Annotated in this window: 219 protein-coding genes, 2 tRNA genes, 1 other RNA gene, 1 pseudogene and 1 riboswitch (2 of these 224 only partly in view); of the genes and pseudogenes, 118 read left to right on the top strand and 105 right to left on the bottom strand. The window is 61.6% G+C overall.

Features of this window, described 5'->3' with window-relative positions; translation table 11 throughout:
- On the top strand, window positions 1–394 hold the 3' end of the coding sequence (locus V8J82_RS18065; protein WP_339977318.1) for a ComEC/Rec2 family competence protein. The gene continues 1,697 nt to the left of window position 1, outside the view; only the last 394 of its 2,091 coding nucleotides appear in the window; its start codon lies beyond the left edge, outside the window; its stop codon occupies window positions 392–394.
- 3 nt (window positions 395–397) lie between these two features.
- On the opposite strand, the gene V8J82_RS18060 is transcribed toward V8J82_RS18065, so the two are convergent.
- Window positions 398–856 (bottom strand): GNAT family N-acetyltransferase, encoded by a 459-nt coding sequence (locus tag V8J82_RS18060; RefSeq protein ID WP_339977316.1) that lies wholly within the window; start codon window positions 854–856, stop codon window positions 398–400.
- A 193-nt stretch (window positions 857–1,049) separates the two neighbouring features.
- On the opposite strand from V8J82_RS18060, the gene V8J82_RS18055 reads away from it, so the two are divergent.
- From V8J82_RS18055 to V8J82_RS18040, 4 genes are all read left to right on the top strand, one after another.
- A complete protein-coding gene (locus V8J82_RS18055) occupies window positions 1,050–1,208 on the top strand; it encodes a DUF2256 domain-containing protein (protein WP_339977314.1) in 159 nt (52 codons plus the stop codon).
- Between the two features lie 96 nt (window positions 1,209–1,304).
- Window positions 1,305–3,443: a malate synthase G gene (locus V8J82_RS18050; RefSeq protein WP_339977312.1), complete on the top strand. Its 2,139-nt coding sequence runs from the start codon at window positions 1,305–1,307 to the stop codon at window positions 3,441–3,443.
- A 35-nt stretch (window positions 3,444–3,478) separates the two neighbouring features.
- Window positions 3,479–4,114: a cytochrome b gene (locus V8J82_RS18045; RefSeq protein WP_339977310.1), complete on the top strand. Its 636-nt coding sequence runs from the start codon at window positions 3,479–3,481 to the stop codon at window positions 4,112–4,114.
- 191 nt (window positions 4,115–4,305) lie between these two features.
- Window positions 4,306–5,157: a DUF2189 domain-containing protein gene (locus V8J82_RS18040; protein ID WP_339977308.1), complete on the top strand. Its 852-nt coding sequence runs from the start codon at window positions 4,306–4,308 to the stop codon at window positions 5,155–5,157.
- A gap of 95 nt (window positions 5,158–5,252) precedes the next feature.
- Here the strand turns inward: V8J82_RS18040 and V8J82_RS18035 are convergent, their stop codons facing one another.
- The 8 genes from V8J82_RS18035 to V8J82_RS18000 form a co-directional block, all read right to left on the bottom strand.
- Window positions 5,253–5,924 (bottom strand): hypothetical protein, encoded by a 672-nt coding sequence (locus tag V8J82_RS18035; RefSeq protein WP_339977306.1) that lies wholly within the window; start codon window positions 5,922–5,924, stop codon window positions 5,253–5,255.
- 218 nt (window positions 5,925–6,142) lie between these two features.
- Window positions 6,143–7,270, bottom strand: coding sequence for an SPFH domain-containing protein (locus tag V8J82_RS18030; protein WP_339977304.1), 1,128 nt, complete (start codon window positions 7,268–7,270; stop codon window positions 6,143–6,145).
- Between the two features lie 125 nt (window positions 7,271–7,395).
- Window positions 7,396–8,580 carry a hypothetical protein gene (locus V8J82_RS18025; RefSeq protein WP_339977302.1) on the bottom strand — a complete coding sequence of 395 codons (1,185 nt, stop codon included), beginning with the start codon at window positions 8,578–8,580 and terminating at the stop codon, window positions 7,396–7,398.
- Between the two features lie 100 nt (window positions 8,581–8,680).
- Window positions 8,681–9,328 carry a hypothetical protein gene (locus V8J82_RS18020; protein WP_339977300.1) on the bottom strand — a complete coding sequence of 216 codons (648 nt, stop codon included), beginning with the start codon at window positions 9,326–9,328 and terminating at the stop codon, window positions 8,681–8,683.
- Window positions 9,325–10,200, bottom strand: a complete 876-nt coding sequence (locus V8J82_RS18015; RefSeq protein ID WP_339977298.1) for a DUF2927 domain-containing protein — start codon at window positions 10,198–10,200, stop codon at window positions 9,325–9,327. The genes V8J82_RS18020 and V8J82_RS18015 overlap by 4 nt, the downstream gene beginning before the upstream one ends.
- A 99-nt stretch (window positions 10,201–10,299) precedes the next feature.
- Window positions 10,300–11,502, bottom strand: a complete 1,203-nt coding sequence (locus tag V8J82_RS18010) for a toxic anion resistance protein (RefSeq protein WP_339977296.1) — start codon at window positions 11,500–11,502, stop codon at window positions 10,300–10,302.
- A 17-nt stretch (window positions 11,503–11,519) separates the two neighbouring features.
- A complete protein-coding gene (locus tag V8J82_RS18005; RefSeq protein ID WP_339977294.1) occupies window positions 11,520–12,470 on the bottom strand; it encodes a 5-bromo-4-chloroindolyl phosphate hydrolysis family protein in 951 nt (316 codons plus the stop codon).
- A 316-nt stretch (window positions 12,471–12,786) separates the two neighbouring features.
- Window positions 12,787–13,677 (bottom strand): hypothetical protein, encoded by an 891-nt coding sequence (locus V8J82_RS18000; RefSeq protein ID WP_339977292.1) that lies wholly within the window; start codon window positions 13,675–13,677, stop codon window positions 12,787–12,789.
- Between the two features lie 141 nt (window positions 13,678–13,818).
- Window positions 13,819–13,897: riboswitch (SAM riboswitch) on the top strand.
- A gap of 67 nt (window positions 13,898–13,964) precedes the next feature.
- Between V8J82_RS18000 and metZ the strand changes: the two genes are divergently transcribed.
- From metZ to V8J82_RS17975, 5 genes are all read left to right on the top strand, one after another.
- Window positions 13,965–15,161, top strand: a complete 1,197-nt coding sequence (gene metZ / locus V8J82_RS17995) for an O-succinylhomoserine sulfhydrylase (RefSeq protein WP_339977290.1) — start codon at window positions 13,965–13,967, stop codon at window positions 15,159–15,161.
- Window positions 15,158–15,652 carry a GNAT family N-acetyltransferase gene (locus tag V8J82_RS17990; protein WP_339977288.1) on the top strand — a complete coding sequence of 165 codons (495 nt, stop codon included), beginning with the start codon at window positions 15,158–15,160 and terminating at the stop codon, window positions 15,650–15,652. Before metZ ends, V8J82_RS17990 begins: the two co-directional genes overlap by 4 nt.
- A complete protein-coding gene (locus V8J82_RS17985; RefSeq protein WP_339977286.1) occupies window positions 15,649–16,380 on the top strand; it encodes a glutamine amidotransferase in 732 nt (243 codons plus the stop codon). Before V8J82_RS17990 ends, V8J82_RS17985 begins: the two co-directional genes overlap by 4 nt.
- Before the next feature lie 161 nt (window positions 16,381–16,541).
- On the top strand, window positions 16,542–17,633 hold the full coding sequence (gene folE2, locus V8J82_RS17980) for a GTP cyclohydrolase FolE2 (protein WP_339977284.1): 1,092 nt from the start codon (window positions 16,542–16,544) through the stop codon (window positions 17,631–17,633).
- A gap of 265 nt (window positions 17,634–17,898) precedes the next feature.
- A complete protein-coding gene (locus tag V8J82_RS17975) occupies window positions 17,899–19,368 on the top strand; it encodes a TrkH family potassium uptake protein (RefSeq protein ID WP_339977282.1) in 1,470 nt (489 codons plus the stop codon).
- 70 nt (window positions 19,369–19,438) lie between these two features.
- On the opposite strand, the gene V8J82_RS17970 is transcribed toward V8J82_RS17975, so the two are convergent.
- Window positions 19,439–20,626, bottom strand: a complete 1,188-nt coding sequence (locus V8J82_RS17970; protein WP_339977279.1) for a BaiN/RdsA family NAD(P)/FAD-dependent oxidoreductase — start codon at window positions 20,624–20,626, stop codon at window positions 19,439–19,441.
- Window positions 20,627–21,061: 435 nt separating this feature from the next.
- Window positions 21,062–21,694, bottom strand: coding sequence for a J domain-containing protein (locus tag V8J82_RS17965; RefSeq protein WP_339977277.1), 633 nt, complete (start codon window positions 21,692–21,694; stop codon window positions 21,062–21,064).
- Window positions 21,695–21,781: 87 nt separating this feature from the next.
- Between V8J82_RS17965 and V8J82_RS17960 the strand changes: the two genes are divergently transcribed.
- Window positions 21,782–22,039: a BolA family protein gene (locus V8J82_RS17960; protein ID WP_339977275.1), complete on the top strand. Its 258-nt coding sequence runs from the start codon at window positions 21,782–21,784 to the stop codon at window positions 22,037–22,039.
- On the opposite strand, the gene V8J82_RS17955 is transcribed toward V8J82_RS17960, so the two are convergent.
- Both V8J82_RS17955 and V8J82_RS17950 read right to left on the bottom strand, forming a co-directional pair.
- Entirely contained in the window at window positions 22,001–22,417 is a 417-nt protein-coding gene (locus tag V8J82_RS17955) for a DUF4177 domain-containing protein (protein ID WP_339977273.1), read from the bottom strand. The genes V8J82_RS17960 and V8J82_RS17955 overlap by 39 nt on opposite strands.
- 384 nt (window positions 22,418–22,801) lie before the next feature.
- Complete coding sequence (locus V8J82_RS17950; protein ID WP_339977271.1) at window positions 22,802–23,575, bottom strand: ETX/MTX2 family pore-forming toxin; 774 nt, start codon at window positions 23,573–23,575, stop codon at window positions 22,802–22,804.
- Window positions 23,576–23,937: 362 nt separating this feature from the next.
- Here V8J82_RS17950 and V8J82_RS17945 point away from each other — a divergent pair, with 362 nt between their 5' ends.
- Window positions 23,938–24,390 (top strand): tautomerase family protein, encoded by a 453-nt coding sequence (locus V8J82_RS17945; RefSeq protein ID WP_339977269.1) that lies wholly within the window; start codon window positions 23,938–23,940, stop codon window positions 24,388–24,390.
- Between the two features lie 83 nt (window positions 24,391–24,473).
- Here the strand turns inward: V8J82_RS17945 and V8J82_RS17940 are convergent, their stop codons facing one another.
- Both V8J82_RS17940 and gatB read right to left on the bottom strand, forming a co-directional pair.
- Window positions 24,474–25,214 (bottom strand): leishmanolysin-related zinc metalloendopeptidase, encoded by a 741-nt coding sequence (locus V8J82_RS17940; RefSeq protein WP_339977267.1) that lies wholly within the window; start codon window positions 25,212–25,214, stop codon window positions 24,474–24,476.
- Between the two features lie 171 nt (window positions 25,215–25,385).
- On the bottom strand, window positions 25,386–26,897 hold the full coding sequence (gene gatB, locus V8J82_RS17935) for an Asp-tRNA(Asn)/Glu-tRNA(Gln) amidotransferase subunit GatB (RefSeq protein WP_339977265.1): 1,512 nt from the start codon (window positions 26,895–26,897) through the stop codon (window positions 25,386–25,388).
- Window positions 26,898–27,082: 185 nt separating this feature from the next.
- On the opposite strand from gatB, the gene V8J82_RS17930 reads away from it, so the two are divergent.
- Window positions 27,083–27,205, top strand: coding sequence for a hypothetical protein (locus tag V8J82_RS17930; RefSeq protein WP_339977263.1), 123 nt, complete (start codon window positions 27,083–27,085; stop codon window positions 27,203–27,205).
- A 199-nt stretch (window positions 27,206–27,404) separates the two neighbouring features.
- Entirely contained in the window at window positions 27,405–27,965 is a 561-nt protein-coding gene (locus V8J82_RS17925) for a type 1 glutamine amidotransferase domain-containing protein (protein WP_339977261.1), read from the top strand.
- 56 nt (window positions 27,966–28,021) lie between these two features.
- Here V8J82_RS17925 and V8J82_RS17920 read toward each other — a convergent pair whose 3' ends face one another.
- Window positions 28,022–28,546, bottom strand: a complete 525-nt coding sequence (locus V8J82_RS17920) for a hypothetical protein (protein ID WP_339977259.1) — start codon at window positions 28,544–28,546, stop codon at window positions 28,022–28,024.
- Between the two features lie 345 nt (window positions 28,547–28,891).
- Here V8J82_RS17920 and V8J82_RS17915 point away from each other — a divergent pair, with 345 nt between their 5' ends.
- Window positions 28,892–29,503, top strand: a complete 612-nt coding sequence (locus V8J82_RS17915; RefSeq protein ID WP_339977257.1) for a transglycosylase SLT domain-containing protein — start codon at window positions 28,892–28,894, stop codon at window positions 29,501–29,503.
- A 25-nt stretch (window positions 29,504–29,528) separates the two neighbouring features.
- Window positions 29,529–30,431 (top strand): transglycosylase SLT domain-containing protein, encoded by a 903-nt coding sequence (locus V8J82_RS17910; RefSeq protein ID WP_339977255.1) that lies wholly within the window; start codon window positions 29,529–29,531, stop codon window positions 30,429–30,431.
- 4 nt (window positions 30,432–30,435) lie between these two features.
- Here the strand turns inward: V8J82_RS17910 and V8J82_RS17905 are convergent, their stop codons facing one another.
- Window positions 30,436–30,849: a hypothetical protein gene (locus V8J82_RS17905; RefSeq protein WP_339977252.1), complete on the bottom strand. Its 414-nt coding sequence runs from the start codon at window positions 30,847–30,849 to the stop codon at window positions 30,436–30,438.
- 199 nt (window positions 30,850–31,048) lie between these two features.
- Between V8J82_RS17905 and V8J82_RS17900 the strand changes: the two genes are divergently transcribed.
- Window positions 31,049–31,798 carry a heparan-alpha-glucosaminide N-acetyltransferase gene (locus V8J82_RS17900; protein ID WP_339977250.1) on the top strand — a complete coding sequence of 250 codons (750 nt, stop codon included), beginning with the start codon at window positions 31,049–31,051 and terminating at the stop codon, window positions 31,796–31,798.
- A gap of 13 nt (window positions 31,799–31,811) precedes the next feature.
- Here the strand turns inward: V8J82_RS17900 and pepN are convergent, their stop codons facing one another.
- On the bottom strand, window positions 31,812–34,409 hold the full coding sequence (pepN, locus tag V8J82_RS17895) for an aminopeptidase N (RefSeq protein WP_339977249.1): 2,598 nt from the start codon (window positions 34,407–34,409) through the stop codon (window positions 31,812–31,814).
- 107 nt (window positions 34,410–34,516) lie between these two features.
- Between pepN and V8J82_RS17890 the strand changes: the two genes are divergently transcribed.
- Window positions 34,517–36,055: an FAD-binding domain-containing protein gene (locus V8J82_RS17890; protein WP_339977247.1), complete on the top strand. Its 1,539-nt coding sequence runs from the start codon at window positions 34,517–34,519 to the stop codon at window positions 36,053–36,055.
- A 66-nt stretch (window positions 36,056–36,121) separates the two neighbouring features.
- On the opposite strand, the gene V8J82_RS17885 is transcribed toward V8J82_RS17890, so the two are convergent.
- The 7 genes from V8J82_RS17885 to V8J82_RS17855 form a co-directional block, all read right to left on the bottom strand.
- The gene (locus V8J82_RS17885; protein WP_339977245.1) at window positions 36,122–36,931 is read right to left on the bottom strand and encodes an alpha/beta hydrolase; all 810 of its coding nucleotides are present in this window, start codon (window positions 36,929–36,931) and stop codon (window positions 36,122–36,124) included.
- 55 nt (window positions 36,932–36,986) lie between these two features.
- Entirely contained in the window at window positions 36,987–37,679 is a 693-nt protein-coding gene (gene lexA, locus V8J82_RS17880) for a transcriptional repressor LexA (protein WP_339977243.1), read from the bottom strand.
- Window positions 37,680–37,798: 119 nt separating this feature from the next.
- Window positions 37,799–38,998 (bottom strand): molybdopterin molybdotransferase MoeA, encoded by a 1,200-nt coding sequence (locus V8J82_RS17875; RefSeq protein WP_339977241.1) that lies wholly within the window; start codon window positions 38,996–38,998, stop codon window positions 37,799–37,801.
- Complete coding sequence (gene moaC / locus V8J82_RS17870) at window positions 38,995–39,474, bottom strand: cyclic pyranopterin monophosphate synthase MoaC (RefSeq protein ID WP_339977239.1); 480 nt, start codon at window positions 39,472–39,474, stop codon at window positions 38,995–38,997. Before moaC ends, V8J82_RS17875 begins: the two co-directional genes overlap by 4 nt.
- Complete coding sequence (gene trpC, locus V8J82_RS17865; RefSeq protein ID WP_339977237.1) at window positions 39,474–40,274, bottom strand: indole-3-glycerol phosphate synthase TrpC; 801 nt, start codon at window positions 40,272–40,274, stop codon at window positions 39,474–39,476. Before trpC ends, moaC begins: the two co-directional genes overlap by 1 nt.
- Window positions 40,275–40,413: 139 nt before the next feature.
- Window positions 40,414–41,430: an anthranilate phosphoribosyltransferase gene (trpD, locus tag V8J82_RS17860; protein ID WP_339977235.1), complete on the bottom strand. Its 1,017-nt coding sequence runs from the start codon at window positions 41,428–41,430 to the stop codon at window positions 40,414–40,416.
- A gap of 11 nt (window positions 41,431–41,441) precedes the next feature.
- Window positions 41,442–42,029: an anthranilate synthase component II gene (locus V8J82_RS17855; RefSeq protein WP_339977233.1), complete on the bottom strand. Its 588-nt coding sequence runs from the start codon at window positions 42,027–42,029 to the stop codon at window positions 41,442–41,444.
- Window positions 42,030–42,243: 214 nt separating this feature from the next.
- Here V8J82_RS17855 and V8J82_RS17850 point away from each other — a divergent pair, with 214 nt between their 5' ends.
- Window positions 42,244–43,857, top strand: a complete 1,614-nt coding sequence (locus tag V8J82_RS17850) for a divergent polysaccharide deacetylase family protein (protein WP_339977231.1) — start codon at window positions 42,244–42,246, stop codon at window positions 43,855–43,857.
- 127 nt (window positions 43,858–43,984) lie between these two features.
- On the opposite strand, the gene trpE is transcribed toward V8J82_RS17850, so the two are convergent.
- From trpE to ssb, 4 genes are all read right to left on the bottom strand, one after another.
- Complete coding sequence (trpE, locus tag V8J82_RS17845; protein ID WP_339977229.1) at window positions 43,985–45,493, bottom strand: anthranilate synthase component I; 1,509 nt, start codon at window positions 45,491–45,493, stop codon at window positions 43,985–43,987.
- Entirely contained in the window at window positions 45,493–47,322 is a 1,830-nt protein-coding gene (locus V8J82_RS17840) for a peptidylprolyl isomerase (protein ID WP_339977227.1), read from the bottom strand. Before V8J82_RS17840 ends, trpE begins: the two co-directional genes overlap by 1 nt.
- 105 nt (window positions 47,323–47,427) lie before the next feature.
- The gene (locus tag V8J82_RS17835; RefSeq protein WP_339977225.1) at window positions 47,428–48,618 is read right to left on the bottom strand and encodes an aminotransferase; all 1,191 of its coding nucleotides are present in this window, start codon (window positions 48,616–48,618) and stop codon (window positions 47,428–47,430) included.
- A gap of 94 nt (window positions 48,619–48,712) precedes the next feature.
- Window positions 48,713–49,222: a single-stranded DNA-binding protein gene (gene ssb, locus V8J82_RS17830; protein WP_339977223.1), complete on the bottom strand. Its 510-nt coding sequence runs from the start codon at window positions 49,220–49,222 to the stop codon at window positions 48,713–48,715.
- Window positions 49,223–49,406: 184 nt separating this feature from the next.
- Between ssb and V8J82_RS17825 the strand changes: the two genes are divergently transcribed.
- Window positions 49,407–49,973 carry a lytic transglycosylase domain-containing protein gene (locus tag V8J82_RS17825; protein ID WP_339977221.1) on the top strand — a complete coding sequence of 189 codons (567 nt, stop codon included), beginning with the start codon at window positions 49,407–49,409 and terminating at the stop codon, window positions 49,971–49,973.
- 174 nt (window positions 49,974–50,147) lie between these two features.
- Here V8J82_RS17825 and V8J82_RS17820 read toward each other — a convergent pair whose 3' ends face one another.
- The 3 genes from V8J82_RS17820 to V8J82_RS17810 form a co-directional block, all read right to left on the bottom strand.
- Window positions 50,148–50,384, bottom strand: coding sequence for a hypothetical protein (locus V8J82_RS17820; protein ID WP_339977350.1), 237 nt, complete (start codon window positions 50,382–50,384; stop codon window positions 50,148–50,150).
- A gap of 12 nt (window positions 50,385–50,396) precedes the next feature.
- Window positions 50,397–51,545, bottom strand: coding sequence for an aromatic ring-hydroxylating oxygenase subunit alpha (locus tag V8J82_RS17815; protein WP_339977219.1), 1,149 nt, complete (start codon window positions 51,543–51,545; stop codon window positions 50,397–50,399).
- Window positions 51,546–51,641: 96 nt separating this feature from the next.
- Entirely contained in the window at window positions 51,642–52,220 is a 579-nt protein-coding gene (locus V8J82_RS17810) for an RNA polymerase sigma factor (RefSeq protein ID WP_339977217.1), read from the bottom strand.
- Between the two features lie 306 nt (window positions 52,221–52,526).
- On the opposite strand from V8J82_RS17810, the gene V8J82_RS17805 reads away from it, so the two are divergent.
- Window positions 52,527–52,796 (top strand): EF-hand domain-containing protein, encoded by a 270-nt coding sequence (locus V8J82_RS17805; protein WP_339977215.1) that lies wholly within the window; start codon window positions 52,527–52,529, stop codon window positions 52,794–52,796.
- Between the two features lie 247 nt (window positions 52,797–53,043).
- Here the strand turns inward: V8J82_RS17805 and ilvN are convergent, their stop codons facing one another.
- The 5 genes from ilvN to V8J82_RS17780 are packed head-to-tail and all read right to left on the bottom strand — an operon-like array spanning window position 53,044 to window position 57,194.
- Entirely contained in the window at window positions 53,044–53,601 is a 558-nt protein-coding gene (gene ilvN / locus V8J82_RS17800; RefSeq protein WP_339977212.1) for an acetolactate synthase small subunit, read from the bottom strand.
- A 56-nt stretch (window positions 53,602–53,657) separates the two neighbouring features.
- Entirely contained in the window at window positions 53,658–54,302 is a 645-nt protein-coding gene (locus V8J82_RS17795; protein ID WP_339977210.1) for a hypothetical protein, read from the bottom strand.
- Window positions 54,299–54,784: a hypothetical protein gene (locus tag V8J82_RS17790; protein WP_339977208.1), complete on the bottom strand. Its 486-nt coding sequence runs from the start codon at window positions 54,782–54,784 to the stop codon at window positions 54,299–54,301. Before V8J82_RS17790 ends, V8J82_RS17795 begins: the two co-directional genes overlap by 4 nt.
- A 44-nt stretch (window positions 54,785–54,828) precedes the next feature.
- A complete protein-coding gene (locus V8J82_RS17785) occupies window positions 54,829–55,437 on the bottom strand; it encodes a hypothetical protein (RefSeq protein ID WP_339977206.1) in 609 nt (202 codons plus the stop codon).
- Window positions 55,437–57,194 carry an acetolactate synthase 3 large subunit gene (locus tag V8J82_RS17780; protein ID WP_339977204.1) on the bottom strand — a complete coding sequence of 586 codons (1,758 nt, stop codon included), beginning with the start codon at window positions 57,192–57,194 and terminating at the stop codon, window positions 55,437–55,439. Before V8J82_RS17780 ends, V8J82_RS17785 begins: the two co-directional genes overlap by 1 nt.
- 90 nt (window positions 57,195–57,284) lie before the next feature.
- Between V8J82_RS17780 and V8J82_RS17775 the strand changes: the two genes are divergently transcribed.
- From V8J82_RS17775 to V8J82_RS17760, 4 genes are all read left to right on the top strand, one after another.
- Window positions 57,285–57,620 (top strand): hypothetical protein, encoded by a 336-nt coding sequence (locus tag V8J82_RS17775; protein WP_339977202.1) that lies wholly within the window; start codon window positions 57,285–57,287, stop codon window positions 57,618–57,620.
- Between the two features lie 155 nt (window positions 57,621–57,775).
- On the top strand, window positions 57,776–58,858 hold the full coding sequence (locus V8J82_RS17770; protein ID WP_339977200.1) for a TRAP transporter substrate-binding protein: 1,083 nt from the start codon (window positions 57,776–57,778) through the stop codon (window positions 58,856–58,858).
- A gap of 105 nt (window positions 58,859–58,963) precedes the next feature.
- On the top strand, window positions 58,964–59,950 hold the full coding sequence (locus tag V8J82_RS17765; RefSeq protein WP_339977198.1) for a TRAP transporter small permease subunit: 987 nt from the start codon (window positions 58,964–58,966) through the stop codon (window positions 59,948–59,950).
- A gap of 60 nt (window positions 59,951–60,010) precedes the next feature.
- Window positions 60,011–62,365 (top strand): TRAP transporter large permease, encoded by a 2,355-nt coding sequence (locus V8J82_RS17760; protein ID WP_339977196.1) that lies wholly within the window; start codon window positions 60,011–60,013, stop codon window positions 62,363–62,365.
- A 102-nt stretch (window positions 62,366–62,467) separates the two neighbouring features.
- Here the strand turns inward: V8J82_RS17760 and V8J82_RS17755 are convergent, their stop codons facing one another.
- The 5 genes from V8J82_RS17755 to V8J82_RS17735 all read right to left on the bottom strand — a co-directional run bounded on the left by V8J82_RS17755 (window position 62,468) and on the right by V8J82_RS17735 (window position 65,262).
- The gene (locus tag V8J82_RS17755; RefSeq protein ID WP_339977194.1) at window positions 62,468–62,848 is read right to left on the bottom strand and encodes a VOC family protein; all 381 of its coding nucleotides are present in this window, start codon (window positions 62,846–62,848) and stop codon (window positions 62,468–62,470) included.
- A gap of 9 nt (window positions 62,849–62,857) precedes the next feature.
- Window positions 62,858–63,679: an arginyltransferase gene (locus V8J82_RS17750; RefSeq protein ID WP_339977192.1), complete on the bottom strand. Its 822-nt coding sequence runs from the start codon at window positions 63,677–63,679 to the stop codon at window positions 62,858–62,860.
- 96 nt (window positions 63,680–63,775) lie between these two features.
- Window positions 63,776–64,213: an RDD family protein gene (locus tag V8J82_RS17745; protein WP_339977190.1), complete on the bottom strand. Its 438-nt coding sequence runs from the start codon at window positions 64,211–64,213 to the stop codon at window positions 63,776–63,778.
- 131 nt (window positions 64,214–64,344) lie between these two features.
- The gene (locus V8J82_RS17740) at window positions 64,345–64,731 is read right to left on the bottom strand and encodes a DUF2852 domain-containing protein (RefSeq protein WP_339977348.1); all 387 of its coding nucleotides are present in this window, start codon (window positions 64,729–64,731) and stop codon (window positions 64,345–64,347) included.
- Between the two features lie 120 nt (window positions 64,732–64,851).
- A complete protein-coding gene (locus V8J82_RS17735) occupies window positions 64,852–65,262 on the bottom strand; it encodes a DUF2852 domain-containing protein (RefSeq protein WP_339977188.1) in 411 nt (136 codons plus the stop codon).
- Between the two features lie 227 nt (window positions 65,263–65,489).
- On the opposite strand from V8J82_RS17735, the gene V8J82_RS17730 reads away from it, so the two are divergent.
- Complete coding sequence (locus V8J82_RS17730; RefSeq protein WP_339977186.1) at window positions 65,490–66,026, top strand: SRPBCC domain-containing protein; 537 nt, start codon at window positions 65,490–65,492, stop codon at window positions 66,024–66,026.
- A 225-nt stretch (window positions 66,027–66,251) separates the two neighbouring features.
- Here the strand turns inward: V8J82_RS17730 and mmsB are convergent, their stop codons facing one another.
- The 3 genes from mmsB to V8J82_RS17715 are packed head-to-tail and all read right to left on the bottom strand — an operon-like array spanning window position 66,252 to window position 69,382.
- Complete coding sequence (gene mmsB / locus V8J82_RS17725) at window positions 66,252–67,127, bottom strand: 3-hydroxyisobutyrate dehydrogenase (protein ID WP_339977184.1); 876 nt, start codon at window positions 67,125–67,127, stop codon at window positions 66,252–66,254.
- 15 nt (window positions 67,128–67,142) lie between these two features.
- Entirely contained in the window at window positions 67,143–68,177 is a 1,035-nt protein-coding gene (locus tag V8J82_RS17720) for an enoyl-CoA hydratase/isomerase family protein (RefSeq protein ID WP_339977182.1), read from the bottom strand.
- Between the two features lie 59 nt (window positions 68,178–68,236).
- Window positions 68,237–69,382: an acyl-CoA dehydrogenase family protein gene (locus tag V8J82_RS17715; RefSeq protein ID WP_339977180.1), complete on the bottom strand. Its 1,146-nt coding sequence runs from the start codon at window positions 69,380–69,382 to the stop codon at window positions 68,237–68,239.
- A gap of 349 nt (window positions 69,383–69,731) precedes the next feature.
- Between V8J82_RS17715 and V8J82_RS17710 the strand changes: the two genes are divergently transcribed.
- Window positions 69,732–70,382 (top strand): VPLPA-CTERM sorting domain-containing protein, encoded by a 651-nt coding sequence (locus tag V8J82_RS17710; RefSeq protein WP_339977178.1) that lies wholly within the window; start codon window positions 69,732–69,734, stop codon window positions 70,380–70,382.
- Between the two features lie 64 nt (window positions 70,383–70,446).
- On the opposite strand, the gene V8J82_RS17705 is transcribed toward V8J82_RS17710, so the two are convergent.
- The 4 genes from V8J82_RS17705 to V8J82_RS17690 all read right to left on the bottom strand — a co-directional run bounded on the left by V8J82_RS17705 (window position 70,447) and on the right by V8J82_RS17690 (window position 75,518).
- Window positions 70,447–71,583 carry a carboxylate-amine ligase gene (locus V8J82_RS17705; RefSeq protein ID WP_339977176.1) on the bottom strand — a complete coding sequence of 379 codons (1,137 nt, stop codon included), beginning with the start codon at window positions 71,581–71,583 and terminating at the stop codon, window positions 70,447–70,449.
- A 361-nt stretch (window positions 71,584–71,944) separates the two neighbouring features.
- Window positions 71,945–72,157, bottom strand: a complete 213-nt coding sequence (locus V8J82_RS17700; RefSeq protein WP_339977174.1) for a hypothetical protein — start codon at window positions 72,155–72,157, stop codon at window positions 71,945–71,947.
- 18 nt (window positions 72,158–72,175) lie between these two features.
- Window positions 72,176–74,014 carry a patatin-like phospholipase family protein gene (locus V8J82_RS17695; protein ID WP_339977172.1) on the bottom strand — a complete coding sequence of 613 codons (1,839 nt, stop codon included), beginning with the start codon at window positions 74,012–74,014 and terminating at the stop codon, window positions 72,176–72,178.
- Window positions 74,015–74,018: 4 nt separating this feature from the next.
- Complete coding sequence (locus V8J82_RS17690; RefSeq protein WP_339977170.1) at window positions 74,019–75,518, bottom strand: CoA-acylating methylmalonate-semialdehyde dehydrogenase; 1,500 nt, start codon at window positions 75,516–75,518, stop codon at window positions 74,019–74,021.
- 105 nt (window positions 75,519–75,623) lie between these two features.
- Between V8J82_RS17690 and V8J82_RS17685 the strand changes: the two genes are divergently transcribed.
- From V8J82_RS17685 to V8J82_RS17660, 6 genes are all read left to right on the top strand, one after another.
- Window positions 75,624–76,517, top strand: coding sequence for a LysR family transcriptional regulator (locus V8J82_RS17685; protein WP_339977168.1), 894 nt, complete (start codon window positions 75,624–75,626; stop codon window positions 76,515–76,517).
- Between the two features lie 79 nt (window positions 76,518–76,596).
- On the top strand, window positions 76,597–77,031 hold the full coding sequence (locus V8J82_RS17680; protein WP_339977166.1) for a CBS domain-containing protein: 435 nt from the start codon (window positions 76,597–76,599) through the stop codon (window positions 77,029–77,031).
- Window positions 77,032–77,158: 127 nt separating this feature from the next.
- A complete protein-coding gene (gene coaD / locus V8J82_RS17675; RefSeq protein WP_339977164.1) occupies window positions 77,159–77,656 on the top strand; it encodes a pantetheine-phosphate adenylyltransferase in 498 nt (165 codons plus the stop codon).
- Between the two features lie 50 nt (window positions 77,657–77,706).
- Complete coding sequence (locus tag V8J82_RS17670) at window positions 77,707–78,207, top strand: peptidylprolyl isomerase (protein WP_339977162.1); 501 nt, start codon at window positions 77,707–77,709, stop codon at window positions 78,205–78,207.
- Complete coding sequence (locus tag V8J82_RS17665) at window positions 78,200–78,814, top strand: peptidylprolyl isomerase (RefSeq protein WP_339977160.1); 615 nt, start codon at window positions 78,200–78,202, stop codon at window positions 78,812–78,814. The genes V8J82_RS17670 and V8J82_RS17665 overlap by 8 nt, the downstream gene beginning before the upstream one ends.
- A gap of 147 nt (window positions 78,815–78,961) precedes the next feature.
- Window positions 78,962–80,770: an ABC-F family ATP-binding cassette domain-containing protein gene (locus V8J82_RS17660; protein WP_339977158.1), complete on the top strand. Its 1,809-nt coding sequence runs from the start codon at window positions 78,962–78,964 to the stop codon at window positions 80,768–80,770.
- Here the strand turns inward: V8J82_RS17660 and V8J82_RS17655 are convergent.
- Together V8J82_RS17655 and V8J82_RS17650 are read right to left on the bottom strand one after the other, a co-directional pair.
- The gene (locus tag V8J82_RS17655) at window positions 80,767–81,207 is read right to left on the bottom strand and encodes a DMT family transporter (RefSeq protein ID WP_339977156.1); all 441 of its coding nucleotides are present in this window, start codon (window positions 81,205–81,207) and stop codon (window positions 80,767–80,769) included. The two genes, V8J82_RS17660 and V8J82_RS17655, sit on opposite strands and share 4 nt — an antisense overlap.
- 16 nt (window positions 81,208–81,223) lie before the next feature.
- Window positions 81,224–81,910, bottom strand: coding sequence for a hypothetical protein (locus tag V8J82_RS17650; protein ID WP_339977154.1), 687 nt, complete (start codon window positions 81,908–81,910; stop codon window positions 81,224–81,226).
- Window positions 81,911–82,034: 124 nt separating this feature from the next.
- Here V8J82_RS17650 and V8J82_RS17645 point away from each other — a divergent pair, with 124 nt between their 5' ends.
- The gene (locus tag V8J82_RS17645) at window positions 82,035–82,430 is read left to right on the top strand and encodes a c-type cytochrome (RefSeq protein ID WP_339977152.1); all 396 of its coding nucleotides are present in this window, start codon (window positions 82,035–82,037) and stop codon (window positions 82,428–82,430) included.
- On the opposite strand, the gene V8J82_RS17640 is transcribed toward V8J82_RS17645, so the two are convergent.
- The 3 genes from V8J82_RS17640 to V8J82_RS17630 form a co-directional block, all read right to left on the bottom strand.
- Window positions 82,427–82,840: a PaaI family thioesterase gene (locus tag V8J82_RS17640; protein WP_339977150.1), complete on the bottom strand. Its 414-nt coding sequence runs from the start codon at window positions 82,838–82,840 to the stop codon at window positions 82,427–82,429. The genes V8J82_RS17645 and V8J82_RS17640 overlap by 4 nt on opposite strands.
- A 1,290-nt stretch (window positions 82,841–84,130) precedes the next feature.
- On the bottom strand, window positions 84,131–86,092 hold the full coding sequence (parE, locus tag V8J82_RS17635; RefSeq protein WP_339977148.1) for a DNA topoisomerase IV subunit B: 1,962 nt from the start codon (window positions 86,090–86,092) through the stop codon (window positions 84,131–84,133).
- A gap of 184 nt (window positions 86,093–86,276) precedes the next feature.
- Window positions 86,277–86,780, bottom strand: coding sequence for a hypothetical protein (locus V8J82_RS17630; RefSeq protein WP_339977146.1), 504 nt, complete (start codon window positions 86,778–86,780; stop codon window positions 86,277–86,279).
- A 209-nt stretch (window positions 86,781–86,989) separates the two neighbouring features.
- Between V8J82_RS17630 and V8J82_RS17625 the strand changes: the two genes are divergently transcribed.
- On the top strand, window positions 86,990–88,348 hold the full coding sequence (locus V8J82_RS17625) for an MATE family efflux transporter (protein WP_339977144.1): 1,359 nt from the start codon (window positions 86,990–86,992) through the stop codon (window positions 88,346–88,348).
- A gap of 209 nt (window positions 88,349–88,557) precedes the next feature.
- On the opposite strand, the gene V8J82_RS17620 is transcribed toward V8J82_RS17625, so the two are convergent.
- Window positions 88,558–89,928: a M20/M25/M40 family metallo-hydrolase gene (locus V8J82_RS17620; RefSeq protein WP_339977142.1), complete on the bottom strand. Its 1,371-nt coding sequence runs from the start codon at window positions 89,926–89,928 to the stop codon at window positions 88,558–88,560.
- Window positions 89,929–90,136: 208 nt separating this feature from the next.
- On the opposite strand from V8J82_RS17620, the gene V8J82_RS17615 reads away from it, so the two are divergent.
- From V8J82_RS17615 to ispG, 4 genes are all read left to right on the top strand, one after another.
- Window positions 90,137–90,718, top strand: coding sequence for a cytochrome P460 family protein (locus V8J82_RS17615; protein WP_339977140.1), 582 nt, complete (start codon window positions 90,137–90,139; stop codon window positions 90,716–90,718).
- Window positions 90,719–90,917: 199 nt separating this feature from the next.
- Window positions 90,918–92,141, top strand: a complete 1,224-nt coding sequence (gene hemA / locus V8J82_RS17610) for a 5-aminolevulinate synthase (protein ID WP_339977138.1) — start codon at window positions 90,918–90,920, stop codon at window positions 92,139–92,141.
- A gap of 258 nt (window positions 92,142–92,399) precedes the next feature.
- Window positions 92,400–93,851, top strand: coding sequence for a helix-turn-helix domain-containing protein (locus V8J82_RS17605; protein WP_339977136.1), 1,452 nt, complete (start codon window positions 92,400–92,402; stop codon window positions 93,849–93,851).
- Between the two features lie 95 nt (window positions 93,852–93,946).
- Window positions 93,947–95,083: a flavodoxin-dependent (E)-4-hydroxy-3-methylbut-2-enyl-diphosphate synthase gene (gene ispG / locus V8J82_RS17600; RefSeq protein ID WP_339977134.1), complete on the top strand. Its 1,137-nt coding sequence runs from the start codon at window positions 93,947–93,949 to the stop codon at window positions 95,081–95,083.
- Between the two features lie 7 nt (window positions 95,084–95,090).
- Here the strand turns inward: ispG and V8J82_RS17595 are convergent, their stop codons facing one another.
- A complete protein-coding gene (locus V8J82_RS17595) occupies window positions 95,091–95,564 on the bottom strand; it encodes an Rv1443c family protein (protein WP_339977132.1) in 474 nt (157 codons plus the stop codon).
- A gap of 85 nt (window positions 95,565–95,649) precedes the next feature.
- On the opposite strand from V8J82_RS17595, the gene V8J82_RS17590 reads away from it, so the two are divergent.
- Both V8J82_RS17590 and V8J82_RS17585 read left to right on the top strand, forming a co-directional pair.
- On the top strand, window positions 95,650–97,053 hold the full coding sequence (locus V8J82_RS17590) for an FAD-binding oxidoreductase (RefSeq protein WP_339977130.1): 1,404 nt from the start codon (window positions 95,650–95,652) through the stop codon (window positions 97,051–97,053).
- On the top strand, window positions 97,053–97,772 hold the full coding sequence (locus V8J82_RS17585) for a VIT1/CCC1 transporter family protein (protein WP_339977128.1): 720 nt from the start codon (window positions 97,053–97,055) through the stop codon (window positions 97,770–97,772). Before V8J82_RS17590 ends, V8J82_RS17585 begins: the two co-directional genes overlap by 1 nt.
- On the opposite strand, the gene V8J82_RS17580 is transcribed toward V8J82_RS17585, so the two are convergent.
- A complete protein-coding gene (locus V8J82_RS17580) occupies window positions 97,769–98,857 on the bottom strand; it encodes a Gfo/Idh/MocA family protein (RefSeq protein ID WP_339977126.1) in 1,089 nt (362 codons plus the stop codon). The two genes, V8J82_RS17585 and V8J82_RS17580, sit on opposite strands and share 4 nt — an antisense overlap.
- A gap of 32 nt (window positions 98,858–98,889) precedes the next feature.
- Entirely contained in the window at window positions 98,890–99,630 is a 741-nt protein-coding gene (locus V8J82_RS17575) for a GntR family transcriptional regulator (protein ID WP_339977124.1), read from the bottom strand.
- Between the two features lie 97 nt (window positions 99,631–99,727).
- Here V8J82_RS17575 and V8J82_RS17570 point away from each other — a divergent pair, with 97 nt between their 5' ends.
- On the top strand, window positions 99,728–100,882 hold the full coding sequence (locus V8J82_RS17570) for an LLM class flavin-dependent oxidoreductase (protein ID WP_339977122.1): 1,155 nt from the start codon (window positions 99,728–99,730) through the stop codon (window positions 100,880–100,882).
- Entirely contained in the window at window positions 100,882–101,772 is an 891-nt protein-coding gene (locus V8J82_RS17565; protein WP_339977120.1) for an aldo/keto reductase, read from the top strand. Before V8J82_RS17570 ends, V8J82_RS17565 begins: the two co-directional genes overlap by 1 nt.
- Window positions 101,773–102,039: 267 nt before the next feature.
- Here the strand turns inward: V8J82_RS17565 and V8J82_RS17560 are convergent, their stop codons facing one another.
- From V8J82_RS17560 to V8J82_RS17545, 4 genes are all read right to left on the bottom strand, one after another.
- Window positions 102,040–103,113 carry an ABC transporter ATP-binding protein gene (locus V8J82_RS17560; protein ID WP_339977118.1) on the bottom strand — a complete coding sequence of 358 codons (1,074 nt, stop codon included), beginning with the start codon at window positions 103,111–103,113 and terminating at the stop codon, window positions 102,040–102,042.
- Complete coding sequence (locus tag V8J82_RS17555) at window positions 103,113–104,165, bottom strand: carbohydrate ABC transporter permease (protein ID WP_339977115.1); 1,053 nt, start codon at window positions 104,163–104,165, stop codon at window positions 103,113–103,115. The genes V8J82_RS17560 and V8J82_RS17555 overlap by 1 nt, the downstream gene beginning before the upstream one ends.
- 117 nt (window positions 104,166–104,282) lie before the next feature.
- A complete protein-coding gene (locus tag V8J82_RS17550) occupies window positions 104,283–105,251 on the bottom strand; it encodes a carbohydrate ABC transporter permease (protein ID WP_339977113.1) in 969 nt (322 codons plus the stop codon).
- Between the two features lie 58 nt (window positions 105,252–105,309).
- Complete coding sequence (locus tag V8J82_RS17545; protein ID WP_339977111.1) at window positions 105,310–106,581, bottom strand: ABC transporter substrate-binding protein; 1,272 nt, start codon at window positions 106,579–106,581, stop codon at window positions 105,310–105,312.
- Window positions 106,582–107,059: 478 nt separating this feature from the next.
- On the opposite strand from V8J82_RS17545, the gene V8J82_RS17540 reads away from it, so the two are divergent.
- Window positions 107,060–107,476, top strand: coding sequence for a VOC family protein (locus V8J82_RS17540; protein WP_339977109.1), 417 nt, complete (start codon window positions 107,060–107,062; stop codon window positions 107,474–107,476).
- A 39-nt stretch (window positions 107,477–107,515) separates the two neighbouring features.
- On the opposite strand, the gene V8J82_RS17535 is transcribed toward V8J82_RS17540, so the two are convergent.
- From V8J82_RS17535 to V8J82_RS17525, 3 genes are all read right to left on the bottom strand, one after another.
- Window positions 107,516–108,463, bottom strand: coding sequence for a glucokinase (locus V8J82_RS17535; RefSeq protein ID WP_339977107.1), 948 nt, complete (start codon window positions 108,461–108,463; stop codon window positions 107,516–107,518).
- A 29-nt stretch (window positions 108,464–108,492) separates the two neighbouring features.
- Window positions 108,493–109,794 carry a GH1 family beta-glucosidase gene (locus V8J82_RS17530; RefSeq protein ID WP_339977105.1) on the bottom strand — a complete coding sequence of 434 codons (1,302 nt, stop codon included), beginning with the start codon at window positions 109,792–109,794 and terminating at the stop codon, window positions 108,493–108,495.
- An 81-nt stretch (window positions 109,795–109,875) separates the two neighbouring features.
- Window positions 109,876–110,910, bottom strand: coding sequence for a substrate-binding domain-containing protein (locus V8J82_RS17525; RefSeq protein WP_339977103.1), 1,035 nt, complete (start codon window positions 110,908–110,910; stop codon window positions 109,876–109,878).
- Between the two features lie 255 nt (window positions 110,911–111,165).
- Here V8J82_RS17525 and V8J82_RS17520 point away from each other — a divergent pair, with 255 nt between their 5' ends.
- The 6 genes from V8J82_RS17520 (at window position 111,166) to V8J82_RS17495 (ending at window position 118,781) form a co-directional block, all read left to right on the top strand.
- Complete coding sequence (locus V8J82_RS17520; protein WP_339977101.1) at window positions 111,166–112,515, top strand: ABC transporter substrate-binding protein; 1,350 nt, start codon at window positions 111,166–111,168, stop codon at window positions 112,513–112,515.
- Between the two features lie 98 nt (window positions 112,516–112,613).
- Window positions 112,614–113,594: a carbohydrate ABC transporter permease gene (locus V8J82_RS17515; protein WP_339977099.1), complete on the top strand. Its 981-nt coding sequence runs from the start codon at window positions 112,614–112,616 to the stop codon at window positions 113,592–113,594.
- Window positions 113,595–113,623: 29 nt separating this feature from the next.
- Window positions 113,624–114,772 (top strand): carbohydrate ABC transporter permease, encoded by a 1,149-nt coding sequence (locus tag V8J82_RS17510; protein ID WP_339977097.1) that lies wholly within the window; start codon window positions 113,624–113,626, stop codon window positions 114,770–114,772.
- 12 nt (window positions 114,773–114,784) lie between these two features.
- On the top strand, window positions 114,785–116,449 hold the full coding sequence (locus V8J82_RS17505; protein ID WP_339977095.1) for an alpha-glucosidase: 1,665 nt from the start codon (window positions 114,785–114,787) through the stop codon (window positions 116,447–116,449).
- A gap of 17 nt (window positions 116,450–116,466) precedes the next feature.
- Window positions 116,467–117,606, top strand: a complete 1,140-nt coding sequence (locus V8J82_RS17500) for an ABC transporter ATP-binding protein (RefSeq protein WP_339977093.1) — start codon at window positions 116,467–116,469, stop codon at window positions 117,604–117,606.
- Between the two features lie 101 nt (window positions 117,607–117,707).
- The gene (locus V8J82_RS17495) at window positions 117,708–118,781 is read left to right on the top strand and encodes a PAS domain-containing sensor histidine kinase (protein ID WP_339977091.1); all 1,074 of its coding nucleotides are present in this window, start codon (window positions 117,708–117,710) and stop codon (window positions 118,779–118,781) included.
- 44 nt (window positions 118,782–118,825) lie between these two features.
- Here the strand turns inward: V8J82_RS17495 and V8J82_RS17490 are convergent, their stop codons facing one another.
- On the bottom strand, window positions 118,826–119,641 hold the full coding sequence (locus V8J82_RS17490; protein ID WP_339977089.1) for an AraC family transcriptional regulator: 816 nt from the start codon (window positions 119,639–119,641) through the stop codon (window positions 118,826–118,828).
- Between the two features lie 156 nt (window positions 119,642–119,797).
- On the opposite strand from V8J82_RS17490, the gene V8J82_RS17485 reads away from it, so the two are divergent.
- The 4 genes from V8J82_RS17485 to V8J82_RS17470 all read left to right on the top strand — a co-directional run bounded on the left by V8J82_RS17485 (window position 119,798) and on the right by V8J82_RS17470 (window position 124,363).
- Window positions 119,798–120,844, top strand: a complete 1,047-nt coding sequence (locus V8J82_RS17485) for a Hint domain-containing protein (RefSeq protein WP_339977086.1) — start codon at window positions 119,798–119,800, stop codon at window positions 120,842–120,844.
- 74 nt (window positions 120,845–120,918) lie between these two features.
- Window positions 120,919–122,724 (top strand): phosphogluconate dehydratase, encoded by a 1,806-nt coding sequence (edd, locus tag V8J82_RS17480; protein ID WP_339977084.1) that lies wholly within the window; start codon window positions 120,919–120,921, stop codon window positions 122,722–122,724.
- Window positions 122,725–122,947: 223 nt separating this feature from the next.
- Window positions 122,948–123,586: a bifunctional 4-hydroxy-2-oxoglutarate aldolase/2-dehydro-3-deoxy-phosphogluconate aldolase gene (gene eda, locus V8J82_RS17475; protein WP_339977082.1), complete on the top strand. Its 639-nt coding sequence runs from the start codon at window positions 122,948–122,950 to the stop codon at window positions 123,584–123,586.
- 159 nt (window positions 123,587–123,745) lie between these two features.
- Window positions 123,746–124,363, top strand: coding sequence for an outer membrane protein (locus tag V8J82_RS17470; protein ID WP_339977080.1), 618 nt, complete (start codon window positions 123,746–123,748; stop codon window positions 124,361–124,363).
- A 149-nt stretch (window positions 124,364–124,512) separates the two neighbouring features.
- On the opposite strand, the gene V8J82_RS17465 is transcribed toward V8J82_RS17470, so the two are convergent.
- Window positions 124,513–125,703, bottom strand: coding sequence for a pyridoxal phosphate-dependent aminotransferase (locus V8J82_RS17465; protein ID WP_339977078.1), 1,191 nt, complete (start codon window positions 125,701–125,703; stop codon window positions 124,513–124,515).
- A gap of 72 nt (window positions 125,704–125,775) precedes the next feature.
- Entirely contained in the window at window positions 125,776–126,093 is a 318-nt protein-coding gene (locus tag V8J82_RS17460) for an MmcQ/YjbR family DNA-binding protein (protein WP_339977076.1), read from the bottom strand.
- Window positions 126,094–126,323: 230 nt separating this feature from the next.
- Between V8J82_RS17460 and cysS the strand changes: the two genes are divergently transcribed.
- From cysS to V8J82_RS17435, 5 genes are all read left to right on the top strand, one after another.
- Window positions 126,324–127,685 carry a cysteine--tRNA ligase gene (gene cysS / locus V8J82_RS17455; protein WP_339977074.1) on the top strand — a complete coding sequence of 454 codons (1,362 nt, stop codon included), beginning with the start codon at window positions 126,324–126,326 and terminating at the stop codon, window positions 127,683–127,685.
- 130 nt (window positions 127,686–127,815) lie between these two features.
- A complete protein-coding gene (cimA, locus tag V8J82_RS17450) occupies window positions 127,816–129,435 on the top strand; it encodes a citramalate synthase (protein ID WP_339977072.1) in 1,620 nt (539 codons plus the stop codon).
- Between the two features lie 101 nt (window positions 129,436–129,536).
- Complete coding sequence (locus V8J82_RS17445) at window positions 129,537–129,914, top strand: hypothetical protein (protein ID WP_339977070.1); 378 nt, start codon at window positions 129,537–129,539, stop codon at window positions 129,912–129,914.
- Between the two features lie 4 nt (window positions 129,915–129,918).
- Window positions 129,919–130,644 carry an SAM-dependent methyltransferase gene (locus V8J82_RS17440; protein WP_339977068.1) on the top strand — a complete coding sequence of 242 codons (726 nt, stop codon included), beginning with the start codon at window positions 129,919–129,921 and terminating at the stop codon, window positions 130,642–130,644.
- The gene (locus V8J82_RS17435) at window positions 130,641–131,387 is read left to right on the top strand and encodes a squalene/phytoene synthase family protein (RefSeq protein ID WP_339977066.1); all 747 of its coding nucleotides are present in this window, start codon (window positions 130,641–130,643) and stop codon (window positions 131,385–131,387) included. The genes V8J82_RS17440 and V8J82_RS17435 overlap by 4 nt, the downstream gene beginning before the upstream one ends.
- Before the next feature lie 24 nt (window positions 131,388–131,411).
- Here the strand turns inward: V8J82_RS17435 and V8J82_RS17430 are convergent, their stop codons facing one another.
- The gene (locus V8J82_RS17430; protein WP_339977064.1) at window positions 131,412–132,647 is read right to left on the bottom strand and encodes an MFS transporter; all 1,236 of its coding nucleotides are present in this window, start codon (window positions 132,645–132,647) and stop codon (window positions 131,412–131,414) included.
- Window positions 132,648–132,831: 184 nt separating this feature from the next.
- On the opposite strand from V8J82_RS17430, the gene V8J82_RS17425 reads away from it, so the two are divergent.
- The 7 genes from V8J82_RS17425 (at window position 132,832) to pgi (ending at window position 139,845) form a co-directional block, all read left to right on the top strand.
- The gene (locus V8J82_RS17425) at window positions 132,832–133,455 is read left to right on the top strand and encodes a DNA-3-methyladenine glycosylase family protein (RefSeq protein ID WP_339977062.1); all 624 of its coding nucleotides are present in this window, start codon (window positions 132,832–132,834) and stop codon (window positions 133,453–133,455) included.
- Window positions 133,452–134,117, top strand: a complete 666-nt coding sequence (locus V8J82_RS17420) for an alpha/beta hydrolase (RefSeq protein WP_339977346.1) — start codon at window positions 133,452–133,454, stop codon at window positions 134,115–134,117. Before V8J82_RS17425 ends, V8J82_RS17420 begins: the two co-directional genes overlap by 4 nt.
- Before the next feature lie 168 nt (window positions 134,118–134,285).
- Window positions 134,286–134,900, top strand: coding sequence for an HNH endonuclease (locus V8J82_RS17415; protein ID WP_339977060.1), 615 nt, complete (start codon window positions 134,286–134,288; stop codon window positions 134,898–134,900).
- 123 nt (window positions 134,901–135,023) lie between these two features.
- Entirely contained in the window at window positions 135,024–135,980 is a 957-nt protein-coding gene (speB, locus tag V8J82_RS17410; protein WP_339977058.1) for an agmatinase, read from the top strand.
- 126 nt (window positions 135,981–136,106) lie between these two features.
- Window positions 136,107–137,555 carry a glucose-6-phosphate dehydrogenase gene (gene zwf / locus V8J82_RS17405; RefSeq protein ID WP_339977056.1) on the top strand — a complete coding sequence of 483 codons (1,449 nt, stop codon included), beginning with the start codon at window positions 136,107–136,109 and terminating at the stop codon, window positions 137,553–137,555.
- Window positions 137,555–138,226: a 6-phosphogluconolactonase gene (gene pgl / locus V8J82_RS17400; protein ID WP_339977054.1), complete on the top strand. Its 672-nt coding sequence runs from the start codon at window positions 137,555–137,557 to the stop codon at window positions 138,224–138,226. Before zwf ends, pgl begins: the two co-directional genes overlap by 1 nt.
- Window positions 138,227–138,231: 5 nt before the next feature.
- On the top strand, window positions 138,232–139,845 hold the full coding sequence (gene pgi, locus V8J82_RS17395) for a glucose-6-phosphate isomerase (protein WP_339977052.1): 1,614 nt from the start codon (window positions 138,232–138,234) through the stop codon (window positions 139,843–139,845).
- A gap of 216 nt (window positions 139,846–140,061) precedes the next feature.
- On the opposite strand, the gene V8J82_RS17390 is transcribed toward pgi, so the two are convergent.
- Complete coding sequence (locus V8J82_RS17390; protein WP_339977050.1) at window positions 140,062–140,550, bottom strand: acyl-CoA thioesterase; 489 nt, start codon at window positions 140,548–140,550, stop codon at window positions 140,062–140,064.
- Window positions 140,551–140,596: 46 nt separating this feature from the next.
- On the opposite strand from V8J82_RS17390, the gene gph reads away from it, so the two are divergent.
- The 3 genes from gph to V8J82_RS17375 all read left to right on the top strand — a co-directional run bounded on the left by gph (window position 140,597) and on the right by V8J82_RS17375 (window position 142,648).
- Window positions 140,597–141,253 (top strand): phosphoglycolate phosphatase, encoded by a 657-nt coding sequence (gene gph / locus V8J82_RS17385; protein ID WP_339977048.1) that lies wholly within the window; start codon window positions 140,597–140,599, stop codon window positions 141,251–141,253.
- Between the two features lie 418 nt (window positions 141,254–141,671).
- Window positions 141,672–142,448, top strand: coding sequence for a VPLPA-CTERM sorting domain-containing protein (locus V8J82_RS17380; RefSeq protein ID WP_339977046.1), 777 nt, complete (start codon window positions 141,672–141,674; stop codon window positions 142,446–142,448).
- 126 nt (window positions 142,449–142,574) lie between these two features.
- Window positions 142,575–142,648 (top strand) — tRNA-Gly (locus V8J82_RS17375).
- A 14-nt stretch (window positions 142,649–142,662) separates the two neighbouring features.
- Here V8J82_RS17375 and V8J82_RS17370 read toward each other — a convergent pair.
- The 6 genes from V8J82_RS17370 to V8J82_RS17345 all read right to left on the bottom strand — a co-directional run bounded on the left by V8J82_RS17370 (window position 142,663) and on the right by V8J82_RS17345 (window position 149,137).
- Window positions 142,663–144,699 (bottom strand): ASKHA domain-containing protein, encoded by a 2,037-nt coding sequence (locus V8J82_RS17370; protein WP_339977044.1) that lies wholly within the window; start codon window positions 144,697–144,699, stop codon window positions 142,663–142,665.
- A gap of 90 nt (window positions 144,700–144,789) precedes the next feature.
- Window positions 144,790–145,950: a CaiB/BaiF CoA transferase family protein gene (locus V8J82_RS17365; RefSeq protein ID WP_339977043.1), complete on the bottom strand. Its 1,161-nt coding sequence runs from the start codon at window positions 145,948–145,950 to the stop codon at window positions 144,790–144,792.
- An 87-nt stretch (window positions 145,951–146,037) separates the two neighbouring features.
- Entirely contained in the window at window positions 146,038–146,721 is a 684-nt protein-coding gene (locus V8J82_RS17360; RefSeq protein WP_339977042.1) for a hypothetical protein, read from the bottom strand.
- A 52-nt stretch (window positions 146,722–146,773) separates the two neighbouring features.
- Window positions 146,774–147,847, bottom strand: a complete 1,074-nt coding sequence (locus V8J82_RS17355; RefSeq protein ID WP_339977040.1) for a methyltetrahydrofolate cobalamin methyltransferase — start codon at window positions 147,845–147,847, stop codon at window positions 146,774–146,776.
- An 18-nt stretch (window positions 147,848–147,865) separates the two neighbouring features.
- The gene (locus V8J82_RS17350) at window positions 147,866–148,801 is read right to left on the bottom strand and encodes a methylenetetrahydrofolate reductase (RefSeq protein ID WP_339977038.1); all 936 of its coding nucleotides are present in this window, start codon (window positions 148,799–148,801) and stop codon (window positions 147,866–147,868) included.
- A gap of 24 nt (window positions 148,802–148,825) precedes the next feature.
- On the bottom strand, window positions 148,826–149,137 hold the full coding sequence (locus V8J82_RS17345; RefSeq protein WP_339977036.1) for a virulence factor: 312 nt from the start codon (window positions 149,135–149,137) through the stop codon (window positions 148,826–148,828).
- 303 nt (window positions 149,138–149,440) lie between these two features.
- Between V8J82_RS17345 and V8J82_RS17340 the strand changes: the two genes are divergently transcribed.
- The 6 genes from V8J82_RS17340 to V8J82_RS17315 all read left to right on the top strand — a co-directional run bounded on the left by V8J82_RS17340 (window position 149,441) and on the right by V8J82_RS17315 (window position 157,330).
- Window positions 149,441–150,616 carry a Ppx/GppA phosphatase family protein gene (locus V8J82_RS17340; RefSeq protein WP_339977034.1) on the top strand — a complete coding sequence of 392 codons (1,176 nt, stop codon included), beginning with the start codon at window positions 149,441–149,443 and terminating at the stop codon, window positions 150,614–150,616.
- A 9-nt stretch (window positions 150,617–150,625) separates the two neighbouring features.
- Entirely contained in the window at window positions 150,626–151,261 is a 636-nt protein-coding gene (locus V8J82_RS17335) for a pyridoxamine 5'-phosphate oxidase family protein (RefSeq protein WP_339977032.1), read from the top strand.
- Window positions 151,262–151,280: 19 nt separating this feature from the next.
- Entirely contained in the window at window positions 151,281–151,982 is a 702-nt protein-coding gene (locus tag V8J82_RS17330) for an RlmE family RNA methyltransferase (RefSeq protein WP_339977030.1), read from the top strand.
- 254 nt (window positions 151,983–152,236) lie between these two features.
- Window positions 152,237–153,691, top strand: a complete 1,455-nt coding sequence (gene guaB, locus V8J82_RS17325) for an IMP dehydrogenase (protein WP_339977028.1) — start codon at window positions 152,237–152,239, stop codon at window positions 153,689–153,691.
- A 36-nt stretch (window positions 153,692–153,727) separates the two neighbouring features.
- Complete coding sequence (locus tag V8J82_RS17320) at window positions 153,728–154,888, top strand: RsmB/NOP family class I SAM-dependent RNA methyltransferase (protein ID WP_339977026.1); 1,161 nt, start codon at window positions 153,728–153,730, stop codon at window positions 154,886–154,888.
- A gap of 66 nt (window positions 154,889–154,954) precedes the next feature.
- Window positions 154,955–157,330 carry a hybrid sensor histidine kinase/response regulator gene (locus tag V8J82_RS17315; RefSeq protein ID WP_339977024.1) on the top strand — a complete coding sequence of 792 codons (2,376 nt, stop codon included), beginning with the start codon at window positions 154,955–154,957 and terminating at the stop codon, window positions 157,328–157,330.
- On the opposite strand, the gene V8J82_RS17310 is transcribed toward V8J82_RS17315, so the two are convergent.
- Entirely contained in the window at window positions 157,327–157,932 is a 606-nt protein-coding gene (locus V8J82_RS17310) for a sulfotransferase family protein (protein ID WP_339977022.1), read from the bottom strand. The genes V8J82_RS17315 and V8J82_RS17310 overlap by 4 nt on opposite strands.
- 217 nt (window positions 157,933–158,149) lie before the next feature.
- Between V8J82_RS17310 and recA the strand changes: the two genes are divergently transcribed.
- The 11 genes from recA (at window position 158,150) to V8J82_RS17255 (ending at window position 172,378) form a co-directional block, all read left to right on the top strand.
- Complete coding sequence (gene recA, locus V8J82_RS17305) at window positions 158,150–159,220, top strand: recombinase RecA (RefSeq protein WP_339977020.1); 1,071 nt, start codon at window positions 158,150–158,152, stop codon at window positions 159,218–159,220.
- A gap of 120 nt (window positions 159,221–159,340) precedes the next feature.
- Window positions 159,341–160,702 carry a DUF3179 domain-containing protein gene (locus V8J82_RS17300; RefSeq protein ID WP_339977018.1) on the top strand — a complete coding sequence of 454 codons (1,362 nt, stop codon included), beginning with the start codon at window positions 159,341–159,343 and terminating at the stop codon, window positions 160,700–160,702.
- Between the two features lie 73 nt (window positions 160,703–160,775).
- A complete protein-coding gene (alaS, locus tag V8J82_RS17295) occupies window positions 160,776–163,460 on the top strand; it encodes an alanine--tRNA ligase (RefSeq protein WP_339977016.1) in 2,685 nt (894 codons plus the stop codon).
- A 3-nt stretch (window positions 163,461–163,463) separates the two neighbouring features.
- Window positions 163,464–163,754: a DUF1330 domain-containing protein gene (locus tag V8J82_RS17290; protein WP_339977014.1), complete on the top strand. Its 291-nt coding sequence runs from the start codon at window positions 163,464–163,466 to the stop codon at window positions 163,752–163,754.
- Window positions 163,755–163,811: 57 nt separating this feature from the next.
- Complete coding sequence (locus V8J82_RS17285; protein ID WP_339977012.1) at window positions 163,812–165,221, top strand: cryptochrome/photolyase family protein; 1,410 nt, start codon at window positions 163,812–163,814, stop codon at window positions 165,219–165,221.
- A 96-nt stretch (window positions 165,222–165,317) separates the two neighbouring features.
- Window positions 165,318–166,562, top strand: a complete 1,245-nt coding sequence (locus V8J82_RS17280; protein WP_339977010.1) for a class I SAM-dependent methyltransferase — start codon at window positions 165,318–165,320, stop codon at window positions 166,560–166,562.
- Between the two features lie 18 nt (window positions 166,563–166,580).
- Entirely contained in the window at window positions 166,581–167,021 is a 441-nt protein-coding gene (locus tag V8J82_RS17275; RefSeq protein ID WP_339977008.1) for a TrgA family protein, read from the top strand.
- A complete protein-coding gene (locus tag V8J82_RS17270) occupies window positions 167,018–168,148 on the top strand; it encodes a gamma-glutamylcyclotransferase (RefSeq protein ID WP_339977006.1) in 1,131 nt (376 codons plus the stop codon). Before V8J82_RS17275 ends, V8J82_RS17270 begins: the two co-directional genes overlap by 4 nt.
- A gap of 59 nt (window positions 168,149–168,207) precedes the next feature.
- The gene (locus tag V8J82_RS17265; protein WP_339977004.1) at window positions 168,208–169,236 is read left to right on the top strand and encodes a cysteine synthase A; all 1,029 of its coding nucleotides are present in this window, start codon (window positions 168,208–168,210) and stop codon (window positions 169,234–169,236) included.
- Window positions 169,237–169,271: 35 nt separating this feature from the next.
- Window positions 169,272–171,653 (top strand): DUF3772 domain-containing protein, encoded by a 2,382-nt coding sequence (locus V8J82_RS17260; RefSeq protein ID WP_339977002.1) that lies wholly within the window; start codon window positions 169,272–169,274, stop codon window positions 171,651–171,653.
- 5 nt (window positions 171,654–171,658) lie between these two features.
- Complete coding sequence (locus V8J82_RS17255; RefSeq protein WP_339977000.1) at window positions 171,659–172,378, top strand: alanyl-tRNA editing protein; 720 nt, start codon at window positions 171,659–171,661, stop codon at window positions 172,376–172,378.
- On the opposite strand, the gene V8J82_RS17250 is transcribed toward V8J82_RS17255, so the two are convergent.
- Complete coding sequence (locus V8J82_RS17250; RefSeq protein ID WP_339976998.1) at window positions 172,375–172,740, bottom strand: hypothetical protein; 366 nt, start codon at window positions 172,738–172,740, stop codon at window positions 172,375–172,377. The two genes, V8J82_RS17255 and V8J82_RS17250, sit on opposite strands and share 4 nt — an antisense overlap.
- Before the next feature lie 118 nt (window positions 172,741–172,858).
- Here V8J82_RS17250 and V8J82_RS17245 point away from each other — a divergent pair.
- Window positions 172,859–172,948 (top strand) — tRNA-Ser (locus tag V8J82_RS17245).
- Window positions 172,949–173,473: 525 nt separating this feature from the next.
- Here the strand turns inward: V8J82_RS17245 and V8J82_RS17240 are convergent.
- The 9 genes and pseudogenes from V8J82_RS17240 to V8J82_RS17200 form a co-directional block, all read right to left on the bottom strand.
- Window positions 173,474–174,514: pseudogene (locus tag V8J82_RS17240) on the bottom strand (recombinase family protein); the annotation flags it as partial.
- Window positions 174,515–174,561: 47 nt separating this feature from the next.
- Complete coding sequence (locus V8J82_RS17235; RefSeq protein WP_339976996.1) at window positions 174,562–174,864, bottom strand: helix-turn-helix domain-containing protein; 303 nt, start codon at window positions 174,862–174,864, stop codon at window positions 174,562–174,564.
- The gene (locus V8J82_RS17230; protein ID WP_339976994.1) at window positions 174,861–175,220 is read right to left on the bottom strand and encodes a type II toxin-antitoxin system RelE/ParE family toxin; all 360 of its coding nucleotides are present in this window, start codon (window positions 175,218–175,220) and stop codon (window positions 174,861–174,863) included. Before V8J82_RS17230 ends, V8J82_RS17235 begins: the two co-directional genes overlap by 4 nt.
- Before the next feature lie 47 nt (window positions 175,221–175,267).
- Complete coding sequence (locus tag V8J82_RS17225) at window positions 175,268–175,510, bottom strand: hypothetical protein (protein WP_339976992.1); 243 nt, start codon at window positions 175,508–175,510, stop codon at window positions 175,268–175,270.
- Between the two features lie 89 nt (window positions 175,511–175,599).
- Complete coding sequence (locus tag V8J82_RS17220; protein WP_339976990.1) at window positions 175,600–176,634, bottom strand: HEPN domain-containing protein; 1,035 nt, start codon at window positions 176,632–176,634, stop codon at window positions 175,600–175,602.
- 498 nt (window positions 176,635–177,132) lie between these two features.
- Window positions 177,133–178,029, bottom strand: coding sequence for a LysR family transcriptional regulator (locus V8J82_RS17215; protein ID WP_339976988.1), 897 nt, complete (start codon window positions 178,027–178,029; stop codon window positions 177,133–177,135).
- Window positions 178,030–178,124: 95 nt separating this feature from the next.
- Complete coding sequence (locus V8J82_RS17210) at window positions 178,125–178,622, bottom strand: DUF3291 domain-containing protein (RefSeq protein WP_339976986.1); 498 nt, start codon at window positions 178,620–178,622, stop codon at window positions 178,125–178,127.
- 3 nt (window positions 178,623–178,625) lie between these two features.
- Window positions 178,626–179,111 (bottom strand): DoxX family membrane protein, encoded by a 486-nt coding sequence (locus V8J82_RS17205; protein ID WP_339976984.1) that lies wholly within the window; start codon window positions 179,109–179,111, stop codon window positions 178,626–178,628.
- Window positions 179,108–179,770, bottom strand: a complete 663-nt coding sequence (locus tag V8J82_RS17200; RefSeq protein ID WP_339976982.1) for a TetR/AcrR family transcriptional regulator — start codon at window positions 179,768–179,770, stop codon at window positions 179,108–179,110. The genes V8J82_RS17205 and V8J82_RS17200 overlap by 4 nt, the downstream gene beginning before the upstream one ends.
- 108 nt (window positions 179,771–179,878) lie before the next feature.
- On the opposite strand from V8J82_RS17200, the gene V8J82_RS17195 reads away from it, so the two are divergent.
- From V8J82_RS17195 to V8J82_RS17170, 6 genes are all read left to right on the top strand, one after another.
- Window positions 179,879–180,553 carry an SDR family NAD(P)-dependent oxidoreductase gene (locus tag V8J82_RS17195; RefSeq protein WP_339976980.1) on the top strand — a complete coding sequence of 225 codons (675 nt, stop codon included), beginning with the start codon at window positions 179,879–179,881 and terminating at the stop codon, window positions 180,551–180,553.
- A gap of 242 nt (window positions 180,554–180,795) precedes the next feature.
- Window positions 180,796–182,007: an HNH endonuclease gene (locus V8J82_RS17190; protein ID WP_339976978.1), complete on the top strand. Its 1,212-nt coding sequence runs from the start codon at window positions 180,796–180,798 to the stop codon at window positions 182,005–182,007.
- Between the two features lie 284 nt (window positions 182,008–182,291).
- The gene (locus tag V8J82_RS17185; RefSeq protein WP_339976976.1) at window positions 182,292–183,332 is read left to right on the top strand and encodes a hypothetical protein; all 1,041 of its coding nucleotides are present in this window, start codon (window positions 182,292–182,294) and stop codon (window positions 183,330–183,332) included.
- Window positions 183,320–184,420, top strand: a complete 1,101-nt coding sequence (locus V8J82_RS17180) for a hypothetical protein (protein WP_339976974.1) — start codon at window positions 183,320–183,322, stop codon at window positions 184,418–184,420. The genes V8J82_RS17185 and V8J82_RS17180 overlap by 13 nt, the downstream gene beginning before the upstream one ends.
- Before the next feature lie 239 nt (window positions 184,421–184,659).
- Window positions 184,660–185,280, top strand: a complete 621-nt coding sequence (locus V8J82_RS17175; protein WP_339976973.1) for a hypothetical protein — start codon at window positions 184,660–184,662, stop codon at window positions 185,278–185,280.
- Window positions 185,281–185,559: 279 nt separating this feature from the next.
- On the top strand, window positions 185,560–187,896 hold the full coding sequence (locus V8J82_RS17170) for a YecA family protein (RefSeq protein WP_339976971.1): 2,337 nt from the start codon (window positions 185,560–185,562) through the stop codon (window positions 187,894–187,896).
- A 201-nt stretch (window positions 187,897–188,097) separates the two neighbouring features.
- Here the strand turns inward: V8J82_RS17170 and V8J82_RS17165 are convergent, their stop codons facing one another.
- Together V8J82_RS17165 and V8J82_RS17160 are read right to left on the bottom strand one after the other, a co-directional pair.
- The gene (locus tag V8J82_RS17165; protein ID WP_339976969.1) at window positions 188,098–188,514 is read right to left on the bottom strand and encodes a RidA family protein; all 417 of its coding nucleotides are present in this window, start codon (window positions 188,512–188,514) and stop codon (window positions 188,098–188,100) included.
- Window positions 188,515–188,762: 248 nt separating this feature from the next.
- A complete protein-coding gene (locus tag V8J82_RS17160; RefSeq protein ID WP_339976967.1) occupies window positions 188,763–189,173 on the bottom strand; it encodes a hypothetical protein in 411 nt (136 codons plus the stop codon).
- A gap of 96 nt (window positions 189,174–189,269) precedes the next feature.
- Here V8J82_RS17160 and V8J82_RS17155 point away from each other — a divergent pair, with 96 nt between their 5' ends.
- Window positions 189,270–190,100, top strand: coding sequence for a LysR family transcriptional regulator (locus tag V8J82_RS17155; RefSeq protein ID WP_339976965.1), 831 nt, complete (start codon window positions 189,270–189,272; stop codon window positions 190,098–190,100).
- A gap of 293 nt (window positions 190,101–190,393) precedes the next feature.
- Here V8J82_RS17155 and V8J82_RS17150 read toward each other — a convergent pair whose 3' ends face one another.
- Complete coding sequence (locus tag V8J82_RS17150; RefSeq protein ID WP_339976964.1) at window positions 190,394–191,119, bottom strand: DUF4344 domain-containing metallopeptidase; 726 nt, start codon at window positions 191,117–191,119, stop codon at window positions 190,394–190,396.
- A gap of 212 nt (window positions 191,120–191,331) precedes the next feature.
- Between V8J82_RS17150 and ltnD the strand changes: the two genes are divergently transcribed.
- The 13 genes from ltnD (at window position 191,332) to V8J82_RS17085 (ending at window position 203,884) form a co-directional block, all read left to right on the top strand.
- On the top strand, window positions 191,332–192,231 hold the full coding sequence (ltnD, locus tag V8J82_RS17145; RefSeq protein ID WP_339976962.1) for an L-threonate dehydrogenase: 900 nt from the start codon (window positions 191,332–191,334) through the stop codon (window positions 192,229–192,231).
- Window positions 192,228–192,602, top strand: coding sequence for a methylglyoxal synthase (locus V8J82_RS17140; protein WP_339976960.1), 375 nt, complete (start codon window positions 192,228–192,230; stop codon window positions 192,600–192,602). The genes ltnD and V8J82_RS17140 overlap by 4 nt, the downstream gene beginning before the upstream one ends.
- Before the next feature lie 333 nt (window positions 192,603–192,935).
- Complete coding sequence (locus tag V8J82_RS17135) at window positions 192,936–194,237, top strand: extracellular solute-binding protein (RefSeq protein WP_339976958.1); 1,302 nt, start codon at window positions 192,936–192,938, stop codon at window positions 194,235–194,237.
- Between the two features lie 77 nt (window positions 194,238–194,314).
- Window positions 194,315–195,196, top strand: a complete 882-nt coding sequence (locus tag V8J82_RS17130) for an ABC transporter permease subunit (RefSeq protein ID WP_339976955.1) — start codon at window positions 194,315–194,317, stop codon at window positions 195,194–195,196.
- A gap of 9 nt (window positions 195,197–195,205) precedes the next feature.
- Window positions 195,206–196,111: an ABC transporter permease subunit gene (locus V8J82_RS17125; RefSeq protein WP_339976953.1), complete on the top strand. Its 906-nt coding sequence runs from the start codon at window positions 195,206–195,208 to the stop codon at window positions 196,109–196,111.
- A 43-nt stretch (window positions 196,112–196,154) separates the two neighbouring features.
- Complete coding sequence (locus tag V8J82_RS17120; RefSeq protein WP_339976951.1) at window positions 196,155–197,204, top strand: sn-glycerol-3-phosphate import ATP-binding protein UgpC; 1,050 nt, start codon at window positions 196,155–196,157, stop codon at window positions 197,202–197,204.
- Complete coding sequence (locus tag V8J82_RS17115) at window positions 197,201–198,211, top strand: endonuclease/exonuclease/phosphatase family protein (RefSeq protein ID WP_339976949.1); 1,011 nt, start codon at window positions 197,201–197,203, stop codon at window positions 198,209–198,211. Before V8J82_RS17120 ends, V8J82_RS17115 begins: the two co-directional genes overlap by 4 nt.
- A 51-nt stretch (window positions 198,212–198,262) precedes the next feature.
- Window positions 198,263–199,585, top strand: a complete 1,323-nt coding sequence (gene glyA / locus V8J82_RS17110) for a serine hydroxymethyltransferase (RefSeq protein ID WP_339977344.1) — start codon at window positions 198,263–198,265, stop codon at window positions 199,583–199,585.
- Between the two features lie 106 nt (window positions 199,586–199,691).
- Entirely contained in the window at window positions 199,692–200,639 is a 948-nt protein-coding gene (locus V8J82_RS17105) for a metal ABC transporter solute-binding protein, Zn/Mn family (RefSeq protein WP_339976947.1), read from the top strand.
- Window positions 200,640–200,652: 13 nt separating this feature from the next.
- The gene (locus V8J82_RS17100; RefSeq protein WP_339976945.1) at window positions 200,653–201,447 is read left to right on the top strand and encodes a metal ABC transporter ATP-binding protein; all 795 of its coding nucleotides are present in this window, start codon (window positions 200,653–200,655) and stop codon (window positions 201,445–201,447) included.
- Window positions 201,448–201,450: 3 nt separating this feature from the next.
- Window positions 201,451–202,656: a metal ABC transporter permease gene (locus V8J82_RS17095; RefSeq protein WP_339976943.1), complete on the top strand. Its 1,206-nt coding sequence runs from the start codon at window positions 201,451–201,453 to the stop codon at window positions 202,654–202,656.
- 1 nt (window position 202,657) lies between these two features.
- Window positions 202,658–203,584, top strand: a complete 927-nt coding sequence (locus tag V8J82_RS17090) for a metal ABC transporter permease (protein ID WP_339976941.1) — start codon at window positions 202,658–202,660, stop codon at window positions 203,582–203,584.
- 36 nt (window positions 203,585–203,620) lie between these two features.
- Window positions 203,621–203,884 (top strand): hypothetical protein, encoded by a 264-nt coding sequence (locus tag V8J82_RS17085; RefSeq protein WP_339976939.1) that lies wholly within the window; start codon window positions 203,621–203,623, stop codon window positions 203,882–203,884.
- A 16-nt stretch (window positions 203,885–203,900) separates the two neighbouring features.
- Here V8J82_RS17085 and V8J82_RS17080 read toward each other — a convergent pair whose 3' ends face one another.
- The 6 genes from V8J82_RS17080 to V8J82_RS17055 all read right to left on the bottom strand — a co-directional run bounded on the left by V8J82_RS17080 (window position 203,901) and on the right by V8J82_RS17055 (window position 209,603).
- Entirely contained in the window at window positions 203,901–204,455 is a 555-nt protein-coding gene (locus V8J82_RS17080) for a thioredoxin family protein (protein ID WP_339976937.1), read from the bottom strand.
- 99 nt (window positions 204,456–204,554) lie between these two features.
- Window positions 204,555–205,592 carry an ABC transporter ATP-binding protein gene (locus V8J82_RS17075; RefSeq protein WP_339976935.1) on the bottom strand — a complete coding sequence of 346 codons (1,038 nt, stop codon included), beginning with the start codon at window positions 205,590–205,592 and terminating at the stop codon, window positions 204,555–204,557.
- Entirely contained in the window at window positions 205,589–206,413 is an 825-nt protein-coding gene (locus V8J82_RS17070; protein WP_339976933.1) for an ABC transporter permease, read from the bottom strand. Before V8J82_RS17070 ends, V8J82_RS17075 begins: the two co-directional genes overlap by 4 nt.
- Window position 206,414: 1 nt before the next feature.
- On the bottom strand, window positions 206,415–207,272 hold the full coding sequence (locus V8J82_RS17065; protein ID WP_339976931.1) for an ABC transporter permease: 858 nt from the start codon (window positions 207,270–207,272) through the stop codon (window positions 206,415–206,417).
- A 47-nt stretch (window positions 207,273–207,319) separates the two neighbouring features.
- Window positions 207,320–208,549 (bottom strand): ABC transporter substrate-binding protein, encoded by a 1,230-nt coding sequence (locus V8J82_RS17060; RefSeq protein WP_339976929.1) that lies wholly within the window; start codon window positions 208,547–208,549, stop codon window positions 207,320–207,322.
- A 154-nt stretch (window positions 208,550–208,703) separates the two neighbouring features.
- Window positions 208,704–209,603, bottom strand: a complete 900-nt coding sequence (locus V8J82_RS17055; RefSeq protein WP_339976927.1) for a MurR/RpiR family transcriptional regulator — start codon at window positions 209,601–209,603, stop codon at window positions 208,704–208,706.
- Window positions 209,604–209,698: 95 nt separating this feature from the next.
- Between V8J82_RS17055 and V8J82_RS17050 the strand changes: the two genes are divergently transcribed.
- The 8 genes from V8J82_RS17050 to V8J82_RS17015 all read left to right on the top strand — a co-directional run bounded on the left by V8J82_RS17050 (window position 209,699) and on the right by V8J82_RS17015 (window position 219,036).
- Window positions 209,699–210,667, top strand: coding sequence for a TAXI family TRAP transporter solute-binding subunit (locus V8J82_RS17050; RefSeq protein ID WP_339976925.1), 969 nt, complete (start codon window positions 209,699–209,701; stop codon window positions 210,665–210,667).
- Between the two features lie 82 nt (window positions 210,668–210,749).
- Complete coding sequence (locus V8J82_RS17045) at window positions 210,750–213,386, top strand: TRAP transporter permease (protein ID WP_339976923.1); 2,637 nt, start codon at window positions 210,750–210,752, stop codon at window positions 213,384–213,386.
- An 11-nt stretch (window positions 213,387–213,397) separates the two neighbouring features.
- Entirely contained in the window at window positions 213,398–213,829 is a 432-nt protein-coding gene (locus tag V8J82_RS17040; protein WP_339976921.1) for a universal stress protein, read from the top strand.
- Window positions 213,830–213,835: 6 nt separating this feature from the next.
- The gene (locus V8J82_RS17035) at window positions 213,836–215,158 is read left to right on the top strand and encodes an aspartate aminotransferase family protein (RefSeq protein WP_339976919.1); all 1,323 of its coding nucleotides are present in this window, start codon (window positions 213,836–213,838) and stop codon (window positions 215,156–215,158) included.
- Complete coding sequence (locus V8J82_RS17030) at window positions 215,155–215,940, top strand: beta-keto acid cleavage family enzyme (protein ID WP_339976917.1); 786 nt, start codon at window positions 215,155–215,157, stop codon at window positions 215,938–215,940. Before V8J82_RS17035 ends, V8J82_RS17030 begins: the two co-directional genes overlap by 4 nt.
- A gap of 137 nt (window positions 215,941–216,077) precedes the next feature.
- Window positions 216,078–217,142 (top strand): ABC transporter permease, encoded by a 1,065-nt coding sequence (locus V8J82_RS17025; RefSeq protein ID WP_339976916.1) that lies wholly within the window; start codon window positions 216,078–216,080, stop codon window positions 217,140–217,142.
- Window positions 217,139–217,945 (top strand): ABC transporter permease, encoded by an 807-nt coding sequence (locus V8J82_RS17020; RefSeq protein ID WP_339976915.1) that lies wholly within the window; start codon window positions 217,139–217,141, stop codon window positions 217,943–217,945. The genes V8J82_RS17025 and V8J82_RS17020 overlap by 4 nt, the downstream gene beginning before the upstream one ends.
- Window positions 217,942–219,036: an ABC transporter ATP-binding protein gene (locus V8J82_RS17015; protein ID WP_339976913.1), complete on the top strand. Its 1,095-nt coding sequence runs from the start codon at window positions 217,942–217,944 to the stop codon at window positions 219,034–219,036. The genes V8J82_RS17020 and V8J82_RS17015 overlap by 4 nt, the downstream gene beginning before the upstream one ends.
- Before the next feature lie 108 nt (window positions 219,037–219,144).
- Here V8J82_RS17015 and V8J82_RS17010 read toward each other — a convergent pair whose 3' ends face one another.
- The gene (locus V8J82_RS17010) at window positions 219,145–219,378 is read right to left on the bottom strand and encodes a sulfurtransferase TusA family protein (RefSeq protein ID WP_339976911.1); all 234 of its coding nucleotides are present in this window, start codon (window positions 219,376–219,378) and stop codon (window positions 219,145–219,147) included.
- Window positions 219,379–219,471: 93 nt separating this feature from the next.
- On the opposite strand from V8J82_RS17010, the gene V8J82_RS17005 reads away from it, so the two are divergent.
- Genes V8J82_RS17005 through V8J82_RS16995 form a run of 3 tightly spaced genes read left to right on the top strand, consistent with a single transcriptional unit; the run spans window position 219,472 to window position 222,848 of the window.
- Entirely contained in the window at window positions 219,472–220,227 is a 756-nt protein-coding gene (locus V8J82_RS17005; RefSeq protein ID WP_339976909.1) for a cytochrome c biogenesis CcdA family protein, read from the top strand.
- Window positions 220,228–220,269: 42 nt separating this feature from the next.
- The gene (locus V8J82_RS17000) at window positions 220,270–221,505 is read left to right on the top strand and encodes a hypothetical protein (RefSeq protein WP_339976907.1); all 1,236 of its coding nucleotides are present in this window, start codon (window positions 220,270–220,272) and stop codon (window positions 221,503–221,505) included.
- Window positions 221,502–222,848, top strand: a complete 1,347-nt coding sequence (locus V8J82_RS16995; protein WP_339976905.1) for a cytochrome P450 — start codon at window positions 221,502–221,504, stop codon at window positions 222,846–222,848. The genes V8J82_RS17000 and V8J82_RS16995 overlap by 4 nt, the downstream gene beginning before the upstream one ends.
- A gap of 124 nt (window positions 222,849–222,972) precedes the next feature.
- Here V8J82_RS16995 and V8J82_RS16990 read toward each other — a convergent pair whose 3' ends face one another.
- From V8J82_RS16990 to V8J82_RS16955, 8 genes are all read right to left on the bottom strand, one after another.
- Window positions 222,973–223,197 carry a ribbon-helix-helix domain-containing protein gene (locus tag V8J82_RS16990; RefSeq protein ID WP_339976903.1) on the bottom strand — a complete coding sequence of 75 codons (225 nt, stop codon included), beginning with the start codon at window positions 223,195–223,197 and terminating at the stop codon, window positions 222,973–222,975.
- Complete coding sequence (locus V8J82_RS16985; RefSeq protein WP_339976901.1) at window positions 223,190–223,369, bottom strand: DUF4169 family protein; 180 nt, start codon at window positions 223,367–223,369, stop codon at window positions 223,190–223,192. The genes V8J82_RS16990 and V8J82_RS16985 overlap by 8 nt, the downstream gene beginning before the upstream one ends.
- Entirely contained in the window at window positions 223,366–224,754 is a 1,389-nt protein-coding gene (gene fumC / locus V8J82_RS16980; RefSeq protein ID WP_339976899.1) for a class II fumarate hydratase, read from the bottom strand. The genes V8J82_RS16985 and fumC overlap by 4 nt, the downstream gene beginning before the upstream one ends.
- 66 nt (window positions 224,755–224,820) lie before the next feature.
- Window positions 224,821–225,405: a class I SAM-dependent methyltransferase gene (locus tag V8J82_RS16975; protein WP_339976897.1), complete on the bottom strand. Its 585-nt coding sequence runs from the start codon at window positions 225,403–225,405 to the stop codon at window positions 224,821–224,823.
- Between the two features lie 49 nt (window positions 225,406–225,454).
- The gene (locus V8J82_RS16970; protein ID WP_339976895.1) at window positions 225,455–225,955 is read right to left on the bottom strand and encodes an SspB family protein; all 501 of its coding nucleotides are present in this window, start codon (window positions 225,953–225,955) and stop codon (window positions 225,455–225,457) included.
- Between the two features lie 78 nt (window positions 225,956–226,033).
- Window positions 226,034–226,399 carry a DUF4345 family protein gene (locus V8J82_RS16965; protein WP_339976893.1) on the bottom strand — a complete coding sequence of 122 codons (366 nt, stop codon included), beginning with the start codon at window positions 226,397–226,399 and terminating at the stop codon, window positions 226,034–226,036.
- A gap of 191 nt (window positions 226,400–226,590) precedes the next feature.
- Window positions 226,591–226,944: a transfer-messenger RNA gene (gene ssrA / locus V8J82_RS16960) on the bottom strand.
- Window positions 226,937–227,417, bottom strand: the 3' portion of a protein-coding gene (locus tag V8J82_RS16955) for a GntR family transcriptional regulator (RefSeq protein ID WP_339976891.1). It continues 137 nt past the right edge of the window; 481 of the gene's 618 nt are visible here — the last part of the coding sequence; its start codon lies beyond the right edge, outside the window; its stop codon occupies window positions 226,937–226,939. Before V8J82_RS16955 ends, ssrA begins: the two co-directional genes overlap by 8 nt.

Below are 227,417 nucleotides of genomic sequence, written 5' to 3'. Positions count from 1 at the left end.
GCCCGGCTGGGCGGAAGCGGGTGCGGGCCAAGTGACGCAACTGGGCGAACTGACGCTCTGGCACGCCACCGGGCGCCGCGCCCTGGCCGAGGCCGAGGCCGCCTGCGCCGCCCATGACATTGTCGTCATGAACAACCATCCCGACGATCCGGTGCCCGTCAGCCTGCAAGCGGCCACCGATCTGACCCGCGCGCAACTGGTCGCGCCGCAGATCCCGTCTGGCGCCGCGCTGGCGCAATCTTCATCGCGCGCCGATTGCCTGTTTCTCAGCCCCGCCACCCTGTCGCAATCTGGTGCCGTTGCTCTGCGCATTGAGAACGGGACGCCCGTCTTCGACACCGCCCGTGCCCACCAGGGCCAGCGCATCTGGTCGCCGCGCGCCTCATCGCAATAGGCTTTAGACCAAATCCTTTTCCATATAGGCCAAGCTATGGCCGCTCCGGCTCGGATGGGCGACGACCCGGGTCACCTGAAACCCTGCCTGCTCATAAACCGCGATATTGCCAACTATCCGCGTATTCGTATGCAGGCGCAGCCGCAGGACACCTGCTTGCCGCGCCACCTCTTCCGCATAACGCAAAAGCATCAGGCCCAATCCACGTCCCTGAGCCGGTGGAGCAACCGCAACGCTCCACACCATCCACGCCTCCGAATGCGGCTCCATCACCAATACGCCGACTGGGCGCGCCTCAACCTTGCAGAGCCATACCCGGCCCTTGGCGATCCAGGGGCGATAATCTTCGATTGCGGGCCGCGGCAAGGCACCGATCACGGGCAAATAGGCAGGCCCATAGGCGGTACGGCTGATCTCAGCCACAGCTTCCAGATCTTCGGCCTTGGCCTGTCGAACTATCATTCTCTTGATCTACACAAAGATCCCCACCGCGGACATCCTTGCGCCACGCCCCCTTTCATCTTGGCCAAAAAACTCGCCCCGCAGGGCCCATCGCCTCCCACACGCACCCTTTCCGCAACAAAAATTGCCTCGGGCGACCGCGCAGCGGGCGCAAGTCCTGGTCTCTGACTGCCACCCGCCTATCTGCGCTGTCATGGCCAAGACGCGCAAGAAATCCGACCTGCCGCAGAAGGACTGTGCCACCTGTGGGCGTCCGTTCACATGGCGCAAGAAATGGGCCAAGGTCTGGACCGAGGTTCGCTATTGCTCCGACAGGTGCCGGCGCAAGCGCGCCAAGCCCCCCACAGGCTAGGGCGGACCGGTCAGGGAAAATGACCAATTGCTTGCCTCACTGCTCAAAATTCGCCTATCTGGCACACAAATGCAGACCGACAGTCGGAGGGGACCCATGGCCGATCGCGTGAACCGGGCGGGTTTGGAAGTGGCGCAAAGCCTTGCGGAATTCATCGAGACGCGGGCCTTGCCCGGAACGGGGATCGAGATCGATGCGTTCTGGCGTTCGGCCGCCGCGCTCTTCACCGATCTGGCCCCGAAAAACACCGCTCTCCTGGCCAAACGCGCGGACTTGCAGACCCAGATCGACACATGGCACATTGCCCACCGCCATAGCGCCCACGATCCCGATGCCTACCAGGATTTCCTGACCGAGATCGGCTATCTCGTCCCCGAGGGTGACGCGTTTCATATCGAGACAACTAAGATCGACCCGGAAATCGCGCAGGTGGCCGGTCCGCAATTGGTCGTGCCGATCACCAATGCCCGCTTTGCATTGAATGCGGCGAATGCGCGGTGGGGCAGCCTCTATGATGCCTATTACGGCACCGATGCGATGGGTAGCTTGCCTGCGCCCGGGGGCTATGACCGGGGTCGCGGCGCCCGTGTGGTGGCACGAGCGCGTGTCTTCCTGGACGATGCGTTTCCGATCAACGGGGCCTCCCACGCCGATGTGCGGCGCTACCACGTGGACAAGGGCGCTTTGCTGATCGATGACAAGCCTCTGGTCAGTCCTGAGAAATTTGCGGGCTATACGGGCCGCGCCAAAGCGCCGGACTCGGTGCTGCTGGTCAATAACGGGCTGCATGTGGAACTGGTCTTCGACCGCGCCCATCCGATCGGGGCCCGCGATCAGGCGGGGCTGGCGGATGTCCGGATGGAGAGTTCGGTTTCGGCCATCATGGATTGTGAGGATTCCGTGGCCTGTGTCGATGCCGAGGACAAGGTGCTGGCTTATTCCAACTGGCTCGGTCTGATGCGCGGAGATCTGGAGGAGACGTTTGAGAAGGGCGGCCAACAGGTGACCCGCAGATTGTCCACCGACAAGGCCTTTACCGCGCCTGACGGATCGTCCTTCACCGTGAAGGGCCGTGCGCTGATGCTGGTGCGCAATGTTGGCCATCTGATGACCAACCCGGCCATCCTGCTGGCCGATGGGTCCGAGGTTTATGAAGGCCTGATGGATGCGCTGATCACGGTTCTGATCGCCAAACACGATCTCAGCCGGACGGGCGGCAATTCCACCACCGGATCCGTCTATGTCGTCAAACCCAAGATACACGGGCCCGAGGAGGTCGCCTTCACCGATGAGATCTTTACCTGCGTCGAGGCGGCCCTGGGCCTTGAGCAATTTACCGTCAAAATCGGCATCATGGATGAAGAGCGGCGCACCTCCTGCAATCTCAAGGAATGTATCCGCGCCGCCAAACATCGCGTGGCCTTCATCAATACCGGGTTCCTCGACCGCACGGGTGATGAGATCCACACCTCGATGGAGGCCGGGCCCTTCAGCCGCAAGGATTTCATCAAGCGCAAGGGCTGGATCACGGCCTATGAGAACCAGAATGTCGATATCGGTCTGGAATGCGGTTTGCGCGGCAAGGCGCAGATCGGCAAGGGCATGTGGGCCAAACCCGACGCCATGGCCGAGATGCTGGAGGCCAAGATCGAACACCCCCGCGCGGGCGCCAATTGCGCCTGGGTCCCGTCGCCAACCGCCGCGACGCTCCATGCGCTGCATTACCATCAGGTGGATGTGGCTGCTGTGCAGGAAAAGCTCGAGGCCGGTGGCCGGCGCGCCTATGTGACGGCGCTGTTGGACATTCCGCTCGCCGCCTATCGCCGCTGGAGTCGGGATCAGGTGATCCGCGAGGTCGAAAACAACGCCCAGGGCATTCTGGGCTACGTGGTGCGCTGGGTCGATCAGGGCGTGGGCTGTTCCAAAGTGCCCGATGTCAACGATGTCGGTTTGATGGAAGACCGTGCCACCTGTCGGATCAGTGCCCAGCACATCGCCAATTGGCTGCACCATAATGTGGTGACCGAGGCCGAGGTCGGCGAGGTCTTCCGCCGGATGGCCGAAGTGGTCGATCGCCAAAATGCCGATGACCCGCTTTACCGCCCAATGGCGCCGGGTTTCAACGGGATCGCCTTTGCCGCGGCGATGGATCTGGTGCTGAAAGGGCGCGATCAGCCTGCGGGCTATACCGAGCCCGTGCTGCATGCGCGCCGCTTGGAATGGAAGGCCGCCTGACAGTTTTTTCCCAATGCCGCGAATAATCCGTCAGGATGGCGCGTAACCTCGGCAGGCGCCGCCCTGGCGCCTCTGACGGAACAGCCCGCGCCCGTGGGCCGGAATTTGGGGAAACGACGATGGCACTGACCAACTCACCGCACGGCTATGGCAGCCTGACAAAATTGTTTCACTGGCTGATCGTGATCTTGTTCGCGCTGCAATATGTCGGCGGCAACATCATGACGAGCATCGATTTCAATTCGAGCTATGCCGGGATCAGCACCAACACCTATTACAATTGGCACAAATCCCTGGGGCTCGTGGCGTTGCTTGTTGCGGTACTGCGGATCATCAACCGCCGCGTCGGAGAGTTGCCACCCTGGGCGCCGACCCTGACCCCGCGCGAGCATGCGTTCATTCACCGGGTCGAGCAGGTCTTTTACGCCGCGATGCTGATCATGCCGATCACCGGCTGGCTCTATGTGATGTATGGCAATTACGGCGTGAACCTGTTCGGGGTTTGGGAAATGCCGCGCCCGCTGCCACGCGACGACACCCTGCGCGATGTCTTCAAATGGGCGCATATCGGCGCGGGCTGGGTGCTTTTGGCTGCAATGGCGGGCCATGTTGGGCTGGTTTTGTGGCACCAGGTGATTAAGAAGGATGGCTTGCTGAAACGGATGATGTGATGGGCGGCGATCTGCTGTCTGGGTCGGATCGCCGAGGACGTCATCCCTAGCGATCGGCGGCGTGGAAACAGCCGCCTTGCTCTAACGGTGCGTCTCATACACACTTGCGCGCGGTGGAGGGACGCCTGTTTCAGTGCCGGATCTGTTGGCAGACAGAGCGGCGCAGCACCCTGTTTTGGGAGGAATGTGTCATGACGTCCGACACCACGGAATCCGCAACATCGAACAATCTGACCTCGCCGAATGGCGACGTGCCCAAGATCAATACAGTAACGGCGCAGGATATCACCGCATCGCTGAAGGCCGGGTTTTCCGACTTTCTGGCCCGCCCGGTCATGAGCGGCTTTTTCGGCCTGTTCTATGCATTGTTCGGGATCGCGTTTGTCTGGATCTTGGCCTGGTTCGGTGAGATCTGGATGATCATTCCCGCCGTCGTGGGTTTTCCGCTGGTCGCACCGTTCGCCGCCGCCGGGCTGTATGAAATGTCGCGTCGGTTGCAGAAGGACGAGAGGTTCGGCTGGTCGGACATCCTCACCGTCATGGCCAGCCAAAGCAGGCGTGAGATGGGCTGGATGGCCTTCGTGACCCTGTTCATTTTCTGGGTGTGGATCTACCAGGTGCGGCTCTGGCTGGCGCTCATCCTACAGAATGCTTCCTTCTCGAATCTCGACGGGTTCCTGAACGCAATCTTCTTCACGCCAGAGGGTTGGACCTTCCTGGCCATCGGCACAGGTGTGGGGGCCTTGCTGTCTGCTGTGCTGTTCTCGGTGACCGTTATTGCCATGCCCATGCTGCTTGACCGGGAAACCAATTTCGTTTCGGCGATGATCACCTCCGTGCGCGTCGTTAAGGAAAACCCGGTGGTCATGCTGGGCTGGGCGGCGATCATCTCGGTCACCATGCTGGTGTCGCTTGTTCCAGCGTTTCTGGGCTTGATCTTCACCCTGCCGATCCTGGGTCACACCACTTGGCACCTCTATCAGCGGGCCGTTGCGCCGGCGGAGGAGGGATCGGTCCAGCCGTCACCCTTAGCAGGTATATGACTTCTTTTTGCTCGGAGAGCGTTGGGCTGTGATCTGCAACGGACCGAGACAACCGGGCTCAACGGTTTTTGAGGATTTCTGCCGCGAAAGCGTTGCTAACCCCCTGTGCTGGGCGCAGAGCGATATGTCCCGTCCGCGACCTGTTCGATCAAATCGCGCACGGCCCGTGCGTCTTCCAGAAACCGGAAAGACTTTGGCGCCGTTGAGTCAAAGGAAATCTGCGCCGTTGCCCGTACATTCATATGGGCGCCTGCCCGCACCTGTTTTGGATCGGCATAGGTGACAAGCCCGGACTTATCTACCGAGGTTTCGACGCGCGGCTTGAACCACAGCGTTTGCCGCCGCCCAAGCGACACGGAAAGCTTCAGATCCGGTGTGATCGGGTAACTGGTCTGGCGAAACGGCGGCCCTTCATGGGTATTCAGGATGATCGCGCGGCGATCCGTTACCGCGTAATAGAGGCAGTTGCGCATCGAGGTTTCGAACCAGATGAAGAGCACGGAAATGCCGATGAAGATGAATGATAGGAAGCCAAGGAACACCAGGGGTGCTGTCGGTATCTGCCCATTCTCCCCAATCGTCAGGTAGAGTATAAACGCCCCAACACCATGCGCCGCGATAGCGAAACCGAGGAGTGCGGCGACCTCCTGCGTCAGCCGAAGCCCCCGCGCCGGTCGCCCGGTCCAGAGTAGCTTTTCGCCTGGCTCCAGCTCATCGTCCCAAACCTCGGGCCCGAGGTTCCTGTAGGGGCGCGACTTCCTGGACATCTCGAACAGCCACAACATGCGTCGAGCCTAGCAGGGCTGCCCCAAATGCAGGCCACGGCGCGGAACGGACCGCTTTGCAAGCGCCAATCCGCCAGCCAATGCAGAAGCGAGGGCGTTATTGCGCCTAATCGCGCTTGCGCGCCAACCATGGATCGGAAGATCGACCCGGCTCGATCAAAAAACCCCGCCGATTGGGCGGGGCTTTGGGTACTATAGGATCACGCCGGGGGCGGCGGCGGTGGGGGTGGCATGACGGTAAACAGCTGCGCCAGTTCCGTTACATCGCCCGCTTTCAGCCAGCCGTCTTGGCCCGCGGTCCAGACCATCGTGTCGCGGCTGAGCGACCCGTCGGACACCATGCGGCCCAGATCGGCCTTGGAGAACGGACCTTTCGTCGCGCCGTTTTCGGCCACGTGCCAGACATGTTCGACCGGTGGGGGCGGCGGCGCGGCATGGGCCGCCTGATGCGGCTGCGCCTGGGCCTGGCCGCCCATATTGTTGGCGAATTGATTGGCCATCGCCATGCCCATCCCCATGCCCAGGCCTTCGCCCATGCCGCCACCGCCGCCGGGATTGTCGGCGGCCGCGCGCATGGCTTCGGCGGTTTGGAACTGGGTGTATTTGTTCAGATCGCCGACAACGCCCATCGAGGTGCGCTTGTCCAACGCCTCTTCCACCGCGGGCGGCAGCGAGACGTTTTCGATGTAAAGCTCCGGCAGGGTCAGACCGTAGGAGGCGATGGTTTCCGAGATCTTCTCGGCCACGATATCACCCATCTGGCCGGTATTCGCGGCCATGTCGAGCACCGGAATGCCGGATCCGGCCACCGCCTGGCTGAATTGCTGAACGATGATGTTGCGGATCTGATGCGTCACCTCATCGGTGGTGAACTCGCCATCGGTGCCCACGATCTCGGTCATGAACAGGCCCGCATCCTTCACCTTCACGGTATAGGTGCCGAAGGCGCGGATTCGCGTGGGCCCGAAATCGCTGTCGCGGATCATGATGGGGTTTTTGGTGCCCCATTTCAGGTCGGTGAAGCGGTTGGTATTGACGAAATAAATCTCGGATTTGAACGGGCTGCTGAAGCCATGATCCCAATGCTGAAGATTGGTCATGATCGGCATATTGTTCGTCTCAAGCATATAGAGGCCCGGCGTGAACACATCGGCCAATTGGCCTTCATGGATGAACACAGCCACCTGGCCTTCGCGCACCGTCAGCTTGGCGCCATACTTGATCTCGTTGCCGTACCGTTCGAACCGGTAGACCATCGTGTCGCGGGTATCATCGGTCCATTCGATGACATCGATGAACTGGCCTTTGAGAAAATCCATAATCGGCATGAGGTGCCATCCCCTGTTAAATATCCGGTTCGTTTCAGGAAATCATATAGGCACTCATCCGATGCGGCTACAGATTTGTGCGCGCGGGGAATTGGGGGGAGGACTTCCCCGCGCGCGAGCCGGGCTCAGGGAGTGAGCATCCGGCGGTTCCATTGCCACAGGCCCCAGGCCAGCGGAATCGCGGTCAGCCCGCCAATCACGTAGGCGAGGGGTTCGTCGCCGAAGGTCTCAAAGGCTTGGGTATAGGCGTGGATACAGGCGAAGGTGCAGGCGGTGTTGAAGACGCCGCGCCGCACGCCATTGGCCGCCCAGATGATCACGGCAACAAGCGCCACGGCCCAAAGGATGGAATAGGCCGTATCCGGAATGTGTATCGCGGTTTCGCGAAATGCGTCGACGGCATCGCGGCGGGCCTCCCATGTCTCGAAGGGGATGCTGCGATTTTGAGGTCCCCAGATCGTCTCGCCGACCCAATCGCCCCAGAGCGATCCGACCAGGGCGCAGAGATTGGCGACGATCAGGCCCATCGTGGCCAGGATCCCGCCATGGCGTCCGATGCGGTCTGGCAGACGGCTGGCCGCCCACAGGCCGACGGCGACCAAAGCGCTCATTTGCAGGATCGAAAGCGTCGATTCCGGCGAGTAGAAGGCGTAGACCGCGTGCCAATAGGCGGTGCCGGTGGACAAGGCTTGGGCAAAGGGCAGGATAGCCAGGGCCGTGACAAAGCGGACATTGACCAGGATGCCGGACGCTATGATGACTGCGGTGGCATAGAGAAAGGCCAGGACGGCAGGCCAGCCAATCAATGCCAATTGTTCCGCCCAGAAGCCTAAGCCCGCCAGGTGCAAGGCGCCCCCCATCAGGAATACGGCGCCGAGGGTGAAAGGCGCAATGTCGCGGAAATAGTGCCGGATCGCAGCAAATGCCGCCGCTACAGTCGCGCCGAGGAGCATCATCGCAGGTCCAGCTATGGCTTCGTAGCTGTTGGCAAGCTCAAACCCCGCGCCACCCAGCAGCATGCCGGCCCCGATCAGGGCGGCTGCGTTTCCAAAAAAGCGCAGGGTCTCCTGGCCCATAGTTAGGGCAAAAGCGCCCGAAGCCAGCATTACAAAGCCCACCGCAGCGACGGATATCGGGCTGGCCAGCCAGAAGATCAGGCCGAATGTGGCGGCAAGGATCCCTCCTGCCAGCAGGGCATTGATCCCCAGTTGCATCATGGTTTCGCGGGCTTGCAGCCGCAAAGTCTCAACTTGGGGTGGGGTCAAAACCCCTTCGGCAAGAAGTCGGTTCGTATCGGCAACGTAATACATCTGAGGCACTCCTGAACAACGTTCAAGACTGCAAATAACAAATTGAACATCGTTCAGTCAAGAAGTTTGAACGCCGTTCAATATTGTGAAGGCTGCTAGGTCAGGAATTTGGGTCCGGCGCACACGGGGGCGGCAAAAGCCAATCCTCGTCGCCCCCCATGAATTGCACATAGAGTGCGACGGTATCGCCCTCAGCATCGATCAGGCTGGCCACCGGATATCCGCCATCGCCCCAACCGGACCCCGTGGCAGGGAAGGTGGTGCCATCGGGCAGGGTGGCCATGAAGGGGATTGTCGGGACCGTCGCGTCCAATTGATCGGCATAAGTGCCATGATACGTCCCCATCGACGGATCGGCATAGGCGTCAAGAGCTGCGGCGTCGGCCGGTGTCAGAAAGGCGAAAGTGCCTGTGTCGATCCCCGCCGAGGCCAGATCCTCTCCGCAGGCAACCGGGTCGGCGGACCAGATCAGCGCCAAGGCGGCGGTGCGGCCCGTTTCCGCATCGATATAGCCGGTGACGCCCGCCTCTTGATCGGGGATGGTCAAGCCCGGCCCCTCGGCTTGCCAAAGCGTGATGGCGTCGGTGGCGTAGAGCTGCCCACCCACAGGATGCCATCCCGCCACACGGACGGCCCGCACCTCCATGCCCAGACCGGAGGAAATCCAACCATGGGCCGTTTCGGACAGGGCGATCCCGGGCACCGCGATCAGGGTCAAAGCCGCGTAAAGCGCGATGTGGCGGATCAAGATGGCCCGCCGGTCAGCTCTCCGGCGATCTGGCGCACCAAGGGGCGCGCCTGATCAGGCGTCAGACCCGGGCTAAGCCGCCGGTCATAGAGCATCTGCAACAGCAACTCATCATGGCGGGTCAATAGCGCGAATTCCTCATCATCATTGAAGATCGAGGGACGTGCGCCGGGGCTGTCATTGGGCAGGCCCAGGCCCTGGGCGATTTCTTCATGCACACAGGATCGGCGCAAGAGATCGGGATGTTCATCGCGGATGACCGCGATGGCGGCGATATAGGTTGAGCTGCCCGAAGCCGAAAAGGCGTAGACGGAACAGAAGGTAAAGCGTGACAGGTTCTGGATCTCGCGGATCGTGGGTTCGGAAATGCCCGGCACCAATTGACGCAACAAAGGACCGGACGCGGCAAGGCTATCGCGGTTCATATACAGAACGTGGAAATTGCCCCCGGATGAGACCGTACGGATCGGATGGCCGCTGATCCGCGCCAGACGCGTGGCATAGGTGCTGAGAACCGAGCGATCTTCGGCCTGCTGGCTGGCATCGACGCTGGCGCCGAAATGCGGCTGAATCCGTACTGGCGCATTCCAGCGCCTTAGACGCGAGACGGTTTCGCGCGCCACAAACCGTTCACCCTGAAGGGTATATTCGTCAAACAGCGCAATTCGTTCGAAATTCGTCGCCAATTGCGCGGCGGAAAACGGTGTATCGGGCCCACCGCCATCTGTGCGCAGCATGCCGTTGCCGACCAGCCGCGATTCAACGCTGCGGTAATAGCGCGCCAGACTCACGCTTTCGGCTGAGGGGGCCGGGGCAGCGGGCGCCTCAGCCCGTGGGGCGGGCCGAGGGGAGGTATCCGGGGCGACCGGCATGCAGGCCGTTAAACCAAAAGATGCCAGAAACGTGCAGGCAGCAAAAAATATGCGATGGGCCAAAGCCGAGCGCTCCGCGTCGTAAGTCCTGTTCAGACCTTACCTTTGCACAGGTTGCGCGTCACCGTCGATCACATCTGCGTCGGCGGCGGGCCGCCGAGCGGAGGCCGCGGACAACGTGTCGCGCAGTTCGGCTTCCATCTTGACCATCTCGGCTTCGGCCTCGGCCCGCTTGCGCTTGCCCTCATCGGCGATCTCCAGGCTTTCGTTGATCGTCGCGATCAATTCGGCATTGGCGGTTTTGACAGCTTCGATGTCGAAGACCCCACGCTCCATCTCTGCGCGGACCATCTTGTTGCTTTCGCGCAGATTGGCGGCATTCTGGGTCAGAAGCTGATTGGTCAGATCGGTGGCTTCCTTGACGGCCTTCGCAGCCTCGGTCGAGCGCTGGATGGTCACGGCCTGGGCCAGTTGGGTTTCCCAAAGCGGCACCGTGTTGACCAGGGTCGAGTTGATCTTGGTGACCAGCGATTTGTCGTTTTCCTGCACCAGACGGATCGACGGCAGGCTCTGCATCGTCACCTGACGGGTCAGTTTCAGGTCATGGACACGGCGTTCCAAATCGTCACGTGCGGCGCGCAGATCGCGCAATTCCTGTGCCTTCAGGATCTGCTGATCCTCGGGCGCGGCCTGCACTTCAGCCTCTTTCGCCGGGATGACGGTGTCATCGAGTTGCTTGATCTTCTCCTCACCGGCAGCGATGTAGAGCGCCAGTTCATCGTAGAAGTCGAGCGTCTTTTCATACAGTTTGTCGAGCGACTTGATGTCTTTCATCAGCGTGTGCTCATGGGCCAGCAGGTTGTCGGTGATCTTGTCGATCTGTTCCTGAACATCCTCATATTTTGCCAGGAAATCATGGACCGGCTTGGCCTTGCCGAACAAACGCTCCCACCAGCTTTGCTTGCGGTTGGGGTCCAGCTCATCGACGGAAAAACCGCGGATCGTGCCGACGATATCGCGCAGGCTGTCACCGGCGGGGCCCACATCCTTGTTTTTCACGCCCGCCAGCATCGCCTGGGAAATCTGCTGAAGCTCGGCCTGGGCGGTGGAACCAAACGACACGATGGAATTGGTATCGCCCATATCGATCTCTGACATCCGGGTGCGGATTTCTTCTTGGGTCGGCGCATCGGCCTCGGGCAGGGGCACCAGATCGGCGGACGGGGCGGGCAGCACAATCTCGTTCAGCTCGTTGACAAGCGTTTCGGCCTCTTTGGCCTTCTGGTGCACTTCGGTTTCCATGGTCTTGTCCTTCTAACTTAGCTGTCGCTCTGGCGTTCGAGAAATTGGGTTTCGCGCTGGAGCCGATGTTGCAACACTTCGATCTCGACATCGAAATTCGTGCGATCATCGATCAGCAGCGCCTCTTTGCGGTTGGCGAAATTCTGTTCCATGTCATCGAGGAACCGCAGGTAATCCTCGCGAATTTTGGGGTCTTTCTTGCGTGCATAAAGCGCCACGAATTGCACTGTGGCGTCGCGCGCGCCCTGCAGGTAGACGCCCAGGTAACGGCGGGCGGCATTCAGATCGCGGGGATCTTCTTCGACCTGGCGAAACAGCCCGCGCACCGTGGTCTGAAACCGGTCCACCCGCGCCTCCAACTGGCGGTCACGGGCGCGCAGGATGGCGTCTTTCTGTTCGTCCAACAGTGCTTCGGCGGCGTCGATCTTACGCGCCACGCGGTCGCTGGTGAGCGTGTCGACACCCGACAACCCTTTGCTGCGCAGCGGGTCGAGCCCGAAGGAAAACAGGTGCAAGCCAGCGGCCAGAAGGCCAACGATATTGGCCGCGACCAGCGATTCCAAACCGCTTTCGCCGCCACCGACAATCAGCAGCCCAACTCCGATCCCGGTTGCCACGGCGCCGAAAATCTTGCGCGGGATCGCGGGTTTGCGGGCCACTTTGCGTTCGTTGAACGCGTCTTCGGCCCGCACGCCATCGCGGGTCAGCCAAGCCGACAGCAGCAGCATCGCGCCACCCGCCAGATTGGTGGCCATATCGATCACGCCGGAATTGAACAGGACCGAGAAAATGGTCAGCAGCGGCAGAATGAACAGGATGTTCAGCTTCGCGCCGTGGCGCTGCGGTGTGCGGCCTTTGAAGGGGGCAACCTCCAGCGTCATGGGCTGATGCGTGACGCGTTCGCGCGGTGTGTCGCCATCGCGGGCCTGTTCTGTCGGGCTATATTCGCCGCCATAGCGCTTTGCCATTCCTACAGCACTCCAAAGCCGCCAAAGGTTGCGCCAAGGATCACCAGGACCAGCACAAAGAATGAGACGCCTTGAAGAAAGCTGGACGACATTTACGGCCCCGTTTGCATTGGGCGGCGTGAACCGGCCCTTGGATCAGTTACTCTACCGCCCCTCTCTCCGCGATTAGGGCGATAATGTCATCTGCAACGATAGGCAGATTTCATTTCAAAAACCAGACATGCACGAAAGGTTAGCCTCTGTCAGCCCCAACTGCACATGGTGGTGGACTACACTTCGGAGGCATGGCGCTGCGGTACAAGGGGTGTGGGGGCCATCACAGGGGGGAAAGCTGCGCGCCATCTCCCCCGCTTGTGTGGCGGTGCCGGGGCTGGGTCGAGATCCGTTGAAGCTGCGTCAGGACAGCCCCCTCCTGTGGATCCAGCACCCTGCGGTAGAGCGCGAAGAGGCCCGGTCGCATATAGCCCGACCAATGGCAGAACCGCGTTGCAGGTGGCTTGATGCGATGCCCCAGCGCGGCGAGATCGGCGCGGGTGCGGGCGCAATCGATGCGCAGATCAATCCAAGTCTGACTGTTTTTCTGCCCGGCAGCCAGGGGTAGGGCGCCCAGATGTGGTGCGGGTACGCTGGCGCGAAACGCGATGTCGAAGGGCAGATTTTCGGCGCTGCGGATATTGAGCACGCGGGTGCTTTGCCCTTGCAGTGCCTGGCAGGCAATATCGCGATATTCGGCGCCCGCGATCAGGATCGCACGGTCGACGCTGTGTGCAGGAGATGCTGAAATCGCGGCCAGCGCCACCCGCGCGCCCAGGGAATGCGCCATCAGGTTGAGGCGAAGATCAGGGCGGACGGCCCGGATGACCTCGATCAATTGCCCCAGACCGCGGCCCGCATCGAAGGCCCTGTCGGCCACCAGGCGCAATGGGCCCCGGGCAGGCCAGCCGAAAGCGATGCCGAACGGCCCATCCGCACGTCCCATATGCAGATGTCGTGGCCAGCTGACGGCCTTCCAACAGCCCGCCCGCGGGGTCAACGACAGAATGTGATGATGCGGATTATGCCGGGGATCGGAGGGGCAGAACCGATAGCCATGGATCAAGATCGTGACAGCGCGGCCCTCAGGCACCTCGGCCAGCGCCGCGGCGATACCGCTTTGCGCGGCAATATGCAGCCGATCTGCCCGCCAATTGACTTGCAGTAATCCCATATCCCTGCCTCACGCCTACCAGACGTTGGGGGTGACCTAGGGCAGTTCCACTACAAATACGTGACGCCCCCATGACAAGGCGATGACCGGCCGATCTGCGCTCACACAAATGCGCCTTGACGGATTTGGCGCAGCGGCCTAACCCGCGCGTGTGGCGATTTGTGAACCGGATTGCGGGCCACGTTAAACATTCCGCTAAAGAGGTCGAGGCCGCCGCGAGATCGGCGCCTGCCCCGACCATCACCCGGTCCGGGCCTTGTTTCGGACCAGAACAAGAGGATGTGGGGATGAAAGACACCCAATCGAAACGGCAATGGTCGAAACGCACCCGCGCGGTCCATCAGGGCACCCGCCGCAGCCAATATGGTGAATTGTCCGAGGCGATGTTCCTGACCCAGGGTTTTGTCTACGAGACCGCCGAGGCGGCTGAGCAGCGCTTTATCAAATCCGGTGAGGACGAATATATCTACGCCCGCTACGGCAATCCGACCGTTGCGATGTTCGAAGAGCGCATTGCCGCGCTGGAAGGGGCCGAAGATGCCTTTGCCACCGCCAGCGGCATGGCGGCGGTCAATGGGGCACTGACCTCAATGCTGCGCGCCGGCGATCACGTCGTCTCGTCGCGTGCGCTGTTCGGCTCGTGCCTCTATATCCTTGAAGATGTGCTGACCCGTTACGGGGTTGAGGTCACGTTTGTGGACGGCACCGATCTGGATCAATGGCGAAACGCAGTGCGTGCCGATACGAAGGCCGTGTTCTTCGAATCCATGTCGAACCCCGCGCTTGAGATCGTGGATATCGCCGCTGTTTCGGAGATCGCGCATAAGGTTGGGGCAACAGTTGTCTGCGACAATGTCTTCGCCACGCCGGTCTTTTCCGATGCCATCGCCCAAGGTGTCGATGTGGTGGTCTATTCCGCGACCAAGCATATTGACGGGCAGGGGCGCTGTTTGGGTGGGGTGATCCTTGGGACGAAAGACTTCATCCGCAAAACCGTCGAGCCATACCTGAAGCATACCGGCGGCGCGATGTCGCCCTTCAATGCCTGGGTCATGCTGAAGGCGCTGGAGACGATGGATCTGCGAGTCCGCGCGCAGGCGGCCTCGGCCCAGGCGATTGCAGAAGCGCTGGATGGCCATCCCGCTTTGGAACGGGTGATCTTCCCGGGTCTGCAAAGCCATCCGCAACATGCGCTGGCCACCAGGCAAATGGAGGCGCCGGGCACCCTGATCGCGTTTGACGTCAAGGGCGGGCAGGCGGCCACCTTCAAGATCCTGAACGGGCTGGAGATTATTAAGATCTCCAACAATCTGGGCGATGCCAAGTCGATTGCGACCCATCCCGCCACGACGACCCATCAACGCCTGAGTGATGAACAGCGCGACGCGTTGGGCATCACGCGCGGTCTGGTGCGGTTGTCGGTGGGCTTGGAGGATCCCGAGGATCTAATCGCCGATCTGACCGGGGCCTTGTCGGTGTTATGAATGGTCTGATCATTCGCCCTTACCGCCCCGCGGACGCGATCGGGCTGGCAACGCTGTTCCATCGCGCGGTGCAAGAGGGCACGGCCCAGCATTACTCTGCCGAACAGCGCCAGGCTTGGTGCAACGCGCCGCCCACTTCCGAAGGATGGCGCGCTCGCGTGGAAGAGGCGGTGACCATCGTCGCCGAACGCGACGGGCGGCATCTGGGCTTCATGACGATGGATATGGAAACCGGATATCTCGACTTCGCCTATGTCGCGCCAGAAGTCATGGGCAAGGGTGTGGCCGCGGCGCTCTATGCAGTGATCGAGGGGCGCGCTCGCACCCAGGGGCTTGCACGATTGGAAACGGAGGCCAGCCTGCTCGCGCAGCCTTTCTTTAAGCGGCACGGCTGGCGCATCGTCAAACGGCAAGAGGTCGAGCGCAGCGGCGTGAAAATCCCCAATGCGCGGATGGAAAAGCGCCTGGTGCGGCGGTTCGCGGCCGCATGAGCAGTTTCCTGATCCTGCAATTGCGCCCCGAAGATGCCGCCGCGGACGAGGAATTCGAGGCGTTCCTATCCCGCGGCGGGTTGGCCGAAGGCGACGTCACGCGGGTGCGGCTGGATCAGGGGCGTCTGGGTGCTGTCACGCTGCAGGATTATGCGGGCGTGATCGTCGGTGGCGGCCCTGGCTGTGTCAGTGACGATCCCGCCACCAAAGACCCACTAGAGGCCAGGATCGAGGCCGATATCATGGCGCTGATGCCGGAGATTCTGTCCCGCGATATGCCGTATCTGGGCTGTTGCTATGGGATGGGCATTCTGGGCGCTGCGCTCGGCGCGCCGGTGGGCAAAGGCCGCTATGGCGAGGCGATTGGCGGTGTGGATTGTCGCCTGACCGATGCGGGCGTGCGGGATCCGCTGTTGGCGGATCTGCCAGAGCGTTTTCGCGCATTGGTTGGCCACAAAGAGGCGGTCGAGGACTTGCCCGATGGCGCGGTGCATCTGGTCGCCTCCGCCCCCTGTCCGTTCCAGATGATCCGCGCTGGTAAAAACGTCTATGCCACGCAATTCCACCCCGAAGCGCGCGGCGAAAACTTCGCACAGCGTATCGCGATCTATCGCGACCGGGGCTATTTCGCGCCGGAAGACGCCGATGACCTCACCCAGGCCGTCTTGGCGGAACCCATCACCGCGCCGGAGCAAATCTTGCGAAATTTCGTGGCACGCTTCCGCTAAATCCCCGGGATAACACCGGTTTTTGATCCGGTGTGAGGCGCTTAGCGTATATCAATACAAAGACAAGTCTTGGGATCTGCGTGCATCGCGCCATATCCTGGGGTGTGGACAGGAAGGCGGGCCATCGGGGTCTGCCTCGCTTAGGGAAAAGGGGGTGGCGCATGAACATGCATGTTAAGACCGCCACGGAAGAACCAACCGAAAGCCAAGTCGAAGCGGCGCTGGCGCTGCTGACCCAATGGGCCGAGGGCGCAACGCATGATCAGATGGCAGCGCTGACGCCGGGAGTTGCGCGGCTGGTTCGACAGGCCGATTATCCAGACTTCCGACGTGACTATCCCACCGACTTCAAGGTGGATGCCGCCTATAAGGCCGGTCTGCCCGATTTGCAGAATGGCCCGGCCAGCCTGATCCAGGGCGCCAATCGGCGTATCCAGCATGTGGGGATTTCGAATTTCCGCCTGCCGATCCGCTATTCGGTGCGCGGCGGCGGTGAGACGATGCTGGAAACCTCGGTGACCGGCACGGTCAGCCTGGAGGCTGATAAGAAGGGCATCAACATGAGCCGCATCATGCGGTCTTTCTACAAGCATGCCGATATGCGGTTTGGTTTCGACGTGATCGAAGCAGCCTTAGATGATTACAAAGCTGATTTGGACAGCTTTGATGCGCGCATTCAGATGCGCCTAAGCTATCCAATGATGGTGGACAGCCTGCGCTCGGGCCTCTCTGGCTGGCAATATTACGATATTGCTCTGGAATTGGTGGAACGGGACGGTGTGCGGCAGCGGATCGTGCATCTGGATTACGTCTATTCTTCCACCTGCCCATGCTCTTTGGAACTGTCCGAACATGCCCGTGCCACCCGGGGGCAATTGGCGACGCCGCATTCGCAGCGCTCGGTTGCGCGGATTTCTGTGGAGTTGTCGGGCGAGGGCGATCTGTGGTTCGAAGACCTTATTGAGATGGCCCGCGATGGCGTGCCGACCGAAACACAAGTCATGGTCAAACGCGAAGACGAACAGGCCTTTGCCGAGTTGAATGCGGCGAACCCGATCTTCGTCGAAGACGCGGCGCGGTTGTTTGCGGAACAATTGATGGCCGACGCCCGTGTCGGCGATTTCCGCGTGATGGCGAGCCATCAGGAAAGCTTGCACAGTCACGATGCGGTCAGCCTGTTAACCGAGGGTGAGACCTTCGCAGAGGTGTCTCTCGATCCGCGTCTATTCCCGTCGATGATCCATGTCGGCTAATGCGCCGACTTAAGATTGCGCCATAAGTATCCGAAATTACGCAAAAGTCCCCGTGGAGCGGGGGCTTTTGCATTATAGGCTGGATTGGGGTCGCGCGATGTTTGTGATCTCTGGATTGGTCAGCGTGTTGGTCTTCAGCGATCTGTGCCGGTGATGCACCAATGTAAAGCCGTCGCAACACCTGATCATTGATCCGATCCCATCTGGGCCAATGCCGCGGCCCGCTCCTTGACAGCCAAGCCGCGGCGCGCCAACGCTCCGCCTTATGTTTGACTTTCGCCCGGTGGGCTACGTCCTTGGCCTTTTGACGATGACCCTTGGGATCACGATGCTGATCCCGATGGGCGCCGATCTGGTGGCTGGCAACGGCCATTGGGGCGCGTTTGCCGAGGCCGCGGCGCTAACCAGCATGACGGGCCTGTTTATGACATTGGCCTGCGCCAATGGCGTCAGTCAGGGCCTGTCGATCCAGCAGACCTTTTTCCTGACCACGGGCGTGTGGCTTGTCCTGCCGCTCTTCGGTGCCCTGCCATTCATGTTGGGCGATGCGATGGGGCCGGGACAGGGCGCGCGGTTCGTCGATGCGGTGTTCGAGGCAATGTCGGGCATGACGACCACCGGCTCCACGGTGCTGACGGGGCTCGATACGCTTCCGGCGGGGCTGAACCTGTGGCGCGGCCTGATGCAATGGTTCGGAGGCATCGGGATCATCGTGGTCGCCATGGTGTTTCTGCCGGAACTCCGCGTTGGGGGCATGCAGATTTTTCGCTCGGAAGCCTTCGACACAATGGGCAAAATCCTGCCCCGCGCTGGTGAGATCGCCAGCCGGATCTCGGTGATCTATCTGGCGCTGACGGTGCTGTGCGGCTTAGCCTATCTGGCGCTTGGCATGGCGCCCTTCGATGCGCTGATGCATGCGTTGACCACGATCTCGACGGGTGGGTTTTCGAACTATGATGCATCGTTCGGCGCGTTTCAGGGCCCCACGGAGTATGTAGCGGTGGTCTTCATGCTGCTGGCGAGCCTGCCTTTCGTACGCTACATCCAACTGGTGGCGGGCACCGCACAACCGATCCTGCGTGACAGCCAGATCCGCACCTATTTCGCGACGATCCTGATCCTGACCCTGTCCTTCACGCTCTACCGGATGACTGTGAATGGCGATGATGTCAGCGATGGGTTCCGCGAGGGGCTGTTCAACGTGACCTCGATCATCTCGGGCACCGGCTATGCCAGCACCGATTACGAGGCCTGGGGGCCGGTCGTGCCCGCGGCCTTTTTCTTTATCGGTTTGATCGGTGGCTGCGCGGGCTCCACCAGCTGTTCGATCAAAGTGTTTCGATATCAGCTGTTGTTTGCGGCGATCTCCACCCAGGTCCGCCGGCTTTATGCGCCCCACGGCATTTTTGAGCCGCGTTTTGAGGGCCGGCCGGTGGACGAGGAAGTGATCTCTTCGGTGATGGCGTTTTTCGTTCTGTTCTTTGTGACGCTGGGCATTACGGCGGTGTTGCTGGGGCTGACGGGGCTGGATGTGGTTACATCTGTGTCGGGCGCCGCGACGGCTTTGGGCAATATCGGCCCGGGTCTAGGCGATCTGATCGGACCATCCGGCAATTTCGCAAATTTGGGCGACAATGATACCGCCAAATGGATCCTGTCGGCGGCGATGTTGATCGGTCGGCTGGAGTTGATGGCGGTGCTGGTCCTGTTCACCGCCACGTTCTGGCGCGGGTGAGGCGTGGCGCGCGCGTCGGTGAAATGACTGAGCCCCTGTCGGAATGCTGTCATTTTTGCCAAGGGGAGCCTCAGCGTGCTGCGATGGCGCGCCCTGCCGCGACGCCCGAACTCCAAGCCCATTGGAAATTGTAACCGCCGAGCCACCCCGTCACATCCACCGCCTCGCCAATCGCATAGAGCCCCGGCAAATGCGTGCTTTCCATCGTCTTCGACGACAAACCATCGGTCGCGATACCCCCCAAAGTCACCTCGGCCGTCCGGTAGCCTTCCGACGAGGTGGGCGTCACCTGCCAGCCCGTCAGCCGCGCCACCAGATCGCGCAAGGCGGCGTCGGATTGATCGGCCAAATTGCCCGTCAGGTGCCAGGCCTCGGCCAGATGCTGCACCAGGCCTTTCGGTAGAACCTCTGCCAGCAAGGTGGTCAGGCCTTTCGCGCCACTCTCGGCCCGCCTAGCGCGCAGATAAGAAAACAGGTCCAGATCGGGGCGCAGATTAAGGGCGAGGCTATCGCCCTCGCGCCAATAGGATGAGATCTGCAGGATCGATGGCCCTGACAGCCCGCGATGGGTAAACAGCATACCCTCGTCGAAACTGGTGCCGTTGCAGGCGACCCGCGCGGGCACCGACATGCCGGACAGAGCGGCGAATTGCGCCTTCGCCGCGCCGTCAAAGGTGAGCGGCACCAGGGCCGGGCGCGTCTCGGTCAGGCGATGCCCGAACTGCGCCGCCACGCGGTAGGCGAGGCCCGTCGCCCCCATCTTCGGGATCGATTTGCCGCCCGTTGCCAGAACCAGATTGTGCGCTGTCACAGGGCGCGCCGCGCCTTCGCGGGTCAGCGCCACATGAAACAGCCCATCGCGATGGGTGATTTCGCCGACCTCCGTGCGCAGCCATAGCTCCGCGTTGTTCGCCTCGGCCAACAGCATCGCGATGATGTCTTTCGCCGAATTGTCACAGAACAATTGTCCCAGCGTCTTCTCATGCCAGGTGATACCATGTCGGTCGACCAGATCGATGAAATCCCATTGCGTGTAACGGCTGAGCGCGGATTTCGCGAAATGTTTGTTTTCGCTGAGAAAGTTATCAGGACCGGTGTGAAGATTGGTGAAATTACACCGCCCGCCGCCCGAAATGCGGATCTTTTCGCCGGGCGCCTTGGCGTGATCCACAACCAGTGTATCGGCCCCTGCATGGGCGGCGCACATCAGCCCCGCAGCGCCCGCGCCGAGGATCAAGGTGGTGACGGTATGGCTCATGGGCGCTGGCTATGCGCAATCGGTGGGGCCATCAAGGGCTTAGCTCCAATGAGAGATCGTCGTCTTCTCAACCGGACGGGAAGGTGCTGCTATAGCTTTCCTTGGCAATGCTAAGCAAATGACCCCAGCGGTACGGGGCCTAACCGCTGTTTTGTTCAGGCAGTGTGACCGGATGCAAATGCGGTTGCCCCGCGTCGAACCGGTCAAGCGCCACATCGTCCTGGATCGCTTTGGGATGGCCGCCCGGCTGGTCGCCGAAAACCCACCAGCCTCCAGGCTGTCATCCGCAATAGTACCGGGCATGTCCGGTAGATCGCGCTTGATCCGATCTTGAACCCAGGTTTGTCATAGATCACCTGGATCCATTCAAAATCAAGGGGTGAGACGCCAACCGATTAGCTTGCACTGTCGACATCGGCAAACTGCGCCACGCATTCAATCTGCGAAGTTGCGGCTGGCCTTGAGTTGATCCCAGGCCCAGACGACCTCTTGCAAGCGGTCTTCGTCGGATCGGTCGCCGCCATTCATATCGGGGTGCAGCACCTTGATCAGGGCTTTATAGGCTTTCCGGATCTCAGGCTTGGTGGCGTTGTCCTGCACTTCCAGGATTTCCACGGCGCGGCGTTCGGTCGGCGGGAGGCGGCGCCCCTTGGAGCCCGCGCCGCGCCCCGGGTTTTGCGTCGCATTCTGGCCCAGCACCTGATGCGGATCGTCAACGCCCAGCCGGGCCCAGGCGCGTTCCTCGGCCGTCTGTTTGAAGGGCTTGGTGGGCCGATCCCAGACGCGGTCACGATCGAGCTGCGCCTCCATCTCGGCCTCGGTGGTGCCTTCGAAGAAGTTCCATTTCAGATTATATTCCCTGACATGGTCACGGCAAAACCAATGGAAATCATCCAGATTGTCGGGGCTTTTGGGCGCACGATACTGGCCGATCTCTTCACAGCCCGGCGCTTCGCACTTACGTTGAGATGTCTCGAACGCGCCAGACATACCGCGCCGTCCCGTGCGGCGCTTTTTCTTATCCGTCGACACGCGGAGATCGAAATTGAACGGGTCTTTCTCGGCCATGTGCTCGCCCTTCTCGACTCGGAGCAGTGAGTTTAGGGTTTTGACGGCTGAGGGGAAGGGATTGACATGCGAAAAGCGGGGGAAAAGATGACGCGCACGCAGAAAATTGAAACAGCCTTGCAGGGTGCCTTCGCGCCGCGGCTGTTGGAGGTCGTCGATGAGAGCGAGGCCCACCGGGGCCATGCGGGCTTTCAGGAGGGCGGCGAAAGCCATTTCCGGATCACGCTCGAAAGCGAGGCTTTTGCCGGGCTCAGCCGTATCGCGCGGCACCGGGCGGTGCATGGCGCGCTGGGGCCTGACCTGATGTCAGAGATCCACGCGCTCGCCCTGACGATTCGGGAATAGCGGCTTGCCGTCCTCCGCGGCGGGGGCGACCCGGCTTTCGCGGGTGGCGCGCAACGCGCTGAAAAGCGGCGACTCCTCGGCATCATCGCGCTCACGCTGCGGCTGAGGTTCGGCCTCGGGGTCCGGCTGAGTTTGAGGCTCGGACGGGGCCGGGGCCGTCTCGGCGGCTGCGACAGGCTCGGGTTCGCGCGTGGCAACAACCGGGGGCTGCATTTGCGGCGCGACATATGGCTCGGTCGGGATTTCACGTTGAAATACCAGCAGGTTGCGGAACGTCGTTGTCTTCGATGTCAACCCGCTGCGCTCTTCCTGTGGAAGGGTATCGGCGCGCAGATACGACCAGCCATCGGCGGCGAGGTCGTTCATCAGATCTTCCATCGCATGGGCGAAGAGCGCAGGGCCCTTCAATCCGCGCTGACGGCGAATCTTTTCGGGGGCGGGGACGACTTTGTATTCGTATTGGGGCATGCCGGGCCTCTCGATTTTGGAGTGGTTATGGCCGGGTCAGGGGGGCGGAGGCAAGGGGTGTGACATGTGTACACCGGTTGTGCACAGTACAAGTATAAGTGATTTGCGCACACCAAGCGGGCTTAGGCAAGTTATGGTGCGATTTGGTTAGAACGGGCCGCGGAACCTTGGCAGATATCCGCGACCGCTCCCGAGGCTCCTTCGGGCGGTGTTTGCTTCCGCCTCGGGTTCCAGAACTCTAAATGTTGTCCTCGGCCCCCAAAAGGGCGGAAGGTGCATCATCTTGGGATCGTCTTATGCGGGTTCGGGTTGGGATTGGAACTCGCGCAGAACCGTTTGGCCGGTTTCGTCTAAGTGCCCACGCGCGAGGACGCGGCCTTTGAAGACGGGGGTGTCATCGAGTTCATATTCATCGACAGTGACAACAAAGTCTTGTCCGATAACCGCATCCAGTCGGCCCTTGGTTTTCACCTGGAAGGTCGTTGGGTGCCAGCCATACCGGTTGATCAGATTCGAGATCTCGTCGGTGACGATGCTACGCGATGATTTGGCTCTCACATAGACTTTGCCGCGCACGACGGCCTTGACCTTGAACGGCGCATTAAAGGTGGCTTCGTTCACGATGAACGAGGTGACGATCTTCCGGCGCGGCGGCACGAAGATGGTGCTCTGATAGCTCCATTTATGGGCTTCGGTTTGGGTTTGAGAGTTGGTCTTTTTGGTGCTGATCCTAATGGAGTTCTTTGTGCCGCCGACAAAGGGGATGTCGGCTTCAAACTCGGTGCCAAGCTCAAGTGCTTTTTCGACGCTGGTGGTGTAGCTTTCGGTCGTGGTCTCTTCGACGGCAAAGACCTGAGAGTTCTGGACCGACGTGTTGTTGATGAATTCGGATCGTTTCAGTGTGATAGGTGTGATGTCGCCGGGCAAAACTTCGCCAAAGGTCAATTCCTGTTCCCGGATGCGCATGTTGGATTTGGACTCTTTCCAAGTATAGGTGCCGAAATGCGGGAAGTTCTTTTCAGAGGCGCGGGCGACGCGGTCACCGACGATTTTGAATGGGTCAGACATAAAATTTCCTTTCATTTACAACAGGGAACAGGCCGTGGCCTGGGGGATCTTCAATGGGGCGGGTGTCGGCGCGGGACTGCGTGACCGACTGTGCTAGGGTTACGCTTGGGAAAGCTGTATTATTCGCGGTGAATTGGAAAAAGCGGACCAAAGCGCCCAATGCTGGGTGGCTGAGCGCCGCGGGCAACCTGAAAGTCCTTGTGGCGTGCCCTGTTTCGCCAGGGCGACCGACCTGCGGCCCACTCGATCCGATGAGAGCGAGGTGTAGAGACGGCGCGCCATACTGAGCCGCAAGCTGCGTTACCCGTGGTGTGAGGGCGCCGAATGTGCAATGGAAAGCCTCGGTCGAATATCGACCTCGCGTGATCGACACGCGCGTATCATTGTCCTGTGTCCACCAACGCAACGCCTGGAGACTGATCTTTTTGCCATTTAATAAACTACACGTGCCGCAAAGCTTGCCCGCCAAAACCTGCCGAGCGATCAACGAGGAACTCCACGAAAGTCTCGTTGAGACATGCGGGGTTAACCCCGATGATCACTTCTGCTTGGTCGCAAGATATCATCCGGATGACATCCTGCTTCATCCAACATTCCTGGGAGAGCGCGATCCGGAGGCGACCATCGTGATCGAGATTGCTTTGCTCGACGGAAGGACGGATGAGCAGAAAGAGGCCCTTTTCAAGGATGTTCGAACCCGTCTCGACTCAATCGGATTCACGGCAGGTAATTCGATCATCTTCCTTTTGGAGAACAATCCGATCGATTGGTCTTTCAGCCCGGCGGGTTCGGTGAAATCCGTTCTGGGCCTATAGCCTGGCGGATTTCATTTCTGCAGAGCCATGCGCGTTGCGGGCGTGGTCAGCGTGAATGCCGTCGGCGCCCTAGAATGGTAGTTCTAATCGAGCATAACCGGTTCAGGGCGGCCCATGCGACAGAGATCGCAGATGCGGACGGCTTCGGTGATGCCCATGCTGGCGAGGTCGCGGAATTCGGGAAGAGTGAAGGGGTCGGCGCGATTGTAGTCGACGCCGTAGCCCATATCTTCGAAGGATGCGAGCGACAGGCGGCTGAGGGGGCGGTCGATGCCGGACAGAAAACCTGTCAACAGCTCATCTCCGAAGACAAGCTCGCGCCAATGCCCCTCGCGCGTCCCGGGGCCGCCGGTATTGGCGATGGGTACACCGCGAGGCGCGTCGGTGCCCGCGAGCGTGCGGTATTCGCGCACGGCGCTTGTGCCGATGAATTCCGGGTTCATCGAACCCGAACCCGAGATGAGGCTGAAGCTGTCCCAGAGCGTGCCGAAGCCCAGCACATGGGCCATTTCGTGCAAGATCACATCGGCGAAACTGCCTTGGCTTTCCAGATTTTCCAGGTCGGCTTCGTCGAATTGCATGATGCCACGGGCGGGCAGGCGGGTGTCGGGGCGCAGATGGGTCGGCCCGGCCTGGCCCAATACGCCGCCGGGTCCGTCGATATCGGTGACGGAGGCTTCGATCAGGATCCCGGTTTCCGGGGTGCCGTTCAGGTCGACCTCCGGGAAGTCGGTATTGAGCACATCGTTCCACTTGGCGGCGGCAGCATCAAAAACCGCGCGGCGGGTATCGGAAAGCGGGGAGCTGTATTCGACGGTAATCATGGCTGGACGGTATCAGCGTGCGGGTGGTCGGCGAAGAGCCCGCGCGTGCGGTCCGGTCAGGTCGGCGAGATTTGACTGGTGATGTCGGGGACGACGCTCGGCTGACGCCATCGCCCCGCCCGCCATCCCGTGTGGAGACAGGCGGATCACCGGGTTGCGGCGGGGTGCCGCTCACTCAGCAAGTTTTTGCGACACAAGCTGATTGACGGCTTTGGGGTTCGCCTTGCCGCCGGTTGCCTTCATCACCTGACCGACAAACCAACCGGCGAGTTTGGGGTTCTGTTTGGCCTTTTCGACCTGATCGGGATTGGCGGCGATGATCTCGTCCACGGCGGCTTCGATGGCGCCGGTATCGGTGACCTGCTTCATGCCCTCGGTTTCCACGATTTCCTCGGGATCGCGGCCGGTTGTGTAGCATATCTCGAACACATCTTTGGCGATTTTGCCGGAGATGGTGTCGGCCTCGATCAGCTTGATCAGCGCGGCAAGCTGAGCGGGCGCGACGGGGCTGTCTTCGATCCCGCGTTCATCTTTCTTAAGACGCCCGAACAGCTCGTTGATCACCCAATTGGCGGCCAGTTTGCCATTGGTATCGGCGGCGACCGCCTCGAAATAGCCGGCGGCATCAAGGTCCGCGGTTAGGACGGACGCGTCGTAATCGGCCAGGCCAAAGTCACCCATGAAGCGCGCCTTTTTGGCATCGGGCAGTTCCGGCAGATGCGCGGCGATATCGTCGACCCAGGCCTGTTCGATTTCCAGCGGCAGCAGGTCGGGGTCGGGGAAATAGCGGTAATCATGCGCCTCTTCCTTGGAGCGCATGGACCGCGTCTCGCCCTTATCTGGATCGTAGAGGCGGGTTTCCTGATCGATTGTCCCGCCGGATTCCAGGATCGCGATCTGGCGCTTGGCTTCGACCTCGATGGCCTGCTGGATGAAGCGTGTGGAGTTCATGTTCTTGATCTCGCACCGCGTGCCAAGATGGCTGAAATCCTGGGTGGCCTGGTATTTCTCATACTGACCCGGCGCGCAGACCGAGACATTGACATCGGCGCGCAGATTGCCGTTCTGCATATTGCCGTCGCAGGTGCCCAGGTAGAGCATGATCTGGCGGAGTTTCAGCAGATAGGCGGCGGCCTCTTCAGGCCCGCGAATATCGGGGCGGCTGACGATCTCCATCAGGGCCACACCGGTGCGGTTGAGGTCTACGAAGGACAGGGCCGGGTCCATGTCGTGGATCGACTTGCCCGCATCCTGTTCCAGATGGATGCGCTCGATGCGGACCATGCGGGCCGTGCCGTCACCCAATTCCACCAGCACTTCGCCTTCGCCCACGATGGGGTGATAAAGCTGGGAGATCTGATAGCCCTGGGGCAGGTCGGGGTAGAAGTAGTTCTTGCGGTCGAAGGCGGAATTCAGGTGGATCTCGGCCTTCAAGCCCAGCCCGGTGCGCACGGCTTGCGCGACGCAAGCCTCATTGATCACCGGTAGCATCCCCGGCATGCCCGCGTCCACGAAGGCAACATTCGAATTGGGCTCGGCCCCGAACGTGGTTGAGGCGCCGGAGAACAGTTTCGCGTTGGTGGCGACCTGGGCGTGCACCTCCATCCCGATCACAAGCTCCCAATCTTGCTTGGCGCCAGCGATCACTTTGGGTTTGGGGGTGTCGTAGGTCAGGTCGAGCATCTTTGGCCTCCGGTTTGAACGCGATAGCGTGTATGGGATGGGCGCGGCTTCGGCAAGAAGAATGGGATGCTGCGAAAGCTATTCGGTGGAAAGAGATCGGTGGCAGAATTGGATTTTGAGCCGTTCTACGATCTGTTGGTCCCGGCGATTGCCACGATCATCGCAGGGGTGCGGCGCGCGAGGCGATGTTGATCTACCCCATGAACCAAGAGGGCTATGCGATCGGGTGGACGATCGCGGCGGCTGAGCGTTTGAACCCGCCGGCCTCATGGGCACGCCACGGCGCGGGCTTTCGATCAGCCTGGTGACGCGTTGGCCCGCGCGCCATGGCGATGGCATCTGAACATGTGAGGCGGCAAAGGGGCTGACGGCGCCCGGGGCTGGACCCGATAGGGCGCCGGAGTTCCGACAGACTTCCAATCGGATTGGAACAGGGCGCGTGGTCAGACGTTGAGCCTGCGATGCCGGACACATTCGTCTGGCGCCGTTTCAGGAAAGGAACACGATATGCCAAATATCAATCACGCCAAGATTTTGATCCTGTCGACCCATGGGTTTGAACAATCCGAACTGGAAGTGCCGCTGCAAAAGCTGCGTGCGACCGGCGCCAATGTCCAGGTTGCCAGCCCGGTGGACGGAGAAATCCGCGGTTGGGACGGCGGCGATTGGGGCGCGTCGATCCCGGTCGATCTGCATTTGGATGACGTGAACCGCTTTGATTACGATGCTCTGGTCCTGCCCGGTGGGCAAATCAACCCCGATATCCTGCGCACGGATGACAAGGCGGTTGCGCTGATCAAGGGCTTTGTGGAGGACGGCAAGATCGTTGCCGCAATCTGCCACGCGCCATGGTTGCTGGTGGAAGCGGGCGTGGTCGAGGGCCGCGAGATGACATCATATCACTCGATCAAGACCGACCTGATCAATGCGGGCGCCAAATGGGAAGACAGCGCGGTGGCAATCTCGAACGGCATCATCACCAGCCGCAACCCCGATGACCTGGAGGCGTTCGTGTCGAAAATCATCGAGGAGGTCGAAGAGGGCCGACATGATCGCGACGCGGCCTGACGCTTCGGGCCAATTACAGAGGGGCGGCGCCGACTTGGGCCGCCCTTTTTTGTGCCTCAACGGCGGAAGATATTGCGCAGATCGTGCAGTGCGTCGCGCTGGCTATCGGTCAACCCGCCCATGGCAAGCGCCACATCATTGATTACGTTGAGCGGCGCATCGAGCCCGTGGGAGCCCGTCAGCGTCATCAGGCGTTTGCCCAGCCGGGTGACGGCGGGTGCGGGACCGTTGCACTCATTGACCATCCAATGGCCCATCACCAACAACTCCTCTGCCTCGACTTTGGAAATCGCGAAATGCGATTGCAGGGCGATCAGGTGTTTGTCGCGGGTTTCATCGGTATGGGCGGCACCCAGTTCCGCAAAGGCGACGGTCAGGCATCCCGCGGCTAATGTGTTGTCGTCGATACAATCGACCGGATGCATATCGTGGCGGCGGCGAAAGCCAAAACGGCGCGCAGCCCCTGCCAAACTGCCCGCCATATCGGCGAGATCATGGGCAACATCCACCGCCACACGGGCGCGATAGAGCCAAAAGACAATGCCGCCAATTAGCGCGGCGAGGCCGATCAAGATAGGCATGTGTGAGGTCCGGTTCAAAGAGAGTTGCGTGAATAGTTTGTGGCTACATCCGCAGCTTGCGGGAGGTCAAATACAATTGGTCCTATCATCGGTTCCGCACTGTCTGCTGGGTCGGGATACGGTACTGTCTGACGGGGTGTTGAACGGCATAGAGCGACGACCTGTCTGCGATGTCTGCCGTCAGTTTACGCAAGGCGACCGCATGCTGCAGGTAAGGGAAACCGGGCAGATGGCAGTTCCATGAGCGGAAAAGGGCTGTTTCCGGTTACGAGAGGGCCGGGGGGCTTGCCTTGGGTATACCGCATCTGAAACAGTGCCGCGTCTGCAATTTGTATGGTTATGTATATGTTTGGATTGATCAGGCGCACCGCCTTGGCGGTGGCGATTCTGTCTGTTGCGGCCTGCGGAGCGGTGGGGGATCTGGGCTTTCCGCGCTTTGGTCAGGCAGAGGCCGACACGGTGCCGGTCATGCGGTGGGATCATCGGCCCGAGGCCGGTGAATGGACCCGGATGGCCTTTACCGCGCTCGACACCCATGCCGCCACATTGCCTGAAATCGTGCCCTCCGACATCGCGCAATGGTGTCCTGCCTATGCCGATGCGCCCGAAGAGGATCGCGAGGCCTTCTGGGTTGGTCTGATGTCTGCCTTGGCGCGCCATGAAAGTACCTGGAACCCGGAGGCCGTGGGTGGCGGTGGACGCTGGTTCGGCCTGGTGCAAATCAGCCCGGCTACGGCGCGCTATTATGGATGCGACGCCACCAGCGGCGCGGCTCTGACCGACGGGTCGGCCAATATCTCATGCGCGATGCGCATCTGGGCGCAGACGGTGCCGCGCGACGGCGTGGTGGCGGCAGGGCGCGGCGGTGTGGCCGCGGATTGGGGGCCATTTGTGCAGGCCCAAAAGCGCGAAGAGATGCGCAATTGGATCTCGTCCCAACCCTATTGCGCAGGCTGATTGATGATCCTGGGGGATCATTAAGATGCCGGCCGGGCGTCGCGTGACTGCCCTCGCGCTGGGCCTATGGGTGGCGGCGATGCAGACGGTGCCGGTTATGGCACAAGCGTCGGATGATGTGGACGTGACCTCTGGCGCGATCGATGCGGATGTGGCGCCCGATATGGTGCCTGACATCGACCCGGCGATCGAGCCGGATCTTCTGCCGGATGAGGCGCTTGTCGCAGCTTTGCCGGTAGCGTTGCAGCGGCCGTACGCACCAGAAGACATGCCTCAAGGAAGCGAACTGGCCCCGGCGCTCAGCCCCCGCCCGACCTTGCGCGATACCTGGGCGGTGCCGACCGCGCGATGGGACAATCACCCGGAGGGCCGGCGCTGGACCACGGCGGTGCTGGCGGCCCTACGGGGGCCCGGCGCGCCCCTTTTGGAGGTGGAGCCGCGTGATATCCGCACCTGGTGCCCCGGCTATCTGAGCGCTGCACCGGCCCAACGCGCGGCATTCTGGACCGGGCTGGTTTCGGTTCTCGCCTGGCATGAGAGCACCCATAACCAAAACGCGGTGGGCGGTGGCGGGCAATGGTTCGGTCTGGTGCAGATCGCGCCGGGCACCGCGCGGTGGCGCAATTGCGACGTGCGCAGCGGGCAGGCCTTGCTGAATGGTCCTGCCAATCTGCGCTGTGGCATCCGGATCATGGCCTTGACCGTCCCGCGCGACGGCGTCGTGTCCGAAGGCATGGAAGGTGTGGCCGCGGATTGGGGGCCGTTCCATTCCAGCCGCAAACGCGAAGAAATGCGGAACTGGGTGCGGCGACAGGATTATTGTCGCCCGCCGACGCGGCCTGTGATGCGACCTGCCGGGTTGGCTCGGGACACGGTCGGGGCGCGGCCAATGCCACGCCCTGAACCACGCGCCTCCGCTGCGCCTTAACCGTTTAAGCGGCGTGGCGCACCGGGATGCCGCGCTGTTCCGCTTCGCGCTTCAAGCCAGCATGATCGGGCAGATTGTCGATCGGCAATTGGATCTCGGTCCCGTCATCGATCATCACGCTGATCCGCTGCAGGGTGCCGCGTTCACGGATCTGCAGGTGCGAAATGCGACTGATCGGGACCTCAAGGTCGTCATATCCCCCCAGGATATGCCAGGACTGATCCGACATTTTGATCCCGTAGGTTGGAACGCGCGTCAATTGCCAGAGGCAAATGGCAAGCGCCGGGATCAGCAGCAGGATCACGTAGCCGGGGACGAGTTGCCACAAAAGGGCGGCGAGGGCGCCCAAGCCGGTGAATGCGATCACGCTGAGGCCTGGTTTGCCGGGACGGGTTGCATATTCGTATGTATCAGCCATGTCAGACAGAAGGCCCGAGAATTGTGCCCAGAATGCGGTGAGCCAGCGGCGGGGTGGCGGCGGATCTGGCACCATTTAAGGGTTTTAGCGATGCTTTAACACTTTTCCCAAGAATAGGGTGGCGGGCGGGCTTATGCATCAGGCGCATTGCCGTGCATTTGCCGATGGACGGCCTGCAAAAGCCCGCTAGGGTGCCGCCATGAGCGAAGCGACCTCGATCCCGCGGCCCCGAACGATGCGTATACCGGCGCTCGATATCGTGCGCAGCCTTGCGCTGTGCATGATGGTTGTGTTTCATTTCGTGTTCGATCTGGAGATGTTCGGCCATGTGCCGCCATCGACCGCGACCACTGGATTTTGGCGTGCGCTGGCGGTGACCACGGCGGGATCGTTTCTGTTCCTGGCGGGGGTCAGCCTCTATCTGGCCCATGGCGAAGGGATCAGATGGCGCGCCTTTGGGCGACGCCTGGCGATCTTGCTGGCGGCGGCCCTGGCGGTGACAATCGGCACCTATCTGGTCTTCCCACAAGCCTTTGTGTTCTTCGGCATCCTACATTCCATCGCGCTGTGTTCGCTGTTGGGCCTCGCAGTGCTGCGCTTGCCCGCGCTTTTGATCGCGGCACTGGCAATTGTGGTGTTCTACGCGCCGGATTATGCGACGTCGGATCTGTTCAATGCGCGGATCTGGTGGTGGACCGGGCTGCAAAACGTCACGCCCACCACGATGGATTACGAGCCGATTTTCCCCTGGTTCGCGCCGTTTCTGGCGGGACTTGCCGCAGCAAAGGCGGCGGCTGCGATGGGCCTCTGGGCGCGATTGGGCAATGATACCCCGCCGCGCACGCTGCGTGTGGTGGCTTGGCCGGGCCAGCACAGCCTGATCATCTATCTGCTGCACCAGCCGGTTCTAATCGGGCTGGTGGGGGGCGTGACTTTCCTGATCCGCTAGCTGCGGGCGGCTGTCAGCCCCGCATCCGCGCGACCATCTCACCCAGATCCCGGCTGAGGTCGCCATGGTCTGCAATCCGCGCGAGTTCCGTTTGGATCAGCGCCTGCCGGTCGGCATCGTAGCGGCGCCACGTCTCGAAAGCGGTGGACATGCGCGCGGCGGTCTGCGGGTTCAGGCTGTCCATCTTGATCAGCCAATCGGCCACGAAGCGGTAGCCCGCACCGGAAGGATCATGGAATGCCGCCGGGCTGGCGATCAGCCCGCCAAGGACCGAGCGGAAGCGGTTGGGGTTTTTCCAATCGAACAGGTTGTGTTGGGTCAGCGCCTCGGCCAGGCCCACGGCGGCGTCTGGCGCGGCCTGGGTAATCTGCACCATGAACCACTTGTCCATCACCAGCCGGTCGCCGGACCATTGGCGCTCGAATGTGGCGGCGATGTCGGGATCGCCCGCATCCAGCAGGGCAGCAAATGCCGCCATCTGGTCGGTCATGTTGGTCGCGTTGTCGTAATGCGCGCGGGCGCGGTCTGCCCCCTCGGCCAAGGTCAGATAGACAAGGCAGGTATTGCACAGGCTACGCTGAGCCGCCTGGGTGGCATCGGGGCTATAGGCGCCCGCCGGGGCCATCGCGTCATATTGGCAGGTCAGTTCCGGGGCCAGCGCCCCGGCCATCGCGGTCTGCATGGCGCGGCGCTTGGTGTGGATCACGCCGGGATCGGGCACGAGCCCCGCATCGACACAGGCCTGCGCCAGATCGTCCTCCGACGGCAGGGCAAGCATCAGCGCCCGAAAGGCCGGATCGACAGACGTATCGCGCAGCACGGTTTCAAGCGTGCTCAGCAATTCCGGAGAGACGGCGCTTTCGCCGCCGATCATCCGCATCAGCTCTTCTCGCATCGCGCTGCGCCCGGCCTCCCACCGATTGAACGGATCGGCATCATCGGACATCAGCGCCAAAAGCTGTCCGAACGAAATCGGCGCATCCAGGATCACTGGCGCCGAGAACCCGCGCAACAGCGACGGCGTGGCATCGGCGGGATGACCCAGATCAGCCATCGGCCAGCTCAGCACCATTTCGGGCGCATCCAGCACGGCAAGGGTTTCGGGCACAATCTCCTTGCCGCTGTCATAGATGGCAAAGAGGATCGGAATCACCATCGGCTCCTTGAGCGGCTGACCGGGCGTTTCGGGCACCGTCTGGCTCAGCCGCAGAACAAAATCGTCGCCCTCTACGCCCCAACGGGCGGTGACAAGCGGGGTGCCCGCCTGGGTGTACCAACGCTTGAACTGGCTCAGATCGCGGACCGAGACCTCTTCGAAACAGGCCAGCCAATCCTCGATCGTGCAGGCCTGGCCGTCATGGCGGTCGAAATAGAGATCGACGCCCGCGCGGTAGGTGTCGGCGCCCAGCAGGATCCGCAGCATCCGAATGACCTCGGCGCCTTTTTCGTAGACCGTCGCGGTGTAGAAATTGTTGATCTCCACATAGCTTTCGGGGCGCACATTATGGGCGAGGGGGCCCGCATCTTCGCGGAACTGCCGCGCGCGCAGTTGCAGCACGTTGCTGATCCGCTCCACCGGTTCGCTGCGCATATTGCCGCTGAATTGCTGATCGCGAAAGACGGTCAGGCCCTCCTTCAGGCAAAGCTGGAACCAATCGCGGCAGGTAATGCGGTTACCGGTCCAATTGTGGAAATATTCATGGGCGACGATGGCCTCGATAAACGCATAATCGCGGTCGGTCGCGGTTTCGGGCGAGGCCAGGACGTATTTGGAGTTGAAGATGTTCAGCCCCTTGTTTTCCATCGCGCCCATGTTGAAATCATCGACCGCGACGATGTTGAACACGTCCAGATCGTATTCGCGGCCATATTCGGTCTCGTCCCAGCACATGGAGCGTTTCAGCGCATCCATCGCATAGGCACATTTGTCCTCATCGCCGGGTCGCACCCAGATGTTGAGCTCCACCGGCTTGCCCGACGCTGTGGTGAAGTGATCCGAATGGGCCACCAGATCGCCCGCCACAAGGGCAAACAGATAGGCCGGTTTGGGATGTGGGTCGTGCCAGCTGCCATGGCCCTGCGGGTTGCCGTTGGACAACAGCACCGGCAGATCGCTGTCGATTGTGACGGTGAAGGGCGCCATTACATCGGGCCGGTCGGGGTAATAGGTGATCTTTCGGAACCCTTCGGCCTCGCATTGGGTGCAATACATACCCTTGGACATGTAAAGCCCCTCCAACGCGGTATTGGCTTCGGGGTTGATCTCGACTTCGCTGGTCAGGCGAAAGGGGCCGTCGGGTATGTCGATGGCGTCGATGCGAATGCCCTGTGCAAAAGGCGGAAGCGCCGGGTCAAGCGGCGCAAAGGCGACCGGGGCTCCGTCGATCTTGAGATGGGGGGTGCCGTCGGCATCCGTCAGCAAGGTCAGGCCTTCGCCCATCAGATCCAGCGGTTGATCCGCCTCCAATGGCGTGATCGTCAGGACTGAAACAACTTTCGTGGCTGTCGGATGCAGGTGAAAGGTCAGGGCCACATCGTCGATCCGAAACGGATAGGGCGTGTAATCGGCCAGCCGGACGGGCTGTGGGGCGGCTGGTGTGGCGTCTTTCATCAAAACTCTCCGGAGGTTGGGCGTGGGCGAAAGCTAGGTCGATGCCACGGGGGCTGCAACCGCACGACGCGCTTGCAGAGACAATCGGGCCTGCTATCTCTTCGCCCATGGCCGATGTTCTTGTTTGGTTCAAACGTGATCTGCGTGTGCAGGACAATCCCGCCTTGGCGCTTGCCGCTGCGCGGGGCGGGTCGGTCTTGCCTGTTTTCATCGTGGAGCCTGAGGCTTGGGCGCAATCCGATGCCAGTGCGCGTCAATGGCGATTTGTGGCCGAAAGCCTCGCCGGGCTACGGACCGACCTTGCCGCCCTGGGGGCGCCTTTGGTGGTCCGGGTCGGTGCGGCAGAGGCTGTCTTGGCCGACCTATGTTCCACCCATGGGCTGACCGAGATCATCAGCCACGAGGAAACCGGCAATTTGTGGAGCTATGGGCGCGACCTTCGTGTTGCGGCTTGGGCGCGTGGCGCCGGGATTACCTGGACCGAGCTGCCGCAGATGGGTGTGGTGCGTCGCCTTAAGGGCCGCGACGGGTGGTCCAAGCTGCGGGATGGCGTGATGCGACAAGACCAGGTGCCGATCCCCGCCGCCCTGTGCGGCCTGCACGCGGATCCGGGCGCGCTTCCCGATGCGCGGGATCTGGGCCTTGCATTCGATCCGTGTCCGGATCGCCAGCACGGGGGGCGGTCCCATGCGCTCAGCCTGCTCGGTGGGTTCCTGACCGAGCGTGGGCAGAGCTACCGCAAGGCCATGTCCTCGCCGCTGGAGGGTGCGACGGCCTGCTCGCGCCTATCGCCGCACCTGGCCTGGGGCACCGTGTCGAGCCGCGAGGCGGTGCACGCGCTGTCGGCGCGGCGCGTCGAGGTGAAAGGCACCCGCGATGGCTGGATCGGATCGCTGCGCAGCTTTGAGGCGCGGCTCGCCTGGCGCGATCATTTCATGCAAAAGCTCGAAGATCAGCCGAGTATCGAAACCCGCTGCCTGCACAGCGCCTATGAGGGTCTGCGCCCGACTGAGCCCGATGCTATACGTCTGGCGGCTTGGGAAACGGGAGACACGGGCATTCCTTTCGTCGATGCCTGCATGCGATCCCTGATCGCGACCGGCTGGCTGAATTTTCGTATGCGCGCCATGCTGATGGCCGTCGCGTCTTACCACCTCTGGCTCGATTGGCGCGTGACCGGGCCGCATCTGGCGCGGATGTTCACCGATTACGAACCCGGCATCCACTGGCCGCAGGTGCAGATGCAATCGGGCACGACGGGGATGAACACGGTGCGGATTTACAACCCGATCAAACAGGGTGGCGATCAGGATCCGACGGGTGCGTTCACCCGCCGCTGGTGCCCCGAATTGCGCGATGTGCCCGATGCGCATCTGCAGACGCCGTGGAATTGGGAGGGCGCGCCGCGCTTGCTCGGCAAACGCTATCCCGCGCCCATCGTCGATGTCGCCAAAGCGGCAAAAGCGGCCCGCGAACGGGTTTGGGCCGTGCGTCGCGGGGATGCCTTCCGGTCGGAGGCTGACAAGATCGTTGAAAGACACGCCAGCCGCAAAGATGGCGGGGCAGGGCGCCACTTCGTCAATGACCGTGCCCCCAAACGACGCGCACGTAAGCAGGATGTGTCGCAACTCGATCTGGGCCTATAGCCGCGATAGCCGGGCCCGATCGGCGTGCCAGTCTTTCAACGGTCCGCTCTTGTCAGGTTTGTCCATCTAGGGCGACAGAACGTCCCGCAGAAATGCGGCCTCTGTCTCCCATGTGCTTTGGATGTAGAGCGCTTCATGCCCCATCCCGTCCAACGTGACAAAGGTCGCATTGTCACCCGCAGCTGCGTACAGCGCGCGCCCAGAGTGATAGGGAATGATCCGGTCCTCGGTGCCATGTTGGATCAGGATCGGCGCGGTGATGGCGCGGATATGGTCGATGCTGCGAAATTGGTCGAACATCAAAAGCCGCACTGGCAGGAATGGATAAAGATCGGCGGCGACGTCGACCGCCGCGCTATAGGGCGCGCCCAGAACAACCGCGCCCACCGGCACGTCAGCGGCGAGTTGCACGGCGATACCCGTCCCAAGGGATTCGCCGATTACGGCGAGGTCTTCGGGGGCCACGCCCGCGCCAATCACCCAATCATAGGCGGTCCGCGCATCTGTCAGCAGGCCGCGTTCGGTGGGGCGCCCGGAGGATCCGCCATAGCCGCGCCAGGATAGAAACGCCACGCCAAAGCCCAGATCGCGATACGCGGCAAACCGGTCGGCGCGAGAGGCAACCTCTCCGCCATTGCCGTGCAGAAACAGGATCGTGGGGTGTCCGGGCGCAGCTGGCGCATACCAAAGCACCACTCTCTCGCCATCGGGCGTCGGCAGATCGTGAACGGACACGCCAGACAGTCCAAGCGTTTCAGGCGGTGGGTTCGCGTTGGACGGAAGATACATCAGGTTACGTTGCAGAAGCACAAACCCCGCAACGATCACCAGATATAGCGCGGCCACACCAGCCGCGCCGATCAGAAGAACGCGCATCTGTCTCGTAAAAACTTGGGTCGAAACCCTAGTCGTGGATCTTCCCGGCGCCGCATCAATAGGTGCGGATCAGGCCGACCAATTTGCCTTGAACGCCAACCTGATCCTCGCGGAACACGCGCGTCTCATAGGCCGGGTTCGCGGCTTCCAACGCGATCATCCCGCCCTTGCGGCGATAGCGTTTCAGCGTGGCTTCTTGGCCCTCGACCAGGGCCACGACGATATCGCCATTATCCGCGCTGTCGCCTTCCTCGATCACAACGATGTCGCCATCATTGATCCCGGCATCGATCATGGAATCGCCTTTGACCTCCAACGCGTAGTGGTTGCGCCCGGTGCCCAGCATTTGCTGGGGCACGGCCACATGGGCGGCGACCTGGGAAATCGCCTCGATCGGCACACCGGCCGCGATTTTGCCCATCACAGGCAGTTCCGTTGCCGCCGCTGCGCTGACAGGCAGCGCGCCTGCAGGCAATCCGCTGGGGCGGTCCGGCGCGTCGCCGTCGATCACCCGTGGCTCGAACCCTTCCATGCCTTCGGGCATTTTCACGATCTCAATGGCGCGGGCGCGATGGGCGAGGCGCCGGATAAAGCCGCGCTCTTCCAGGGCCGTGATCAGCCGGTGGATCCCGGATTTCGACCGCAGATCCAGCGCCTCTTTCATCTCATCGAAAGAGGGCGGTACACCGTCTTTTTGCATCCGCTTGTGGATAAACTCCAGAAGGTCACGCTGCTTTCGCGTCAACATCCCCGTATTCCTCCGTTTGTCCGCCAGGTCCGGCGGCTGTCGCTGCTCGATTTATGGGGGCGCATTCCACACCCGTTCCGGGTATGTTCTATCCATGTTCTACATCATTTGTCAACGAATCAGGTAAACAGACGGTTAAGAGAGACGTAATCGACGACGTCTCCAGCGCGTTTGGGCGCATCTGCCACAGGGCGTACCAGCAGCGCCGAGGCACTCGAAAGCACTGTCAGAAGTGAGCTGTCCTGGCTGCCATAAGGCGTCAGATAGGGCATATCCGTACCCGCCTGCAATTCGGCGCGCATGTAATGCTCTCGCGGGCCGTTTTCGGGCAGATCCACGCCCAGCCGCGCCTTGTGGCGGCTACGCGGCGCGCCTGGCAGGCCCATCATCGCGCGCAGCATCGGCACCAGGAACAACTCGCCGCAGACCATGGCCGAGACCGGATTGCCCGGCAGGCCCAGCAGCGCTGCATCCCCCAAACGCCCTGCCATCAGCGGTTTTCCGGGGCGCATCGCCACCTTGTAGAAGGCACGCTCCAATCCCAGATCCGCCGCGACCTCGCCCACCAGATCGTGGTCGCCCACCGAGGCGCCGCCCACGGTCACGATCAGATCGGCGCCTTTCGCCAGCTCAAAGACCTGGGCGAGCGAGGCGCGTTTGTCGCGGGCGATGGGCAGCAGACGCGCGGTGCCGCCCTCGGCCTCGATCCGCGCCTTGAGGCCGTACGTGTTGGAGGCGATGATCTGATCCGGCGCAGGTACTTCGCCCGGGCTGACCAATTCGTCACCCGTCGCGATCAGCGCCACATCGGGCCGCTTGGCCACCCGCAATTCCGGCGCGTTCATGGCTGCGGCCAGGGCAACATCGGCGGGGCTGAGCCTCCGAGGTGCGGTCAATTGCGCGCCTTCGACAAAATCCGCGCCAGAGGGGCGTACATTCCAGCCCGAGGACAGATGGCGCCCCAGGGTGACCCGGTCGCCGTCGCGCTCGACATCTTCCTGGATCACCACCCGGTCGGTGCCCGCAGGCAGCGGCGCGCCGGTAAAGATCCGCAGGGCCTCACCCGGTCCAATGGTGCCGGGCCAATGGTGGCCCGCCGGCGCCTCACCCACCACGCGCAGGCGACGGCCCGGGATCGCTTCGACATCGCGCAGGGCATAGCCATCCATGGCCGAAGCGCTGAAGGGGGGCTGATCGCGAAACGCGGTGATTGGGGCGGCCAGAACACGGCCCCCCGCTTTGGCAATCGGCACGGTTTCCGTACCCAGAGGCTGAGCCAAGGCCAGGCAGGCGGCAAGGGCATCTTCGACGGAAATCACGTCTGCGCCTCGTAACGACCGGACTTGCCACCCTCTTTGAGCGTCACGCGGATCCCACCGATCTCCATGCCCTTTTCGGCGGCCTTCAACATATCATAGACCGTCAGCGCGGCGGTTGAGACGGCGGTCAGGGCCTCCATCTCAACCCCCGTTTGGCCAGTGGTCTTCACGGTCGCGGTAATGCGCACACCAGGCAGCGCGCGGTCGGGGGTCAGGTCCAGGGCGACTTTGGTGATCGGCAGCGGATGGCAAAGCGGGATGAGCTCGGCGCAGCGCTTCGCCCCCATAATCCCTGCCAGCCGTGCCACGCCCAGAACATCACCCTTTTTCGCACTGCCTTGTTCAACCAAATCAAGGGTTTCCGGCCGCATCTTCACGTAACCTTCGGCCTCAGCAACCCGGTCCGTCACGGCCTTTTGGGACACATCGACCATATGCGCCTGCCCGTCGCCGTCGAAATGCGTCAGCTCCGACATCAGGCGGGCACCGGATCGGCCAGCAGCGCCTGCGTGGCCGCCGCCACGTCGGCCTGGCGCATCAGGCTTTCGCCGATCAGGAAACTGCGCGCGCCGTGCTGCGCCATATCGGCCAGGTCCTCAGGCGCGAAGAGGCCGGATTCAGAGATCACCATCCGCTCGCTTGGCACCCGTGCGGCCAGATCGCGCGTGGTCTGCAGCGAGGTCTCGAACGTGTTGAGATTGCGGTTGTTGATCCCCAGAAGCGGCGAGGTCAGCGCCATGGCGCGATCCAGTTCGGCGCCGTCGTGAACCTCGATTAACGCATCCATGCCCCAATGGCGGGCGGCATCCTCGAGCTCGGCGGCCTGGCCATCCTCGACCGAGGCCATGATGATCAGGATGCAATCGGCACCCCAGGCGCGTGCCTCGGCGACCTGATAGGGATCGTAGAGGAAATCCTTGCGCAGGCAGGGCAGATCGACGGCAGCCCGCGCGCGGCTCAGAAATTCTGGCGCGCCCTGGAAAGAGGGGGTGTCGGTCAGCACGCTCAGACACGTCGCGCCGCCCGACTCATAGGCTTTGGCAAGGGCAGGCGGGTCGAAATCGGCGCGGATCAACCCTTTGGAGGGGCTTGCCTTTTTGATCTCTGCGATCAGGCCATAGCCGTCGGCCTGTGCTGCCCAAAGCGCCTTTGCAAAGCCGCGCACGGGCGGCGCGGCGCGGGCGGCCTCTTCCACTGTCGAGCGGGGGCGCGCAGCCTTTGCGGCGGCCACTTCCTCCAGCTTATAGGCTTTGATCTTGTCGAGTATCGTGCTCATGGCTGTAGGTCTTAGGCGAGGCGCAAAGAGGTGTCGAGGGTGCGTCGGCGGCTCAACGAGGCGCTCCGACGCCGCCGGGCGCGGAAAACGCACGTTTTCCGGCCGTTTTTCGCGCGAAAAACGCGCCCGGTTGCAGCCGTCATGCGGCTGAGGTGACCTGAGCGCAGGTGGTGACGGCGCGCTTGGCCTGGCCGCTATCGATGGCCTCTGCCGCGATCTCGACCCCATCGCGCAGTTCCGTCACGCGCCCCGCAACGATCAACCCGGCGGCGGCGTTCAGCAGGACCGCATCGCGGTAGGCGCCGGGCGCCCCGTCCAGCAACGCGCGCAGGGCCGCGCCGTTTTCCTCGGGCGTGCCGCCCAGAATGTCTTTGAACGGATGCACCGGCAGGCCCGCATCTTCGGGATGCACCTCGCGTGACCGCAGCTTGCCGTCGCGCAGTTCCACCACATTGGTCAGGCCCGTGATGGTGATCTCGTCCGTCCCGTCCGAGCCATGGACCAGCCACGCCGCCTCGGACCCCAATTCTTGCAACGTTTCGGCCATCGGATAGATCAGATCGATCGCAAAGGCGCCGGTCAATTGACGTCTCACGCCTGCCGGATTGGTCAGCGGGCCAAGAATGTTGAAGATCGTTTTGCAGCCCAGTTCCTGACGCACGGGCATGACATGCTTGACGGCGGGATGATGCATTGGCGCCATCATGAACCCGATCCCGGCTTCGCGAAGGGAGGCTTCGACCACATCGGCGCCGACCATGACCTCGATGCCCAATTGCCCCAACACATCCGCCGCGCCGGATTTCGACGACAGGTTGCGGTTGCCGTGTTTGGCGACCGGCACACCAGTGCCCGCCACCACAAAGGCCGCAGCGGTCGAGATGTTCAGCGTGCCCATCCCGTCGCCGCCCGTGCCGACAATATCGATGGCGCCGTCCGGGGCGGCGACCTTCACGCATTTGTCGCGCATGACCTGGGCGGCGGCGGCATATTCGGCCACGGATTCGCCGCGCGCCCGCATCGCCATGATCAGCCCGCCCATCTGCGCCGGCGTGGCCGCGCCCTCGAACATCAGCTCGAACGCCTCCACCGCCTGGGCGCGGCTGAGCGGCCCCTCCGATGCAGCAAAGATGATCGGTTTCATCGCGTCACTCATGGCAAGGTCTTTCAGGCGTCCGCCGTCTGGCGTGTGGTCTTCAGGAAGGTTTCCAGCATCGCGTGCCCATGTTCGGACCGGATGCTTTCGGGGTGAAACTGCACCCCTTCGATGGGCAAGTCGCGGTGGCGCAGCCCCATGATGGTGCCGTCCTCCAGCTCTGCGGTGATCTCAAGACAATCGGGCAAGGTGGCGCGGTTGACGACAAGCGAATGGTAGCGCGTGGCCTTGAGCGGCGCGGGCAGACCCTTGAACACACCGATATTCTTGTGGCGGATCTCGCCCAGCTTGCCATGCACGATGTCCGAATGCTGGGTGATCGTGCCGCCAAAGGCCTCTCCGATGGTCTGATGGCCCAGGCACACACCCAGCAGCGGCATGCCCGCGCCTGCGGCAGCGCGGGTCAGCGGCAGGCAGATCCCGGCGCTTTCGGGATAGCCTGGCCCTGGGCTGAGAACGATACCTTCGGCACCGCTGGCCATGGCCTCCTGGACGGTGATGGCATCATTGCGCACCACCTCGATCTCGGCGCCCAACTCGCCCAGATAATGCACCAGATTGTAGGTGAAGCTGTCGTAATTATCGATCAAAAGCAGCATCTCGCGCAGGCCTTTCCGCCACAGTCGAAAAAAGGGTGAAGGCGTCGCGCGCCCAGGTTATACATGTTTCAAAGCGCTGGCGCGGGGTCAAGGTGGCGCGCCGCAGGATATCGCTGCAAATCAGGCGCGATAGCCGGGCGGCGGTTCAATCCGGCACAGCTCAGAAACAAACCTCGGCGTGATGTACGAGGTCCGAGCAGACGGGAGCGGGGCCATGGGTGGTCTAATCATTGGAATGCTGTGGGGCACTTTGGTGTCGGCGCTGATCTTGGTGGCCCTGTCGCTCAGTTCACCCTTGCCCGAGAGGGCGCAGGAGGTTTTGGCCGAGAGCCCCCAGGTGGTCGACGCGCCTGCTGAACCGGAAGTGGCGCCGGAAGACGATGTGGTCGTGCCCCCCGAGGCCACGCCTGAGGTTGAAAGCCCACCTGAGAGCGCCGATCCACAGGTGCAGCCCGCTGATGAAGAAACCGCGATTCCCGCGACTGAGGTGCCCTTGCCCTCTGGAAGCGAGTTCAACCGCCCGCCGCCCGAACAGGCGGCGATTGTACCCAGCCCGGACGCTGCGCCGCGTCCCGCATTGCCCGAAGCCCCTGTGATCGGTGTGGAAAGCAGCACGCCGCGCTTCGACAACGTGCCACCGCCACAGCCAAATGTCGTGACAGACGCGCCCGATGCCAGCGCGGCTCCCGAAAGCGGTGCCGCGCCCAATGCGCCCACCGGCTTGCGCCTGCCGACCACTGCCGAGGCGCCAAATGCGCCCGCCGTCCCATCGCCCAGTGCCGAGCCCGATATCCGGACCGCGCGTCTTCCCCAGACCACGCCCGCAATCCCGCGACCCGGCGCCGCGCCTGAGGCGCCGCCGGTGGCGCCCGAAAGCCCCCCAAACCTCGCGGAAGAGGAAGAGGAAGAGGAAAGCGTGCGGGCGCCCGAGGCAGAGGATGAGGCGCCGACCGTTCAGGCGCTTCCGCCCGCCGGTTTGCCCGATGCCCCAGCGCCCCTTGAAACTGCGCCAAGCGTCGGATCCGCCGCGCAGATCGGCCCCAATCTGACCCGCCCGAATTCCAGCTTGCCGCAGGTGGGCGGCAACGCGCCTGATCTCAGCGATGCGCCCCTAGAGGCCGAGGTGATCGATGAGCCCGAGGATCCACGCGCCATCGCGCAAAATGCCATGTCGTTTGAGCGCGACGGGCGCCCCTTGATGTCGGTGATCCTGATCGATGAGCCCAATGCGGCGCTGGATCTGGATACGCTGACGCGCTTCACCTTCCCGGTGACCTTCGCGCTGGATTGGTCCGAGCCGGGCGCGAGTGACCGCGCGGCCGCCTATCGCGCTGCTGGGTTTGAGGTGGCGATCCTTGCCAATGGCCTGCCAGACGGGGCGGAGGCGGTCGATGTCGAAGTGGCCTTCGAAGTGGCGCAGCAAAATTTGCCAGAGGCGGTGGCACTGCTCGATACGCAAGACGGGCGGCTGCAATCCAACCGTCCGCTGCTTGACGCGATGATCGCGGCGCTGGCCGATACCGGCCACGGGCTGGTCGCCTTTCCCCAGGGTCTAAATGCGGCGGAACAAACTGCGGCGCGGTCCGGGGTGCCGGGCGCGACCCTGTTCCGCCTGTTGGACGGCGAAGAGGAAGCCGCTCCGCGGATCACGCGCTACCTGTCCCGCGCGGCCTTTGCAGCGGTGCAGGAAGGACATGTGATTGTAGTGGGCCATACCCGGCCCGATACGGTGACGGCGCTGCTGTCCTGGGCGCTGGCCGAACGCTCTGGCAGCGTCCAACTGGCGCCCTTATCGGCCACCTTGCTGTCGGAGGAGGCGCAGCCCTAACCGAATGCGCGGCATTGGCCATCCCGCGCGGGCCGCGCCCGGCGCGCCGGGCCCAACGGGGCGCGTGCCCCGGACGGGGCATGGCGGCCAGGCGGGAGCGCCCAGGGGCCAATCCTGGGCAAAAGCGTTAACTATTGCCGCGCGAGAACAGGCCGGCGTCTTCGGCAGCGGTACGGATGGCGCGGGCCTTGTTCACCGTCTCCTGGAACTCCGCCTCCGGGTCGCTGTCGAACACGACACCGCCCCCGGCCTGCATGTAAAGCGTGCCGTCCTGGACCACGGCAGTCCTCAAGGCGATGCACATATCCATGTCGCCCCCGGCGCTGAAATAGCCGACGCCGCCGCCATAGACACCACGCTTTTCAGGCTCCAACTCGTCGATGATTTCCATCGCGCGGACCTTCGGCGCGCCCGAAACCGTCCCCGCGGGCAGACCGGCCAGCAACGCCGACAGCGCATCATGATCTTCGGACAATTCACCCACCACGTTGGAGACGATATGCATCACGTGGCTGTAGCGTTCGACGATGAATTCCTCGGTCGGGCGCACCGTTCCGATCTTGGACACGCGACCGGTATCGTTGCGGCCCAGATCGAGCAGCATCAGATGCTCGGCCAGTTCCTTTTCGTCGGCCATCAGATCGGCCTCCAAGGCGCGGTCCTCGTCGGGTGTGGCCCCGCGGGGTCGGGTGCCCGCAATGGGCCGGATCGTGACCTCGTTATCGAAGACGCGCACCAGGATCTCGGGGCTGGCGCCGACAATCTGAAACCCGCCGAAATTGAAATAGAACATGAAGGGCGACGGGTTGGTGCGCCGCAACGCGCGGTAGAGCGCAAAGGGCGGCTCGGGGAAATCGACACTCCAGCGCTGCGACGGCACAACCTGAAAGATATCGCCCGCGCGGATATACTCCTTGGCTTTCTCTACCGCCTCCAGATAGCCCTTATGGCTAAAATTCGACACCGGTTCGGCCAGGACTTGGGCCGCGCCCATTTCCCGTGCAGCGACAGCGGGCGCGCGTTCCAGATCACGCAGCGCATCGCCGACGCGCTCAGCTGCCTGTGCATAGGCCGCCTTGGCCGACAGGCCCGAGCTCTGCCAGGCGGGCGCGACAATCGTGACCTCCCCCTTCACGCCATCCAGCACCGCAATCACCGAAGGCCGGATCAACACCGCATCGGGCAGGCCCATCGGGTCGGGGTTCACATCCGGCAAATGCTCGACCAGCCGGATCATGTCATAGCCCAGATAGCCAAACAGACCTGCGGCAGCGGCGGGCAGATCGGCGGGCATGTCGATGGCGCTTTCGGCCAGCAGAGCCCGCAGCGCCGTCAGGGGATCGCCATCGCAGGGCGTAAAGCCATCGCGATCGTAGCGTGCGGCGCGGTTGATCTGACTGGTCTCGCCCCGGCACTCCCAGATCAGATCGGGCTTCATGCCGATGATCGAATAGCGCCCGCGCACCTCACCGCCAGTCACCGATTCAAGGATAAACGCATCGCGGCCCGCATCGGTCAGCTTCAGCATGACCGAGACGGGTGTGTCGAGATCCGCCGCCAATCTTGCATAGACCAATTGGTTTTCGCCCCGATCCCAGGCCGCAGCGAAGGCAGTATACTCGGTCAGGATCGCCATTACGGGAAGGCTGCATTCACGGAGTTGATCACCGCCTCATTGGTCGTGAAGCCAGCCTCGGCTTGCAGCGCCTGACCATAGGCCTCGAAGATGTCGGTCGCGATGGCTTGGTTCAGGGTCTGTTCCAGGATGGTCAGCAAGAACCCCACATCGGGCGCATCACGGGCGGCGGGATTGATCGCATCCAGACGCACGATATGCGCCGCCTCGGCGCCCGGAATCAGAACCACATCGCCAATCTCGGCCATCTGGAACGCCTGCGGCACCGTTGTGGGCGGCAAATCGGGCAGCAGATCCTGGCGGCGGATCCGGCGTTCCTCAATGGTGTCGCCCAGATCCTCCAATGCCGCGCCGGTCGCCAATTGCGAGACCAACTCTTGTCCCCGTGCAGCCAATTCGTCGCGTAGCGCGCTTTGCCGCCAGGCTGCCGCCACCTCTTCGGTGATCTCGTCCAAGGGGGGCACGCTCGGGGGCACAATTTCCATCAATTCCAGCGCGAAGATGCCGCCATCCGACAGGCTGAGCAGTTCGGGGAAATCATTTTCATTGACTGCCTCGGCGGCATCGCGGAAATTGTCATATCCCGCAATCGCCTCCTCCGAGTTGAGGGAATAGTCGATCTCCCCCAACGTGAGCTGCGTATCTGACGCGATGTCCTCCAGCGTGGCGCCCCCGGCCAACAGATCGTCGACCTCTTCTTCCATGGCGGCGATGTCGCGGCGCGCCACCTCCTGGGCCAGTTCCTCGCGCAGATCATCGACGGCGTCTTCGAATGCGATATTGGTCTCCTCAAGCACTGCATTCACCCGGAACAGGGCAGGGCCGAGGGAGGTCTCGACCGGCCCGATGATCTCGCTTTCTGTGTCGCCAAAGATCGCCTCGGCCGCCGCCGCGCTCAGATCGCCGCGGGCGATTTCACCGATATCCACGTCATCCAAGGTCAGGTCACGCTCTTCGACCAGCGTGTCGAAATCGGTCTCTCCGGCCGCGATCGCATCGAAGGCTTCTTGCGCGGCCTCTTCAGTGCCGAAGACCAGCCGTTCCAAAAGACGGCGCTCGGGTTGCGCATAGACATCCTGACGGTCGTCATAAAGCTCGCGCAGTGTCTCTTCGGCGATTTCGACATCGTCGATCAGATCCGACGGTCGCAGCCACACATATTGGATCCGGCGCGCCTCGGGCCGCTCGAACATATCGGGGTTGTCATCATAGAACGCGGCCAGGTCGGCCTCGGTCGGTTCCGGCACGCCCTCGATCAGATCGGCCTCGGTTAGCGTCAGCCGCGTGAAGTCGCGGGTCTCGCCCTGATAGGCGACGATGGCTTCGATCATCATATCGGGGGCGCTGATCCCGCCCACCACTGCGGTCTGCAGCAGCGCGCGGCTGACATCTTCGCGGGTATCTGCCTCGAATTCGCGCGCCGTGGCCCCCTGTTGTTCGAGCACGAATTGATAGGTGTTGCGGTCGAAATTGCCGTCGAGCCCCTGGAACGCCTGCACCTGCGTGATCTGACGCGCGACCTCTTCATCGCCCACCGAGATCCCCATCTCGTCGGCGGCATTGGCCAGGGCGGCGCGTGCGATCAGCCCGGCCAGGATCTGATCATCGACCCCGCGCGCCTGCAGATCAGCAAAGCGCACCGGTTGCCCGCTTTGCGCCACCTGGGCGCGAATTTCATTCTGGACAGCGCGAAAATAGTCCTGGGCCGAGATTTCGACATCGCCCACAGAGCCGACGCGGCCCGACCCGCCGGTGAACGAGTTGATGCCGAAGCCTGCCAGCGAGACGAAGAGCAGACCCATCAGAATCCAGACCAATATGTTCGACATTTTTTTGGTTGCTGCTTTTGCCATGGGAGATTGGCCTCTCTGTCATCACATCGCGCCCGGTCGTAAGGCTTTGCCGGGCAGGGGGCAAGGGTGCGTCGCGTTCCGCTATAGATCGACCTGCGCCAGGCGCGTCACAACCGCGTCAAGGCCCGCCTTGTCGGCATTGGCAAAGGCAATCCGAAGCGTCGCTTCGGCCTGGCCGCTGCCGCCCTGCTGACGCGTCGGGCCGAACATGGTGCCGGGCAGGACCAGCAGATGCGCCTGATCGACAAGCGCCTTGGCAACCATATCCGACGGCGCCGCAAATGGGTGCCGGACATAGGCGAAATACGCGCCGCAGCCCAGCAGATCCCAGCCTGCCAGGCGCGCAAACCCGGCCTCCGCCGCCGCGCGCCGCGCCAGGATCTCATCGCGCTCCCCCGCCAGCCAGTGCGACAGGTGGCGCATCCCCCATAAGGCACCGATCTGGCCCACTTGCGGTGGACAAATGGCGACGGTGTCGAGAAACTTTTCCACCTCATCCAGGCGCGCTGTGCTGGCCATGATCGCGCCCACGCGGTGCCCGGTCAGGCGGTAGGCCTTTGAAAAGGAATAGAGATGGATCAGCGTATCGTCCCAATCGGGATCGGCGAACAGATTATGGGGCGCGCCGGAGGCCGCATGAAAATCGCGATAGGTCTCATCCACGATCAGAGCGAGCCCGCGCATGCGGGCAAGCTCAAAGAAGGCCCGCATCAAAGCGGGCGGATATTCCTTGCCGGTGGGATTGTTGGGTGTGATCAAAACGATGGCCCGTGTGCGATCGGTGATCAGCGCCGCTGCTGCCTCGGGGTCGGGCAACAAATCGTCCCCCGTGGGCAGATAGACGCCCCGGATCCCGGCCATATCCAGCCACATCTGATGGTTGAAATAGAAGGGCAGGGGCAGGATCACCTCATCCCCCGCGCCCGCCAAGGTCGACAGCGCCGCGGTGAAGGCCTGGTTGCAGCCTGCGGTAATCGCAACCTGCTCCGGCGCGATGTCACCGCCATAGGCGCCTGACCATTGCATCGCCAATTCCTGCCGCAGATCCTCGCGGCCCAGAACGGGTCCGTATAAATGCGTCGATGCATCCGTGATCATGGCCTCGGCCATGGCCCGCACCAGGCCCTCCGGGGGCGGATCGACCGGCGCGGCCTGGCTGAGATTGAGCAATGGCTTGTCATCGCCAAAGCTTTTATCGGCAATCCAACGGCGGGCCTCCATCACAGGGGGCGGGAATGTGGCCGCAAAGGCCGGATTGATTGGCTGCCCCATTGTCTTGCCGCCCGCTCACCCGCGTGCGCCCCTCTTCATCTTGGTGAAAAAACTCCCGCCGGAGGCGTTCCTCCGCCCGCCAGGCGCCTTGGCGCTAGAACGGGATCTCGTCGTCGATATCCGAGCCGCCGCCAAAACCGCCGCCACTTCCGCCGGAGCTGCCCCGATCATCGGAGGGGCCGCCAAAGCTGCCGCGGTCGTCATAGCCGCCGCCACCGCCACCGCCGTAATTGCCGCCACCGCCGCCACCATCACGTCCGTCCAGCATGGTCAGCTCGGATTTGTAAGGGCGCAGCACAACTTCCGTGGAATACCGATCCTGGCCGCTTTGATCCTGCCATTTGCGGGTTTCAAGCTGCCCTTCGATGTAAACCTTCGAGCCTTTGCGCAGATATTGCTCGGCCACGCGCGCCAGAGGTTCGGAGAAAATCGCAACCGAGTGCCATTCGGTCCGCTCTTTGCGTTCGCCGGTATTGCGGTCTTTCCAGGTCTCGGACGTGGCGATGCGCAAGTTGCAGACCTTGCCGCCATTCTGAAAGCTGCGCACTTCCGGGTCGCGACCCAGATTGCCGATGATGATCACCTTGTTGACGGACCCTGCCATCGCTCATCCCCCTTTTTGGACTGACCCGCCGCATGATTCCGGGCGGGTCGCTGCACCGCGTTAGACCACTCAGATCGGTCGGATGGAAGGGTTCATAGCGGTGCGAAATGGCTAAGACTGGTCAGAAAGCGTCCGGCAGGTTAATATCTCCGAGATTATCTACAAGCGCCCTAGGTCTTTTTGAATGCCGTCTCGTCTGCTGCCCGCCGCCATTTGCGGCCTGTCCCTTTTGTCGCCTGCCCATGCCCAAAGCGGATTGGATCGTTTGGATCGCGCGATGGGCGTGCTCGATAACCGCGCGGCCACGCAATATGAATTCTCCGCGCGCCTGCGCCCTGAAACCGAGGCGACGCGCGGTTTGCCGAGTTACGAAGGCGGCTATGATGGGCCGTTCCTAGCGGTGGCCCGGTCCGCTGCGCGCCGCCACGGCGTGCCCGAGGATCTGTTCCTGCGGCTCGTCCAACAAGAATCCGGCTGGAATACCGAAGCCGTCAGCACGGCTGGCGCCCTGGGCCTAGCGCAGTTGATGCCCGATACCGCGAACCTTCTGGGGGTTGATCCGGCAGATCCGGTGGCCAATCTGGATGGCGGTGCCCGCTATCTGGCGCAGCAATACCGCCGCTTCGGCAATTGGCGGCTGGCGCTTGCCGCCTATAATGCGGGGCCGGAGGCGGTTTTGCGCCATGACGGCGTGCCCCCCTTTGCCGAAACGGAACATTACGTGCGCGTGATCCTTGGGTCTCGGAGCTAGCAGCCGCCCGCTTGGCTCAGCTTTACCCCGACATTGCTCATTTCAAACGTCCTGCTTTTGGGCGGCTTGGTGGTCCTTGCCGCGCTCTGGATCCTGGATCGCAGCCGAGGGTGCTATCCGATGCGATAGGCAGCGGCGCTCTGGCCGATCTGGATACGGCGTTGAATTTGCGGTTTATCCGGTTTCGATCCCGGGCACAGAATGTGGTTGATCCGCACCCATCGCCACAAGGCGGTCACGCAATGTATCGGCGCGCGGGTCGCCGGCCTCCAGCGCGAAGATATACGCGTGGGTCAGGTAAAAGGCGGCGTTTTGCGGCGCCAGACCCTCAGCCGCCTGGGCATAAAGCGTGACCAACGCCGCGCAATCGCCCCTCGCATGGGCGGCCAGCACGGCGCGGTCCAAGGCCATCCGATCCACGGCCTAGTCCCCTATCATCTCCATACGGGCGGCGATCCAGGCGTGGAAACAATGGGTCGGGCCATCCATGGCCGGTGAAAACCGCCCGCCGTCAAAGCCCGTTGCCGCGCGGCCCTTTTGCATCCCCTCGACCACGAAGATGTCTTCCTCGAACACCTCTTTCCATTGCGCCGCGTTTTGCGCGCGCAGGGCCGGATCAGTGTCGGGCGCGGCGTAGTACAGATGCACATGCTCGCGCGTTCTGGTCGTGTCGACCGGTTCCAAGACGATGGCGAATGCGTGGTCGCGGTGGACCCCCAGCAGGACGTTTGGATAGAGCGCGATGTATTCTGCGCCAGTCTCCCAATGGGCATCGAGGTCTTTGAAGTCCGGAAAGCGCGCGCCGTCGACGCCGCTCAATTGACGATAAACATAACTGCCCTGACCCGAAAAATGCCCAGGCTCTTCAATGTGATAATGATCTTCCAGCCGGGAATAGCTGTTCAGGCCGGGATGCACCCACGGCAGGTGATAGCTTTCGCAGTAATTCTCGACCGCCAACTTCCAGTTCGTCGCGACATCGAGCGTGAAGGTGCTGTCGGACCCGCCATGGTAAAGGGGTTGGTCGAAGGCTGCCCACCGATGCAGTAGGTCGCCATGGATATCCTCAAAGGGCGGCGCATCGCCGGACAGGTTCACGAAGATCACATCGCGCCAGATATGGCTGGCGACCTCCACAAGGCCCAGGGATGCGCGATCGATCCCGTCGCAGGCATTCTGGCCCGGCCCGCCGACATGGGGCGTGGCCACCAGGCGCCCGTCCTTTGCATAGCACCAGGAATGGTACGGGCAGCGGATCGCGCCTTCGATCCTGCGCGGCGTATCGACCAGGATCATCCCGCGATGGCGGCAGACATTGTAGAAGACCCGCACCGTGTTCTGGTCGTCGCGCAGCAACAGAAGCGGCTGGCCGAGAAAGGTGATCGGTTTTGCATCCCCCGGCGCTGGAACATCGGCGCCGACGGCCAGGGCCGCCCAGGTCGTTTCCAGGGCGGCGCGGGTCTCCGTGGCAATGATGTCGGGATCGGTGTAATGGGCATTGGGTAGGCCGTGGGCGTGCTCAATCGGCGCGCGCACGGCGGTCAGGTCGGCAAGGCGGCTGTCTTTGGGCATGGCGCGGCGCTCCCTGAAGGGTGATTGCCGCGCCATGCTGCGGGATTAAGCGGATTGCATCGCGCCAATCTGCGACATCCGCTGGCCCATCAGCGGTCAGGATCCGCCCAGCAGATCGTTCACGGGGGTGCCCGGGGGCAGGTCCAGCGCCTCACGCAGGGCCGCCCGTCCGCGGGCCATGCGCGATGTGACGGTGCCCAGGGGCAGGCCGGTCTTGTCGGCGATCTCGGCATAGCTGAGCCCGTCCATCGCACGCAGCTTCAGCAAGTTGCGCTGGTCCTGCGGCAACTCCTCCAGCGCCGAAAGCGCTTCGGCACAGGCCAGACGCAAGCTGGCATCGGAGCCGCGCGGCGCGGCGATGTCCTCGGGCTCGGTCTCTGCGGGCGGCACGATGGAGCCCCGTGCGAAGGCGCGGTGGCGCAAGGTGGCGAAGGCGTAGGCGCGCAGATCCTCGATGGGGCCGGCGTCGCTGCTGGCCGCACTGCGGGACATTGCCAGGCGGGCCCAGACCCGCAACACGGTATCTTGCACAAGATCGTCGGCATCATCTGCGGATCGGGTCAGCCGCCGCGCGGTGCGGCGCAGGTCGCTCAGCAACACGCCGAAGATATGCGACGGTGGGAGGCTGGCGGAAATTCGAGGCGCTTGGGTACTGGAACTGGCAAGACGAGACATAAACGACGGCCTTTCACATTGGGGGCAATCTCTGTGGCCCCGTAGGCTGTGGCCGCGCACCAGCCGCGGCAAGCGGACCAGGCTGTGGCAGGGGCGGTTTGGCCCCGCGCCGCCTGTTCGAGGCGAGCGCCCGCCGATCCAAACGCATCCGGCGGGACGTCGCCCGTCAAATGGACCATTCCGGGCAAGCCGCCGCCGATCCAAATCGGGTTTGGGACGAAATCGGCCTCAGGGGGCTCTTCCCTTGTAGGTACGCCGCACTGAACGTGACGTGCCGATACGCAACCTTATGGAGGGAAATGTCCCATGCGATCCGAATTCGACAAACTACGCCTTGGTGCACTTACGACCGCCACGGCAATCGCGCTGACACTCGGGGGCGCAGGCCTCGCCATGGGTCAGGCCGAAAGCGTCGATACCGACGGTGACGGGATGGTCAGCTTCGCTGAGCTTCTGACTTTGATGCCAGCGATGACCGAAGAAGAATTCCAGGCGCTCGACGCCGATGCCGATGGTCTGCTGAGCTCCGAAGAACTCGGTGCCGCTCAGGACGCCGGCCTTATTCCGGCGGGCTGATTTGCGCGCCGTTCCGGGGGGCTCCGGCCCCTTGGAACAGGGCGTGGGGGAGGGGCAGATGACCCCCACGCCCTGAGATATCGATTTCGCCCCACGGGACCGTTTCAGGTGGGCCAACCTCCCCACTCCACCTGACAGCACGGTCGCGAACGGTTCCGGTCCATGTGTCCTTTGGGCCCGATGATCCACCCCAGCATTCGGGTCCCGGACCGGAACCGCCTTTTCTACCTGGGCATTCTCACCGAGATCAGGCGCCGCGCGCGATCGCCGCCACGCCGGTGCGGGCCAGGCGCACATCGCCCAAGGGGCGCATCAGATCGGTGAAGGCGTCGATCTTGTCCGGTGTGCCGGTCATCTCAAACACAAAGCTCTCCAGCGTGGAATCCACCACATTGGCCCGGAAAATCTCGGCGATGCGCAGGGCTTCGACGCGGGCCTCGCCGGTGCCGTTCACCTTGATCAAGGCCAGTTCGCGGCTGACGAATGGCCCCTCGACGGTCATGTCGGCGACTTCGTGAACCGGCACCATGCGATCCAGCTGCATGCGGATCTGGTGGATCACTTGCGGCGTGCCGCTGGTCACGATGGTGATGCGCGACCGGTGCCCGCCATGATCCACCTCGGCCACGGTCAGGCTTTCGATATTGTAGCCGCGTCCGGAAAAGAGGCCGATCACCCGCGCCAGAACGCCCGGTTCGTTTTCGACCAGAATGGCAAGGGTGTGGGTCTCGATCTCTTCGCTCATATGCGAGCGGAGGTCATAGGCGGAATGGCTGGTGGAGCCTTGTTCGATATTGAGGGCCATGGGCGGGATCTCCTTGTCGCGGCGGGTTTGCCGCGCTGTGGGGCGAAAGGCAAGGGTTACGGGATCAACGACGGAAAGGCGTCATCGATGGTAAGCGGGAAGGGTATGGGTGCGGTTCGGGGCCCGTCGATAGGGCTGCCCAGCCCACCAGCTGTTTCGATATAGGGACGATAGACGAGGTTCGCAGAGACGAATTCGGCGTCATCCGGCGGCGTCTGCGCTACTTCGATAAGGTCGGCGGGTGGCAGAAAGCTCGCATGATAGAAGGTGAGCGTCAGCACGACGTCAGGCTCTGCGGGCAGGTCGTAGACAAGCGTGAAGCCGGGTTCGCCTTCGCGCACATGGATCAGTCCCGGTCTATCGAACGGATCAGTCTCGGTGGCATCGCTCAATCGGTTTGCCACATCGGCCAGACCCATGATTCCCGTCTGCAAGCCACCGGTTTCCGGCGGGTCGGGTGCATCGGGCGATGCGCGGGTGCTGAGCCATACAAGCGTGCCATCACTCGTATAGGTCACGTCAAGGCGCTGTTCGAACGGCAGCGGATATGAGGCGTAAATCAGATTGCCGGCCTGTTCGAGCGCGAAGGGCTCGCCAATTACACCAAGCGCTGAGGCAGGCATGCCGGGCCGCAGACCGCGGAAATCCTGAGCGGCAGCGGGCAGGGCGGCCAGCAGGCATAGGGCAATCGCCCGGATCATGAGATCGGCACACCGCAGAGCGGCTCGGGCGGCAATCGCGGGAAATCGGCGTCGAAGCTTTCGAGCGGTTGGAACGGATGCGCCGGCAGCAGGTAGGGCGGCTCTCCATCGCGTAGGCCGTAGCGGTCGCCATTGAACGAGCCGCCCTGGACAACGGTTTCGAACAGGGCGGTTTCGGTGAAGCAATGGGTCGAGCCCTGTTCCTCGGCGGCGAAGGAGAGTGGCGGATATTGATAGCAGACTTGTGGTCCCTCATCGGTCTCGTAGACGCCCCAGGTGCCGACGATCACATCCTCAATGCCGTTGAACCACAGATAGGCTGTTCCGTCCCCGGCGCTGTATTCGATTTGATTGCCCTGACCATCGTAAAAATGCGTCGTGCGCCCGCAGAGCAGATCGAACAGCGCGTCCACACCGGTTTGGGCCATTGCAGGGCTGGTCGCAGAGCCAAGCAAAATGGCCAATGCGATGCGCGCGGGCATCCAATGGCCACCTAAAGATGTGTGAGGAGATTGGGCTTTGGAGGTCATTGCGTGGCAAGCTCCAGAATGGCGCGACCGAGGGGTGGCGGACCCAGAGGGGTGTCGGGCAGAGTTGGCAGGAGTTCCGCTGCCTGCGCAGCATCAAGAAGCGTCAACGAAATCAAGCGCGCGTCCATCGGGACGACGATTGTGGGCTGGTCCGCATCAAAGGCGTCGGCAGCGAAAGCCAGAAGCATCAAAGTGTTTGCCTCGTCATTTGGCCTAAACAGAACACGCCATGTCCATTGACCGTCGACAGGCACCATCGGCATCTGGCTTTCAATCCGCTGGTCCGGCGCGCTGGCCATGGCCACCAATTCAGTGACGCTTGTCTGCCCTAGCCTGATCGCACCGGTTCCGTCGTCTGCCGTCGCATGCAAAGCTATGACACGATCATCGGCAGAGTAGCTGACAATCACGTGTTGGCCCCGATCTCCGCGGAATTCCGCAACTGTCGAGCCATCGTCGTTTTGTACTTCGCTTGCGCGATCCCCGAGGCGTGCCAAGTCGAGCGTGGAGTCACCGATCCTGAGCCCGTTGAACAGATCCGCATATCCAGGGGCGCCCGCCAAAAGACACGACGCCCCGAGAAGGGCTGCGATGTGAAATCGCATCACACCAACACACCGCCATCCGCGTCGATGACGCCTTGGGTTTCGGCCTCGCCCAGCAGCATTTCGTTGTGGGCTTTGCCGGACGGGATCATGGGGAAGCAGTTTTCGTGCTTTTCGACGAGGCAATCGAAGATCACCGGGCCGTCATGGTTCAGCATCTCCATGATCGCATCGTCCAGATCCTTGGGATCGGAGCACAGGATACCCTTGGCACCGAAGGCTTCGGCCAGTTTCACGAAATCGGGCAGCGCCTCGGACCAGGAATGGCTGTAGCGCTCGCCATGCAGCAATTCCTGCCATTGCCGCACCATGCCCAGACGCTCGTTGTTGAGGATGAACTGCTTGACCGGCAGGCGGTACTGGGTGGCGGTGCCCATTTCCTGCATATTCATCAGCCACGATGCCTCACCGGCGACATTGATCACCAGCGCATCGGGATGGGCCACCTGCACGCCGATGGAGGCGGGCACGCCATAGCCCATCGTGCCCAAACCGCCCGAGGTCATCCAGCGGTTCGGATCCTCGAAGCCCAGGAATTGCGCGGCCCACATCTGATGCTGGCCGACCTCGGTGCAGATGAACCGGTCCTTGCGGTCCTTGGTCAGGGCCTCCAGCCGCTCCAACGCATATTGCGGCTTAATCACGGTCTCCGATTGTGCGTAGGTCAGGCAGCGCACGGCCTTCCAGGCCTCGATCTGCTGCCACCAGGTCTGCACGGCAGTGCCGTTGGTCTTGCGGCCCCTGGCCTTCCAGACCTTCAGCATCGACTCCAGCACATGGGCGACATCCCCGATGATCGGGAAATCGGCATGGATCACCTTGTTGATCGACGAGGGATCGATATCGACATGGGCCTTGCGCGAGCGCGGGCTGAAATCGGCGATGCGGCCGGTGATCCGGTCATCGAAGCGCGCGCCGATATTGATCATCAGATCGCAGCCATGCATCGCCAGATTGGCCTCATAGGTGCCGTGCATGCCCAACATGCCCAGCCACTTGCCGCCCGAGGCAGGATAGCTGCCCAGACCCATCAGCGTGGAGGTGATCGGGAAGCCCGTCGCCTCGACCAATTCACGCAGCAAGGTGCTGGCCTTGTCGCCGGAATTGATCACGCCACCGCCGGTATAGAAGATCGGACGCTCTGCCTGTTCCATCGCCTCGACCAGCGCGGTGATCACCTCTAGATCACCTTTCACCTTGGGCTGATAATGGCTGACCTTCGCCTTGGGCTTGGTCGTGTAGGTGCCGGTGGCGAATTGCACATCCTTGGGGATATCGACCAAAACCGGGCCCGGGCGGCCCGCAGTGGCGATATGGAAGGCCTGGTGGATCGTGTCGCTGAGCTTGTCGGTATCCTTCACCAGCCAGTTCATCTTGGTGCAGGGGCGCGTGATGCCGACCGTATCGGCCTCCTGGAACGCGTCAGAGCCGATCATGAAGGTCGGGACCTGGCCGGTCAGGACGATGATCGGGATCGAATCCATCAGCGCATCGGTCAGACCCGTCACCGCATTGGTGGCGCCGGGGCCCGAGGTCACCAGAACGACGCCAGGCTTGCCGGTGGACCGGGCATAGCCCTCGGCGGCATGGACCGCACCCTGTTCGTGACGCACCAGGATGTGGCGGATGGCGTTTTGCTGAAAGATCTCGTCGTAAATCGGTAGGACCGCGCCGCCGGGATATCCGAATACGGTGTCGACACCCTGTTCCTTCAGGGCTTCGACGATCATTTTCGCTCCGGTCATGTGCTCTGACATTGCGCTTTGTCCTTCTGTTCTGCGCTTCGGTCTTGTGTCTTACGCCATAAAAAAGCCCCCGGGGGTGATCCGGGGGCGCATGGTTCCAATATGGATGCCGGTTTACCGACCCATGCGCCTGGTTCCTACGAGTACGAGAATGCCGTTCATCTTGCGGGCCTTTCAAAAGCGTGCGCGGACGATAGGGGGGGTGATTTGCACCGTCAACCGTCAAAACGTGCTTTCGGCAAAGAAAATGTCGCAGAAGGCCGGTTTGGCGCAACTTTCTCAAATCCAGGCGACGCGGCGACTCAGACTGCACCGCAAACCCATCTGACAAGGGCGCCAAATGCGCCCTGCGACACTATTTCCGACCCGCCTGTGACTGTTAGCGAAAACAATCAACAACCCTTGGTTGAAAAGATTCCCAATACGCAATTTTGGTAAGAAAATTTTACAAAATTTGGGTGTTTGTCCGTTAATTCCTGTTTTCGTCGCACAGTGCAGACGCTAACGTGCCGCTACTTTCATGCCCGTCGCCCGAGGGGGGGCGCGGGACGCTTAAAAAAGACCATCAAGACCCAATTGGGAGGAAATCACATATGGATCGACGCTCATTCCTGCGCACGTCCGCACTCGGCGGCGCGGCAGCTGCATCCACCACGCTGGCCGCACCGGCCTATGCCCAGGGCAACCGGACCCTGACCATGGTCACCTCGGTGCCCGATGGCTTTGCGATCTTCGACGATGCGGCGCAATTGGCAGCCGATTACATCACCAGCGCCACCGATGGCGCGCTGACCATCCAAAAGATGCCCGCGGGCTCTCTGGTGGGGGCGTTCGAAGTGTTCGACGCTGTGTCGTCCGGTCAGGCTGACCTGTATCACTCGGCGGAATACTACTTCCTGAACCAACACCCGGCATTCGCATTCTTCACATCGGTGCCCTTCGGCATGACCGGTCAGGAACTGGCGAACTGGTACTACCATCGCGGTGGCGCCGAACAGCACACCGAACTGGCGTCGCTGTTCAACCTCAAGCCGTTCCTTTGCGGCAACACGGCCATGCAGCCCGGCGGGTGGTTCAACAACGAAATCAACTCCGCCGAAGACCTGCAGGGTCTGCGGTTCCGGATGCCGGGCCAGGGTGGTCAGGTGCTGGGTCGCCTGGGCGCCTCGGTCCAGAACATCCCGGGCGGTGAGATCTATCAAGCGCTGTCCTCGGGCCAGATCGATGGCGCGGAATGGATCGGTCCGTTCGCGGATGAGCGTCTGGGCTTCCAGGAAGTGACGTCGAACTACTACACGTCTGGCTTCCATGAGCCGGGCTCGGCCCTGGCGCTGTCGTTCAACCTGGATGTCTGGGAATCGCTCTCGCCTGCCCATCAGGTCATCGTCGAAGCCGCCTGCCGCGCCACAAACGCGACCAACCTGGCCATGTCGCTGGCGGAAAACGGCGCAGCCTTGGCCCGCCTGCAATCGGCTGGTGTCCAAACGCGTCAATTCCCCGAAGATGTCTGGGATGCGTTCGGTCAGGCCTCTGCCGAGGTGCGCGAAGAAAACATGTCGGATCCGATCTATGCCGACATCGCCAACAGCTACTTCGAGTCGATGCGCGAAAGCGCTGGCTGGTACGAGATTGCCGACGGCGAATACATGCGCCAGCGCAACCGCGTGATCGGCTAAACCCATGCGCCGCGGGCCGTCTCGGCTGCGCGGCGATGATCTGATCCCACCCTGGCCCAGAGCGGTCGGGGTGGGGCACGACCCGACCGGTGATTGGGGGCTTCCATGGAAAACGAAATCGAGTGCACGGGGTTCTTTCGACCCAGCGTTGCGGAGACGACATCGTGTCTGGACGCCTTCCAAGAGGGATCTTGGGGCGGGTTCATCCTCGGCAACTTTGTCGAGGCGCCCTATAATCTGGTCGCGGCCCTGATCAGCCCGGCCTCGTGGCTGGATTGGTCGCAAGGCGAAAGCCTGGTGCGGTTCATCTATTATGGCGGGTCGGTGGAGTTCTTCTTCGTCATCCTGCTGATCTGCCTGACCATTACGATCATTGGCCTGTTCCGGAACGCATTCCTCTGGGGCTGCGTGCGGGTGTTGGAATTCTGCGCCAACGCGATTGGCCGCACCGTGGCCTGGGTGGGCCTGTTGATGGTGCTGCAGCAGGTGATGATCGTCTTCCTGCAACGCATCTTCCGCGTGGCCGAGATCCAGCTTGGCCCCTTGGGTCTGTCGTTCACGCAGGATCTGAGTTGGTGGTCGGAAGAGCTGAAGCTTTATAACGCGATGATCGTCTGCCTCTGCGTGACCTATACGTTTGTGCAGGGCGGCCATGTGCGGGTCGATTTGGTCTATTCGGCCGTGAAGTTCCGCACCAAGAAGGTGCTGGATATGATTGGTTCGGTGATCTTCATGATGCCGGCGATCACGCTGACCTACATGTTCGCCTGGTTCTTCATGTGGCGCCATCTGGTTTTGCCGGGCCCTGCGGCCTCTGCAGATCTCGACCGGCTGATGCGAGGCGCCAGCGTGATCCGCTGGAACGTGGAGACCATCGGGTTCAGCCCCAACGGCTTCAATGCGTATTTCCTGTTCAAGGTGCTGATCGTTGCCTTCTGTATCCTGGTCTTTGCCCAGGCCTGGGCGATGCTGTGGCGATCTTACCTGGAATTCCGCGAAGGCCCGGAGTCCGAGGGCAAATACATGGATCATGACGTGTTGGGCGATGAAGCCGAAGAGATCGAGCACGCGATCCATTCCGGCTCCACCTGATCTGATCCGACACACGAGACAACGCTCGCCAAGACGCGCGCAGCAGAGGGACAAACTAGCATGCTTTTTGGTTTGGATGGGGTCGAGATTGGCCTAATAATCGTGTTCCTGACGTTGTTCGGCGGGATCATGACAGGCTTTCCAGTGGCCTTTGCCATCGGCGGCGCGGGGGTTATCTCGTTCGCGATCATTGCGGCTTTGGACAGCTCGGGCCTGTTGATCCACCAGGCGGTCGATGTGAGGTCCGAGGCGTATAATGCGCTATTGGCCGATGGCATCCCCCGAGAAACGATATCCACCTTCCGATACCCCGATTTGCCACGCATAGACGAGCCGCTTTTCCCCGGCGGTTGGGAATTGGCCCTGGACCGCAACCTGTCCTTCATCGTCAACCGGATGAATGAACGTGTGATTGCGGGCCAGAGCATCGAGATCCTGCTGGCGGTTCTGATGTTTGTGATGATGGGCATCACGCTGGAACGGTCGAAAATCGCCAATGATCTGCTGACCACGATGGCCCGCGTCTTCGGGCCACTGCCCGGCGGTCTGGCGGTGTCGATCGTGATCGTGGGCGCGTTCTTGGCGGCCTCCACGGGGATCGTGGGCGCCACGGTTGTCACGATGGGCCTGCTGGCCCTGCCGACGATGCTGCGTAACAATTATTCGCCGGAGCTTGCCACCGGCGTGATCGCCGCATCGGGCACATTGGGGCAGATCATTCCGCCCTCCATCGTGATCGTTCTGCTCGGCACCTTGGCCGGTGATCTCTACGCGACGGGGCAGGAAGAGCGCGCAGTGGCCGCCGGATGCCGTGATGCGCTGACCTATCTGGGTGAACCTGCGGTTCTGTCGGTGGGCACGCTGTTCCAGGCGGCCTTGTTGCCGGGGATTTTCCTGGCCTTCCTGTATGGCGCCTATGCGTTCGGCTATGCGCTGGTCTTCCCGGCAAAGGCCCCTGCGGTGCAGATGGGCGAAGCTTCGGGCGAGGCCGTGACCCGCAACGAGGCGCTGACCTGGTTCCTGGGCCTGCCGGCCGCCTTGATCATCGGCGTGAGCCTGGCCGCATCGGGCGGGTTGATCGGCAGCCAGACGATTTCGGTGTCGAATTACAGCGAGCAGGCCGAAGGGGCCTCCCTGCGCACCAATGTCTCGCCGCAATGCCAGGAGGCGATGATCGAATTGCATGGCCAATCGGCCTGGGATGCCGCCGTGGCCGAGCAAGAGGCTTTGAACGAGGCGGGCGGCAATAACGGTGTCACCGAGCGTACGCTGGAAGAACTGGTCACGCTCAGAGACGCGGCCATCGCCAATGCACCGCCGGTCGGTTCGGGCGTGGCCGCCATGTTCACCTTGCTGGCCTTGGTCCTTATCCTGGCGCGTGGCATCTCACCCACCGCGTCGCCCATCCCGCTGATGGTCGGTGGTTTGGGCGTCGTCCTGGCGGTGATGGCAGACATTGCATTGATTGCGCCCCTGACCGGCCCGGGCGCGACCTTTGCCATCCTCGCCATTCCCTTCGCGCTGACAATTTACGGCTGCTACCATGCTGTTCTGCGGCTGTCGAAGAACGAGTTGTTGCGCGTGGTGTTCCCGCCGCTGGTTCTGATCGTGGCGGTGCTGGGCTCGATCCTTGGCGGCATCACCAACCCCACACCCGCAGCGGCGCTGGGGGCTGCGGGGGCGATCATGTTGGCCGCTTACCGCAAGCTGAGCGATGATCGCCGCGGTGCGAGGCTGATCATCTGGGCCAGCTTTGCCGTGGTGATCATGATCCTGGTCGGCGTGAATTTCGACCTTCGGATGGGACGTGGCAATGTGAGTGGCGCCGACTACGTGGCCTATCTGGTCACCCAATTGGCGTATCACTTCTCGTTCTTCGGGCTGCTCTTTGCCTGCTGGGTGCTGTTGCGGACCAGCGTTCTGGGCCCGGTCGTGCGAGAGACGGCGAAGGTGACCTCGATGGTGTTCACGATCCTGATCGGCTCGCAGGTGCTGAACCTGACGCTGATCGCCTTTGGGGGCGAGCACTATATCCAGGATTTCCTGCGTAGTTTCGACAGCGTGCAGAGGGTCTTCATCATCGTGATGATCGTCTTGTTCATCCTTGGCTTCGTGCTGGATTTCCTGGAGATCATCTACATCGTGATCCCGATTGTGGGACCGGTGATTTACGGGGCCGAGTTGGACCCGAAATGGGTCACGATCATGATCGCGGTGAACCTGCAGACGTCATTCCTGACACCGCCCTTTGGATTTGCACTGTTCTATCTCAGGGGGGTGGCGCCGAGTAATGTGACGACGGGGCATATCTATCGCGGGGTGCTGCCCTTTGTGGCGATCCAGGTTCTGGGCCTGGCGATCCTGTGGTTCTTCCCGGGGATCGTGACGATCGTGCCGGATCTCTTGCCGAACTAGCCAAGCGCCTGCAGGGGGCGCTGCCCCCTCGGCCTGCGGCCTCACCCCCGGGGTATTTTCGGCCATTGGAAGAGTGGGGCGTGGTGGCAGGCGGTGTCGCAGCTATGGGCGCGGTTCGATAAGGTCCCAGAGATTGCCCCAGGGGTCGCGCCATTGGGCGACGCTGCCGTAGCGTTCGTCGCGCGGAGGTTCGATGAAGTGGCCACCCGCGGCCTCAATCCGTGCCGCGTCCTTGGCGAAATTGTCGCTGGTTAGGAAAAAGCCGACACGTTCGCCAGTTTGTTGGCCGAGCGCGCGTGTTTGCGCCGTGCTCGTGGGCTGCGCGAGGACCAAGCCGGGGCCGTCCGGATCGGGCGCCACGGTGACCCAGCGTTTGCGGCCTTGGTCTTCGTCGCTGAGCAGATGCCAGCCCAGACCGTCCACGAAGAAGGTAATGGCTGAGTCATAATCGGGGATCAGCAAGGTCATCAGCGACAGGCGCATGATGCGCGCTCAATCTTCGCCGCGCAGGTCGGGGAGGGTGATCTGCGCCACTTGTTGCGCGATCGGGTCGGTGGAGAGGGGATGCGTCTGGGTCGAGTATTCCTCAGGGTCGCGCATATGCTGCCATTCGCCGCCCACAAAGACCTCAAGCGCCGAGAAGCCGGCTTTGTAGCCCATTTTGGCGGATCCCGGCACCCAATAGCCCAGATAGACGTAAGGCAGCCCCGCCTCGCGCGCGAGGGCGATATGGTCGAGGATCACGTAGGTTCCCAGTGAGGCCTTTGCGCGATCAGGATCGAAGAAGGAATAGACCAGGCTGAGCCCGTCATCGAGAATATCGGTCAGGCAGACGGCCGTCAGGGCATCGCCGATATTCGGGTCGCGATATTCGATCACCCGGGTGCGCACGGGCGTTTCCTCGATCATCGCGGCGAATTCAAACACATCCATATCGGCCATGCCGCCATCGGCGTGGCGGGCATCGAGGTAGGTGCGAAACAGCGAATATTGCTCTTCGGTGGCCCAGGCCGAACGCGGTTGCCGGATCAGCCCATCATTGCGTTTGCCGATGCGGCGCTGGCTGCGTGTGGGTTCGAAATCCGCCACCCGGATCCGCGCCGACAGACAGGCCGCGCAATCGGTGCAGGACGGACGGTAAAGCACGTTTTGCGACCGACGAAAGCCTTGTTTGGACAGCGCATTGTTCAACTTTTCCGACTGATCCCCCTGCAGCGCCGTGAACAGCTTACGCTCGCGCCGCCCGTCGAGATACGGGCAGCCCTGTGGAGCCGTCACATAGAATTGCGGCGCAATGGGGAGCGTATGGCGCATAAATCGTCGTCCAGATCCTTCGCGCGAAGCCTGCCCCAAAGCGCCCCCGATGGGCAACAGGTTTCTGCGCACAGGGTTACTGGCGCAGATAAGCCTTTAAGCGGAACGGTTTAGCATCACCGTGCCCAGGATTCGGTCGGTCAGGCCGCGGTTCATTGGATCCACCGCCATCAGCACCAGGGAAATCAGTTGCAGCACTGCGAAGGTGGAAAATCCCATGAAAAGGCCGGTATGGGCCGCCGCCAGACCTGTCGACAGGCGGTTCCCATCGGGCCCGCGCAGTTCGATATTCATGACACGCATCCCAAGCGTGGCCGAACGCGCATTGATCGTCAGCCAGCGATAGAGAAAGTCGACCAATAAATAGAACGGCACCCACAAAAAGAAGGCCAGTGTCAGGGTGACGATGCCGAGACCCACCATGATCGTGCAGACGATCACAACATCGATCAACCAAGCGAAAATGCGTTTGGCAAAGACGCCATCATAAAACGCCGTGTCGTAGTCGGGATCAGGAAAAACAGAGCGTGTCATTGTATAGGACATGGGGATTTCTTTGGGTCCGATAAAGGGGGAGGGAGTGGCCCCCGCGCGGGATGGGGAAGTCCGGGCGCAGGGGCTAAGGCCGGGGCGAAAGGGGGCGCGCACCCCGGGCCTGTTCGGGTTCAGGCTTTGGCCTGCACTTCGCGTGCACGATCATCCATGAACGCATCGAATTCGTGCTTGTCCTTCGCGTCGCGCAGGCGGGTCAAGAAGCCTTCAAACTGGGTTTGTTCCACTTCAAGGCGCTGCAGCAGAGTTTCGCGGTACGCATCGAAGCTGGTATTGCCGGAAGGCTTCGCAGTGTCTTCTGGCACATCCGGCCGCAGCGCCGCTACGCCGTGTTCCAGCGCAAACCGTCCGCTGATGGCGGGGATCCGGCCCCATTGCCACGCAAGGAATACGGCAAGGGCGATGCCGATTTCCCCAAACAGCGCCATGGTGACGATAGAGACGGAAATGGCAAATCCGGCATAGAAAATGATCGATATGACCTGGACTGAGGTCGACATGCGCGGGGCGGGGGGCGTGCTGGGCTCGGTCATCTTGGTACTGTCCTCGGTTGCGCGTGCATTGGCGCGAAGCGGTTAACATGCGTCGGGCCCCCCAAAGCGGCGGGCCCGACTGTTATCTTATGCCGAAGCTTCTTCGGTCTCGGCAGTTTTTTTGCGGTCATCCATGAACTGGTCGAATTCCGACTTGTCCTTGGCTTCACGCAGGCGCTGAAGGAAGCTTTCGAACGCCTCCTGCTCTTCCTCGAGGCGGCGCAGCGTGTCGGCTTTGTAGCTGTCGAACGCCGTGTTGCCGGAAGACTTGAATTTCGCGCGGTGGCTGTGTTTGCGGGATTTGCAGGAACCGTTGAACATGCGTTTGCTCCAGATCATATAGGCAAGAAGGGCGAGACCGATGGGCCAGAAGAAGACAAAGCCCAGAACCATCGCGGCGATCCACGCGCCGGATCCGCGCGCGTCCAGCCAATGCTCGGCTCGGGTGAACCAGCCTTCGGCTTTGGCCGGCATGGTGACTGCGGGTGTGGTGGTCATGGGAAGCTCCTTTGGTTGGGTGTCTTGGATGTTAATGTTAATCACATTAACGAATATGGGATATCGCCGCCGTGACGCAAGAGGTGAAGTGAATCTTTTTTACATACCTGCGGAGACATGCGCTTTTCTGGCTATTTCTTCTGTTTTTGTTGGGGCGTTCCGAGATCGTTAACCTCATGCGTATAGACCTTCGGCCTAAGGACTCGACCCGCATGGAGAGCGACGCAATGACCAGCAAGCCAGCCACTGCCATAGCCGATGGCGCGCAGAGTGTCGTGGTGACCCGTCTGTTTCGGGCGCCGCGGGCCTTGGTCTGGTCGGCCTTCACCGATCCCAACATCCTGAAGCTTTGGCTCCACGGTCCAGATGGCTGGGCGATGGTGGATTGCCGGATGGATGTCCGCACCGGCGGTGCCTTTGCCTGGCGGTGGCGCGATGCTGCATTGGGGGCCGAGGTCGGGCTAACCGGGTCTTATCTCGCGGTGGAGCCTGAGGCGCGGGTACAAGACATACAGCATTTTGAGCGTGGCCCGACACGAATCCCGATGGGAACACCAACCGAAAATGACGTCATGTTCGATGAGATCGGCAATGCCACCCGTGTGGTGACGCGGATTACCTACGCCGCAGAAGAGCTGCGTGATCAGGTCTTGCATCAAGGGCTCGCCGAGGGGATGGAGCAAAGCTATGCCATGCTCGACCGTCTGCTCCCGCAGCTCGACGTCACACCAATCCGAGTGGCCGGGGCAGGGCTGGCCAGCTAACCGCTTTCGCACGGCAAAAACACGCCGGACGCCCAACAGAAAAACGCCCCACGTGGGCCGTGGGGCGTTTTCTGACACCGTTGGTATCCACCGTCCGATACGGCATTGACGAGGTGCACCTTCAATATGCAGCACACAGGACGTTGAAAGCGGACATATCTTGGAGTGTCCCCAACAGAATGCCACATTTGCGCCCGTCCGGAAAGAAAAAGAAAGCGAACCGGATCAGGTGCTTCGCCCACGTCCTTCAAATCGGGGCAGCATGGCTGAGAAATCCTGTCCCAAACCGTCTTCCTCCTCGACAAAGCGCCGATACAGCTCCAGCGCCGCGGCCCCCATCGGCGTATCGGCATCCGCTCCCTGTGCAGCGGCTTGCGCCAGACCCAGATCTTTCAGCATCAATTCTGCTGCGAAACCCGGTCGATATCCAGTATCGGCGGGGCTGCTCGGGCCGATCCCGGGCGCCGGACAATAGGCATTCATCGTCCAGCTGTAGCCGGACGAGGTGGATACGACGTCAAACATCGCCTGCCGCGCCAGACCCAGCTTGTCGGCCATCGCAAAGGCCTCGCAGGTGGCGATCATGGTCACACCCAGGATCATATTGTTGCAGATCTTCGCCGCTTGGCCGTTGCCCGCCGGTCCACACAGCACGGCTTTCTGGCCCATGATGTCGAAGAGAGGTGTCACCGTTTCAAAGGCCGCATCGTCTCCGCCGACCATAAAGGTCAGCGTGCCTGCCGCCGCGCCGCCCACACCGCCCGAAACCGGCGCGTCGAGCCAACCAAGCCCTGCCACCGCCGCTTGGCCCGCCACTTGGCGAGCGGCCTCCACCTCAACGGTCGAGCAATCGACCAGAATTGCGCCCGCCCGCATGGCCGGGAGGATCTGATCGGCAACTGCGCGCAGGATCGCGCCATTGGGCAACATGGTGATCACCACATCGGCACCCGCCACGGCCTCGGCGGCAGAAGTGGTGCTCGTCACGCCGTCGGGCGCCTCGGCTGCGGTGTCGAAACCCGATACGTGATGGCCCGCTGCCGCCAGATTGGCAGCCATCGGGCCCCCCATATTGCCCAGGCCGATAAACCCAATCTGCATCTGCTGACCTCCCTGTCAGATCCTCAATTCGTCCGGCCCCAGCGGCATCAACATGCGCGCCACATCGGTCGGCGCGACATCCCCTGGCGCCGCATGGCGCCAGCGCGGGGCGCGATCCTTGTCGATGATCGCCGCGCGAATGCCTTCCAGAAAATCGCCATGCTCCATGGAGCGTGCGGTAAAGCGGTATTCGTTTCGCAAAGCCTCGCCGATATCGTCACGCATTCGCGCCCGGTGTACCAGATCCACGGCGCAAGCCATGGCCAAAGGCGCATTGCGCCCCATCAGCTTTTCGGCACGCCGCGCCACGGCGCTGTCGGAATGTTGCAGATCCACCAAGATGTCGCGCAGGGTCTCACCGCCGAACAGGTGGTCGACATCGGCCTGATCCGCGGCCAGCGCGGCTTCGGGTGGCGCGACGGCGGTGCGGTCTACCGCCGAGATATCCCCCGAAGCGATCAACTCATCCTTCAGCGCCGCCCAGCTGGCCTCAGGCAAGTAGTAATCGGCGAATTCCGCGTAGATCGCATCGCCGGGCCCCATCCGGGCCGCCGTTACCCCCAGATATTCGCCCAACCGCCCCGGCGCGCGCGCCAGCAGCAGCGAGCCACCGACATCCGGCACCAGGCCGATCCCACATTCCGGCATCGCGATCTGGCTGCTGTCGCAGACAATCCGGTGCGAGCCGTGGCAGCCGACGCCAACACCGCCGCCCATGATAAAGCCCTGCAAAAAGGTCACGACCGGTTTGGGAAAGCGGAACATTTTGGCATTCATCCGATATTCATCGGCCCAGAACCGGCGGCCATAATCAAAATCCCCGGCCATCCCGGTCTCGTACATCTCTTGAATGTCGCCACCGGCACAAAAGGCGCGCTCCCCCTCGGCATCGATCATCACCAGGGCCACCGCATCGTCCGCGGCCCAAGCATCCAAGGCGGCTTCAATCTCCAAACACATCGCATAGCTCAGTGCGTTAAGCGCCTTGGGTCGGTTCAACGTGATCCGGCCCGCACAGCCATCGATCCGGATGTGAATATCATCCGCCATTGCGTGAACGCCCCTCTTCCATTGGCTCCAAATACCCCTGCCGGAGGCATCCCACGGCGCTAACCGCGCGCCGCCAGCATCTGGCGCGCCACGATCAGCCGCATGATCTCATTCGTGCCCTCCAGGATCTGATGAACCCTGAGGTCGCGCACGATCTTCTCAATCCCGTAATCGGCAAGATACCCATAGCCGCCATGCAATTGCAGGCATTGATCCGCCACGCGGCTGCCAATCTCGGTGACGAATTTCTTCGCCATCGCGCAGGCTTTCGGTGCATCCGGTGTGCCTTGATCCAGCTTCCACGCGGCCTGCCGCAGAAAGACGCGCGCGGCCTCCAACTCGATCTCCATATCCGCGAGCCGGAATTGCAGCGCCTGGAATTGGTCGATCGATTGCCCGAACGCCTTGCGCTCTCCCATATAGGCGAGCGTGGCCCGCAGCCCAGCCTGCGCCGCGCCGAGCGAACAGGCCGCGATGTTCAGCCGCCCGCCATCGAGCCCCGCCATCGCATAGCGGAACCCATGGCCTTCCTCGCCCAACAGGTTCTCGGCAGGGACGGCGCACTCGTCCAACTGTACCTGACGCGTCGGCTGGGATCGCCAGCCCATCTTGTCTTCCAGCCCGCCAAAGCTCAGCCCTGGGCTGCCGTCTTCAACCACCATGGCCGAGACGCCGCGTGGCCCGTCCTCACCGGTTCGGCACATGACGATATAGGCATCCGAATATCCGCCCCCGGAAATGAAAGCCTTGGTGCCGGTCAGGCGGTAGCCGTCATTGGTACGCTCTGCGCGCGTTTTCAACGCTGCTGCGTCCGAGCCGCTGCCCGGTTCGGTCAAGCAATAGGACAGAACGGTTTCCATCCGCACCGCCTTGGGCAGGAGCCGTGCTTTCAGCACTTCAGACCCGTAGCTTTCCAGCATTTTGGCGCACATGTTGTGGATGGACAGAAAGGCCGCGACCGAGGCGCAGGCCTCGGACAGTGCCTCAAAAACCAGGGTCGCTTCCAGACGGGTCAGGCCCGATCCGCCATTGTCCTCCGACACATACAAGCTCGCCAGGCCCAATTCGGCCAAGCGAGGCCAAAGATCCTTGGGGATGGCGCCGTCGCGTTCCCATTGCTGGGCATGGGGTGCAATTTCTGCCGCCCCGAAGGCCTGTGCCATCTCGAAGACAGCCTGTGCTTCGTCGCTCAGTGCAAAATCCATGGGCCCTCCCGCCACCAAGAATTGAACGCTTGTTTAATTAATGCGGTTTTCCGGGCCGATGCAAGTCCAGATGCCGCGCGACCGAATCCGAGTGCCCTTAATTGAGCGCTGAATGTGCCAGGCGATTGTCACCTCAGACAGAGCAGTTTTCGCCGTTTCAAAGGATTGTCTTGTGTTTGGAAAACAGTTCCCGGTGCGGACCTGTCTTTTTCGGTCAGTTTTAACCAATCTTTAAGATTTGCCATTGCCGAAAAACCACTTTGTGACGTAAATGTGGCTTCGCACAGGCATCTATTTCGTCTGTCGCGCCGACACCTTGTTCGCGTTCATACTGAGTGGAAGATTGATTATGAAACTTATATCCCTCGTCGCCGCAGCGATCGTTGCCCTTGGTGCAGCCGGTGCCGCGACAGCAACGACCGTCGATTTTGACCTGAGAAATCCTGGCGGCGACGTCATCTCCGACAATTCTACCCGCGTTATTGCGATGAGTGGTGGCGTCACCCTGACGATCACCGGCCAAGCGTTCAGCGGCGGCATCAATGGGACCGGTTGGACCGGCAACCCGACCGCCTGGAGCAATGGCGTTGGTCTGAGCTCCTACCACGGCGACAATCACCGGGTGGACGGGTATTATGATGAATATCTGGCGCTATCGTTCAGCGAAGCGGTCGACCTGACATCACTGACCTTTGCCTATGCGAACCGGTCGGACAATTGGCGCGTGTTGAGCGGTACGTTTGCAGATTTCACCTTCGAAGATTCGGGCTGGCTGCCATCGGGCAACGGTTGGGGCAGCTCCGTCGCGACTGTCGGTGTCGACAGCGACGCGATTGGCCAGTTTTTCCTCGTGGGCACGACCGGAAATCATTCGGCTTGGAAGTTGCAGGGTCTGAGCGTGGATCTGGCGCCTGTTCCGCTTCCGGCATCGGCGCTTCTGCTGCTGGCGGGTGTGGGTGGTCTGGCTGCCTTGCGCCGCCGTCAAACCGCAGCGGCCTGATCTCAGCAACCAAATATGTCACCGAACGTGCGCCCCATTCGGGCGCACGTTTGCGTTTCAGCCGCTAGAGGTCGGCGTGAAAGTCTTCGATCAGGTGTTGAACCACCGAACGCATGGCCGCGCCGTGATCGCCGCCGGCCTCCCGCACACCGCGATAGACCGCGCGCTGACGGTCAGCGCTGGTCTCCTGCGCCATCTCGCGCAGCCGCGCCATATCGGCCGCGCAGTCCAGCGCCTCGGCGTCTTCGGCGGTGAGATCGATCAATTCGTCGATCAATTGGGGTAGGGGCGCGATCTGACCCGCACCGAAATCGATCAAGCCCTCGCTGACACCATAACGTTGGGCGCGCCAGCGATTTTCATTGATCAGGAACCGGTCATAGACCCGCCAGCGTTGGTTGAGCCGTCGTAGCCGACAGAGCATCCGCGTAAGGCACTGGATCAGCGCGGCCAAGGCCAAAGCATGCTCCAATCGGGGCGAGACATCGCAGATCCGGGTTTCCAAGGTCGGAAAGGCGTGGGAGGGGCGCAGATCCCACCAGATTTTCGACGTGTCCTCGATGATGTCCAGATTGATCAATACATCGACCGAACGGCGGAATTCCGAATAGGATCCGAAAAGCGGCGGCAACCCCGTGCGGGGCATATTGTCGAACACGGTCAGTCGATAGCTCGCCAGCTCCGTATCGCGCCCCTGCCAATAGGGAGAGGAGGCCGACAACGCCAGGAGATGGGGAAGGAAATAGGCCATCTGCGACATCAGATCGGTGCGCAAATCGTCATTTGGCAGGCCCACATGAACATGGGCGCCACAGATCAGCATCCGATCCACCACGCCGCCCATATCGCGCGCCAATTGGTTGTAGCGGTCGCGATCGGTATGGGGTTGATCCTTCCAATCGGCGAAGGGATGGCAGCTGACGGCAATCGGCGTCAGGCCGAATTCGGCGGCGCAATCCGAGACGGTGGCACGCAGGCGGCGCAGATCCTCGCGCGCGTCGGAAATGCGGGGGCAGATCCCGGTGCCGACCTCGATCTGACATTGCAGGAATTCCGGGCTGACCTGGTCCGACAGCTTGGCCATGCAGGCCGACATCAGATCCGACGGCGCCTCTGCCAGATCGAAACTGTCGCGATCGACGAGAAGGTATTCTTCTTCCAGCCCCAGCGTGAAATGGGCATCGCAGAACGGATTGGCCATGGCATCCCCCCTTTTTGCTCAGCCTGGGCCGGAGAGGGGGGCGCTGGCAAGCCCTCTGGTGATCGTCTGGGATCGACCAAGTTTCAGGGATCCGGAGCCGGAGGTGGGGTTTTCCTCCATATCCGGGTCAGACCGCATCGGCTACACCTTAACGCAAGGTTACCCAATTGGCCCGGGCCGGAACCTCTCCCTCACACAGTCCCGCCCGGGCTGATCCCAACCTTGATTTCTCCCTCCCTGTTGGACTGACCCCCGGATTTTATCCGGGGGACTTTTTTTACATGAAGGTCGGAGTGAAGGCTTTTGAAAACACAACAAAAAAGGGCCCGCAGGCCCCATCATTTTTCGCATGTCGAACTAGTCAGCGCGCGGCCTGTTTGGCCCTGCGCTTGGCGTTGTAAAGCCGCAATGGCTCCATCGCGGTTTGCAATTTGTCACCATGGGCGCGCCAGGCCGGGTCAGCGACATTGGCCTTGAACCATTGCGCCATCTGGGGATCCATCACAGACCCGTAAGGGTTTGTGGTAATGTCGTCATCCGACAGGCTCGGCGCGGGTTTCAGGTTCTGGGTCATCATACTCATCCTAGACAATTAAATGGGGTCTGCGGGCTCAGATTGCAAATCCCGCGGCAGATCCCCTTGAATAGTCTGTTGAAGTTTTACCACGGTATCGTCTCGAAACCCAATGAAAATCTGGTTCAAAAACGCCTCATATCCGATATCCGGGGCCAATTCGCCTTTGGTTTTCAGCGCGTCCAAGACATCTTCGATCCAATCCAGCGGTTCCGGCCCGTCGATCTGCATGACCAATTCGTTATGGCCCACCAATTCGGTGATCTGCGACAAATCCAGATAGGCCGCGGCGATGAAGCCTTTTTTGACCGTCTCGGTCCGAAATCGCAGGACCGAGTATTCGTGGCCCGACAGATTGGCCTGGACGGGCAAATCTTGCCCCGGCGCCACATAGACGCCCCGCCTGCGATAGGCCACACCCGACACGCTGCGGCTGACGGGCAGTGACATCCGGTCATCGGGATCGCCATTGGGCCGCTCCACCGGTTCGTCGCGCACATACCCGGCCGTATAGCGCACCCGTAGCCCCGATGATGGCGTGCCGAACGTATCCAGCAGGGCAACCCGCACGCCGCCGGGATAGCCATCAGGCCGTCCGCCATAGCGTTTGGCATAGCTGTCCAGGAATTGCTGCACCGCGACTCGCGCATATTCCGCCGCACCGGTTAGTGCTTGTTGATGGCTGACGGCGGCATCCACCAGGCCGCTCTGGCTCACCTCGCGCCCGATGACGATATGGCGGCGGATATCCTCCCAGGACATATCGAAATCCAGCATCCCGTTTTTCGTGGGCCGCTGTTCCACCCAGCGCGCACCGACATCGATATTGGCGCTGTGCAATTGCGGGATCCCCCGCGTGTTTAGCGCCCCCGCACCGAAAATCGCCGTGCGGACCAGTTGCACCAGATCGTCAAATGCGCCCTGTGTCGTGGGTGCAGGCGGCGGCGTGGTTTGATTTTGGCTGATTGCGTAGGCGTCGGGCCCGATGCCCACCGCGAAGACGCTGGAATAATCCTCCATCCGCAATTCGGTGTCGAAGACCCAGGCGGGCAGGTTCGACACCAGCCCGCCATCGACATAGCGGATGCCACCGATCTCGACCGGGGCGAAGATCCCCGGCACGCAGGCCGAGGCCGTGACCGCCTTGGCCACCGGCAGGTTCAGATCTTCCGGGCGCGAGGGGAATAGCCGCAATTGTCCGCTATCGAGATCGGTCGCCACGATGCGCAGCGGCTTCGGCATGTCACCAAAGGTGATCGTTGCGCCGGTCGCCGCGCCGTTCAACCCCACATCGAAGGCGGCGTTCAACAGCGCCTCCATCTTGTCGAGCCGCGCCAACCCTTTGAGCCGCAACGTCCACCCCAGATAGAGCACGGGAAGCGCCATCAAGACAGCGAGCAGGATTAACGGCGCCAGGACCGACAGCATAGACCATCCGAGTGCCGAGAAGAGGGCGACGAAGAACAGGGCGCCGGTGATCGGCACCATGATCGCCGCCGAACTGACCATACCCAACCAACGCATCGCCAAGACAAAGACCCGGATCGCCAGCCAGCCCTTGCGACCCAGCAGATCCGGCGCCTGCAGGCCCGGGATTGCGACGCCTTTCTTTTGCAGAATATTGAGGACGCTGTGCTTTTGTGCCGGATCAACCAGATCGCTTGCCGCCCAGCCCGACGCAGCCAGGGCCGCTACGATCGCGCCCGCCGAGGTGCCCGCATAGCCCGCCAGATCCAGCGCACCGGATTTGCCGACATCGCTGTCCTGCAAGGCGGCCAGCGCCCCGACATGGCCAATGCCCTTTGCGCCCCCACCCTCAAAAGCCACGTAGACGCGTTGAGGATGGGGGTCGTGCATTGCGTTATTCCATGACGGGGATCGTGAATTCTCCGCCTTCCTTGATGCCAGAGGGCCAGCGCGAGGTCACGATTTTCGTTTTGGTGTAGAAGCGGAACGCGTCGGGCCCATGCTGGTTCAGATCGCCAAAGGCCGATTTCTTCCAGCCGCCAAAGGTGTGGTAGGCCAGCGGCACCGGGATCGGCACGTTGATCCCCACCATGCCCACATTTACACGGCTGGCAAAATCCCTTGCCGCGTCGCCATCCCGGGTGAAGATCGCCGTGCCGTTGCCGTATTCGTTGTCCATCGCGAGCTTCAGGGCCTCTTCATAACTGCCCGCCCGCACGGTGCTTAGGACCGGGCCGAAGATCTCGGTCTTGTAGATGTCCATATCCGGCGTCACCCGGTCGAACAGATGCGCCCCCACGAAAAACCCGTCCTCATAGCCCTGCAGCCGAAAGTCACGGCCATCGACGACCAGATCCGCGCCCTGATCCACCCCCGATTGCACCAGGCGCAGAATGTTGTCTTTTGCCATCGGTGTTACAACGGGCCCGTAATCCACATCGTCGCCCGCCGTGTAGGGGCCGACTTTCAACGCTTCGATCTTTGGGACCAGCTTTTCGATCAGACGGTCGGCGGTTTCCTCGCCCACGGGCACCGCAACCGAAATCGCCATGCAGCGTTCGCCCGCCGCGCCATATCCCGCACCAACCAACGCATCGGCGGCTTGGTCCAGATCGGCATCGGGCATAATGATCATGTGGTTCTTGGCGCCTCCGAAGCATTGTACGCGTTTTCCGTTCGCGCAGCCACGGCTGTAGATGTATTCGGCGATCGGCGTTGATCCAACAAAGCCCACGGCGGCGATCGCCTCGTTGTCCAAGATCGCGTCCACACTGTCCTTATCGCCATTGACGACCTGCAGCACGCCATCGGGCAGACCCGCCTCTTGCAGCAATTCGGCCAGCATCATCGGCACGGATGGATCCCGTTCCGACGGTTTAAGGATAAACGCATTGCCGCACACCAGGGCGGGGGCCATTTTCCACATCGGGATCATGGCGGGAAAGTTGAACGGCGTGATGCCCGCGGCCACGCCCACGGGCTGGCGCATGGAATACATATCAATGCCCGGTCCCGCGGCATCCGTGAACTCGCCCTTCAGGTGATGCGGCGCACCGATGCAGAACTCGACGACCTCCAGGCCACGCTGCACATCGCCTTTGGCATCGGGGATCGTCTTGCCGTGCTCGCGGCTCAGTGCTTCGGCCAGCTTGTCCATATCGCGCTGCAACAGGCCGACAAAGGCCATCATCACACGGGCGCGGCGCTGCGGGTTCATGGCGGCCCAGGCAGGTTGTGCGGCTGCGGCTGCGGCCACGGCGGCATCCAGCTCGGCCTTGGAGGCCAGCGCAACCTGGGCCTGCACCTCGCCGGTGGCCGGGTTCCAGACATCTGCCGTGCGACCCGACGTGCCCGCGACATGTTCACCGTTAATCCAATGACCGATCTGTTCCATCTATCTCTCCATCCCAAAGCTGTTGGAGACAGAATAGTCTTGCATTCTCGCCAGGGAAAGCGGCAGGTTCGCCAGATCATTTTGCAAAAATGCAAGGGTGTGCCGGTGAACTGGGATGATTTACGCGTGTTTCTGGCCACGGCACGGGCCGAAAGCCTGACTGGGGCAGGCGGCGTCTTGCGGATGGATCCCGCCACTGTGGCGCGCCGGATCACGCGGCTGGAACGGGCGACGGGTGTGGCGCTCTTCCTCAAATCGCCGCAGGGCTATCGGCCGACCGAGGCGGGCCAACGCCTGTTGGGGGATGCGGAGGCCGCCGAGGCGCGGGTGATGCGCGGGCTGGCGGGCCTATCGGCGGAAGGCACCCAGCTCAGCGGTGCGGTGCGGATCGGTGCACCGGACGGCTGTGCCACGTTTCTGTTGCCGCAGGTCTGTGCGCAGATCGCGCGCCTGCATCCTGGCCTTGATCTGCAAATCCTGGCCCTGCCGCGGGTGGTGAACCTGTCGCGCCGCGAGGCGGATATCGCCATTACCGTCTCGCGCCCCGATGCTGCGCGGCTACGCGCCGAAAAGCTCGGCGATTACCGTCTGAGCCTCGCGGCCTCCCGCGATTGGCTGGCGGAACATGGCACCCCGCAGAGCCTGGAGGATCTGCGCCACGCCCGCATGATCGGCTATATCCCCGATATGATCTTCGATGCCGAGCTGGATTATCTCAGCCCCTTCGGCATTTCGCGCGTACCACTGGCCTCGACCTCGGTCTCGGTGCAGCTGCAGATGGCGCGGGCGGGCGGAGGTTTGGCGATTGTGCATGATTTCGCGCTGCCCGCCGCACCGGTATTGCAACGCGTTCTGCCCGAAAAGATCGCCCTCACGCGGACCTTCTGGCTGACATCCCATGCCGGGCCGCGCGATGCCCGACTGGAACGCGTGTCGGCTTTGCTCAGTCAAGGGATGCGGGCCGAGATTGCGCGGCTAGAGGCGCTTGCGGCGGCCTAGAGCCTGAAATCCTTGACAGGATAGGCCCGATGGGAGGACGCTGATCCCATAGGGACCAACCTGACGCGAGGAGGCGCCCATGCTTGTGCAACAAATCCTAAAAGACAAATCCGATGATGGTGTCGTCACGCTGAGCCCGGCAAGCTCGGTTGGTGAGGCCGCAAAGACCCTGTCGTCGCGCCGGATCGGGGCGGTGGTGATCTCATCGGATGGCAAAGACGCCAAAGGCATTTTGTCCGAACGTGATATCGTGCGTGCCATCGGTGCTTCGGGTCCGGGCTGTCTGGCCGATCCGGTCGATACGCTGATGACCTCCAAAATCGTCTCAGCCACGCGCGATGAAACCGTGGACAGCGTTCTGGCCAAGATGACCGCAGGTCGGTTCCGTCACATGCCGGTGGTGGAAGGCGGTGAGATGGTTGGCCTGATCTCCATCGGCGATGTGGTCAAAGCGCAGCTTTCCCTGCTGAATATGGAAAAAGAGGCGCTGGAGAGCATGATCAAGGGCTTCTAAAGTCCGGCTCCGGCGCTGAAACCGCCCGAAAGTCTGCGATCCGGTTGCAACCGGTCGCCCATTCGTGTTTGCGTCGCCCGGCGCAGTCTTGCGCCGAGGCAATCGGCGGGCAGGAGGAGTGGACGGCATGCGGACAGGGCTTTATCCTGGAACCTTCGACCCAATCACTTTGGGTCATGTGGACGTGATCAAACACGCTTGCGGATTGGTCGATAAATTGGTCATCGGTGTTGCGATCAATCGCGACAAGGGCCCGCTTTTCTCGCTGGAAGAACGGGTTGACATGGTTGAGGCCGAATGCGTGAAGATGACCGAGGCGTTCGGTACCGAGATCGTCGCGCATCCGTTTGAAAACCTGCTGATCGATTGTGCGCGAGACGTCGGAGCGCAGATCATCATCCGCGGTCTGAGGGCCGTGGCCGATTTCGAATATGAATTCCAGATGGTCGGCATGAACCGCAAGTTGGATCCCGATATCACCACGGTGTTTCTGATGGCCGAGGCCAATCACCGCGACATCGCTTCGAAACTGGTGAAGGAGATTGCACGGCTGGGCGGCGATGTGTCGTCCTTCGTGACGCCGCGCGTGAACGACGCGCTGGTCGAAAGATACGCGGCGCGCTAGGTCGCGCCCTGACGTAGACATCCAAAGAACAAATCTGAAGGAGAGCCATTGTGGCCGAGATCAAAGACCCCGAAAACACCATCCTGATGGAGCTGAAGGGAGGCACCGTCGCCATCGAGTTGCTGCCCGATGTGGCGCCTGAACATTGCGCCCGGATGAAAGAGCTGGCGCGCGATGGCGCCTATGACAAAGTCGTTTTTCATCGCGTGATCGATGGGTTCATGGCGCAGACCGGCGATGTGCAGCACGGTGTGGCCGGCGGTAGCATCGGCCGCGCGGGTACTGGCGGATCGGACAAGCCGGATCTTCCGGCGGAGTTTTCGAAACTGCCCCATAGCCGAGGCACGCTTGGCGCGGCGCGGTCGTCGAACCCAAACTCGGCCAACAGCCAGTTCTTTATCAACTTCAAGGACAACGATTTCCTGAACGGGCAATACACCGTCTATGGCCGTGTGATCTCGGGCATGGAGCATGTGGATGCCATCACACGGGGTGAGCCGCCTGCCGACCCGGACGTGATGATCTCGGTCAAGGTGGCCGCCGATGCGTAAGCTGGCTGCTGTGGCGCTGGCTCTGGCGGCAGGCTTCGGCCTGCCCGCCCATGCGACGGGGATCGAGATCGACTTGGCTGGTGAGGCCGAAGGGACGATCATCATCGATCTGTTCGAAGAGGCGGCGCCCGGGCATGTGGAACGGATCACGACCCTGGTCGCGGAGGGCGCCTACGACAATGTCGTGTTTCACCGTGTGATCGACGGGTTCATGGCGCAGACCGGGGATGTCGAATATGGACGGCTGGGCCAGGATATGCGCTATGCGGGCCGTGGCGCGTCAAGCTATCCGGATCTGCGCGCCGAATTCTCTGATATCCCGTTCGAGCGCGGTGTTCTGGGTATGGCGCGCGGCCAGAGCCCGAACTCGGCCAATAGCCAGTTCTTCATCATGTTCGCCCCCGCGCCGCATCTCGACGGCCAATATACCGCCGTGGGGCAGGTGGTCGAGGGGATGGAGATTGTGGATGCGATCCGCCGGGGACGGGGTCGCAATGGTGCTGTGACAGGCGAGCCCGACAGGATGGTGGCCCTGCGGGTGCGCGAGGATGACCCTGTTGCGCCGGAGCCCGAGACCGAGGCCGAAGAAGGCGAGGCGACAGAGTAGCCCCTACAGATTGCGCCGCACCTTTGGCGCGTCGCCCGGGGGGACGGGCGGTCTCAAGCCCCTGCGGGGCCATCGACTGCCCGTGCTGCCGCGGAAAAGCCATCGCGGATGCTTGAAAATTGCGGGTGGCTGGCGTAGCTCGCCCCCATGGCCAGACCCCCTTTGCTTCAATTGAATGAGATCGCGCTGACCTTCGGCGGTGATCCGGTATTTTCGGATCTGGATCTGGTGGTTCAGGGTGGGGATCGTCTTGCTCTGGTGGGGCGCAATGGCTCTGGCAAATCGACCTTGATGAAGGTGATGGCGGGCCTGGTGGAGCCCGATGGCGGCGCACGGGTTTTGCCGGAGGGTGTCTCGACCGGGTATCTGGAGCAGGACCCGGATTTCAGTGGTTTTGCGACATTGGGCGATTTTGCCACGGCCACGCTCGGCCCGTCGGACATCTGGCGGGTGGAAGCGGCGGCGGAGGGGCTGAAGCTGCGTCTGGAGGCCGAGACCAGCGCGGCCTCTGGGGGGGAGCGCCGTCGGGCTGCCCTGGCGCACCTGTTGGCGGAAGCGCCCGATCTGATGCTGCTGGACGAGCCCACCAACCACCTGGATATCGAGGCCATCGAATGGCTTGAAGGTGAGCTATCGGCCACCAAGGCGGGTTTCATCCTGATCTCCCACGACCGCGCCTTTCTAAAGGCCTTGTCGCGCGGCACGTTGTGGCTGGATCGCGGTGTGGTCCGCCGGATGGACCGCCCCTTTGACCGCTTCGAGGACTGGCGCGACAAGATCTGGGAAGAAGAGGATCTGAACCGCCACAAGCTCGACCGAAAGATCAAGGCCGAGGCACGCTGGGCCGTGGAAGGTATCAGCGCACGGCGCAAGCGCAATATGGGCCGGGTCCGCGCCTTGGGTGATTTACGCGCCGAACGTGCTGCGATGATCCGTCGCCAGGGCACGGCGGCCATGGCGCTGGAGGCCGGGCCGCAATCGGGCAAACGCGTCATCGAGGCGCGTGGCATTTCGAAGAGCTATGGCGACGCGGTGATCTTGAAACCCTTTGACCTAAGGGTGTTGCGTGGAGATCGCGTGGCCTTTGTGGGGCCAAACGGGGCGGGAAAGACGACGCTTCTGAAGATGCTGATCGGCGAGGTCACGCCCGATCAGGGGGAGGTGCAGCGGGGCACCGGCATCGAGATGGCGGTGTTTGATCAGACCCGCTCGGCGCTCGACCCGAATGCGACGCTATGGGAGAGCCTGGCGAATGACCCCAGCATCGGGGTGAACGGACGCTCCGATCAGGTGTTGGTCCGCGGTGCGCCCCGCCATGTGGTGGGCTATCTGAAAGACTTCCTGTTCGACGAGGCGCAGGCGCGCGCGCCGGTCCGCTCGCTGTCGGGCGGTGAAAAGGCGCGGCTGCTGCTGGCGCGGATCATGGCGCGGGAAAGCAACCTGCTGGTCCTGGACGAACCCACCAATGATCTGGATGTGGAGACCCTCGATCTTCTGCAAGATCTTCTGGGGGATTATCCCGGCACGGTTCTTTTGGTCAGCCACGATCGCGATTTCTTGGACCGGGTGGCGACCACGACGATCGGGCTCGAAGGGGGCGGACGCGCGGTGGTCTATGCGGGGGGCTGGTCAGATATGGTGGCGCAGCGCGGCGTGCAGCGCTCGGAGGCGGCAAAAGCAAAAGCAAAACCCGTGAAGGTCGCGCCGGAACCATCTGAAAAGGCGCAGAAATCGGGTTTATCCTTCACGGAGAAACACCGGTTGGACGAACTGCCTGAGATCATTTCGCGCCTGGAGGCTGAGATCGCCAAACTGTCTGATCTTTTGTCGGATCCAGACATTTACACCGCAACACCCGTGAAGGCACAAAAGGCGACCGAGGCCCTGGCCGAACGTCAGGACAAGTTGGATGAGGCGGAGATTGAGTGGCTGGAACTGGCGGAAAGGGCCGGTTAACGCCCAGCCAATTGCGTCAGCGCCACACCCGCTGCCATCACGGCGATCCCTATCAATCGGATCCCCGACACCGGCGTGACCTGGGCACCGAACAGGCCGAAATGGTCAATGGCCGCGGCGCTGACCAATTGGCCGAGCAGCACGAAGAAGACCGCATTGCCAACCCCGAATGTGGGCGCGATGAAGGTGATCGACAGCACGTAGAAGGCGATCAGGACCCCGGCGAGAAACAGGTGTTTCGGCTGGCTGGCCACCGCGCGCAGCGCATCTGCGCCCGTAACCACCATCGTGACCGCCGCCGTCGCAAAGGCCACCACGAACAGCACCGTCGCGGCCGCTGCGGGCGACCCGATATTGGCGCCCAACCGCGCGTTCAGCGCGGCCAGAAGCGGTATGCCGATCCCGGCAAGGAACATGATGGCGGCTTGGGTCGGCATGGGTGTGGCCTTTGGTTCAGGAACAGATCCCACCCAAAGGCGCGTCGGCCCAGGGCAGCAAAATCGGCGTATCATCGGCACGCTCGCGCAGCGGCGTGACGGGCATCGCCTGGCCGATCAGCGCCTCCAGGCGGGCAGTGCGGGCGCCGCTTGGGTCGATGGCGCGGCAACACACATATTCCTCCACCAGGCTGGCCTGCTGCTCGTACCCGTAGGACAGGAAATCACGCGGCGCGTCGGTGTCGAAAAGATAGGGGTCTTCGATGCTGGCGTGTTCCCAGAACGCGCGGAACGGGTGATAATTCGTCACGTCCCGGTTCTGCCATTGCCAGACATGCGTCATCTCATGGGCGAAGAACATCGCGGCGACCAGGCCGCGGGTGCCGTCGGGAAACTGGGTATAGTCGGGGATCACCAGATCCTCGCGCAGATGCAATGTGTTGAAAAACACGATCCCACCGGTCTGCGCGGAAAAGGTCGGGCCCTCGGGCGGCGGAAAGATCCGCTCGCGGCAAGTGGTCGGCGGGCGCGTCGGATAGGTCTGGGTGATCAGGCCCACCAGCGGATTTTCAACGATCCGCACCCGCGCCGGATCAAACGTGTCGCCTTGCAGCTCGGCCATATAAGCGGCTTCGTTCGGGGTCAGGGGGCGCCCGCAGGCCGCAACGCACAGGGCCAAGGCGATCAGGAGAAAGGTCCGCATATCGGCATCTTGGCGGATTCGGCGCGGGGAGAGAACCGCAATATCGGGCACCGTCAGCCAGTTTGATCAGGATCAACGCGCCCACTCCGCGCCCCATCGCAAGATCAAGCGAAAGGAGATATCCATGACCTCTCTCAGATCCGTGCTCGTCCTGCTTTTGCTCGCTGCGTCCCCGGCCATGGCCCAAAACATCGCCAGCGGCGCCGCGCTCTATGCCGATCATTGCGCCGTGTGTCATGGCACCGGCCTGTTGGGCGACGGGCCCATGGCCGAGGTGCTGGTCATCCCGCCGCCGAATCTGCGCCGGATCGAGGCCGAAAGCGGCTTTTTCCCGCGAGTCGGCGTCGCCGGTCTGATCGACGGGCGCGATCCGTTGGCCGCCCATGGCGGTGACATGCCGATCTTTGGCCGCATCTTCGGGGATTTCAACGAGGTGATGACCAGCCCAGGCGGCCAGACCGTCCTAACCAGCCAGCAGGTGGTGGATCTGGTCGATTTTCTGGAGACCCAGCAGGATTAGGGCAGGGCGAGCGTGGCGGTGGCCGTGGCGACCGCTTTTCCGCCCTCTTCCGCGGTCAGGTCGGCTCGCGCGAAGGCCAGCGTTTTGCCCGCGCGCAGGATCGTCGCGCGGCAGAGGATCGCGGCGCCGGTGCCGGGCCGCAGGAATTGCGTATCCAGCGTCACCGTCCCCGCGGGCACAAAATCCCCCACATAGCCCGCGAGGGCGAGGATCATGCTGGTATCGGCCATCGCTACCAGGGCCTGACCGCTGGCAATGCCGCCGGTGCGCGCGAGCCGCGGCGTCAGGGGCAGGCGGGTCAGCACATGGGTGTCGTCGATGCTGCCGACACTCAGGTTCAGGTCCAGCACCCAGGGCGCAAAATGATCGGTCAGCGCGGATTGCGCGGCGGCAATGGTGAAAATGGTCATCGGGGAAGCGTAGGCGAGACGACGCGGCTTGGAAAGGCGCGGACGCAGTTATGGCGTCTGTTCGCCCGCCAGCCGATCTGCCGAGAGACGGTCCAAAGAAATCAACGACAGAACCCGGCCACGGAACAGCACAGCAGGTGCCGTCCTCTAGCACATCTCTGGTGACATGCGCTGCCGGTTCCGGCACAAACGCGCCTCCGCGCCAGCGCCGACCTCAGCGGGTGTTTGCACCCGCGCCACCGGCAGCGTTTGCCTGCAAACGCGAGAGGCGCCCCAATGGGCATGCTATGCGCTCAAGCCACGGAATAGCACGTCAGTGCCCGTGGCCAGCGCCGACCCGCCCAAATGGGGCGGCGCTTTGGCGGGTCTTGGCGCGAGGGTCGGGCTTTGTGCGGGTTTGAGACATAAAGCGCACAACTCAAAGGCGGCATGCGACACCCCGCGGGTCTGCGCTGCAAAGAAGATTGATTGAGATTCATCAACCTAATATGTGCTACGGCCCTTGGCTATTTATCTCGTCATCATCCAGAAATGCTTGCAATCTAGGATGGCTCCCGATTGGATGGAGCCTCGCTAGTAGGCCCCATCTGATACTATAAGAATTCCTACTGACAGGAAGTGGTATATTGAAGAGTATTACGAAAATAACTGAAAAAGAGATTATCATAGATCCGATGCAAATAGCCAAAAAGTAATCTAGTCTTAAATCATTTAATTTAAGAACCTCGATCTGCTTAAGGAGCAAAAAAACTATAAAAGCTGCTATAGGTATTAGAAGTGTAGTGGTAGTTATAATGGTAAAAATCGTCAAAATAGAGGATGTCTTAAATCGCTCTTTGAAAAAGCCATTACTATGGATCGGTGTCACGAGCGCCATATCATCTTGGCTCATAAGAAATCCGTAGGAGTTTGGAGAAAACCCTCGAAGCACAATCTTTGAGCTTTCTCGCGCTCGAATGTGAAGTATCATCCATAAAGATTGAAATTGGAGTATGAAGAAGTAAAGAGTGGTGCTGGCTATTAGAGTCACATAAGCTGTGGGAATAGCAGCGGTGTAACCTTGTACAGTGACTGAAACGTGGGTCTCGTTGGCTAGTGTAGATAGCAAAAAGTAGTACAACAGCAAGCTCGCACCGGTCTTAATTAGTTTTTGCGTCAAATCCTTCTGTATTTCTCCATATCGGAGATAAATTTCACTCCACTGGGTGCCGTGTTTTCTAACATAGCGAAGTGTTGTATGTATCTCATGTTCTTTAATTTGACGAAGAGAAACGCAAAGACGCTGTGGCATTAGACATCCAACTCCTCCACGAACCGCGCGTTCTCCTGGATATATTGGAACCGCAGCTCGGGTTTTTTCCCCATCAGTCGCTCCACCAGGTCCCCGGTTTCGCCCGGCACGTCGTCGTCCACTGACACGCGGATCAGTTTGCGGGTTGTGACGTCCATTGTGGTCTCTTTGAGGTCTTTGGCGTCCATCTCGCCCAGGCCCTTGAAGCGGGACACATCGATCTTGCCTTTCCCGCCCAGGCCTTTCTCCAGCCAGGCGTCGCGCTCTATCTCGTCCAGGCAATAGACCCGCTTGGCGCCCTGGGTCAGGCGGAAGAGCGGCGGGCAGGCCAGATAGAGGTGCCCCTGGTCGATCATCGGGCGCATCTGACTGAAGAAAAACGTCATCAGCAGCGCCGCGATATGGGCGCCGTCGACATCGGCATCGGTCATGATGATGATCTTGTCGTAGCGCAGGTCATCGATGTTGAACTTCGTCCCCATCCCCACGCCAAGGGCTTGGCATAGATCGGAAATCTCGGCATTCTGGCCCAGCTTGGACGAGGCCGCGCCCAAGACGTTCAGGATCTTGCCCCGCAGCGGCAGCAGCGCCTGGGTCTTGCGGTCGCGCGCCATTTTCGCCGATCCGCCCGCGCTGTCGCCCTCCACGATGAACAGCTCGGTGCCGTCGCGGGCCTGCTGCGAACAATCGACCAGCTTGCCGGGCAGGCGCAGCTTCTTGGTGGCGGATTTGCGGGCGGTTTCCTTTTCCTGCTTGCGGCGCAGGCGTTCCTCGGCACGCAGCACCAGGAAATCCAGGATCGCGCCCGCCTCTTTCGTGTTCTGGCCCAGCCAATTATCGAAATGGTCGCGGACGGAGTTTTCGACCAGCCGCTGCGCCTCCGTCGTGGCCAGGCGGTCCTTGGTCTGGCCAACGAATTCGGGCTCGGCGATGAAACACGAGACCAGCGCACAGGCCCCGGTTTGCAGGTCGTCGCGGGTGATATTCGCGGCCTTCTTGTTGCCCGCCAGATCGCCATAGGCGCGGATGCCCTTCAGGATCGCGGCCCAAAAGCCGGTTTCATGGGTGCCGCCCTCGGGCGTGGGCACGGTGTTACAGTAGGATTGGATGAAGCCATCGCGCGCGGGCGTCCAGGAAATCGCCCATTCGACCGAGCCCGGCACCTGGAACCGGCCCTGGAACTCGACCTTTCCGGCAAAAGGTGTGTCGGTATAGGTCGCCGCGCTGCCCAGGGTTTCCACCAGATAATCGCTCAGCCCGCCGGGGAAGTGGAAAATGGCCTCGGTCGGGGTCTCGCCATCATCGATCGCGCTTTTCCACCGGATCTCGACGCCCGAGAACAGATAGGCCTTGGATCGGACCATCTTCATCAGACGCGCAGGTTTGAACCGGTGCGAGCCGAAGATCTGTTCATCGGCATGGAAGGTTGTGGTGGTGCCCCGGCGATTGGGCGCGGCGCCGATTTCCTCAACCGGACCAAGGGGGAGGCCGCGGGAAAAGCGCTGCTCCACCAGTTTGCGGTCACGGGCCACCTGCACGACCATGGAATCCGACAGCGCGTTGACCACCGACGCGCCCACGCCGTGTAGACCGCCAGAGGTCTGATAGGCCTTGCCCGAGAATTTGCCGCCCGCATGGAGCGTGCAGAGGATCACCTCAAGCGCTGACTTTCCGGGAAATTTGGGATGCGGATCAAAGGGCATGCCGCGGCCATTGTCGCGGATGGTGATGGCGTAATCGGCGTGTAGCTCCACCTCGATCCGGCTGGCATGGCCGGCAACGGCCTCGTCCATGGAATTGTCCAGGACCTCGGCCACCAGATGGTGCAGTGCGCGTTCATCGGTGCCGCCGATATACATGCCGGGGCGCTTGCGGACGGGTTCCAACCCCTCCAACACCTCGATGGAGGACGCGTCATAGGCGGTGGTGTCGGAGGACCCGGACAGGAGGTCGTCGGCCATGGTTCTGCTCTATATTGTGGGCGCTGCGCCGTATATTGGCAGGTTTAGGGCATGGGGGGAAGATCTGTCGCGTGCATTCTATGGCCGACAGGATGCGTCGCGAAACGGATTAAAAAATCGAGAAGGCCTGGTCCCGTGGGGGAGCAGGCCATCAAAGCTGTAGGTGCGTGCGCCGATGCGTTGCTCACTGGGTGGGCGAAACGCTCACGTTGCCCGCATCGTCAACTGTCACATCGTAGTTGTTGCCGCCGGGGGTGATACCAAAATTCTCTTCCAGAATGGCATCATCTACGATGTTGCGCTGCGAGGCGACCGATGCCATGGCCAACAAGTTGACAAGCTCTTGATCCGTCAACGTGCCCGCTTCCATTTCCGCAATGCCATCCGCCAACTCGGTGATGATCTGATGGTTCATCATGGAATTGGCCAGATCGAAGGTCTCGCGCGCCTGTTCATCCGTGACCAAGCCGGTCTGAAGCAACAGCTCGAAATGGGCCTGATGGTAGCCGATATATTGATCGCTCAATTGGCGAGAGCGCAATTCGCCATCCATGCGGCCCTCAAGATCGTCGATGGTAATGTTCATGATCGCGACAGTCGCAAGCGCCATGCCAACGGCAGCGGCCGACAAAACCGTCCAGTCGACAGTGACGGCGCCACGTTCTTCACGAATAAAATGCTTGATCATGGGCGACACCGACAAAAAGTAAGGAATGCAAACGCGATAGATGCCGTGATGCCTGCAGAACGGGGCGAGAATATGGCGCATTGGGTCGGGGCCCGGAACAATCCGCGCCAAATTGATCAACAATCGTGAAAAATGTCTTGGCTTTGGCAACGGTCGCTCTTCCGTCGCGCGATCTTGCGCGGGGGCAGGGGGCGGCGTAAGCGGGATCCATGACCTTCCCCGATCATATCCGCGCCACGTTGAAGCTTGGCCTCCCTCTGATCGGAGGACAATTGGCGCAGGTCTTCATCGGAGTGACCGACACGGTCATGATGGGCTGGTACGGGGTCGCGGAATTGGCCGCCGTGGGTATGGGCGCCAATTTCTTCCATATCGTCTTGATCCTCGGCATGGGTTTCGGTCTGGCCGTGATGCCGATGGTGGCGGCCGCGGGGGCAAGGGATGACCGGCGCCAAGTGCGCCGCGTGACACGGATGGGGCTCTGGATCGGCCTGGGCTTTGGTGTGATCGCCTTGCCGATCTTCTGGTTCTCCGGTGCGATCTTGCTGGCATTCGGGCAAGAGCCTCAGATCGCCGCCGACGCGCAGGTCTATCTTCGGATTGCTGGCCTGGCAATTTGGCCCGGCGTTCTCTTGGTGGTGTTGCGCAGCCATCTCAGCGCGTTGGAGCGGCCCGGCGTCGTTCTTTGGGCCTGGCTGGCCGGTACGGCATTGAATGCGGGCCTGAATTGGGTGCTGATCTTCGGCAATCTGGGCGCACCCGAATTGGGGATCGAAGGCGCGGCGCTGGCCTCGCTCGGCACCCATATCCTGATCTTCATCGTCCTGGCGCTCTATGCCACGCGAGCCGAGGGGCTGCGCGAGGATATGCTGTTCGCTCGGTTCTGGCGCCCGGACCCTGAGGCACTGGCCCAGGTCTTTCGGCTGGGATGGCCCATCGCGCTGACGCTATTGGCGGAATCGGGGCTGTTCATGGCAACGATGATCATGATGGGTTGGATCGGCACGCTAGAGCTTGCGGCCCACACCATCGCCCTCCAGATCGTGTCAGTCACCTTCATGATCCATATCGGGCTCAGTTCTGCGGCCACGGTACGGGCGGGCCGCGCCCACAGCAAAGGGGACATCATCGGGCTGCGCCGAACCGCGCTGGCCGTGATCCTGCTCTCGGGTACAACCGTGGCGGCGACGATCGTGCTCCTGGTGTCGGCAGGTCCGATGTTGGTGGGTCTGTTCGTCGACCCGACCGACCCGCTGCGCCCGCAGATCATCGCGGTCGGCACCAGCCTCCTGGTGATGGCCGCCCTGTTCCAACTGGTCGATGCTGGTCAGGTCATCGCCCTGGGCCTCCTGCGCGGATTGCAGGATACGGGCATCCCGATGGTCTATGCGGTCGTGTCCTACTGGCTCATCGGCGTGCCCTGCGGCTATCTGCTGGGACTGCCGCTTGGCTATGGGGGTGAGGGGATCTGGGCGGGCCTGCTCATCGGCTTGGCCCTGGCCTCCGTCACGATGATGACCCGCTTCTGGCGCTCGGTTGCACGCCTCGACGCACCCGCCGCAATCTGAACCGGCCTCATTTTCTCTGTTTCCAGAATATCCCGGGGGTCGCCGAAGGCGGGGGGCAGCGCCCCCAAAACGTGCCGGAATTCGCGCGGACCGGCCCGCATCGACGCGCAGCCGCGCCGAGGCACAGCCGAGGCGCCAGAGCCGTAGCGGGGCGCAAGGGCGCGTCAGCGCCCGAGCACGCTCGGCAGAGCCTGGCCCACCGCCGACCCTCAGGCCAGCCGCGCCAGGACCCGTGCCCAGGACCGGATGCCGTGGTGAAAGCTCGACAGATCATACTTCTCATTGGGCGAATGGATCGCATCGTCATCCTTGCCGAACCCGGCCAGCACCGATTCCATCCCCAGAATCTCCTTGAAGTACCCCGCCACCGGGATCGATCCGCCACAGCCCACAAAGGCTGCCGCCGACGGCCATTCCTCGCTCAGCGCTTCGCGGGTCTGCTCAAAGATCGCCGCACTCGTATCCATCTGGCTGGCCGGTGAGGCGCCGTGGCCCACAAATTCCGCCTCCACATCCGGCGGCAATTGCGCGTTGACCCAGACGCGGAAATTCTCGCGCAGAACCAGCGGATCCTGCCCCGCCACCAGGCGAAAACTGATCTTGGCATGGGCCTTGCTGGGCAGCACCGTCTTGAACCCGGCGCCGTTATAGCCGCCCCAGATCCCGTTCACCTCCGCCGTGGGGCGCGACCAGATCATCTCCAGCCCCGACCGGCCCGACTCACCCGCCATCTCGCTCAAGCCGACCGGGCCCAGAAACGCAGAGGGCTCAAAGCTCAGCCCGTCCCATTGCGCGCGCAGCTCATCGGAAATCTCTGGGATGCCATCGTAGAACCCCGGCACCTGCACCACGCCGTTCTCGTCATGCAGGCCCGCCAGCACCTTGGTCAGCACCCGGATCGGGTTCATCGCGATCCCGCCGTACATGCCCGAATGCAGGTCCAGCGACGGGCCGGTCAGCGTGATCTCTTCCTGCAACATCCCGCGCAGCTGCGTCACGATGGCGGGCGTGTTATCACCAAAGAGCCCTGTGTCGCAGATCAGCGCCACATCGGCGCGCAACTCATCGGCGTTCTCCTCCAGGAACGGCACCAAAGAGGGCGAGCCCGATTCCTCCTCACCTTCCAAAAATACCGTGATCCGGCAGGGCAGGCTGCCATGTTCAGCTTTCCAGGCGCGGCAGGCCTCTAGGAAAGTCATCAACTGCCCCTTATCGTCCGCCGCCCCGCGCGCGCGGATCACCTTGACGCCATTCTGATCCTCGATGGTCGGATCGAACGGGTCGCGGTGCCACAGCTCTAATGGGTCGACCGGCTGCACATCGTAATGGCCGTAAAACAGCACATGGGGCCCGCCATCGCCCGCATGGCCCACCACCATCGGATGGCCCGCCGTCGGGCGTACCTCGGCGTCAAAGCCCAAGCCCCGCAGATCCTCGGCCAGCCAATCGGCGGCCTTGGCGACCTCCGGCGTATAGGCCGGATCGGTCGAGATCGACTTAATGCGCAGCAATTCGAACAGGCGCGAAGTGGCGTCATCAAGATCGGCATCTATGCGGGCAAGAACAGCGTCAAGGGACATGGACGTGGCTCCGGGGGCAGAGGGTGTTTTACCCATCGTGGCCCGCCGCGCAGGCGGCTGCAACCCGATGACAGAACCGCCCTCTCAAGGGCCCTCCCGCCATTGTGAACACCCGTGTGATTGGAATCCTTCCAAACTGCGATAGCGTGCCGATGTCGCCTGAGATGCGACGATAGGGACATATAAATAGACAGCAGGAATGCCATCCATGAATCACCGTCTTCTCGCCTCTGCAGCCGCGGTTGCAGCGCTCGTCGCCACGTCCGCTGCCGCGCAAGACTGCACATTCGACGCCGAGATCCCCGATTTCACGCAAGAGCAGATTGATGCGCTTTATGAGTGTATCTCCGATGATCTCGCCGCGGGGTACGCCCAGGGCGACAATGCCTGGGCTACTGAGTATCGTAGCTGGGGCGCTGCCGCGACGGGCCCCGCCGCGCCCGGTTTCCACTCCAACCGGTTCCTGAACACCTTCGTCAACGAGGTCGGGTATGAGGCATACATTCAGTATGAAGAGGATGACGAAAGCTTCGAAATGCCGGTGGGCAGCGTGATCGCCAAGGAAAGCTATTCCCTGCGCGAAGGCGCCCCGCGTCCTGGCCCGCTCTTCTTCATGGAACGCGCCGCGACCGCCGATTACCCCGATACTGATGGCTGGATCTATTCCGCGGTTCAACCCAACGGTAATCCGATGAATATCAGCCAAAGCTTCTGCCACGATTGTCATGGCGGCTATGCGTTCTCCGACAGTCTGGGTTACCCGGCTTTTGAGGTGCGTTTGAGCCAATAATGCTTGACCCTTTGGCCCGGGCGAACAGGCCCGGGCTTTTCCGCGCGCACCTTGACGCAGATCAAAGCCCGGGTCGCGGCATTTTGTAACTTGGCCTAAGGCGCTCTGGCGCCATATGTCAGGCCAAACGCGGGATAATCCGCCTTGCAGCCAGCGTTTCATTCGGGGTGCGCGAACACCCCCGGAAGGGAGACCGCCAGTGAACTACGAACACGCTCTGGACGCCGCCTTGGGCAAATTGCACGAGGAAGGCCGATATCGCACATTCATCGATATCGAACGGCGCAAGGGCAATTTCCCCCATGCGGTCTGGAAGCGGCCCGATGGCACCGAGCAGGACATCACCGTCTGGTGTGGTAACGACTATCTGGGCATGGGCCAACACCCCGTCGTCCTTGAAGCGATGCACGAAGCGCTTGAGGCTACGGGCGCAGGCTCCGGCGGCACGCGCAATATCTCGGGCACGACCGTCTATCACAAACGGCTTGAGGCGGAATTGGCCGATCTGCATGACAAAGAGGCCGCGTTGATCTTCACCAGCGCCTATATTGCCAATGATGCTACGTTAAGTACGCTGCCTAAGCTGTTCCCTGGCCTCATTATTTACTCCGACGCGCTGAACCACGCCTCGATGATCGAAGGTGTACGCCGCAATGGCGGGGCCAAGCGGATCTTCCGCCACAACGACGTCGCTCATCTGCGTGAGCTGCTCGAAGCTGACGATCCTGCAGCGCCGAAGCTGATCGCCTTCGAGTCGATCTATTCGATGGATGGCGATTTCGGCCCGATTGCCGAGATTTGCGATCTGGCCGATGAGTTTGGCGCGCTGACCTATCTCGATGAGGTCCACGCGGTTGGTATGTATGGCCCCCGCGGCGGTGGTGTCGCCGAACGCGATGGCGTGATGCACCGGCTCGACATCATCAACGGGACGCTCGGCAAGGCCTATGGTGTCCATGGTGGCTATATCGCGGCGTCGGATAAGATGTGCGATGCGGTGCGCTCCTATGCGCCGGGCTTCATCTTCACCACCTCATTGCCGCCGGTTGTGGCTGCGGGGGCGGCGGCCTCGGTCCGGCACCTGAAAACCGACCAAGGCCTGCGCGATCTGCACCAGGAACGCGCCAAGGTGCTGAAATTGCGCCTCAAGGGCCTCGGCCTGCCGATCATCGACCATGGTAGCCATATCGTGCCTGTCATGGTGGGCGACCCGGTCCACACCAAAGCGATCTCGGATATGCTGTTGGAAGATTTCGGGCTCTATGTGCAGCCGATCAACTTTCCCACCGTCCCGCGCGGGACCGAGCGCCTGCGCTTCACGCCGTCGCCGGTCCATACCCCGAAAGAGGTCGACGGGCTGGTCCATGCGATGGATTCGCTCTGGTCCCATTGCGCGCTCAATCGCCAGGAGATGGCGGGCTAGATTTATGCCCCGGCGCGGCGGGTGTGATCTGCCCGACGCGCTGCATTAACCGGATATCGTTAATAACTTGCGCTGAAACGTGCCGAAAATCTGTGTTTTTGGTCATCACGGGGTGCAACGGCGCGTCCTCCCATGCTAATTCAAGCGCTGTCTGTGGTTGTTCTTTTGGAATCGGCCGCATTGGGGTAACATCTTGGGACACATAAGCAGAACACCACTAATCGTGGTGTATCTGACGTATAGAATCGGGGCGGCCACATGGGCCATGGCGCAGGCAATGGATGGAACGAAGACGTGTCGGGCTGGGATGCCGACACGGAACACTCCGACTCCGCCGTGGATTTTGCCCCGCAAGACACGCCGCCTCCCGCTTTCGATGGATATGATCTGCTCGACGTGCCGCTGGGTGATTTGCTACGTGGCGAACGGGCGACGCTTGGCAAATCGCTTTTGGATGTCGAGCGTGAATTGCGCATTCGTGCCACCTATATCGCGGCGATAGAAAACGGCGATGTCGGCGCCTTCCAAAGCCAAGGGTTCATCGCGGGCTATGTCCGATCCTATGGGCGCTATCTGGGCATCGACCCGGAATGGACGTTCCGCCGGTTCTGCGAGGAAACCGGGTTTCGTGGCGTCCATGGCGGCTCGGCGCATCAGGCGGCCGAGGTCAAACGCTCTATCGGCGATGCCCCCCGGCGCGTGCACCCCAATGAGGTCATGTCCTCCACCCGCATCAGCTACGCGCCTGTCAGCGACAGCGTTTTCAGCCGGATCGAGCCCGGCGCGCTTGGCTCCGTCGCCGTTCTCGTCGTTTTGGCGCTGGGGATCGGCTACGGCGCTTGGGCCGTTCTGCATGATATCCAACGGCTTCAGATCGCCCCGATCGATGAAGCCCCCGCTGCGCCCCTGGCGCAATTGGACCCGCTTGAGGGGATGGGGCAGGAGTTCAACCCTGAACAGGGCTTTGACATCGCCATGCCCAACCCGCAGACCGCGGATCGCCTTCTGCGCCCGCAGGCGCTTGAGGCGCCGGTTCTGACGCCGCGCGACAGCGCCGTCGGCACGCTCGACCCCGATAGTGTCGGCACGCTGACCGCGCCGCAACGGACCCCGCAACTGGCTCAAGCCGATACTGATCCCGAGTCGGGCAATGTCCAGGTGACGCAGCCGGTCGATCAGGTGATGATCTTCGCCACCAATCCGACCTGGGTACAGGTCACCTCTTCGGCGGGCGATACCATTTTCGAGGCGACGCTGAACCGCGGCGACAGCTTTGTGGTGCCCGATGGCGATGGCGTGCCGCGGCTGCGGTCGGGCAATGCGGGGTCGCTCTATTTCGCGGTCAATGGCGTGGCGATTGGCCCGGCTGGGGTAGGCGCCTCCATCGCGCGCGATGTGGAACTCACCGCCGATGCCGTGTCCGAGACCTTCCCGCTGGCCGATATGAGCGACCCGGATCTGATCGAAGTCGCTTCTGCCGTGTTCGAAGCCTTCGCCGTGCCGTCCGGCCCGGTTGTCGTGCCGGAAGCCCGCGAAAACCTGGTCTACGATCCGACGGGACGCAGCAGCGGCGATGTGCAACTGACCACGCCGGCTTTGTTCCCCGACCTGCCCGACGACGTGGCCGCCGCGATCATCGCCAGCAACGAACTGCCCGTTCAGGTCAGCGCGCCAGGTCCCGACGACATCCGCCCGGTTCCACGCCCCTGATCTGACATATTGCCGCCTTGCGCCTTGGCGTGCGTTGTCCCGCCCTCGCGACATGTTTATCTTAGCGGTAACTTGATCGGACAAAGGCCGTCCCCATGTCGCACAATCCCATCCGTCCATGGCGCAATATCGATCGCCGCAAAAGCCGCCAGATCATGGTCGGCAATGTGCCGGTCGGCGGCGATGCCCCGATCAGCGTGCAGACCATGACCAACACGCTGACAACGGATGTGAAGGGCACCATCGAACAGGTTCAGGCCGCGGCAGAAGCGGGTGCCGATATCGTCCGCGTGTCGGTGCCCGATGCGGATTCGGCCCGCGCGATGCACGAGGTTTGCCGCGAAAGCCCGGTGCCCATCGTGGCCGACATCCATTTCCACTACAAACGCGGGATTGAAGCCGCCGAGGCTGGCGCCGCCTGTTTGCGGATCAATCCCGGCAATATCGGCAGCGCGGAACGTGTGCGCGAGGTGATCAAAGCCGCGCGCGACCACAATTGCTCGATCCGCATCGGCGTGAACGCGGGCAGTTTGGAAAAGCACCTCTTGGAGAAATACGGCGAACCCTGTCCCGATGCGATGGTTGAATCCGGCCTCGATCACATCAAGATCCTGGAAGACAACGACTTTCTGAATTTCAAGATTTCCATGAAGGCGTCTGATGTCTTCATGACTATGGCGGCCTATCAGCAATTGTCCGAACAGACCGATGCCCCGTTTCATCTCGGGATTACCGAGGCGGGCGGATTTGTCGGCGGAACAGTGAAATCGGCCATCGGGCTTGGCAATTTGCTTTGGATGGGCCTGGGCGACACGATGCGGGTCAGCCTCTCCGCCGACCCGGTTGAAGAGGTGAAGATCGGGTTCGAGATCCTGAAATCGCTTGGCCTGCGCCACCGTGGCGTCAACATCATCTCGTGCCCGTCCTGCGCGCGGCAGGGCTTTGACGTGATCAAAACCGTCGAAACGCTGGAGCAGCGCCTGGAACATATCAAAACGCCCATGAGCCTCAGCATCATCGGTTGTGTCGTGAATGGGCCCGGTGAGGCGCTGATGACCGATGTGGGCTTTACCGGCGGAGGTGCGGGGAGCGGCATGGTCTATCTGGCAGGCAAGCAAAGCCACAAGATGTCGAACGATCAGATGGTCGATCATATCGTCGAACAGGTCGAGAAAAAGGCCGAACAGATCGAGGCTGAGCGCGCCGCGGCAGAGGCCGCCGCCGCCGAATAGCCCGCCATCACACCCGGCTCAGGTCGAACGCCACCACCGCCAGGCGCCGCAGCCGCTTTTGGCGGTGGGCATAGAAGGCGGTCGCAAACCACGCAACGGGTGCGGTCCGCCACCCCGCCTCAATCTCAACCCGGTCGGTGTAATGGGCACCGCCATCGCCTGTGGCCTGGATCGTGATCCAATGATCCCATCGCGCAATCAGGGCCGAATGCCCGTTATCGCGGACGATATACGTGTCCGGTGGCGTCTCGGGGTAGGATACATCGATCACCTGCCGCCCCAAGGGCAGGTGGCCGAATAAGCGCATCGACACCAGATGGGGGCCGGTGGCAAATCGATCTGGCCAATGGGGTGGATCCACCGGCGCAAAGCGCACCAAAGGCGCCGCGATATGCGTCAGCACGGCTGGCCGTGTGACCGCATCGAACACGCGCTCGGGCGCTGCGTCCAAAATCATTGTCCGTTCTACGATGCGCGCCATGGCCCGCGGCTCCCGATCCTTCTCTGGTCCAGGCCCCTGCCGCGCGGTATGATTGCACAGGATCGAGAGGGAGGCGAGATCGACCATGGTAGAGTTGGCATATGTGCCCCGCAACGAGGATGGCATCGCCACCGCGCTTGGCGTTTTGACGCAAAGGTTGGGCGACCGGGTCGAGAAGGGCGCGGCGATCCGTGAACAACATGCCCACACCACCACCTGGCTGCGCAATCAGGCGCCCGATGCGGTGATCTTCCCGCGCAGCACCGAAGAGGTGCAGGAGATCGTGCGCATCTGCGCCACCCACCGCACCCCCGTGATCCCCTTTGGTACCGGCACCTCGCTTGAGGGGCATGTGAACGCGCCCGCTGGCGGGATATCGTTGGATTTCAGTCAGATGGACGCCATTCTTCAGGTCCATGCCGAGGATATGGATGTGGTGATCCAGCCCGGCGTGACGCGCAAGGCGCTCAATACCCATCTGCGGGATACGGGCCTGTTCTTTCCCATCGATCCGGGCGCCGATGCCTCCCTTGGCGGGATGGCGGCCACCAATGCGTCCGGCACCTGCGCGGTGCGGTATGGCACCATGAAGGACAATATCCTGGCGCTGAAAGCGGTGCTGCCCTCGGGCGAGGTGATCCAGACCGCCGCGCGCGCCCGCAAAACCTCCGCCGGATACGATCTGACCCGGCTGATCGTCGGCTCCGAAGGGACGTTGGGGCTGATCACCGAACTTACGCTGAAACTCCAAGGCATCCCCGAGGCGATGTCGGCCGCCACCTGTTCTTTCCCGAGCGTCGAGGCCGCCTGCGACGCCGTGATCGCGACCTTCCAATATGGCCTGCCCGTGGCGCGGATCGAGTTGCTCGACGCGCTGCAAGTCAAAGCCTGCAACGCCTATTCGAAGCTCAACCTGCCGGAAACGCCCCTCCTTTTGCTGGAGTTTCACGGCACCGAGGGCGCCGTCGCCGAACAGGCCGCGCTTTTTGGTGAGATTGCGGGTGATCACGGCGGGACAGGCTTCACCTTCACCACCCGCGAAGAGGATCGCACGCAACTTTGGCAGGCCCGCCACGACGCCTATTGGGCCTCGCTGCAATTGCGCCCCGGCGCCAAAGGGATCTCGACGGATGTCTGCGTGCCGATCAGCCAATTAGCCCATTGCGTGGCGGGCACCCAGGCGCGGCTGGCCGAATTGGGGATGGTCGCGCCGATTGTCGGCCATGTGGGCGACGGAAATTTCCATACGCTGCTGCTGGTCGATATGGACAATCCCGCTGAGATCGCGCGCGCCGATGAGTTTGTCGGCTGGCTCAACGATTTCGCGATCTCGCTCGACGGCACCTGCACTGGCGAACACGGGATCGGGCAGGGCAAGGCCAAATATCTGGAACGCGAGCTAGGCCCCGGCGCCATGGCGATGATGGCGGCGATCAAGCGCGGCGTCGATCCAGACAACATCTTCAATCCCGGCAAAATGGCGCTCTGATGGTGCGCCCGACGGCCTCCAACGTGCCCTCCGCCCATGCGGAGCCGCACTTGTCGGGCCGGGTCGGCTGGCTGCGGGCAGCGGTGATGGGCGCCAATGATGGGATCCTGTCGACCGCCTCGCTGATCGCGGGCGTGGCGGCGGGCGCCGTGGACCGCCCCGTTGTGCTGCTGGCCGGATTGGCGGGGCTAGTGGCGGGTGCGCTCAGCATGGCGGCGGGTGAATTTGTCTCCGTCTCCAGCCAGGCCGATGCCGAGCGGGCCGATGTCGCCCGTGAACAGGCGGAGCTGGCCCGCAACCCTGAGGCGGAACTGGCCGAGCTGACGGCAATCTACGAAGAACGTGGCCTGTCGCCGGATCTGGCGGGGCAGGTGGCCCGCGAATTAACGGCCAAAGATGCGCTGACCGCCCATCTGCGCGATGAGATCGGCCTGACCGACCTGTCGCCGCCACGCCCGGTTCAGGCGGCCCTGGTCTCTGCGACGACCTTCGCGGCAGGCGCCGCGGTGCCCCTCGGCGTGGCCGCCTTCGCGCCACTGAACGGGATGATCCTCTGGGTCGCCACCGCCACGCTTGTGGCCCTCGGCACGCTTGGTGCGATCGGGGCGCAGATCGGCGGCGCGCCCCGCAAACGGGCTGCGCTGCGTGTGATGCTCTGGGGCGCGCTGGCCATGGCGATGACCTCGCTTATCGGCGCCTTGGTCGGCCAGTCGCTTTAACGCGTCAGCGACACCGCTTTCCCGGTCATCGCAGCCTCTTGCGCAGCCAATCCCATCCGCACGGCGGCGGCCCCATCGGCCAGCGTCACTTCCGGGCGCCGCCCCTTGCGCACCGCCTCAAGGAACCGCAGATGCTGGTAATAGGTGGCGCCGTTATGGTCACCCGCCTCCAGCAATTGCTTGTCGACCGGCACATCGACACGGCGCGGCCCAGTCGGATGGCGCGGGCTGACGATCAGATGCGGCACCGGTTGCGGCCCGACATCGAAATTCCAGAACCGCGTCGGTCCGGGCACGAAGCTCTGGATTTTGCCGTCAGGGCCAATCGCGCTGATCTCTTCCTGGTAGTCCGAGCCCTCGGCGAACATGCACAATTCCAGCATCGCCCGCGCGCCCTTGGCGAAATCGACGATGACATAGCCATGGTCCCAGATATCCGGCATCTCTCCGTGATAGCGCTCGGACATGTGATTGACGGCTTGCCCCGCACTGGCCATCACCCGCACCGGCTCGTCGCGCAGGATCAGGCGCATCAAATCGAAGAAATGGCAGCATTTCTCGACCAGCGTGCCGCCGGTATTGCGGTTGAACCGGTTCCAGTCGCCGACCTTTTCCAGAAACGGAAAGCGATGTTCGCGGATCGTCAGCATTTTGACACCACCCGTGGCCTGCTCGACCATCTCGCGGAATTTGGCGACGGGCGGCATGTAGCGATATTCCATCGCCACCCAGATCGGCGCGGGATAATGTGCGGCGAAGGCGGCCAGATCATCTTCCTGGCGGGTTTCGGTATAAAGCGGCTTTTCCACCAGGATCGGCACCGCGCGGGTCGCCGCGATTTCCTGCAATTGCCCCAGATGGCAATGGTTGGGCGAGGCGATGACTAGCGCGTCCACATCGTTGCGCCGCAGCAATCCGGTCAGATCTGCGCAGCGCGCCGCCTCCGGCACCAATCCGCGCGTGGCCGCGGCCATCCCGTCATCGGGTTCCACATAGGCAGTCACCGCCGTGTCAGCCAGCAGCGCGATATTGCGGATATGTTCCTGGCCCATCATGCCCGAACCGACGATACCGTAACGCATCATATGGGGGATCCTGTTCGCTAGATCGTTAATCGTTAGAGGATGCGCGCGAAATATTGGGCGCGCGAGGGGTCGTACCACGTCCACGACGCCTCGCAAGGGCTTCCGTGCTGATCATAGGCCCGGCGCTCGACCAGGATCATCCGCGTGCCGGGTTCCAGGCCGAATTCATCGGGCGACCAATCGGGCAGGGTGCCCGCATGGATGACATCCTCAGCACGGCTGATCGAAAGGCCCAGGCGCGTTTGATAGGTGTGATAAAGCGATTCCGAGATCGTACGCCGGTTCAGGGCATTCTCGTCGTACCATCGCAGATCCAGCCAGATTTCCTCGACCGCCACCGGAATGTCGGACAGATAGCGCAGGCGCAGCATTCGAATGCCGGTCGGAAAGCTGCCGATATAGGGCAGGGTGTCGGGTTTCTGCGTCTTGGTCAGATCCAGAAGCCGCGCGGTGGGCAATCCGCCGCCGCCCGGCAATTCCAGCCGAAACAGCGCATAGGTCCCGATGTTGGATTTGCCGCCCAAAACATAATTGCCGGACCCATGGCGCCGCTCGATCAATCCGCGCTCCGACAGGACTGCAAGCGCCTTGCGCAGCGTTGCCACCGCGACGCCGTGATCGGCGGCCATCTGACGTTCGGGCGGCAGCTTGTCGCCCATCGCCAAGCGCCCGCCGCCGATATCGATCGTGAGGGATTCTGCAATGCGCAGGTAGGTCGGCAGCGCGCCGGTCGCGCCGTCCTGTGACGCATTCTGACTTTGGTCATCCGGCATCGCACGGCCTCCCGATCCAGTGCAATTGATCTACCATTGATCTACCTTGCCCCGCTTGCTACGCCTCAACCCGACGAAGATCAAGGGAGGACATGGGATGAGCGTCGTACCAGTCACATCGGCGGATCTGGACGGGGCGGAGGTCAGCTGGTTCGCCGCCCTCTGCTCGGACGATTACGAATATCTCGGCGTGCCCGACGGGCGCCTGCGCTCGTCCTGGGCGCATTGCTCGGGCCTCGTCAAGGAGGCGGAAAAACAAGGGTTTCGCAACATCCTTTGCCCGTCTTCCTACCAGGTCGGGCAGGACACGCTCAGCTTCGTGGCAGGCTGTGCGCCCATCACCGACAAGATCAATTTTCTCGCCGCCGTGCGCTGTGGTGAAATGCAGCCGATCATGCTGGCCCGCACCATCGCCACGCTGGACCACATGTTGGAGGGGCGGCTGACCGTCAACATCATCTCCTCCGACTTCCCCGGTGAGACAGCCGACAGCGCCTATCGCTACCAGCGCTCCCGCGAAGTGGTCGAAATCCTCAAGCAGGCCTGGACCCAGGACGAGATCAACTATTCCGGCGAAGTCTACGATTTCACAGGATTAACCACCGATCCCGCGCGGCCTTACCAGACCGGCGGACCGTTGCTTTACTTCGGCGGCTATAGCCCGGCGGCGCTGGAATTGTGCGGCCAGCATTGCGATGTCTATCTGATGTGGCCCGAACCCGAAGAGGCCCTGGCGGGCCGGATGCGCGATGTGAATGCGGTGGCCGAACGCTATGGACGGACGCTCGATTACGGTCTGCGTGTCCACATGATCGTGCGCGATACCGAGGCCGAGGCCCGCGACTATGCCGAGCATCTGACTTCGAAACTGGATGACGAGCTGGGTCAATTGATCCGCGAGCGGGCGCTGGATTCCACGTCGCTGGGGGTCAGCCACCAGGCCAAGGCCCGCGAATTGGCTGACAAATACGGCTATGTCGAACCGCATCTTTGGACGGGTGTGGGCCGCGCGCGATCAGGCTGCGGCGCCGCGCTGGTAGGTTCCGCCGATCAGGTGCTCAGCAAGATCGAGAGCTATCAGAAAATGGGCATCCGTGCCTTCATCTTCTCGGGCTATCCGCATATGGACGAATGCCAGCATTTCGGGCGCCTTGTGATGCCTGAGCTGAAAACCTGTTCTCTGCCAGAGGTTTACGGGCGCGTGCCCGCCTCGACGCCGCGAACCCCCTTGGGTGTAGGAGAAAGACGCTAATGGACCGCATTTCCACCGGGGGCATTGAGATGTCCCGCATCGTCTACGGCATGTGGCGCCTGGGTGACGACGACAACACCGCGCCCGCCCATGTGCAGGCCAAGATCGAAGCCTGCCTGGATCAAGGCATCACCACGATGGACCAGGCCGATATTTACGGCGGCTACACGGCCGAGGCGATCCTGGGCGCGGCGCTGAAATCCGCGCCGGGCCTGCGCGACCGGATCGAGATCGTGACCAAATGCGATATCGTGGCGCCGGTTGGCAAATATGCCGATGCGCGCGTCAAGCATTACGACACCACACCCGCCCATATCGAGGCCTCCGTCGAGGCGTCGCTCTCCAATATGGCGATCGAGGTCATCGACCTGTTGCTGATCCACCGCCCTGATCCGCTGATGGATCACACCGCCACCGGTGCCTGCCTGGATCGTCTGGTAAGCTCGGGCAAAGTCCGCGCCGTGGGCGTCTCAAACTTCAAACCTTGGGATTGGGACTTGCTGCAATCGGCGATGACGACCCAATTGGCCACCAACCAGATCGAGATGTCGGTTCTGCACCACGCCCCCTTCACCAATGGCGATCTGGCCCATCTGCAGCGTCTCGGCGTGCCGCCCATGGCGTGGTCGCCCTTGGCGGGCGGGGCGCTTTTCGGGGCTGACGGGGCAGATGCCTATGCGATTTGCCAAAGGATCGCGGCGGAACAGGGCGTGGGCGGGGATGCCGTCGCGGTCGCTTGGCTGCTGGCCCATCCCGCGCAGATCCTGCCGGTCATGGGCACCAACAATCTCGACCGGATCAAAGCTCTGGGTGAGGCCGCTAAGGTCACGCTGACCCGCGAAGATTGGTTCGAGATCTACACCGCCGCCCTGGGCCGAGAGGTCGCCTGACCCTGACCCCGAGGCTGCGGACAAACCTTGCACCACTCAGCGCAGGACAACCCGCAAATTCCCGCGTTAACCTTAACGGTGATTAAGGTTAACGCCGCGTAGGCGGCCAAAGCCTCCCAGTTCATCCTGCGCACCACACAGCAAGAATGCGCTCGGTCACCCTATACCGAGGTCAGACGCTCACCTGCCAAACGACAGCGCGCGTCCTTTCATCTTGGTCGAAAAACTCCGGGGGTGCGGGGGCTGGCCCCCGCCGCGCAACCGATCTCACGCGCGCAGCGTTTGCCCGCTTTCCGTGTCAAACAGATGCATATCGCCCACCGCGGTCAGCGTCACCTTGTCGCCCGGCGCGATATTGGTCTGCCCGGGATTATGCACCGTGACCTTTGTTCCGTCGGAGAACGCGCCGTAAAGGTAGCTTTCCGTTCCCAGTTGCTCCACCGCCCGGATATCGGCATGCAATGCCCCGCCGGGGTCAGGCTGCAAATCCATTGGTCGCAGCCCCAGTGTTACCGGTTGGCCCGCCTGCGCCCCAAACCTTCCCTTGGGCAGGGTAATTTCATCACCGGTCTTCAACTGCACCTTGAACCGGTCGGTGCCATCCACGTGACCTTCCAGGAAATTCATTTTGGGCGAGCCGATGAAACCCGCCACAAACAGGTTGGCGGGGCGATTGAACAGATCCAACGGCGCGCCGAATTGCTCCAACTCGCCCAGGCGCAGCACGGCGATCTTGTCGGCCATGGTCATCGCCTCGACCTGGTCGTGGGTCACATAGACCATCGTGTTGCCAAGCCGTTTGTGCAGCGCCGAAATCTCACCGCGCATATCGACGCGCAATTCGGCATCCAGGTTCGATAATGGTTCATCGAACAAGAACACCCGCGGCTCGCGCACCACGGCCCGCCCAATCGCCACGCGCTGCCGCTGCCCGCCCGACAGGTCTTTCGGGCGTCGATCCAACAGCATGTCGATCTGCAACATCGCCGAAACCTCGCCGACCTTCTTGTCGATCTCAGCCTTGGGGGTGTTGATATTCTCCAGCCCGAAGCTTAGATTTTGCCGCACGGTCATGTGCGGATAGAGCGCGTAGCTCTGGAACACCATGGCGAGGCCCCGGTCCGCGGCTGGAAGCTTGTTGACCACCTCGTCCCCGATGGCGATCTCACCCCCGGTGATCGGCTCCAGACCCGAAATCATCCGCAGAAGCGTGGATTTCCCGCAGCCCGACGGCCCGACAAAGACGCAAAATTCGCCATGCTCCACAGTCAGGTCGACGCCCTTGATGACCTCCACCGCGCCGTAGGATTTCTGCACCCCGCGAAGCTCTAACTTGGCCATCATTTGCCTCCGGTGCTGGCAATGCCAGTCGCGATGTATTTTTGTAAGAACATGAAGACGCAGGCGATCGGCAAGAGGGTCAGGACCGTCATCGCCAAGAGGCTGGACCAATCGGTCAGCAACTCGCCCTGGAATGAATTCAGCGCCAGTTGCAGCGTGAAGTTCTCGGACCGGGTCAACACGATCAGCGGCCAGAGGAAATCGTTCCACCGCCACATGATCGCAAGGATGGCCAATACCGCGATGGCCGGCGCGCTCAGCGGCAGGATGATCCGCCAATAGATCTTCCATTCGCTGGCCTTGTCCATGCGCGCGGCATCCAGGATCTCATCTGGGATCGTCAGCATGTATTGCCTCAGCAGAAACACCCCTGTCGGCGTCGCAGCGCCGGGGATGATCACCCCCCAGAGCGAGTTGAACATGCCCAATTCCGTCACGATCAGGAACAGCGGCACCAGAACCACCGTTTGTGGGATCATCAGCGTGCCGATCACCATCAGCAACACCGCCGTCCGCCCGCGGAATTCGTATTTCGACAGAGCGAAGGCGGCCATGGAATTGACCAATAGCATGATCAAGGTCGCGGTAACCGTGATGAAGGTGGAGTTCCAGAAATAGAGTAGGAAGTCGAACCGCTCGAACAGACCGGTGTAATTCTCAGTGGCGAGTGCAAAGCGCTCGACCGGCTCATACTCCTCGATCCCGACCCGCAGACGCTCCTCTGGATTGGCCGGGTCAATCATCTGCGCCTGTAGCCCCACACGGCGAAGCTGCGCCAGCACCATGCCCTCATATTCGCCGCCGGTCATCTGAAACAAGGGCAGGGGATCGTCATAGCCCTCAACCGTGATGGTCTGCTGCTGATAGGGCAGGAAGGTCGGCGGATAGCGTTGCAGGTCGGCCTCGGTCTTGAAGCTCGACAAGATCAGCCAGACAACCGGCGCAAACATCAGGAAGACGCCGCAGATCAGATAGGCGTAGCTGGCCCAATCCGTCCAATGGAGTTTCTCTCGGCCCCGTGTGGCAGTGAGGAAAGCAAAGGCGCGGCTCATGACGTCCCCCTCTGTCGCCCGTGCGAAAAACGGGGCAGGCGCCCAAAGGGAGCGCGCCGCTTCTTTTTGAGACGCGTCTGCGCGCCCTTGGCGGTGGCCCCGTGTGTCTTCGACCGCTCAGCCATTCGCGTTTTTCCTATTCACCCAAAGCTGCACCAGCGTCAGGATCACCAGCACGAAGGCCACCAAAAGTGACGCCGCCGCCGCGAGGCCAAAGAGGCGCGGTGCCCCGGCAAACCCCTCCTCGTAGATGTATTGGATGATGAAGGTCGTCGCCGTGCCCGGACCGCCGCCGGTGAACGCATAGACCTCGTCGAAGATCTGCACGCCGCGGATCAGCGCCAGGACCAGCACCACCAGAAGCGTCGGCGCCAGAAGCGGCAGGGTGATCCGCCGGAATGTCCGCCAGGCGCTGGCCCGGTCCATGATCGCGGCCTCGTAGACATCGCGCGGGATCGCTTGAAGCCCGGCCAGCAGGATCAGCGTGTAGAACCCCATATTCGCCCAGACCGACAGGAAGACCGACCAGGCAAAGGCCCAATTCGCGTCCACCAGCCAGTTGAACCCGCCGGGCCCAGCCCAGTCGAGAAAGGCGTTCAGGATCCCCTCGCGCTGCAGGATCCATTTCCAGATCAGCGCGACCACGACCGGGCTCAGCAGCACCGGGAAGAAGAAGACCGACCGGAAAAAGCCCCGTGCGCGGATCTCGCGGTTCAGGATCACTGCCGTCAGCAAAGAGAACCCGACCATGAAACCCACTTGCAGCGTCACGAACCAGCATGTGTTCCACACTGCGCGCCAAAATTTGTCTTCACGACAGGAATTCGGGTCCAGGTGGTTTTCGCATTCCAGCAGCGTATTGAAGTTGCGCAAGCCCACATCGGGCCGGTCCGCCAGCAAGACGTTATCGCCGCCGGTCGTAGCGTAGCTCACATTCAAGATGACGGGCAGAAAAGCGAACAGGCCGAACAGGATCAGGTTCGGCGCCAGGAAAACCCAGGCCAAACCCTTGATCCCGACCAGGCGTTGGACCGCCAGGAACGGGATTTCGATGATCCGCATCAGCGGATTGAGAATGGCGAGCATGATCCGGGCCGTCCGTCAGATCGGCCCGACCCCACGACGGGGGCCGGGCCAGACCATGTTACTCGGTTTCGGCCATGGCCGCTTCCAGGTCATCGGCGGCGCGCGCCATGGCCTCGTCCACCGTCAGTTCCCCGACAATGGCCTGGCTCACACGCTCCACGGTGATGCCGAACATCGCGCGGTTGCCCGCATAGCCCTGATACCAGAAGGCCGCCGGAGCGACGTCAGGCAGATCGGCGGCGAAGGCCGACAGCGCCTCGGACGCGGCAGGCGAAGCGTCTTGGAATTCGACACCTGCTTCCGCCACACCCAGATGGCCGGGCAGGTTGCGGGTGCGCGCGGTCACTTCGGCATAGATTTCTTCGGAGGCGAGGAAATCCAGAACCGCGGCAACGGCTTCGGGATGCTCGGTCTGCTCAAAGCCGACCAGACCCGCGCCGCCGGGCATGCCGGAACAGGCGCCTGCCGGACCACAGGGGCTGCCCACGACCTGCCAGTCGAAGAAATCGCCCACCTGTTCATCCATGCGGCCGACTTGCCACGAGCCGGAATAATAGAACACCAACTCGCCATTGATGAATTCCTGCGCCGCATCCTGATAGGTCGCGCCGCCCTGGCCGGCCCAGACATCGCGCGCGATGGTACCGTCATTGTGCCATTCCACGAATTGCTCGACGAATGCCGTGAAGCCCTCATCGCTCAGCGTCGGGCCATCGGGGCCATTCAGCGCCGCGCCATAGGAAATCGCAGGGCCTGCAACGCGGTGGCCGGATCGATCGATCGCCATCGGGAAAGGCGTGCCGGTGGCCTCTGCCACGGCGCGCGAGGCCTCGGCCCACTCTTCCCAGGTCGCATCCGCGCCTGGGATCTCGATCCCTGCCTGTTCAAACAGCGTGCCGTTCACGAAGGCGCCCGTGATGGTCAGCTGCGAATGCATCCCGTAGATGCCCTGGCGATCCTCGCCACCGCGATACCAGTTCAGCGTATCGCCAAAGGACGTTTCCCAGTATTCGGCGTCCACATAGGGTGTCAGATCCAGATAATACTCGTTCAGACCGCCCAGATCGGTGACCTTGGCGATGTCGGGGCCGGTTCCGGCGGCCAGCTGGACCGGCAGATTTTCCAGGATCGCCTGGTACGGCACCACATCGACAACCACGTCGATGCCCTCGTTTTCAGCCTCGAACCGGGTCAGAACGTCGTCATAGACTTCACATTCATTGCCATCGGAATAGCACATGAAGCGCACTTCCTGGGCCGAGGCGGCCCCGGCCAAAGCGGCAAGCACGGTGGCGGCCGCCGTCGTGGCGGCGAGATGTTTGATGGTCACAATAAGTTCCTCCCTTACGACCATTGTATCGTGACGCGTCCTTTGCCCGGATTGACCCGAAACGCGCGCCTTGATGCGCGCGCCCCCATCGGGTGAGAGCGCGCTGTGCCCAGCAGAATGGCCGGAATGCCCGCCCCTCGCAACCTTCAATGCGTGGGCAATCAATTGTACTAGGGGCCAAGCTGCGGCGGCGTTGCATACTGGGTGCAGCGGGTGAAATTGCTATAGCCTTCGCAGCGCGACGGCCTGCGGCTGAGCGTCGAAATGCGCCACGGCGCGTGCTCCATGTGGGTTCTGCGACAATTCCCCGTGCGCGTGACAGAGTGCGCATGACGAAACCAATCCGCCAACCTCAGCACCTTCAAGCGGCCGATCATTGCGTACCATGCTGCATGTATTGATCGGCGTGATGTGTCGGTATGCCAAGATGTGATAAGCCCAATGCCAATCGCCAAGCTTTGGAAAGGGACCGCGAAGAATGATTGCCTATGTCACGGTGGGTGTTGATGATATTGCGCGGGCCAAGCGCTTTTACTCCGCCTTTCTGCCCGCGCTTGGCTATCAGCTCGAAGAGTATCATGGCGACCTCAGCTATGCGCTGCCCGAACAACCGGGCCAATCCGTCGCGGTGCCGGAATTCTACGTCAAATCGCCCTTCGATGGCGCGCCGGCCTCGGCTGGCAACGGGACCATGATCGCCTTCCAGGCAAGCAGTCAAAAACAGGTGCGGGACCTCCATTCAGCGGCGCTTGCCGCCGGAGGGTCGGATGAGGGCCAGCCCGGCTTCCGTGCGGCATACGGAGCTCAGTTTTACGTAGGCTACCTTCGCGATCCCCAGGGCAACAAGATGGCTTTGTTCTCCAGCAATCCCGACGAACCTGGACGAGACGGATAGGGCGTCGTCACAGCCGATACGTCAAAGACTGTTTGACGATCAAATATGTGACAGATGGCCCGCGCAGCCTGTCAGGGCGGCGTAATCGTCGGTCACCACCGACACGCTGAATTGCGCCATGAAATCCGAGAAGCGACCCTTGTTGTGGAACGCCTCGGCGAAGCCGAACCGCGCCAAATGGGGCAGGAAGGCGCGGGTGACGCCGCCCACCAGATAGACGCCGCCGAAGGGCAGGTGGGTCAGGGTGAGGTTCCCCGCCACATCGCCCAGTATCCGTACAAACAGCGCGCCGGTCGCCTCGGCCCGGGCCTCGCCTGCGCCGATCCGGTCAAGGATCGCGGCGGGTTCGGCCTGTTCGCCATGGAGCGCTGCGTGCAGATGGCTGACCCCTCGGCCCGACAGGACCTCCTCCACAGACGGATAGCCGCCGCCATCCACCAGCTTGTCCAAAAGCGGATGCAGTTCTGTGATGGAGGTCGGCAGGCTGACATGGCCTGCCTCCGACGGCGGCACAAAACGCCCCATATCGGTGTCGAAAACCGGGCAGGCGTTAAAGCCCGTGCCCAATCCGATCACCAGCGCCGCGGCATGTTCCGCAGCCGCGGGGCCTGGCACGGCCACCGTCAAATCGGCCTCGGCGATCCGGCCAATCGCGTGGCCCTGGGCTTGCAGATCGTTCAGGACCGCAACCCGGTCGGTCGACAGAGCGTCGCCCAGAACCGCTTTGTCAATCCGCCAATCCAGATTGGTCAGCGTGCCCACCCCGTCATGGACCGGTCCGGCCATGGCCACACAGGTCCCTGAAATGGCCTCGGATCGGGTGCCGGTCTGCGCCAGGTAGCGGGCGATCACGTCGCCGATCCCGCCATGCTCGGCATTTTTGAAGCGCGCGACCGTCTCCAGATGCACCTGCGGCCCATCGGCCAGCGCCACACGCGTATTTGTCCCGCCGATATCGGCGACAAGGGCCAGGCTTGTGGATGTCATTGGCTGCGAAAACCTCGCCTGGGATAGAGTTAGCGCCACCATTGCGCCAACGCGTGATAAGATGCTTTGGGCGTCCTTGCCAAGGTCTCGAAATCCACATGGATCAGGCCGAAGCGTTTCTCGTATCCCAGCGCCCATTCGTAATTGTCCATCAGCGACCAGACGAAATAGCCTTTGACCGGAGCCCCGTCATCGATGGCGCCCTGCACCGCGCGCAGATGCTGATCCAGATAGTCGATCCGGTCGGGATCGAGTGTGGTGGCGCTGGCCATACCGTTTTCCGTCACGTAGATCGGCAGATCGTCGGTATAGTCGCGGGCGGTGCGGGTCAGAAAATCGCTCAGGCCCTTGGGATAGATCTCCCACCCCATATCGGTCAGCGGAAGCTCCGTTGGTGCCTCGGCATAGGCGGGCCAGGGGCCATCGGTCGCGCGGATCAGCTTGCGGGTGTAGTAATTGACCCCAATCCAGTCGAGCGGCGTGGTGATCGTGGCGAAGTCATCCTGCCAGCCCTCGGGCAAATGCGGCTCCAACCCCTCCAGCACCAGATCGGGATAGGCGCCTTTGAACAGGCCGCCCAGGAAAAACCGATTGTAAATCGCATCATAGCGCGCCGCGGCCTGTTGATCGGCGGCGCCGTCCGACGCTGGCGCGGACCATTCAAAATTGCACACGGCGCCCAGATTTTTCACGCCCAAGCCGCGCATGACTTGGGTTGCGCGCCCGTGGCTGACCAGCACGTGGTGCATCGCGCGGGCGGTGGCGCGGATATCGCGCAGGCCGGGCGCGTGGTGGCCGTCGAAATGGCTGAGCCAACCGACGCACCAAGGCTCGTTGATCGGCGCGGCAGACCAGACACGGTCGCCGATCCGGCCCATGATCACCTCGGTGTAATCTGCGAACCAATTCGGCATCTCGGCATTGCGCCAGCCGCCCTGATCGGCCAGCGCCTGGGGCAATTCCCAATGGTAGAGGGTGACCGCCGGGTCGATGCCGCGCGCCAGCAGGCCGTCGACAAGCCGATCATAAAAATCAAGCCCTTGCCCGTTGGGTGTGCCGATGCCCTCGGGCAAGATGCGCGCCCAGGAGGTGCTGAAGCGATAGACATCCGCACCCAGCCCGGCGATCAGATCCAGATCCTCGTCCAGCCGGTTCAGGTGATCGCACGCCACGGCGCCGTTTTCTGCGCGCACCACATTGCCCGGCGTGGCGGCGAAACTGTCCCAATGGGTCGGTCCGGCGCCGCCCTGGCCGTGACCTTCGATCTGATAGGCCGAGGTGGCGACCCCGAATTTGAAGCCGTCGGGGAAATCTGCACGCGTTAACTTCATCGATTTTCCTAATAGTAGAATCCGAAGATCAATTTTTTCGATAGTGTCGAGGATGCGGAGGCGCGGGGCCGTGTCAGCCGATCATGTCGGCACTGGCCCGGTGGAGCGTCCCAGCGTCAGGTCGGTCTCCCACAGCTCCTGGATCGGCGGTTGGTCGGGATCGTTGATCAGGCTGAGCAGGATCTGCGCACAACGCTGTCCGGCGGCACGGATGGACGACCGGGTGGCGGTAAAGGCGGGGCCTTCGGGCGCGGTGATGCCTTCGTTGTCGATGTAACTCAGCGCGTCGTCATGGGTGATGATCGAGATGTCGCGCCCGGTCCTGAGGCCGCGCTCGCCCGCCGCGCGGCGGATGCCGATGGCAGGGATGATGGAAGAGACCAGGAAGGCCGTCGGTGGATCGTCGCCGTCCAGCATTTCGACGGCCGAGCGATAGCCATATTGCTCGGTCATGATGTCGGATCGCATCCAGTCGGGATTGGCGGCGCATCCGCGGGCGTCGAGCGCCTGTTCGAAGCCCAGGCGGCGGCGGCGTGCGAAATCCAGGTTTTCTTGCCCATTGATCAGCGCAATCTTGCGGTGCCCCAGATCCAGCAGCAATTCGGTTGCTCGCCGGAAGGCGCGGATATTCGCGACATCCAGCCAGGAATAGCTGTGATGGTTTGCGGTCCGGCCATGCACCAGGAAGGGCAGGCCCAGATCTTGTAGAAGAGGAATGCGAGGATCGTCGATGGTCGGCGCCTGCACAATCACCCCGTCGACCGAGGCATTGGCTGCCATCTGGCGATAGGCGGCTTCGATCCCATCCACGGGCACCATCGACAACAACAGATCAAAGCCCTCTTTGGCATAGACCTCTCCGGCGCCCGCGATGAAATCGGCGAAGATCGGGTTCACCATCTCTTGCGCCTCGGTCAGGGGCATCACATGCCCAACGGTCATCGCGCGGCCGGTGGCCAGGCGGCGGGCGCGGGCATTGGGAAAATACTGCGCTGCGCGCGCGGCGGCCTCGACCCGCAGGCGCGTTTCCTCCCGTACCTCGGGATAGCCGTTCAGGGCCCGGCTGACCGTCGTTTGCGACAGACCGAGCGACTCGGCCAATTGCTTGAGATTCATGGCGGATCGAGCCCTCAAAGCGCTTCGAATAGGGTCTATTGCTAGCCAGTCAGGTGGGGACTTGTCAAAGCCCCATTCGTCGAAAGCCCTGAATAGCAGTGAAATTTATGAGATATTTGAACATGATGCAGAGTCTCATTGACAGCTATTCTTTCATCCGTCAGTGTTCCGCCACTTCAAAGCGCTTTGAAAGTGGCGCAGAGGGAACGATCCAGCCGGGCCGAGACCCCGGCGCAATGACTTGGGAGGTCATCTATGAGAAACATGTATCTCGCCAGTGCCGCGGCATTGGCCCTGTCTGCGTCCGGCGCCTTGGCCGATGCCCATGCAGATCTGACGTTCCCTGTGGGCGAGGGCGATTTCAACTGGGACAGCTACACCACCTTTGCCGACGCCTATGATCTGAGCGGTCAGACCGTCACGATCACCGGCCCCTGGACCGGGGCAGACGCCGAATTGGTGAATTCCGTCATCGCCTATTTCGAAGCGGCCACCGGCGCGAATGTGGAATATTCCGGATCGGACAGTTTCGAGCAGGACATCGTGATCGCCACCCAGGCCGATAGTCCGCCCAATATCGCCGTCTTCCCGCAGCCCGGATTGATCTCCGACTTGGCCTCCCGCGGGGAATTGACACCGCTTTCCGAGGATACCGCGCAATGGCTGCGCGACAATTACGCTGCGGGCGAAAGCTGGGTGTCGCTGGCCACCGCAGCAGGCCCCGACGGGACCGAGGCGCTTTATGGGTTCTTCTATAAGGTCGATGTGAAATCTCTGGTCTGGTATTCGCCCGAAGCCTTCGATGAGGCGGGTTATGATGTACCGGAGACGATGGAAGACCTGCTCGCGCTGAGCGAGGAGATGGTCGAAAACGGGGAAACGCCCTGGTGCATTGGCCTGGGATCGGGGGCGGCGACTGGCTGGCCCGCGACTGACTGGGTTGAAGACATCATGCTGCGCACTCAATCGCCTGAAATCTACGATCAATGGGTCGCCAACGAGATGCCCTTCGATGCGCCCGAAGTGGTCAACGCGATCGAGGTCTTCGGCTCGTTCGCGCGCAACAACGATTGGGTCAATGGCGGTTCTGCCGCGGTCGCGGCCACCGACTTCCGTGACAGCCCCGGCGGTCTCTTCACCTTCCCGCCGGAATGCTACATGCATCGCCAGGCCTCGTTCATCCCGACCTTCTTCCCGGAAGATTCCGACGCGGATTTCTTCTATTTCCCGGCCTTTGAGGGCGAGGATCTGGGCAGCCCGGTTCTGGGCGCGGGCACGGCCTTTGGCATAACCGAGGATAGCGAGGCGACGCAGGCCTTCATGGCCTTCCTGCAAACCCCCATCGCCCATGAAGTCTGGATGGCGCAATCGGGCTTCCTGACGCCCCATACAGGCGTGAATTCCGAGCTGTTCGCCTCTGACACGCTGCGTCAGATGAACGATATCCTGCTGGAGGCGACGACCTTCCGGTTCGATGCGTCCGATCTGATGCCGTCGGAAATCGGGCAGGGGATCTTCTGGTCCGGGATGGTCGATTTCGTCGGTGGCGAAGATGCGGCCTCGGTCGCGGGGCGGATCCAGGCCCGTTGGCAAGAGATCCAATAGGCCGCCACGGCTGATCCAACACGCCCCGGCCCGCAGCGACGCGGACCGGGGCAGAGCGGTTCCCGGGCCAAGGCCCGGCGGGGAGGGGAGCACGGCCCATGTCGCCAATCATCCAAGGCATCATCACCATCATTGTCGGCGTCGGCGGCTGCGTGGGGTATTTCTACTTCGCCAATCTGTTTCTCGACAAAGTGCTGTTTCCGGCGCGCGGCCCCAATGCGGGTCGCAACATCAACCGCGCCAATCAGATCCGGCCCTGGCTGTTCCTGTTTCCGGCGATGTTCGCCCTGGGCCTATACCTGATGTATCCGGTGGTGGGCTCGTTCATTCGGTCGCTCTATAACCGGTCGGGCACTGAGTTCATCGGGATGGACAATTACGCGCGGCTCTTCGCCAGTCCCGAGTTTCGGCAGGCGTTTTTCAACAACATCCTGTGGGCCCTGTTCGTGCCCGCCGCGGCAACGTTTCTGGGGCTGGTCGTGGCGCAGCTGACCGACCGCCTGCGCTGGGGCAATATCGCGAAATCGCTGATCTTCATGCCGATGGCGATCAGTTTCGTGGGCGCCTCTCTGATTTGGAAATTCGTCTATGCCCAAGACCCCGATATCGGCATCATCAACGCGATCCGGGTGTTTTTCGGCGCGGAAGAGGGGCTCGATCCGCTGCAGATCACCTTTTGGAACAACTTCCTGCTGATGGTGATCTTGGTCTGGATTCAGACCGGCTTTGCCATGGTGATCCTGTCGGCGGCCCTGCGCGGCATCCCGGAAGAGACCATTGAGGCCGCGATCATCGACGGGGCGGGGCCGTTTCAGGTGTTTTTCAAGATCAAGGTGCCGCAGATCATGGGCACGATCGTGGTGGTTTGGACCACGATCACCATCCTGGTGCTGAAGGTCTTCGATATCGTCTACACCATGACGGGGGGCAATTTCGGGACCGAGATCCTGCCGTCCTTCATGATGGATTTCATGTTCCGCGACGACGGTCAGGCGACGGCTGTGGCCTTCGTGATCATGCTGGTCGTCCTTCCGGTGATGATCTGGAACATCGCCCAGGCCCGTAAGGAGATGCGGTAAGATGGCCCGCGACGTAAGGAGCAAAGAGCATGGATAACATTGCAGGCACCAAATCCCGTCTGACCTGGGCCACCAATATCGCGGTCTTTATCATCGTGCTGGCCTGGCTGATCCCGACCGTGGGCCTTTTCGTCAGCTCGTTCCGCGACCGCGATCAGATCAGCGCGTCGGGCTGGTGGGTGGCGCCGCTTTCGGTGGAGCTGGCCTACCGCACACGCGCCGATGCCGAGCCCAGCCAATCGGGCGATCTAACCGTGTTGGAGGGCAATCTGTTCGAAAGCGCCGAAGTGCGCGACAGTTTCACCTCTGGCGAAAGCTCGGTCGCGGCTTTCGGTTTGCGCGGCCGTGATCCGGGCGAGTTCCCCATCGGCGAAGAGGTCGAGAACCGCGATGGCGGCACGGTGATCGTGGAGGCCGACGGATCCTATATCTATACCGCGACCGAAGAGATGGACCGCGGCCCGCGGATCTATTTCATCGCCGAGACGCCGCCCGATTTCACATTGGACAATTACCGAACGGTTCTGACCGCCGACAATATGGATCGTGCCTTCATCAACACGCTGACGGTGACGATTCCGGCGACGATCATCCCGATCCTGATCGCGGCCTTTGCGGCCTATGCGCTGGCCTGGATGGATTTCCCGGGTCGGGGGCTGTTGATTGCGACGGTGGTGGGGCTGTTGGTGGTGCCGCTGCAGCTTGCGCTGGTGCCGCTGTTGAACTTGCATAACCAGATTGGCATCGGGCAAAGCTTTGTGGGGATATGGCTGGCCCATACCGGCTTCGGCCTGCCGCTCGCGATCTATCTCTTGCGCAATTACATGGTCGGACTGCCGCGCGATATCATTGAAAGCGCCAAGGTCGACGGGGCCACCGATTTCCAGATCTTCACCAAGATCATCCTGCCCTTGAGCTTTCCGGCGCTGGCGAGCTTTGCGATCTTCCAGTTCCTGTGGACCTGGAATGACTTGCTGGTCGCCAAGGTCTTCCTGCCATCGGCGGGCGACGCGCAGGTCATGACGGTCAAGATCGCCGATGACCTTCTGGGCTCGCGCGGGGGTGATTGGGGGATCCTGGCCACGGCGGCCTTCGTTTCTATCGCGGTGCCGCTTCTCGTGTTCTTCACAATGCAACGCTATCTCGTGCGCGGCCTTCTGGCCGGCTCGGTCAAATAAGGTCGAATACTCATGAACCTGATGCAGGACATGCCCCAGGGCGATATTGTCGCGCCAGACAAGGATTGGTGGCGCGGCGCGGTGATCTATCAGGTCTATCCGCGCAGTTTTCAGGATAGCAATGGCGATGGTATCGGCGATCTGGCGGGCATTATCCATCGGCTCGAACATATCGCCGATCTGGGTGTCGATGCGATCTGGATCAGCCCGTTCTTCCGCTCGCCCATGCTGGATTTCGGATATGATGTCAGCGATTACCGCGACGTGGATCCGATGTTCGGCACGCTTGGCGATTTCGACGCGCTGATCAATCGCGCCCACGCTTTGGGCCTGAAAGTGCTGATCGATCTGGTTTTGTCGCATACGTCCAACCAGCATCCCTGGTTCCAGGAGAGCCAATCCAACCGCACCAATGCCAAGGCCGATTGGTATGTCTGGGCCGATGCCAAACCTGACGGGTCGCCCCCGAACAATTGGCTGAGCATCTTCGGCGGGTCGGCCTGGGAATGGTCGGGCGAACGGATGCAGTATTTCCTGCACAATTTCCTGAAGGAACAGCCCGATCTGAACTTCCACAACCCGGCCGTCCAGGATGAGCTGCTGAGCGTGGCGCAGTTCTGGCTGGATCGCGGCGTCGATGGGTTCCGGCTGGATACGATCAACTTCTATTTCCACGATGCCGCGCTGCGCGACAACCCGGCCCTGGCGCCCGAAGCGCGCAATGCCACCATCGCGCCCGAGGTGAACCCGTATAATTGGCAGGACCACCTGTACGACAAGAACCAGCCCGAAAACCTCGACTTCCTGCGGCGCCTGCGCGCGTTGATGGATCGATATCCCGCCGCGACCGCGGTGGGTGAAGTTGGCGATGGGCAATACGGTTTGCAGATCCAGGCCGATTACACGTCCGGCAACGACAAGGTACATATGTGCTATTCGTTCGAGTTCCTGTCCGGCCAACCGCCCGTGGCGGAGCGGTTTCAGCAGGTGCTGACCGAATATGAACATGCGATCGGCGATGGCTGGGCCTGTTGGGCGTTTTCCAACCATGACGTCGTGCGCCACGCCAGCCGGTGGAACCTGACAGAGCCTGCGCGGCGGCTTTACGCGGCACTGTTGCTGTGCCTGCGCGGATCGGTTTGCCTCTATCAGGGCGAGGAATTGGGCCTGACCGAGGCCTATGTCGCGTTTGAGGATCTGCAAGACCCCTATGGCATCCGCTTCTGGCCGAAATTCAAAGGCCGCGATGGTTGCCGCACGCCGATGCCTTGGATTTCCGACAATCAGAACGGCGGGTTCTCCGATACCAAGCCTTGGCTACCGGTCGCTGTGGAGCATTTGCAGCGCGCGGTGGGCGAACAATGGGGCGACAAGACGTCGACGCTGCACTTTTATCGCCAGATGATCCGCCTCCGCGGCTCGTATCCGGCGCTGGTCAAGGGCGACATCGTGCTGCAAGGGGCGGAGGATGGCGTGTTGCGCTTCACCCGCAGCCATGGTGATCAGGTGCTGTTTTGCGCCTTCAACATGACCGACGAGGAGCGGGCGATTGCCCGGCCCGACGGTGCCTGGCGGCTGGATCGCGGCGCGCCGTTCCACATCGTCGAAGACGACACGCATATCATGCTGCCGCCGTATCAGGCGGTCTTCGCCGTGCGCGATATGACACCAGAGTAACGGGGAGGACGGGACAGATGGCAAATCTGAAGCTAACCGATGTCGAAAAGACCTATGGCGGGACGGTGCAGGTCTTGCGCGATATCAATCTGGATATCGAACAGGGGGAGCTGGTCGTGTTCGTCGGCCCCTCGGGCTGCGGCAAATCCACCTTGTTGCGGATGATCGCGGGGCTGGAAAAGATCACCGGTGGCGAGTTGGAGATCGACGATCAGGTCGTCAACGACGTGCCCCCCTCCGAGCGTGGGATCGCGATGGTGTTCCAGAGCTACGCGCTTTATCCGCATATGACAGTACGCGACAACATGGCCTTTGCCCTGAAGATCGCGGGCGACAGCAAGGATGAGATCGACCGCAAGGTGAAAGCCGCCGCCGACAAGCTGCAATTGACGAATTTTCTGGATCGTCTGCCCAAAGCGCTGTCGGGAGGGCAGCGGCAGCGTGTGGCCATCGGACGGTCGATTGTGCGCGACCCTAAGGTGTATTTGTTCGATGAGCCGCTGTCGAACTTGGATGCGGCGCTGCGGGTGGCGACCCGGATCGAGATCGCGCAGCTGAAAGAGCAGATGCCCGATTCGACGATGATCTACGTGACCCACGACCAGGTGGAAGCGATGACATTGGCGACCCGCATCGTGGTTCTGGCCGGTGGCGGTATCGCCCAGGTCGGCAGCCCGTTGACGCTTTATGAAAAGCCCTGCTCGACCTTCGTGGCGCAATTTATCGGCTCGCCCGCGATGAACCTTCTGGGCGGCAAGATCGTTGGCACGGGGGCGACGACGCTCCTGGAAATGAACGAGGGCGGTGGCCGGATCAGCTCAAACTACCCATCGACCGAGGCCGATATGGGGGCGGAGGTTCAGGTCGGGATCCGGCCCGAGGATATGGTCGAGACCGACGGCCCCGATTACGCCTTCCGCGACACGGTCAGCATTGTTGAGGCATTGGGCGAGGTTACGCAGATCTATTTCGAGGCCCCAAGCTCCAGCGCCGACACAAACACCGTGATTGCCAAGCTGTCGGGTATTCATTCGGGTTTGCGCGGCACCGACATGACCCTGACCGCGACGCCCGACAAGGTGCATGTGTTCAAGGACGGGATCAGCCTGCTCTATCGCGATGAGGACGTATTCGTGCCGGGGGTCCAGCCGCATTAAGTGATCCGATGGACCACACGCAGCCCCGGAAATTGTATCCTATCGCAATTTAAGGCTCTGCTTTATGGTTGTCGGTGAAGCATTCCAGCGGAGTGGCCAACATGGCTGGGCAGATTGATCCTGAAAGTCTGACATGGCGGGTTACTCCAGATCTCTTGGGTGTGCTTGATGCCTCGGGGTTCTTCAAACACATCAACCCAGCCTGGGAAACAACCCTGGGTCGGACCCCGGCCGAGGTCGAAAGCCGCCAATTCTTCGACTTCATCCACCCAGAGGATGTGGAAAAGACCGAGACGGCCTTTGCCGAGATACAGCAAGGCAAGCCCATCCTGAATTTTGAAAACCGCTACCGCCACAAGGATGGCACATATCGGTGGTTCTCCTGGAACGCGGTGCCGGAGGGCGATCTGTTCTTCTGCTCGGCCCGCGATGTGACCTTGCACAAGGAAAACGCTGCAAGCCTACAGACCCGCGATGAGGAAGCGCGCCTTCGGGAACAATTCGTGGCTGTTCTGGGCCATGATCTGCGCAATCCGCTCGCGGCGGCTGATGCCGCCATACGCATGTTGGGGCGTCAGCCACAATCCGAGCGGTCTCGCGAATATCTGGCCATAGGCCAGGAATCGCTCAACCGAATGTCGGAACTGATTGATAACGTGATGGATTTCGCGCGGATCCGGTTAGGGCAAGGCTTAGTGATCGATCCGAAAGACGGCTGCGATCTTGCCGCGTTGATCGCACAGACGGTTGAGGAGATCCGCATCGGCAACCCCGAGGCAACGATCTTAACCACATCCGATCTGCGCGACACCTACCGGCTGGATCGCAGCCGGATTGGTCAGCTTGTCTCAAATCTCGTTGCCAACGCTGTCGTTCATGGTCGTATCAGTGACCCTATCCGTGTCGTCGCAGAAGATCGCGGCGAGACCATCGCCATTTCGGTCCGGAATTCCGGCGATCCGATCCCGTCCGACGCGATGCCGCAATTGTTTGATCCATTCTCGCGCGGTGGCGACATCCACGCGCCCCAGGGATTGGGGCTTGGCCTGTTCATTGCCAATCACATCGCGCTTAAACATGGTGGCGTATTGAGTGTCTCGTCCAATGCCGAGCGGACGGAATTCACCTTTGAGATGCCAGCGCTTCGTCCGGTCCTGGCCTCAGTGGCAAGCTAGCGACACCTTTAGGACATTGTCGAAAAGGTGCCGCCAAATCCGGATCACGTAACCGGGATCCACACTTCGATCTCGCCGCGTCCCGTGGCGACATCGAACCGCTGATCGTAGAGTTCGAATTCGGGGGCAGGGGCCGGGCTGAGCTCTGAATCGGGCAGCGCCTTGTTCCAGATTGTGTAGATCGTTTTGGGCAGGTCGGCGACGTGACCGCGATGGGTGAAGATGGCGTAGCGATGGGCGGGGATCTCCACCACCTCCATCCCGGCTGGCGGCGTGCGGGCTTCCATCCCGGCGAGGTATTTGAAATCGCCGTTACCTTCCATCGCATAGCTGACCCCGTAGCCGGGGCCAAGATCCTCGAACTCTCCGGCGCGCGCGTTCAACCCCTGCCACAGGGACGGAATAGCGCTGATATCATGGTCTTTGCAGGTCGTGCCCAGACCAGCGACACGGAACGCGCCGCGGTCGCGGATTTCGGGTTTGGCCACATCCACAATCATGTCTTTTTGCATTTCAAAAGGCTCCATCAAGCTAAGGGTGCTGAGATCGCGGGTCTGTTTGACCGTGCTGGGCAACACGCCCAGATAGGCCATGAAGGCCCGCGTGAACGCCTCGTGGGATCCATAGCCCGCCGACAGGGCCACTTGCAGAATGTCATCCGCGCCATCGGCGATCTCGGTCGCGGCGACGCTCAATCGCCGCGCCCGTGCATAGGCCATGACCGATTGCCCGGTCGCCATTTGGAACGCCCGGCACATGTGATGGACGCTGACCGCGCAAGCCTCGGACAGCGATGCCACTGACAGCGGTGCGTCGCGGTGGCATTCGATCTGCCAGATGACCTTATCGACGAGGGCCATGGATCTCTCCCGTTTCGTTCATGTCCCGGTCTGCCAGAGGGCGGTGGCCGCGCGCTTGATTGGATTTGATGTAAGTTCGATTGAATTTGTGGGAACGTTTTAAATGCATCGTAACGGCCATCGGCCATCCATCGCGACGAAACTTTGGGGTGCGCGATGGCGATCTATATTTCGGAATACAATGTGTGGTCCGCGTCGGGCGGTGATTTCGTTGAGGTTGTCGCCCCGGCTGGCACCGATCTGTCGGGGTACACCTTTTATGGTTACAACGCCGACGGCACGATCAAAAACGGCCCGTTCAGCTTCGGGGCGCCGGTGGCCACCGAAAACGGTGTCGATATCTATGTGATTGAGCAATCGACAACGCCAGGATTTGAGTTGTCTTACAATACCGGTCTGGCCTTGGTGGATGATCAGGGTGATGTCGCGCAGTTTCTGTCGCGAACCGGCAATCCGATCACCGCCACCCAAGGCCCCGCCGCCGGTCAGACATCGCAGCAAACCGCCAGCCCGGCCCGGGGGGAATCCGTACAATCGGATGATGGCGGGCAGACCTATTACCGTCAGTCCAGCCAAAACCGCGGCACTGCCCCGTGTTTTGCGCCCGGCACGTTGATCGACACGGCAACGGGACCGGTTGCGATTGAGGCGTTGCGCGTCGGCGACCGAGTACGCACGCTGTCGGGCGCGTTGGAGCCGCTGGTCTGGACCGGCGCCATGCCCGTGACCGAGCGTGTGTTCGAAGACCACGGCTATCCGATCCTGATCAAAGCGGGCGCCTTGGGGGACGGGCGGCCAGCGCAGGATCTTATCGTCTCTCCTCAACACCGTGTTTTGGTGGGGGAGGCCGGACAGCTCTGTGATGTGTTCCAGAACGTCCAACTGGTGGCGGCGAAATCCCTGCTCCCATTGCCCGGCATCCGGGAGATGCGCGGCAAGGGTCGGATCACTTGGCATCATGTCGCGTGCCGGGCCCATCATCTGATCCTTGCCAATGGCTGCGCGACGGAAACGCTCTATCCGGGGCCGATGGTCTTGGCGGGGCTGCGTCGATCTCAGCGCGCGGCCCTGTCTCTGGGCCTGGCCGACAGCGTTGATCTGGCCGCCGTTAGGACGCCAGACGCCCTGCCTCTGGCCCGTCCGGCGCTGAGTGTCCAGGCCGCCCGCGCCATGATCGCGCGGCAACGTTTGGCCTGTGCCTAAACGTCCCAAAGAAAGCGGTGGCTGCGTTAGCGCTAACATGTTATGGATGCCGTAGCCAGTTTCGGAGACACGCCATGCCCCTCGACACACGCATCGACGACATTACCGCTCGGATCATCGATCGCTCCCGCGATGCGCGCGGCCGCTACCTCGATCGGATGCGCGCTTTGGCCGAAGATGGCCCTCGCCGCGCCCATCTGACCTGTGGCAACCAGGCCCATGCCTATGCCGCGATGGGCGGCGACAAGGATGCTTTGGCCCAGGGGCGGGTGCCCAATATCGGCATCGTTACGGCCTATAACGATATGCTGTCGGCTCACCAACCCTTTGAAACCTATCCACAAAAGCTGAAAGAGGCAGCGCGGCGGGCCGGAGCCACGGCCCAGGTGGCGGGCGGCGTTCCGGCGATGTGCGATGGTGTGACCCAAGGCCAGGTCGGCATGGAACTGAGCCTGTTTTCCCGCGATGTGATTGCGCTCGCCGCTGGCGTTGCACTGAGCCACAATACGTTCGATGCCGCGTTGTATCTGGGCGTCTGCGACAAGATCGTGCCGGGCCTTGTGATCGCCGCGGCGACCTTCGGCTATATGCCTGCGCTATTTGTGCCCGCAGGCCCGATGGTGAGCGGCCTGCCCAATGACGAAAAAGCCCGCGTGCGCCAGCAATTCGCGGCGGGCGAGGTGGGCCGGGACAAGCTGATGGAGGCCGAGATGGCCTCGTATCACGGGCCGGGCACCTGCACCTTCTATGGCACCGCCAATTCCAACCAGATGCTGATGGAATTCATGGGTCTGCACCTGCCGGGCGCGAGCTTCGTCAATCCGGGCACGCCTCTGCGCGATGCGCTTACCGAAGCCGCCGCGATGCGTGCTGCGGCGATCACCGGGTTGGGTAACGAATACACGCCCGTCTGCGATATCCTGGACGAAAAGGCGTTTGTGAACGGCATCGTGGGCCTGATGGCGACGGGCGGCTCGACCAATCTGGTCATCCACCTGATCGCGATGGCGCGCGCGGCGGGGGTGATCTTGGATTGGTCCGACTTTTCGGAATTGTCGGCCATCACGCCTCTGATGGCGCGTGTCTATCCCAACGGGCTTGCCGATGTGAATCATTTCCATGCGGCTGGCGGGCTGGGCTATATGATCGGCGAATTGCTCGAGGCCGGGCTTCTGCATTCCGATACGCTGACGGCCGCCGGGCCCGGCCTGTCGCTATATACACAGGAACCCAAGCTGAAGGACGGGGCGCTGGTCTATGATGCGGGGGCGGGCGAAAGCCTTAACACCAAGATCCTGCGCCCCGCGAGCGATCCGTTCCAGGCGACGGGCGGGTTGGTCGAGCTGAGCGGCAATATCGGCCGCGGCGTCATGAAGGTTTCCGCCGTGGATCCGGAACGGCACCTGATCGAGGCCGAGGTGGCGGTGTTCCACAGCCAGGATGACGTGAAGGCCGCGTTCAAAGCGGGGGATCTGGATCGCGATGTGGTGGTGGTTGTGCGCTTCCAGGGGCCCAAAGCGAACGGCATGCCCGAGTTGCACAACCTGACGCCGATCCTGTCGGTGCTTCAGGGCCGCGGCCACAAGGTGGCGCTGGTCACCGATGGGCGCATGTCGGGGGCTTCTGGTAAAGTGCCCGCTGCGATCCATGTCGCGCCCGAGGCGCTCGATGGCGGCCTGATCGGAAAATTGCAGGGTGGCGATCGGGTCCGTGTCGATGCGATCAACGGCGATCTGACGGTTCTGACCGACGGCGTCACGGACAGGCCTGCCGCGCAGCCTGATCTGAGTGCCAATGCCCATGGCGTCGGGCGCGAGATGTTCGAGATCTTTCGTCAGACCGCCGGTCCGGCCACCGAGGGTGCGGGGGTTGTCGTCTAATTCCTTGGAGATTGTCACCGCGCATATGCTCACCCATCTGACATCCCTCGACTCCGCGTGCCACAGGCGCCAAATCTTGGCGAGACAGTTTGCCCCCGGAAATGCGCTATGCGCGGCGCAACCCCTTCGTCTTCAACGCACACAAAACGCCGACCAACAAACGCGCCGACCAACAATCGTCGACCCCATTTCACCCGACTGAACACGACCTTAAGGACTGCCCATGACACCCGCCCAGCACTCCATCGAAGCCCGTAACATTGCCGGTCTGGCGCCCATTATTCCCGTGCTTGTGGTTGAGGATGCCGGTAAGGCCGCGCCCTTGGCCCAGGCGCTGGTGGCAGGCGGCCTGCCCGCGCTGGAGGTCACCCTGCGCACACCCGCCGCGCTGGAAGTGATCGCCGAGATGGCCAAGGTGGAAGGCGGCGTTGTGGGGGCGGGCACGTTGCTGACGCCACAAGATGTCGAGAATGCCAAAGCGGCCGGGGCGCGATTCGGCGTGAGCCCTGGCGCCACCGACCGCCTCATCGATGCCTGCCTGGCCAATGATTTGCCGCTTTTGCCCGGGGCCGCGACCGCCTCGGAGGTTATGGCGCTCTACGAGAAGGGCTTTGATATGTTGAAGTTTTTCCCGGCCGAAGCCTCGGGTGGCGCGGCAGCGTTGAAGGCCATCGGGGCGCCGATCCCACAGGTGGCCTTTTGCCCCACGGGCGGTGTCTCTCCGGGCAATGCGTCAGACTATCTGAGCCTGCCCAATGTGATCTGCGCAGGCGGCTCCTGGGTGGCGCCGAAAGACGCGGTCGCGCAGGGCGATTGGGCGCAAATTACCGCTCTTGCACGGGATGCGGCCAAGCTTTGCTGACGCCATGTCGCGTTGTCGGCGAGAAATGGCCTACGCCAAGACGCACACGCCGTCGTGAGGTGCATTCCGCGAAACGCGTCCCTACATGTCCAGTCGGAACCAGCGCAGGGTAAAAGCGTTGGCCATGTGCACGTAAGACGGAACAAAGGATCCGAACAAATGAAACACGCAGTAATTGCAGGCGTATTCACCCTGGCCCTGGCGCCTTTTGCGGCCAATGCTGGTGGTGTTGTGACACCCGCACCGGCGCCGGCCCCCGTGCCGCTGCCACCCGCGCCGATCAGCGATTGGACCGGCGCCTATATCGGTGGGCAGCTCGAATATGGGGATGTCACCGCTGACGACGCCACCGGCGCAGAAGCCGCAGAAGGCACCGGCGCTTTGTATGGCATCTTCGGTGGTTACCGTTATGACCTGGGCAACCTGGTTGTTGGTGCCGAGCTGGACCTGAACCTGGCTGACATCGACTTGGAAAGCCCTGCCGGCGCCGATATCGGCAGCCTGGACAGCGTTCACCGCCTGGGTGTTGAGCTTGGCTATGATGCTGGCCCCGCACTGCTTTACGGTACCGTCGGTGCAGCCCGCGCCTCGGCCGAAATCAATGGCGTTGATTACGACGACAACGGCTACTTCTACGGCGTTGGTATCGACTATCTGGTGACCGACAATGTCACCGTTGGTGCCGAGCTGCTGCAGCACGAATTTGATGATTTCGACGGCACCGACCTCGACATCAGCGCAACCACCTTTGGTGTGAACGCCGCGTTCCGCTTCTAAGTGCATCGCGTCGACATTCGTCGATAGAGATCTCGATTGCGGCCCGGAGCATCGCGCTCCGGGCCGTTTTCTTTTGCATATGTGCCGTTTTGAGTGGCCGTTGTGGGCGCCGCTTCGACCTGGCCCATAGTGTCGGGGCAGAGAGATGGCTAGGAGAGCGCCTGCGCGCCCGCGTGCCGTGCGGCAAAGGCGAATAGTCGGTCCAGGGCCGTCGCAAAGACCTCATCGGGCAATGTGAGCGCCACCCGGATATGGCCCGCGGCGGCCTGTCCAAAGCTTTCACCCGGCATCACGGCCACATGCTCTTCCGCCAGCAGCGCTTCGCCAAAGGCCTCGCCGCTCATCCCAGTGGCCCGGACATCCAACATGACATACATCGCGCCTTCGGGTGGGATGGCGCGCAGCACCTGTTGCCCCGCGAGCCGTTCCAGCACCATCGCCCGGCGCCGCAGGAAGGGGGCGGCCACCGCGCGTTCGACCTGTGCGCCCTGTTGCAGGGCGAAGAGGCCCGCATCCTGAATAAAACCCGGCACACCATAGGTCGTGTGGGTCGCCAGGTTCACCAGATCGGCAATCGCGGCCTCCGGGCCTGCGATCCAGCCCAGGCGCGATCCGGTCATCGCATGGCTTTTCGACAGCGATCCCACGGTGAGTGTGCGCGCAAACATATCGGGCAGGGCGGCAAAGGGCCTGTGCTGCCCGCTCCAGACCTGGCTGTCATAGACCTCGTCCGAGATCACCCAGAGATCGGCCTCCCTCGCCACCGCGGCGATGCCCTGCAGCGTGGCCTCGGTATAGACTGCGCCGGTGGGATTGTTGGGTGAATTGATCAACAGGCTGCGTGCGCCGTCGCTGGCGGCGCGCAAATCCGCCGCGCGGGGTTGAAACCCGTCCTCGGGGCGCGCCTGAACGGGCCTCGGCACCGCGCCCGCCCCGCGGATTGTGCCGGGATAGGTGGCATAATAGGGGTCGATCAACAGCGCGACATCCCCCGGATCGCAGGCCGCGTTATGGGCGGCGAACAGGGCAGCTTGGCCACCGGGTGTGATCAGAACGTTGTCGGGCGTGTAGTCCAAACCGCTGCCAGCGCTCAACCGCGCGGCCACGGCTTCACGCAGCGCCCGGGTGCCCGGCACGGCGGCATAGCCGGTATGCCCGGACCGTGCGGCGCGGTGCATTTCGTCCAGGATTGCCGGGTCGGTGCGCACGTCATGTTCGCCGATGGTCAGTTCCATCACCGGAATCCCCGCCGCCACCATCTGACGGGCCTTCAGAAATAGGCCCCAACCATCGTCTCCGCCTTCGGTGAGACCCTGGATACGGGTGGATAAGGTGGGCATGGGCGGCTCCGTGCATGCGGGTGTCGTACGCGCGCAGATTGGCCATGCCGCGCGGCCAATCGCAAGCCCTGCTCAGCGGTTGCCGTCGTTTAGAACCAGCCGGTAAGACGCACCGATCCTGTCGCGCAATTCTTCCGGGCGCGTGTCCCAGGGGAACAGCACCCAACCATCCTGCTTGAGGTAAGGGGGAGAGGCCGCGCGCCCGGTGCCCACCAGCATGTGCGCCGAGATCCTGCCATTCGTCCGCAAGGACAGACCTTCGCCGCCCACCGTATAGGCCACGAACATATGGTCATATACCGTCCAAATCACCGTATCGTCGCCAAACGGTGTGGTGCGCTTGGTTCCGATCAGGTCTTTGCAATAAATATCGACGAACGCCTCCCGCATCAGTTCGGTCTTAGCGCAAATTGTCCGGAGAGTGCAGATTATCTCACCTGCGGCTTGTGCGCGCAGGGTGTGCCGTAGTATACACCTGCCATGACCGATACAGTCCTCATTCTTGGTTTCTGTATTCCCCGCTAAATCCAGCGGATCGGTCAGTCGTGGTTTTCTTCATTCTCCCAAGCTGCTAGGCCGACCCCGCGCCCTGTCGTCGCTTGTGTGAAGGCCTTGCAAAAATGGTCGAAATCCGTCTGAAGAACTCCAAATCCCGCCGTATGGAAACGCTGGATCCGATCACGCCTGGGCGTGTGTCGATGTATCTGTGCGGGCCGACGGTCTATGACCGGGCACATATGGGCAATGCGCGCTCGGCGGTGGTGTTTGACCAATTGTTCCGTCTGCTGCGCCATGTCTATGGCGCCGACAACGTCACCTATGTGCGCAACTTCACGGATGTTGACGACAAGATCAACGCCCGCGCGGCCGAGACCGGGCGCCCGATTGGCGAGATCACCAAAGAAACGGCACAATGGTATATCGATGATATGGCGGCTTTGGGGGTGATGGAGCCGACCCATATGCCGCGTGCCACCGAATACATTGCCGAAATGGTCGCCTTCATCGAAGACCTGATCGACAAAGGCTTCGCTTATGCGCGCGACGGGCATGTGCTCTTCCGCGTGCGCGCCTATGACGATTACGGCAAGCTCTCGGGCCGGACGGTCGATGACATGATCGCAGGCGCAAGGGTCGAGGTTGCGCCCTACAAGGAAGACCCGATGGATTTTGTGCTGTGGAAGCCATCCACACCCGACATTCCGGGCTGGGACAGTCCGTGGGGCCGGGGGCGGCCCGGCTGGCACATCGAATGCTCCGCCATGAGCCATGCGCTGCTGGGCAAGTTTGATCCCGAAGGCAAAGGACGCTTCGACATCCATGGCGGTGGCTCGGACCTTCTGTTTCCGCATCACGAGAACGAGGTCGCCCAAAGCTGCGCCGCAGGCCATGCCTTCGCGCAGATCTGGATGCACAACGAGATGCTGCAGGTCGAGGGCAAGAAGATGGCCAAGAGCCTGGGCAATTTCTTCACCGTCCGCGATCTGCTGGATCGGGGTATTCCTGGCGAGGTGATGCGGTTCGTGCTGCTGAGCACCCATTACAGCAAGCCGATGGATTGGACCGAGAAGAAGGTGGTCGAGGCGGCAAAGACGCTGAGGAGATGGTATGTCGCGGCCGAACATGGCGCTCAGGTGCCGGAAGCGGTCGTTGCCGCCCTGGCAGATGATCTTAACACCCATGGTGCTCTTGCCGCGATGCACAACCTTAACGGCGTCGAGTTGGGTGCCGCCCTGTCTTTGCTGGGTCTTTGGGGCGGGCGGGTGCCGGACTGGGCCGAGGCGCAACTGGTGGATCTGTCCGCCCATGTGGATCGCTTTGCGCAAACCCGTGCTGCTGCGATGGAAAGCAAAGATTTCAGTGCGTTGGACGCATTGAAGCAGGCACTTATCGCCGCCGGTGTTGAGGTTCGGATGTCGAAAGAGGGGGTTGAGCTTGTGCCTGGCCCTGATTTCGATCCTGCCAAGCTGGAGGACGTGTGATGTTGACGGCACAGCAGGTTTGCGCCGGTCGCGCGAGGAGAGCGTTTGCGCCCGCCCCAGCGGGTCGGGTCGCGCGCAAACCGGATCGCTGGCGATCCTGTAAGGGACATTTGTGTTCTGGCGGTGCCGAATGACCCAGCACATTACGCTCTACGACACGACGCTGCGGGACGGGCAGCAGACCCAGGGTGTGCAGTTTTCGACGCCGGAGAAGATTCGCATTGCCCAGGCGCTCGACGCTTTGGGGCTGGACTATATCGAGGGCGGCTGGCCCGGCGCGAACCCGACCGATAGCGCGTTTTTCGACGACGCACCCAAGACCCGCGCCAAGATGACCGCCTTTGGCATGACCAAACGGGCGGGGCGTTCGGCGGAAAATGACGATGTGCTGGCCGCTGTCTTGAATGCGGGCACGAAAACCGTTTGCCTTGTGGGCAAGAGCCACGATTTCCACGTGACCGATGCACTTGGCATCACGCTGGACGACAACGCCGAAAACATCCGCGCCTCCATCGCGCATCTTTTCGCCCAGGACCGCGAGGCCCTGTTCGACGCCGAGCATTTCTTTGATGGCTACAAGGCCAACCCCGATTACGCGATCCGCTGTGTAAGAACCGCCTATGAGGCGGGTGCGCGCTGGGTGGTGCTGTGCGACACCAATGGCGGCACGTTGCCCGATGAGATCCATCGCATCACCGAGGCGGTCATTGCGGCGGGCATCCCGGGCGATCATCTGGGCATCCACACCCACAATGACACCGAAACTGCCGTTGCCGGTAGCCTTGCCGCTGTTGATGCAGGCGCGCGGCAAATCCAGGGCACGCTCAACGGGCTGGGGGAACGCTGCGGCAATGCCAACCTGACCACGTTGATCCCCAATCTGCTGCTGAAACAGCCCTATGCGAGCGCTTACAGCACCAATATCGCCGAGGATGCGCTGGAAAACCTCACCCGTACCTCGCGAATGCTGGACGATATCCTGAACCGCGTACCGCATCGCCAGGCCGCTTATGTCGGCGCCAGCGCCTTTGCCCATAAGGCGGGGTTGCATGCCTCGGCCATCGTCAAGAACCCGACGACCTATGAGCATATCGACCCCGCAGCAGTGGGGAATACGCGCATTATCCCGATGTCGAACCAGGCGGGGCAGTCAAACCTGCGCAAGCGCCTGGCCGAGGCGGGGCTGGATGTGGCCAAAGACAATCCCGCGCTGCCCGCCATTCTCGACACGATCAAGGACCGCGAGGATCAGGGCTATAGCTACGACACCGCGCAAGCTTCCTTCGAATTGCTCGCCCGCCGCGCACTTGGGCTGATGCCAAGTTTTTTCGAGGTGAAGCGCTATAAAGTCACGGTCGAGCGCCGCAAGAATAAATACAATCGGATGGTGAGCCTGTCCGAGGCCGTTGTGGTCCTGAAAATCGGCGATGAGAAGAAATTGTCGGTCAGCGAAAGTCTGGATGAGGTCGGATCCGATCGCGGGCCGGTCAACGCTCTGGCCAAGGCGCTGGCCAAGGATTTGGGGCGTTATCAGACCTTGATCGACGATATTCGGCTGGTCGATTTCAAGGTCCGCATCACCCAAGGCGGAACCGAGGCGGTCACACGTGTCATCATCGATAGCGAAGATGCTGCAGGGCGGCGCTGGTCAACGGTGGGCGTATCGCCCAATATCGTGGATGCCAGCTTCGAAGCGCTTCTCGATGCTGTCGAATGGAAACTGATACACGAAGGGGCCCAAGCCACATGACACGGTTCGCTTGCTTGACGTTCGCTCTTCTGTTGCCCTCAATTGTCCATAGTCATGAGTTAGTCAGTGTTTGTTACTCCCAGGGCACTGAAGCCGATGGCGTGACGGGATTCACGCATTTCACCAATGGCCGCGCTGTCCGCGTCGACAGTCCATGGCCGAATGACAGCCGCAGCCGCGTGACGGAATGGCAGGATGACGGCTTTGCGGAAAAGCTCTACGAGCGGCTGGCGCCCCGCTGGTCGACCATGCCTGAAGACACGCTTGAGCAATGTGACGAGGGTTGGCGCGATACGATTGTGATCCGCTTCGATGATGGCAGTCTCCAGGTGCGCGAGGGCTCGTGTATCCGCAATCCGGTGGCCGAGACGCTGCAGGTCGTGTTCGTCGACCTTGCCTCGCAGGCCGAAAACCGGACCGAAACCTATGTGGATGGCGCAATCGACGGCGCCTATTCGCCCTGCTTCCACGAGTGGTAGCGCCATGGAGGATTGGGACAGCGCCAGTTTCTTCAAGATCCACGCCGACACGCCGCGTGAAGGCCCCGGTGAGACGGCTGATGTCGCCTGGGCGGCCGAGATCGCGGGCCTGGCGCCCGACGCGCGGGTGCTGGACGCGGCCAGCGGGCCCGGCGGAGATATGGGGGCGCTTTTGCGGGCCGCGCCCGACGGCCATGTGACGGCACTGGATAAGCACGGGCATTTCATCGACAGCGTTCGCGCGCGATGGGGGCACGACAAACGCGTGACGCTGAAGACGGGCGATTATTTGGAGCTTGAGGGTACGTTCGATTTCATCTGGTGCGCCGGTGCGGTCTATTTCGTGGGGATCGAAGCCGCTCTGACGGCATGGGCCCCGCATCTGGCCCCGGGCGGCGCCGTGGCGTTTTCTGAGCCGTGCCTGTTCACCGACATGCCGTCCGATGGTGCGATTGCGTTTTGGGACGGTTATGCGCGTCTGACGGATGCCGACGGCATTGCCGACCATGTCCGCGCCGCGGGTTTCGACACGCGTGCAACGCGCAAAGTCTCGGATATCGGCTGGGAGACCTATTATCGTGGCATCGAGGATCGCATCAAAACCCTCCGGCCCGGTGCCGATGCGGGATTGTTGCGGATGATCGAACGTGAGGAACGGGAAATCGCCGATTGGCGCGCCCATAAATCCGAGACCGGCTATCTGCTGTCGGTGGTCACGCCGCGATCATGAGTGTCCAGGCCTGTGCCGATCTGGTCGCCCGCGCCGATCCGCGCCGGTTTCGGGCCGCCATGGCCGCGCCGTTGCCCGCGCGCGAGGTGCTGCTGCCGCTTTACGCGTTCAACGTTGAGGTCACCCGCGCGCCCTGGCTCACCGACGAGCCGATGATCGCCGAGATGCGGCTGCAATGGTGGCGGGACGCGTTGGGAGAGGTCGCGCAGGGGCGCGCGCGCCGCCATGAGGTGGTCGATGCGCTGGCCTTTCTGGATGACGCGGGCGCGGCGATCTTGGATCGCTTGGTCTCTGCACGCCGCTGGGACATCTACAAGGATCCGTTCGAAGACGCGGCACATTTCCGCGACTATATCGATCAGACCTCAGGCGGGTTGATCGGTGTGGGGATCCGCGCCCTGGGCGGTGCTCCCAATGAGGCGACGCGTGCGATTGCCTATGGCGCGGGTCTTGCACGGTATCTGATGGCGGTGCCGGATCTGGAGGCGCGGGGCAGGGTGCCTTTGGTGGATGGTCGCACGGAGGCGGTGGGGGAGTTGGCCCGTGCGGCGCTGCAGGCTTGGCCGCGCAAGATTGATCTGCCGGTATCTGCCCGTCCCGCCTTGTTTGAGACGGTCGGCGCGCGCGTGATCCTACGCCGCGCGGCGTCCCAGCCCGGTGCGGTGGCTGCGGGGGCGTTGGAGCCCGCGCCGATCGCGGAGCGGCTTGGCCTGATGCGCGCGGCCTTGTTTGGCAAGGTTTGAGAACATGGGCGACCGGTGGGAAGTTCAGGCCGCTTTGGGATCGACAGGGCGCATGACCAGATAGATCAAAGCCGCGCCCGCCAGGACCAGGAACGGCACCATAGCCAGGTTCACGCTGGTCCATCCCGCGACAACATCCTCACCGCCCGAATTCAGCAATTGTCCGGCGCTGAGCGATGCGATGGTGACGCAGCCGAACACGACGAAATCGTTCATGCCCTGGACGGTCTTGCGCTCTTCGGGGCGGTGGGCATCGGTCAGCATCGCCGTGGCGCCGATAAAGCCGAAATTCCAACCCACCCCCAACAGGATCAGCGCGCCGAAGAATTGGAACAGCTCCACACCGGTCAGGGCCATCCCGCCCGCAGCAGCCAGTAGAACCAGGCCGGTGGCGACAATCTTGGTGGCGCCGAAGCGCGCGATCAGATGGCCGGTGAAAAAGGACGGGGCAAACATCGCCAGCACATGGGCGGAGACCACATTGGACGCATCGGTCACGCCAAACCCGCAACCCACCACCGCCAGCGGTGTGGCTGTCATCATCAGGTTCATCAGCGCATAGGTAACGGCGCCGCATATCATCGCCACGACGATCTTGGGGTCACGCAACAGCTCGGACCGGCTGCGGCCCTGGGGCATATCGGCGGTTTGCGGCTTTGGTTTGGGTAGATCGAGCGCGAGGAACAACAGCGCGCCAGCAATGTTCAAAACAACCACCGCCGCATAAGTGCCGACGAAGGGGATGACGCTCGCCTCGGATGTGACGCCCACCAGGCGCGGGCCGATGATGGCCGACAGCAGGCCGCCCGCCATGACATAGGAAATGGCCTTGGGCCGGAAACTCTCCGAGGCTGTATCGGTCGCCGCAAACCGGTAAAAGCCCTGCGCGCTCATATAGATGCCGGTCAGGAACGATCCGAACAGAAACAACGGGAAATTGCTATACCATAGGCCAATCCCCGCCACGGCGGCGCCCGCGGCACCCCCCGCTGCGCCGACGAAAAAGCCCGCCTGTCGCCCAAACCGCGCCATCAGGGCCGACAACCACGGCGCCGTTGTCATCGAGCCGAAAACGATCAGCGAGATCGACAGGGTGGCATAGGCCGGGTCGGGCGCGATCATCAGCCCGGCCAAGCCCCCGACCACAAAGAGCATCGGCATTTGGCTGCCCAGAATCGCCTGCGCGAGGACCAGCACGGCCACATTGCGTTTGGCGCGCGTATCGCTTTCAGGGAAGTCGTCTGTGGTGATATCAGCCATGGGTTGATCGGTATCGGGTTTGCGCGGGCGGGTCCAGAGGCCCTCCGGTCACATCTTCTGGCAACCCGGCCCCGGGGAGAGGCGCCGCCCACCCACCCACCCCGTCGCCTCTCCCCGGGGCCGCGCAGCATGGCGGGCAAGATCGCAGGTCGTCTTTTGCGGGGCTCTCTGACAAGGTGCGAGTATGAAGGCGCCGATTTGGATCGAAACAGAGGCGGATGTCGCGGCGGGGCGCGCGGTCTTGCTGCGCTTGGAGCCGCGATTTGCTGTGATCGAGGGCCCATTGCCGTTGCGGCGCAGGCCCGATGGGTTTGCGGCGCTTCTTCATGCGATTGTGGGGCAGCAGGTCTCGACTGCGTCGGCTGCGGCGATCTGGGCGCGGGTGCAAGCGGCGGGATTTGACGATGAGGCTGCCGTGCGCGGGGCAGATGATGATGCCCTGCGCGCCTGTGGGTTATCGCGGCCCAAAATCCGCTATGCCCGTGCTTTGGCCGACGCCCGGATTGATTATGGCGCGTTGCGAGAGGCGCCGGTCGACCACGTGGTCGACACGTTGGTTGCGGTGCCCGGCATTGGGCGGTGGACGGCGGAGATCTACGTGAAATTTGCGCTTGGCGCCGCGGATGTGTTTGCCGCGGGGGATCTGGCCCTGCAAGAGGGCGCCAAATTGTTGTTCGACCTGCCTGCGCGTCCGGCAGAACGAGAGATGCGCGCCATGGCGGAAGCCTGGTCGCCGGTCAGGGCCATTGCCGCCCGGGCGCTCTGGGCCTACTACCGGGAAAAGACTAAGCGCGAAGGGGCCTTATAGTGCGAACGCTGGATTACAAAACCAAAGGCTCCCATTCGGGCGACACCAAAAGCCTGGTGATTTTTCTGCACGGCTATGGTGCCGATGGCGGGGATCTGTTGGGCCTGGCCGATCCGCTGGCCGAGCATCTGCCTGATACGGTTTTCGTTGCACCCGACGCGCCCGAGCGCTGCGGGATGAACCCGATGGGATTTCAATGGTTCCCGATCCCGTGGATCGATGGCTCATCCGAAGAGGTGGCTGCAGAGGGGATGGAGCGTGCGGTTCACGATCTGAACGGGTTTTTGGATCATGTGATGGCGGAGAACGGGGTCACAGCGGCGGAGACGGCCTTGGTGGGGTTTAGCCAAGGCACGATGATGAGCTTGCATGTGGCGCCGCGCCGGGCCGAGGCCTTTGCCGGTGTTGTTGGGTTTTCGGGGCGTCTGCTGGATCCAGAGACGCTGGTCGATGAGGTTGTGGTGCGTCCGCCGGTTCTGTTGATCCACGGCGATGCCGATGATGTGGTGCCACCGCAATCGCTGCCCGAGGCGGCGGAAGGGTTGCAGAAGGCCGGTTGGGAAGAGGTCTATGCCCATGTGATGAAGGGCACCGCCCATGGCATCGCGCCCGACGGGCTAAGCGTTGCATTGGCCTTTCTCAGGGACAAATTGCCTGGCTGAGGGTCGTCACAAAACCGTTGCCGTCCGCGCCTATGTCTGGCCGCGCATCCACTGCATCTATTTTGCTTGCCGGATGGCAACGCCTAGATATAGTGGGGCCAAGGTTGGAGCGGGGGCTCCCGCTCTGATGCCAGATAACAGGTAAACAGGGTGAGGACGGACTCCCTCATGCAGGCAAAGACATCGACCTATTCACCGACTGACCCGGATTTCCGCACGTCTTTCGTGCGTGAGCCGGGCGCATTGCGCCACAACCCCGCGCTGGTGCTGAACGCCGATTACCGGCCGCTCAGCTACTACCCGCTATCGCTCTGGCCCTGGCAGGAGGCGGTGAAGGCCGTCTGGCTGGATCGGGTGCAGATTGTCGCGGAATACGACGATTACGTGCATTCGCCCTCCACCGCGATCCGCATCCCATCGGTTGTCGTTTTGCGCGACTATGTGAAACCGCAGAAACGTGTGGCCTTCACACGGTTCAACCTGTTCCTGCGGGACGAGTTTAGCTGCCAATATTGCGGGGCGAAGGGCGATTTGACCTTTGATCACGTGGTGCCGCGCGCCAAGGGTGGCGTGACGAGCTGGGAGAACGTTGTGGCGGCGTGCTCGAAATGCAATCTGCGCAAGGGCTCGAAAAGCCTGCGGCAATCGGGGCTCGCGCTGCGCCGCGCGCCCCGGCAACCCGGCGCGGAAGAGCTGCGCAACCGGGGACGCAAGTTTCCACCAAACCATCTGCATGAAAGCTGGCTCGATTTCCTCTACTGGGATTGCGAGTTGGAAGCGTAGGCGATTGGGGGCTCTGCCCCCGCTCCTGCGGAGCGCCCCCGGGATATTTTTGAAACAAAGAAAGGGCGGGGTGACAGCCACCGAGGGGGCCGCTAGCCTGCCGGGTGTCGAGGGAGCTTGCCGATGTCCGATCCGTTTTTTCAGCCGCCCTCGGGCACTGACCTGCCGCGCTATGCGGGGGTGCCGAGCTTTATGCGATTGCCCTATTTGGCCGCTGATCATCCGCGCCGCGCGGAGGTGGATATCGGAATCTTTGGGCTACCCTGGGATGGTGCGACGTCGAATCGGCCCGGTGCGCGGCACGGGCCGCGGGCTTTGCGCGATGCCTCGACGATGATCCGTGAGATGAACCGCGCGACCGGGCAGACACCCTTTGCCGCGGCGCATATTGCCGATCTGGGCGATGTCGCGATGAGCCCGGTGGATCAGGATGAGGCATTGCGGGATGCGCAGGCGTTTATCGCGGGTGTTTTGGGGCAGGGGATCCGACCCTTCATGGTGGGTGGCGATCACCTTTGCACGCTGACGGTTTTGCGCGAATTGCGGGCCGCGCGGGGAGAGGCGTTTGGTCTGGTGCTTTTGGACAGCCATACCGATCTGTACCCTCCGTATTTCGGCGGCAAGACGCTGACCCATGGCAACCCGTTTCGCCAAGCGATTGAGGAGGGCTGCATCGACCCGACCCGGACGGTGATGGCCGGGATGCGCGGCACATCCTACAACACGTCGGATTTCGATTACGGGCATGAAAATGGTGTGACGATCCTGCCGATCGAGGAATGCATGTCGATGGGATGGCCTGCTGTGATGGCCCATGCGCGCGCGGTTGTAGGGCAGGCGCCGACTTATGTGAGCTTTGATATCGACTTCATCGACCCGGCCTATGCGCCGGGCACCGGCACGCCCGAGGTGGGTGGTCCGACCGCGTTCGAGGCGATCAGTTGCGTTCGAGCTTTGCGCGGGCTCGATATTATTGGGGCCGATCTGGTCGAGGTTTCGCCGCCCTTCGACAATGGTGGGATCACCGCTTGGCTCGGCGCGTCAATCATGTTCGAACTGCTCTGTGCGATGCAGCCGTGATCGCTGGTGCAGGGCGGTCGGGTTTTGTTAGACATTCGTCGTAGCTTTGGGGTAGACAGGCGCCGTTAGCGCTAACGAAAATCAGATACGCGCCGACGGCAGACGGCCCGACAAGAAGGATATCCCATGGTCTCACGCGTTATCCCGGTTGATCCTTTCGACCTTGTGATTTTCGGGGGCACCGGCGATCTGGCCCGGCGCAAGATCCTTCCGGCGCTGTTTCGGCGGTTCCGCGATGGCCAAATGCCGGAAGATGCCCGGATCATCGGAGCCGCGCGCAAGGATCAGGACGCCGATGCCTATCGCCAGAGCGTGCGCGAGGCATTCGCCGAATTCCTGCGCCCGTCCGAGCAGGGCGATCCGGCGATGGAGGCGTTTCTCGACCATCTGGATTATCTGCCGATCGATGCGATGGGCGATGGCGGTTGGTCGGAGTTGAAGGGCAAGATGCGCGATGACGTCCCGCAGGCCTTCTATTTCTCGGTGGCACCTAGCCTCTTCGGTGCGCTGGCCGAGCGGCTGCACACCCATGGCATTGCGCGTGAGGATGCGCGGATCGTGGTGGAAAAGCCGTTTGGGCGCGATCTGGGCTCGGCCCAGGCCTTGAACGCGACGCTTGCGGCCCATTTCGACGAAACGCAGATCTATCGGATCGACCATTATCTGGGCAAAGAGACCGTGCAGAACCTGATGGCGGTGCGCTTCGGAAATGTCCTGTTCGAGCCGCTTTGGAACGCACAATATGTCGATCACGTACAGATCACGGTCGCCGAAGAGGTGGGTGTGGGCGGGCGCGGGGCCTATTACGATAAATCCGGTGCCATGCGGGATATGGTGCAAAACCACCTTATGCAATTGCTGTGTCTGACCGCGATGGAGCCGCCCAACCGGTTTGAGCCCGACGCGGTGCGCGACGAAAAGCTCAAGGTGATCCGCGCTTTGGATCCGGTCGCCCCCGCCGATATCGTGCGCGGTCAGTACAATGGGGCGAAAGGCGCCTCCTATCTGGAGGATGCGGAAGCGTCCGATAGCCGCACCGAAAGCTATATCGCCATCAAGCTGCACATCGCCAATTGGCGCTGGCATGGCACACCGTTCTACCTGCGCACCGGAAAGCGGTTGAAGGCGCGGGCGTCGGAAATTGTGGTGCATTTCAAGGAAACGCCCCACTCGATTTTTGACGAGGATGCCGGGCGGCGTGCCAATGTGCTTTCGATCCGGCTGCAGCCTGATGAGGGCATCGATCTGCGCGTGACGATCAAGGAACCGGGACCGGGCGGCATGCGTCTGGTGGATGTGCCCTTGGATATGACATTTGCCGAAGCCTTGGGGCCTGACGCCGAAAACGTGCCCGATGCGTATGAACGGTTGATCATGGATGTGATCCGCGGCAACCAGACCTTGTTCATGCGTGGGGACGAGGTGGAAGCCGCCTGGGCCTGGACCGATCCGATCATCGCGGGATGGCGGGATCGCAACGACAAACCGGTGACCTACGAGGCCGGAAGCTCCGGCCCCGAAGAAGCGCTGATGCTGATGCATCGCGATGGGCGCCGCTGGCGGGAGATTGCATGATGAACATCGTTGAATACCCCGATCGCGACATGATGATGCTGAGCTTGGCCAATCGCCTGACCGGCGAATTGGCTGATTGCCTGCGCCGCCACGACAGTGCCACGCTATGTGTGCCGGGTGGCACCACGCCGGGGCCGATTTTCGATGTGTTAAGCGAGCAGGCACTCGACTGGGATCGGGTGGCAGTATGTCTGAATGATGAACGCTGGGTGGATGAAGACAGCCCGCGCTCCAACACCGCGATGCTGCGCAAACGGCTTTTGGTGGGGCAGGCGGCAGCCGCGCAGCTGATCCCGCTTTACCAGCCTACCGATACGCCCGAAGAGGCGCTGGAGACACTCGGCACTGGGTTTGACGGGCATCTGCCGATCTCGGTTTTGCTGCTGGGAATGGGGGCAGATATGCATACGGCCAGCCTGTTCCCCGGCGCTGATAATCTTGAGGCCGCGCTTGCGGGCGATGCCCCGATCCTGATGCCGATGCGGGCCGATGGCGCAGGCGAGCCGCGGGTCACCCTGACCGCGCGTGTGTTAAACGACGCGATGAACAAACACATCGTTATCACCGGCGACGACAAGCGCGCCGCGTTGGAACGGGCGCAAAGCCTGATGCCCGAACAGGCGCCGGTGCGCGCGGTGTTGCAGGGCGCCACGGTTCATTGGGCGGAGTAAGAGACATGGGTGATATCTGGGCGGATCTGCGGTCCCATTGGGCTGCGAAATCGGGGCGTGCGATTTTAGACCTGTTTGAGGATGCGGGGCGGGCTGAGGCCTATTCCTGTCGCGCCGACGGCTTGCTGTTCGATTACTCCAAGACGCATCTGGATGCGGGCGCGATGTCATTGCTGCTGGAGCTTGCCCGCTCGACCCGGGTCGAGGCACGCCGTGCCGCGATGTTCTCGGGCGAGAAGATCAATGAGACCGAGGGGCGTGCGGTTCTGCACACCGCCTTGCGCGCCCCATCCGGGCCGATCTCGGTTGAGGGCGCGGATGTGATGCCCGAGGTTCTGGCCACGCACGCGCGCTGCCTGGATTTCGCCGAGGCCGTGCGCGATGGCAGCTTCGCGGGGGCGGGGGGCGCCTATAAGGATGTGGTGAATATCGGCATCGGCGGGTCTGATCTGGGCCCGGTCATGGCCACATTGGCCTTGGCGCCTTTTCACGATGGTCCACGCCTGCACTATGTGTCGAACGTGGATGGCGCCCACATCAACGACACGCTGCAAGGTCTTGATCCAAAGACAACAATGGTGATCGTGGCGTCCAAGACCTTCACCACGATCGAAACCATGACCAATGCGCAGACTGCGCGCAACTGGATGGCCCGCGAGGTCGACGATCCCTCCAGGCAATTCGTCGCGCTCAGTTCGGCAACGGCGAAGGCGGGGGAATTCGGTATCCCGCCTGAGCGCGTGTTTGGGTTTGAGGATTGGGTTGGCGGGCGCTATTCGCTTTGGGGTCCGATTGGCCTGGGCCTGATGATCGCGATTGGCGGTGCGGATTTCACCGCCTTCCTCGACGGGGGGCACGCGATGGATCGCCATTTCCAAGAGGCGGACCTGGCCGACAATTTGCCCGTTTTGCTGGCCTTGGTCGGGATCTGGCACAATCAGGTGCAGGGCCACGCGACCCGCGCGGTACTGCCCTATGACCAACGGCTCAACCGCTTGCCCGCCTATCTGCAGCAGCTTGAGATGGAGAGCAACGGCAAGCGCGTGGCGATGGATGGCAGTGATCTGGCGCAGCATTCCGGGCCTGTGGTCTGGGGTGAGGCGGGTACGAATGGTCAGCACGCCTTCTACCAGCTCATCCACCAGGGCACGCGCGTGATCCCGTGTGAATTCATGGTCGCCGCGAAGGGGCATGAGCCCGAGCTCACCCATCACCACCGTCTGCTGGTCGCAAATTGCCTGGCGCAATCCGAGGCTTTGATGCGGGGCCGGTCGCTTGACACCGCGCGGGCGCTGCTGGCCGAGAAAGGGCTTGAGGGCGCTGAGTTGGAGCGCCAGGCCGCGCATCGGGTCTTCCCGGGCAACCGGCCCTCTACGACGCTGCTCTATGATCAACTGACGCCCTATCGCCTGGGCCAGATCATCGCGCTCTACGAGCATCGGGTGTTCGTCGAGGGTGTGATCCTGGGTCTCAATTCCTTTGACCAATGGGGTGTAGAATTGGGCAAGGAACTCGCACTGGCCTTGGAGCCGGTTCTGACCGGGGCTGAGGATGGCACGGGTAAGGATTCGTCGACACGTGCTCTTGTTGCGGCGGTGAGAGCGTCGGGCGGTATCTGAGAAGTTCCGCGCGGCCGTCGCATGTCTTGGATCGCATCTCGGGGAAAATGGAGTGGCCATAATTGGCCACGGGGATCGTGCTGAAATCTCGGATACGCGACTTAGATACTCGGTACACTGACTATCGCATTCTCGCCGAATTGGCATTGAATGACACATGTATACCGGTGCTCTGCCGGGTGTGGCAGTCAGGGAATCCTTACCTTCGGCTTAGTGTCACGGCGTCTCGGCCTCGGCGCCGTCCTCTGCCAGGAAGGCGGCGCGCCCGATTTGCGGGATCGGGAAACGACCGGCGCCCTCTCGGTTCAGCAACACGACAATGCAGCCGCCATGGGCTGTGCGTTTGGCGGGCTTTCCGGGCAGCCACACGGCGAAGTCCATCGTGAAGGAGGTGGTGCGAAAGCGGCTGACGCGGCCCGTCACCACGTAATCCAGGCCCAGCCCCATCTCGACCTCGTAGGTGCAGGTGACCTGTTTCAGCACCAGCCGTGGCGCGTTTGGCCCGTAATCCGTCACCCCGCGCGCCTTCAGAAACGGCAGCCGAAAGCTTTCGAACCAGCGCAGATAGGCGGTGTGGTTCACATGACCCAGCGCGTCCAGCTCACCGAACCGCACGCGGTCGGCCAGGCCAAAGCGCCACGGTGCGGGAATGCCACAGGCGCGCAGTCTGTCGGCGGGAAGGGGCGTGTGATAGGGCAAATCCATACACATCTGATGGCCGGATTATACGGTGAAAACAAGGGGGTGCTGGATGGCACGGATTGTCTTCGATTTGGATGGAACGTTGATCGACAGCGCACCCGACATTCAGTTTTCCGCAAATTTCGCCTTGGAGGTGACCGACGCCGCGCCCTTGAGCTTGTCAGAGACGCGCAGCTTCGTCGGGTCGGGTGTGCCGATTTTTGTCGACCGGATGATGCGCGCGCGCGGATTGACCGAGGGGCGCGAGGAACTGATCGCTCGCTTTCTTGAGGCGTATCAGAGCGCGGTGCACCAGACGATTGTTTTCGAGGGCGTGCGCGACACGCTGGCCGATTTGGCGGCGGCGGGCCATGTCTTGGGCATCTGCACCAACAAACCCATCGCCGCGACCCGTGCAGTGTTGGCTCATCTGGATTTGGCCGCCCCTTTCGCGACTGTGTTCGGGGGCGATAGCCTGCCGCAGCGCAAGCCTGACCCCGCGCCGTTGCGTGCGGTCTTCGCGCAGCTTGGCGCGGGCCCCTGTCTTTATGTTGGCGATAGCGAGATAGATGTGAAGACCGCAGAGCGCGCTGGTGTTCCTTTCGCGCTTTATACGGAGGGTTACCGCAGCACTCCTTTGGATCAATTGACCCATGTGATCCGTTTCGATGATTGGGCGCGCTTGCCGGGGTTGATCGCGGAGGACCCAGCATTGCTGAGCGTTTGATCGCGTTGAAAGCGATATGATCGCGCCCCCTGTCGCGCGTGATTGGCGAAATGGGAAAAGCCGCGATCTTTTCCCAGCAGTGTGGCACCCGGTCGGGCAAGTCCGGTGTCTGATTGATTTGCAACCTTTATGCGCCGTCGCATCTATCGCTTGTCGGGGCGTTTCAGGTCTGGGGCAGATTTTGTAGAGCCTTGAAAAGGCATACATATTTTACGTCTAGATTAAGTTTCTCTCTGAACGATGTCTCTTGCGCGCGCGATCAGGCCCTTTGATGCGCGGCTCGTTCACCAAGTGTCTCGCACTATTGCGCTGTTGCTTGTCCGTCAACACGGTGTTCACACTCTCGCCCTAGTATTGACCGAGGAATGCCAAGACTTTACCGCAAATTGGTAACTATTACGATTTTTGGGGATGATTAATGAAAAAGACGCTTATCGGCACTGCGTTCGGCATCGTCGCCGCAACGGCAGCACAGGCAACACCGATTTCCATTCAGGAATTCTCGTTTGCCGCTTTTAACGACGCGACGGCGAATGCCCTCGCGATTGAAGATTTCGAAGATGCCAGCACCTTGTTGACCCCTGCCGGGTTTCGCGATGGTGGTCAGGTCAGCACCGATGGTCTGAACCGGACCTTCGGCGAGATCAACGACACGATCGTTTCATCTTCGGTTGGGTCGTTTTCGACCATCGCAAATCCGGGTGTCGGAACAGGCTCGACCTGCCGCTCGCTCAGCGGTGGCTTGGGCAATTGCGACAACATCGCGCTGCAATTCGACCCTGCCTTGAACGGTCAGGGGAATATTTTGCCCGAACCGGGGCAGTATGCGCTGAATTCCAACGACACGCTCGGGCTGTCCTGGGTGGCAGAGCTTGCAGGTGGCGGTTTGTTCAACCAGCTTGTCTTTGCGCTGCGTGACGCGGCTGACAACAAAGCGACACTGACGGTCGACACCGGGACGGCCTCGGCCTCGTTCTCCAATTTGGGCAATAACAATGAGCAATTGTTTGTCGTGGATTTGGGTGCGCTGGTGTCGTCGGCCACAATTACGCTGAGCAATTCGCGCATCAACGATGGGTTCACCTTCGACGGCGCCGCGATCACTGTCGCTCCGGTGCCGCTGCCTGCCGCTGCGTGGATGTTGCTGGCCGGGTTGGGTGGCATGGCGCTTCTGCGCCGCCGCGCAAACGTCTAAGCGTACGCAGGTGATCAAAAGCTTGGCCCCCGGCGTCCACTTGGCGTCGGGGTTTTTTGCTGCGCTACCGTAAGGCTGGCCTGCTTGACGCACGCGGCCGACAGAGCTATCCCAACGCTCCAGAGCGCGGGTATGGTGAAAAGGTATCACGCGAGCTTCCCAAGCTTAAGTTACGAGTTCGATTCTCGTTACCCGCTCCACCCTCCGATCCCTATTAGCCGCGACGTCGACGGCGTCGGTTTCCGCCTTCGCCAGGCGCTGCGCCACTGGCACCGAAGGCAATGGTAGGTAGGGGCGCGATTTTCGAAAGTTCCGGGAACGGATCGGTGGCATGGGGAATGGCATTGGCACTTACAAAATGCTCTTGGAACTTCGGCTCGATGGCCGTCTCGACTTTGTGGATCTCACCCACGATACGCTCGATCTTGGTGCGTGCGGCGCGATTGCACAATGCAATCCGCGCGCCATGGCCCGCCGCATTGCCTGCACTTTGCACCTTGTCGAGCGGCACATCGGGGATCATCCCCAGCACCATCGCGTGTTTTGGGCTGATATGGGCGCCGAAAGCCCCGGCCAGGACGACTCGGTCCACACGATCGACGCCGCGCTGATCCATCAGCAGGCGCGCACCGGCATAGAGCGCAGATTTCGCCAGTTGGATCGCGCGAATGTCACCTTGGGTCACGGTGATGCGCGGTCCGCCCGAGGCGCTGCCATCGTGGATCAGATAGGCGTGGGTGCGGCCCGTGGGCTCGCACCGGGGCGTTCCCGTTGCCTGGGCCGAACCGATCAGGCCCGACGCGTCCAACAGACCCGCCATCCGCATCTCCGCCACCGCCTCGATGATGCCGGAGCCGCAAATTCCGGTGATCTGGGTATCGGTCGGAAAGGCGGGATCGTCGGACCACAGATCGCAGCCGATGATCCGAAACCGCGGCTCTTTGGTTGCTGGGTCGATCTCGATCCGCTCGATCGCGCCGGGCGCGGCGCGTTGGCCTGAGCTGATCTGCGCGCCCTCAAAGGCGGGACCTGTGGGAGAGGAGCAGGCCAGCACGCCGCTCCTGTCGCCCAGCAGGATTTCGGCATTGGTGCCCACATCAACGATCAGCGCCAAGTCGTTGGAAACATTCGGCTCCTCCGACAAGGCGACGGCGGCGGCATCGGCGCCCACATGGCCCGCGATACAAGGCAACAGGTAGGTTTGTGCCGTCGGCGCGATCCCGGTCAGGCCCAGTTCCGCGGCGCGCAAGGTCACGGCGCCGGATGTGGCCAGCGCAAAGGGCGCCTGTCCCAGCTCCACCGGATCTATGCCCAGCAGCAGGTGATGCATGACCGGGTTGCAGACAATCACCGTCTCGAAGATCAGCGCCGGGTCGATTTCCGCCTCTTTGGCCAGTTCCAGCGCCAGATCGTTCAATGCGGCTTGCACCGCCGTGGTCATTTCGGCATCGCCGCCGGGGTTCATCATCGCATAGCTGACGCGGCTCATCAGGTCTTCGCCGAACCGGATCTGCGGGTTCATCAGACCCGACGAGGCCAGCACGTGGCCATCGGTCAGATCACAGAGATGCGCTGCAATCGTCGTAGAGCCCAGATCGACGGCCAACCCATAGAGGCCGCCATCATGCAGGCCGGGCCAGACGCCCAGGATTTCGGGCGTCTCCGCGCCAGCATGAACCGCGACGGAGACCTGCCAATTTCCCTTGCGCAAGGCCGGTTGCAGACGTGTGAGAACGGGTAAGGACGCCCGTGCGCCATAGATCTCCCATTGCGCGGCCAGCGCGTCTTGCACCCGTTCCAGATCCCCCGACGGCACGTGCATGTCCGGTTCCGCCACCTCCACCATGACCAGCCGGGTCGCCGGGTCCATCGTGATCGGCCGGGTGGAGGCGGCTTTGCGCACCACTTGTCGGTGCACCTGGCTTTCGGGCGGCACATCGACCACCACATCGCCCTGCACCGTGGCCTGGCAGCCCAGGCGCCGCCCCTTTTTCAACCCACGCACGCGGTCATACCGCGCCTCGACCTCGTTCCAGGGACTCAACGCATCCTCGGCAACGGTGACGCCGTGTTTTGGAAAATCGCCCACGCCCGGCGCGACCTGACATTTCGAGCAGATCCCGCGCCCGCCGCAAACGCTGTCCAGATCCACCCCCAATTGCCGCGCCGCGGTCAGAATTGGCGTGCCAATCGCAAAGCGCCCGCGTTTACCGGACGGGGTAAAAATCACCAGGGGGTCTTGGTCGGTCATGACTGTGGGTCCAATCGGGATTTGTCTGGTAACCTAGCCGATTGACCGCCAGCGAAAAGCCGAAACACGCCCCTGCGCGGTACAGAAACGTCAGGGCAGGTCGCCGCCTTCGAGCCAGGCCAAAATCGCTGCGCGATCCCCGTCGAGCGCAGGCGCTGGGGGCCGTGTGTCAGGATCAATCAGATCGGACATTTTAATCGGATTTCCGGCCGCTTTCAGCGGATCCTGACCGGGGCGCCCTTGCACGTCGATCACCATGTTGCGCGCCAGGATCTGTGGATCTTGCATCGCATCGGCGACGCTCTGGATCGGGCCAGTCGGCACACCCGCGCCTTCCAGCAGGCCGATCCAATGGGCGGCGGGCCGATGCAGCGTCACCAGCTCGATCATCCGTTTCAACAAGCGCGCGTTTTCGCACCGCGCCGGATTGGTCGCAAAGCGCGGGTCACTTGCCCAACCGGGTTCGCCCAGCACGTCACAAAGCCGCGAAAAGAGCGCGTCATTCCCCGCGGCGATCACAAACAGACCATCCGAGGCATGGAACGTCTCGAACGGGGTGATGGAGGGATGGCGCGCGCCATTGGGTCCCGGCGTCGGGTAGCCTGCCGCCACGGTGGCCACGGCATGTTCAACGATGGCAAGCTGGGCATCCAGCATGGCGACATCAACAAGCTGCCCCAAGCCGCTGGTTTCACGGGCATAAAGCGCGGCCAGAAGGCCCTGTGTCAGAAACATGCCGGCGACGATATCGCCGATTGAGGCGCCGACGCGTACCGGTTCACGCCCGGCCTCACCAGTGATCGACATGACACCGCCGCGCGCCTGCACGACCATGTCATAGGCGGGTTTCAACGCATCGGGCCCGGTCTGGCCGTAGCCCGACACCGCGCCGTAGATCAGTCGCGGGAACCGGGCATGGAGATCATCCCAGCCATAGCCCAACCGCGCCATCACGCCGGGGCGATAGTTTTCCAACAGCACATCTGCGCGGGCCAAAAGGCGGTCAAAGATCTCGCGATCCTCCGGGGCCTTCAGGTCCAATGCAATGGAGCGCTTGCCATGGTTCAGCCCGTCAAAATAGGCGCTTTCACCGTCGCGAAAGGGTGGGAAGGCGCGCGTATCGTCACCGATGCCAGGCCGTTCGACCTTGATCACCTCGGCGCCGAGCGCGCTGAGGGTCTGGGAACAAAATGGCCCCGCCAAAACATGGGTCAGGTCCAGGATCGTCACACCGTGCAGGGGGGCTGTCATCGAAGGCTCCGCTCATTGCTATCGGGCTAAAGGAAGCGCATCGCGGCACGCTCTGCGCTGATCTGTATCAAGCCCGTCGTGACGGTTTTACGACAGGAAGCCGAGCCCAAACCACCAGATCCAGAACGGCACCGGCAGAACCGCCAGTGCCACGGTCAGCAGCGTGCCCTGCGGAGAGAACATCCGGCTGAGACCGGCCACCAGCAAAAGCCCCCCGCCGCCGCCCAGCAAGGCATTGCCGGGCACGTTCAGCAGCACGGCGAGGCTGAGATAGCGGTGCCGCACCAGCGGCATGGCCAGCCAAGTCGGCAGACGCGCCGCCAGCCATTCCTGGCGATGCGCCGGGGCCAGGGCGGAGAATTGCGCGCATAAATCGGCGGCACGTCGCAATCTCAGATCCCGCAGCAAGCGCACGAGGACAATGTCGGGCATGAACCGGCCCACCAAAAATGCCAGCCCCAGGCCAAGGAGGGTAGCGAAGTAGACTGCAGGCGCAATCGAGGCACCGCGCAACACCATCAGCGCCAGGCCCACCTCGATCCCCGGCACGAAGGGGATCGCGATCAAAGCCGCATAGAGCGTCAGCGCCAGCACCATGACCCCGGTCTGCATCGGCCCGCGGCTGGCTTCGGGCAGTCGCTCGGTCAGGGCCAGGGCCGCATCGAACACCAGATGCGCCGCAAAAACGCAGGCGCCAATCACGGCCAAACGCAGGGCGCTGCGCCAGATCGCACCCCCAAGGGCGCGTTTCGCCGGTCGTTCGTCTGACATATGTGTCCCCATCCCCGGGGAACACTCTGGCGTGCGCCTGCCCGCCGGTCAATCAGGCCGAGCGACGGCGCCTGCGCCCACCGGCACGGCCGCCTTGGGGGGCGGCATCGGGATCCTTGTTGAAATTGATCCAGGCCCCGCCGCCATCGTCATGATTCAGAAGGAAATTCGCGGCGCGAATAGCCTCCATCTCTTTGCCAGGGCGCGGTTTGGTCGACCCCATGCCAAACAGTTTCACGAAGGCTTCGTCGTCCATATCTGGCGGCAAGATCACACCGGCGGCTTCCACGGCGGCCTTCTTCTCGGCGATTTTCTTGGGGCCGATGGGCAGAGCGACCGGGTTCATGATCGCGCTGGTCATGCCCGCGCCAAAGGCCATGGGCAGGAAGGCGTTGTTGATGCCGTGGCGGTTGGGCAGCCCGAAGGAGATATTCGACGCGCCGCAGGTCGTGTTCACGCCCAATTCCTCGCGCAACCGCCGTACCAGCGTGAAGACCTGGTGGCCAGCGGTGGCCATGGCGCCAATCGGCATCACCAGCGGATCCACCACGATATCATGGGCGGGGATGCCGTGATCGGCGGCGCGTTCGACGATTTTCTTGGCCACGGCAAAGCGCACATCCGGGTCTTCGGAAATGCCGGTATCGTCGTTCGAGATCGCCACAACCGGCACATTGTATTTTGCAACCAGCGGCAGAACCAGTTCCAGCCGCTCTTCCTCACCGGTCACGGAGTTCAAAAGCGGGCGGCCTTCGGCGGCAGCGAGGCCGTTTTCCAGCGCGCCGGGCACCGACGAGTCGATGCAAAGCGGGCAATCGGTGACCTCTTGCACGGTTTCGACCAGCTGCTTCATCAGCGTTGGCTCGACAAAGTTGTTGTCGGCGTAGCGCGGGTCCTCGGCCATCTTGTTGGAGAAGACCGCGCCCGAATTCACGTCCAGCACCGTGGCGCCCGCGGCGACCTGCGCCAGGGCATCGGCCTGCACACGGCTGAAATCGCCGCGCTCGAGCTCTTCGTTGAGGATCTTACGGCCCGTGGGGTTGATCCGTTCGCCGATGACACAAAAGGGCTCGTCAAAGCCGATCACGGTGGTTTTGGTCTTCGACTCGATGACAGTGCGCGTCATTGGCCTGCTTTCTGTTGATTAGATGTCGGCGTCGGGATTGGCAGGCACGGTGGAGGCTCCGCCATTGGCAATCGCCCATTTGGCATTCGTCTTGATGCCGCCAAGCGGGAAGAAATGAATGCTTTCGATCAAGCTGTCGGGCGTGGCGGCTTTGTGGGCGGCCAGATCGGTCAGGATGGCATCGGGCTCGAACGGCACCAACAGTTTCGTGACGTCCTTGGCGCGTTTCTGCAGGACTGACAGAGAGGCGCCAACCCCGCAGGTGATGGCAAATTTGATCAGCGTTTGCAGCTTGGCAGGCCCCGCGATACCCAGATGGATCGGCAGGTCGATGCCTTCGGCTTTCAGGCGTTCGGCCCAGGTGATGGCGGTCTTGGCGTCGAACAGGAATTGCGTGGCCAGCGCCATCTGCGCATCGCTACGCTCTGCAAAGGCCTGTTTCCAGCGCAGGGCGTCCATCACGCCTTTGTCGCTGCCATCGGGATCGATATCGCGATTGCCCTCGGGATGGCCCGCCACATGCAGCCGGGTGAACCCCGCCTTGTCGAACAGCCCCGTCTCCAGCAATTGCATGGAGCTGTTGAACGTGCCGCGCGGCGTGTTAATGCCACCGGCCAAGACCAGGCCTTGGGTGACATCGGCCTCGCCCTGATAGCGGGCGATCCAGTCTGCCAAAGTGGCTTGATCGGGGATCGAACGGGCCGGGAAATGCGGCATCGGCTCGAACCCTTCGGCCCGCAGGCGTGCGGCAGTCGCCACCATGTCGTTGATCTCGGTGCCGTCGATATGGGCGATATAGACCCGCGTACCGGCGGGCAGCAGGGCCCGGAAATCTGCGACCTTCTCGGCGGTGCGCGGCATCACCTCGATCGAATACCCCTCAAGCAGGGCCTCAAGTCCGGTGGGCGTGCCCGATGGGTTGGGCGCTGGTTTGCGGAAGGACAGAAGCGACATGAATGTCTCCCAAAGGCTCAAGGGTCAGGCGGCTTTCGAAGGGTCACGCCCCTCGGCATCGATCAGCGCCTTCAGGCGCGTGGCATCATAGGCGGCATCCAGGGCTGCGGCCTCGGCGGCGGCTGCCTCTTTCAGATCGCCCTCAACCTCCCCCACAACCACGCGGCGCCATTCGGCGAGATAGGCGTCGTCATCCTTGGCGCCCACCTTCATGGCGACGCGGTCGATGGCTTGTTCGAACCGCTCAGGCAGGGGCGCTTTTGCCCCGCTGCGCCCTTTGCCGATGATCACCTGGGCAGGGATATCGCGCCAGTACACATGGGTGATCGCGGCCATGGGCATCTCCGTCATTCGTTGGCGCACGATGGATTCGGGCGCTTGGCTTCTGGGCAGAATAGGGCCGCATAGGGGCGGCGCCGGTTCTGTTTTCGACATGCCGCGCTGTCAAAGCGACCTGCCAGCGTCACGATATCGTGCTGTGGGGGCGTTTGGCCACGCCGCTGCAGACCCAAATCCTTCATCATCATCTTGAGGCGGCTTTGCGCGCCGTCGGGCTGAGCCGGTGCAATCTATTGTTTTGGCTGAACAACCGCGTTACGGTTGTGCAGGTCACGCTCAGCTTCGAAAGGTGCAAGCCAGATGGCGCCCAAGCCCCCCCATAGCGACGGACCATTTCCCCGTCCGGTGGCGCCGGTGGCCCCGAAGGCAGAGCCGGGCGCTCGCCCCCCGATCGAGCGGCGGGCAGTGGCCAAACCCAAGCAAGGCCCTGATCCCGACGATCTTTATGCGGCGCTGGATCTGGGCACGAATTCCTGCCGGATGCTGATTGCGCAGCCCAAGGGCAGCCAATTGCATGTGGTCGACAGCTTTTCCAAAAGCGTGCAATTGGGCCAGGGCCTGGAAGCGTCCAGCCGATTGGGCCGGGCTTCGATGGCACGCGCGGTGGGCGCGCTGAAGATCTGTCAGAAAAAGCTCAGCAAACATCGCGTGGAACGCGCACGCTTGGTGGCGACCGAAGCCTGTCGGCGCGCCACGAATGCGCGCGATTTCATCGCTTTGGTGAAGCGTGAAACCTCGCTGGAGCTGGAAATCATCCAGCCCGAGGAAGAGGCGCGGCTGGCCGTTGTCTCCTGCGCGCCCCTGGTCTCGACCCGGACCGAGCAATTGCTGGTGGTGGATATTGGCGGTGGCTCGACCGAACTGGTCTGGATCGACCTCAGCCGTGTGCCCAAGCTGGAACGGCCCCGGGCGATCATGCGGCTGCATCACGGCTTCGACAATGCCGATGATGTGTTTCCTCGCGCCAAGGTGGTGGATTGGATTTCCATCCCGTTGGGCGTGGCGACGCTGAAGGATATGTATAACGATGTGGCCGATGACGGCGCGCGCTTTGCATTGATGTCATGGTTCTTTGAAGAACAGCTTGCCGAGTTTTCGCCCTATATGGATGCCGCCGAGCAGACACGGGAAGGGTTCCAGATCATCGGGACATCGGGAACCGTGACCACCGTCGCCGCTTCGCATCTGGGTTTGCGGCGCTATGACCGCAACAAGGTCGATGGGTTGCGCATGACCTCCGACCAGATCGACACGGTGATCCAGGGCTACCTGTCGCTTGGGCCCGAGGGCCGCCGCCGCGATCCGCGGATCGGTCGCGACCGGCAGACGTTGATCATGTCCGGCGCCGCGATCCTGCAGGCGCTGCTGCGCGCTTGGCCGACGGATCGATTGAGCGTGGCCGATCGCGGCCTGCGCGAAGGTCTGCTCTATGCGCAGATGAGCCGGGACGGGGTGCTGGAGGACGGGCCGTATTGAGGATGCCGCATGACCTACGAAGTCACCGATCCGGTCCATAGCGAGGCCGAGATCCGCGCCGTTGTCGATGGGATTCATATCGCGCAACGCCACAAGGTGATTGATCATATCGATCACCATTGCCGGGCTTGGATCGCGCATTCACCATTTGTCGTGATGTCGACGGTCGACTCCAACGGTCGCGTCGATGCCTCGCCCAAGGGCGATCCGGCTGGCTTTGTGAAAGTGATCGATGACAAGACACTTGCGATTCCGGATCGTCCCGGAAATCATCTCTTCTTCGGGTTCCGCAACATCCTGCAGACCGGGCGGATCGGTCTTGTCTTCCTGGTGCCGAACCGAAATGAGGTCGTGCGCGTGAACGGCTCCGCCCAGATCGCGCGGGATTTGCCGCTGCGTGAGCGGATGGCGATCAAGGGCCGGGTCCCGGATTTTGCCGTGGTGGTGCATGTGGAAGAGGCATTCTATCATTGCGGCAAGGCAATCATCCGATCCGGTCTGTGGTCGCCGGACCTGGCCAGTTCCGTGGAGGCTTTGCCCACATATGCCGCCGCCATTCACGACCACGGTCAGCTTGACGTTCCGCTTGCAGATGTCGAGAAGCGGCTGAAGCATAATGATGAAAACCGGCTCTATGACGAATAGCGCCGCGTGAGGGCCCGAAATGGCAAAGAATACAAGCGGGCGCGGCCAGCGGGACCTGAAGGTCAAGGTGAAAACCGCAAGGGGGCGCAAGCTAAGCTCCACCCGGTGGCTGGAACGGCAGCTAAACGATCCCTATGTGGCCCGCGCCAAGCGCGAAGGCTATCGCGGACGCGCGGCGTTCAAGATCCTGGAATTGGACGACAAATACCGCTTTCTGGTGCCCGGTGCGCGCGTCGTTGATCTGGGTTGTGCGCCGGGCGGCTGGTGCCAGGTGGCCGCCCGGCGCGTGAATGCGCTGGGTGAGAAAAGCGGCAAGGCCATCGGGCGCATCATCGGGTTGGATCTGCAAGAGATGGAGCCGATTGCGGGCTGCGAACTCCATCAACTCGACTTTATGGAGGATGGCGCCGATGACAAGGTGAAGGCATGGCTCGGCGGCCCGGCAGATGTCGTGATGAGTGACATGGCCGCGAGCGCCTCGGGCCACAAACAAACCGACCATTTGCGCATCATCGCGCTCTGCGAAGCCGCCGCCGAGCTTGCTTTCGACGTCCTTGAACCTGGCGGCACATTCGTGGCCAAGGTTCTGGCCGGCGGCGCCGAGGGGACATTGCAACAAACCCTCAAACAACGCTTCAAAAAGGTCGCCAATGTCAAACCCGGCGCTTCGCGTCAGGACAGTTCCGAGAAATTCGTCGTCGCCACGGGTTTCAAAGGCTAATCCGGCAGCCCTTCTCATCTTGGCCAAAAACTCCGGGGGGCCGAAGGCGGGGGCGGCGCCCCCTCGACATCCGCCGCTTGTGCCGACCCGATCCAAATCTCCATGGCAAATTTTTCTCAAAAATTTGCCCCCGGCGACGCCGGAGGCGGCGCAAACCCTCCCGCACCGCCTCGCACAACATTTCGTCCTTGCTCCTCTGCTCACCCCATGGGATAGGGACGTGCCAACCGACATGCCCATTCAGGAGAGCGCTGATGGAGATTCGCGAGGCCCTTACCTTTGATGATGTTCTTCTGGTGCCGGGCGAAAGCTCGGTCCTGCCATCGGATGCCGATACCCGCACCCAGGTGACCAAGACCATCGCGCTGAACATCCCGCTGCTCAGTTCCGCGATGGATACCGTGACCGAGGCACGCATGGCGATTGCCATGGCCCAGGCCGGGGGCATGGGCGTCATTCACCGCAATCTCGATATCGAGACGCAAGCCCGCGAAGTGCGGCGCGTGAAACGCTTCGAAAGCGGGATCGTCTACAACCCCGTGACCCTCACCGCGGATCAGACGCTCGCCGATGCCAGGGCGCTGACCGAGCGCTATGGTTTTTCGGGTTTTCCGGTCATCGATGACCGTCGCCGAGTCCTGGGCATTGTGACGAACCGTGACATGCGGTTTGCCGAAGATGATACCACGCCGGTGCGGGTGATGATGACGGCGAAGGATCTGGCGGTCCTGCGTGAACCCGCGGATCGCGACGAGGCGATTTCCCTGATGAAGGCGCGGCGGATCGAAAAGCTCTTGGTGACCGACGGGCAGGGCGCCTTGACGGGGTTGTTGACCCTAAAGGATACCGAGCAGGCGGTTCTCAACCCGCAGGCCTGCAAAGATCCCTTGGGGCGCCTGCGTGTGGCGGCGGCCACAACGGTGGGTGATGCGGGCTTTGAGCGGTCCGAGGCGCTGGTCGATGCGGGCTGCGATTTGATTGTGATCGACACAGCCCATGGCCATTCCGAAGGCGTGGCGCGTGCGGTCGAGCGTGTGAAAAGCCTCTCGAATGAAGTGCAAGTCGTGGCTGGCAATGTGGCAACGGGTGAGGCGACACGCGCGTTGATCGATGCGGGCGCCGATGCGGTGAAAGTGGGGATTGGGCCGGGCTCGATCTGCACGACACGGATCGTGGCCGGTGTCGGTGTGCCACAACTCACAGCGATTTCCGATTGCGCAGAGGCCGCGGTGGCGTCAGGCACGCCCGTGATCGCCGATGGCGGCATCAAGTTTTCGGGCGATTTTGCCAAGGCCATCGCGGCGGGGGCCCACTGCGCCATGGTCGGCTCGATGATCGCGGGCACCGATGAGAGCCCCGGCGAGGTGATCCTGTTCCAGGGGCGTAGCTACAAAAGCTATCGCGGCATGGGATCCCTCGGCGCCATGGCGCGCGGATCGGCGGATCGCTATTTTCAAAAGGATGCGGCCAGCGACAAGCTTGTGCCCGAGGGGATCGAAGGTCAGGTGCCCTATAAGGGTTCGGCTGGTACGGTGATCCACCAGTTGATCGGCGGTTTGCGGGCCGCGATGGGCTATACCGGTTGCGGCACCGTCGATCAGATGCGCACCGGCTGCCAGTTCGTTCGGATCACGGGGTCTGGCCTCAAGGAAAGCCATGTCCATGACGTTCAGATCACGCGAGAGAGTCCAAATTATCGCGCTGGGTAAAAGCGTTATGGCGCGACCTTCAAGTGGTGTTCTGCGATGACACCCGCCGCGCGCTATGCTGCCGCGATCGAGGTGCTTGATCAGTGGATTGTGGGCCGCCCGCTAGAACAGGCGCTGACCCATTGGGCACGTGGCTCACGCTATGCCGGGTCGAAAGATCGCGCGGCGGTGCGCGATCATGTGTTCGATGCGGTGCGATGCCTCGGGCGATGCCGCGCTCTGGGCGGGTCCGGGACCGGGCGAGGTGTCATCCTTGGATTGCTCAAGTTGCAGGGGATTGCGCCCGAAAACGTGTTTAACGGTGAAGGCCATGCGCCGGCCGCGTTAACCACATCCGAACGGGACATGTCTGTCGACCCGCCGGATGCCATGGCTGATATTCCCAATTGGCTCCGGCCAAAACTCGCTGCACGCGCGCCTTCAGATGTGCAGGCTTTGGCAGCCTCTTTTGCCGAGCGCGCGCCTCTTTGGTTACGTGTGAATTTGCGTCGTGCAACATGCGCGGAGGCGGCAGAGAGCCTGATCGCCGAGGGGGTCGCGACCCGTCCTCATCCGACCCTGGTCACCGCGCTTGAGGTGACCGAGAATCCGCGTCGAATGCGCCAGACTGCAGCTTATGCAAATGGGTTGGTGGAGCCTCAAGACCTATCCGTGCAAGCGGCGATGGCGCGTGTCGATTGGCCAAAGCAGGGGCGCATCCTGGATTACTGCGCGGGCGGCGGCGGCAAGGCGCTGGCTTTGGCGGATCATAGCGAAGCGGTGATTTTTGCCCATGATATCAATGTGAAACGTATGGCTGATCTGGCGCCTAGGGCAGCACGAGCGGGGGTTGCGATTACAACAATTGCGCCCGATGACGTGATGCAAGAGGTCCCATACGACGCGGTTTTGGTGGACGCGCCGTGTTCGGGCAGCGGTACGTGGCGGCGCGATCCCGAAGCGAAATGGCGCCTGACCGCGGATCGGCTTGACGAGCTTGTTGCGTTACAGGCGGATATTTTAGCCAAGGCGGCGGAGTTGGTCGCTGCGGATGGGATGCTGATCTACATGACATGCTCATTGTTTCACGTTGAAAACGAAGATCAAGTCGACGCGTTTCTGGCCGCCCATCCCGAATGGCGCCGGATGGCCCAGCACTGCGATACCATGCTAACTGCGTCCGATGGGTTTTTCAGCGCGACGCTCTCTCGTGTTTAACAAATCGTAAATTCCAACAGTCTTAAGGTTAATTTAACCTATATGGTGCCACCTAGGGGAAAACGGATGCTTTGGTTTGGCATCCGCACTGAAGGAGGTGTTGGGGCATTGAGTGTTGAGGCTGCTGAACGCAGTGTTGCCGATACACGTGAGGGGAAACCGTTTCTCCAATCCGTTTTGCTGCTGGTCTTGGGCGGCGTGGCGGGTTTGGCGTCTTGGTTTGCGCCCAATGACGTGGTGCGTCTGGGGCTTTATGCGGCCGCGGGCGGATGTTTTGGGGCCGCGGCGCTGGTGGCCGCGCGTGATGTATGGCGCTTGGGCCGCAAACGGGCCAGTTTTCGATCTGCATTTTCCCTGATCGAACATGACCCGGCGCCGAGTTTTTGCACCGACGATACCGGGCTGATCGTACTGCAAAACCAGGCCGCCGAACGCCGGTTCGGCCAACGCGCGGGCATGTCGGTGCCGCGCGCTGTGGCAGGGGTGCTGCCCAACGCATCGGCGGTTGTCTTCCGCCACGAAACTGCCTTGGCGCAGCGAGCCTCTGCCCATGAGGTGATTGTGACGCCGCGCGGCACCGTGCGTTTGTCAGCGCAGCGCCTCTTCGGCGGCGTGTTGTGGCGCCTGGACGATATCGGTGATGGTCATCTGCGCACCGGCGAATGGATCGGATTGCCGATGATGGTCGCCAGCCACAACGATACCATCCTGTCGATGAATGCCGCGATGCGCGATGTGCTCGGGCGCCGTGCGACCGTGCTGGACGACGTGTTTCCCAACCAACCCTTGGTGGCCGGGCGGCGTACCAGCTTGGCTGGGGCTGACGGGCCGGTCGAAGTTGTTCCGATCATTGTCTCTTCGCGGGATGGTCGACGCGAGATTTATGCCGTGCCCGGAATGGCCGAGCCGTCGGCGGCCTCGGTGAATGCGCGCGCTTTCGAGACATTGCCCGTGGCGCTGCTGCATATCGGCCATGATGGAGAGGTCTTGGCCTCCAACGCCCATGCCCAGAAACTGCTGGGCATTGACGCGGATACGACCGGGCCTCTGTCGCGTTTTGTCGAGAATCTCGGTCGCTCGGTCAACGATTGGGTCGCCGACACGCTGGCCGAGCGCGTTCCCCATCGGGCCGAAGTGGCGCGGGCTAAATTGCGCAAGGATGAGACATTTCTTCAAATCTCGCTCAGCCGGATCCTTGACGGGGCGGGGCCGTCGCTGGTGGCGGTTCTGCACGATGCAACCGAGTTGAAAACGCTGGAACAGCAATTCGTCCAGAGCCAGAAGATGCAGGCAATTGGCGAACTTGCCGGGGGCGTTGCCCATGACTTCAACAACCTGCTGACGGCCATCACAGGCCATTGTGACCTGCTGCTGCTGCGCCACGATCAGGGTGCGCCGGATTATGCGGATCTGGTTCAAATCAACCAAAACGCCAACCGGGCAGCCAGTTTGGTGGGCCAGTTGCTGGCCTTTTCGCGCAAACAAACATTGGAGCCCGAGGTCATCGATCTGCGCGATACGGTCGGTGAGTTGACCCATCTGCTGAACCGTCTTGTCGGAGAGCGTATCCGCCTGACGCTTGCAAATGATCCCGGGCTGCAACCGATCCGTGCCGACCGGCGGCAATTGGATCAGGTGATCATGAACCTGGTCGTGAATGCGCGCGATGCGATGCCGAACGGTGGTGAGATCAAGTTGGAAACCAAGATGGTGCGTCTGGCAGAGCCCATGCAGCGCGATCAGGCGGTGGTCCCGCCGGGGCAATACGTCACGATCGAAGTGGAGGATCACGGCCACGGCATCCCGCCCGACAAGATCAACCGCATTTTCGAGCCGTTCTTCACCACCAAACGCACCGGTGAGGGAACGGGCCTTGGCCTGTCGATGGCTTACGGCATCATCAAACAAACCGGCGGCTACATTTTCGTCGACAGCGTGGTGGGCGAGGGAACCACATTTACCATCTATATCCCCGCCCATGACGTGAGCGAAGATGAGTTGGCTGCGCCGCCCGCAGAGCCGATGGCGCCGGTATCGGACCCGGCCGAGGCGGCAGAAGACGAGGATGCAACCCCGGGCGTGGTTCTTCTGGTGGAGGACGAAGCCCCTGTGCGCGCCTTTGCCTCGCGCGCATTGCGTTTGAAGGGGTATACCGTGCTTGAGGCTGGCAGTGCCGAGGAAGCTTTGGACACTCTGTCTGATGCCAGTGTTGCGGTTGATCTGTTTGTGACCGATGTCGTGATGCCGGGCATGGATGGGCCAACTTGGGTGCGCGAAGCGCTGGCGGACCGCCCGAGCACCAAAGTGGTCTTCGTGTCAGGCTATGCCGAAGATGCGTTCGAAGAGGGAAAGATTGGCATTCCGGGTTCAGCCTTCTTGCCCAAACCTTTCTCATTGGTGGATCTGACCGAGACCGTGCGCGCACAGCTTGAATCGCATTAAGAACAGATGCGAACCACATGATCCCACAGCAAAAATTCCTCCTCGGCGTCCGCGCGCATCCGATCCAAGACAGGGCTACTGAGCGGCTGGTGTCGGTCGGGCGACACGTTTCGCATCGGCAGTGAGATTTCTTGACCCAATCGCGCGCCCAGAAATGCCATCAACTCGTCTATCCGGTCGTAGCGGAACAAATGGTCCACCCCTGTTCGACCCTCTGACCAATCCACGAAACGCGATTGTCGCCCGATCTGGGCGAAATCCGGTTGGTTGTCATCCAACCATCCCTCAACAAAGGCATCGAACGTGACATGTTGCGTCGAAACTGGTGTTCCAAACAATTCAGGACGCGCGCGGTAGCGGTGCCAACTGCGCAGCCAGTCAACAGGCTCACGGATGACGGCGGCCAATTCCATCGCAGGGCCTTGATCCGTTTCGAAAAAGTCGCGCACCTCGTGATTGTAAACCCGCACCGAGCAATGCTTGTGTTCGGGCGGATCCATAATCGCAATATCGGCATGTTGGTTCAGCGCAGTCTCCAGCGCGGTTGTCCCGGTTTTTGGCACTGCGAGCAGGACCAAACAGGCTTCTTTGAACACCAACATGGCCGACCCTTCATCTTTTCCGCAAACGCGTAACCGATTGTTAACGCCTTACGGAGAATTATCGCAATGGATCAGATTTAACTTGAATTGTTCTCGTTTTGTTTGCTAACCCGACTGCAGAACAAGAGGTGAACATGAGCATGCCGGACAGGGTTTCGTTCCCTATACCGGCCCCATTGCCGCCACGCCCCGCGGCATGACATAAGGAGCCAAATCCATGGCAACGGCGAACCTTCTCGACATGACAGATCGCAAATCCGCAGACAAACAAAAGGCGCTCGACAGCGCATTGGCCCAAATCGAACGGCAGTTCGGCAAAGGGTCGATCATGAAGTTGGGCGGCGAAAACGCTGTTCAAGAGATCGAGTCGACTTCGACCGGCTCGCTGGGGCTCGATATCGCTTTGGGCATTGGTGGCCTGCCGAAGGGGCGGATCATTGAAATTTACGGGCCAGAAAGCTCGGGTAAGACGACGCTGACCCTCCATGCTGTGGCTGAAGAACAGAAAAAAGGCGGTGTCTGTGCCTTTGTCGACGCCGAACACGCGCTTGACCCGCAATATGCCAAGAAGCTTGGCGTAAATCTTGATGAGCTGCTGATCTCGCAGCCCGATACCGGCGAACAGGCGCTTGAAATCGTCGATACGCTGGTGCGCTCGGGCGCGGTGAACCTGGTCGTGGTCGATTCCGTGGCCGCCTTGACCCCAAAGTCCGAACTTGAGGGCGATATGGGCGACAGCTCCGTCGGCGTCCATGCGCGCCTGATGAGCCAGGCGATGCGCAAGCTGACCGGCTCCATCAACCGCAGCGGTTGCATGGTAATCTTCATCAACCAGATCCGCATGAAGATCGGTGTCATGTTCGGCTCGCCTGAAACCACAACCGGCGGCAATGCGTTGAAATTCTATTCTTCCGTGCGGCTCGATATCCGCCGTATCGGCGCTTTGAAGGACCGTGACGAAGTGGTCGGTAACGCCACCCGGGTGAAGGTCGTGAAGAACAAGGTTGCGCCGCCGTTCAAGCAGGTGGAATTCGACATTATGTATGGCGAAGGCATCTCCAAAACCGGCGAATTGCTCGATCTGGGCGTGAAGGCCGGTGTGGTGGAAAAATCCGGGTCCTGGTTCAGCTACGGCGATGAGCGGATCGGGCAGGGGCGTGAGAACGCGAAGACCTTCCTGAAAGAACACGCCGACATCGCTTATCAAATCGAAGACAAGATCCGCGCCGCCCATGGCCTGGATTTTGAGATGGAGCGCGACGACGAAGACATTGTCGACGACGCCTGACCCGATCTCACGATCCGGTCATGTCACCGGGTCGTGACCGCGCGGCGGCAAAAAATCTGCAAGCTTCCTGGCAAGATCCGGCGCCATCGCGGCGCCGGTCACGCTTCTGGGGAGGTTTTCATGTCGATCACACGCCGCACGTTTTTATCCGCCACTGCCGCAACCACGGCTTTGGGGCCGCAGGCCGTTTTGGCCCAAGCGGAAGAATCCACGCTCCTTGCGCATCTCAACGGATTGCTGACGCGCAACCCGATCACCACGCTGGAAAACCTCGCCGCGATCCGGAACCAAAGTGATCTGAGCCTGGCCACGTCACTGATCTTTGCCTCACGCTTTGCCCGCGGTGACCCGGGCGCGTTCGACTCCGTGCTCGCCTCGCTGACCGGTGCCGACCACGCCGGATGGTTCGAATGGATGTTGTGGCAGGAACAGAACCCGCAGATTGCCTCTCACCTCGTTTACTACGAGTTCAAGCGGCAGACGCTGTTCCGCATCGATCCCAACTGGGAACGGTTCCTGCTGCCGCAATATGTTGCGCCCGATTCCATGCGGATTCGCTTTGAAGAGCTGACCTGGGGTGGTGTGGTGCTTGATGGCATTCCGTCGCTCGACAATCCCGACCTGATCACCGCTGATGAGGCGAGCTATCTGCTGGAGGATGATCTCGTCTTCGGCGTCTCGATCAACGGCGATACGCGCGCTTATCCCCTTCGGATCATGGGGTGGCACGAGATGTTCAATGAGGTGATCGGCGGCGTGCCGGTCGCGCTGGCCTATTGCACGCTTTGCGGTGCCGGGATCCTGTTCGAGACGCAATTGCCCAGCCGCGAAGATCCGCTTGTGTTTGGCTCTTCGGGGTTTCTCTATCGTTCCAATAAGCTGATGTTTGATCGTCAGACGGATTCGCTGTGGAATCAATTCACCGGCCAGCCCGTCTCAGGCCCATTGGTCGATAGCGGTATCGAATTGGCGCAGCGCCCCGTCGTGATCACCGAATGGTCGCGGTGGCGCGCCGACAATCCCGATACGCGGGTTCTGTCGGTGAATACCGGATTTGCCCGCGATTACGGGCCGGGCGTGGTCTATCGCGACTACTTCGCCTCCGACGATCTGATGTTCCCCACGCTGGTCGATGAAACCGAGCATCGCCAGAAAAGCTATGTCTTCGGCGTCCGTCTCGCCGGTGGCGCAAAGGCCTATCCGCTGGAGGCTTTCGAGGGCGGGCGCGTCATCAACGATCAGGTCGGGTTCCACAATCTGGTTCTGGTCGGGGACGCCGCGTCGCGCAGCGTGCGTGCTTATGACCGGGGGGATCTGGAATTCGGCCAGGATCTGAGTGCAGATGGTGTTACCTGGACCCAGACCGAAGACGCGCTGGTGGCCCCCGATGGACGGCGGGCGCCGCGCGTCGCGGGCCATATCTCCTACTGGTTCGCCTGGCAGGGCTATCTGGGGTCCGAGGCCGATCTTTGGCGCGAATAATCTCGCGCCCTGTGGACAGAGCCCGCGTGCAAAGGTACATCGCCTGACGCAACACAGCCGCCGGGACGCGCCCATGACCAGCCTCAACGATATCCGATCGACTTTCCTTGATTACTTCGCGCGTCAGGGTCACGCGGTGGTGCCGTCGAGCCCCCTTGTCCCGCGCAATGACCCGACGATGATGTTCGTCAATTCCGGCATGGTGCAGTTCAAGAACCTGTTCACCGGGATCGAGACGCGCGACTACAGCCGCGCCACCAGCGCGCAGAAATGCGTTCGCGCGGGCGGGAAACACAACGATCTGGACAATGTCGGCTATACGGCGCGGCATCATACCTTCTTTGAAATGCTGGGGAATTTCAGCTTCGGCGACTATTTCAAAGATGACGCGATCCCCTTTGCGTGGGAATTGATTACCGACGGGTTCGGCATCCCCAAGGACAAGCTTTACACGACCGTCTACCACACCGATGAAGATGCCTTTGAGATCTGGAAAAAGGTCGGCGTGCCGGAGGATCGGATCATCCGCATCGCGACCGATGACAATTTCTGGCGCATGGGGCCAACCGGGCCTTGCGGACCGTGCACAGAGATTTTCTATGATCACGGCGATCACATCTGGGGCGGGCCTCCGGGCTCACCCGAGGAAGACGGCGACCGGTTCATCGAGATCTGGAACGTCGTTTTCATGCAGAATGAGCAATTCGCCGATGGCACGATGGTGCCGCTGGAGATCCAGAGCATTGACACAGGCATGGGGCTGGAGCGGATCGGCGCGCTGCTGAAAGGCTCCCACGACAATTACGACACCGACACGATGCGCGCCCTGATCGAGGCCTCGGCCCATGCGACTAGTGTCGAGCCGGATGGCGAGCAGAACGTGCATCATCGCGTGATCGCCGATCACCTGCGCTCGACCTCGTTTCTGATCGCCGATGGGGTGATGCCTTCCAATGACGGGCGTGGCTACGTGCTGCGCCGGATCATGCGCCGCGCCATGCGCCACGCGCATTTGCTGGGTGCCAAGGATCCGCTGATGCATCGGCTGGTGCCTGTCTTGGTCAGCCAGATGGGACAGGCCTACCCGGAACTTGGCCAGGCGCAGGCGCTGATCACCGAGACGCTGAAGCTGGAAGAGGAACGCTTCCGCCAGACGCTGGATCGCGGGTTGAAGCTGTTGGATGATGAACTGGCCGGCCTTCCCGAAGGCTCTGATCTGCCCGGCGGCGCGGCGTTCAAGCTTTATGACACCTATGGCTTCCCGCTGGACCTGACCCAGGACGCCCTGCGCGAAAAGGGCCGGGGCGTGGATACCGAAGGGTTCGACGCCGCAATGGCCGATCAGAAGGCCAAGGCCCGCGCCGCTTGGGCAGGCTCGGGCGAGACCGCCGATGCGACCGCGTGGTTTGACCTGGCCGAAGCCCATGGGGCAACCGAATTCTTGGGCTACGACACCGAGATCGCCGAAGGTCAGGTCTTGGCCATCGTCCGCGATGGGTCCGCCATCACATCCGTGTCCGCCGGGGAAGACGGTGCCTGGATCATCTTCAACCAGACGCCGTTCTACGCCGAGTCCGGTGGCCAGGTGGGCGATCAGGGCTTTGTGCGCAGCCTGGAGGCAGGCCACGACGACAAGGGCGACCGTGTCGAGGCGCGGATTACTGACACGCAAAAGCGCGGCGGGGGCCTGTTTGCTCATCTGGTGAAGGTGCAAAACGGCACGCTGGAGGTCGGCGATGCGGTTCGGCTTGAGGTCGACCATGGCCGTCGCACCGCGATCCGAGCCAATCACTCCGCCACGCATCTGCTGCATGAGGCCCTGCGCGGGCGTCTGGGCGATCACGTCGCGCAGCGCGGCTCGCTGAATGCCGCGGACCGTCTGCGGTTCGACTTCTCGCACAATGCCGCGCTCAGCCTTGAGGATCTGGAAGAGATCGAGCGCGAGGTGAATTTCTTCATCCGTCAGAATGCCAGTGTCGAGACGCGGATCATGACGCCCGACGATGCCCGGGCCATCGGGGCGCAGGCTCTGTTCGGCGAGAAATACGGTGACGAGGTGCGGGTCGTGTCGATGGGCAAGGCCCAGACCGGCAAGGGCATCAATGGCGATACCTGGTCGATTGAGCTTTGCGGCGGCACCCATGTGAGCCGCACCGGCCAAATCGGCGCCTTTGTCACGCTTGGCGACAGCGCGTCGTCTGCTGGTGTGCGCCGGATCGAGGCGCTGACGGGGCAGGCGGCCCATGATTACCTGCGTGGGCAGGATCAGCTTTTGGCCGAAACAGCCCTGGCCCTGAAAGCGCCCGCCGCCGACGTGCCAGACCGCGTCAAGGCCCTGATGGATGAGCGTAAGAAGCTTGAAAACGAGGTCGCGCAGCTGCGCCGCGACTTGGCCATGGCCGGTGGTGCCAGTGCGCCCGAGGCCAGATCGGTGAACGGCATCGCCTTCCACGCCCAGGCGCTGAGCGGTGTAACCGGCAAAGATCTGGCCGGGATCATCGATGAACATAAAGCCCGGCTTGGCTCAGGAGCTGTCCTTCTGATCGCCGATGCGGGTGGTAAGGCGGCGGTGGCCGCCGGTGTGACGGATGATTTGAAAGACCGCCTCAGCGCGGTGGATCTCGTCCGTGCCGCTGTGCCTGCGCTTGGCGGGAAGGGCGGCGGCGGTCGACCCGATTTCGCGCAAGGTGGCGGGGCCGATCCCTCGCAAGCCGATGCCGCCATTGCGGCTGCTGAAGACGTGCTGAAAGGAGCCTGAGATATGCCCGGAGCCTATTGGATCGCCCATGTAACGGTCAGCGATGACGCGGCTTACGCCAAATACGCTGCCCTTGCGACCGAGGCCATCGCGGCCCATGGCGGCAAATTCCTCGCCCGCGGCGGAAAGGCCATCCAGAAGGAAGGCCGCGCCCATCCGCGCAATGTCGTCGCCTTCTTCCCGTCGCTCGACGCGGCCAATGCTTGCTATGACAGCGCCACCTATCAAGAGGCGCTGAGCCACGCCAAAGGCGCCTCAGAACGCGATCTTGTTCTGGTTGAAGCGGCTGAATGACTTGACGCGGCGCGTCACGCCCTAGCTTGGCCGGAAACGGTTAAGACAAGGCAAAACATGGCAGCGACGCTTTACTGGGTGCGGCGGGATTTCCGCCTCTCCGACAATCCCGCGCTGGTGGCCGCATGTGCGGATGGCGCAGTGATCCCGGTCTTTCTCTATGACGAGGTATTGGAGACGCTTGGTGCCGCGCCGCTCTGGCGCACCGGGTTGGGTGTCGCGGCCTTCGCCGAGGCGTTGGAAAATGCCGGATCGCGCCTGATCCTGCGGCGCGGCAAAGCGCTGCCGACGCTGCGCAAGCTGATTGAGGAAACTGACGCGACGGCGATCCACTGGAACCGCCTCTACGATCCCGATAGCCGCACGCGGGACGAACAGGTGAAAGCCGCTTTGAAAAAAGACGGCATCAACGCCAAGAGCCACAGCGGTCACGTCTTATTCGAGCCCTGGACGGTCGAGACCGGCGGCGGATCCTTCTACAAGGTTTATACGCCATTCTGGAAAGCTGTCCGCGACCGCGATCCGGGTGAGGCATTGGCCGCGCCAAAGCTTCCGTCGCCCGAGACATGGCCCGCTTCGGACGAGTTGACTGATTGGACCCTAGGCGATGCGATGGATCGGGGCGCAGACATCGTCGCCCCGCATCTGAATGTCGGCGAAGAGGCCGCTCATGGCCGCATGGGCGCGTTCATCGGCAACGGTATCGACGATTACGCCGATGCGCGGGACAATCTGGCCAAGAACGGCACCTCTCTGCTGAGCGAAAACCTCACCTATGGCGAGATCAGCGCGCGGCAATGCTGGTGGGCCGGACAGCGCGCCATGGCCGACGGCAAATCGGGCGCCGAAACCTTCCTGAAAGAGGTCGTCTGGCGCGATTTTGCCTACCACCTCGTCTATCACACCCCACGCATTACCAGCACCAGTTGGCGCGAGGAATGGGAGGCCTTTCCCTGGAACAGCGACGAGCGTTTGAAGGAAGTGAAGGCCTGGAAACAGGGCCGCACTGGCATGGCGATTGTCGATGCCGCCATGCGCGAGATGTATGTGACCGGCCGCATGCATAATCGGGCGCGGATGCTGGTGGCAAGCTATCTGACCAAGCATCTCATGTGCCATTGGAAGATCGGGATGGACTGGTTCGCCGAGTGCCTGGTGGATTGGGACCCGGCCAGCAACGCGATGGGCTGGCAATGGTCGGCGGGCTCCGGCCCCGATGCGACCCCCTATTTCCGCGTGTTCAATCCCGAAACCCAGGCCGAGAAGTTCGACAAGGATGGGCGCTACCGGATGCGGTGGCTGGCGGAGATCACGTCAAAACCACCTGAAACCGCGCTGAGCTACTTTGATGCCGTGCCCCGGTCTTGGAAGTTGAGCGCCGATATGGGCTATCCGTCCGCGCCAATCGTCGGCGCCGCCGATGGCCGCAAACGGGCGCTGGAGGCTTATGAAAATCGCGGCTTCTGACACCTATGTGTCCAAGAAAACTGACATAATTCGCCATTTGGGCTTGCCCCAGCATCATATGGCCCGCACTCTCAATGTGCGAACAAAGGGTTATCAATGACAAAACACGCCCCCCTGCGCGGCGCTCGCGCTGACATATTGACCAATCTCGACGGCCAAACCAACTTGCCGCGCTATTTCAAACAAGTGTTTGAGCAATCCCATGCCTTGGATCATGGGCGCCTCGATTTTCACCTGCCCGATGGCCGCGTGTTTCGGGTTGAGGGGCAGAAACCGGGTCCGATGGCCGAATTGCATATCCACAATGTCGATATTTTTGCGCGCCTGATCCGCGAGGGCGATCTTGGGTTCTGTGAGGCGTATCTGGATGAATGGTGGTCCACGCCGGATCTGCAAAGCTTCCTCGACCTGGTCCATGCCGATAATGACGACCTCTATGACGGCTTTCTGGGCATCAAACTGGTCCAAGCCTATGAGCGGTTCCGGTTCTGGTTGCAGCGCAACACCAAACGCCAGGCGAAAAAGAACATCTCGGCCCATTACGATCTGGGCAATGAGTTCTACGGTCTCTGGCTGGACGACACGATGACCTATTCCAGCGCCCTGTTCGAGACGGGGCAGGAAAGCCTAGAGGCCGCGCAGATCGCGAAATACAAATCCATGGTGGATCAGATGGGGGCCATGCCCGGCGACCATGTGTTAGAGATCGGCTGTGGCTGGGGCGGCTTTGCGGAATATGCCGCAAAGGAACGCGGGCTGAAGGTGACCGGGCTGACGATCAGCCAGGAACAGCACGATTACGCGGTCGATCGCATCGCAGCGGCGGGTCTAAGCGACCAGGTCGAGATTAAATTGCAAGATTACCGTGACGAAACGGGCACATATGACGGTGTCGCCTCGATCGAGATGTTCGAGGCCGTGGGCGAGAAATACTGGCCAACCTTCTTCAACGCCCTGCGTGACCGGCTCAAGCCCGGCAAGCAGGCGACCCTGCAGATCATCACTGTGCAGGACAAACGCTGGGAAGTTTACCGTAACGGCGTTGATTTCATTCAGAAATACATCTTTCCGGGCGGCATGCTTCCGGCGCCGAAAGTGCTGCGCGCCGAGGTGGAGCGCGCCGGTCTGGCTGTCGCCCATTCCGTTGAATTTGGCGAAAGCTACAGCCAAACCTGCCGCCGTTGGCACGAGGTGTTCAACGAAAAATGGGATCAGATTGCCGCCCTTGGCTTTGACGATCGGTTCCGGCGCATGTGGAATTTCTACCTGACATCTTGCGCGGCGACGTTCCATTTCGGAAATTGCGATGTAACGCAAATAACGGTTAGGCGGCCAGTCTGACCATCGGAGTGGACAAGGATGCCTACAGGGTCAAAGCTGATCGGCGCAATTACGTTTTTCGCTGTCGGCTGGTTCGCGGCGTTACAGGTTCTTAAAACCCTGCCTGAGGGGACCCCAGCAACCTATTTCCCGCTCGTGATCGCATTGATCGGGCTCACTCAGGGCTGGATGCTGGCGGGCGTGCGGGCTGGCGCTGGGTTCAGCGCCGCAATCAGCACGGGGCTTCGCACCTCATTGCAGATCGCCTTTCTCGGGCTTGCCCTTTTCGCTTTGCGCACGATGTTCATGCGCTCGGCTAATCTGCGCTATGACAATCCCGGGGAAGCGACGATTGAGACGTTGGAGCTGTTTCTGGAATACTTCCTGCAATCTTTGACCCTGGAGATTTGGGGGACGCTGCTGGTTGGTGGCGTAATCGCTGGCATCGCTACAGAATTTGCCGCGAAGGCTTGGCGATGAGCCAAGCGCCAGTCGTCCTGTTCGGGACGCTATGCCACAAGCCGTTGCTGGACCTGGTGGCGGGCAAAAGGCTTGAAACGCAGCCCGCCATGCTGCCGGATAATCGTGCGACCTGGGTTCAGAACCGTGCCTGGCCTATGCTGGTGCCCGAGCGCGGCGCCGTCGCGGAGGGGCTGTTGATCCGACCCGGGGCCGACACGCTCGCGCGGCTGGATTTTTACGAAGCCTGTTTCGACTATCACCGCGCACCGGTCGAGATATTAGTCGATGGCACCGTGACACAGGCTCAGGCCTGGAAGCCGCGCCACGCCAGTGGTCAGCCCGGTGCCGATTGGTCCTTGGCCGATTGGGCCCGTGATTGGGGGCCAATCTCGGTCGCTGCCGCCGCCGAGGTGATGCGCCAATTGGGCCGTGAGGATCCGCGCCGGGTCGGGGCGCGGTTCGGCATCATCCGCTCCCGGGCGCAATCACGCTTGACCACCTCCGCATGGCACCGCCCGGGCCATGTCGGGGGGCAATTGACCCGCGCCGATGTGATCAGCCACCGCGCCAAGCACCTCCATGACGGGTTCTTCTGCGCCGAGGATGCCACGGTCACCCATCGCCGGTTCGACGGCAGCGTCTCGGGTGATGTGAACCGCGGTGTGACGACCGTTGCAGATGCGGTCACGATCCTACCCTATGATCCGGTGCGCGATGCGATCCTGGTGGTGGAACAATTGCGGATGGGGCCGCTGACCCATGGGGATCCGGCGCCATGGATGCTGGAACCCATCGCAGGGATGGTCGATGCGGGCGAAACAGCCGAACAATCGGGCCGCCGCGAAGCCATCGAAGAGGCCAACCTGACCTTGGGCGAGATGCATTTCATCGCGCGCTACTACCCCTCGCCCGGTGGGCTGGGCCAGGTGTTCTTTTCCTATCTCGCCATTGCCGACCTCCCCGAAGACGCCACGGGCACAGGCGGCCATCCCGATGAGGCGGAAGATATCCAAAGCCATATCATCCCCTTTGATCTGGCCAAGCGGATGCTGGAAGAGGGTGATATGGCCAATGCGGTCCTGATCGTGTCGATGCAGTACCTGCTGCTGCACAGAGATCGCTTGCGCGCCGCCGCCAGCGGTTGAAGTTGGCTCAAAGCGAGCCTATCCCTAGGCCCCTGACCATCTCCGAAAGGCCCAGGCCCATGACGATCCATTCCGACCTTGCCCACGCCATCGGCAACACGCCTCTGATCCGTCTGCGCGCCGCGTCCGAGGCGACGGGATGTGAGATCCTGGGCAAGGCTGAGTTTCTGAACCCCGGCCAATCGGTCAAGGACCGCGCCGCCTTGTTCATCATCAAAGATGCGGTGGATCGTGGTCTGTTGCGGCCCGGCGGCACCATCGTCGAAGGCACGGCGGGGAATACCGGCATCGGCCTGGCCTTGGTTGGCGCCTCGATGGGCTTTCGCACCGTCATCGTCATGCCCGAGACCCAGAGCCAGGAAAAGAAGGACATGGTGCGGATCGCCGGGGCCGAGCTGATCCAGGTGCCTGCGGTTCCATACAAGGACCCGAACAATTATGTAAAGTATTCCGGGCGTTTGGCCGAACGGCTGGCCCAATCCGAGCCCAACGGAGCGATCTGGGCCAACCAATTTGACAACATTGCCAATCGACAGGCCCATATCGAGATGACAGGCCCCGAGATTTGGGAACAGACCAGTCATGAGGTAGATGGCTTTGTCTGCGCCGTCGGGTCGGGCGGCACATTGGCGGGCGTCGGCGCCGCCTTGCAGCCCAAAGGCGTAAAAGTGGCGCTGGCCGATCCCGAAGGCTCGGGGCTCTACAAGCTTTACACCGGTGAACAGGCGGGCGGCGACAGCATAACCGAGGGGATCGGGCAGGGGCGGATCACCGCCAATCTCGACGGCTTCACGCCCGATATGTGCTATAAGATCCCCGATGCCGAAGCCCTGCCGCTGGTCTTTGATCTGCTGGCCGATGAAGGCCTGTGCCTGGGCGGCTCGTCCGGCATCAACATGGCGGGCGCGATCCGCATGGCGCGTGAGATGGGGCCGGGCCATACGATTGTGACGATCCTGTGTGATTACGGCACGCGGTATCAATCCAAGCTGTTCAACCCCGAATTCCTACGGTCCAAGGGCCTGCCGGTTCCGGCTTGGTTGGATGAGGATGGGGGTCGCGCCATCCCAACGGTCTTCGAATCCTAATGCGTCACGTTCGGCTTTGGGCTCTGACGCTTTGCATGCTGTTCGCGTGCATTGCGTTTGTGCATGTATCGCCTGTCTATGCGCAGCCCGCGCCCGTACAGGGTGATGCGGGCACGGCGATCGATTATGAGGCCTGGGAGGCTGAGGCCAATACGATCGAGTCGCTGATCGCAGGGGAGCGCGCCTCGACCGCTTTGTTCGAAGCGCGGCGGTCTGTCCTTGTGGGATGGCGGGCGCGGTTTCTGGCGGCAGAATCCCAAAACGCGGTCAGGATCGACACGATTGAAAGCCAGATCGCGGCACTGGGTCCGGCTCCCGGGGACGGTGAGAGTGAACCGGAAAGCATCGCCAATCGTCGCGCCGCTTTGGCCGAGCGGTTGGCACAGGCCCAAGCGCCCGGACTGCGCGCGACGGAGGCATTCAACCGCGCCAACGGCTTGATCGCCGAGATCGACGCAATCCTGACCAACCGGCAGGCTGAGAAGCTGTTGGAGCTGGAACCCTCACCGCTGGTGCCCGCCAATTGGGCCACTGCCTTGCGGGCCCTGGCCGATATGACGACGCAAATCCCCGCAGGCATTGCCGAGAATGCGCGCGACCCCGAGGTGCGGGCGACGGCGCGTGACAACGCGCTGGCGATTGTGCTGGGCCTGGTGATCGGTGGGTTGTTGGTTCTGCGCGGGCGGGCCTGGATCACCCGATGGGGCGAGCGTGCGCTGGACCGAGACCGCCGCCGCGGGCGCGCGACACTGGGCTTTGTCGTGTCACTCTTGCAGGTGATCCTGCCCGTGGCCGGGTTTGTCTTCATCCTGGTTGCGATGGAGTTTTCGGGCCTGCTGACCGAGGATGCCTTGGCCCTGCTGGAGGCGCTGCTGCAACTGATCATCTCGATCTATGCCGCCATGTGGATCGGGCGGCGGCTATTTCCTGTCACAACCGACCGTCCCGCCGCCTTCGACGCCCCGGAAGAGGGGCGCTATCCGGCAAGGCGGGTGATCTTTCTGATCGGCTTCCTGATGGGCCTGGGCAACATGGCCGAGGTTGTCGCAAACCTGGACATCGTTCCGCGCGATGCGCGCGGCGTGCTGATCCTGCCGGTCCATATCGGGCTGGCCTATACCTATCTGCGTTTGGCGCGCCTGCTGAAAGGCTTCCGAGATGAGGCGTCGGAGGGGGAGACACCGAGGGTCGGTCTGCGCATCGCTTTCATGATTTCACGTGCCCTGCTGGTGATTGCCTTTATCGGTCCGATCCTCGGCGCCATCGGCTATGTGAATGCCGGCGTGGCGGTGATGGTGCCGACCGGTATGACGCTGGTGATACTCGGCATTATCCTGGCGCTACAGCCGGTGGTCCGCGACATCTACGCCGTGATTTTCCGCACCACGTCCGAGGCGGCGGGCGAAGCGCTGTTGCCGGTCTTGGTGAATTTCACGCTGATCTTCGCCTCGGCGCCGATCATCGCGATGATCTGGGGCGTCCGGCCCGAGCGGTTGGGGGAGCTTTGGGCGCGGTTCCTCGAAGGATTCACCTTGGGCGATGCGCGCATCACCCCGGCCACGATCCTGGCCGTCATTTTGGTCTTCGCCGCGGGCATCTTGGTGACGCGGATCCTGCAAAGCGCGTTGAAAACCACGGTTTTGCCGCGCACGCGGCTCGATACCGGCGCGCGCAACGCGGTCTCGTCTGGGGTGGGCTATATTGGGATCGCGCTGGCACTGGTGATTGCGATTACCTCGGCCGGGATCGATCTGACCGCCCTCGGCTTTGTTCTGGGGGCGCTGTCCGTCGGCATCGGGTTCGGTCTGCAAAACGTGGTGTCGAACTTCGTCTCGGGCATCATCCTGTTGATCGAACGTCCGATTTCCGAAGGCGATTGGATCGAGGTGAATGGCAATATGGGGATCGTGCGCGATATCTCGGTGCGCTCGACCACCATCGAGACCTTCGACAAGACCGACGTCATCGTGCCCAATGCCGATTTCATCAGCGGCACCGTCACCAACTGGACCCGCGGCAACACGATCGGGCGGGCCATCGTGTCGGTCGGCGTGGCCTATGGCAGCGACACGCGCCGCGTCTCCGACATCCTGTTGGAGATCGCCCGAGATCATCCGGATGTCTCGACCTTTCCGGAACCGGCAGTGGATTTCATGGGCTTTGGCGCCGATAGCCTCGATTTCCGCGTGCGTTGTATCCTGCGCGACATCAACAAGCTGATCCCGGTCAAGACCGAGCTGCACCACCGGATCGCCGAACGCTTCACCGCGGAGGGGATCGAGATCCCGTTTGCGCAGCGTGATATCTGGCTGCGCAACCCGGAGGCGCTGAAGACCGAGCAGCAACCCGCCGCGCGGCCCGAGACGCAGCCGAACCCGCAGCCCGAGATTGAGTCCAGCCCCGATCCAGACGAGTGATCCCGATGACCGAGCCCCTGTTTGCTGAAGATCCCTACCGCACCTCCGCAACCGGCGTGGTGACCGCCCTGACAGAGGAGGGCGGCATCGTGCTGGACCGCACGATTTTCTACGCGCGCGGCGGCGGGCAACCCGGCGATAGCGGCACGTTGGATTGGGAAGGCGGCCGGATGCAGGTGGCTACCGCCGTGAAGGGCGAGAACGGGGCGATTGTGCTGCTGCCCGCGGCGCCCGGGCCGATGCCGCCCCTGGGGGCCAAGGTCGAACAGCGCCTGGATTGGGACCGCCGCTTTGGCCATATGCGCATCCATACCGCGCTGCATCTGCTGTCGGTGGTCATCCCTCTGCCGGTCACCGGTGGCGCCATTGGCGCCGATAAGGGGCGACTCGATTTTCACATGCCCCAGCCGCCCGAGGATAAGGCGATCCTGGAAGGCCAGCTGAACGCCATGATCACCCGCGATCTGCCGGTGATCGAGGAATGGATCTCCGAAGAGGATCTCGATGCCAATCCAGGCCTCGTGAAAACCCTATCGGTCCAGCCGCCGCGGGGGGCAGGGCGTATCCGGCTGGTACGCATCGGCGAGGGCAAGGACGAGGTCGATCTGCAACCCTGCGGCGGCACCCATGTGCGCCGCACCGGCGAGATTGGTAAGGTCGTGCTGAGCAAGGTCGAAAACAAGGGCAAACAGAACCGGCGCGTGACGCTGTCCCTGGCTGGTTAGCCGCCGCGATAGCCCTTCCAGGTTAGGACCGCCCCCAAGAGGAACAGCAACCCGATCCCGGCATAGGTAAGCGTTCCGTCCGCAGCTTGAGGGGCGGAGGGCCAGCCCATTCGGAACAGGCCAGCGGCGACCAAGAGCCAACCCGATAGCGTCACGAGGGCCGTCCAATCGGCCCGCCAGTACCGGTGAAATCGCAACACCGCGACACCCGCCGCGAGGAAGATCAATCCGTTGAGATAAACGATTGACGGGTCGACCCCCAACCAGATATCGAGCTGCCATAATTCCGTGCCTGTCACCCCCAAAAGCACCGGCCCCAGAAGCGAGGCAATCAGGCGTGCGCTGTCGGCCTTTTCGGTCATGGAATGCTCCTTTCTTGCCTTGAGATGGGGGCAGGGCCATTTCTGATCCAGATGGGCAGCACCCACATCGCAAAATACCTTGCAACGCCGGTCCGCGCCCGCTATCTCGCGTCGGCACGGAGAGGTGGCCGAGTGGTCGAAGGCGCACGCCTGGAAAGTGTGTAGGCGGGAAACCGTCTCCAGGGTTCGAATCCCTGTCTCTCCGCCACCCTGGAACATAAGTGCGAACGCTATTCGCCGCCGTTCCTACGCCATCCGAAGAGGCCAGCGCTCGGATCAGCTCGTCATGCGAGCCCATGATGCGGACTTCGCGATCTGCTACTTCGACTCGCTGCGCCAAAGCCCGCAAATGATCGCGCCGAAATCCGCCGTCCTCTCCACGCATCTTCTGGCGGGCAGAGATTGCCATACGGCGAAGATGCTCCGGTGATAGATGCTGGCCTGCGTTCTGGATCGCGCTTTTCGCGCGCTTGGCGTCGATGCGCGCTTGGTCTCGCACTGCCGTCAACTCGGCGACCCGCTCGCGTAATGACGGATCGTCGAGATCGGCAATCCCGCTTTCGATGGCGTCATACAGACGTTTCAAGCGCTGCTCGGCTTCTGTTGCTCGCTTCGTCAATTCATTGGCCGTGTCGCGGCGGCGGGTGTCTCGCTCCTCCCTGCGGTCCAGATGTGCCGACAGCAAGTCTTCCAGCCGCCTTGGGTTGAGCAGTCGTCGTTCGAGATGTTCCGCAACCAGATGATCGAGCTTGTCCATCCGGATCGTCCTGCCTGAACAGCCGCACTTCCCTTGCCGGGCAGCCGTCGAACAGGTGTAGTAGCGATAGTGCTTGCCCTTGCCCGATGTCCGCAGCGTCATCGCCCCGCCGCACTCAGCGCAGAAAGCGATGCCGGTCAGTAAGGTCGGTCCACTCACGGTCCGACCCGGCGTTACCATCGGCGCGCGGCTTTTGAGGAGCTTCTGGACGGCGTCGAACGTCTCGCGATCCACGAGGGGCGGCACCGCCACGGTGATGACTTCGGCCTGTTTCTTGGGCGTCCCTTCCTTGTAGCTCTTTCCCCACTCGTGCTCGCCGATATAGGTCCGCCGGGTCAGGATGCGGTGGACCGTCCCGACACCCCAGCGTCCGCCAGTCCGCGTGTAGAGCTTGCGTTCATTGAGGTAGCTGGCGATCGCCTTGACCCCCATCCGACCGCTTTCGCCATCGCCATTGAGCGCCAGTTGGAACATTAGCCGGATCGTTTCCGCATGCAGCGGATCGATCTCCAGCACTTTCTTGACCTTCGCACCGCGCTTCTCGGCATCGACCACGCGATATCCGACGGGCGGCAATGACCCGTTCCAGAAGCCCTGGCGCGCGTTTTCCTTGAGCGCCCGAAGCGTGTGCTTGGCGTTCTCTTTGGACTGATACTCATCGAAGAGCGCCATGATCTGGCGCATCATGACGTGCATCGGGTCGTCGCCGAGCTCTTGCGTCATCGACACGAGCTTCACGCCGTTCTTGGCGAGCTTGCGGACATAGAACTCCAGCTCGAAATGATCGCGAAAGAAGCGGCTGAACGAATGGACCACCACGATATCGAAGGCGGCGGGTTTGGCCGTTCCCGCTTCGATCAGGCGCTGAAACTCTGGGCGCTTGTCATTCGTCGCTGACGCCCCTGGCTCGACATAGGTTTCGACGAGGTCGTATCCGCGCGCCTTGCAATACGCCTCGCCCTGCCGCTTCTGATCCGGAATGGAAACGTCATGCTCCGCCTGCCGTGCGGTTGACACACGCAGATAGAGCGCCGCCCGCTGCTTAACGACAGGCTGCGGCGCGTTCACGCCGCTTTCCTCAAGGCTTTTTGCACCGCTTTGGGGTTGCGGTCGATGACCAGAAGATAGGCGCGCGCCGGTCCTTCCGGCACGCGCTGGCCTTGCTCCCAATGACGCAGCGTCTTGATCGAGAAGCCGAAGCGCCCGGCGAATTCTTCCTGCGTCATCTTGAGCTTTGTACGGATCGCTTTCACGTCGATCACAGCGGGAATGTGGACGCCGTATTGGTTCTCGTCCGCCGTCCCCTCCGCATAGGCCACGGCCTCTTCCAGTCCGCGCCGGATGCTATCGGCTACCTTGCCGCTCATGGTACGCTCCTCTTGAGATAGACTTCCTTCAAGTGCGCGGTCAGTTCGCGAAACCCGTTGCGGTCGGCCTGGTTGATGTTGGCGCGCTGGTTCTTCGCGAAGGCCGTTAGCGCGAAGAGCGGCATGGCCCGGCTATGATAGAAGTAGATTACCCGCGCGCCGCCGCGTTTGCCGCGACCAGGCAGCGCCCATCGCAGCTTGCGCACGCCGCCAGTGCCAGGAATGACGTTGCCAGCTGCCGGGTTATAGGCAAGATAATCCACCAACAAGGCACGCTCCTCTTCGTCCATCATGCGACCCGTCGCGGAGATGAATTCCGGCGTCTCGATGACGCTGACGGGCGCTTCTTTTACCATTATCAAAATACTCCAATGAGGCAGTTATGGCAAGTCGTTACGACTGCCTATCCGCGGTCGGACTCCGGCCCGAACATCCCGTCGAGCAACTCTCCGAACCAGCGTTCAAACACATCGACCTCTTCGGGCGTGACCGGAACATCGTCCGGCCAATCATCCACAACCCGCCAATCCGACAGGTCGTCCGCAATCGGACGGCCGCGCGGCTTGGGGTCCGGCAGCTTCGCGTAGTCATAGAGGTCAATACTTGGGCGTAGGTCGCCCTGTTTCTTCGAAGAATTGGATGCCATGGGCGCAGTTTGGCAACCTAGCCAGCGCAGAGAAACAACGCCCTAAGCGCAATCGTAATCAATCGTACAAATACTTGCGCGCTTCGGCGTCAGTCGGAAGCCGCCTCGCTCTTGCCCGAGCGAATCTGATCACTGAAGACTTGCATGTCGAAGTCGAACCAGGGCGGACGCTGGATCTTGAACCGTGCTTCCCGGGCATTCACTTTCGTGTCCGGCTTCGCTTCGAACAGCAGATCGCGGATTATCGGCAGAGCCGCACGATAGGCGGCCATTGCATCGGCTAGAGTAATTTCGCCGCCATAGCGCATGCCAGTCGCAGCGTTGTTCGAAGGAATCTTGTCAAGTTCGGTTCGGTTGATCGTGACTGCGCTGAGTGCTTCCACGCGATCAGCCAATTTCCGCAGATCGTGGGTGAACGGCGGCGTCTGTCCTTTCCTGCGGATTAACAGCTTCAAGGCTTTCTCGGTCGCCTGCGAAGTATCCCAACCCGACGCGCGAAGCCCGGCCGCGCTGCGTTGACACAAATGCCGGGCGCTTGCTTGCAGATCGGTGGCGACCGCGCCTGCCAAATCGCAGATATCAGCGTCTGGTTCATATTCCAGAGAGCGTAGATCGTAACCGATGCTGCGGATAGCGTTTGCAACCTCGGTAGCTTCAGCTCGAACCTCTTCCTGCTCGTCAGGCGCCAGACCCTTCAGAACAGAAGGGTCCGCGATCCAAGCAAGTGGGTCTTCTTCCTTCTGCACCGAGGCCGGGAATGCGATCCAGACTATGTTGTCTTCTTCGGCGGGCGTTTTGAAATTCTTCGGCACGTTTATCGCGAAAGGCGTTTCATGCACTGTCACAAGTGAACCAAAGCTGTCCTCAGTATCGCTGTCGACAGCATCGCCGTACCGGTCGCGGAACCACGTCTCGATGATGATGTGGAACCGTCCGTGTGCCTCGCTGACGAGGAAAGCCTCCCAGTCCGATACTTCGAGCATCGTATCGCGGATGATGTCGAACGCTTTCAGCTTTCGCGCCGAAATGGGCGTGTTGGCTTGGCTGAGAAGCCGGTCGATTTCCGGTAGGGCCTCGTGAACGATCGCCGCTATGTGGTGCCAGTCTTCGATATCGTTAGTCATGGTGGGTTATGTAGGTTGCCGCTAGCAAAGTTGCAGCGACGCGTTAGCGAACTGACCCCAGCACGCCTTTGAAAGCCATCCCCTCGGAGCCGCCGTCGCTCGCCTCGCCCAGACCTGGGCGAGCGGCGGTGGTGGAGAGGGTGCAGGCGCGCATCCCCTTGGTGAGTTCAGAGCGAGCGGTGCGCCCGATGAGACCGCAAAGTCTGACTTGGCGAAAAATACGCGGCACGGTGAAATTGCTGCGAAATCAAAATGATAGATGCCTACATGGCACTAAGCCACCTCGCACGGCACTCTAAAAGGCCAATAACAACAACGGCATAGAAGCGAATGTGCCGCGCTCTTTTATCTTGCCCTCCAGCTGTTGTTGGGCCGTTCTTTCTATCGATCCAACCCAAGAGTGCGATAGAGCACGACAGAGCGGCAGTAACTGCGACAGTCTAAAGGATGACATCTTTGCGCTTTCATTACGTGCAGAACGGCAGTTGCCGGACATCTTCAGCGCATTTTGAGACCCTTGGCGGTCGCAGCGGAAACGCGAAGGAATTGTGCCACAACGCCCTCCATGTCGCCTGCAGGATAGGCTACCGCCACGTGCATCTGGAGTTTCGCGAACGTCAATGGGCGTGTCACCACGCCGTCCATGATGGTGGCAGCGAATGAACCCGGAAAAAGCGCAATACCTGCACCAGATCGCACCAGAACCGCTACCGTCGATCTACGGAATGCCCGCGCAACCACGGTTGGTTTGATGCCAGCCAAGTCGAACAGGGCCTGACTCTGCGCATGGCAGCCAGGACCGAATTTCGGATGTGTCGCGATGAAGTTTTCGGTTGCGAGTTCGCGGATCGGAACGGCGTCAAGTTCCGCTAGTCGATGCTTCGACGGCATGGCGACCAACCAGTCTTCGCGCCAAAGTTCGTCGATTTGAAGCCCGGCATCCTCCACCGGCGGGAGCAACAGTCCGGCATCGATTTCGCCGCGTCGAAGTGCGGTAGGCTGCATGGTGCTTGGCAGTTCGAATAGCTCCAGATCGACTGCGGGGTGTTGCTCGCGGTGCGCGACCAGGATCGCCGCGAAAACTGGCGTGGTGGCGTCTTCGCATATCGCCAAACGCAGCTTGCCCGAAGTTCCGAATGCAGCCGATAGGACAGCCTCGCGCGCCCGATCTACGCTATCTATGATCCTGCTGGCATCCGTCTGGAACACGCGCCCGGCTTGAGTCAGGCGCACGCCTGTAGATCGGCGCTCAAAAAGCGCGACGCCAAGTTCATCCTCAAGAGCTGCGACCTGCCGCGAAACGACTGGCTGACCGACGCCCACCAAGGCCGCTGCTCGCCTGAAACTCAACTCATCGGCTGCGGCCCGGAAGCAACGAAGGCGCCGCAGTTCCATGTTTCATGGCTTTGGAGGAGTTAGACCGCCTGAAAGAGCGGTGTCGTCACTGACAGGGTCGATGCGAGCTTGGCGATGTTCCGCGACAGCTTCATTCATCGATCAGACCTCAAGAACTGGCGGTCCTGCGGACGGAACGCGTCTTGCGATGGTCCGAACTCCCGCAGTCGCTGCAACTTGTTCCGACCCGTGACCATCGACGGCACGACACCAGCAGGCGACCACCACATTGCGAAGTGTCCGTCTACAGGTTCGAACCACTCATGCCGTCGGCGCAAGAAATCCCGATGCTCGGAGCCGTAGGCGAAGGACCTGAACGTCTCGAGGGTTTCCCAGACGCTATAGTTCGTGACGATGCGTTCGTCGTCGAAGTATCGCCGTCCGGTCTCTTGTCCTTCCGCGCCTGTGAGGCGCCATACGAAGCCTCGATGGGCTTCCGCGAGCGCGTTGATGCGATCGACATTGTCGCGCCATCCGGCCAGACGGTCATCATCGCGCGCGTATTTGAGCCGTCCAATACTGATTTGGGCGAGGTGCTTTGTGCTGCTCTCGTCCCCACTCTGGCGCGTTTGGCTGTGTTCTGTCGTCGACATTCTTCATCCTCCAGCGCGCGAAAGCGCGTAAGGGTTTGATGAAGAGAACGGGTTTGCGAGAAACGCATCGATGCCTTCACCGATGCTCTGCGCATCGGGGCCAAACGCAACCATCAAGAACGCAGCGGCGAGAGCGATGTTCTTCCAGAAGTCCCAGAAGATCCCGAGGCCACGGCTCGTGCCCACGAACGCGAAATCATCCGTCTTCCAGAATTGTTTGTAGAGAAGGGCCGTCATCACACAGAAGACCGCCAAGACCACGGCGGCGAACCTGTCGGCTACACCTGAGAGAACCCCAAGGGACATCACGATCTCGATAAACAACGCTGCCAGCATCATGAGGCTGGCTACAGTTCGGCCAACCCCCAGCGTCATGGCGTGGGTTCGTGCTCCGGCGAAATCGACGAGGACGTAATAGGCGCTAAAGGGCAGGAAGAGCGCAACGAGCCCGAGCCGCATCAGGAACGCAATGACAATCTCAACCGTCATCGCGCCTTGTCCTTCGCGTCGGAGGGCATGTGCGCGAGGACCATAGCAGCGCGCGTGTTCACGCCATGAAGGAGGTCATCCCGACTCTCGCCCGCTCGGGCCCGGACCGCTTGAGCGCTCATGAGGTCGAGGAGCAGCTTTGCCCGTTCGTTCGCGGGTGGCTTCGATGAAAGCTCACCGTTCTCCACCTCTCGCTCGAAGCGCGCGCAAACGCGCGCCTCAGCCCGCCGGAACGAGTTCTCGATCTTGGCCCGCACGTCGGGCATCGTTTGGGCGCTGGTGATGGCACTGCAGGCAATGAGACAGCCCACCGGATGATCAGGGTGCGTGTTGTTGCGCGCCGACACATCAAAAAACGCATGTACGGCCGACCGGATATTCGGATTGGCCTCGAACGCGGCCAGCGCCTCAGCACCGATACCGTCCTCATAAGCGTCGATCGCCGTGAGAAACAACGAACGCTTGTCGTTGAAGGCGCTGTAGAGCGTCGGGCGCGATACGCCCGTCGCTTCCGTCAAGAGTTCGAGCGACGCGCCTTCATACCCGTGATCCCAGAAGACATCGACGGCCTGATCGAGCGCCGTCTGGCGTTCAAGAACACGGGGGCGACCTCGGGAGCGTTTCTGTGGACTCGGCTGCGGAGCGGTGGTGGTGTTCATAAGCGATCAAATCATTGGTGCGGCTCGACAAGTTGGCCGCACATAATATAATACCGATCGATAGATTATTCGCAAGAGGGATGATATGCCAGCACAGAAGCGTAGAACATGAAGAGGATTGCTTTGATTGTGGGTGCGGGACCGGGCTTGTCGGCATCACTCGCCCGCGCCCTGGCGAAGCGAGCGCTCCACGTCGTGCTCGCAGCGCGCGATACGTCTGATTTGCGTGATCTCGCCAGTGAGGTTGGGGCGACGACGATCGACTGCGACGCAAGCGCGAGGCGCGACATGGCATCGCTTTTCCAGCGGGTTGACGCCTTGGACGGGACTCTGGAAGTTGCGGTCTACAATGCGAGCCATCGTGTGCGGGGGCCGATTGCCGAACTCGACCCTGTGGCCGTCGAAGCGGCGATATCCGTCTCCGGATATGGCGCGTTTCTCATGGCGCATCACGCGGCGAAACGGATGCTCGTGAAAAACTCAGGCGCGTTGCTCTTCACGGGCGCTAAAGGGTTTGCCGAGTCCGCTCCCTTCGCGATGGGAAAGTTCGCCCTACGCGGTCTGTGCCAATCGCTGGCGCGCGAGCTCCATCCCAAAGGTATACATGTCGGCCATATCCTTATTGACGGCACCATTGCAGTCAGGTCATCGTCAGATGCTGGGCATGCCGATGACATGCTGGACCCGGACGAAATCGCGAAATCCTACATGGCTCTCATCGACCAGCATAGGTCGGCCTGGACTTCGGAATTCGAGATCAGGCCTTGGGCGGAACGCTTTTAAACCTGAGCGGATTCAGGATGACGCAAATGACGTTGGTGAATGATAGTCTTAGGGAATTCAATTTCAGCTCGGTTCTACCAATCGAGTCCGAACTTACGATCGCTTGGTTGGGCGACTGGTAATAGTGCCAGAACATAAGTGTAGTTCTCTTATTCATCCAAGCTTGTCACCCGCTTTATGGAGCAGCGATCAGACCGCTAGCCAACTTGCACTTTCTGGCTTGATTATCAATGATGATTGCCATGACCGATGCCATCAAAGACAGTACGCACTCCCAAGAGCCCGTAGTGACTTGCTTCTACTGTGGAGATGACCTGCCGCAGTCGGAGTTTTCGGACGAACATATATGGCCTGCTGCGCTTGGGGGTGACTATCTATCGCCGTTTTGGCGAACGGACGACGTGTGCGCGCGCTGTAACTCGATATCCGGGGTGTATGTCGATGGTGCATTCATTCGCGGATGGGCTGGCTCACGGGAACGCGGTCACGATGCCCGCATGTATCTCTCCCCAACCGAGCCCCTAAAGACCGTACTTCCGCTCGACTATCTCGGCAAACTCACCGACCCTGCGATACCATCTGGCAATGTCGCAGATTGGTGGGCTGGACCCTGTGGTGCAACGATTGTGCATTTTCGCCCGGAAGAAACAAGCGACCTTTGGAAGAGCTATCTTGGTGGCGACCCACGCGCAAAAAAGGCGGACGCCGGTCGTGCCTATATGGCACTAGCGTCGAACACAGAATACTGGCTCCTCGGAGCTCTGGGGTCCTTTAAGAAGCATTTCAAGCGAGCGAAGCGGTATATTGTTACACCTGGCCTGCCGTCGAATTGGACTGCATTTGAGCAGGTAAATCGAGAGGATCCGTTGCAAGCTGCAGAGCTCGCAGTAATTGACGCTATGCTCGAGCGGGCAAAGGCTGGTCAATCAACGCCTGCGCGTCTTGAAATGGATCTCACAAACGTTGGGCAGCGTTGGCTTTGTAAGCTTGGGTTAGCGATCGGCTGCCAGATTTTTGGTGCAGGCTTTGGGAAACATGCAGATGGTGAACTGCTACGGCGGGCTTTTCGGGAGGCGAACCCGGAAAAGCGCAAGCAATATAAGGTCAGAGGTTCAGCCTATTTCAGCGGTGTCGGCGGACTCGCCTTTCTCGCTTGGCCGGCCGGATGGGTGCTACAGCTCCAAGTGCTGAAGGAAACTCTGAGCCTGACGATCGTGACGCCCTCGGGCCAAACTATGGCGGTACAAGTCACCGACGATCAAGATCTGATTTCCGAAGTTCCGGCCGATATTGTCGCGGGTCAGGCGTGGATTGTCGTTCCATCTGCCGCCCGAGCGGTAGGTCCGATTGGAATTTCCGACTATGTGGCGCATATTACGAAGTCCTTACCCAATGCTGATCTCAAGGCGCTTGAGACGAATTGCATTGACCCGGCAACTCTTCCTGCTTGTTGAGTTAGGACTTTCGACGAAAAGGGCCGATTTTTGCCTAATCTGTTGCAAATGTAGGCATAGGCGAAGCTGTTTTTAGGAAGAGGCAGGTGGTATCATCGAAACTTGCCAGTCGCTCACAAGTAACACATGGTGCGATCAACCAGCATTGGAGACTACGGGCTGATTGGGTCGGATTGAATAATTGAGGAAATTAGACACTTCGTTGCGCCTATAGGATCGGTCGCCTTTGCCAACATTGCTGAAGTTCGCTGGGCATCCAGCCGACAGATCGCTAGGCTTCGGTAATGCCAAACAGCGTCCACCTCATTCCCCGTAACCGCCTTGGTTGGATTCCGAGCGATCTGAGGTTGGCCCACGAGTACTGTTTCTTCCTTCATGATGAGAGTGCCCGCCTTCTGGTGGAATATGAACAAGCGGAGGCACACGTTGTAAGCTTCAGTTTCCGCAACAAGGCGGACGCGAAGGCCTTTAACCGACAAGCGACTAAAGACGACCCCATCACAGCAATGCGCGCTGGCGGATACGAGGCCGAGGTGCGAAAGGTTGTCTTGAATCAGATCACCATGGCGATGGTGTCGGACTACCTTCACCATATCTACGAGGCGCTTCGCTGCCTCGAAAAACGCAAGGTAGTTGTAGCGCTCAACCTGCTGCGAAAACCCCTCACCGACAACCTCCTCTATCTCTCGTGGATGCTTGGGGACGAAGATGGCTTCTACCATACCTTCACTACCAATAGTCCCCGAGGGATCACGCCGAGCATATTGAAAAGCAGGAGGGCCGAAATCCTATCAAGCGCGCTTGCAATGACTGAGGTGGCTGATGTCCTCAATGCTGAGTTTATTGACAGGGCGCTCTTCAACCGAGCGAAGCAAGCGGGCTTCCAGAAGCTGTTTCAACACGCGGTCCATCTTGTCACCGTGCAGCGCGTGGAATTGGAAACCACGCCGGAAAACTTCAACTTCATCTTCAAGTGTTATGAAGACGACGATTTGTACGAGTTGATCTACGACGTGCTACCCCACGTCCTTCTCTACCTTTCGCATGTCATCTTTGGTTTGTTTGAGCGCATCGCCGCTTCCGACCCTGGTGGTACGAATGCCTTCCGTGTACGATCCATACTTGGCCTATATCTGGTGGAGGGCGAGGAGAACGAGGCCAACGCGATGGAACGCTTGGCTGACCTTACATGTGTCAAATGCCCTGATTGCCGCTCACCATTGAAGATAACGCCACATAACGCGGCACGACTTGTCCTCACCGAATCCTATCGATGCGCAAGTTGCCGACGTTCCCAAGCTTTTCCTTTCTCTTGGATATTCTGAACACGATGAGTATCGAGCGGCATAGCCGAGCGCGGCAGATTGAGCTTGGTCGGTCACTTAAGGGCCGACGTAAAGTCTATCTCGATATGCGCTTCTGGATCATCGCGCGAGATACGGCGCTTGGCGTTCGCACGGAACCAGTAGCCCGCAAAATGCTCCACTATCTTCGCCGGGGTGTTGCGAGTGGCCGTCTGGTCTGCCCTATCAGCGCCAGCGTGTTCCTAGAGCTAATAAAGCAGCCCTACAATCCTGGTCGCCGGATCGGCACCGCGCAGCTCATCGACGAGCTTAGCCTCGGCAGCAGCATGATCCCGTCGCGGATCGTGATGGGTACCGAAATTCACTCGTTCCTGTCGCACGCCAAAGGGGGTGCCGAGCTTTATCCCATGCAGGAGCTGATATGGACCAAGGTCGCTTACGTTCTTGGAGACACGTACCCTTCGCTGGCCGAGCTTTCCCCGTCCGAGGAGTTGGCCATGCAGAAATCTTTTTTCGATTATCTGTGGGACTATTCGCTCAGCGATATGGTGAAAACGATTGGTGACAACATGCCGCCATCCGATAGGTTCGCCAACCTGAGCCGGGAAACCAATAAGAAGAACGCGGAGTACAAGGATGAGCTTCGCAGCTTCGCCCAAACCTATGACACTGAACTAAGAGGGGCTATCGAGGTCGCAGGCGACGTTGCGGCAGATGTCATCCATCAGCTTGCCGAAAAGGAGGCTGGTCGTGAGTTATCAACTACACCGGGAGAACGTGCGAACTCGGTCAATATGTGCCGCAACTTGCTCTACCATGCGTTCAAGAGACCGCAGACCAAAGACACGCTGCGCTGCCTCCATATCGGTGCGTGCATCCACGCCGCCATGCGTTGGGACAAAGATCGCAAGTTCAAGCCCAACGATTACTATGACTTTGAGCACGCTACCGCCGCACTGGGCTATTGTGATGCGTTCCTGACAGAGGGTCCGCTCCACCATCTCGTAACGCGCCCCCAGGTGAATTTGGAAGCTGTCAACGGCTGCCGCGTATTCTCAGACGTCGAAGCAGCGACTGACTATGTTCGGCAACTCTCCTCCGACAGTTGAACGGGGCTATCCGGAACACGATATTCCGGCCCTCTGCGGCCAGGGCGCGCAACGGCAGAACACGAAACTGGAGTGCGGGAGGGGGCGGAAACCGCGCTCGTGTAACGCGTCGTTACGCACTGCTGCGTCGAGCGTATCTGGATGCTTCGGACGAAGTTTCGAATGAGCAGATTGCTAATCTGGAACTGCCGTTCATCCCAATTCTTTGCCGATACGGTCACAGAACTCACAAGCGAAAATTGGCCATCCATCTTGAGCTTGCACGCGATCCGGCACTTTTCGTTCAGCTACTCACTTGGCACAATAAGCGCAGAGATGGCGCGAGTGAAAACGAACAGGAGGAACTGTCCGCCGAGCGTCGGGAATTCTTGGCGCAGCCCGCGTACCACGCTCTTGAAGGTTGGAGAGAGGTTCCTCGCACCTGGGAAGACGGCCAGATGGACGCAGATGAGTTCACCAACTGGGCCAGCGATGCGTTGCAGCGAGCGGAAGAGGTAGATCGGAAGGAAGTTGCTGAGACGCATGTCGGAGCACTGTTGGCCCGACTCGCCCGCAGGCGAACTTGGGACGATTGGTTGCCTGGATGCGTGCTAGATTTCTTGGATCGACCAGAAAACGGTGGACTAAGTGAGAGGTTTGATCTCGGCGTCCGCAATGCACGCGGCGTGACGTCTCATGGCCCTTACGACTGTGGAGAACAGGAAAGAAAGCTGGCAGGCCGATATCGTGACCTTGCCGGTCGCTATGGAAATTCGCACCCTCGGGTGTCGGCTATGCTCATTTCAGTCGCTGAAGGCTACGAATGCGACGCCCACCGTGAAGATGAACGAGCTGCGGTGGGCGAACGTTGGCATCCTTAGCCTGGAACTGCGATCATGACGCATGCTGCTTCGCCCATCCAAAATTTTAGTCCGATGCGCATGGTTCCGTGTCGAACAAGTAGTTGGCGCGCTTCCCTAAGATAACTCGCCATAACTCTCGGTGTGATGTTAATGATTATTGATTTCTGCATAGGTCTGCATAGAAAAGTCATCATTTGGATCACCTCACGATGCCATAAATAACACAGAATTCCATTGGAATGCGGTCAAGCACTCGGAAACTATCAGAGTTCCACAACTAATTCGGTGAAGGCACAAATGATAGGTGAATCAGAAAGGAAACAGGCCGCTGCCCGCTTGCTGAAAGAAATGGAAGCTATTGCCGCGCGAATGCGCGCACTCATTGTCACCATCCCCGCGCATGATCTGCTTGGTTACATCTACGCCCAGCACATGATGAAAGCGATAACGGGCCAAAGCGCTGCCGAGGAGCAACTCGAATCTGGCGGTCCGGATGACCTGATCAACGAAAACCAGTTTCTACTGGAGTACGTACACGCGGTGCTCGCGTCGGATGCTTCCCCTACGGACATGACATTCGACGAAGCTCGATGTGCAGAGCTGTTTGAACTTAGCCGCAAACTACGAGAACAGGCCATGTTTTTCGCTATGGCCAGCTCCGCCGATACCAGGGAAGGCGTCTTCGGTCCCGACACGGTTGATATTGAGTTCCGCGCCAAATCAACTTGGGTCATGCTGCGTGGAAACCGATATCAAGTCCTCGAGGGGGAGTTCTACCGCTACGTTTTGATGCCTCACGAAGATGTCTTGAAGGAAGTGTACGGCGTCGGTGCCACCGATATCGCGGACGGCTTCCAGGCCATGGCCGACGCCACCCGTTCTGGGCATGCCGACGCTATTACTGAAATGATGAAGCAATTTGAAGCGGCTCAGGCCTTCGCTGCCGCACAGGATAAGCCTCTGGAAGACGTTATGGAGGCATGGGTTGCGGCCAATGCGGAACAATCTGAAGCCGCTGGGCGAGCGATGGATGATATGTTTCGCGGCGGCATCGCCAACGTGAGCCGTCACACAAAGCTTCCCTCGACGCTATTGGCGGACTTGGCTTATCGGCGCGGAGAAGAAACTGAGTTTTTCGCGGAAGGCGATTTTGTAGGGACGCCTTACCGGACACTGCCTGCCCGTAAGAAACCCCTAATTCAGCTTGGGTCGGACTATTACGCCATCGATCCGTGCTTCGCACGTGATGCCGGGTATCGCGCACTTCTTTACAATCTTCTCCAGCGAAAACCGGATTACAAGAAAACCTTCGAAGATCGGCAGAAGGCGATGAGCGAAGCTGCCTTTGCCGATATTCTTGCCGCCCAGCTTCCCGGCGCCACAGTCTTCCAAGAAATTTATTATAAGGACCCTGTCACCAAGCAGTGGTCCGAAAACGACACCCTTATCCTGATTGATGACGTACTGTTTCTAGTTGAAGCAAAGGCTGGAGCGGCTGCCACCATCGCGTCACCAGCGCTTGACTTTGGCCGCCATGCTCAATCCGTACAGGACTTGGTGCTCAAGGCTCACAAGCAATGTGAACGCTTCTTCAATTATTTGAATTCGGCGGATGAGGTGCCGCTCTACCGCTTGGCGGACGGCAAATACGAAGAGTGCGGTCGTGTCCGTCGTGCCGACTACCGTGTGATGGTGCCGATCGGGCTGACGGTCGAGTCGTTCTCGCCCTTTTCTACATACTGCAAGGAACTGCCGCAGGTTGAGCCGTTACTTGGAAGGTATGCCTTTGTTTCGCAGTCCATCGACGACCTGTTCGTGCTCAAGCGCCTCCTGCCCACACCCGGCGAGTTCGTCCACTACATGGAGGTCCGGCAGGCCGTAGCAGGGATGCGCCGGGCTCATCTCTTTGACGAGTTCGACCACTTGGGCGCTTATCTGAAGAAGAACCGTTTCGACCAGGACATTGCCGAGCAGTTAGAGGGCGGCAAGGCGAACATGCTGATATGGGACGGCATGAGCGACATCGTCGACAAGAGTTTCGAGGGTGAAGACTGGGAAAGCGGACCTTTTCCGACCCAGGACTTCCCGGAGGAGGTACTGAAGCTACTTGGGGCGCTTGACGCCACGCGAGCACGCTGGTGGCTCTCGGCGGAGAGCTATATCCGTGACCTTGGAGAGGAAGGCCGGAGTGATCTGGCCAAGATGTTGTCCGAACTCCGCCAGACTCTGAACCAGCATCCCGCTCGCTACTTTGTTTTGGCTAGGGACGGTAAGCCGCTCTTCGTTTGGCTTCAAAAACACGACCACCAAATTGACTGGACTAGGGTGAATGACAAGGCCAGTGCAGCTGCGGTGGCTGCCAAGGCTTCTAAAGTCATCGGCGTCGTGGCAGACGTTAGTGCCGACGGAACCTACCACCGGGCGCAGTCTTTCGACGTCCATGTACCGACAGAGCGAACAAAAGAAAACGCCCGGATCTACGATGACGCTGCGCGAATGGCCCAACCCGCTCGTGCGATAAATCTCAACCAGGCAAAGAATGCCGTCCCTTCCGTGAAGGCAAAAAAGACGGGACGTAACGCCCCTTGCCCTTGCGGAAGTGGGCTAAAATACAAGAAGTGCCACGGGCGTTGATTATCTGATTTGGCTTCGCAGCCAGACCTTTCTGCCATCCAGTACTATCCTGTCCGCGAGGCTAAATGGAGCGCTATCGTAGTGCGATGGGGAAGCAATAGTTCGCATCTTCATCACGCGTGGCCCGCCATTCACCCCCGCTTGTGCGATGTCGCACCGCGATAATTCGAAGGTTTCGTTGTGGGACTTTGCTACTGTTCGCTACTGGGGGATGAAGCGTTCATTGGGAACCACTGCGATTGGTGTCAATTCGACCAAGAAATCCTCGTGACCTAGACCGGCAACCATCACAGACGTCGACACCGGTTCCGTGCCGCATTCGAAGTATTCGGTCCGAACTCGCTGGATCACAGGCAATTGTGCTCGATCTGTAAAATACGTGGTGATCGACACGATGTCTGATAGTTCACCGCCTACTTTATTGAGTAGTTTCGAAATGTTGTGGAAGATTTGGCGGGTCTGCGTTTCCACATCACCTCTGCCTACGATTTCCTCATCAGCAGACCAAGAAACCTGTCCCGTGAGATGGACGCAAATCCCATCAGGTTGGAGAGCCGCCATCTGGAACCCTCGATTTCGTGCACGCCACACGTCTTCGCTTTCAAAGCCAACAGGCATAGGTTTACCCCTTATTTGTGGAAGTATACGCGGTCGCAGCATTGAACGAAATGGGCTCTAACCTGCCATCCGCCACCCAGGCTCCGATGACCGCAGCCAGCCCTCTGCGATCGTTGGTTCGAGAGTGCCATAAGACAGGTAGGCGGACGAAGCGGACCTTAGCCATTGATGGCTAAAGGTCGGCTTACAGGTCTCCAACCTATAACGCTACGTTTGCGCAGCAAACAGCGTCTCTCCAGCTTCGGCTTCTACTGTACATCCATGATATCTGTCACATTTTCGCGAAAGTAATCCAATACTCCGTTGGCCTCGTGCGAGACGATGTAGGTTAGGCTGGTCACGTCTTTCTGTCGTACACCATAGAAGAAGCGTTGATGGAAACGGGTTAGGTGCCAACCCCCGCCAAGCGCAAAGCTGTCAATGCTCAGGGCCTCTGTTCCTTTCGGGAACACCTCCTCGCCAAGGCGACCAACGACCGACATAAGGGCATCCCGCGTGTCTGCTTGCTGCCAGCGCGTATCCACATCGTCGCCGAAGTGATCAATGCGAAAATCGATGTCAGTGGCGATTAACTCGAACAGCGAGAGGTCTCCGGCCATAAATTTCGTTAGGACACGGCCAATTACGGTTTCCTCAGTGGTGACTGGTGTTGGGTGCATGCTCTTCACTCCTTGAATGATTGATGGGAGAAGAGTGGGGCACAGGGATGAAGAAGGAAATTGCCGCATCATCTATTTATAGTATAGACAAATACTATGATAGATCTAAACACACTGCGCTATTTCACCAGCGCCTACGAGACTGGTACATTCAGCCAAGCGGCCCGTGTAAACGGAGTTAGCCAACCCACTATATCGGCCGCCATTCAGAAGCTGGAGGACCGGCTGGGGATACCTTTGTTCCGGCGATCAAAGGTTGGGCTTAAACCATCGCCTTTTGCTGCGCGACTTTATCACGATGTAGTTGACGCTGTGACCCATCTTGCTTCTCTGGAAACACGATTGCTCTCCAAACCGCCACAAACGGTAAAGGTTTATTGTGCGCCAGACATGTTAATGCATCGCCTTGCGCCCAAGTTGAACAGCCTACGCCGCCGGTTCACGAACCTGCAATTTACGTTCACGGAACACGCGCGCGAGAGCGAATTGGCCTACGTGTCAGATCGATGCGTGCCTGAAACACACGCTTTTCTACCTGTGGAAGAAGAACCATTTTATGTAGCTGCTGCCCGAGCTCACCCTCTTGCTGCCTCGCGGGAGATCAATATCGACGACCTTCGGAACCAACCGCTTATTCAGAGGCCATATTGTCCACATGCAGATCGTTTGGAACTGACATCATCCAGCATCGTTTTTGCGGCTCATGCAACGAATGACCACCAACTGTTGGACCTTATCTCGGCTGGCTTAGGGGTGGCTTTCGTGCCTGCATCACATGCACAAGGCCGGGAAGATATCGTCCTTCTTTCCCTTATGGATGTAGAGACTGGGATGCGTACATCTGGAATCTCCCATCGAAAATCTGTTCGCGCTAAGGAACTGGCTCACCTCCTGACAAAAATGAGCCATCGTATCGAAGTTAAATAAGCGGACGCCGCCCAACAAAGACGCATCAGGCAACCTGAGCAGTGGTTGGTTGGTGATGCTGCATTGAGCGAAAAGGGCTCACAGCGATCATAGAAAGCAACACGCTCTATCTAGGCGGGACCGCTGTTGCATGGTGGTGCATGCGGTGATTGTGCCGCGAGACATGTGACGGGGTGCGTCGGACCAACATGTCATCGCTGTGCGGCAGCGAATGCCTGGCTCGCATTTGCACAAGCCGGGCGCAGCACTTTATCCCTTTGCTTCGGACCCCGCGGGGCGCGTTTTTCCGCAAATCATGGCCTCAGTTGAGCCTCGAACCGGGCGATATAGGCGTCGCAGATCGTGATGATCCGTCCGTTGCGCGACCAACCGGCGGAGCCCTCGCAAGCCTCAATCGACAGCGTGATTTGCGAATGCCAATCGATGGCGCGGAGCATTACGCCTGCATCTTCGCCCAGTTGACTGCCCGCAATGAACCGGGTCAGCGGGATGTCATCACCGGTTAAACGCACTTCTGTCACCCGCGCACCATCGGGCATTCTGTAGTTGTCGATCACGCGGCGCCAGCTTCGAAGCACTTCGGGTCCAATGTCACGGCAGGACGCGGCAGCATCCTCATCCATACCGTAGCGGTTCTGAAGATCCCCGTAGCGGTCGGGGTAAAGCCCGTAGAGCACACAGATCATTCGGCCTGCGCGGTGTTCGTCATCAACATATTCGCTGAAAGCGCCGGTTTCGGCCCCATCGGCCAGCCCCTGGTCCGCCCGCGCGGCAACGATCGCCATGGCGCGTTCGGGAAATGTCATGTGGACGTAGATTGTCGCGAAATCGTCGGCGATGGCCTCTTCCGGTCCAAGAATGGGCAGGTCGAATTCCCGCAAGACCGCGTGGCCGATTTCATGGGCCACGACATGAACCAGAGCATCCATGGTGCGTTCGGAGAGCGTTGCGGTCTCCTGGGCTGTCGCGCTTGGCGATGCGCCCAACGTGAGGAGGGACAGAAGGATCCAAAGACGCATGGAGAGGGCTCCGCAACAAACGCAACTTGGCAGAGCGTTCCATGGTTGGTCGGCGTCTTGCAAGGCATGGGCGCGCGCCGCGCGATTTGCGCGCCATTTGGCAGATGGCGCGTGATTGGCGGCGTTCAATGCTGGTTTCCGCGCATGGCTTTTGCGCTTGATCCCAGCCCTTGCTGCGCGTCTTGATGCGACGGCAGGGTAAGGAGACTACGATGTCCAACACGCAAACACTCGCTGTCTATGGCCTCGGTGCCATGGGGTTCGGTATGGCGGTGTCGCTGCTGCGCGCCGGGCATGTGGTCCATGGCTACGATTTGAACGCCGATGCGGTGAGGCGGTTTGTAGAGCAGGGTGGGGCGCAAGGTCTCGGCGACCCCGCCGCTTTGGATGCGGTTGTGGTCTGTGTCCTGAACGCGGCACAGACCGAGGAGGTTTTGTTCGGCCCCGACGGGATCGTCGCGGGTTTGCGTCCCGGTACGGTTGTCCTGGGCTGTGCGACGGTCTCGCCTGATATCGCGCGGGATATGGCGGCGCGCTGTGCTGCAACGGAGGTGCATTACCTGGACGCGCCGATCTCGGGCGGTATGGCGCGTGCGGCGCAGGGGGACCTGGCGATCCTGGCCTCTGGCCCCGCGGAGGCCTTCGATCAGGCCGCGCCTGTGTTGGAGGCGACCGCCTCGACGGTACATAATATGGGTGCCGAGATCGGGCTGGGCTCCGCCATGAAGGCCGTGAACCAGATCCTGGCGGGCGTTCACATCGCCACCATGGCTGAGGCCCTGACCTTCGGCATGACCCAAGGCATAGCGCCCGACCGATTTCTTGATGTGATCCGCCAATGCGCGGGCACGTCTTGGATGCTGGAAAATCGCGCGCCCCATATCGTGGCGGGCGACTACACCCCCACCAGCAGTGTGAATATCTGGCCGAAGGATTTGGGCATCGCGTTGGATATCGCAGACGCAGCCAGTTTCCCGGTGCCCATGACCGCCGCGGCGCTGGCGCAATTCAAAGCCGCGGCAGGCATGGGGTTGGGCGGCGAAGACGATGCCGCGGTTGCCAAGGTTTATGCGCGCGCCGCCGGACTGACCCTGCCGGGAGAACAGACATGAAGACGCTCGCCCTTGTGGCCCATGACCAGAAGAAAGACGCCATGGTGGCCTGGGCGAATGCCCACAAACAGGCCCTGTCGGCCCACCGGCTCTATGGGACAGGCACAACGGGTGGACGGCTGCGGGACGAGACGGGATTGGATGTCACACCGCTGAAATCCGGCCCGTTGGGTGGCGACGCACAACTGGGCGCAATGATTGCCGATGGCAATTTGGACGGGCTGATCTTCTTTATCGATCCGCTATCGGCGATGCCCCATGACGTCGATATTAAGTCACTGATTCGATTGGCGATTTTGTACGATACGCTCTTGGCGGTAAACGAAGCGAGCGCCACGATCCTGCTGCGCGGATTGGTCTCCGACACTTAAGTGAGCGGCGCTGTCACAAGACCGTCACGGATTCGGACTACCACCGCCGCGCGCACGTTAAGATGCGGTCGAACTATCCTGGGGACCATCCAATTGGATTGTCATAAGAACCGGTTTTTCTTGAAAATGCCGGTGAACCTCGTACCGTTCTCCTTGGGGAGGGATCGGTTTTCGGGCCCTTATGGGTATGACGACCATTGGATTGACGACGCGCGCCCGCGCTTGGATCATCCATGATTGCAAGCACCTCTATCACCGTCCGACCGGCGATCCCTGCCGGGTGGACACCAGATGCGGATAATAGAATTGCCGCACAGACGTTTGGAGAGAGTTATGAGCATCACAAACACAGCCGGTTTGACGCTGGCGCTTGGCCTCGCCGCAGGCGCCGTCCAGGCCCAGACAGAGATTGAATTCTGGCACGCCATGGGCGGCCAATTGGGCGAGACGGTCAATCAACTGGCCGAGGATTTTAACGCCAGCCAATCTGAATATGTCATCACGCCGGTTTTCAAAGGCTCCTATGAAGAAACGCTGACCTCGGCCATCGCCGCCTTCCGCGCAGGCGAGCAGCCCAATATCGTTCAGGTCTTCGATGCCGGGGCGGCCACCGTGATCGGCGCGCAGGGCGCCACGATCCCGGTTGAGACGCTGTTTGCCGATAGCGGCATCGAATTTGATATCGAAGATTACATCCCTGGCGTGCGTTATTTCTACGCCGATGCCGACGGCACCATGATCGGGATGCCGTTCAACTCGTCGACGCCAATCTTGTACTACAACGCCGACGCGCTGGAAGCGGCCGGTGTCGAAGCGCCGACCACCTGGGAAGAATTCCAAGAGGTGACTGGCCCCGCATTGGCCGAGGCGGGCTATATCCCACTCGCGCAATCGCATCTGCCCTGGATCTTCACCGAGAACTTCTTCTCGCGTCACAACCTGCAATTCGCCTCCAACGACAACGGTTATACCGGTCTTGATACCGAGATCATGGTGAACCATCCTGCCATCCGCGCCCATTTCCAGGCGCTGACCGAATGGCAGGAAGCTGGTCTGTTCGAATGGTACGGCACCGGCTGGTCCGACAACCAGGATCCGTTCGAGGCCGGTGACGTGGCCATGTGGCTTGGGTCGTCCGGTTCGTTTGGGGGCATTGCCGACCGCGTGGATTTCAATTTCTCCGCCACCATGCTGCCCTATTGGGAAGCGGTCACAACCGAGCCCACGCAAACCTTCATCGGTGGCGCGGCATTGTTCGCCATGTCGGGTTTTGACGAGGCCGAGAATGCCGCCACAGCGGCCTTCTTCGACTTCCTCGCCTCTGCCGACACCCAAGTGATGTGGCATACCGAAACCGGCTATGTTCCAATCACCACCGCCGCCTATGAATTGGCCGCCGAGCAGGGCCATTACGAGGAATTTCCCGCCGCCGAGGTTGGCATTCAGCAGCTGTCGCTTGAGGCCGGCGAATTCACCCGCGGCTATCGCATGGGCTTCTACGTTCAGATCCGCGACGTGATGAACCGCGAATATGGCCGCATCCTGACCGGTGAAGCGACCGTGGACGAGGCGTTCGAGATCATCGAAACCGAGGCCAACGACCTGCTGTCGCGCTTCGCGCAAACCCAGGGCTAAGCCTTTTTTGACGTGACACCGACGATGGCCTGGCCGAAGCTGGGCCATCGTTCGATGGGGCAAGGGGACATCCACCTGTGAAACGCGCGGCCTTTGGACATATCGGCTTTCCGATCCTGCTGTTGATCCCGCAATTGGTGATCATCGCGATCTTCTTCTACTGGCCCGCGGCCTATGCGGTGCAATCCTCCTTCTACCTGCAAGATCCGTTCGGCTTTGGGTCAACCTTCGTGGGCATGGACAATTACACTCGTCTGCCTGCGTCGCGCACCTATATGTCGAGCTTCTGGTTCACGGTGATCTTCACCACGCTGGTCACCTTCTTTTCGCTGGCGATCGCGCTGCTTTTGGCGGTGAAGGCCGATAAGGTGATCCGGGGGGCCAAGACCTATCGGACGCTCTTGATGTGGGTCTATGCCATCGCGCCTCCCGTGGCCGGTCTGATGGGCGTGATGTTGTTCGACCAATCGCGCGGCAACCTGACCCAGCTTTTGGCCAGCTTCGGCTACGATTACCGGCTGGGCGTCAATTACTGGGATACCGCTTCGGCGATGATCGCCGTGTCGGTCTGGAAACAGATCCCGGTGAATTTCATCTTCTTCCTCTCCGGGCTGCAAGCGATCCCCAGATCGGTGCGCGAGGCGGCATTGATCGACAACCGCTCTGGCACCGGTCGCTTCTGGGACATCACCTTCCCGCTCCTGGCGCCGACGGGCTTCTTCCTGCTGATCATCAACATCACCTATGCCCTGTTCGACACATTCGGCATCATCGACACGATCGTGAAAGGTGAGCCCGGCAACAATCCGATGACGCTGGTCTACCGCGTGTTCGTCGATGGGTTCCGGGGCGGTGATCTGGGCGGATCCTCCGCGCAATCGGTGGTTCTGATGGTCCTCGTTCTTATCCTCACAATCGTGCAGTTCCGGTTCCTGGAACGCCGCATTCACTACACATAGGGGCGGGACATGGCTGATATCACGGAAACCCGGCTGCAAACCAAAGCCCCCGCGCGCCGCGCCAAAAAGATCAAGTGGGAGGCTGTGGGCGACCATGCCATCTTGATCGCTGGCGCGCTTTTGATGCTGGTGCCGGTCTATATGATCTTCGCCTCGTCGAGCTGGGATGACATCACCCTGCATCGCGAGGGGCTGCAATTCGGTTTCTCCGACGATATGGCGAACAATTACAACGCCGCGCTCTTCGAATATGGCGGATTCACCGACAGTGTGAATGGCGTGACAATGCTGGCCAACTCGCTGATCCTCGGCCTGGGTTTCGCCATCGGCAAGATCATCGTCGGCATGATGGCGGCCTATGCGATTGTTTATTTTCGCCTGAAATTCGCGACCTTGGCCTTCTGGATGATCTTCACCACGCTGCTTTTGCCGCTGGAAGTGCGGATCTTGCCCTCTTACGAGGTGATCACCTGGATGAATCTCGGCAACACCTATACCGGGCTGATCGTACCGCTGATCGCGTCGGCCACGGCGACGTTCTTTTTCCGACAATTCTTCCGCTCAATCCCCGAGGAATTGATCGAGGCCGCGCGGATCGACGGGGCGGGGCCGGTCAAGTTCTTCATCGACATCCTCGTGCCGCTCAGCCGCACGATGATCGCTGCGATGTTCATCATCATGTTCGTCTTCGGCTGGAACCAGTATCTCTGGCCCACGCTGATCACCACCGATGAAAGCCTGTTCACGCTGGTGCGCGGCATCCGGCAGATCATGCAGGCCTACGCCGATGGCTCGACAACCCCCGAATATGGCGAGGCCGCAGCACTTGCGATCATCGCCATGACGCCGCCGGTTCTGATCGTGGTGTTCTTCCAAAGCTGGTTCGTGAAGGGCCTGACGGAGTCCGACAAATAGGCCCGGCTGCGACACGCGGGCAAAACCAAGGAAACGAATAAGAATGGCACAGGTCACATTGGATGCGGTCCGCAAGGTCTATCCCAACGGGGTCGAGGCGCTTGAAGCATCGAGCTTCACCGTCCCCGACGGCGAGTTGGTGGTGCTGGTCGGCCCCTCGGGCTGCGGCAAGTCCACGCTTTTGCGCATGGTCGCGGGGCTGGAGGAGATCACCGAAGGCGATCTGAGCATCGGCGACCGCGTGGTCAATGATGTCGATCCCGCCGACCGTAACATCGCGATGGTGTTCCAGAACTATGCGCTTTATCCCCATATGACCGTGGCGCGGAACATGGGCTATGGGCTGAAGAACCGTGGCATCCCCAAAGCCGAGATCGAAGAAAAGGTACGCGAGGCGGCGGCGATGCTGAACCTCAGCGAATTTCTGGATCGGCGGCCCTCTCAACTGTCGGGCGGTCAGCGTCAGCGCGTCGCCATGGGCCGCGCCATCGTGCGTCAGCCCGATCTGTTTCTGTTTGATGAGCCGCTCTCGAACCTCGACGCCAAGCTGCGCAATCAGATGCGGATCGAGATCCGCGCGCTGCAACGCCGCCTGGGCACAACCGCCATGTATGTGACCCATGATCAGGTCGAAGCGATGACCATGGCCGACCGGATTATCGTCTTGAACCAGGGCCGGATCGAACAGATCGGCACACCCAACGAGATCTATGAACACCCCGCCTCGACCTTCGTGGCCTCGTTCATGGGGGCGCCGCCGATGAACCTGCTGGAGGCCGAGGCCGGTCAGGGGCGTGTGACGCTCGCGGATGGTGAAGTGGTGCCGGGCGCCGCTGTGAACGGCCATGCGGGCAAGATCACGTTGGGTCTGCGCCCCGAGGATGTCGCGCCCGCGCCGGAAGGCGACTTGGATTTCAATGTCGATATTATCGAGGAACTGGGGGCGCAGCGGTTGTTGCATGGCCAAGTGGGCGGGCAGGCGTTTTCGGTCGCGGTGCCCAAAGATCAGGCGGCGGAAACCGGGCCCATGCGCCTGGCCGTCAAACCCGGCGCCGTGCATCTGTTTGACGCGGGCCACGGCCGCCGCTTGTGACAGAGCTTGTGGCGGCGCTGCCGCCGGTGACCGAGGCGCAGCATGCCCGTATCTTGGGCGCGCCTCGCGATGCCGCGACCCATGCCGCGCTTATGGCCGACATCCCGGCGATGAATACTGTGGAAATCGGGGGGACGCCCACCTCCAAAGCGTTGCCGCGCGAGGTCACCGTGGCCGCTTGGAACTTGGAACGCTGTCTGTTCCCTGAGGCCTCCGCTGCGTATCTGGCGCCGGCCAAGCCCGCCCTCGTGCTTGTGTCAGAGATGGATATCGGCATGGACCGCACCGGCCAGCGCAACACGATCGCCGAGATGGCTGCTGCCCTTGGAATGACCTATGCGTTCGGTGTCGAGTTCTACGAGGTCGATCTGGGCAGCGTGACCGAGCGGCTGTTTTGCAAGGACGGCTACAACGCGCTTGGATTCCACGGCAACGGCATCTTGTCGTCTGTGCCGATTCAGCGCGCGGCGATGTTTCGGCTCGATCCGAAGGGTCATTGGTTTTGCACCGATGACGATGGGGCAGGGGACCCGGCAAAGCTGCGCCTTGGCGGACGGATGGCTGTCGCGGCGGTGGTGATGTCTCAGGCCGGACCGATCTGCGCCGTCAGCACGCATCTGGAGGCGAATTGCGGTCCCGCGATGCGCCACGCTCAATTCGAGACCTTGCTGGATGCAGTGGACGAGTTTGCGCCGGACATGCCGGTTCTCATCGGCGGCGATCTGAACAGTGGCAACCATCTTCTGCCCCGGTTCGATTGGCGCGACGAAACGCTGTTCGATATGGCAGAGGGGCGGGGATACGATTGGTCGGCCAGCCCCGATGGCATCACCGTGCGCGCCAGCCTGATATCCCCCCATGAGAGTCGCAGGATGCGCCTGGATTGGTTTGCCACACGCGGGCTGACCGGCACGCCGCATCCGTTGCGCGCGCCCTTGCGGCCCGATGGCATCCCGTTATCGGATCATAAATGCATCCTGGCCGATTTTTCGCTGGGGCATTTATGATTGCAAAGCCAGCCTCACCTCCGCTTTCATGCGCGGATCAGTGAGGGGGACATAGCTTTGGACAGACGCGATTGGGTGCCGGCACCGTCCGAGGATCTGGTGCAACGCATTGCGGCCAGAACAGCGTCGCAGGACAGCACCGAAATCGCCGCTCGGTTGGGGGCCTTAAGCGCCGAAAACCGCCGCATCCACGAACGCGACTGCATCAACCTCAACCCCGCAACCAATGTGATGAATCCCGCCGCCGAGGCGCTGTTGTCCAACGGCATGGGCACGCGCCCTTCGCTCGGCTATCCCGGTGACAAATACGAGATGGGATTGGAGGCCATCGAAGAGGCCGAGGTGATCGCCGCCGCATTGGCCGCCGAGGTGTTTCAGGCCCGCTTCGCCGAGATCCGCGTCGCCTCCGGTGCCATGGCGAACCTCTACGCCTTCATGGCCACCTGCCAGCCCGGCGATACGATCGTGGTGCCGCCCACCGAGATCGGCGGTCATGTTCCACATCACGGGGCAGGGTGCGCGGGGCTCTACGGTTTGCGGATCGTTGAGGCACCCGTCGATCCAAATTGCTATAGCATTGATATACTTGGCCTCGCTGAATTGGCCGAACGGGAACGGCCGCGATTGATCACAATCGGTGGCTCGCTGAACCTGCTGCCGCACCCCGTGGCCGAGATCCGCGCGATTGCCGACAGCGTCGGCGCCAATGTTTTGATGGATGCGGCCCATCAATGCGGCTTGTTCGCGGGCAAGGCCTGGCCTGATCCCCTGGCCGAGGGGGCGCATTTGATGACGATGAGCACCTATAAAAGCCTTGGCGGTCCGGCGGGCGGGTTGATCGTGACGAATGATCCCGAATTGGCTAAGCGATTGGACGCCATCGCCTTTCCCGGGATGACCGCGAATTTCGATGCCTCCAAAAGCGCAGCCCTGGCGCGGAGCCTGTTGGATTGGCGGGATCACGGGCAGGCCTATGCGCAGGCAATGGTGCGTGCCTCAAGAACGCTCTCTAGCGAGCTGAAAAGGCTGGATATCCCCGTATTTGAAACAATCCGAGGCGCCACGGAAAGCCATCAATTTGCAATCGACGCAGCGCGCTTCGGTGGAGGCCAGGCGGCCTCGAAACATCTCTATCACGCCGGATTGATTGCCTGTGGCATCAATGTGCCAGGCCCCGCGATCCACGGTGATATGAACGCCATCCGCATCGGTGCGCCTGAGATTGCCCGCTGGGGTATGGCTGAAAAAGATCGTGATATCAGGGAAATAGCATATTTCTTCGCCAGCGCGCTCCGTAGCGATGCGCCGCAAGACCTGGCAGATGAGGTCTCTGCATTTCGCCAAAAGTTTAGGCAATTGCACTATATCATCTGATACGACGTGATGTGTTTTTGCAAATCATTCGCAATTGGCTTGACCAAGTTGCGAATGGCTCTCATATTCATTCTCGACGGTGTCCCAAACACGGAGACAAATCCGAATGACTGCACGCGCGCTGACCCTGGGGGCCTTGATGGCCCTGTCACCCGCGGCTTTGGCCGCGCAAGAGGTTCTGGATGTGGTGACCACAACCGGCATGATCGCCGATGCCGCCCAGCAAGTGGGTGGGGATCTTGTCGAGGTTCAGGCCCTCATGGGCCCCGGCGTTGACCCGCATGCCTACCGCCAGACCCGGTCCGATATCGTGGCCACCGCGCAGGCCGATCTGGTTTTATGGCACGGCCTTTATCTTGAGGCGCAGATGGAGGAGTTCCTGCTGGACCTCGATAACACCAACAACGTGGTGGCATTGGCCGAGCTATTGCCGCAGGAAAGCCTCTTGAGTTCAGAGGATTACGCCGACCAATTCGATCCCCATGTCTGGATGGATCCGCATCTGTGGCAAGATGTGGTGGCCGAGGTGCAGGCGGCGCTGGCCGAGGCGCTGCCGGATAATGCCGACGCCATCGCCGCCAATGCCGAGGCCTTTTACGCGCAGATCGACACGCTCGCCGAGTATTCCGAACAGGTCCTGTCGACCGTGCCCGAACAGGCGCGCGTTCTGGTGACGGCCCATGATGCGTTTAACTATTTCGGCGCGATCTACGATTTCGAAGTCGTTGGAATCCAAGGAATTTCCACTGAAAGCGAGGCAGGATTGCAGCGGATTGCGGAATTGGTCGACATGTTGGTCGAACGTGAGATCGGGGCGGTCTTTGTGGAAAGCTCGGTCTCGGATCGCAATATCCGGGCGCTCATCGAAGGCGCGGCGGCCCAGGGCCACGAGGTTACAATTGGCGGTGAATTGTTCTCAGACGCGATGGGCCCGGAGGGCACCTATGAGGGCACTTGGATCGGCATGATCGACCACAATATTACAACAATTGCCGGGGCCCTTGGTGGAACCGTGCCCGATGGTGGCATGCAGGGCCGCCTCGCCATGAACTGAAGAAAGTCAACGAATGCCAAAGCTTAGCCTCGTTTCCGACGCCCCAGCGCTTGATCCCGCCAGCCCCCTGGCGGTGCGGGGGTTGACCGTGTCTTACGGTGACAAACCGGCTCTGTTCTCGCTGGACGCCTGTTTTCCAGCGGGGGCGATGTCGGCGATTGTCGGGCCAAACGGGGCAGGCAAATCCACGCTGTTGAAGGCCGCCTTGGGGTTGATTCCACGGGTATCTGGCGAGATCAGCGTGTTTGGCCAAGCGGTGGATCAGGCCCGCGATCTGATCGCCTATGTGCCGCAACGCGCCAGCGTGGATTGGGATTTTCCCACCACAGCGATCGACGTGGTTCTGATGGGGCTCTACGGCAAATTGGGCCTCTGGCAGCGGATCAGCGGCGCGCAGAAAACCTTGGCGCTGTCCTGTTTGGACCGGGTCGGGATGGCGGATTTCGCCGACCGGCAGATCGGTCAATTGTCTGGCGGGCAGCAACAGCGCATCTTTTTGGCCCGCGCGCTGGCCCAAGATGCCGATCTGTACCTACTCGACGAGCCTTTTGCAGGCGTGGATGCCGCCACCGAGGCCGCGATCATCGACGTTCTGAAAAGCCTGAAGGCGGAAGGGCGTAGCGTGATTGCGGTGCATCACGATCTGGGCACCGTGCCGGACTACTTCGATCATGTGTTCCTGGTGAACCTGCGCCGGATCGCGGAGGGGCCGGTGGATGAGGTCTTTACCCCCGCAATTCTGTCCGAGACCTATGGCGGTCGCCTGGCCGCGACGCAGATTGACCGTCTAGTGGGGCTCGGGGCGTAGCCATTGGCCAGTTTCTTCGACGCCCTTTTCCTGCAGGCCGGTTACAACGCTGCCTTGGTGGCCCTTGGCGCTGCTTTACTGGGGTTTGCCGCCGGATCGGGTGGCTCATTTCTGTTCCTGCGCAAACGCGCTTTGGTGTCAGACGCGGTCGCCCATGCCACATTGCCCGGCGTCGGTTTGGCCTTCATCGCCATGGTCAGCTTCGGTGGGGACGGGCGCAGTCTGATCGGCTTGCTCTTGGGCTCCGCCGCGACCGCCTGGGCTGGGCTTTTGGCTGTGGAATGGATGGTGCGCCGCACCCGTTTGTCCGAGGATGCCGCGATTGGCGCGGTTCTGTCGGTGTTCTTCGGCATCGGTGTGGTTTTGCTAACGGTGATCCAGGGTATGGACCGGGGCCGTCAGGCGGGGTTGGAGGATTTCCTTCTGGGCTCCACCGCGGGCATGTTGTTCCAGGATGCGGTGCTGATCGCCTGCGGCGGGGCGTTGGTCGTTGCGGCGATCTGGCTGCTGCGCCGCCCGATGACGCTGGTCGCCTTCGATCCCGCCTTTGCCGCAGCACGCGGCGTGAATGTCCGGCGTGTGGATCTGGCGATGATGGGCCTGGTCATGGCGGTTACGGTCATCGGCCTGAAACTGGTGGGCTTGATCCTGATTGTCGCGATGCTGATCATCCCGCCCGTCACGGCGCGGTTCTGGTCCGAGCGGGCGGAAACGGTCGTCTGGGTCGCGGGCGTGCTGGGCGCGGTGTCGGGCTGGGTCGGCGCGGCGCTGTCGGCCTCGGCCCCGGCCATGCCAACCGGGCCGATCATCGTCCTGGTGGCCGCGGCGCTATTTGCGGCCTCGCTGTTATTCGCCCCGGCGCGGGGCGTGGCGGCAACGATCCTGGCGCGGCGCGGATTTCAGGCGCGCGTCCATCGCCGACAGGGCTTGCTGGCGCTTAGCCGGGCGGAACCGATCCACGATCCGCTGACGAAACGCATTCTGACCCGTGAAGGGCTCATGCGCCCCGATGGGGTTGCCACCGAGGAGGGCCGCGCCGCCGCCGCCAAGGTCGCGCGGGATGAGCATCGCTGGTCCATCGCGCGCCGTATGCACCAGGACACTGCGCTGACCGGACGCTATGATGGCCTGACCCCGATTGAGCAGGTTTTCACGCCCGACGAGATCGCGATGTTCGACCTGCAGATCCCACGGGCGAGGGGGGTCTGAGATGGGTGCGGAATTTGTCCAATTCTCTCTGACCCCGATCCTGATCGGTATCTTCGCCGCGATCGCCTGCGCCTTGCCGGGCAACTTTCTGATCCTGCGGCGCCAGGCGCTGATCGGTGATGCGATCAGCCACTTGGTTCTGCCCGGCATCGTCGTAGCGTTTCTGATCACGGGCGTTGTCACCACTTGGCCGATGCTGATCGGTGCGGCGGGGGCGGCTTTGGTGGCGGTCATTCTGATCGAGGCCGTGCGCCGCTTGGGCCGGATCGAGCCGGGCGCAGCGATGGGCGTGGTCTTTACCTCGCTTTTCGCGGGTGGCGTTTTGCTGTTGGAGCAATCCGACACGTCCAATGTGCATCTGGATGTCGAACACGCATTGATGGGCAATCTGGAACAATTGATCTGGTTGCGCGCCGATGGGTGGGGCTCGCTGCTCGATCCGGTCGCGTTGTCCACTCTGCCGCCGGAATTGCCGCGGATGGCGATTGTTGCGGTGATCATCGCCTTGCTCACGGCGGTCTTCTGGCGACCGCTCAAGCTATCTAGCTTCGATGAAAGCTTTGCCCGCGCCATCGGCCTGCCGGTCACGGCGATTGGCTTAGGGCTGGTCATCGCGGCGGCGGTGGCTGCGGTGGCAGCCTTCGATGCTGTCGGCTCGATCATTGTCATCGCCATGTTCATCTGCCCGCCCGCGGCCGCACGCCTGATGACCAATCGGCTTGGCATCCAAGTGGCATGGAGCGTGGTGTTTGCGACGTTGTCGGCGATCCTCGGCTACGTATTGGCGGGCTATGGCCCGCTCTGGCTGGGCGCGCAAAGCTCGGTCTCAGCCGCGGGCATGGTGGCGGCGGTTTCCGGCGTGATCCTGGCCATTGCCTGCCTATTCGGGCCGGCGCGGGGCCGTGTCGGGGTTGCGGCGGGCGGCTAGAGGCGCCAAACCGCTCCGACAACAAGGAGCGGCGCCATGGATCTCGGAACACTTGCACAGACGCTGATCGATTGGGTCGTGCGCATCGGCACTTCGGTCAATGACCTGCCGGGCACCGTTGCCTTTGCCCTTGGTTTGTTCACTTGGTTCGCGGTCGAGCAGATCCTGCAACGCGTGATGAACGGGGTGCGATGGATGGTGGTGATTGCCGTGATCGCCGCCTTGGGCCTGAGCGTGCCCTATATCGCCTCCCTGATGTTTGAGCGGGGCGGTCAGGTTCAAGCGGCGCCGGACCAATAGGTTGCTCGGGTGCGGCTTAGGCCGCCCATTTGATCGAGCATCCGATTGATGGGATCTGCTCAGCGGGGCCTTTTCCGGTCTCGGCCACTTGCCGCATCGCCTCAAACAACTCACGCGGCGCATTGTCGGGCGCCGCCGTCATGCGCGAGGCATCAAGCCGCCCCCGATACTGCAGGCCCAGATCTGCGTTGAAGCCAAAAAAATCGGGTGTGCAGACGGCGCCATAGGCGTGGGCAACGCTTTGATCGGCATCATGCAGATAGGGGAAGGAAAATCCCCTTGCCTCGGCCATCTGCGCCATGTGTTCAAAATTGTCCTCGGGATAGCTGACCGGGTCGTTGGAACAGATCGCCGCAACCCCGACGCCGAGCGCCTGCAGGTCACGCGCATCGCGTAGGATCCGATCCAGGATCGCCAGGACAAAGGGGCAATGGTTGCAGATGAACATCACCAGCGTCCCGGTTTCTCCCTTGATGTCGGACAGGCTGATGTCTGATCCATTTGTGGCGGGCAGGGTAAAGTCCGGCGCGGTCCAGTCGAAATCGCAAACCGGTGGGGTGAGGGCGGCCATATCATCTCCTCCAGGTGCATATGGATACATCAAGATTTAGGGCGTGCGGCCTCATAAACCAAATGGGCCCGGTTCGGCGAGCGGCGCGACCCGGCGCGCTCAGACCACCCAGAGCGCCGATTGCGGCAAATGGATGGACAGCGTATCGCCGGGCGCAAGCGCCTGGACGTCATTGGGGTTCACGATCGCCTCAAGAAGCGTATCCTTAACCCGAAGCGTCAGACGTGTCTGGCTGCCAAGAAAAACCACATCGACGATCTGGGCGGAGAGCATATTCGTGCCGTCAGCGGGCATCCCGAGACGTACGTTTTCGGGGCGGAAGGTCAACGTGCCCGGGCCGGTCGCTACGTCTTTTGGCAAGATCAAACGCCCCAGGGCGCTGTCGAAGCTCCCGTCGCAGGACATGCCGGGGATGAAGTTGCGCCCGCCGAAAAACCGTGCGGTCGCTTCATTGGCGGGGCGTTTGTAAAATGCATCTGGACGGTCATATTGTATCAACCGGCCCTCCAGGATCAGAGCAACTCGGTCGGCCATGACCACCGCCTCCTCTTGATCGTGGGTGACGAGGATCGTGGTGATCGCCATATCTCGCTGCAAATCACGGATCAGGTCGCGCATGTCAAACCTCAGATGCGCGTCAAGGTTTGACAGCGGTTCATCCAGCAGCAGAACATCGGGTTCAACGATCAAGGCCCGTGCCAGGGCGACCCGCTGTTGCTGTCCGCCCGACAAGGCCGCAGGTTTGCGCGCGCCCATATCGGGCAGCTTTACCCGCTCCAACATATCGGCGACGCGGCGCGTGATCTCCGCAGGGGCGGTTCTGCGCATTTTCAAGCCGAAACCGACATTCTCGGCCACCGACATATAGGGAAACAACAGATGGTTCTGGAACACCATGACGGCGCCGCGATGTTCGGGCTTGTCGCGCAGGATCGAGCGATCATCAAAACGGATATCGCCTGCGCTTGGCTCCAGCAGGCCCGCGATCATCTTCATGGCGGTGGTCTTGCCGCAGCCCGACGGCCCCAGTAGGGCGATCAATTCGCCAGAGCCGATATCAAGGCTCAGATGGTCCAGGGCGGGCGTCGTGCTGCCGGGATAGATCTTGGTCAGATCGTCGATGCGGACATGGGTCATAGTCGACCGAACCCACCGACAGCGCCCGACCGACCCGACAGATGTTTGGCGGTCAAAAGCAGGATCAGGATCCCGGGACCCATATAGATCATCGCGATTGCGCCGGTGATGTCGTTGCGGCCCGAGGTGGCGAAGTTGAACAGCAAAAGCGGGAGCGTCACGACACGTCCGCCACCGATCACAAGCGTCAGGATGTATTGGCTCCAGGAGACAAGGAAGGCAAACAACCCGCCCACGATGATCCCCGGCAGGATCGCGGGCAGGGTCACATACCGGAACGTCTTCAAAGGCGACGCGCCCAAGCTGCGCGCCTGCGCCTCGAAGGTGGGATCGTAATTCGAGAAAACGCCTGCCATCACCAACGTCATATAGGGCAGCGTCGGGATCAGATGCACCAAGATCACGCCTTGGACGCTGTTGGTCAGGCCGAGCCAGATGAACAGGGAATGCACGCCCAGAACCACCGCGATGCCCGGCACGATGATGGGGGCGAGGATCATCATCTCAATCACCGACTTGCCGCGGAATTCATACATGCCAAGGGCGCGGCCCGCGGGCACGCCCACCAGGATCGACAATGCCGTGGCCCCCAGGGAAATACCGATGGTTAGCCATAGGCTGTCGAGAACACCCGATATGTCGGAGATCGCGTATTGCCAGGCCTGCATCGTCCATTGCTGAGGCAGGATGTCCGGAAAGAACCAGCCCCGCGCGAAAGACCAGATTGCCAGCGGGATCAGGGGCAGGATCAGCCAGACCACCAGGATCACGCAGGTGAGATAGCGGAACCATTTGGTCCAGATGCCGTCTTGTCCGATCATCCTAGCCCCTCACGCGTTTGCGCGCGTAGCGGATGTAGAAATACAGCATCGCGGCGCTGAGCAAGGCGATCACAATGGCCAGGGCCATCGCTTCGGGTCGGGCGGCGAGATCCACGTCGGTATAGTTGCGATAGGCCAGCACCGGCAGGGCGGCCGGGTGATTTGCACCCAATAATGCCGGGATCTCGTAAGCGCCGAAGGTGAAGGCAAAGACGATCACGCTGGCTGACATCAGGCCTGGAAAGATCAGCGGCAGCAGAACATGCCGAAAGCTTTGCCATCTGCTGGCGCCCAATGACCGCGCGACACTTTCGTAATCCTCGCCAAGTGTCTGCATATTGGCCAGGACGATGACGCCGATGAACGGCACCTCTTTCCAGACATATTGCAGGATAATTCCGATCGCGAAGGGATCAAAAACCAGGGCCGGGAAGTCTGCGGGCCGTTGGATCAGATCGACCTCTGCCGCCAACCGCGCAAAGACACCCGATTGCGAAAACAGGTAGAGGATACCGATCGCGCCCACCAAATGCGGCACGGTCAGGTTCAGCTGAAACAGGAAGTTGATCAAGGCGCGCCCGAGAACGACCCGTCGCAACAGCAGCGCTGCGCCCACCGCCAAAACGCACGAGATCAATGTGGAGGTGAACGAGATATGGAAACTCAGCAGAAACGAAAGATAGACGTCGCGGTCCGTGAAGACGGCGATATAGGCGTCGACGTTTGGCTCGGTCAGGCCGATCACAGGCATGTAGTTGAAACTGCGCATTAAGCCGATGGCCAGGCCGCCGAAAAACAGGATCCCGATGACCGAGATGGCAGGCAGCAAAAGCAGGACGATTTTTACGCGATCAGACATGACAGGCCGACCTTTCGCAGTGCAGGGAAACTGGCGCCCCTTTGGGCTTAGTTCGATCCGACGTTCTCAATCCACCCCTGCTCGATGGCTGCGATCCACTCGGCCTGAAGCTCGGGCAGAGCATTGGCGGCCAGATCCTCGGCCGGGGCGACATTCGGATGCGTTTCGATCGCGTCGAAGGCCTCGGCCATCTCACCCTCCAGGCGCGTCACATCGATGCCGGGCGCCGCACCCCAGATTTCGGGCCGCAGCTTTTCAAGCTGTGCCTCCGCCGACAACAGCACGTTCTGTAAAACCAGTGCCGCCGCCTTGTTGGGAGAGTTGAATGGGACGAGCGTGTAGTTGGTGTTGCCGATGGTTCCATCGGTCAGGGCATAGCCCTGCGTTGTTGGGGGGAAAGTGCCATTCAGGATGTTTACGCCCACCGTTGCAGGGTCATAGTTGAAGATGATGCCGACCTCCTGGTTGGCATAAAGCTGCTCCAGCGCGGACATGGAGGCAGGATAAGTCGCGCCGTCGCGCCACAGATACGGCTCCAGCCCATTCAGGATTTCCCAGGTTGCCGCGGCAGCCTCGTCAAACACCGCCTGGTCGAACGCGCCCAGAAGGTTTTCGACGCCGCCCGCGGCGTGATAAAACACGTGCCGCACAAAGACCGACCCGTTGAAATCCGGCGGCGCGGGATAGGTGAACTGCCCTGGATTGGCCTCGATCCACTCCAACAGCTCCGGGATCGCGAGCGGCGGCGCGGAGTGCAGCGCGGTATTGTAGGCAAATGCAAATTGCGCCGTGTTCCAGGGGATTTCACATCCGTTTACCGGCACGCCGAAATCATTCGCGATGGCGGGATTGTCCCAATCGATCAGGGCATTGTTGGGCAACAGATCCGGATAACCGCAATAGGCCAGATCGCCCTGCACCATGGTGCGGAAGTTTTCACCGTTGATCCAAATCAGGTCGACCGACCCGTTATCCAGATTGCCAGCCTCGCGCTCGCCCAAGACGATGTTGACCGCCTCGACCGTGTCCGAGATACCAACGCGGTTCAGGGTGATCCCGTAATCCTCTTCGAGAATGCCGCCGATATAGCCCGAGACATATTGGTTGATCGCGTCGGAGCCGCCCCACATGAACCAATTGACTTCGCCGCCACGGGCCAGGGCGACGATCTCATCCCAATCCATTGCGATCAGCTGGTCGCCATCGGCGGTGTCGGCGGAGGCGGCCATTGGCCACAGCGCCACGCTTATGGCCAAGGCTGACAGTCTGGATCTCATATTCATCTGTTCGTTCCACCATTCGCGTTTGTGGCATGCGCCTGTCTGGTGGTCGGTTTACAGGGGGAACGGGGCGGGCTCCAATGCCGTTTCGAACACGATCTCGTTGGGTTGGCAGAATTGCAGTGGTCTGGCCTTGTCTTGGTTGCCTTCCTCACCCCGCCGGGTCATCGGTGGCGCGGACATAACTACCGAACGCGATCAATTGCTGCTCGAATTCGGCGATGCGTTTGGGGGCCGCTCGGCTGTTGGTGATCATGTCGGCGACGATGGCTTCAACCAGAACAAAGCCTGCGCCCAGGGACGGCAGGGTTTGCGGACCCTCCATGGGCAGGCAGAAGACCAGCGCCGCGTCGCGCGCGAAGGGGGAGGCATAGGTATCCGTGATGGCGATGACCTGCGCCCCGCGGCTGAGCGCGGCCTGATGTGCGCGAACGACCTCGGCGGAATACAGCGAAAAGCTGATCAGCACGACGACATCGGCGGGTCCAGTCCGGGTCAGCGCGTCGGCGATGCTGCCGGGCTCGGTTGATGGCGGGGCGAAGTTTTCGAATGCCATGCGCCCAGAATAAGTCAGGTAATGCGCCAGGGAAAAGCAACTGCGGACGCCGAAGCAATGCACCCGACGGGCGCGGCGCAGCATGGTGCTGGCCTGGCGGATCCGGGCGCTGCTGGCCTCATCGAGGATCGCATCGAGATTGCGATGGGATGCGGCGCGCAGGCGGTCGAACAGGTCATCGCCGTCCCCGGCATTGAGTCGTGCGGCGCGCGATCCATAAAGCCCGCCCTGTTTGCGCAAGGCGGTCTGAAACGCCACCCGGCAATCCTCAAACCCGGAAAATCCAAGCGCCACGGCCAAGCGATAGACGGTGTTCACATTCACATCCGCCAGGCTCGCCAGGCGCCGGACGGAGTGAAAGGCCATGTCATTGGGATGCGCCAGGGCCCAGGTGGCAAAGGCGGATATAGCGGGAGAGCCGTCATGCACAAGGTCGGCCAAGGCGCGGCTGAGCGCGTCATAGGACCCGTCGGAAGGCATCATGTCATTTGCCATATGAAACAGATGCCTCTCCCGCTTGACACTTTTCAAGTGTTCGTTTCATGCTCGCCCATGTCTGAGACAATCTGCCAGACCAACGGGAGTACATCATGAACAAGCATTTGGTTGGCGCGGTCGCCGCGGCCACGACGATTTTTGGTGCGGGCGTCGCATCGGCCCAGGATACGTTTATCGCCATCGGGACCGGCGGCGTGACGGGCGTTTATTATCCCACCGGCGGTGCGATCTGCCGCCTGGTGAACCGCGACCGGGCCGAACACGGCATCCGCTGCGGCGTGGAATCGACCGGTGGGTCGGTGTTCAACATCAACGCCATTCGCGGCGGTGAACTGGAATTCGGCGTGGCCCAGTCCGATTGGCAGTATCACGCATTCAACGGCACCTCGCGCTTTGAAGAACAGGGGGCGTTTGAAGAACTGCGCGCCGTCTTCTCGGTCCATCCCGAGCCTTTCACCGTTGTGGCGCGCGCCGATGCGGGGATCGAGAATTTCGAAGATCTGCAGGGCATGCGGGTAAATGTCGGCAATCCCGGCTCCGGCCAGCGCGGCACGATGGAAGTGCTGATGGGCGCCATGGGATGGACGATGGATGATTTCTCCGTCGCGTCCGAGCTTCAGGCTGCCGAGCAGAGCCAGGCGCTGTGTGACAACAATATCGACGCGATGATCTACACAGTGGGTCACCCATCGGGGTCGATCCAGGAGGCCACAACCGCCTGCGACTCGGTTCTGGTGAACGTGACCGGCGATGCCGTCGATGGTCTGGTCGAAGAAAACTCGTTCTACCGCACCGCCACGATCCCGGGTGGCATGTATCGCGGCAATGACGCAGACGTGCAGACCTTCGGTGTCGGCGCGACCTTCGTGACCTCGGCCGATGTGCCCGAAGAGGTTGTGTACACAGTTGTTTCGGCTGTGTTCGAAAACATCGACACATTCCGCGGCTTGCACCCGGCCTTCGCCAATCTCGATCCGGCGCAGATGGCTAATGACGGCCTCAGCGCGCCGCTGCATCCGGGCGCCGAGCGCTATTTCCGTGAAGCGGGTTTGATCGAGTAATCGGCACTCAAATGCTTTGCTGCGGGCGGTTCGAGATCGCCCGCAGCCACATCAAAAAAGACCACGGCTGGGGGACGGCACGATGAGCGATCAAGACGGGCGCGGCGGGCGTCAGTTTTCCGATGAGGAACTGCAGGATCTGGTCGCCAGCACCGATAGCGGTGCGCGCAATCCCAGAAATCGCTATATCGCGCTTTTGATCGCCGGTCTGGCGCTGGTCTGGTCGCTGTTCCAGCTTTGGATCGCGCAGCCACAGCTTTGGTTCGCCGAATACATCCCCGCGATGAATTCCACCCAGACCCGGCCATTGCATCTGTTTTTCGCCATTGTCCTGGCGTTTTTGGCCTATCCGGCCTTCAAATCCTCGCCGCGCGATCGCGTGCCATGGTACGACTGGATCCTGCTGGCGGGCGGGGCGTTTTGTACCTTCTACGTCTTCTGGGCCTCTGACACACTGGCCATGACCGCGCGGTCGGGTCTGCCCACCGAATTTCAGGTGATCCTGGGCGCGGTTGGTATCTTGCTTTTGCTGGAAGCAAGCCGCCGCGCGCTTGGACCGGCTCTGACCGTCGTCGGATCGCTGTTCCTGCTTTACGCCTATCTGGGCACCGGCTGGCTGATCCCCGATCTGATCGAGCATGAGGGGCTGAGCTTTACCGCGCTGATCAACGCGCAATGGCTGGATACCGGCGGGGTCTTCGGCATTCCGTTGGGCGTTTCGACCGCCTTCGTGTTCCTGTTCGTGCTGTTCGGCTCACTTCTCGATAAGGCGGGCGCGGGCAATTACTTCATCAAACTGGCTTTTGCGGGCCTCGGTCATCTGCGGGGCGGCCCGGCCAAGGCGGCGGTTGTGGGCTCTGCCATGACCGGCCTGATCTCGGGCTCTTCCATCGCCAATGTGGTGACCACTGGGACCTTCACCATCCCGCTGATGAAACGCGTTGGCTTCACCAGCGAACAGGCGGGCTCGGTCGAGGTTGCGTCATCGGTTAATGGTCAGATCATGCCGCCGGTGATGGGTGCTGCGGCCTTCCTGATGGTGGAATTCATCGGCATTTCCTATGTCGAGGTGATCAAACACGCCTTCATCCCCGCCGTGATCAGCTACATCGCGTTGATCTACATCGTGCATCTTGAGGCGCTGAAGAAAGACATGCCCGCTTTGGGCAAAGCCAAAAGCTTCTCGGGCATGTTGCTGAAATTCTTCATCGGGTTTGCTGTCGCAGGCGCGGGCTTCACCGCTTTGATCTATGCGGTCGATTTTTTGCGCGGTGCGGTGCCCGGTGGGACCGGGCCGATCATGATGGCGGTTCTGGCGGCGGTCTATGTGTGGCTCGTCGCCATAGCCGCCCGCAAACCTGACCTTGAGATCGACGATCCAAATGCCGAAAAGGTCGAACTGCCCGAGGTGAAGGATATTTACGCCACTGGCCTGCATTACGTGCTGCCCATCGTGGTTCTGGTCTGGTTCCTGATGGTCGAGCGTCAATCGCCCGCCCGGTCCGCCTTTTTCGCCACGGCGTTGATGATCGGCATCATCGTCACCCAGCGCCCGCTGAAGGCGTTGTTCCGGGGCGAGGGCGCGCGCATCGCATCGGAGTTCAAGGAAGGTCTGATCGACCTGCGCGACGGTCTGATCGCGGGCGCGCGCAATATGATCGGCATCGGTGTGGCGACGGCCGCCGCCGGGATCATCGTGGCCACCGTCACCCGGACGCCCATCGGGACGGAGCTGGCCGGTCTGGTCGAGATGCTGTCGGGTGGGTCGCTGTTCCTGATGCTGTGTCTGGTTGGTCTGTTCTCTTTGATCCTTGGTATGGGCCTACCCACCACGGCCAATTACATTGTCGTCTCGTCGCTGATGGCGGGTGTGGTCGTGTCGCTCGGCGCGCAAGAGGGGCTGATCGTGCCCCTGATCGCGGCGCATCTGTTCGTGTTCTATTTCGGGATCATGGCGGATGTGACGCCGCCGGTGGGGCTGGCCAGTTTTGCCGCCGCCGCGGTCTCGGGCGGCGACCCGATCAAAACCGGTTTCACGGCGTTCTTCTACAGCCTGCGGACCGTCGCGCTGCCCTTCCTGTTCATCTTCAACCCGACCCTGATCCTCTATGGCGTGGATCTGGGCACATGGGCGGGCGTCGGGCAGGCGGTATTCGTTTTCATCGTTGCGACCTTTGCGATGCTGCTGTTTGCGGCGGCGACACAGGGCTATTTCCTGGCCAAATCCCGCATCTACGAAAGCGCGGCGCTGCTGCTGGTGGCCTTCACCCTGTTTGTGCCGAATGTCTGGCTGAACATGGTACAGGATCCGTTCCGCGCCATCGAACCCACCCAGTTTGAAACCGTGCTCGCCGAGGTGCCTGAAGGCGAACAGATCCGGCTGCTGATCGCCGGGCCCGATTTCAACACCGGCGAGACGGCGGAAACGACGCTGGTGGTGAATGCACAGGGCGCCTCGGCCATGGAGCGGATGACCAATACCGGCCTGCTGCTGTTGCCCGAAGGTGATGTGATGCGCCTGGATGAGCCGATGTTCGGCACCAGCGCGGCAGAGGCGCTGATCGATTTCGACTTCTATGCCGACGATCCAGTGCAACTGGCGTCGGTGCAGGTCGCGCAAGAGCGGTTGCCTGAACAGGTCTTCTATCTTCCCGCGCTGTTACTGTTGGGCCTTGTCGTCTTGCTGCAACGTCGCCGCCAAACCAAACCGGCCTTCTAAGGACCTTCGACATGTTCAAGACGATCCTATTGCCCATCGATCTGTCCGCCCCGGCAAGCTGGACCAAGGCGTTGCCCGTTGCGATGGATCTCGTCAAAGCCTCCGGCGGGAGCTTGCATGTTCTGACCGTGGTGCCGGATTTCGGCCTATCTGTCGTGGGCAGCTTCTTTGACGAAGGGTTCGAGGAAAAGGCGCTGCACAAGGTGGGTGAGGATCTGACCGATTGGGTCAATGAACAGGTGCCAGCCTCGATCGATGTGCATCCCCATGTCACCCATGGCCGCGTCTATGAAATGATCCTGGAGGCCGCCGATAAACTCGACGCCAACGCGATTATCATGGCCTCCCATACGCCGGAGCTGAGTGATTACCTGCTAGGCCCCAATGCCGCGCGTGTGGTCCGCCACGCCAAACAATCCGTCTTTGTGGTGCGGGAGGATTAGGGGCCGATGACCCATGTGTTCGGGCGCAGTGCTGCAGTGTTGCGCAAAGCGGTGCGGGGCGATGGCTGCTACATTATCGATGCGGATGGCACGCGCTATCTGGACGGGTGCGGTGGCGCGGCGGTGTCGTGTTTGGGCCATTCCGACGAGCGCGTTCGTGCGGCGATGCATGCCCAGATCGATGCATTGGCTTATGCTCATACCGGCTATTTCACCTCCGATACCGCCGAGGAGCTCGCTGATCTGCTGATCGATCATGCGCCCGAAGGGATCGACAAGGTCTACTTCCTCTCCGGCGGGTCCGAGGCGATGGAGACCGCGATCAAGTTGGCGCGGCAATACATGGTTGAAACTGGCCAGCCGGACCGCCACCGCGTGATCGCGCGGCGGCAAAGCTACCATGGCAACACGCTTGGCGCTTTGGCGGCGGGGGGCAATGCCAAACGGCGCGAGAAATATGCGCCGCTGCTGGTCGAAACCTCCCATATCAGCCCGTGTTTCGAATATCGCCACCGCCGTGACGATGAGAGCGCGTTTGACTATGGCCAGCGCGTCGCCAATGAGCTTGAGGCGGAGATCCTCCGCCTGGGGCCTGAGACCGTGATGGCCTTCATTGCCGAGCCCGTTGTGGGCGCGACGGCGGGCGCGGTGCCGCCGGTCGAAGGATATCTGAAGCGCATCCGCGAGATCTGCGATCAATATGGCGTGTTGCTGATCTTGGACGAGGTCATGTGCGGGATGGGCCGGACCGGCACGCTGTTCGCCTGCGAACAGGATGGTGTTGCCCCCGACATCACCGTGATCGCAAAGGGGCTTGGCGCGGGTTATGTGCCGATTGGCGCGATGCTCTGTTCCGGCAAGATCTACGACGCGATCGAGGGGGGCTCTGGCGCGTTCGAACATGGCCATACCTATCAGGCCCATCCGACCTCTGCCGCCGGCGCCTTGGCTGTTCTGCGCGCCATCCTGGATCGGGATCTGCTTTCGAATGTGAAGGGGCAGGGCGCCAAGCTGCAGGCTGGGCTGAGCGCGATTTTTGGCCAGCACCCCCATATCGGTGACATTCGCGGGCGGGGCCTGTTCCGCGCTTTGGAAATTGTCGAGGATCGCGCCACGAAAACGCCTTTTGATCCGGCCCGCAAGATCAACGCCAAGGTGAAAGTGGCCGCGATGGAGGCGGGGCTGATGGTTTATCCCGGCGGCGGCACGGCGGATGGCGTGCGCGGCGATCACATTCTGCTGGCCCCGCCCTTCATCATCGAAGATGCGCAGATTGATGAGTTGATCGGCAAGCTGTCGGGCGCTTTGGAGATCGCTCTGCGCCCATGACCCGGTTTCAAACGTTGCCTCGCGTGATGCTAGCGCCCAATGGCGCGCGGCGGATGAAGGCCGACCATCCGGCTTTGCCCATCACAATCGCAGAGACGGTGGCCGCCGCGAAAGCTGGTTTCGACGCGGGCGCCGATGCGCTCCACGCCCATATCCGCGATGCCGAGGGGCGCCATTCCCTGGATCCCGGGCTCTATCGCGAATTGCTTGCCGAGATGGCGCGTGTCGTGCCTCACATACCGGTTCAGATCACCACGGAATCCGCCGGTCTGTTTGACGCCGCAACACAGATCGCAACCGTCCGCGCGGTGGAGCCCGAAAGCGCCTCCGTCGCGATCCGAGAGCTATGGGCCGATCCCGCGATGCAGGACGAGGCGCGGCGCTTTTACGCCTGGGCCGATGAGGCCGGGATCGCGATCCAACACATCCTCTATACGCCGGATGACGTGCAGCAGTTGGCGCGCCTCATCGCCGACCACGCGCTGCTCGAGCAGGTGCAATGTATCTTTGTTCTGGGCGCTTACACGCCGCCGAGTCCCGGTAGACCGGATATGATCGACGCATTTCTCGACGCGGCGACAGCTTTGCCGCTCGCGCCGGACTGGGCGGTTTGCGCCTTCGGCCCATGCGAGATCTCCTGCCTTGTCGCGGCGGCTCAGAAGGGTGGCAAGATGCGCATCGGCTTTGAAAACAATATGATCGGCCCCGATGGAAGGCCGTTTGCCGACAATACAGACAGCCTGCGCCATCTGATGGACCGTTTGGCGCAGCAGGACCTCTAGCAAAGACATGCCCTGTTTTTGGGCACGATTGATGCGCCCGCGACGCGCTGAATAAGGAAACATGGCGCGCCCTCCGATCTCCCTTGTGATGCGGTGCCGATCCTTGCAAATCTATCGCTCACAAAGAAGGGGAGCGCATGGGGCAGGGCTTAACCAGTGAGGCGAAGCGCGGTCTGACGATGGTCAGCCCTCCGCTGATCTTTGCGTTGCTATTGCTGGCCGCGCCGCTGCTGACGATCATCCTGTTCAGCTTCTGGACCCAGGATTTTCTGACGATCAACCGCACCTTCACGGTTGAAAACTATACCGAGGCGTTGACCGATCCGCTTTATCGCACGTTGCTGCTGCGCTCGCTCAGGATTGCGGGGTTTGTGACGCTGGCGACGGTCGTTTTGGCCTTTCCCATCGCCTATTACATCAGCTTCCATGTCCGCCCAGAACGGAAGGCGCTTTGGATTTTCCTGATCACCATCCCGTTTTGGACCAGCTACCTGATCCGTATCTTCCTGTGGCGCGTGATCCTGGCCTTTGACGGACCGGTGAATGGGACGCTGATCGAGCTTGGGGTGATCGATACGCCGTTGCCCTGGATTTTGTACAATGCCAATGCCGTGGTGATCACGCTGGCCCATGCTTTCGCGCCCTTTGCGATCCTGCCGATTTTCGTGAGCCTGGAGAAGATCGACCGATCTCTTTTAGAGGCCGCGCGGGATCTGGGTGAAAACGCGGTGATGACCTTCCTGCGCGTCACACTGCCGCTGGCCATGCCGGGGGTGCTGGCCGCCGTGCTGATCGTCTTTATCCCAACGGTCGGCGATTACGTGACGCCGCGCCTGGTGGGCGGATCGGGCGGAACGATGATTGCCAATATGATCTATGTGCAGATCTTCGATCTGTCGAACCGGCCCATGGGGGCCACGCTGGCCGTGTTCGCGATGCTGGCGGTCACGATCACGCTGGCCTGGGCGATTTTGCACGTCCGGTTCTGGGTGCATCTGAATGACAGGGTGGGCGGCGGCCTGGCGGGGCTTGGCCTGGCGGGCGCGGCGGCGGCGGTGGATATCGGCATCCTATGGCTGATCCTGCGAAATGGCGATGCTTGGTTCGGCCCGGCGGGTACTTTGGGCGTGATGGCAGCGATCATGGCGGGTGGTGCGATTGCCATCGCGATCTTCCTGCCGAAGGGTAGGTGGGGCCTATGAGGATGCGACCACTGGCCCTGTTTGCCGGGCTTTACCTGCTGTTCCTCTACGCGCCGATCATCCTGCTGCCGCTATTCGCGTTCAATGATGGAACGGTGATTGCCTTTCCGTTGCAAGGTTTCACGACGCGCTGGTTCATCGATCTCGCAAACACACCGGATCTGCGCGAGGCGACGGGCAATTCGCTGATCATCGCCTGTTCTGTCGCGGTTCTGGCCACTTGCCTCGGTCTTTTCGCGGCCCGTGCCGCGACACGCTATACCTTTCCGCTAAAGGGCGGGATCATGGGCTTCATCATGTTGCCGCTGGTCCTGCCTGAGGTTATCGTCGCCATCTCGCTTCTGGTGACGCTCAGCCAATTGGGCCTGACGACGTCGATCTACACGATCATTCTGGGCCACACGCTGTTATGCATGCCCTTCGCCATCGCGATCCTGCAGGGCAGCTTTTCCGGCCTCGATCAAAGCCTGGAAGAGGCGGCGATGGATCTGGGCGAGACACGCACAGGCGCGTTTTTCGCCGTCATCCTACCGCTGGTTGTGCCGGGCATCATCGCCTCGCTGCTGATCTGTTTCATCATCTCGCTCGATGAATTCATCATTGCCTTTTTTCTCAGCGGCAATGAGCCGACCTTGCCTGTCTATCTATGGGGGCAGCTGCGATTCCCGGCGCGGCTGCCAATCGTGATGGCCCTGGGAACGATCCTAGTGGCGTTGTCGATCCTGCTGCTGGTGGTTGCCAATGCGCTGCGCCGCTATGGGCTGCGGCGCTCGGGGCAAGACGATAGCGGAGGGTTCCTGTGACGGATGCGTTGATCAGCCTGCAGGGCGTGCAGAAGTACTATGGCGAGTATCACGCGCTGCGCGGGATCGATGCTGAGATCGGAGCGGGCGAGTTCTTTTCGCTGCTTGGGCCCTCGGGCTGCGGGAAAACAACCCTGCTGCGCGCGATTGCCGGGTTTGAGGATATCTCGGGCGGGCAGATCCTGTTGGCGGGCCGCGATATGGCCGGCGTCGCACCGAACAAGCGGCCCACGAATATGGTCTTTCAAAGCTATGCGATCTTTCCGCATCTGAGCGTCGAACAGAATGTCGGCTTCGGGCTCCGGCGCTCCGATCTCAGCGCCGCGGAAAAGACCCACGCGATCGGCGCCGCGCTGGAGATGGTGGGGCTCGGCCATCTGGGCAAACGCGCCGCCCATGCTCTGTCCGGTGGCCAACGGCAGCGCGTGGCCCTGGCACGCGCGCTGATCCTGAAGCCAAAGGTGCTGTTGCTGGACGAACCGCTCAGCGCGCTGGACCGCAAGATGCGCGAAGAGATGCAGGTGGAATTGATCAAGCTACAGCGCGAGGTCGGTATCACCTTCATCCTGGTCACGCACGATCAGGAAGAGGCGCTGGTGATGTCGGACCGCATCGCGGTGATGTTCGAGGGCGAGATTGCCCAGCTTGACGATCCCGAAGTGCTCTACCGCCGCCCGGCCACGCGCCGTGTGGCCGATTTCATCGGTGTGATGAACTTTTTGCCGGGTCAGGCGGGGTCGGGCGGTCTGGATGTTGCGGGGCTGGGCCGCGTCGAGATCGACGCCGTGCATTGGCCGCAGGGCAAGGTTCTGGGCGCCTGCGCGGTCGGGCTGCGGCCCGAGACGATGTCCCTGCTTTACGAGGGAGAGGTCGCGCGGGCCCGTGAGGTGACGGGCGTCATTGACGAGGTCGTCTATTACGGTGACATGACCTATTACGACGTGCGCCTGGACGGTGCACCAGAGCCGCTGAGGCTGTCGATGCGCAATGTGGTGGGCCGCGATGTGCTTGAGGTCGGCGCACAGGCCCGGCTGGCCTGGGACCCACGGGCGATGGTGGTGTTTCCGGGCGAGGGGGGCTCTCCCGCCTAGGCGCACTTGCGAAGCAATCCCGCCCAGTTGGGCGTGGCGCGCCGTCGCCTTCGGCGCTGTCGGCGCGGGGCGTTCCGCGTGAGGGCAGCTTGCCGCAGAAACCGATTGTTAGAGCGCTTTTGCTATCGTGAAGAGGAAATGCCCCTCGGCGCTCGTCGTCTGCCGGATCAGATGATGACCCTGTTCGGTGCAGAAATGCGGCACGTCGATCTGGGATGCCGGATCCGTCGCCAAGAGCTGAACCTGGCTGCCGGGCGCAACAGATGCCAGCGCTTTGCGCAAGCGCAGCACGGGCAGCGGACACAGAAGATCGCGGGCATCGATTTGAAGCGGGTCTGTCATGGGACGACCTAACCGCGCGTGTTACGAAACGTCCACGGGAATGTGACCAATGGCCCCGTGACATAGCTAAGATAGAGCCTTAACGCTGAGCGCATGTTTGGAATTGACCTCTTTGACGCCTCGCTTCTGCCGGCGATGATTGTGGCCCTGCTGGCCGGTGTGCTGAGCTTTCTCAGCCCCTGCGTGCTGCCGATTGTGCCGCCCTATCTCGCTTATATGAGCGGGATTTCGATGACCGACATCCAGGAAGAGGCACGGGCCTCGCGGCGCAAGGCGATGATGCCCGCGCTGTTTTTCGTGCTGGGTCTGTCGACGGTGTTCATATTTCTGGGCTTTACAGCCTCGATATTGGGCCAGTTTTTCCTGCAAAATCAGATCCTTCTGGCGCGTCTTTCAGGTGCCGTGGTGATCATTTTCGGCCTGCATTTCCTGGGCATCATCCGCATCCCGATCCTGGATCGCGAGGCGCGGATGGATGCCGGGGATCGCGGCGGATCGACGGCGGGCGCCTATGTGCTGGGCCTGGCCTTCGCCTTTGGTTGGACGCCCTGCATCGGACCTCAATTGGGCGCGATCCTGTCCATCGCGGCGACGGAAGCCTCGGTTGAGCGGGGCACGACATTGCTGGCGGTCTACGCGATCGGCCTGGGCGTGCCGTTCCTGGTGGCGGCCGCGTTCATCGATCGGGCGCAGGGGCTTATGGGGCGAATGAAGCGCCATATGAAGCTGATCGAACGGGTGATGGGCGGCCTTTTGGTGGCGGTCGGCGTGGCCCTGATGACCGGCGCCTTCTCGGCATTTGCGTTCTGGTTACTGGAAACATTCCCTGCTTTGGCCTTGCTGGGGTAATCCCTGCTGGCTCTGCGGCATTCACATATTATGCTGGCAGGCATGAAACCCGTCCGCCGCCGCCGCGTGCTTTATATTCCCGGCTATGATCCGATGCCGCCGCGCAGCTATCGCGAGCGCTATCGCCGCGAGGCTGCGAAACAAGCGGAGCTGTCCGGCTACCGGGTCGATCTGGCGCCATCCGGCCCCAATGGCTGGCGCGTGACGGCGGAGGTCGAGGGGGCCGATGTTCTGGCCGAGATCGAGGTTCTGCCCTGGGCCGATCTGGTTCAGACCTCCATGGCGGGCGGGATCTGGCAAACCTATCACCGGATGTTGTGCACTGCGTGGATTTACATCGGCTCAGGTGCCTTGTTTCGACTGATGCGCTTGCGCAAGGGGCCGGTGATCGCGGCGCTCTATCCGGTTCTGGTGCTGTTTGGGCAGGCGGCCTTGGCGGTTTGTATCGCTGTGGGTGTCGCCTTCGCCATCTACCGCATCGGCGCTTGGGCCACGGCATCGCTCGACAATCCGTTTGATGCGTTCCGACCAATTGCCGCGTTGGCAGGCTTCTGCGCGGGATGGTGGGTTTTGCGCTGGTGCGCGCGCCGTGACCATCTTCTGGCGTGGTATCTGATAAGGGATTACGCCTTCACGGCGCAGGAGCGCGGGGCCTATCCGGCGGCGCTCTCGGATCGGTTGGACCAGTTTCGGGACCGTCTCGCGCGGACCATGGCCGAAGAGGTCGACGAGGTCCTTGTGGTCGGCCATTCCTCGGGCGCGTTTTTGGCAGTGTCGGTTGTAGCAGACCTGTTGCGCCGCGGGCCGGAGCGCTCTGGTCCGACGCTGTCGCTGCTGACGCTCGGTCAAGTCATCCCGATGCTCAGTTTCCTCCCGGAGGCTGGCCGCTTGCGTGCCGATCTGGCGGCCGTATCGGTCTCACATCGTGTCGATTGGGTGGATATCTCGGCGCCCGGCGACGGCTGCGCGTTTGCACTGTGCGATCCGGTTTCGGTCACGGGTTTGGCCGGGCCCGCAAAACGCGGCCCCTTGGTCTTGTCGGCCAGTTTCACGCAAACCTTGACGGCGCAAACACGGGATGCCCTGAAATATCGCCTGTTCGAAACACATTTTCAGTATTTGAACGCCTTCGATGCCCTGCCGGACCGGCGCGATGCCTATGAATATGTGCGCGTCACAGCGGGGCCCATGATGTTGGCGGATCGGTTTGCCACCCGCGCCCCCTCGCACAGTCGGATCGAACAGCCGGTGAACCGGTTTACCGATATCGCGGCATGACCGACTTGCCGCCAAAGCCCGTCGCACGGGCCGACCGCGTGTCATTCTGGCGCCATATGCGCCTGTTCCGGAAGGATATTCTATCTGCACAACCGGCACGGCTTTACCGTGCGTGGATGGCCGAATTCCGTACCCCTTTCTTCCGGTCTTATCTGGTCAATCAGCCGGAACTGGTGGCGGAAATCCTGAAGACACGCCCGATGGAGTTTCCAAAATCCGACCGCGTGGGCGCAGGATTGCGGCCCTTGCTGGGCAACAGCGTCTTTCTGACCAATGGCGCAGAATGGCAGAGGCAGCGTCGCATCATCGACCCCGCCTTTGAGGGCGGGCGCTTGCGCGATGCATTTCCGTCGATCCGCGCGGCGGGGCAGTCCGCTCTGACACGGCTGCCGGAGGGCGCCGTCGAGATTGAAGCCGAGATGAGCCACCTCGCCGCGGATGTGATTTTTCGGACGCTGTTTTCGATACCGATCGAGGCCCAGATCGCGCAGCAGGTTTTCGATCAATTTCAGACCTATCAACGCAGCCAGCCTCTCCTGAACGCAGCGGCGCTTATGCCTTTGCCGCGCTGGCTGCCGGTTGGCCAAAGGGGGCAAACGCGCGCAACGGCCCGCGCGATCCGCGCGTTGATCACGCGCATGGTCGATACGCGATTGGCCGAGATTGCGGCGGGCACCGCGCCCGATGATCTGGCAACGAAGATCATGAGCACGCCTGATCCAGCGACGGGTGAGACCTTTGGCGCGGATGAGATGGTGGATCAGGTGGCGATCTTTTTCCTGGCCGGGCATGAAACATCGGCCGCGGCGCTCAGTTGGGCGTTGTATCTGCTGGCACGGTATCCCGATTGGCAAGATCGCGTCGCCGACGAGGTGTGCGCCTTGCCCGAGGAGGTGAGCTTCGGCGATCTGTCAAAGCTTAGCCTGACCCGCGACGTGGTCCGCGAGACGCTGCGGCTCTATCCGCCGGTCCCGATGATGGTGCGCGAGACCACGGGGCCTGAGACCTTCCGCAAGCGCTCGCTGCGGCGGGGCAGCCAGATCGTCCTGTCACCATGGCACCTGCACCGCCATGAACGGTTGTGGGAGCGGCCCGATGCGTTTGATCCGGCGCGGTGGCAGAACGAGGCCACCAGAGCCTGCGCGCGTGCGGCCTACCTGCCATTCTCTGCCGGGGCGCGGGTTTGCAGCGGTGCGGGTTTTGCGATGATGGAAGCTGTACTGTTGCTGGCCATGCTGGTGCGCGCCTTCCGGTTTAAGACGGTGACGGATCCGGTGCCCGTCGCGCATCTGACATTGCGTGGCAAGGACGGGATCCATCTGCAGCTTGACCGCCGGGCGTAGCGGACTTCTCGCGGATGCGGGCAATACCGCGTTTTCCCCGCATCTGCGAGATAGGCTTGGGACGAGCTATAGGGCTGTCGGATCGGCGTAACATAAACCTACCCGCGACTGGATTAACGCCTTGCTACGGGCGCGCTTTCGCCTGTTCGAGGATAAATACCCGGATCGCCGAGGCCAGCCCGGCCGAAACACCGCGGGCGGCGTCAATCTCCGCCACTAGCGCGTTCATCGATGTCCCGCGATCCGCGGCGATGCGCTGCAACTCCACCCAAAACGCATCCTCCAGTGACACCGACGTTCTGTGCCCCTGCAAGGTCAAAGACCGCTTTCGAGGCCGGGCGTCACTCATCTGTCCGATGCGCGTCCAGATCCTGCGCCGCTTTATCCGCCCGTGCCGCATCGGCGGCGCGTTCGGCCTTGCTGCGCCCATGTTTTGCAGCATTGGCATCGGCTTGCCGCCGTTTGCCCGACCGCGCGCGATCCTTCCGGGCGCGGTTTAGGTTGACGATCTTGCCGCTCACTTCGGCCCGATCATGGTTTCGGGGCGCACGACGCGGTCAAACGTCTCTTCGTCCACAAAACCCAGGCCAATCGCCTCTTCCTTCAGGGTCGTGCCATTCTTGTGGGCGGTCTTGGCGACCGTGGTGGCATTGTCGTAGCCGATGGTCGGCGCGAGTGCCGTGACCAGCATCAGGCTCTCATTCATGATCTTGTCGATGCGCTGCGTATTGGCCGCGATCCCGGCGACGCAATTGTCGGTGAAGGCCACGCAGGCATCGCCGATCAATTGCATGCTCTGCAGTACATTGTAGGCCATCATGGGTTTGTAGACGTTCAATTCGAAATGCCCCTGGCTGCCTGCGAAGCCCACGGCGGCATCGTTGCCGATGACATGGGCGCAGACTTGAGTCATCGCCTCGCATTGGGTGGGGTTCACCTTGCCGGGCATGATCGACGATCCGGGCTCGTTTTCGGGCAGCATCAACTCACCCAAGCCGCAACGCGGGCCCGAGCCCAACAGCCGGATGTCATTGGCGATCTTGAACAGGCTTGCCGCGGCGGTCTTCAGGGCGCCCGACATCTGTACCATCGCGTCGTGGGCGGCGAGCGCTTCGAACTTGTTGGGCGCGGTCACGAAGGGCAGGCCGGTGATCCGCGCCATATTCGCCGCGACCTCTTCGTCCCAACCGACCGGTGTGTTCAGGCCCGTGCCGACGGCGGTGCCGCCCTGGGCCAGTTCATAGATATCGCCCAATGCGGCCTCGACGCGCTCGATACTTTTGCGGACCTGGTGCGCGTAGCCGCTGAATTCCTGGGCCAGCGTCAGGGGCGTCGCGTCCATCGTATGGGTGCGCCCGATTTTGATGATGCCCTCGAATTCGGCCACCTTCGCCTCCAGCGCGGCCAGCAGATGCCGCAGGCCCGGCAGCGTCACTTCCCGTGCGGTCATCGCCGTGGCGATATGCATCGCGGTGGGGAACGTGTCGTTCGAGCTTTGACCCATATTGCAATGATCGTTGGGGTGGACAGGATCTTTCGAACCAATCGTTCCGCCCAGGATCTCTATCGCGCGGTTGGCGATGACCTCGTTGGAATTCATGTTGGATTGCGTCCCTGACCCGGTTTGCCACACGACCAGCGGGAAATTGTCGTCAAGTTTGCCGTCGATCACCTCTTGCGCGGCCTCGATGATCGCCTCGCCGATCCCGTCGAGCTTACCGGCCTTGTGGTTCGCCTCGGCGCAGGCGCGTTTGATCACACCCAGGGCACGCACCACGGCAACCGGCTGCTTCTCCCACCCGATGGGGAAATTCAGGATCGAGCGCTGCGTCTGCGCCCCCCAATACTTATCGGCGGGCACCTCAAGCGGGCCAAAACTGTCGGATTCAGTGCGGGTCTGGGACATGGATATTCTCCGGTATGCTATTGTATGCCGTCTAGCGAGGCGCCCCGGTGGCGTCCATGCGACGGTTTACCCTTGGTGAAAGCGATACACGCGGGCAGGGGGCATGTTCCACCAAATCTTATGGCTTTTGCGCCAGGTCAACGCCAATTCGTCCCGAACGACCTTGGTGACGGGCGGTTTCGGGCCGTAAGTGAATTGCACATAGGCCCCGCCCGGCGCGACCTTTTTTGCGAAACCACCCAGGATATCGCGTTGCAATTGCACGGGCATCGACAAAAGCGGCAGGCCGGACACCACCGCCTGCACGTTGTCGACCGGCAGATCCCCGCAATCGCCCGCGCTCATCTGATAGACGTTCAAACCCGGAAAATTCGCGCGCAGCCGGTTGCAGAAATCGGAGTTCATTTCGATGGAATGGCAGGCGTCCGGCGCGATCCCCGCATCCAGAATCGCGCGAGTTATATTGCCGGTCCCGGCGCCAAGCTCGATCACCGGGCCTTTGGTCGGGTCCAGCTCTGCCACCATCTCTGCGCAAAGCCCGCGGGACGAGGGCGCGAGAGCCACCACCTGATGCGGTTTGCGGAACAACTGCCCCATGAACAGCGCAAAGTCACTGGCGGCCATGGTGGCGCCTCCGTCAGCCAAATTCATGCCGCTTGTGACCCGGCAACCACCGGCCATGCAAGGCTAAATCTATGGATCAGTGATTGCGCCGGAACGTGTCGAGGCTGACCACATCGGCGTCCTGCGCCGCGCTTGGGGCAGGCGCCTCGTCATCGGTCGGCTCGGGTGGCTCGGGGGCAGGGGGGCCATCTTCGGGACCGTCGCCATCCTCTTCCTCGGTCCGCTCGAATCTCCAACCGAATTCGACGGAGGGATCGACAAATGTCAGGATCGCGTCGAAGGGAACGCGCAGCCGCTCAGGTGCATCGCCGAAATTCAGTGTGACGGAAAAGCCCGCCTCGTCCACATCCAAACCGTCATACCAATGCTGAATGACGATCATCATCTCTTCCGGATACCGGTCGCGCAGCCAATCGGCCAATTCGGCCTGGTCGTGCCGGGTGTCGAAGGTGATGAAAAAGTGATGGTCGCCCGGCAATCCATGGTCAGAGACCTGTTGCAGCACCTGCCGGATCACGCCGCAGACGGCATCGTGCATCATACGTCCGTAGGGGATCGAGTCGGATGGATCAGACATGTTGGCAGGGCCGTATTTGAGCAGACCATTCTACCATAGAAGATTCGCGGCGGGATGAAACCCGCCGTGGCCTTTGCGTCAGGCCGATGGAAGATTTGCCAAAATCAACCAGGCGGCCAGGGCGGCCTCGGTCCCGAAGAAGGTCCAGCTTTGACGTGATGCCGCATTGTCGCGCAAGATCGAGGTCACGCGGCCCACCGCCGCCCCCGCATAGGCCAGACCCAGCGCCACCCAGGCCATCGGCTCATTTAGGATTAAGACGCCGATGCCGATGCCCACAAACAGACATCCCGACACGGCCGACACTTCGGTATAGGCCATGTTCGTTGGACCTGCCCGCATATCGAGCTTTTCCATCGTCCAGCGCGGTGCCAGCCAGCCAAGCAGGCCAAGGCCAACGGTCAGAACGGCAACGATGATATTGATATAGTCGAGTGCGGTCATTGGATCGGATCCGTATGGGGGCGTGGTATTGAGTAAACGTACCAACACCGCGTTTGGATCACTTGCAAATGAAAAAAACACCAGATTTTTCCAGCGATCTGCTGAGGCGATCTCAGGTGCCGCGCGCCTTGCGCATCGTTCACGGCCATCGTCTCGCGCGATGTCACAGTGAAACAGGGCTAAGGGAAAGAAATGCAGGCTTCTGTTGCCAGGTGCCTGCGAACCCCGCCAGCCCTTGCTAGAGGACTGGGCTTAAATTTCGATCACTCGAACTGCTTACGCAGCCAAAGCAACCGGAGCACGATTGTCGTTTGCAATTGTACTGTTTGGGCCGATACGGTGGCACCCCGCCGAAACAAAGCAACGCCTTTACACGTTCGTCGATCCTATTTCGGCCCCAGACCTGCCCGCAAACGACGGGATTGATTGGTGGAGCCGCCGGGTACCGCCCCCGGGTCCGATCCGCTTATTACACGCGCGTTTATGTCCATAGTCCCCGAGGGGACAGAGTAGATATACGTGGCCGGTCTGCGTCTTTCAACTGTTGCGCATCGCGCTGTCATATTGCGCTTGCAACAGGGCCCCCAACGTCCCGACCTTGGTCGCTTCGGTCAGAGAGGCCATTACTTCGGGCAGGCGCGGGTCGATTCCCGATGGGGAATGCTTTGCCTCATCCATCCGCCAGCGGAACAAACGCCACAGCGACGAGCGGAGTGCCTCGGCCAGAATGTCGTTTGTCATTTCGCGTGTGAGGATATTGATCGTCGTCGACCGGATCGCATAATTGGTTTCCAAGTCGATCTCTTTGGCTTCGGCCACCTGACGGCCCAGGGCGACGATATAGGCGTTCGCTTCCAGCGAGAGGCGCTTGTCGCCTTCGAATTCGGCCGCCGTCTTGGCCAGCGCCAGGGCGAGTTCCACGTCTTTGGCTTTCATCTCTTCGGAAAGCGGAGCGACAACCGTCCCCACGCCCGAACGGACCTCGACCAACCTTTCATAGGCCAGACGCTGCAGCGCC

It is taken from the genome of Gymnodinialimonas mytili (genome assembly GCF_037544085.1).
Taxonomy (GTDB): Bacteria; Pseudomonadota; Alphaproteobacteria; order Rhodobacterales; family Rhodobacteraceae; genus Gymnodinialimonas; species Gymnodinialimonas mytili.
Note: the sequence above shows the minus strand (reverse complement) of the source record. Positions and strands in the feature narration are given on the sequence as shown.

Coding starts and splice junctions, on each gene's coding strand:
- parE (WP_339977148.1), bottom strand. CDS start 86,092: ATGGCCGACGACCTCCTGTCCGGGTCCTCCGACACCACCGCCTATGAC.
- V8J82_RS17090 (WP_339976941.1), top strand. CDS start 202,658: ATGGGTGCGGAATTTGTCCAATTCTCTCTGACCCCGATCCTGATCGGT.
- ilvN (WP_339977212.1), bottom strand. CDS start 53,601: ATGGCCCTCAATATCGAACAAGGCTCCACCAGCCATTCCGCCTATGAC.
- V8J82_RS17170 (WP_339976971.1), top strand. CDS start 185,560: ATGATAGGTGAATCAGAAAGGAAACAGGCCGCTGCCCGCTTGCTGAAA.
- V8J82_RS17960 (WP_339977275.1), top strand. CDS start 21,782: ATGACGCGCACGCAGAAAATTGAAACAGCCTTGCAGGGTGCCTTCGCG.
- V8J82_RS18050 (WP_339977312.1), top strand. CDS start 1,305: ATGGCCGATCGCGTGAACCGGGCGGGTTTGGAAGTGGCGCAAAGCCTT.
- V8J82_RS17560 (WP_339977118.1), bottom strand. CDS start 103,113: ATGGCCAAGTTAGAGCTTCGCGGGGTGCAGAAATCCTACGGCGCGGTG.
- pepN (WP_339977249.1), bottom strand. CDS start 34,409: ATGAAAGACGCCACACCAGCCGCCCCACAGCCCGTCCGGCTGGCCGAT.
- cimA (WP_339977072.1), top strand. CDS start 127,816: ATGACCCAGCACATTACGCTCTACGACACGACGCTGCGGGACGGGCAG.
- V8J82_RS17695 (WP_339977172.1), bottom strand. CDS start 74,014: ATGCACGACCCCCATCCTCAACGCGTCTACGTGGCTTTTGAGGGTGGG.
- V8J82_RS17085 (WP_339976939.1), top strand. CDS start 203,621: ATGGATCTCGGAACACTTGCACAGACGCTGATCGATTGGGTCGTGCGC.
- V8J82_RS16975 (WP_339976897.1), bottom strand. CDS start 225,405: ATGAATTTGGCTGACGGAGGCGCCACCATGGCCGCCAGTGACTTTGCG.
- V8J82_RS17540 (WP_339977109.1), top strand. CDS start 107,060: ATGATTGCCTATGTCACGGTGGGTGTTGATGATATTGCGCGGGCCAAG.
- V8J82_RS17605 (WP_339977136.1), top strand. CDS start 92,400: ATGGGCCATGGCGCAGGCAATGGATGGAACGAAGACGTGTCGGGCTGG.
- V8J82_RS17785 (WP_339977206.1), bottom strand. CDS start 55,437: ATGCGATTTCACATCGCAGCCCTTCTCGGGGCGTCGTGTCTTTTGGCG.
- metZ (WP_339977290.1), top strand. CDS start 13,965: ATGAAAGACACCCAATCGAAACGGCAATGGTCGAAACGCACCCGCGCG.
- V8J82_RS17775 (WP_339977202.1), top strand. CDS start 57,285: ATGGATGCCGGTTTACCGACCCATGCGCCTGGTTCCTACGAGTACGAG.
- pgi (WP_339977052.1), top strand. CDS start 138,232: ATGGGTGATATCTGGGCGGATCTGCGGTCCCATTGGGCTGCGAAATCG.
- V8J82_RS17065 (WP_339976931.1), bottom strand. CDS start 207,272: ATGTCTGATCGCGTAAAAATCGTCCTGCTTTTGCTGCCTGCCATCTCG.
- V8J82_RS17640 (WP_339977150.1), bottom strand. CDS start 82,840: ATGACCATTTTCACCATTGCCGCCGCGCAATCCGCGCTGACCGATCAT.
- V8J82_RS17795 (WP_339977210.1), bottom strand. CDS start 54,302: ATGATCCGGGCGATTGCCCTATGCCTGCTGGCCGCCCTGCCCGCTGCC.
- V8J82_RS18040 (WP_339977308.1), top strand. CDS start 4,306: ATGACGTCCGACACCACGGAATCCGCAACATCGAACAATCTGACCTCG.
- V8J82_RS17820 (WP_339977350.1), bottom strand. CDS start 50,384: ATGGCCTTGGACCGCGCCGTGCTGGCCGCCCATGCGAGGGGCGATTGC.
- V8J82_RS17650 (WP_339977154.1), bottom strand. CDS start 81,910: ATGCGGACCTTTCTCCTGATCGCCTTGGCCCTGTGCGTTGCGGCCTGC.
- V8J82_RS17940 (WP_339977267.1), bottom strand. CDS start 25,214: ATGATTACCGTCGAATACAGCTCCCCGCTTTCCGATACCCGCCGCGCG.
- V8J82_RS17365 (WP_339977043.1), bottom strand. CDS start 145,950: ATGACAGCCCCCCTGCACGGTGTGACGATCCTGGACCTGACCCATGTT.
- V8J82_RS17580 (WP_339977126.1), bottom strand. CDS start 98,857: ATGATGCGTTACGGTATCGTCGGTTCGGGCATGATGGGCCAGGAACAT.
- V8J82_RS17715 (WP_339977180.1), bottom strand. CDS start 69,382: ATGGATTTTGCACTGAGCGACGAAGCACAGGCTGTCTTCGAGATGGCA.
- V8J82_RS17620 (WP_339977142.1), bottom strand. CDS start 89,928: ATGTCCCTTGACGCTGTTCTTGCCCGCATAGATGCCGATCTTGATGAC.
- V8J82_RS17265 (WP_339977004.1), top strand. CDS start 168,208: ATGACGATCCATTCCGACCTTGCCCACGCCATCGGCAACACGCCTCTG.
- trpE (WP_339977229.1), bottom strand. CDS start 45,493: ATGGCGATCCTGACCGAGTATACTGCCTTCGCTGCGGCCTGGGATCGG.
- V8J82_RS18030 (WP_339977304.1), bottom strand. CDS start 7,270: ATGCCGATTATGGATTTTCTCAAAGGCCAGTTCATCGATGTCATCGAA.
- V8J82_RS17215 (WP_339976988.1), bottom strand. CDS start 178,029: ATGGAACTGCGGCGCCTTCGTTGCTTCCGGGCCGCAGCCGATGAGTTG.
- V8J82_RS17955 (WP_339977273.1), bottom strand. CDS start 22,417: ATGGAAGATCTGATGAACGACCTCGCCGCCGATGGCTGGTCGTATCTG.
- V8J82_RS17235 (WP_339976996.1), bottom strand. CDS start 174,864: ATGAGCGGCAAGGTAGCCGATAGCATCCGGCGCGGACTGGAAGAGGCC.
- edd (WP_339977084.1), top strand. CDS start 120,919: ATGCCCCTCGACACACGCATCGACGACATTACCGCTCGGATCATCGAT.
- V8J82_RS17075 (WP_339976935.1), bottom strand. CDS start 205,592: ATGACCCATGTCCGCATCGACGATCTGACCAAGATCTATCCCGGCAGC.
- V8J82_RS17965 (WP_339977277.1), bottom strand. CDS start 21,694: ATGGCCGAGAAAGACCCGTTCAATTTCGATCTCCGCGTGTCGACGGAT.
- V8J82_RS17425 (WP_339977062.1), top strand. CDS start 132,832: ATGAAGGCGCCGATTTGGATCGAAACAGAGGCGGATGTCGCGGCGGGG.
- V8J82_RS17300 (WP_339977018.1), top strand. CDS start 159,341: ATGTCGATCACACGCCGCACGTTTTTATCCGCCACTGCCGCAACCACG.
- V8J82_RS18035 (WP_339977306.1), bottom strand. CDS start 5,924: ATGTCCAGGAAGTCGCGCCCCTACAGGAACCTCGGGCCCGAGGTTTGG.
- recA (WP_339977020.1), top strand. CDS start 158,150: ATGGCAACGGCGAACCTTCTCGACATGACAGATCGCAAATCCGCAGAC.
- V8J82_RS17485 (WP_339977086.1), top strand. CDS start 119,798: ATGGCGATCTATATTTCGGAATACAATGTGTGGTCCGCGTCGGGCGGT.
- V8J82_RS17360 (WP_339977042.1), bottom strand. CDS start 146,721: ATGTCAGACGAACGACCGGCGAAACGCGCCCTTGGGGGTGCGATCTGG.
- guaB (WP_339977028.1), top strand. CDS start 152,237: ATGGAGATTCGCGAGGCCCTTACCTTTGATGATGTTCTTCTGGTGCCG.
- V8J82_RS17125 (WP_339976953.1), top strand. CDS start 195,206: ATGGCTGATATCACGGAAACCCGGCTGCAAACCAAAGCCCCCGCGCGC.
- V8J82_RS17655 (WP_339977156.1), bottom strand. CDS start 81,207: ATGCCGACCCAAGCCGCCATCATGTTCCTTGCCGGGATCGGCATACCG.
- V8J82_RS17905 (WP_339977252.1), bottom strand. CDS start 30,849: ATGGCTGATACATACGAATATGCAACCCGTCCCGGCAAACCAGGCCTC.
- V8J82_RS17890 (WP_339977247.1), top strand. CDS start 34,517: ATGGCCGATGTTCTTGTTTGGTTCAAACGTGATCTGCGTGTGCAGGAC.
- V8J82_RS17510 (WP_339977097.1), top strand. CDS start 113,624: ATGGATAACATTGCAGGCACCAAATCCCGTCTGACCTGGGCCACCAAT.
- V8J82_RS17035 (WP_339976919.1), top strand. CDS start 213,836: ATGACCCATGTGTTCGGGCGCAGTGCTGCAGTGTTGCGCAAAGCGGTG.
- V8J82_RS17520 (WP_339977101.1), top strand. CDS start 111,166: ATGAGAAACATGTATCTCGCCAGTGCCGCGGCATTGGCCCTGTCTGCG.
- V8J82_RS17950 (WP_339977271.1), bottom strand. CDS start 23,575: ATGTCTGACCCATTCAAAATCGTCGGTGACCGCGTCGCCCGCGCCTCT.
- V8J82_RS18005 (WP_339977294.1), bottom strand. CDS start 12,470: ATGGCAAAGCGCTATGGCGGCGAATATAGCCCGACAGAACAGGCCCGC.
- V8J82_RS17430 (WP_339977064.1), bottom strand. CDS start 132,647: ATGGCTGATATCACCACAGACGACTTCCCTGAAAGCGATACGCGCGCC.
- V8J82_RS17505 (WP_339977095.1), top strand. CDS start 114,785: ATGAACCTGATGCAGGACATGCCCCAGGGCGATATTGTCGCGCCAGAC.
- V8J82_RS17850 (WP_339977231.1), top strand. CDS start 42,244: ATGGGTGGTCTAATCATTGGAATGCTGTGGGGCACTTTGGTGTCGGCG.
- V8J82_RS17700 (WP_339977174.1), bottom strand. CDS start 72,157: ATGACCCAGAACCTGAAACCCGCGCCGAGCCTGTCGGATGACGACATT.
- V8J82_RS17745 (WP_339977190.1), bottom strand. CDS start 64,213: ATGACACGCTCTGTTTTTCCTGATCCCGACTACGACACGGCGTTTTAT.
- V8J82_RS16965 (WP_339976893.1), bottom strand. CDS start 226,399: ATGACCGCACTCGACTATATCAATATCATCGTTGCCGTTCTGACCGTT.
- V8J82_RS17155 (WP_339976965.1), top strand. CDS start 189,270: ATGATAGATCTAAACACACTGCGCTATTTCACCAGCGCCTACGAGACT.
- moaC (WP_339977239.1), bottom strand. CDS start 39,474: ATGTCGGAGCTGACGCATTTCGACGGCGACGGGCAGGCGCATATGGTC.
- lexA (WP_339977243.1), bottom strand. CDS start 37,679: ATGTTGACGCGAAAGCAGCGTGACCTTCTGGAGTTTATCCACAAGCGG.
- V8J82_RS17205 (WP_339976984.1), bottom strand. CDS start 179,111: ATGACGGTTGAGATTGTCATTGCGTTCCTGATGCGGCTCGGGCTCGTT.
- V8J82_RS17050 (WP_339976925.1), top strand. CDS start 209,699: ATGAACAAGCATTTGGTTGGCGCGGTCGCCGCGGCCACGACGATTTTT.
- V8J82_RS17045 (WP_339976923.1), top strand. CDS start 210,750: ATGAGCGATCAAGACGGGCGCGGCGGGCGTCAGTTTTCCGATGAGGAA.
- V8J82_RS17340 (WP_339977034.1), top strand. CDS start 149,441: ATGGCGCCCAAGCCCCCCCATAGCGACGGACCATTTCCCCGTCCGGTG.
- V8J82_RS17390 (WP_339977050.1), bottom strand. CDS start 140,550: ATGGATTTGCCCTATCACACGCCCCTTCCCGCCGACAGACTGCGCGCC.
- gatB (WP_339977265.1), bottom strand. CDS start 26,897: ATGCTCGACCTGACCTACGACACCCCCAAACCCAAAGTGATCGCTGGC.
- V8J82_RS17555 (WP_339977115.1), bottom strand. CDS start 104,165: ATGAGCCGCGCCTTTGCTTTCCTCACTGCCACACGGGGCCGAGAGAAA.
- V8J82_RS17515 (WP_339977099.1), top strand. CDS start 112,614: ATGTCGCCAATCATCCAAGGCATCATCACCATCATTGTCGGCGTCGGC.
- ltnD (WP_339976962.1), top strand. CDS start 191,332: ATGTCCAACACGCAAACACTCGCTGTCTATGGCCTCGGTGCCATGGGG.
- V8J82_RS17135 (WP_339976958.1), top strand. CDS start 192,936: ATGAGCATCACAAACACAGCCGGTTTGACGCTGGCGCTTGGCCTCGCC.
- V8J82_RS17080 (WP_339976937.1), bottom strand. CDS start 204,455: ATGGCCGCCCTCACCCCACCGGTTTGCGATTTCGACTGGACCGCGCCG.
- V8J82_RS17500 (WP_339977093.1), top strand. CDS start 116,467: ATGGCAAATCTGAAGCTAACCGATGTCGAAAAGACCTATGGCGGGACG.
- V8J82_RS18015 (WP_339977298.1), bottom strand. CDS start 10,200: ATGCCGGTCGCCCCGGATACCTCCCCTCGGCCCGCCCCACGGGCTGAG.
- V8J82_RS17150 (WP_339976964.1), bottom strand. CDS start 191,119: ATGCGTCTTTGGATCCTTCTGTCCCTCCTCACGTTGGGCGCATCGCCA.
- V8J82_RS17000 (WP_339976907.1), top strand. CDS start 220,270: ATGAAACCCGTCCGCCGCCGCCGCGTGCTTTATATTCCCGGCTATGAT.
- trpD (WP_339977235.1), bottom strand. CDS start 41,430: ATGAGTGACGCGATGAAACCGATCATCTTTGCTGCATCGGAGGGGCCG.
- V8J82_RS17260 (WP_339977002.1), top strand. CDS start 169,272: ATGCTGTTCGCGTGCATTGCGTTTGTGCATGTATCGCCTGTCTATGCG.
- V8J82_RS17320 (WP_339977026.1), top strand. CDS start 153,728: ATGACACCCGCCGCGCGCTATGCTGCCGCGATCGAGGTGCTTGATCAG.
- V8J82_RS17585 (WP_339977128.1), top strand. CDS start 97,053: ATGGTGCGCCCGACGGCCTCCAACGTGCCCTCCGCCCATGCGGAGCCG.
- V8J82_RS17840 (WP_339977227.1), bottom strand. CDS start 47,322: ATGTCGAACATATTGGTCTGGATTCTGATGGGTCTGCTCTTCGTCTCG.
- V8J82_RS17040 (WP_339976921.1), top strand. CDS start 213,398: ATGTTCAAGACGATCCTATTGCCCATCGATCTGTCCGCCCCGGCAAGC.
- V8J82_RS17790 (WP_339977208.1), bottom strand. CDS start 54,784: ATGCCCGCGCGCATCGCATTGGCCATTTTGCTTGGCTCTGCGACCAGC.
- V8J82_RS17220 (WP_339976990.1), bottom strand. CDS start 176,634: ATGACTAACGATATCGAAGACTGGCACCACATAGCGGCGATCGTTCAC.
- V8J82_RS17200 (WP_339976982.1), bottom strand. CDS start 179,770: ATGAACACCACCACCGCTCCGCAGCCGAGTCCACAGAAACGCTCCCGA.
- V8J82_RS17575 (WP_339977124.1), bottom strand. CDS start 99,630: ATGCCGGATGACCAAAGTCAGAATGCGTCACAGGACGGCGCGACCGGC.
- pgl (WP_339977054.1), top strand. CDS start 137,555: ATGAACATCGTTGAATACCCCGATCGCGACATGATGATGCTGAGCTTG.
- V8J82_RS17550 (WP_339977113.1), bottom strand. CDS start 105,251: ATGCTCGCCATTCTCAATCCGCTGATGCGGATCATCGAAATCCCGTTC.
- V8J82_RS17625 (WP_339977144.1), top strand. CDS start 86,990: ATGACCTTCCCCGATCATATCCGCGCCACGTTGAAGCTTGGCCTCCCT.
- V8J82_RS17810 (WP_339977217.1), bottom strand. CDS start 52,220: ATGTCTCGTCTTGCCAGTTCCAGTACCCAAGCGCCTCGAATTTCCGCC.
- zwf (WP_339977056.1), top strand. CDS start 136,107: ATGGTCTCACGCGTTATCCCGGTTGATCCTTTCGACCTTGTGATTTTC.
- V8J82_RS18060 (WP_339977316.1), bottom strand. CDS start 856: ATGATAGTTCGACAGGCCAAGGCCGAAGATCTGGAAGCTGTGGCTGAG.
- V8J82_RS17105 (WP_339976947.1), top strand. CDS start 199,692: ATGACTGCACGCGCGCTGACCCTGGGGGCCTTGATGGCCCTGTCACCC.
- cysS (WP_339977074.1), top strand. CDS start 126,324: ATGGTCGAAATCCGTCTGAAGAACTCCAAATCCCGCCGTATGGAAACG.
- V8J82_RS17275 (WP_339977008.1), top strand. CDS start 166,581: ATGCCTACAGGGTCAAAGCTGATCGGCGCAATTACGTTTTTCGCTGTC.
- V8J82_RS17835 (WP_339977225.1), bottom strand. CDS start 48,618: ATGGGGCAGCCAATCAATCCGGCCTTTGCGGCCACATTCCCGCCCCCT.
- V8J82_RS17140 (WP_339976960.1), top strand. CDS start 192,228: ATGAAGACGCTCGCCCTTGTGGCCCATGACCAGAAGAAAGACGCCATG.
- V8J82_RS17805 (WP_339977215.1), top strand. CDS start 52,527: ATGCGATCCGAATTCGACAAACTACGCCTTGGTGCACTTACGACCGCC.
- V8J82_RS17885 (WP_339977245.1), bottom strand. CDS start 36,931: ATGCGCGTTCTTCTGATCGGCGCGGCTGGTGTGGCCGCGCTATATCTG.
- V8J82_RS17195 (WP_339976980.1), top strand. CDS start 179,879: ATGAAGAGGATTGCTTTGATTGTGGGTGCGGGACCGGGCTTGTCGGCA.
- V8J82_RS17370 (WP_339977044.1), bottom strand. CDS start 144,699: ATGACCGACCAAGACCCCCTGGTGATTTTTACCCCGTCCGGTAAACGC.
- V8J82_RS17915 (WP_339977257.1), top strand. CDS start 28,892: ATGTTTGGATTGATCAGGCGCACCGCCTTGGCGGTGGCGATTCTGTCT.
- V8J82_RS17735 (WP_339977188.1), bottom strand. CDS start 65,262: ATGACCACCACACCCGCAGTCACCATGCCGGCCAAAGCCGAAGGCTGG.
- V8J82_RS18025 (WP_339977302.1), bottom strand. CDS start 8,580: ATGTATTACGTTGCCGATACGAACCGACTTCTTGCCGAAGGGGTTTTG.
- V8J82_RS17705 (WP_339977176.1), bottom strand. CDS start 71,583: ATGGCCAATCCGTTCTGCGATGCCCATTTCACGCTGGGGCTGGAAGAA.
- V8J82_RS17530 (WP_339977105.1), bottom strand. CDS start 109,794: ATGAAGTTAACGCGTGCAGATTTCCCCGACGGCTTCAAATTCGGGGTC.
- V8J82_RS17930 (WP_339977263.1), top strand. CDS start 27,083: ATGTTGATCTACCCCATGAACCAAGAGGGCTATGCGATCGGGTGGACG.
- coaD (WP_339977164.1), top strand. CDS start 77,159: ATGCGGACAGGGCTTTATCCTGGAACCTTCGACCCAATCACTTTGGGT.
- eda (WP_339977082.1), top strand. CDS start 122,948: ATGACACCCGCCCAGCACTCCATCGAAGCCCGTAACATTGCCGGTCTG.
- V8J82_RS17645 (WP_339977152.1), top strand. CDS start 82,035: ATGACCTCTCTCAGATCCGTGCTCGTCCTGCTTTTGCTCGCTGCGTCC.
- V8J82_RS17470 (WP_339977080.1), top strand. CDS start 123,746: ATGAAACACGCAGTAATTGCAGGCGTATTCACCCTGGCCCTGGCGCCT.
- V8J82_RS17690 (WP_339977170.1), bottom strand. CDS start 75,518: ATGGAACAGATCGGTCATTGGATTAACGGTGAACATGTCGCGGGCACG.
- V8J82_RS17780 (WP_339977204.1), bottom strand. CDS start 57,194: ATGTCAGAGCACATGACCGGAGCGAAAATGATCGTCGAAGCCCTGAAG.
- V8J82_RS17100 (WP_339976945.1), top strand. CDS start 200,653: ATGCCAAAGCTTAGCCTCGTTTCCGACGCCCCAGCGCTTGATCCCGCC.
- mmsB (WP_339977184.1), bottom strand. CDS start 67,127: ATGCAGATTGGGTTTATCGGCCTGGGCAATATGGGGGGCCCGATGGCT.
- V8J82_RS17330 (WP_339977030.1), top strand. CDS start 151,281: ATGGCAAAGAATACAAGCGGGCGCGGCCAGCGGGACCTGAAGGTCAAG.
- V8J82_RS17165 (WP_339976969.1), bottom strand. CDS start 188,514: ATGCCTGTTGGCTTTGAAAGCGAAGACGTGTGGCGTGCACGAAATCGA.
- ispG (WP_339977134.1), top strand. CDS start 93,947: ATGTCGCACAATCCCATCCGTCCATGGCGCAATATCGATCGCCGCAAA.
- V8J82_RS17720 (WP_339977182.1), bottom strand. CDS start 68,177: ATGGCGGATGATATTCACATCCGGATCGATGGCTGTGCGGGCCGGATC.
- V8J82_RS17020 (WP_339976915.1), top strand. CDS start 217,139: ATGAGGATGCGACCACTGGCCCTGTTTGCCGGGCTTTACCTGCTGTTC.
- V8J82_RS17030 (WP_339976917.1), top strand. CDS start 215,155: ATGACCCGGTTTCAAACGTTGCCTCGCGTGATGCTAGCGCCCAATGGC.
- V8J82_RS16990 (WP_339976903.1), bottom strand. CDS start 223,197: ATGAGTGACGCCCGGCCTCGAAAGCGGTCTTTGACCTTGCAGGGGCAC.
- V8J82_RS17630 (WP_339977146.1), bottom strand. CDS start 86,780: ATGATCAAGCATTTTATTCGTGAAGAACGTGGCGCCGTCACTGTCGAC.
- V8J82_RS17010 (WP_339976911.1), bottom strand. CDS start 219,378: ATGACAGACCCGCTTCAAATCGATGCCCGCGATCTTCTGTGTCCGCTG.
- V8J82_RS17380 (WP_339977046.1), top strand. CDS start 141,672: ATGAAAAAGACGCTTATCGGCACTGCGTTCGGCATCGTCGCCGCAACG.
- V8J82_RS17970 (WP_339977279.1), bottom strand. CDS start 20,626: ATGAGCCATACCGTCACCACCTTGATCCTCGGCGCGGGCGCTGCGGGG.
- ssb (WP_339977223.1), bottom strand. CDS start 49,222: ATGGCAGGGTCCGTCAACAAGGTGATCATCATCGGCAATCTGGGTCGC.
- V8J82_RS17565 (WP_339977120.1), top strand. CDS start 100,882: ATGGACCGCATTTCCACCGGGGGCATTGAGATGTCCCGCATCGTCTAC.
- V8J82_RS17855 (WP_339977233.1), bottom strand. CDS start 42,029: ATGCTGCTTTTGATCGATAATTACGACAGCTTCACCTACAATCTGGTG.
- V8J82_RS17435 (WP_339977066.1), top strand. CDS start 130,641: ATGAGTGTCCAGGCCTGTGCCGATCTGGTCGCCCGCGCCGATCCGCGC.
- V8J82_RS17985 (WP_339977286.1), top strand. CDS start 15,649: ATGAGCAGTTTCCTGATCCTGCAATTGCGCCCCGAAGATGCCGCCGCG.
- V8J82_RS17495 (WP_339977091.1), top strand. CDS start 117,708: ATGGCTGGGCAGATTGATCCTGAAAGTCTGACATGGCGGGTTACTCCA.
- V8J82_RS17160 (WP_339976967.1), bottom strand. CDS start 189,173: ATGCACCCAACACCAGTCACCACTGAGGAAACCGTAATTGGCCGTGTC.
- V8J82_RS17225 (WP_339976992.1), bottom strand. CDS start 175,510: ATGGCATCCAATTCTTCGAAGAAACAGGGCGACCTACGCCCAAGTATT.
- V8J82_RS18000 (WP_339977292.1), bottom strand. CDS start 13,677: ATGGGATTACTGCAAGTCAATTGGCGGGCAGATCGGCTGCATATTGCC.
- V8J82_RS17925 (WP_339977261.1), top strand. CDS start 27,405: ATGCCAAATATCAATCACGCCAAGATTTTGATCCTGTCGACCCATGGG.
- V8J82_RS17990 (WP_339977288.1), top strand. CDS start 15,158: ATGAATGGTCTGATCATTCGCCCTTACCGCCCCGCGGACGCGATCGGG.
- V8J82_RS17760 (WP_339977196.1), top strand. CDS start 60,011: ATGCTTTTTGGTTTGGATGGGGTCGAGATTGGCCTAATAATCGTGTTC.
- V8J82_RS17355 (WP_339977040.1), bottom strand. CDS start 147,847: ATGACGCGCACTGTCATCGAGTCGAAGACCAAAACCACCGTGATCGGC.
- trpC (WP_339977237.1), bottom strand. CDS start 40,274: ATGAGCACGATACTCGACAAGATCAAAGCCTATAAGCTGGAGGAAGTG.
- V8J82_RS17665 (WP_339977160.1), top strand. CDS start 78,200: ATGCGTAAGCTGGCTGCTGTGGCGCTGGCTCTGGCGGCAGGCTTCGGC.
- V8J82_RS18045 (WP_339977310.1), top strand. CDS start 3,479: ATGGCGCGTAACCTCGGCAGGCGCCGCCCTGGCGCCTCTGACGGAACA.
- V8J82_RS17070 (WP_339976933.1), bottom strand. CDS start 206,413: ATGATCGGACAAGACGGCATCTGGACCAAATGGTTCCGCTATCTCACC.
- V8J82_RS17270 (WP_339977006.1), top strand. CDS start 167,018: ATGAGCCAAGCGCCAGTCGTCCTGTTCGGGACGCTATGCCACAAGCCG.
- V8J82_RS17740 (WP_339977348.1), bottom strand. CDS start 64,731: ATGTCGACCTCAGTCCAGGTCATATCGATCATTTTCTATGCCGGATTT.
- V8J82_RS16995 (WP_339976905.1), top strand. CDS start 221,502: ATGACCGACTTGCCGCCAAAGCCCGTCGCACGGGCCGACCGCGTGTCA.
- V8J82_RS17975 (WP_339977282.1), top strand. CDS start 17,899: ATGTTTGACTTTCGCCCGGTGGGCTACGTCCTTGGCCTTTTGACGATG.
- V8J82_RS17595 (WP_339977132.1), bottom strand. CDS start 95,564: ATGGCGCGCATCGTAGAACGGACAATGATTTTGGACGCAGCGCCCGAG.
- V8J82_RS17345 (WP_339977036.1), bottom strand. CDS start 149,137: ATGGCCGCGATCACCCATGTGTACTGGCGCGATATCCCTGCCCAGGTG.
- V8J82_RS17920 (WP_339977259.1), bottom strand. CDS start 28,546: ATGCCTATCTTGATCGGCCTCGCCGCGCTAATTGGCGGCATTGTCTTT.
- V8J82_RS17310 (WP_339977022.1), bottom strand. CDS start 157,932: ATGTTGGTGTTCAAAGAAGCCTGTTTGGTCCTGCTCGCAGTGCCAAAA.
- V8J82_RS17535 (WP_339977107.1), bottom strand. CDS start 108,463: ATGACATCCACAAGCCTGGCCCTTGTCGCCGATATCGGCGGGACAAAT.
- V8J82_RS17490 (WP_339977089.1), bottom strand. CDS start 119,641: ATGGCCCTCGTCGATAAGGTCATCTGGCAGATCGAATGCCACCGCGAC.
- V8J82_RS17615 (WP_339977140.1), top strand. CDS start 90,137: ATGAATCACCGTCTTCTCGCCTCTGCAGCCGCGGTTGCAGCGCTCGTC.
- V8J82_RS17815 (WP_339977219.1), bottom strand. CDS start 51,545: ATGCCCAAAGACAGCCGCCTTGCCGACCTGACCGCCGTGCGCGCGCCG.
- V8J82_RS17660 (WP_339977158.1), top strand. CDS start 78,962: ATGGCCAGACCCCCTTTGCTTCAATTGAATGAGATCGCGCTGACCTTC.
- V8J82_RS17825 (WP_339977221.1), top strand. CDS start 49,407: ATGCCGTCTCGTCTGCTGCCCGCCGCCATTTGCGGCCTGTCCCTTTTG.
- V8J82_RS17680 (WP_339977166.1), top strand. CDS start 76,597: ATGCTTGTGCAACAAATCCTAAAAGACAAATCCGATGATGGTGTCGTC.
- V8J82_RS17060 (WP_339976929.1), bottom strand. CDS start 208,549: ATGAGATCCAGACTGTCAGCCTTGGCCATAAGCGTGGCGCTGTGGCCA.
- V8J82_RS17280 (WP_339977010.1), top strand. CDS start 165,318: ATGACAAAACACGCCCCCCTGCGCGGCGCTCGCGCTGACATATTGACC.
- V8J82_RS17590 (WP_339977130.1), top strand. CDS start 95,650: ATGGTAGAGTTGGCATATGTGCCCCGCAACGAGGATGGCATCGCCACC.
- V8J82_RS17460 (WP_339977076.1), bottom strand. CDS start 126,093: ATGCGGGAGGCGTTCGTCGATATTTATTGCAAAGACCTGATCGGAACC.
- V8J82_RS17755 (WP_339977194.1), bottom strand. CDS start 62,848: ATGCGCCTGTCGCTGATGACCTTGCTGATCCCCGATTATGACTCAGCC.
- V8J82_RS17290 (WP_339977014.1), top strand. CDS start 163,464: ATGCCCGGAGCCTATTGGATCGCCCATGTAACGGTCAGCGATGACGCG.
- V8J82_RS17190 (WP_339976978.1), top strand. CDS start 180,796: ATGACCGATGCCATCAAAGACAGTACGCACTCCCAAGAGCCCGTAGTG.
- gph (WP_339977048.1), top strand. CDS start 140,597: ATGGCACGGATTGTCTTCGATTTGGATGGAACGTTGATCGACAGCGCA.
- V8J82_RS16970 (WP_339976895.1), bottom strand. CDS start 225,955: ATGTCTGATCCATCCGACTCGATCCCCTACGGACGTATGATGCACGAT.
- V8J82_RS17750 (WP_339977192.1), bottom strand. CDS start 63,679: ATGCGCCATACGCTCCCCATTGCGCCGCAATTCTATGTGACGGCTCCA.
- V8J82_RS17185 (WP_339976976.1), top strand. CDS start 182,292: ATGCCAAACAGCGTCCACCTCATTCCCCGTAACCGCCTTGGTTGGATT.
- V8J82_RS17525 (WP_339977103.1), bottom strand. CDS start 110,910: ATGAATCTCAAGCAATTGGCCGAGTCGCTCGGTCTGTCGCAAACGACG.
- V8J82_RS18010 (WP_339977296.1), bottom strand. CDS start 11,502: ATGGAAACCGAAGTGCACCAGAAGGCCAAAGAGGCCGAAACGCTTGTC.
- V8J82_RS17210 (WP_339976986.1), bottom strand. CDS start 178,622: ATGTCGACGACAGAACACAGCCAAACGCGCCAGAGTGGGGACGAGAGC.
- V8J82_RS17025 (WP_339976916.1), top strand. CDS start 216,078: ATGGGGCAGGGCTTAACCAGTGAGGCGAAGCGCGGTCTGACGATGGTC.
- V8J82_RS17250 (WP_339976998.1), bottom strand. CDS start 172,740: ATGACCGAAAAGGCCGACAGCGCACGCCTGATTGCCTCGCTTCTGGGG.
- V8J82_RS17765 (WP_339977198.1), top strand. CDS start 58,964: ATGGAAAACGAAATCGAGTGCACGGGGTTCTTTCGACCCAGCGTTGCG.
- V8J82_RS17285 (WP_339977012.1), top strand. CDS start 163,812: ATGGCAGCGACGCTTTACTGGGTGCGGCGGGATTTCCGCCTCTCCGAC.
- V8J82_RS17350 (WP_339977038.1), bottom strand. CDS start 148,801: ATGTCGCTTCTGTCCTTCCGCAAACCAGCGCCCAACCCATCGGGCACG.
- fumC (WP_339976899.1), bottom strand. CDS start 224,754: ATGTCCCAGACCCGCACTGAATCCGACAGTTTTGGCCCGCTTGAGGTG.
- speB (WP_339977058.1), top strand. CDS start 135,024: ATGTCCGATCCGTTTTTTCAGCCGCCCTCGGGCACTGACCTGCCGCGC.
- V8J82_RS17335 (WP_339977032.1), top strand. CDS start 150,626: ATGACCTACGAAGTCACCGATCCGGTCCATAGCGAGGCCGAGATCCGC.
- V8J82_RS17710 (WP_339977178.1), top strand. CDS start 69,732: ATGAAACTTATATCCCTCGTCGCCGCAGCGATCGTTGCCCTTGGTGCA.
- V8J82_RS17255 (WP_339977000.1), top strand. CDS start 171,659: ATGACCGAGCCCCTGTTTGCTGAAGATCCCTACCGCACCTCCGCAACC.
- V8J82_RS17415 (WP_339977060.1), top strand. CDS start 134,286: ATGCAGGCAAAGACATCGACCTATTCACCGACTGACCCGGATTTCCGC.
- V8J82_RS17570 (WP_339977122.1), top strand. CDS start 99,728: ATGAGCGTCGTACCAGTCACATCGGCGGATCTGGACGGGGCGGAGGTC.
- V8J82_RS17120 (WP_339976951.1), top strand. CDS start 196,155: ATGGCACAGGTCACATTGGATGCGGTCCGCAAGGTCTATCCCAACGGG.
- V8J82_RS17055 (WP_339976927.1), bottom strand. CDS start 209,603: ATGGCAAATGACATGATGCCTTCCGACGGGTCCTATGACGCGCTCAGC.
- V8J82_RS17900 (WP_339977250.1), top strand. CDS start 31,049: ATGAGCGAAGCGACCTCGATCCCGCGGCCCCGAACGATGCGTATACCG.
- V8J82_RS18055 (WP_339977314.1), top strand. CDS start 1,050: ATGGCCAAGACGCGCAAGAAATCCGACCTGCCGCAGAAGGACTGTGCC.
- V8J82_RS17005 (WP_339976909.1), top strand. CDS start 219,472: ATGTTTGGAATTGACCTCTTTGACGCCTCGCTTCTGCCGGCGATGATT.
- folE2 (WP_339977284.1), top strand. CDS start 16,542: ATGAACATGCATGTTAAGACCGCCACGGAAGAACCAACCGAAAGCCAA.
- V8J82_RS17230 (WP_339976994.1), bottom strand. CDS start 175,220: ATGGTAAAAGAAGCGCCCGTCAGCGTCATCGAGACGCCGGAATTCATC.
- V8J82_RS17730 (WP_339977186.1), top strand. CDS start 65,490: ATGACCAGCAAGCCAGCCACTGCCATAGCCGATGGCGCGCAGAGTGTC.
- alaS (WP_339977016.1), top strand. CDS start 160,776: ATGACCAGCCTCAACGATATCCGATCGACTTTCCTTGATTACTTCGCG.
- V8J82_RS17910 (WP_339977255.1), top strand. CDS start 29,529: ATGCCGGCCGGGCGTCGCGTGACTGCCCTCGCGCTGGGCCTATGGGTG.
- V8J82_RS17465 (WP_339977078.1), bottom strand. CDS start 125,703: ATGCCCACCTTATCCACCCGTATCCAGGGTCTCACCGAAGGCGGAGAC.
- V8J82_RS17315 (WP_339977024.1), top strand. CDS start 154,955: ATGCTTTGGTTTGGCATCCGCACTGAAGGAGGTGTTGGGGCATTGAGT.
- V8J82_RS17770 (WP_339977200.1), top strand. CDS start 57,776: ATGGATCGACGCTCATTCCTGCGCACGTCCGCACTCGGCGGCGCGGCA.
- V8J82_RS17440 (WP_339977068.1), top strand. CDS start 129,919: ATGGAGGATTGGGACAGCGCCAGTTTCTTCAAGATCCACGCCGACACG.